Below are 230,686 nucleotides of genomic sequence, written 5' to 3'. Positions count from 1 at the left end.
GCCGACGCGCGCCGCCATGTCGTCCGCGCGCAGTTCGGCGCCGATGCGATTGGCCACCTCGCACAGGGCCGCGTCCCCGGCGCGGTGGCCGAGACTGTCGTTGATCGCTTTCAGCCCGTCCATGTCGATGTTCAGGACGGCGACGTGCCCATGGCACCGCGCCGCCCGCGCCAGCTGCTGGCGCAGGCTGTCGTAGAACTGGGCCCGGTTGGCGAGACTCGTCAGGGCATCGTGCGTCGCGCGGTAGTACAGGTCGTTCGACGCGTTCTGCACCGCGTGGTAGATCGCCGCGCCGACAAGCGTCGACAGCAGGCCGAGCACCTGCGCATGCCACGTGCCGAAGGCGTTCACCGACGACGACACGATTTTCAGCACGCCCACCGAATGGTCGTCATGGCGTAGCGGTACGACGAGCATCGAGCGCAGGCCGACCTTGCGGCACGCTACGCGGTCCACGCGCGGGTCGAGCTCGGCGTCGTCGCAGCGCAGGATTTCATTCCTGTCCACGGACAGGCCGGACAGACTGCCTTCGCGCCGCAGGCGCAACCCCAACTGCGCCCGGGCCAGCCCGGCTGCCGCGCGGTACACCATCTCATTGCCCTCGGCCAATTCCACCGCAGCGCCCTCGGCCCGGCACAGCGTCGCGGCGCGCTGGCTGACCAGCTGCATGACGCCGCCCAGATCCAGGCCCTGGCAGGCGATCTCGGTCTGGATGTCGATGATGTCCAGCAGCACAGCCGCGTCCAGCGTGACGGTACTCATGTCTAGTCAAGGAGAAATATCACAAATAATCACACAACCAGTGTGGACCATTTGCCCTTTGTTGACAAGTTAATACTGCTGATTGTCGATGCGATAAGTCACCCTGTCCACGTCCACATAGCCATGTTCTCCCGCCGGATTGAACGTGAACACGCCGACACGGCTGCCGCGATACGCGCCCCAGGTCAACGACAAGCCGGGCAGCACGGTCTCGTAGCTGGCTCCATCCGCGCTGACGGCCAGCGTCGTCTTGCCATCCAGCCCCCACGTCGAGCGCAGCCAGATCGCATCGCGCTTCCACGGCTGCAATCGGGTATAACTGCCGTCCCGGGACACTTCCAGGTAACGCTTGCCCGCCACCATCACGATGCCGGCGGACGCCGTGGATTCGGCGCGATTGGCGGCGCGCGGCTGTGCCGTGAAGTGGACGAGGCCGGCATGCTGGCCGTCGGCCATCCCCGCCAGCTCGATCCGCGCGGCGAACGACTGGCTGCCCGTCCGCACGACGCGCTGGGTCAGCACATTGCCCACTTTGAGGAGGTTGGCGCCGTCCAGGCCGGGAAAGGCGTGCAGGCGCAGATGGCCGGGACGGGCCGCCAGCGACCACTTGTCCTTGCGCGGCTGATAATTCCATTCCCAGACGGGCGCGAGCGCGGCGGCATCGAAGTCGTCGCCGCCTTGCGGGAACCGGCGGACCGACGGCGTGCCCGGCATCCGTCCCTCCCACACCATGGTGCCGATGCCGGCCCGGTCGGGCTGCCCGATCACCGGCCAGCCGTCGATCCAGTGGACCGGCAACAGGCTCGCGGCCCGTCCCGCCCAGTCGCCGCTGCCGTGGTGGGTGAAGAAATACCAGTTGCCGTCCGGGCCCTGGACGATCCCGCCCTGGTTCGGCTCCATGGCGGCGCGGTCCGCCTGCATCAGCTGGCGTTTCTCCGACCACGGTCCGCGGATCGACGGCGCCCGCCGCATCATCATCACGCGCGCGTCTCCCTGCACTTCACTGAAGAAGTGGTAATAGGTGCCGTTGAACTTGTACAGTTTGCTGGCCTCGCTGCCCTTCGACTGGTAGATCACCTGGTCGGTCCCGGGCACGAGGCTGCGGTTGTCCGCGCTCAGATCCCACAGATGGATCTTGTAGCCGTCGCTGAAGTGCGTGCCGACCAGGTAGCCCTTGCCGTCATCGTCCCAGAACGGGGCGCAGTCGTCCCATCCGGTTTCCCGCAGCACGTGCTGCAACGGCGCCCACGGCCCTTCCGGCCGTGCCGCGCTCGTCATGAAATAGCCTTCGTCCGGGGTGCCGAAATAAATCCAGAACCGGCCCGCATGGTGGCGGATGGCGCCGGCCCAGATGCCACGGCCGTAGCGGTTCATCCGTGTCCAGTCCAGTTCCGGCGAGATCTGCGTGAGGTCGGGCACCGCGTGGCCGACCGTGCGCCAGTTGACGAGGTCGCGCGAATGCAGCACCGCCATCCCCGGGGAAAACTGGAACGTCGATGTAATCGCGTAGTAGTCGTCGCCGACACGGATCGCATCCAGGTCGCTGTAATCGGCCGGCAGGACGGGATTGCGATAGCGGCCGTTGCCGAGATCGCCCCACCGGGTCCAGTCGCCCCAGGTGACGCCGTCGCCGGCCTGGCAAGGGCCCGCCATGGCAGCAGCGAGCAGGCCGGACAGTGCGACTGCGCACCAGCGGGAGAGTTCATGTTCGGGAAAGGTGGGCATGTCGGTTGCAGATGATCCTGATCGTTAAAAATTTGTGTCCGCCGGTTGGGATTCGGTCTACAATTGTATGGTATCGATAACGTACATTCCTGTCCAGTCAATCGGGCCGATTTGCACGGCAGCGCTGTCGATACCGCTGGGAAACTGGCGTATTTCATACATTAAAAACCTCTGGAGCGAGATTTTTGGATTTTTCCAGGCTTTGGCTTCGGCACAAGATGTTATCGGTAACCTAAACACGAGAAGAGGTAGAAAAATGGGGGACAAACATGAGAGCAATTAAACTCGACCGTGCGGCGCGGCGCATCGCCTGCATGGCGGTATCGATCGGTATCGCCGCGACGCTGGCGCCTTACCCGGGCCAGGTCGCCATGGCCGCAGACCCGATCGATACGATGGTGACCAGCTACCAGCCCGTCATCAGCGAATCGATCGATGCGAACGGCTTCAAGCATCCCGGGGTCGGGCTCACGAAGGAGGCCCTGGAAACCATGCGGACCCAGGTCCTGGCGAAGAAGGAGCCCTGGAATACCCACTTCAACATGATGCTCAAGTCGGGCAAGGCGTCGCGTACGGTGGGCATCTCGAACGTCAATGGCGCCGACCCGACGCAGCCGCGTATCCTGGGGATCGATTCCCAGGGCGCCAACGGCCTGTTCATCAACGACGCACTGACCGCCTACACACAGGCGATCCTGTACTACGTGACCGGCGACGACGTCTATCGCGCCAACGCCATGAGGATCATCCGCCTGTACGGGAAAATGGATCCGTCGAAGTACGTGTATTTCGTCGACTCGCACATCCATACCGGGATCCCGCTGAGCCGCATGACGGCGGCGGCGGAAATCCTGCGCTACACGAGCACCCAGACGCCGGCGCTCGCGTGGACGGACGACGATACGGTCAACTTCTCGAGGAACCTGGTCACGCCCGTGATCCAGACCTTCGACAACTGCAATTGCCGGTTCATGAACCAGCACCTGTACACGACCATCGCCAAGATGTCCGGTTCGATCTTCATGGGCGACCGCGACGGGTACAACGAGGCCGTCGAATGGTTCACCGTCAACAAGGATGCGCCCGACCCCGCATGGACTGGCTCGATCAAGCAATTGTTCCGGACGGTGACGCGCAATGACGCCACCGGCGAAGCGATTCCGCCGCAGATCCAGCACGTCGAGATGGGCCGCGACCAGGCGCACGGCGCCGGCGACCTCACCAACTCGGAAATTCTCGCCCGCCTGATGATGGCGCAGGGTACCAAGGTCGATCCGGCGGCGGGCACGCCGTCGACGGCGTCCAACGCCGTCGGCCCGTACGAGTTCATGGACGACCGCCTGCTGGCCGTCCACGAACTGTGGGGCAAATACATGATCGGCTACGATATTCCATGGGTTCCCGTCGCCATGAGCGTCAATCCGGATGGCAGCATCCGCGCGATGTACAACAACGTGAATCCGTCGTACCGAGGCCGGCTCTCCCAGAACACCTGGGAAGCCTTCTATTACTACAAATACGTCCGCGGCATCGACCTGGAGCAGCTCGCACCGGGCTATACGACGATCTACGCCAAGCGCAAGGCCTACAACTGGGATGGCGTCGACGGCGGCGGCGACTTCTGGCTGACGCTTCCCAAGGCCGCCGAAGCGGAAGGCAGCAAATACCTGGGCATCCCCATCGTCGATCCGTATCGCGAGGTGGAAGACCGGTTCACGGCGTACGACGGCAACGCGGTCGCGCAGACCGAAGGCACGACCGGCTTCGTAAGAACCACGGCCACGCCGGAAGGCACGCGCATCGCCGTGTACAGCTATAACGGGGCCGCCATCCCCAACATGGGCTTCCGCATCCGCACCAGTGGCCAGGCCATGATGGACGTCGACGGCATGTCGCTCGCGTTGCCGAATACGCGGGGCCAGTGGCGTTACGTCGTGGTGCCGCTGAACCTGGGCGACTTCCTGCCGCTCAAGGTCACCGGTGCGGGTACGACGGTCGACATCGACCATATCAACGTCAAGTCCAGCACCCTGCTGAGCCCGCCGGTCTTCAAGTCCGGCACCGGCGACACGACGGCGTACACGTATGCCGGCGCCACCATCCCGGTGACGCTCGACCTGTCGGCCACCGACCCGGCCGCCGGCGACGTCGTGACCTACAATATGGACAACCTACCGCAGGGCGCGACGTTCGATACCAGTACGGGCGCGTTCTCGTGGCAGCCCACACAGGCCGGCACCTACACGTTCATCGCCGAAGCATCGGACGGTACCTCGGTAACCACCAAGCGTGTCATCGTCGACGTTGCCGCGGACCGGCAGGCTGCCGTGGCGACCGTCGCCGCGCCGTTCAAGCCGGACACGCAGTACGTCACCGCGACGAAGACGGCCTACGAGAGTGCCTACGCCGACATGCAGAACACGATCGGCTCGGGCACCGACGATACCTACTTCCAGAAGCTGGGGGCATTGCGCAACGCGGTCTCCGGCCTGCGTGAACTGACCCCGCTGCTGAAGGACGGCAGCCTGGACTACACGAACCTGTTCTTCAAGACGAACCTGGTCACGAACTTCGGCGACTGGGCGGCGAATGGCGTCGATGACAATACCGACAGCTTCATCGCGTTCACCATCGCCCGCGATACCAATCACACGTTCACGCTGGACTTCGGTCCCAGCTTCAAGGTCGCTGCGAACAAGTTCCAGCTCCAGCCGCGCACCAGCTTCCCGGAACGCGTCGGCGGCGTGACCATCTTCGGTTCCAACGACAATGAGAACTGGACCCGGATCTCGCCCGACGAGACGCTCGGGATCGAGGGCTGGCAGACGCTGAACGTGGCGGACGAGTTCCGCACGAAGCGCTACCGCTTCTTCAAGCTCTCGATGATCCATGATCTCTGGACGTATAACATCCTCGAGCTCGGCGAATTCCGGATCTTCGGCACCCGCTATGAAACGGTCAACAAGCTGACCAGCGTGTCGCTGGGTTCCGACCAGGCGCTGAAGAACCGGGTCGTGCCGGGGAATACGATCAAGCTGACGTTCCAGTCGTCCGAGCCGATCAACAACGTGAGCGCGACGATCCAGGGTGAACCGGCCAGCATCACCACGACCGATAACCTGAACTGGACGGCGACGACAGTCGTCGACGCCACCATGGCACCGGGACCGGTGAAGTTGCTTCTCAACTACAGGACCGCCGACGGTACCGCCGCCGAACCCGTCCTGTTCACTACCGACTCGTCGACCCTGTCCATCGCGGACCAGAAGGACTACATCGACAATGTGCTCGACATCGCCACCGTCACCGATTCCAACGGCCGCAATGCGACCGATGTGATCAAGAACGCAAAACTGCTGTTCGACAGCAACCTGACGACGAACACCGACTTGCGCCTCAACGGCAGCGGCAACAATGGCTGGGTCAAGTTCGACTTCCGGCCCGGCGTCACCACGGTGTTGTCGCGCGTCGACGTCATCGGTCCCCAGAACCAGTACTCGGGCCGTATCAACGGCACCGTCGTCCAGGGTTCCAATGACAATGCGACGTGGACCAACATCTCGACCTTCGCCGGGAATACGCCGGAGTGGCAGTCACTGAAGATCACCGGCACCACGCCATACCGCTACATCCGCATGACGAACGCCAACGCCTGGTTCGGCAACATGACGGAACTGCGCCTGTACGGTACGGTGAACGCCGCGGACACGACCGCACCCAGCACCACCGCCACCGCGCCGCAAGGCATGGTGACCACGGACGCGACGATCACCTTCGCGGCCACGGACAACCAGGGCGGCTCGGGTGTCGCTGCAACGTACTACACGGTCGACGGCGGTGCCCGGCAGACGGGCAACACCGTCACGCTGACCACGAGCGGCACGCACACGGTGAGCTACTGGAGCACGGACTGGGCGGGCAACACCGAACAGGCACACGCGGTGACGGTGTCGATCGATAAATCGGCGGACGTGACCTCCTCCGTGTCGATCGCGCGCTCGGGCCTGACGGTGAACCGCTTCACCAACAAGTACACGGGTACGGTGACGATCACGAACACCGGTGGCCAGCCGCTGACGGGTCCGCTGCATCTGCGCCTGCAGGCACTGACGGCCGGCGTCACGCTGGACACCCAGACCGGCGTCAAGGATGGCGTGCCGTACATGGCGCTGCCCGTCGCCAGCCTGGCCGCGGGCCAGAGCGTCACCCTGACGACCACCTTCTCCAACCCGAACAAGGCCGGCATCGCGTACACGCCGGCCCTCTTCAGCATCCAGTAAAGGACCTGACCATGATTCGCTTCAAGCACTTCCTAACCTGGCTGACGCTCGCGGCCGCGCTGACCGGGACCTGCGGCCAGGCAGCCGCCACCCCGCTCTATCACGTCGACATCGACACGGCGTCGCTGGGTTCGGGTCCGGCTTTCCTGGAGCTGTACTTCCTGGGCCTGGACGGCGCGCCGGCGGCAACCGCCATCGTGAGCAGCCTGACAGGCGCGCTGGACGGCGCGGCGGACCTGACGGGCACGGTCACGGGCGCCGCGCCCGGTCCCTTCGTGTTCGGCAATGCCGGCGGCGGCGGTGACCTGGTCCAGGGCATCCAGCTGGGCGGCAAGTTCGGCTTCGACGTCAGCTTCACCATGCTGCCGGGCGACATCGGCACGACGTTCGGCTGGGCGCTGTTCGACGCGACGCACTACCTGGGCGCCGACGGCGACCTGGGTAACCTGTTCCTGCAGCCGTTTGCACCCGCCGGTCAACAGATTATCGTGGCGGCGCCCTCGACCCGCGTCAGCAGCTTGACGAAGATTCCGGAACCGTCGACGGCGGCGCTGATGCTGGTTGCCATGCTGGCGATGGTCGCGTGGCACCGGCAAGGCGTACGCCGGGCCTGATCCGTCCGGACGTCCCGACGTCCCGACGTCTTCACCGAACCCCAGAAGCCGCCGTCCGGCTTTTGGGGTTTTTTCATTGTCCAGCGTGGCGAAAAATATGTACGCACCTGTTGAAATTAGGTCTACAATTGTATGGTATCGATAACGTACAATCCCATCCAGTGCACGTGGCAGCGCGACCGCCATCCAGCATGAGGCAGGAACGGCGAATCCGTCGATACAGCTGTAACCAAGACGTACTTCATATATTAAAAACCCCTGGAGCCCGGTTCGGGTATGCAGTCGGCACTGCCGCACCCTGCTTTCCGGTCGGTCTCCGGTCAAAAAATGTTATCGGTAACCTAAATACGAAGAGGTTAAAAATGGGGGGACAGACATGAGAACGAATAAATTCGACAATGCGCTGAGGCGCATCGTCGCCATGGCATTTTCAGTCGGCATCGCGACGACGCTGGTACCTTTACCAGGCCAGGTCGCGATGGCGGATCCGATCGATACGTTGGTGACCAGTTACCAGCCGGTGATCACGGAAACGATCGACGCGAACGGCTTCAAGCACCCCGGGGTTGGATTGACCAAGGAAATGCTGGAGAACGCACGGACCCAGATCCTGGCGAAGAAGGAGCCGTGGTACACGCATTTCAACATGATGCTCGGCTCCGCCTCCGCCTCGCGTACGCCGCGGATCAGGAACATGAACGGCAACGATCCCACCAAGCCGGCGTTTTACGGCCTGACGTCGCAAGGGCTGGAAGGCAACTTCATCGTGGATGCGGGTACCGTGTACACCCAGGCTGTCCTGTATCTCGTGACCGGCGACGACACCTATCGCAGCAACGCCATGCACATCATCCGTCTGTATTCGCAGATGGATCCCGCACAATACGCGTACTACACGGATTCGCACATTCATACCGGCATTCCGCTGCAGCGGATGACGACCGCGGCCGAAATCCTGCGCGCCACCAGCACGCAGACGCCGGCGCTCGCATGGACGGACGACGATACGGTCAACTTCTCGAGGAACCTGGTCACGCCCGTGATCCAGACCTTCGACAACTGCAACTGCCGGTTCATGAACCAGCACCTGTACACGACCATCGCCAAGATGTCCGGTTCGATCTTCATGGGCGACCGCGACGGATACAACCAGGCCGTCGAGTGGTTCATGGTCAACAAGGATGCGCCCGACCCCGCATGGACTGGTTCGATCAAGCAATTGTTCCGGACGGTGACGCGCAATGACGCCACCGGCGAAGAGATTCCGCCGCAGATCCAGCACGTCGAGATGGGCCGCGACCAGGCGCACGGCGCCGGCGACCTCACCAACTCGGAAATCCTCGCGCGCCTGATGCTGGCGCAGGGTACCAAGGTCGATCCGGTGGCGGGCACGCCGTCGACGGCGTCCAACGCCGTCGGCCCGTACGAGTTCATGGATGACCGCCTGCTGGCTGTCCATGAGTTGTGGAGCACATTCATGGTCGGCTACGACATCCCATGGGTGCCCGTCGCCATGAGCGTCAATCCGGACGGCAGCATCCGCGCGATGTACAACGGCGTGTCGTGGGCGTATCGCGGCCGGCTCTCGCAGAACACGTGGGAAGCCTTCTACTACTACAAGTACGTGCGCGGCCTCGACGTGGAACACCTCCTTCCGAACTACACGACGATCTTCGCCAAGCGCAAGGCCTACAACTGGGACGGCACCGACGGCGGTGGCGATTTCTGGCTGGCGATCCCCAAGGCCGCCGAAGCGGAAGGCAGCAAATACCTGGGCATTCCGATCGTCGATCCGTATCGTGAAGTGGAAGACCGGTTCACGGCGTACGACAGCAATACGGTGGCGCAGACCGAAGGCTCGACCGGCTTCGTACGCACCACCGCCACGCCGCAAGGCACGCGGTACGCCGTGTACACGTACGGCTGGCCCACCACGTCGATCGGATTGCGCATCCGGACCAACGGCCAGGCGACGCTGGACCTCAACGGCACGTCGATCACGTTGCCGAACACGCGGGGCCAGTGGCGCTACGTCGTGGTGCCGTTCAATATGCCCGACTTCCTGACGCTCACCGTCACCGGCAACGGCACCACGGTCGACGTCGACCACATCAATATCCAGTCCAGCACCCTGCTGAGCCCGCCGGCCTTCAAGTCCGGCAATGGCGACACGACCGCGTACTCCTACGCCGGCGCCACCGTCCCGGTGACGCTCGACCTGTCCGCCACGGACCCGGCCGCGGGCGACGTCGTGACCTACAACATCGACAACCTGCCGCAGGGCGCGTCGTTCGACACCAGCACGGGCGCATTCTCGTGGAAGCCGACGCAGGCCGGCACGTACACGCTCATCGTCGAGGCCTCGGACGGCACCACCGTCACCACCAAGCGGGTGATCGTCGTCGTGGGTGCCGACCGCCAGGCGGTGGTGACCGCCGTGACGGCGGTGGTCAAGCCGGACACGCTGTACGTCACGTCGACGAAGAACAACTACCAGGCCGCCTACGCGGACCTGCAGAACACGATCGGGTCGGGCACCGACGCCGACTACTTCCAGAAGCTGGCGACGTTGCGCACCGCGGTCTCGGGACTGCAGGAACTGACCCCGCTGCTACCGGACGGCAGCATCAACTACCCGAACCTGTTCTTCAGGACGAACCTGGTGACGAACTTCGGCACCTTTGCCGCCAATGGGATCGACGACATTGACGGCACCAACATCCCGTTCGGCTCGGCCATCGAGAACAATCGCACGCAGACAATCGACTTCGGCCCCGGCTTCAAGGTGGCGGCGACCGCGTTCCAGTTCAAGCCGCCCGGCAGCTTCCCGGAACGGATCGGCGGCACGACCGTCTTCGCGTCCAACGACCTCGAGCACTGGACACAGATCACGCCCGACAAGACGCGCATGGTCGAGGAGATGCAGACGCTGAACGTGGCGGACGAGTTCCGCACCCAGCGCTATCGCTTCTTCAAGATCTCCATGGTCGATCTGCTCTGGTCGTACAACATCCTCGAGATGACCGAATTCCGGATCTTCGGCACCCGCTATGAAACGGTCAACAAGCTGACGGGTGTTTCGCTGGGTTCCGACCAGGCGCTGAGGAACCGGGTCGTGCCCGGCAATACGATCAAGGTGTCGTTCCAGTCGACCGAGCCGATCAACAACGTGAGCGCCATGATCCAGGGCGAGCCGGCCACCGTCACCACCACGGATAACCTGAACTGGACGGCGACCGCGGTCGTCAAGGCCACGACGGCGCCGGGACCGGTGAAGTTCCTGCTCAACTACAAGACCGCCGACGGCACCACCGCCGAACCCGTCCTGTTCACTACCGATTCGTCGACCCTGTTCATCGCCGACCAGAAGGATTACATCGGCAACCTGATCGACATCTCGACCGTGACGGATTCCAACGGCCGCAACGCGACCGATGTGGTCACGAACGTCAACCGTCTGTTCGACAACAACCTGACGACGGGTACCGACTACCGCCTCAACGGCAGCGGCAACAATGGCTGGGTCGAGTTCGATTTCCGGGGCGGTGGCACCGTGGCACTGTCGCGGGTCGATGTCATCGGCCTGCAGGACCGGTACTCGGGCCGCATCGCCGGCACCCTGGTACAAGGTTCCAACGACAATACGACGTGGACGACGATCTCGACTGCCGCAGCGAACACGATGGATTGGCAGACGCTGAAGATCACCGACACGACGCCATACCGCTATGTTCGCATGACCAACGCCGGCGCCTGGTTCGGCAACATGACAGAATTGCGCCTGTACGGTGCGACGACGTCGACCAACCGGATCGCCACGGCGTCGATCAGCTCGGCGCAGGCGCTGCGTAACCGTATCGTGCCCGGCAATACCGTGAAACTGAACTTCACGGCCAAGGAAGCGATCAGCAACGTGGCGGTGACAATCGACGGCCTCCCCGCCGCGCTCACCACGACGGACAACCTCACCTACACCGCCACCGCCACCCTGCCCCAGGGCACGCAGCCGGGACAGGTGAAGTTCGCCATCAACTACGTCACGCAGGACGGCAAGCCGGGCTACCAGGTCACCGAGACGACGGACAGCACTGCGCTGAACCTGGTCGACGAGAGCGACCTCATCCAGAACGTTCCGACCATCGCAACGCTGATCGATTCGACCACGAACCGCAACGCTGCCACGACGCTGACGATCGTGAAGACCCTGTTCGACGCGAACCTGGGTACCGGTTCGGACTTCCGTAACGGCTCGGGCGGCTCCGGCACGGGTGCCTGGGTGGTCTTCGACTTCAAGGAAGGCAACCAGGTCAGCCTGGCCAGCACCGAAGTCATCGGCAGCCAGGACCAGTACTACACGCGCGTCAACGGCCTCGTGTTCCAGGGCTCGAACGACAACACCGCGTGGACCACGCTGACCCCGGCGGCGAAGTCGACGGCGGACTGGCAGACACTGCCGGTCACGAGCCTGGTGCCTTACCGCTACATCCGTGTGTACAACCCGAACGCGTGGTTCGGCTCGATCAGGGAAGTTCGCCTGCACGGCTCGCTGCATGGCGCGGACGTGATCGCCCCGGTGACCACGGCCACCGCGCCGCAAGGCACGGTGACCACGGACGCGACGGTCACCTTCGCGGCCACGGACAACCAGGGCGGCTCGGGCGTCTCGGCGACGTATTACACCGTCGACGGCGGTGCCCGGCAGAAAGGCAACACCGTCACGCTGAATACCAGCGGCACGCACACGGTGAGCTACTGGAGCACGGACTGGGCGGGCAACACCGAACAGGCACACGCGGTGACGGTGTCGATCGATAAATCGGCGGACGTGACCTCCTCCGTGTCGATCGCGCGCTCGGGCCTGACGGTGAACCGCTTCACCAACAAGTACACGGGTACGGTGACGATCACGAACACCGGTGGCCAGCCGCTGACGGGTCCGCTGCATCTGCGCCTGCAGGCACTGACGGCCGGCGTCACGCTGGACACCCAGACCGGCGTCAAGGATGGCGTGCCGTACATGGCGCTGCCCGTCGCCAGCCTGGCCGCGGGCCAGAGCGTCACCCTGACGACCACCTTCTCCAACCCGAACAAGGCCGGCATCGCGTACACGCCGGCCCTCTTCAGCATCCAGTAAAGGACCTGACCATGATTCGCTTCAAGCACTTCCTAACCTGGCTGACGCTCGCGGCCGCGCTGACCGGGACCTGCGGCCAGGCAGCCGCCACCCCGCTCTATCACGTCGACATCGACACGGCGTCGCTGGGTTCGGGTCCGGCTTTCCTGGAGCTGTACTTCCTGGGCCTGGACGGCGCGCCGGCGGCAACCGCCATCGTGAGCAGCCTGACAGGCGCGCTGGACGGCGCGGCGGACCTGACGGGCACGGTCACGGGCGCCGCGCCCGGTCCCTTCGTGTTCGGCAATGCCGGCGGCGGCGGTGACCTGGTCCAGGGCATCCAGCTGGGCGGCAAGTTCGGCTTCGACGTCAGCTTCACCATGCTGCCGGGCGACATCGGCACGACGTTCGGCTGGGCGCTGTTCGACGCGACGCACTACCTGGGCGCCGACGGCGACCTGGGTAACCTGTTCCTGCAGCCGTTTGCACCCGCCGGTCAACAGATTATCGTGGCGGCGCCCTCGACCCGCGTCAGCAGCTTGACGAAGATTCCGGAACCGTCGACGGCGGCGCTGATGCTGGTTGCCATGCTGGCGATGGTCGCGTGGCGGGGCCGTGAAGCGCGCAGGTTCTGAGCGCTACTGAAGACCTGAACGCAGCCCGGAAGCCGATGTGCGGCTTCCGGGCTTTTTACATTTGGCCGTCGGACCGGCCCGGTTATCCATCCTGAATACGCAACAAACATATTTACGAATATTTTGCAACCGACCGCTTGTGATTTAACAAAATTGCGTTTAAATTATCCCCAGTCGACTCTGCCTCAATAACAAGAACACATTCTTCCCGGCCCACTTTCGCGCGGCCGGGGCCAGTGCGCCGTACCTCCAAGACAACCGCCGTCGTTTTCGAATCTCATCGTGCGAGAGGCCGCGTGCCGCCCGTACGGGTCATCGACGTCTGAAGGAGACCGCAATGCCTGCTTTCCCTCTTTCGCTGCTCGACCTCGTCTCGCCCTACCAACTGCTCGGCACGACGCTGGGCGACTGGCAGGCGGCGCTGGGTGCCATCTATGTCGACCACTACGAGGCCACCGGCGCGGCCGAAGGCACGACAATCCGCGGGGTGGCCAGGTTCGCGGTGTCTGCGCGCCCCGTGCTCGACCTGCCGAACGCGCGCCTGACCGTCACCGCCACCGCCGGCGGCCTGCATCCGCAGGACGATCCGACCCGGCGCGATCCGTGGATCGACATCCAGGATACGCAGATCGCCTTCGAACTGTTCGTCCCGCGCACGGGCTCCCCGATCATCGCGGCCGCGACGGGCGTGGCGGCCACCACGACCGACGTGTTCAACGTACTCGACACGCTGCCGATCGACATGCCGGTATCCGACTATCCCGGCGCCCAGTTCACACTCGACATGCTGCTCACGACGGTCGTGCTGCGCCCGCCCATGCTGAAAGGCGCGAAGCTGCGCGAGTCGGATGGCCTGCTGGAACGCGACCCCGCCAACACCGTCGTGTCGTTCACCCTGCCCAGGCTGCGCATGCAGTTGTCGCAGGACGCTGCCGGGGTCCTCGCCTTCAACCTCCTGAGCCTCGGCGCGTCCAGCCTGGACGACGGCAGCGACCTCGGTACCGCCGAACTGATCACGATGACGCCGCCGTACGCATTCATCGGTGATTCGAACGTCGTGGGCTTCGGCTTCCGCAGCGCCGTGCTGGACCTGTCGAACGGCTACACACCGCCGGAGGTGCTGGCGCAGTTCGGCTACGACGAGAACTGGACCGGCCTGTACCTCCCCGTCGTGCGCCTGTTCGTGGCGCCGCACGGGATGAACGACATCGCCGTGTCGGCCGGCGCCAGCAACCTGTTGATCGGGCTTGGGAACACGCCCGGCATCACGGGCGACTTCGACGTCGCCGTCATCAACCAGGGTGCGCCGATCGGCGTGTCGGCGCGCTTCTACGGTCCCGGCAACCAGCCGATCGGCATCACGCGCACGGGAGACACGGCCACCGCCATGCTGCCGCAACGCACGCGCATGGTGGTCGACGCGTCCGGCCAGCGTCCGCCGTACGCCTTCACGGCCGCGCTGGACGGCAGCCCGCTCGCACCAAGCGCGCCATCGATGCCGAACGTGTTCGACGTCGACCTGGGCGGCGACGGCGCGGGCAGCATCGTCGTCGGTGCGGCCAGCGGGGGCGGCACGCCGGCCCAGCTGACCATCGCGGCCGGCCCGAAGACCGGCAGCACCAAGCCGGGCACGCCCATCGTCGCGGAGGCGCAGTTCGACACCGGCAGCATCACGCGCGACGGCACGCCGGTCGGCGCGCCCCCGTTCCGCCTCAAGGCGCGCAACCATTCGAGCATCACGATCACGCTCGATCCGCCTGACCCCGCCACCACGTGGAAGGTGCGCAAGCCGCCCGCGGCGCCGGCGAAGGACTATCCCGCCGGCGCAGACTGCACCGTCGAACTGGGCGAGAACGAGTCGGCCGAAGTGGAAGCGACCACGCCGGCCGTGGGCGCAGGCCCGGAGACGGTGACTGCCTATTTCCGCTTCGACCGCCCGACGAACAAACAACTGCCCGAGCACGACCCGACCACCGGCATCGATTACGTGGCGGGCCTGCCCGGCACCGTGGGCTCCACGCCGACCGCCGACGTGACCAGGCCGGCCAATTCCAGCACCGGCGCGGCCGCCACCGATGCGGCGGAAAGCCCGTTCACGGGCAATCCCGTGGGCAGCACCTACGCGGCGCGCCTGGACCGCGTACCGGCCGGGTCCACCATCGAGATCACGGGCTGGGCCAGCAACGAGGACGACCCGAACGACGTCGACTACAACTTCCTGCTGTCGCGCCGGCGCGCGGAAGCGTTTGCGCACATCATCCGCGCCGCGGCACCGGGCAAGAACCTCCACTTCACCCTCCTCGGCCGCGGGCCGGTGGGCAGTTCCGACCTCGACACGCGCCGCACGAACTGGCGCGCCGATGCCAGGCTGCCGGCCGCGCCGCTGCCCGGCACCGTCACGAAGGGCACGGTGTCGCGCGGCGCAACCAAGGTGCCGCAGATCCCCGTGAACACGCCCGACCCGGCCCCGACGCAGCCGACGCCGCCCAGCTGGTTCCGCGCGCTGGGCGCCAAGGTGCGCATCGTGCGCGACGAGTTCGTGGCGGTCGAGGTCTACGGCGAATTCGACATCAACACGCCGTCCGAACAGTTCATCCAGCAGAACGGCGGCGACCCGGGCATGGAGCCCGTCCTGCGCGGCATGGGCAGCAATCCGATGGATGGCGTGATCAAGGCGCGCATCGTCTTCCAGATCGATAACGCGACGGGCGACTGGAGCGCGCTCGCGTACCTGGGTGCGGACCCTGCCGACAAGGACGGCCTCGTGATGACGGGCCAACTGCCCGGCCAGCCGCTGCTCGCGGAGGGACACTTCGGCCGCAACCTGCTCGGCATGACGGCCCTGTTCGCGCCCCTGCTCGACGCCGCCGCCCCCGCCAACCCGGCGTCCGGCGACATGGTGCCGGCGGTGCTCGCGGTCGGCGGCGTGGCACTCGCGACCGGGCTCGCGCAGGCCGGCTACTTCAACGTCGAACGCGTCGTGCTGTGGGGCGGAGAAATCGCTGTGCGCAAGCGCGCCAACGGCACCGAGGTGGCGATCCTGGGCGACATCGAGACCGCCGTGTCGGCGAACGTGAAAATCGGCGGGATCACCTTGCTGACCATCCCGCGCGAGTCGCCGCTGTCCGTGCGCTACAAGGCGATCGGCATGCGCTTCGGGAATACGCCGGGCGAGCGCGATTTCCAGTTCCGCCCCGTGTTCGATTCGTCGCGCGGCTATTCGATCGATCTCACGAGCGGCGGCGGCATCACGGTGCCCGATCCGCTCGGCCAGTTCATCAAGATCCTTGGCGCGCGCGTGGCGCGTACCAATCCGCTGTCGTTCGAATTCGACCTGGGCCTGAACGCTGACCTGGGCGTCGTCACGTTCGACCGCGCGCGCGTGCGCCTGAAATTCGCCGAGGAAGGCGGCGTGGCGGGCGTGGAGCTGACCGCGTTCGGCGCCGGCGTGAACATCCCCGGTGTCCTGGTCGGCAAGGGCAGCTTCGAACTGGGCGAGGAAGTCGCCGGCGCCATCGACCTGCAGCTGGTCCCGATCGACACCCGCGTGCGCGCCGTGCTCAAGGTGACGCACGTGGAAGGCCGCACGGGCGTGTTCGTCGCGCTGGAGCTGGAGCTGCCGGTCGCGATTCCGCTCGGCGGCTCGGGCCTCGGCATCTACGGCTTCCTCGGCATGTTCGCGATGCACTACGCGCGCGACGAGGACGGGCTGACCGGCCCCACGATCGCTCTCGACTGGCTGAAGAACCGGGCCGGCGGCAATCCGACCAATCCCGACGCGTGGAAGGGCAATCCGGACCACTGGGCGTTCGGCGTGGGCGCGACGATCGGCACGATGGGCAGCAGCGTCGTGTTCAACCTGAAGGGCGTGTTCATGCTCGAACTGCCCGGCCCGCGCATCCTGCTGATGATGAAGGCGCGCCTGCTGCAACCGATGCCCGCGCTGAAGGACAAGAACGCCGAGGGCAATCTGCTGGCCGTGATCGACCTGGACGCCGGCCGCGGCACGCTCACGATCGGCATCGTCGCCGATTACACGATCGACCCGCTGATCAAGATCCGCGTGCCGATCGAAGCGTTCTTCAACCTCAAGAAGGGCGAGGATTGGCACCTGTACCTCGGCCAGCGCAGCGACCCGGTGCAATGCACGATCCTGTCCGTGATCGACGCGTCCGGCTACCTGATGTTGTCCGGGAACGGCCTGCCCGCCTATCCCGACGCCGGCCTGCCGCAAGTCTACGGCTTCGCCATCGGCACCGGCCTGCGCGCCGCGTTCACGTGGGGCAGCGTGCCGGCACGGCTGTACCTGCGCATCGGCGCCGGCTTCGACGCGGTGCTCGGCTTCGACCCGTTCCGCCTCGCGGGCCGGCTGTACGTGCGCGGCGAACTGGTGCTGTTCATCCTCAGCATCAGCGCCTACGCGGAGCTGGACGTGGACGTCGGCGAGAACGTGCTGCCGGACGGTCGGCGCGAACGCATCTCCAGGATCGACGGCGAGATCTGCGGCGAAGTGGACCTGTTCTTCTTCACGATCAAGGGTTGCGTCGACTTCCACCTGGGCGCCACGAACGTGCCGAAGCTCCCTGCCCCGCCGCTCGTGCGCGATCTGAAGCTCGTCTCGCGCTCGCCCGCGCTGGTGCTGGGCACGGGCACGGATCGCCCGGTCGACGGCGCCATCGGCACGGCGACCGAAGGCGGTACCACCGACCAGACGCCGGCCGTGCCGGTCGACGCGATCCCCGTGCTGATGCTGTCGGTGCCGCCGGTCGACGACGGGCTCACGGTGTTCGGCAGCGCGCCGCTGAACCATCCCGGCGCGGCGGAGAACGGCTGGCAGCAGCAGGGCAAGAACTGGGTGCGCTACGAAATCACGAAGGTGGAACTGGTGGGCCCGATCGGCGACGGCGACAAGCCGTCCGTGTGGTGGACGCTCAAGAACCCGATCGACCCGGCCAGCGCCCAGCTCGAAGTGCAGCTCGCGCTGCTGGCCTGGACGCCGAACGCCACGCCGAAAGCGTTCACGCGCAGCGAGTACCAGAAAGAGACGGTCCGCGAACGCTGGGGCACCGTCTGCCACAAGGCCGCGCCGGCCACGTCGGTGCTGTGGACGTTCCGCTACGAGCAGCTCGGGCCATCGAAGGATGGCTGGATCGTCGACGGCGAAGCGTGGCCCGATCCGCCGGACACCGTGCGGTCGCGCGCGCCCGTCACGACGCTCGCAGTGACGGAGTGCTGGCGTTGCGGCATCGACCTCATCGACCGCAAGCGCGGCATCGATCCCGCGTTCGTGACCGGCACGCCCGCGCCCTGCCCGCGCGACACGAAGCCGACGCCGGGTTCCACCACGCGTCCGCAGCTACGCCCGGTCGCGCTCCAGCGCAATGCGGTCCGCGACCAGGTGGCGCAGGTCGCCGGCATCCGCCGCATCGATGCGCTGCCGGCGACGCGCCTGACGTGGGCCGCGACGGCCGCCAGGCTGCAGGCCGGACAGCCGCTGTCGCGCGCCGAACTCGCGACGTCCGCCGTGCACCTGGCCGCCGCGGCCACGTCGCCAACCGAACCGCAGCGCTGCGAAGCGAAGGTGCTGGCCAGCCCGCTGAACGACGACGGCCGCGTGATCGCGCTCGGCAACCCGTCCGACGAGAAGGCCGTGAAGCAGGCGTGGAAAGCGCTCGGCTTCCGCCCGCCGGAACTCTTCAACGGCATCGTCCTCCACAGCGGAGAAATCGCTGCCGGACGGCTGCTGCTGTTCGTGCTGTCCACCCTCGTGCGCAAGGAGAACGTGCTGGTGCGCCAGCGCGCCAAGGACGGCACGCTGCTCGCCGGGCAGGCCGTCACGTTGGCCGACGTCGTGCCGACCCGCCCCGTGCCGCCCGAGTGGATGAGCGCCGCGGGCCCGTGGCGCGACGACGTGCAGCTCGCGGCCGGCTACCTGTCCGCGCTGGGCGGCACGACGTCCACGCAGGGCAACAAGGCATATCTGCCGGTGATCGTCGAGATCAAGGGCGCGAACAAGGTCCACACGATCGAGATCGGCCAGAGCATGCGCGATCCGATCCGGCCGGAAGAAATGCGCCTGCTGATGCGTCCCTATTATCTGGCCGTGGCTGAATTCATGCACGCCGAAGAAATCGCGCGCCACGACTGGGACGAGACGACGACGACGCGCAATCACGGTGCCGTCGAAGCCGCGCTGTCGGACGACGCCTGCGGCCACGCGCTGCTGGCGCCCGACACGGCGTACCAGGTCAAGGTCGAGTGGACCGTGCGGACCTCCGACCAGGACGCCCGTCCGACGGCGGCGGAAACGGACGACATCGACGCGACGACGGAAAGCCGCGTCTACCACTTCCGCACCGACGACGAAGCACCGAAGAAGCTCGATCCGTGGGTGCTGATGACATTGCCGGAGGAAGGCGAGAGCCACGTGTTCGGCCAGGAACCGCTGTCGTTCGTGTTCGCGACCAACGACGTGAGCCACCTGTACGCGGCCTACGGCAAGAAGCTGCAGGTCCGGATCAAGGCGGCGTCGTTCCGCCGGCCGGTCTCCACGCCGGCCGTGCCGCATCCGTTCCCGATCGACGCGGATACGCTCCACGACGTGAAGGGCGGCGTGCTGTCGCCGTGGGAAGAAAGCGTGCGCGAAGTGCTACTGGAAGATGGCGGGAAACCCTGCGTGGACTTCGAGGCCGAGGTGGTCCGCCACAGCAAGGTCACGGTACCGATCCCGCTCGATCCGTACACGGACTATGTGGTCGACATCGAGTCGGTGGACGAGGACGCGCCCGAAAATACGGTCGGCGACCGGGTGCTGCGCCGCTCGTTCTCGACGTCCGCGTACGGCACCCTGGGCGAATTCGCCAACACCTTCCTCGGCACGCGCCCCGAGCACCGCTACGTCGAGCCGGGCCGCATCTCCGCGTTGTCATCGACCTTCGCCAGCCACGCGCCGCAGGGCAGCGAACTCGATGAGGCGATGATCGCGGCCGGACTCGGGCCGATGGGCACGCCGACCGCGCCGCGCGTCGTCGCACTGTGGGAGCAGCCCGACCCCGCCCTGCCGCCGCAGCCGGTGGCCGTGATCGTCGACTCGCCCGAACCGCTGCACCGCACGCGCCTCGTGCCGACCAAGGTGACCGATCCGGTGCCCAGCGCGCCCGAACGCTATGAGATGCTGCCCGTGACATGGCTGGAACTGGCCCAGATGCCGGGCGCGCCGGACGTGATCCAGCGCGTGATCCCGGCGCCGGGCGGCCAGCGCGCCATCGTCATCCTCAAGCCGGGCAGCCGCGGGGCCGACGGCCTGGCGCTGGGCCTCAAGCGCGAACGTTTCGCCGACAAGCCCTACCTATTCGATGCCACGTGGCCGGCCGACCCGGTCAAGATCACCTACGTCTCGTTGCTGAGCGCACCCTGGGAGGAACAAGCATGAGCCGCGTCGTCGACCCCTATCGCTTCTACGCCCGCGCCGCGCTGACGAACTGGGCGCACATCAACCGGGCCCGCGATCCGCAAGACCAGCGCTGGGCGGAGGAATGGCGCCGGCGCGGCATCGAGGGCTATGCGATGGCCCAGCTGCGCTGGTCGATCAACCCGCAGCTCGCGCCCGAACTGCCGGACGAGGACTACGGCATGCCGGGCGGGCCGTTCACGGTGTGGGCGCGGCTGCCGTCCGAGAAGGAGATGCGCGACATCCCCTTCCACACGTACCAGAACCAGGACGGCGCCACGATCGTGTGGTGGATGGGCGACCCGCTCGTGTACGTCACGCTCGGCATCGACGTCACCGCCGCCAATGCGAACCTGGCCGCGCTGAACGGCCCGGTGGCGATCGACGCGCTGGAAATCATCCAGACCGTGGGCACCGGCCAGCGCCAGGTCCTGCTGTGGGGCACGTCCATCGTCGCGGTGGCGATCGCGTCGCCCGGCCCCGTCGGCGTGCTTTCGGTGCGCGGCATCACGGCGCACGACTACGCCAATTCCGACGCGTGGCGGCCATTGGAAATCGTCGGCCTGCCGGTCGAGCAGTCCGCGTGGTCGGACGTAGGAAGGCACGCCGACAAGCAGGGCATGGTGGGCGCACTGACGGCGCCGGGCGATGCGGCGCGCGACCGCCTGCGCCGCGGTGCCGCGCCCTTCGGCTGGCCCGGCACGCTCGGGCCCAATCCGGCGCCGGCGTGGGCCCTGCCCGACTTCGACGGCCTGGTCAAGGAAGTGCGCCAGGATCTGCTGCCGCGCCTGCACCCCGTCCTCAAGATGCCGCCGGTGCTGCAGGCGCGCCAGCGCGACCTCGTCAACATCCCCGGGCCGAGCGGCGCGGGCGGCACGCTGGGCGATCCGTCCACGGCGAGCCTGCCGCCGCTGGGCCTGGCCTTCATCGCGGCCGGCAGCGACCCGCTGCTCGCGCTGGCGCTGGGCTTCGGCACCGCCTACCCGGCTGCGCAAGTCACGTCCGGCGGCTCGGTGACGCCGGGCGCCGTCGCCGTCCCGAGCCGCATGATGGATTTCATGGTGACGGCCACGTGGGACAAGGGCATGGACGGCACGTCCGGACCGCTGGAGATGGCCGCGCTGGCGATCGGCGCGCCGCCGCCCGTGCGCCCGCCGGCGCCGAACGCCCTGCAGGCGCAGGCGCAATCGCACAGCCGCCCGCATGCGGCCGACCAGCCGTGGAGCGCGGCCGCGCGCGTGTCGTGGGACCGCCTGCCGCGCTTCAAGCTGCTGACCACGTCCAGCTTCGCGTTCGCGCGCGCCAACCCGGTCACGCCCGCCGTCGCCGCCGACGCCATCATGCGCCCGCGCCCCAGCGGCGGCCTCGCCCCGATCACGCTCGCCAGCAACGCCAAGGACAAGGAGACGACCCGCCACTCGGCCGTGGATTCCTCGCTGGTGCTGCCGCTGACGGCGGCCGGTCTGGCGCTGCGCTACGGCATCGCGCTGCAGGACATCTGGGGCCAGTGGTCCGTGTGGGGCACGGTCGACCATGCGGACCAGCAGCCGGCGCTGGACCGCCCGCGCGTGCTGCGCTGCGCCCTGGATGCCGCGGTGCCCGCGTCGGGCCGCGTGTGCGCCGGCACCCTGACGGTGGAACTGGCGTGGGATTGGGAAGTCCGCAGGCCGCTGCGGATCGAACTGCGCAGCCGCCTGTTCGGCGCGCCCCAGCGCTCCCACACGCCGCCGCCCGACACGACCCTGCCGGCCGGGCTGCAGACATCGCTCGCCGTGCCGCCCGCCGCCCCGCTCGTGCTGCCGTTCAGCGGCGACCAGATCTCGCCGCTGCCACCGAACGTCACGGTCGACTACTTCGACATCGACGGCAATCTCGTCGCGCCCGGCCCCGTCGGCGCGGACGACGTGCGCCGCTACCGCATCACCGTCTCCGGCCTCCAGCTCGAATACAACGCCATCGGCCACATCGGCGTGGCCGTGTGGACGCGCGTGCGCGAACGCGCCCAGCCCCTGCGCGACAGCGCCTGGCTCGCGCCACTCGTCTCCGGCTCCGCGATGGAACCGGGGCCGAACATCGCCTACGCGTCCGACCCGATCCCGCCCGCGCCCGAGCCGCCGGAAATCGTCAAGCGCGCCAGCCTCGCGGACGCGCGCGGCGAGCACCACGCGCGCGTATCGTGGGCGCCTGCCGCCGGCGCGACCGGTTACTTCATCTACACGGCGACCGAGAGCGCGATCCTCGCGAAGGTCGGCGATCCGGATCGCCCGGCGCCCGATCCGACCCAGACGTACACGGAACGGCTGGCGTTCCTGCGCGACTGCCTCGCCGCGTCTACCGACAACTTCCGCGCCCTGTTCACCCGCGTGAACACGAAGGCGCAGCCGGAGACGTCGGCCGACCTCGTGCTGCCGCGCGGGACGAAGGAGATCCATTTGTTCACGATGGTCGCGGTCAACGCGGGCAACGTCGAATCGAACTGGCCCGCGCCGGCCGACAACGAACAGCGCGTCGTCGCCATCGCGGCGGCGGACATCGCGACGCCGGCCCCGCCGCGGCTGGAGATCCGCCGCCTCGACCAGCCGGCCGCGACGCCGAAGTTCGCGGTGCACGTCGACCTCGCGAGCCAGCCCGGCGCCCGCGTCGCGCGCTACCAGCTGTTCCGCACGCGCGTCGAAGCGGCCGCGATGGCATTGGACACGATGGGCCCGCCCGTCGCCACGATCGAAGCGAGCGGCGGCGGCTGGACCGTGCACGGCCTCGACGGCGACGCCGCGGCGCTGGCCGATGCGAGCGGCACGGACCAGCCGGACGGCTCGTGGAAAAAGGTGTGGTACCGCGCCGTCGCGTGGGCGCATCCGGACCCCGACCGCGCCCTGCTGCCGGGCCGCTCGCCGCCATCGAACGCGATGTCGGTGGTGATCCCGCCCGATGGGCCGCCGAATCTGTCGCCGCTGACGGCCGAGTGGCCCGGCGGCCCGGTGCAGGACGTGCTGGTGCATTTCACGAGCACCGCGCCTGTCGCGAAGACGGCGCTGGGGCCGCACAAGCTGGCGGTCGATGCACAGGTGCTGAGCGGCCCGTCGAAATCCGCCCCGGACCCGCTCCTGCTCGAAGCGTTCGAGCTGCAGGCCGTCCCCGCCGCGCCGCCGGCGCCGCCGCTGAGCGGCACCTGGCGCACCAGCGCCACGCAGTACGCGCTGCGGCTCAGGCGCGGTTCCGTCGACGACCGCGTGGCCGTCGTGGTGCGCATGACGGATCCCCTCGGGCGCACCACGGAACGTGTGCTCACCGTGGCGTCGGGCCCCGTCGATCCCGCGCCGGACGTGCTGGACCTGGAGATGCACGTCGTGAAGCCGAACGTCGTGAACGCCACGTGGCGCTCCAGCGCGCCGATCCCGCCTCGCGCGGGCGGCAAGTACACGATCAAGGTCACCGTCGCCGCGCCGAAAAAGCCGATCCTGACGCCGGCGCCGGTGCCGCATCCGATCGTGCAGCCGCATGGCGTGGCGGACCTCCTCGCCAGGAAGGAAGTGGCGCTGGAGACGCTGGACGTCGTGCGCGGCCCGATCATCAAGCTGCCCGGCCAGGTCACGGTGATCGAGATGGCGCTCGCGGATGTGCCGGTCGTCGGCAAGGCGCCGCTGCCCGGCCAGCCGTGGCAACTGGTCCGCCTGAACAGCGCGCACGGCGTGACCAGCTACGGCCTGACTTACAACGGCGCGGCGGCGAGCGTCACGGTACGCATCACGGCGCCGGACGGACGCTTTGCCGAACAGGTCGCAAAATAGACAGGACGGGCTACCATGGACATCACCCAGTTCACCACTGCGCAGGCGCAGAACCGCCTGCAGGCCGACGGCCTCGAAACGCTCGGCCTGACCGGCCTGCAGCTGGCGCCGCGCTGGTCCACGACGTCGGCGCCCACGTTCGATCCGGCCGCGCTGACCCTGGCGCTGACGAATGCCGAGTGTCCGTTCGGCGGCATGCTCACGTGGCACGTCCATGGCAACGAGTTCACCGATGCGCAGGGCCAGCCGATCGATGCGTTCTGCGGCGTGATCCGGCTGCATCCGCACGCGCAGCAGCGCCTGTTCCGCGTGGCCGCCGCGCGCTATGCCAACGGCGGCACGCTCGCGCACCCGCTGCCCGTCGCGATGCTGTTCAGGCTGACGTCCCCGCCGGACGAGACGCCGCGCCGCATCGAAGCCGGCGATCCCGTGCCGCCGCCGAAGGACGGCAGCCTGCCGGCGTCGCTCGTGGTGTCGTTCCACGACGCGCGCGGCCTCATTATCTGCCCCGTGGCCGTGGCGGCCATGTTCGCGGACCTGATCCAGGGCCTGCCGGGACTACGCTATCCGAAGGCGCCGGGCACGGTCGGCGACGCCGGCGGCCTCACTGCCATCGCCGCGCTGCCCACGAGCGGTGCGATCCTCGTGCAATTCGCCAACCTGCATGGCAACCTGTACCAGCCCACGCGGCCCGGCAACGTCATGAATGTCGTCTCGCCCGGCCCGTCGACCACGGCCGTCGACCATGCGACGGGCTATGCCACGCTGGCGGCCAGCCAGACCATCGCCGCGGGCAGCGGCGACAATGGCGTGCTGCGCTTCGGCTTCGCCACGCGCGGCACCTTGGCCCGCACGCCGCTGTCCATGCCGGCGCTGCCCGCGAACCTGCCCTCGCCGCCGTTCCCCGCCACGACGGGGCCGACGCTGGCGCGCCAGTTCCTGCGGGTGGTCGTGGTCGACCCCGAGTGGCATTTGCTGGGCAACCGCGACGCCGCCCCGCGCAACACCATCCCCGGCGACGACGGCACGACGCCGGCCGACCTGGTGCCGAAGGTGCGCGACCGCGTCGCGATCGACTACGCGGTCGACGGCGTCAACACGTGGGCGCTCGCCGACGGCGTGCTGGCGCGCTTCCAGGCGGCGGGCACGGGCCTCGTCTACGCCTGCTCGCCCGCGTTCGCCGCGTTCGGCCTGCCGCCCGCGCCGGCACCCGGCACGACGGTCGCGTGGCCCGCGTTCCCGCCGCCATCGCCCGGACCGGGTGCGGCCACGAACGTGGCGCCGGGCCAGGGCGCGAGCGCCGCGTGGGCCGGGCCCGCGTCGCCCGACGTCGTCTTCACCGTGAAGGCGGCGGCCGCGCCGAAGGATGCGCATATCCGCGTGTATGCGCGGCGCTTCGCCGAGATCGCGAGCATCGGCAAGCAGCCGTCGTTCGTGCGCGGCGACGGCGGCGCGGCGCTGGCGGACGGCAGCAACGACGTCAGGATCCTGCTGGCCAACCCGTTCGGCCTGGGCCCGGGCGATCCGCACAGCCCCGGCATCCAGGTCGACGTGGACATCGTGGTGACGGTGCGCGGCGGCCAGCGCAAGCTGTGGAGCGGCATCCGCGTGCCCGTCGACCCGCCCGTCGCGCCGCCCGCGAACACGTTCGGCGGCACCGACCGCCTGCCGCTGGTGCCGCCCGAGATGCAGGGCTGGTGCCCGGTCCCGCTGTTCGGCCTACCCCGCACGACGCCGGCCGCGAACGGCGGCACCCTGGCCGCGCTGTCGCGCAGCCTCGCGTCCGAAAGCATCCCGCGGGTCGGCCCGCGCCTGCCGCTGATGGCCCGCTTCGAGACGATCGTCGCGGCGGGCATACCGGATGCGGGCGCCGGCAACGGTGCGCTGTCCTGGCAGGCCGTGGTGACGGGCGCGCGCTGGATGCCGGAGTCGCGCTCCGCCCAGCACACGCAGGGCAATCCCGGCAACCCGGCCGGGCCGGACATCCACGCGGCGGGCGCGCGCGTGACGGGCGCGCTGGCCTACGACTTCGCGTGGCACGCGCTGCGCCGCGCCAAGCCGCCGCTGCCCTTCCCCGGCGCGCCCACGTTGCTGGACGGCTGGATCCTGTACGGCGCCGGCGACAACATGAACGAGCCGGCCACGCCGCCGAACGATGCGGCGCCGAACGCCGGCACCAGCATGGGTGCGGCGCTGCAGACCATCGCCGCCGTGTGCGACACGCCCGAGCTGTCGCTGGCACCGGAATCGGCCTTCGAGAGCCCGACCACGGTACAGGACATCGTCGACGCGGTCTCGAACGCCGTCAATCCGGGCGGCACGCCGCCGACCGTGAACTCGCCCAACGGCGACCGGCTGCTGCGCGAGATCCGGCGCGAATACTGGGTGGCGAAACACGGCCGGCGCGACGCCCTGTGGTCGCTGCGGCGCGCGCTGGGCGAAGCGCGTGAGCTCATCTACATCGAGGGCGCGCAGTTCGCGCCCACGGCCGCCAACAACGGCGGCATGCCGGCCCACATGCTCGACCTGGCCCAGGTCATCATCGACCGCATGACGGATCACCGCGACCTGCGCGTGGTGGTGGCGCTGCCGTGGGACACCGATTTCGCGCACAGCGGCCCGCCGATGAACTTCGAGACCTTCGTGCAGCAGGCGATCGGGGCGCGCAAGGCGCTCGTATCGGCGTTCCCGAACATCATCGGCGACCGGCTGGCCGTGTTCCACCCGCTCGGCTTTCCCGGCCGCGCGACCGCGATCCGCAGTGCGGTCGTGATCGTGGACGACGTGTACGGGCTAGTCGGCACGAGCCACTTCCGCCGCCGCGGCATGACGTTCGACGGCGCCGCCGACCTGGTTTCGTTCGACCGCGTGATCGAGGACGGCTATTCGAAGACGCTGCGCAAGTTCCGGCGGGCGCTGATGGCCACGCGGCTGGGGGTGCCCGTCGGGACGGGGCCGGCCGACGCGACCGCGGAATGGGCCGCGCTGGAACTGCCGCGCACCGCGTTCGGCGTCGTGCGCAATCTGCTGGGCGAAGGCGGTGCGGGACTGATCCAGCCGCTGTGGGAGGGGTATAACCCGGATGTGATTCCGGCGACCGACGACGAGGCCGATCCGGATGGGACGGATGGGACGACGCTGCTCGCTACGCTGACGAGTTTTCTGGCCAAGGCGTGACGGCCGCCGCGCACACCTGGTTCCTGCCCGCGGCCTTGGCGGCATACAGCGCGGCATCGGCCGCCGCAAGAAGCGTCGCCTCGTCGCGGCCATGCAGCGGAAACAGCGCGACGCCCGCCGAGAACGTCCTGCCGACGTCGACGCCATTGGACGCGAAACGCAGGGCCGAGAACGCGACCCGAAGTTCGTTGATGCGTTCGATGGCCAGGTCGAGCGTCACGTCGCGCATGATGACGACGAACTCTTCGCCGCCATACCGGCATGGCGAATCGGTCGGCCTGACCTGTTGCCTGAGCAGGCCCCCGAGCGCGCGCAGCATGGCATCGCCCAGCGCGTGGCCGTGCACGTCGTTGACCGTCTTGAAGTGATCGACGTCGATCATGACGACCGCGAACGCGCTCTGGGTCCGCGCACTGCACGTCAATTCGCGCGCCAGCGCGTCCGTCAGGTAGAGGCGGTTGTACAGCCCCGTCAAAGGGTCGCGGATGACCTGGTCCTGCAACTGCGCCTGCATCGATCGGATGGTGTCCAGCTGGGCCTTGAGCTGCGCGTTCGCCTGCTCGAGGGCGAGCGACGTCGTCCGCGCTTCGGTGACGTCGCGTACGATCAGCACGGCGCCGATCGTGTTGCCGTCGTCATCGCCGATCGCGAACGTGCGCAGTTCGAGATGCCGCGCACCGCCATGCACGAATTCCGTCGTCGTCGGGGCATTGCCGAGGCGGGCCACGTGTTCATCCAGCTCGGCCAGCTGTTCGCCGAGCGGGCGGCCCGGCTTGACCGGCGGGCCGATGTCGAACATTCGCCGGAGCGCCGCATTGCTTTCGACAACACGCCGCCGGGCATCGATCACGATGAAGCCGTCGGTGACGGCCGAGCCGATCTTTTCACGCGCCACGGCGACGAGATCGAACAGGCCGCGGCGGAAAATCGCCAGCGATACGAGGATACCGCTCGCGACCAGGCCGATGGGGGTCGGATCGAGATCCGGCGGGGACACGCCCGCGATGAACGTCACGTTGCAGATGATCGGGACGATCAGGGCGCCCAGCAGGATGCGCGTCTGCCGCCGCACGTGCCGCGATCCCCGGTCGTACGCGGCCACGAGAGCATGCACCGACTTTGCAACGAGTGCATAGCTGTACAACGAATGGCCCCAGAACAGGGGGCCCATCTGGAAAATGCTGTCGGTGGACTCGCCGCGCCAGGTGCCGAAGCACAAGCCGTGCAGCGGCGACAGCGCGGCCGCGAGCACGAGGGCAGGCACGATGGCCAGCGCCAGGAGCCGCGATCGCGGCCATCTGTTCGTGCCGCGCGTGTAGCTCAGCACGAAAACCAGCGTGAGCGGCGCGATCGCGACGACGGCCGGGAAGATGACGCGCATCCGCAGGAACATGGCCTCGTCCGGCCACAGGCGCGCGAACGGCAGCGCGTAGCAGGTCAGCCACCAGGCCGCGCTCAGCTGCATGGCCAGCAGCGCCGGGGCACCGGGCGCGTGACGGCGGGTCCAGGCGACCGAGGCCAGGAACAGCGCCGTCACGGCACCGGCCAGCAGGAGGAAGTTAAAGATTTGCATGATCGCGGATGAGCAGGCGGCCGGCTTATCATCATGCCACGATCACTCCCACGAGAACTAAATTCGGTTACAAGGGAACAACACGGCACAAGTTCATGAACCCGGATCGCCGGCGCGCGGCACATCGTGTCGCCGATAGATATGCCATAAGGGAATCGCCGCGGTGATGACGGTGACAAGCACGAAGACCATGTCGATCGAGTACAAGGTCCAGTCGACCAGGTTTCCTAACAAGAACTGCCTGATCGTGGCGACCCCAAGAATGACCGCAATCAGGTCGACGCCCGGGTTATCGTCCGGCCTGAACACGAGGTACGCCGCCGGGATGCACAGCAGGACAATCAGCAGGACGACCATGGTTCGGTACCACGGCGCGCGCCGCACGATCAATGCGCACTCGTCCTCGCCATAGGCCTTGTTGCGCTCGGTGGCCGTGAGCACCACGTCGTCGACGTAGTCGGACCATGCTGCCGCCTTGTCGACCGTCATCGAGTCGGACAAGCGCACATTGGTAATGATGGTGTCCAGGGGCACCGTCGTCCAGCTCGACTCCCTGGGTCCGCTCATCTTCAAGCTCGGCACAAAGCCGGCACGATACGTATCAAAAGGGAAATCGCGCAGCCATCCGGACGCGTGAAGCCGGGTTTCTTTCACGCGAAACACCATCGCGTTTCCCCAGCGGCGCTCACCCTTCTGCATATCCACGTCGATGTATTGGTCCATGCCGACAAACGCGCGCGGGGAGCGAAGTTCGCCGAGGCTGACGGCCGCAGACCAGTCATCGTTCGGGCGCAGCTTCTTGTAGGTGTCCGCCGAAAGAATCAGTTCTCCGGAAATAAACAATTGCCCCGTTTCTTTATCTTTGATTTCGAGCGAAAGATAATCCAGCTTGTCGCGATCGGCTGCATCGATCAACGTGTGGAAATTCCCGCATCCGGCCCAGTGGCCGCGCCACATATCGCCCTGGGGTGGCGTGCGAAAATAGTCGTAGCCGATAAACGCGGCCATGGACAACAGGATGACCGCAAGCAGCAACGGCGAGTACCGGCATGCCTGATTGCGGAGTGCTCGAAAAAATATACCGAAGGTCAAAAATATCGCCTTGTTTCGTGTTCGTCCCACATTGTAAATGCGGGAGTCGACGTAACCGCCGCCCGCACCCGCGCTCGCCCGGGTGCCGGGTGCGGGTCGCAGAACCGGCGGCAGCAGGCGGCTTGACGCATGACCTTCAGCGCCGCATGGCCCGCGCCGCATGCAGCTTGCGGTAACTGTCCATCAGGCGATGATGCCGGTCGAGCCCTTCGAGCTTCATGCTCGTCGGGCTCAAGCCGTGGAAACGCACGCTGCCGTCGACCGAGCCCAGCACCGCATCCATGCGCGGATTGCCGTACATCCGGCGGAAATTGGTCACGTAGTCGTCCAGTTCCAGCTCGTCGTCCAGCACCACTTCCAGCACCACGTTCATCGCCTGGTAGAACAGGCGCCGCTCGACGGTGTTGTCGTTGTATTGCAGGAAGGCGCCCACCAGTTCGTGCGCTTCCTCGAACTGCTGCAACGCGAGCTGGATCAGCAGCTTCAGCTCGAGAACCGTCAACTGGCCCCACTCCGTGTTCTCGTCGAACTCGATGCCGATCAGGGTGGCGATGTCGGAATACTCGTCCAGCTCATTGTTCTCCAGGCGATCCAGCAGCGCAGCGAGGGCGTCGTCGTCCAGCCGGTGCAGGTTCAGGATGTCTTCGCGGAACAGCAGCGCCTTGTTGGTGTTGTCCCAGACCAGGTCCTCGACCGGGTAGACTTCCGAATAGCCGGGCACGAGGATCCGGCACGCCGTGGCGCCCAGCTCGTCGTACACCGCCATGTACACTTCCTTGCCCATGTCCTCGAGAATCCCGAGCAGGGTCGCCGCTTCCTCCGCATTGGCATCCTCGCCCTGCGCGGTGAAATCCCACTCGACGAAATCGTGATCCGCCCTGGCGCTGAAGAAGCGCCACGACACCACGCCGCTGGAATCGATGAAGTGCTCGACGAAATTGTACGGCTCGGTCACGGCTTCGCTGGCGAAGGTCGGCTGCGGCAGATCGTTCAGGCCTTCGAAGCTGCGGCCCTGCAGCAGTTCGGTCAGGCTCCGTTCCAGCGCCACCTCGAAGCTCGGATGCGCGCCGAACGAGGCGAATACGCCGCCGGTACGCGGGTTCATCAGGGTCACGCACATGACGGGATAGGCGCCACCCAGCGACGCATCCTTGACCAGCACGGGAAAGCCCTGCGCTTCCAGTTCCTGGATCCCGGCCACGATGCCCGGGTATTTCGCCAGCACGTCCTGCGGCACATCGGGCAGCGCGATCTCGCCTTCCAGGATCTCGCGTTTTACCGCACGCTCGAAAATCTCGGACAGGCATTGCACCTGCGCTTCGGCCAGCGTGTTACCGGCGCTCATGCCATTGCTGGCATAGAGGTTCTCGATCAGGTTGGACGGGAAATAGACCGTCTCGCCGTCCGACTGCCGCACGTAAGGCAGCGACACGATCCCGCGCGCGACGTTGCCGGAATTGGTGTCGACCAGATGCGAACCGCGCAATTCGCCCTCCGGGTCGTAGATGGCGCGGCAGTACGGATCGAGGATCTCGTCCGGCAATGCATCGTCGGGGCCGGGCTGGAACCAGCGCTCGTCCGGATAATGGACGAAGGCCGCGTTGGCGATCTCCTCGCCCCAGTAGCTGCCGGCATAGAAATGGTTATTGCTGATGCGTTCGATATACTCGCCCAGCGCGGACGCCAGTGCGCTTTCCTTGGTCGCGCCCTTCCCGTTGGTAAAACACATCGGCGAGTGCGCATCGCGGATATGCAGCGACCACACGTTCGGCACGATGTTGCGCCACGACGCGATTTCGATCTTGATGCCGAGGCCGGCCAGCAGCGCGGACATATTGGCGATGGTCTGTTCCAGCGGCAGGTCCTTGCCGGGAATATAGGTAGCGGCGTCGGCGGCAGGCTGCAACGTCAGCAACGCCTGCGCGTCGGCATCCAGGTTCTCGACTTCTTCGATCACGAACTCGGGCCCGGTCTGCACCACTTTTTTCACGGTACAGCGATCGATCGAACGCAGGATCCCCTGGCGGTCCTTCTCCGAAATGTCAGGCGGCAGCTCGACCTGGATCTTGAAGATCTGCTTGTAACGGTTCTCCGGGTCGACGATATTATTCTGCGACAGGCGAATATTGTCGGTGGGGATATCGCGGGTGTTGCAGTACAACTTCACGAAGTAAGCCGCGCACAGGGCCGACGAGGCCAGAAAATAATCGAACGGGCCCGGCGCCGAGCCATCGCCCTTGTAACGGATCGGTTGATCCGCGATGACCGTGAAGTCATCGAACTTGGCTTCCAGACGCAGCTTGTCGAGAAAGTTGACCTTGATTTCCATCGGAGATTCCTAGTATTTCAAAACACAAAGCCCCGTGAATACAGGGCTTTGCAGGGTAAGGCAAGCATCTTACCCGATCCATTGCCCGCGGGCGAATGCAACGGCTCGGAATGCATTGACACGAGGGCGGAAATCGTACAGACTCGACAAGATGTTAGCGCTATTGGTTTGATGGTACAGGATGTTATAGACCTGCACCGACGGCGACGACACACCAAGACTATCCAAGGAGACTTGTATGAACACCAGTGCCGTCGAGAGCACGAGTACCATCCAGGAGGCGGAAAACACCCGCCTCATCGTCCTGATCAGCTGCGTCGCCACCATCGGCGGCTTCCTGTTCGGTTTTGACAGCGGCGTCATCAACGGCACCGTCGACGGCCTGAAGCAGGCCTTCCATTCGACCGACGCCGAACTCGGCTTCGAAGTCGCGTCGATGCTGCTGGGCTGCGCGCTCGGCGCCTTCACCGCCGGCCGGCTCGGCGACCTCTGGGGCCGCCGTACCGTGCTGCTCATCTCGTCCGTGATGTTCCTGGTGTCGGCACTGGGCGCGGGCTTTGCAACGAGCTCGGTCGTCTTCGTCGCCGCGCGCGTGCTGGGCGGCTTCGCGGTCGGCGCGGCCAGCGTGATGTCGCCGGCCTACATCGCCGAAGTGGCATCGGCCCGCTACCGCGGCCGGCTGGCGACGGTCCAGCAGATCGCCATCATCAGCGGCCTGTTCTGCGCCTTCCTGAGCAACTATTTCTTGGCGCACGCGGCCGGCGCGTCGACCGGCGTGCTGTGGCTGGGACAGGAAGCATGGCGCTGGATGTTCTGGATGATGGCGATTCCGTCCGTGCTGTTCCTGCTGCTGCTGCTGACCATCCCGGAAAGCCCGCGCTTCCTCGTCGCCAAGAAGCGCAAGGACGAAGCGCTGGCCGTGCTGCAACGCCTGTACGGCGCAGCCTCGGCCCGCGCGAAGTTCGCCGCGATCGACGTGTCGCTGGCCGAAGACCACCACCGTCCGCGCCTGTCGGACCTGGTCAACAAGACGACCGGCAAGCTGCGCCCCATCGTGTGGGTCGGCATCGGCCTGGCGACGTTCCAGCAGCTGGTCGGCATCAACGTGGTGTTCTATTACGGCGCGGTGCTGTGGCAGGCCGTGGGCTTCTCCGAAAGCGATGCGCTGCTGATCAACGTCCTGTCGGGTGGCCTGAGCATCGGCGCCTGCATCGTCACGGTGTTCCTGATCGACCGCATCGGCCGCAAGCCCCTGCTGTGGATCGGCTCGGCCGGCATGGCGGTGACGCTCGGCATCGTGACGTTCGCCTTTGCCAGCGCCTCGCTCGACGCGACCGGCAAACTGGCCCTGTCCGGCACGATGGGCGTGGTCGCCCTGGCCGCTGCGAACATCTACGTGATCTTCTTCAACATTTCCTGGGGTCCGGTGATGTGGGTCATGCTGGGCGAGATGTTCCCGAACCAGATCCGCGGCTCGGGCCTGGCGGTCGCCGGCGCGGCCCAATGGACGTCCAACTTCCTGATCACCGTGACCTTCCCGATGCTGCTCGCGAGCATCGGCCTGGCAGGCGCTTACGGCCTGTACACCGTCGCCGCAGTGATCTCGGTCTACTTCGTGCTGCGCTACGTGCATGAAACGCGCGGCAAGGAACTGGAGCAGATGGAAGGCTGATCGCACGCGGTAGCCCCCGACCAAAAGGTCGTTGATGAGCGCATCCGCCTCATCAACGACCTTTCGTTTTTTCCGGGATTACTTGAATCGATCGAAGAAGGCCTTGGACTCCTGCGCCGAAAAGCCGGGGTACCAGTGGCCACCCGTCTCGGTGCCGCACCAAACCACGGGCTTGCCGCTGTCGCAGCCCTGGTACTCCAGGCAGCCGTTACTACCCAGCGGCACTGTGGCGGCACTGCAGCTATTGCGCTTGAGGAAAACATCGCGCGCCTCCATCCCCGCCGAGTACGGCACCGTGTTGTCGTCCCTGGCGTGGATGAACAGCGCCGCCACCTTGTAGGAAGAACTGGCACAGCCGCTCCAGAGCGAACCGGCCATGGGCACGATCGCCCGCACCACGTCGCCCATCTGGCATCCGATGGCGTTGGACATCATGCCGCCAAAGCTGAAGCCGGTAGCGAACACACGTTGAGGGTCGGTGCACGCGCCCTGCTGGACCTCGCCGATCATGGCGCGCAGGAAACGGATGTCGCGGTCGCCCGTATTGGCCCACCCCTTGTCCAGGCCCTGTGGGGCAATAAAGATCGCATTGTCGCCGTACAAATTCTTCAGACCGAAAAAGGCGCTCCAACCGTAGACATCGGCGGCGCTGCCATCGCGCCAGTGCAGCCCGACGATCACGGGATAGGCCTTGTTGCGGTCATAGGTGGCCGGTAGTTCGATCCAGTAGCTGCGCTCGGTACCGTCGCTGGTGAGCGAATGCATGCCGGTCGTCAGCTTGGAACCGCTGCCGCAGCCCGCGGCGCCGGTAGCGGGCGCGGCGACGGGAGGCGGCGATGCCGACGCCGGTGCTGGTGTCGACGTGGCGGTCGCACCTGTGCCCCCTCCGCAAGCAACGAGCGTGGTGAATACCAACGCGGCCCCTGCATGTCTCATATCTCCTCCTTGTCAAAGCGTTGAGTCGGGTTGGTGACCGGATGCTTTTTCGCCCGATTCTAATGGCCGCGTTCGCCACGGTGTTTTATGTTTTTCGCCAGGATCGGACATGTTTTCGAACTCCGACGAGAAAAGCGGCCTTCGCTGCGGTAGTATTGACAACAGGAACTAATTGCAAAAATGTAATAATAAGTGGAGATCAATCGATGACAGTGTTGGGAACGGGTTTGCGGGTCCTCGGACTGTCCGCCTGCCTTGGCGTATCGGCTCACGCCGCCGAAGAGTGGGTGCGGGCGGAGTCCGAGCATTTCGTCGTCACCAGCAGCACGACGGAAGCCAAGACGGTCAGCTACGTTCAGAAACTCGAAGCGTTCCGCACGCTGACGAACATGCTGCTGACCGGGGCCGGGGGCACCGCGCAGGCGAAGTTCCAAATCTATCTACTCGACGATCCGGCGCAGATGAAAGTCGTACGCCCGAATTTCTCCGACAACGTGGGCGGTGTGTATTTCCACTGCGGCGAGGGCAGCAAAGCGTACGCAACGGCGCCGGGTTACAGCCAGCAAGAGCAGAACCTGACGACGCTGTTTCACGAATATGCGCACCACGTGACGTTCCAGCATGCGCGCACCCATTACCCGGCCTGGTTCATCGAAGGCTTCGCGGAATACCTGAGCACCGCCTATCCCGCCCGCGGCTCGATCTCCATCGGCGAATCCTCGACCATGCGCAGCTACACGCTGGGCACGGAGAACTGGATCGGCTTCGACAAGATCCTCGATCCCAAATTCCGCATCGACGGCGACAAGGATGCCGATACACGCACGATCTGGCGCTTCTACGCGCAGTCCTGGCTGCTCGCGCACTACATGCTCAGCGATCCCGCACGCACCAGGGCTTTGTATGCCTATTTCACGGCGGTGGGCGGCGGCGCCGATCCCATTGCCAGCTGGGAGAGCGCTACCGGCATCAAGGTCGATATGCTGAAACGCGTGCTGCAACGCTACAGCGAGAACATGTTGTTCATGAACGTGCCGCTCGCTGATTATCCGGAATCGTCGATCCGCGTCACGCGCCTGCCCAAGGGTTCGGAGCAATACGTGCTGAAGGCGTCGCTCCTGACCACCTGCCCTTCATGGGAGTACGGCAAGACGCTCCTGGCAGGCATCGCGGCCCGGAAAACGGCGCTCGCCGGCGATCCGCAATACCGCCTCGAGCTGGCCAAGGCGCAGTTGCTGTTTGGCGAACTCGGCGAGGCGGACACTGCCCTCACCGAGATCCACGCCGCTCGTCCCGACGATTTCGAGGTGAATTACCTGATGGGGCGAGTGCGTTTCGCCCAGGCAGAAAGAGCGGAAGGCGCGGCGAAATCCGAACGCATGGACCAGGCCCGCGCGTTCTTCATTACCGCCTACCGCGCCAACAAGCTCGACGCCCCAAACCTGTACTACCTGGCGCGCAGCTTCAGCAACAAGCCGAATTTTCCGGATGCGAACGTGCTGAATGCCGCCGACTCTGCGCATTACCTGGCGCCGGCCGTATGGGAATACGCGCTCTTCGATTTCTCGGTCAATCTGCAAGACAACCGGCGCGACAAGGCGGCCGCCGTGCTGGCCCCACTGGGCAACGATCCCCACAACCCGGCCCAGGCGGCGCGCGTACAAAAGGCGCTCGAAGCGATCAAGGCCGGCAAGGACACGAACGAGGTGATGAAGTTGCTGTCGACCTCGACCCCGGCCTCGCCCTGACGATCTGTTGTCCGGACAACTGGCGCCGGATCTCGTCATTCCCATACCAGGACGTCGTGCGCGACCTGATGACGGCGACCGCATCTGCCACGCCGGATCGTTCATGAATAAAAAACAGTTGACTCGCCGAACCGTTCGTATATCCTTCACTGCATCGCTACAGTAGATCGATACAGATGCCGAGACGGCGCAGGATCAATCCAAGAATCACCGATTTTTTTAATCATTTACTGTAACGATACAGAAGATCCTGTAAGTCGGAATAAAAATAACGAAGGAGACAATATGTTGACCAGAGCCGTATCCAGGCCCACGCGCGGCCCGCGCGTTCCGATCGCCACCGCGACCACGCTGGCCCTGCTGGCCTGGGCGCCCGTCCAGGCGCAACAGCCGAGCAATGACGACTCGCTGCAGCCGCCAGACCTGCAAGCCGCTTCCGCCCCGCAGCCCAAGCTCGAGCAGGTCGTCGTCACCGCCAACCGCCGGGTCGAAAAGCTCGAGGACGTCCCCGCATCGATCTCGGTGCTGGGCGAGGAAACCCTGCAGCGGAACAACGTGCGCGAACTGGTCGACATCGTCAACCTGTCTCCCGCCCTGTCGATCTCGGTCGGCACCCAGGTCGGCACCAACAGCATCAACATGCGCGGCATCGGCACCACCTCGAACAACCTCGGCATCGAGGGCGACGTGGCGGTCCTGGTCGACGACATCCCTTACTCGCAGGCGCAGCAGGCGTTCAAGGATGCGTCCGACGTGGCGCGCGTGGAAGTGCTGAAGGGTCCGCAAAGCACGTTGTTCGGCAAGAGTTCGATCGCCGGCGCGGTGTTGATGACGACCAAGCCGATCGGATCCGGCCCGATGCGGACGCGCGTGAGCCTGTACCGCACCAGCGACCATGAATACCGTGCCTCCGCCGCCCTGAGCGGGCGCTTGAGCGACGACGTCGGCCTGCGCCTGTACGCCAGCAAGACGAACTTTCCTGGCATGCTGCACAACTTGACCAACGACACGATGCAGAACGGCTCGGGCGGCAGGAGCTTCCTGGCCAAGCTGCAATGGCGGGTGACGCCCGACCTCGACCTGATGATCGCCCCGCATTTCGACCACTCGCTGTCGACCGGGAACACGGCCGCCATCATCGCCATCGATCCGGGCGTCGGCTACCTCTACAACAAGAAATACACGGCGCTGTCGAACACGGCCGTCCTGCGCGGCATCCACATCGGCCCGTGGAACCGGGAGATCCGCAACGATTCGCCCACCGGGCTGGAGTCGACCGACCGCGGTGTCGGCGTGCGCGCCAATTATGCGTTCCCGGACGGCTCGCCTCTCGCCGGCCATACCCTGACCTCGATCACCTCGGTCGACAACAACCTGTCGAACGACTTCCGCGACAACGACAATATCGACCTGATCTCGACCTACTACCAGGTGGACGCGAGCGGCAAGCCGTCCGGCATCGCCGATCCGCCCATGCTCAACGGCACCACCGCCAGCAAGACCTCGACCCAGGAATTCCGCCTGACCTCGCCGGACGGCGGCGCATTCCGCTACCTGATCGGCGCGTGGGCGTCGCGCAACACGATCTATCGTACGTATTACCGCGGCAACCCGTTTGTGAAGGAAACCAATTTCACCAACTACCTCACCGATTCGGGCGTCCTCAACCACGCGATCTATGCCAACACGAACTGGGACTTTGCGCCCCGCCACAGTGTGAGCGCCGGCCTGCGCCTGAACCGCGAGACCAACAATTATTCCTTCCATACGATCGACAGCCTCTCGTCGTCGGCGCCGAACAACGTCCACACCGGCGAGTACTATTACGTTGCCCCGCAGCACAAAGAAACGGCGGTGACCGGCAAGCTGGGCTACAGCTTCCACGTCACGCCGGACGTGATGGCCTATGGCACCGCCTCCACCGGCAACAAAGGCGTCGCCTACGACATGACCAGCGGCGCCAACAACCCGAACGTGTTCGCCCACCTGCCGCTGGCGGCCGAGAAGGCGGTCAGCCTGGAAGCCGGCCTGAAGGCCAACCTGTGGCACAACCGCGCCACCTTCAACGCCGCCGTCTTCCAGACCCGGTTCCGCGACTACCAGACCTCGGCCACGGAGCGCTTCTCGGACGGCAGCCAGGCGAGCGTCCTGTACAGCATCCCGTCGATCCAGACGCGCGGCTTCGAGGCCGACGCCACCGTGCTGGCGACGCGCGCGCTGCTGTTGAACGCGAACCTGGCCTTCACGCGCGCCACGATCCGCTCCTGGGACCAGGGGGCCTGCTACACCGGCGCGACCGACTGCACGATCCCGAACCGCCTGGTGCCCGGCGCCTTCCTGCGCGACGCCAGCGGCGGCTCGATGCCGAATTCGCCCAAGTGGAAGCTGTCGATGGGCGCTGAATACACGCTGCCGCCAGCCGCGTGGCTGCCCTATCCGGTCGCGGTGAATGCCCAGTGGCGCACCCAGTCGGCCGTGCGCGGCGCGATCAGCCAGGACCCGACCCTCGACCGCCCGGGCTACGGCATCCTCGACCTCGGCGCCCACGTCAGCGACGCCAAGGGACGCTACAAGCTGTCCGTGGGTGTGCGCAACGTGCTCGACAAGCACTATGCGGTCGGCAACGTCGGTTCCTTCCTGAATTTCAAGCAGACCAGCGGACCCGACATCAAATCGTATGGCTGGCAGCCGGCCCGCGACGCCTTCCGCTACACGTCGATCCGGCTCGACGTGACGTTCTGACAGACCGGGCGACACCATGAACGAACCCAGAATCCAGGACGTCGCCCGGCTGGCCGGTGTCTCGACCACGAGCGTCTCGAATTTCCTGAACAACCGAATGGAACAGATGCGGCCGGACACCCGTCTCAAGATCGGGCAGGCGATCGCGCAGCTGGGCTACCGCCCCAACAGCGCGGCGCGCCAGCTCAAGACCGGCGTATCGGCCATGGTCGGCCTGCTGGTGCCGTCGCTGGCCAACCAGTTCTTCGGCGCGCTGGCCTGCGCGATCGAAACGGCGGCCGCACGTCATGGCTGCCAGGTGATGACCTTCAGCACCTTCCGCGACCCGGACCGCGAGCGCGTCGTCACGGCCGACCTGCTGGCCTACGGCGCGCAAGGCATCGTCACCGGATCGGCCCTGAACGACACCGACCACCTCGCGACGATCGCCGCGCGTTGTCCGGTCGTGGCCTTCGATATCCGGCGTTCCGGCGACAACCACGACCGCATCACCACCGTCTCGGTCGACAACGTCGCCGCCACCGCGCTGGCCGTCGAGCACCTGGCCTCGCTGGGGCACCGGTCGATCGCGCTGGTGACGCCGCCGCCGTACACGCTGAACCGTCAGGACCGCCTGAAGGGTTTCCAGCAGGCCGTCGCGCGCGCCGGACTCACCGGCGAACTGATCATCGCGGACGCGAACGAGGCGCCGCGCGACCCGCACGGCGATACCCAGCTGTTCGAGCTGGGGCGCAGCGCCGCGCCGCGCCTGCTGGCGGCCGCGAGCCGGCCGACGGCGGCGATCGGCATCAACGACATGATGGCGATCGGGATCGGCGTCGGCCTGCGGCAGCTGGGCAAACAGGTGCCGCGCGATTTTTCGCTGATCGGCATCGACGACATCTTTTTCGCGGTCGCCCACGATCCGCCCCTGACCACCGTGCGCCAGCCGATCCAGGCCATGGCGGACGCCGCCGTCCAGCGTATCGTGGCAGCGGGCGCCGCCACGGCCGACGACGGCGGCCTGTTCGCACCGGAACTGGTCGTCCGGGCCTCGACCGCCGCACCGCGTACCTAGCAACACCACAACCATGAAGAGGAAGACAAAGGATATGGAACTCATCGGAAAAAAAGCGCTGGTCACCGGCGGCGCATCGGGCATCGGCAAGGCCAGCTCGCTGGCGCTGGCGCAGGCGGGTGCGGACGTCGTACTGACTTACTGGAGCAGCGGCGCCGAGGCCGACGAAGTCGTGGCGCAGATTCGCGCGATGGGCCGGCGCGCGCATGCGATCCAGGCAGACATGAGCGATAGCGGCGCGGCCGAACGGGTGTTCGTCGAAGCCGAAGACGTGATCGGCGAGATCGACGTCGTCTTCGCGAACATCGGTGGCCTGATCCAGCGCTGCCGCGTGGCCGAGATGCCGCTGTCCCTGTGGGATGACGCCGTGAACCTGAATCTCACCAGCACCTTCGCGATCTGCCAGGCCGCCATGCGGCGCATGGAGCCGCGCCGGCGCGGGTCCATCGTCACGATGTCGTCGCTGGCGGCCTTCGACGGCGGCGGCCCGGGCTCGACCCATTACGCTGCGTCGAAAGCGGCCGTGGCCGGGTTCACGCGCGCGCTGGCGAAGGAAGCCGGTCCGCTGGGCATCCGCGTCAACGGGGTGGCGCCGGGCCTGATCGCGACCCGGTTCCACGACACGTTCAATACGCCGGCAAACCGCCAGGCCATCGCGGAGCGCACGCCGGTACGGCGCGAAGGCGCGCCCGAGGACGTGGCCAATGTCGTGGTCTTCCTGGCCTCCGAGCGCGCGGCCTTCCTGGCCGGCGAGATCGTCCAGGTCAACGGCGGCCTGGGCCTGTACTGAGCGGAACGGAGCACGCGATGAATTCCACCTTCACACGCCGCCGCTTCCTGGGCGCCGGCCTGTCGCTGCCGGCGCTGGCCCTGCAAAACGCCCTCGCCCAGGACGAACGCGAATCGCTGGGCACCGGCCAGGGCAAGCCCACGGCCGGTCCCCATCCCTTGCAGAGCCTCATGGCCTCCCACCCGGCACCGCTGCGCCGCGAGTTGCAGGGCGTGCATCCGCGCGTCTTCGTCACCGCCGACGGCCTGGACCAGTTGCGCCGGCGCGCCAGGGGCAGCCACCGCGCGCAATGGCAGGCCGCGCTGGCCAGCCTGGTCGCCCTGCGCCAGCCGCCTGCAGAAGCGCCGGCGCAGAAACGGCGCGCGCAGAACGAAACCGCGATCGGCATCATTGGCGCGGCCCTGGCCTACCGCATCGAGGGCGACGCGCGCTACCTCGACGCCGCCCGGCGCTACATGGACGCCGCCGTCAGCTACCCGGTATGGGGCTATACCTACAGCAAACCCGACATCGACCTGGCCGCCGGCCATCTGCTGTACGGCCTGGGCGCGGGCTACGATTTGTTGTACGACGTGCTGGAACCGGCCGAGCGCACGCGCTACCGCGACAAGCTGGTACGCCAGGCCGGCATCCTGGCCGCGCATTTCATGCCGGCGCCGGGCAAGTCGTACTCGTACAGCCAGAACCACTGCTTCATCCCGATCGCCGGCCTGGCCGTGGCCGCCTACGCGTTGTGGGACGACACGCCGGACGCGGCGCGCTGGGCCGCCCTGGCGCGCGCCATCTTCAGCCGCGTGCTCGACGTGGCCTCGCCCGACGGGTATTTCTACGAAGGCGTGGAGTACTGGATCTTCTCGATGCCGTGGATCGTCCACGCGCTGGATGCCTTCGCCCACGCCGCCGGCGACGACTTGTACGATACGCCGGCCCTGCGCCGCACCCACCTGTACATCGCGCACTCGCTGACGCCCAACGGCCAGGACGTGTACGATTTCGGCGACGTGTTCGAGGGTCCGGTCACGCGCTCCCGCAAGGGCGAGGAGCCGGCGCGCACGCACCCCGGCGGCAAGCTGAATTCGAACTACAACCTGTTGTACCGGCTGGCCGCGCGCTTTTCCGACCCGCAGGCACAAGGCGTGGCCGATTGGATGGCTTCGCTCGGTCACGTCTGCGCGGAAGACTTCTGGACCCTGCTGTGGCGCGACCCGGCCATCGAGGCCGCGCCGATGGCGGCACTGCCGCCCTACCACCATTTCGACGACCTCGGCACGGTGTACTGGCGCAGCGACTGGACGCCGCGCGCCACCGCATTCGCGTTCCGCGCCGGACCGCCGGAAGGCCACCACGTCGCGTCCCTGATCGGCAAGCTGCCCGACTGGCACCTCGAGACCGGCCACGCGCACCCCGACGCCGGCAGCTTCATCCTGTACGGCGCCGGCACCTACCTGACCGGACCGATGGGCTATGCGGGCATCCCGACCAGCAAATTGAGCAATACGCTGCTGATCGACGGCCACGGCCAGGCCAACGAGGGCGGCGGGCACGACGCCTTCCGCGATTATCCGTATGGCCGCCTGGACGCGATCCGCTTCGCCAGCGTCAGACTGGGCCGCGACGGCGCCGAGCTGGTCGCCGACCTGGCCGGTGCCTACCGCCCCGAACTCGGCGTGGAAAAGCTGCAGCGGCGCTTCCGCTATGCCCGCGGCGCGTGGACCGTGACCGATACGCTGCGCGCCAGCAAGCCCGTGGTGCTGACCGCGCAGGTCCATGGCGACGGCGCCATCGCCAGGACCGGCGCCCACCGCTACCTCGTGCAAGGCGCCCCGGCCGCGCTGGCGGTCGACGTCGGCACGGCGGCCGCCAAGGCCGTGATCGAACCGGGGATCGTGGTTGCCGCCGGGCCGCCCGGCCACGTCGACCGCGGCCCGACCGAGGAACGCGGCACGGTGCTGCGGCTGTCGCTGCCCGCCAGCCGCGAGGCCACGCTCGTGACCACGCTGTCGGTCGCGGAGCGCCGCCCATGACGGTTCCGGACGTCGTGACCGTGGGCGAGGCGATGACGCTGCTGATCGCGCGCACGCCCGGCCCGTTGGAGGCCGTCGACGAATTCGAGCGCGCCACCGCGGGCGCCGAATTGAACGTCGCCGTCGGCCTCTCCCGGCTGGGCTTCCACGTCGGCTACATCGGCAGACTGGGACAGGACAGCCCGGGGCGCTACCTGCGCGCCTTCATGGCCGACGAGCGGCTCGACCTGCGCCACCTGTCGATGGACGCTCGCTACCCGACCGGCCTGATGCTGAAACAGATGGCCGCCGACGGCGCCGATCCCGAGGTCGAATACTTCCGCCGCGGCTCGGCCGCGAGTCGCCTGTCGGCGCGCGACATGCCGGCGCCCGACAGCGATTTCGGACGGGCGCGCCTGCTGCATTTGACGGGCATCTTCCCGGCGCTGTCGCGCGGCTGCAGGGAGCTCGCGTTTGCCCTGGCGCGCCAGGCCCGCGCCGGCGGCCGCACGGTGAGCTTCGACCCGAACCTGCGGCCGCGCCTGTGGCAGTCGCGGACCGCGATGATCGAGACGGTCAACGCGCTCGCCTGCGCAGCCGACATCGTGCTGCCCGGCCTGGCCGAGGGGCGGCTCCTGACCGCCTGCGACGACCCGGCCGGCATCGCCCGCTACTACCTCGAACGGGGCGTGCGGCAGGTTGTCGTCAAGCTCGGAGCGGAAGGCGCCTACGTCGCCGGCGCCGACGTGGAGGCAGGCGTCGTGCCCGGCGTGCCGGTACCCCGCGTCGTGGACACGGTCGGCGCCGGCGACGGCTTCGCGGTCGGCGTGATCAGTGCCCTGCTCGACGGCCTGGACTTGCGCGCCGCGGCGGCGCGCGGCTGCGCCATCGGCGCCCGCGTGGTGCAGTTCCGCGGCGACTGCGAAGGCCTGCCGCGCCGCGCGCAACTGGCCGAGACGCCAGCCCGCCCCGGCAGGACGAGAATCAATATGGAGACACAGGCATGAAAACCATCAAAGGCTTGCGCTGGCTGATCATCTCGCTGGTGGCGGTGGCGACGATCATCAACTACATCGACCGCTCGGCGTTGGCGGTCATGTGGCCCGGCATCGCATCGGAACTGGGCATGGACAAGCGCGACTACGCCAACATCGTGACGATCTTCCTGATCGGCTATGCCGTCGGCCAGTCGCTGTTCGGCAAGGTGTTCGACGCCCTCGGCACGCGGATCGGCTTCGTGCTGTCGATCCTGGTCTGGTCCGGCGCGATCGCACTCCACTACGTCGCGCGCTCGGCCCTGTCGTTCGGCCTGTTCCGCACGATGCTGGGCGTGGGCGAAGCCGGCAACTGGCCCGGCGCCACCAAGGCCATCGCAGAATGGTTTCCGGTGCGCGAACGCGCGCTCGGCCAGGGCATCTTCGGCGCCGGGGCGTCGCTCGGGTCCGTGATCGCGCCGCCGCTGGTCGCCCTGCTGTATGCGGCGTACGGCTGGAAAGCGACCTTCGCGCTGATCGGCTCGCTCGGCTTCATCTGGATCGTCCCCTGGCTGATCGTGTACAAGGCCGGTCCGGCCGCGCACCCGTGGATCGGCGCCGACGAACGCGCACTGATCCTGTCCGGCCAGCGGGGCGCCGAGACGGCGCAAGACGAATACGTCCCCACGCTGGCCCAGTTGCTGCGCCATCGCCAGAGCTGGGGCGTGATCGCCGCGCGCTTCTTCATCGATCCGGTCTGGTGGCTGTTCGTCAGCTGGCTGCCTTTGTACCTGAACGAGCGCTTCGGCTTCGACGTCAAGGAGATCGGCATGTTCGCCTGGGTGCCCTACGTCGGCGCCGCGGTCGGCGCGCTGGCCGGCGGCTGGCTGTGCGGCAGGCTGCTGGCCCGCGGCTGGAGCGTGAACCGGGCCCGCAAGTCGGTGATCGCGGCCGGCCTGTTGCTGATGTTCCCGGCCCTGATCCTGAGCGCCGCGGCGGCCACGCCGGTGCTGGCGGTGCTCGCCATCGGCGTGATCCTGTTCGGCTTCCAGGCGGCCATCACCAACATCCAGACGCTGCCCAGCGATTTCTACTCCGGCCAGACCGTCGGTACCCTGGCGGGCCTGAGCGGCACCTCGGCCGTGCTCGGCGTCATCGTCTGCATGCAACTGGTGCCGGTCCTGACCGTGGGCGGCGACTACACGCCCTTCTTCATCCTGGGCGCGCTGCTGCTGCCCCTCGTATACCTATCCCTCTGGCTGGGCGGTCGCGTCGATCGCGTGCAGCCCCACCCATCCCACAAGAAGACTGGAGACCTCGATGAAACCTGCGTTTTGTAATTCCCTGCTGCTGGCGCTCGCGCTCGCGGCCAGCCCGTTCCACGCGCAAGCCGCTTCGGACAAACCCGGCGCGTCGCAGGCGGTCGAGAAGAAGGACGACGGCGTGTTCCTGAAAAAACACGAAGCCATCCTGGCGCGCGCGAAGAGCGGCCCGATCGGGCTGCTGTTCCTGGGCGACTCGATCACCGAGCGCTGGCACATCGCCCCGCACATCTGGGAGACCTATTACGGCAAGTACCAACCGGCCAATTTCGGCATCGGCGGCGACCGTACCAACCACGTGATCTGGCGCATCGAGCACGGGGAACTGGACGGCATTGCGCCCAAGCTCGTGGTCTTCATGCTTGGTACCAACAACAGCCTCGATTACCCGCCCGAGGAGATCGCGGCGGCCGACCGCAAGATCGTCGGCATGATCCGCGCCAAGCTGCCGGACACGAAAATCCTGGTGCTCGGCATCTTTCCGCGCGGCCCGCGCGACCGCACCGGCAAGCCGGTGACCGAAGCGGGCGTCGAGGAAGCCGCCAGGCGCATGCGCACCATCGACGCCGTGAACCGCGACCTGGCCCTGCTGGACAACGGCCGCGACATCCGCTTCCTGAACATCAACGCCGTGTTCCTGGGCCAGGACGGCAAGATCCCCAACACCATCATGCCGGACCAGTTGCACCCGGGTCCCGCAGGCTACCAGCTGTGGGCCGACGCCATGCAGCCGCTGCTTCAGGAGATGCTCAAATGAAGAACGCCGCCCGTAGCCTGGCCTTCGCCCTGCCCCTGGCGTCGCTGGCGACCGCACCGCATCCCGTTTCCGCCGCACCGTCCTTCACGCCGCGCGACGCGCTGGAACGCCTGTTCGACGTCGAGGGCAAGACGCCGTACGCGGCGCCCTACGACGGCACGCTGCATTTCAGCGCGCTCGACTCGAAGTACGATTCCGGCCATGGCCATGGCTATCGCAACGAACTGAAGATCGCCGGCAAGCTGCGCCGCAGTGCCGCGCAGACGCGCGAGCATTTCGCCGCGCGCGTGACGCCGCAGCTGCCGGACGGCGCCAAGACCATCGTCGCCCAGTACCACGTCGAAGGCCTGGACACCATCGTCAAAGTCTACGTGCAGGACACGGCCGACCGCCAGGGCCTGGACGGCAACGGCGACAACGGCGTGTTCGACATCCTGGTGCGCATGCTAGGCACGGACGGCAAGGAGGCCACCACGGCGCTGGGCACGGTGCGCTCCGGCCAGCCGTTCGACCTGGACATCCGGTTCGCCGGCGGCGATGCGCGCGTGGCGGTCGTCGGTCCCGACGGCGTGCGGCGCGAAGGGCATACCCGCATCAAGCCGGACGAGCGCGCCATCTATTTCAAGTTCGGCGATTATCTGCAGGCGCTCGACCCCGACACGGGCAAGCACACGATCAGCAGCGCCCAATGGGACCGCTACTACGCGGCCAAGCGCATCACGGCCGAGCACGTCGCCTTCGCCAACACCGTCTTCGAGCGCGAAGGAGACCAGCCATGACCGCCCCCGGCCTGCCGATCGGCCCCGACCTCCTGGCGACGTTGAAGACGATCTCCACTTCCACCCTGACCACCCAGCTGTTCAAGCGCGGCTTGGCCAACGTGTTCATCCAGGGCGCACGTCCGCTGAAGACCGGACAGCGCATGGCCGGTCCCGCGTTCACGCTGCGCTACATCCCGGCGCGCGAAGACCTCGACGGCATCGACGTCTTCCGCGACCCGGGCCACCCGCAGCGCGTCGCCGTGGAACAAATTCCGGCGGGCGCCGTGCTCGTGATGGATTGCCGCGGCGACGCCTCGGTGGCGTCCGCCGGCAGCATCCTGGCCACCCGCATGCAGGTGCGCGGGGTCGCGGGCATCGTGACCGACGGCGGCCTGCGCGACGCGGCAGGCATCGCGCGCCTGGAGATGCCGGCCTGGTGCTCGGGCCCGTCGGCCCCGACCAACCTGATCCGCCATCACGCGCTCGACCTGAATGCGCCGATCGGCTGCGGCGGGGTTGCCGTCTACCCGGGCGACATCATGGTCGGCGACGACGACGGCGTGGTCTGCATCCCGGCCCACCTGGCCCACGACGTCGCGCGCGACGGGGCCGAGCAGGAGCGCTTCGAGGATTTCGTGCTCGAGGAAGTGGCGCACGGCGCCAGCATCATCGGCCTGTATCCGCCGACGGCACCCGCGACCCGCGCACGGTTCGACACGTGGCTGGCTGCGCGCACTGCCAAATAAACCAACTACAACACCAAGGAGAAGAGGTTTTGCATACGATAATTCACCCCGGCCAGTTCACCCGCGCGCCGATCGCCGCGGCAGTCACCCTGGCCCTGCTGGGCCTGGCGCCCGCATCCCACGCCCAGCAAACGCCGGCCGCGGACGCGGTCAGCAAAGTCGAGATCACCGGTTCCAGCATCAAGCGCGCCGCCGCCGACCAGCCGCTGCCGGTCACGGTCACCAAGGCCGAGGACTGGGTCGCCCAGGGCGCGATCACGGTTGCGGACATCCTGATGTCGATGTCGACCGCGGCCGACTACGAGCCGGCCACCGGCGCCGGCAACGGCAACGGCGCGAACATGCGCGGCATCGGGACCGCACGCACCCTCGTCCTGCTCGACGGCAAGCGCCTGTCCGACAGCGCAATCGACCCGAACACGATCCCTGTCAGCGCCCTCGACCGCACCGAGGTGCTGCGCGACGGCGCCTCGTCGGTGTACGGCAGCGACGCCATCGGCGGCGTCATCAACTTCGTCACGAAGAAGGCGCACAGCGGCGCCTCGTTCACGGTCAAGGGCAGCGTGCCGCAGCGCAGCGGCGGCGGCGAGACCGAAGGGCTCTCCTTCATCGCCGGCAAGGGCAATCTATCGAGCGACGGCTGGAATGTCTACGTCACAGGCGACCTGAACAACAACATTCCGCTCGGCCAGGACGCCCGCCCCAACATCACCAGTACCGAACGGCTGATGAGCGCCGGCTTCGCGGCGCCGCACCTGACCAAGGGCACCAACGCGGTGCCGGCCAACGTCACGCTGGCCAACGGCTCGACCAAGGTCGGCAACAAGACCATCACCGGCAACCCCTATTTCGACCGCGGCTGCCTGCCGCCGTATTCGAAGCCCGGCACCAGCAACACCTGCTCGGCGATCGCGAACGCCAACACGCTGACGCTGACCACGGCGAAGAAGCAGTCCTCGCTGTTCCTCAAGGGCTCGAAGATGCTATCCGAGGACAACAAGCTGACGGCCACGGTGCTGTATTCCACGATTTATGTCCGTCCGGTAAAGAACCCGACCACGGGCCTGGACGCCTCGATCCAGAATTTCCCGGCCCTCACCATCACGCCGGGCAGCCCGTATTATCCGGGCAAGGGCATCACGCCCGCGATGGCCGGCATCACCGACCAGACGCTGACGCTGGCCTGGTCGCTGATCGGCGACCTCGGCCCGACCGTGCTGAACTACCAGAAGTCGCAGTCGCGCGTGACGCTCGAGGACGAAGGCCGCCTTGGCGCCTGGGATTACAAGGTCGGTATATGGAACGCGGTCTACGCGACCAATTCCTCATTCCGTTCCGGCTTCGTCAACAGCTATGGTCTCCTGGCCGGCGTGGCCAACGGCGTCCTGAATCCCTTCGGCCTGCAGGACGACAAGGGGAAAGCCTACCTCGCGAGTATCTCGACCGACGGAGAACTGGCCGGCAAGGGATTGACGCGCCTGACCGGCGCCGACCTCACCGTCAGCCGGGAACTGATGCGGCTCCCGGGCGGCCCGCTGGCCGTCGCCGCCGGCGCCACGACCTATCACGACTTTGGCCGCTCGTTCGTGCCGCCGACCGTCGCGCTGTCGGGCGGCCAGACCGGCTCCGCCACCGCCGCGGTCGACGTGCACGCGTCACGCAACGTCGCGTCGATGTATGTGGAACTGGACGCGCCGCTGACCAAGGCACTGGACGTCGACGTCGCCGTGCGTACGGACCGCTACAACGACTTCGGCAGCACCACCAATCCCAAGATCAGCTTCCGCTACAAGCCGTCCGACTGGCTGATGCTGCGCGGCGCGGTCGGCACGGGTTTCCGCGCGCCGACGCTGGGCGAGCGCTACTTCGGCGCCGTCAACGGTCCCACCGGCGTGACGACCACCACCTACAACGACCCGCTGTTGTGCCCTGGCGGCGCGCCAGGCGGCAATTCGGGCGGCACCGCCCTGCCCGGCTATTCGCCCACCACGGTGTGCACCGCCAGGCTCCCGATCAACACCGGCGCCAACCCCTCGATCGGGCCCGAGAAGTCGCGTACGATCAATTTCGGCGTCGTGCTCACGCCGACCAGATCGTTGCTGGTCTCGCTCGACTACTGGAATGTGCGCCTGCGCGACGCGATCGGCCAGATGGCGCAGGCCACGCTGTTCCAGCCGCAGTATGCGAGCCTGTTCGTACGCGATCCGAAGACCAACGCCCTGCTGTACATCGACGACCGCCTGAACAACATGGGTGGCCAGCGCACCGACGGCATCGACGTGACGGCCACCTACACGCTGCCGCGCACGCGCTGGGGCACCTTTGGCCTCCAGTTCGACGGCACCTACGTGCACAGCTTCCGCACCCGCCTGACCAACGACAGCCCCTGGATCGACAGCGTCAACACCTTCGGCCCGCTTGACGCCAACGTGTTCACCTACCGCTGGCGCTACACGGCGTCGCAGAAATGGCGCAGCAGCGGCGGCCACTGGAGCTCGACGCTGTCGGAGCAGTACAGGCAGAGCTTCGAAGACTTGAACGCCGGCTCCCTGTTCTACCACCGCATCGACCCCTACCTGCTGGTGAACTGGTCGCTCGCCTACACGGGGTCGCGCAACTGGTCGATCATGGCCGGGGTGAACAACGTGTTCGACCGCGATCCGCCGGCCGCGAACTACCGCAACGAGGGTTACCTCAGCGGGCAAGCCAGTCCGGTGGGCCGCGCGTTCAACCTGCGGGCGACCTACTCGTTCTGAACCAGCGGCAGCTTTTCCACGGCGGATCACTGTAACGTTACAGTGCCGTGACGATGCCGGGTTCGCCCGGCATCGTCACGTATCAGTCGCGGTAACCCGGCACGGTGCGCTCAACCGCGAAACAGGGTTTCCGCCACGCCTGTGACGCCAGGGCGCAGCAGGACGACCGCCCCGGCCCAGTCGTCCCCCTCGGCCTTGCCGGCGGAGATGGACGTCACCAGCAGGGTGTCGAGCCCGGCGCCGCCGAAGCTGCACATGGAGGGTTTCAACATCGGTACATCGATGCGCCTGTCCAGCCTTCCATCAGGCGTAAAGCGCAGGATGCACCCGCCGTCATTGCCACAGATCCAGTAGCAGCCGTCGCTATCGACCGCCGCCCCGTCCGGCCGCCCGGCAAGCGCATTCATGTCGACGAACAGGCGCTGCCTGCTCGGCATGCCGTCGTCGACGTCGTAGTCGAATGCCCACACCAGCTGGCGTTGGGGATGCGAGTCGGACAGATACATGGTACGCCCATCGGGCGACCAGGCCAGGCCGTTCTGCACCAGCAGGCCCGAGACGACGGGCGCCGATACACCGTGCTGCGCGGTGTAGCGATGCAGGTTGCCCAGCGGCCGGTTGGCGGCGATATCCGCGCACATGGTGCCGCTCCAGAATCGCCCCTGGCGATCGCAACGACCGTCGTTGAAACGCATGCCGCGACCCAGGCCCCCGGCCGGCGCCGCGAGCTTCCGTTGGGCAGCCATTGGGCCACTGCCCAGTTCGAGGCTGAAAATGCCGCTCTCCATGCCCGCTATCAAGCCGCCGCTTTGCTTGAGCGCGATCGATGCGACCATTTCCGTCGTTTGCCAGGTGTCGAGCCGGCCCGACGCCGCATCCAGGCGCCAGATGGTCCTGGCCGGAATGTCGACCCAGTACCATGCGGCCTGTTCGGTGCACCACAGCGGGCTTTCCCCCACGCTGCAGCGAACGTCGGCGACCATGTCGACGCCGTGTGTGTTTGTCATGTGAGCCATTGGATCCTTGCATGTTGGTTGGAAGCGCCGGTTCGCCGCACGCCGGGTGCCGTCCTTACTAGGCGCCGCGGCGTGCCCGCCAGGCTTCATAGAGCGGCAAGGTCTCTGGAGCCGTTGCGGGATACAGGCCGATGATCGATGCGCCGCCTGCCACCTGTTCCAACACGAAGTCCTCGAAACGCTCCATCTCGAGCGCGTCGCGCGCGACCTCCTCGGCCAGGTGGGCCGGGATGCATACCACGCCGTCGTCATCGCCGACCATGATGTCGCCGGGATACACGGGCACCCCACCGCAGCCGATGGGCGCGTTCAGGTCCAACGCATGGTGACGGATCAGGTTGGTCGGCGCCGAGGGGCCGGCGCACCAGGCCGGCATATCGAGCTGGGCGATACCGCTGGCATCGCGCAATCCGCCGTCCGTGACAATGCCGGCCGCGCCACGCACCTGCATGCGCGTGGCCAGGATGCTGCCGGCCGACGCCACCGAGACATCGCCGCGGCAGTCCATGACCAGCACCGCGCCAGGGGGGATTTCCTCGACCGCCACGCGCTGCGGATGGCGCGGGTCGCGGAAGGTCTCGATGCCGTCCAGATCCTCGCGCGACGGGATGTAGCGCAGGGTGTAAGCCGGTCCGGCCAGGCGCTGCCCCGGCTTGAGCGGGCGCGCTCCCTGAATGAATACATTGCGAAAGCCACGTTTGTACAGCAAGGAGGTCAGGGTGGCGGTGCTGACGGTCTTGAGGGTGTCTAATGTGCTGCGGGATACTGCTTGAGTCATGTTTTGGTCCGGTTAAATAGTCGATTGAAATTGTTCCGCTTTCCGGGATGTGCACTGGTCGCCGGCACGCAGTGCGGTGTACACCGGCGCCGTGTCGGGGCGCACTGCGCGCCACAGTAGAAAGGCTTCCGCTGCCTGTTCGACCAGCATGCCCAAGCCGTCCCGCGTGTCTACGCCGTGCTCGGCCGCGAAGCGCATGAACACGGTTGGCTCCCTGCCGTACATCATGTCGTAAGCCAGGGCGCCGGACGCGAACACCTCCGCGCGCACCGGCGGCAACTGATCGTCCATGCTGGCCGACGTGGCGTTGATGACGACATCGAAGCCGCCCTGCAGCGCATGAAAATCGCGGGCCAGGATGTTCCCGTGCGCGGCAAACCCGGCAGCCAGTCCGGCCGCTTTCGCTGCCGTGCGATTGGCGATCGTCAGCGATGCCGTGCCCGCCTGCAGCAGCGGCAGGACGGCACCGCGCGCCGCACCGCCCGCGCCGAGCATCAAGACCTTCTTGCCCTCGAGCGCGACCCCTGCGCCGTGTTCGATATCGCGCACCAGGCCCGCGCCGTCGGTGTTGTCGCCCACGATACGTCCGTCGACGATATGCAGCGCATTGACCGCGCCGGCCGCACGGGCGCGCGCGGTCAGCATGTCGGCCAGCCCGTGCGCCTCGAGCTTGAAGGGTACGGTCACACTCAAACCCTTGCCGCCCTGCGCCACGAAACTGCGCACGGAGGTGGCAAAGCCGTCCAGCGGGGCCAGCAAGCGCTCATAGGCAAGATTCTGTCCGGTCTGCCCGGCAAACGCGGCGTGGATCTGGGGTGACTTGCTGTGGGCGACCGGATGGCCGATCACCGCGTATCGATCAGGTGCGTTCATTGGTTGCTTCTTTCAATTTGTGTGAGATTTCCTCGCTCCGCCACACTAAAGCGATTTACTGTAACGATTTAGTGAGGGCAGCGCAGGTTACTGTCAAATCGTGTCCGCGTCAACGGGGCATCGAGCGGACCCGGGGGATCTCCCCAGATTGATGCGATCGGTTTCAAGGTATTCTGCCGAATGGCGCTGCAGCTGGCGCGGCCCCTGTTTGCATCGTTTTACTAGAACCATGGACTATAATGCGGTTGTCCAGGCGACAATGCCGTGCGCCGGATGTTGAGCCGACTGAGAAACCATGAGCGAACCAAAGATCCAGGACGTCGCGCGCCTGGCGGGCGTATCCCCCTCGAGCATCTCGAACTACCTGAACAACCGGATGGGCCAGATGCGCCCGGAGACGCAGGCCAAAATCGAATGGGCGATCAAGCAGCTGGGCTACCGTCCGAACATTGCCGCGCGCCAGCTCAAGACCGGCGTCGCCGCCATGGTCGGCCTGCTCGTGCCGTCGCTGGCCAACCAGTTCTTCGGGGCGCTGGCCTGTGCGGTGGAAGCCGCCGCCGCACGCCACCATTGTCACGTCATGACCTTCAGCACATTTCGCGACCCGGAGCGCGAGCGCACCCTGACGGCAGACCTGCTGGCGTATGGCGTACAGGGCGTGATCACCGGCTCGGCACTCAGCGACACCAATCACCTGGCATCGATCGCGGCGCGCTGTCCGGTGGTGGCGTTCGACATCAAGCAAACCGACGAGCGCCATTCCCACATCAACACCATTTCGATGGACAACGCGGCTGCCACCGGGATCGCGGTGGCGCATCTGGCCGCGCTCGGCCACCGTGCGATTGCGCTCCTGACGCCCCCGCCCTTCACCCTGAACCGGCAGGAGCGGGTGCGCGGTTTCCAGCACGCCGTCGCCGAAGCCGGCATCAGCGGCGAGGTGTTGATTACCGACGCCTCCGACATACCCAGCGACCCGCATGGTGACACCCAGTTATTCGAGATGGGCCGCAGCAGCGCGGCGCGCATCCTGGCGGCACCCTCCAGGCCGACCGCGGCCATTGCCATCAACGACATGATGGCAATCGGCGTCGGGGTCGGCCTCAAGCAGCTGGGCAAGCGGATTCCCGCGGATTGCTCGCTGATCGGCATCGACGACATTTTTTTCGCGGCCGCGCATGATCCGGCCCTGACCACCATACGCCAGCCGATCCAGGCCATGGCCGACGCAGCGGTCCAGCGCATCCTGGCGCCCGCCTCTGCCCCCGGCGGCGCCTTGTTCGCGCCGGAGCTGATCGTGCGGGAATCGACCGCGCTGCCTGCGCGCTCGCTCGCAAGCGCACCATGAGGACATCATGACGGGATCGCTGGCAACGGCGTCATCCCTGATCCGTGGACACTGCACCCTGACCTGACCGTCGACCAGCCGGGCAGAATCCTTGCGTTCGCTGGCGACGATCGACCGCGGCCGCCTGCCGCCGACCGCAGCGCGGCAATCCAGACCGGCCGCCAAATTCTCCCGCACGAATTCCCTGTATTCATGCGCACCCTGCCAATCGACTAAATCGATGCACTAAATCGTTGCACCAACACGATTTCTCCTGTAGATTGGCTCGCACGGCTAACGACCATCTCTAATTCGGGAGACCATCATGGCACGACGCTTCCTTACTCTTTCCGTAACGATTGCCCTGGTTCTTTGCGGCGGTCTTTCCGCTGCTGCCGACCTACCCAAACCTATCCGCGTCATCCTCGTCGGCGACTCGACCATGGCGAGCGGGAGTGGCTACGGCGACGCCCTGTGCGCGCGCTTCGTTGCCGAAGCCAAGTGCATCAACCTGGCGCGCGGCGGCCGCAGCACGTCGACGTTCCGACAGGAACAACGCTGGGCCGAAGTCGAGACCCTGTTGCGCGACGGGGACGCCTTCAGCGCCACTTATGTGCTGATCCAGTTCGGACACAACGACCAGCCCGGCAAGGGCGAGCGTTCGACCGACCTCGTTACCGGGTTCGGGCCCAATATGTCGCGCTACGCGAGCGAGACGAAAGCGCTCGGCGGCGTGCCGGTCCTGGTCTCGCCGCTCGCTCGCCGGACCTTCAAGGGCCCCTATTTGAAAGACACGCTGGGACCTTGGGCAGAGGCCACCCGCGTGGCCGCGGCTCGCGAAAAGGCGGCCTTCCTCGATCTGCATGCCGACAGCATTGCGGCATTGCAGGCGATGGGCCAGAAAGAAGCCGACACGCTGGCGGTGGCGCCGCCGGAACAAGAACCCGTCTCTTCCAATCCGAACGGCGTCGAAGTCGTCGGCGCACCGAAACGGGCGTTCGACTATACCCACGTCGGCGCCAAGGGCGCGGAATTCTTCGCCAGGATGGTCCAGGCGGAATTGACGGCCGCGATTCCGTCCATCAAACCTTACTTCAAGCCGTAGGCTGACCATTGTTGGCCTATGTATTTCCACACCGCGTACGCACGGACAGATGAATCTATTGGAGGGGACAATGAATATCAACAATCCGAATTTCAACAAATTGGGTATCGGCCTGGCCATGACCATGCTGGTGGCCGGTTGCGGCGCCGGCGATACGGTCAGCGGCACCAGGACCAGCAGAGTGTTATCCACCATCACCACGACAGTCCCGCCGGGCAATCCTGGCCTGCGCGAATCAGACGGCACTCTCCATGTGATTCCCACGCCGGCCGCCGCACCCACGATCGTCAATGTCGTCACCCGGGCAGCCGAATTAGGCAAGAATATCGATCTGGCGGATAACTCGATCAGTGACCAAGCAGCCATCGATGCCGTTCTCGCCGATGTCGCACCTGGCAGCACCGTATATTTTCCGAACGGGACGTACAACGTTTCCAAGATCGCTTTGAAAAAGAGCGGGGTCCATATCATGGGTCAGAGTCGCGACGGTGCCATCATCAAATCCGACCTTTCCCTGGCCGGTTCGGCCATGACCATCATGGGTTTGCACGATATCGTGGTCGGCCATCTGACGTTCACGTCGACCTGGGCTGGTACCTATTCCACCGATACGGTGAACAACAATCCGTCTGCCGGAGGTCCGCTCAACATGATTGCGACCGGCAAGAATACCTACAATGTCACGATCGACAGCGTCGTGTGCGAAAAGTTCGACCGCATCGGCGTGCGTATCGGCGGCGGTTCGCACGACATCCTGGTGAAAAGTTCGATCGCCCGTAATGCCACCGATGTCGGCGGGGGCGGAGCAGGATACGGATTCGTCATCACCGGTGATTCCCACCTGGATGCCGGCACGAATCCTTTCCTGGGTAACCCGCTGAAAGACACTTATTTCGTAAAGTTCGACAACAATACGACCGTGGCACCGTATATTCGCCACGGCGTGATCGTGCAATATTGGGCGCACAATAACCTGATTACCAATAGCCACTTCGACGGCACCAGACTCGACTCGATCGATTTGCACGGCGAAGATGAATACGCCAACGAAGTCACCAACAACCCGATCACGAATTCGCAACGTGCCGCCATCGCGCTGGGCAATTCCGGCTCCACCCATGACAAGACCGGCGTCGCTAACTGGATCCACGATAACGATCTGGTCGGCAATACTCTGGGTATTTGGGTTGGGTACGGCACCCAAGGCACGACAATCGAGAACAACACGATCCGTGACAATGCGTCGCTCTCTCCCGTCTCCCCTCGCGGCATTTTGTTGGGCAGCAGCACCGGCACTGTAGTGAGCAACAACACCATCTCCAATAACACCGTACCGGGATTCATCGCTCTTTATCTGGCAGATGATCCGGCCGCGGGCACGGAACCTGCAGGCGGTCCGAAAAACTGGACGATCAGCGGCAACACGGTCACCAACAGCGGGACAGCATTCAAGGATGCAGCCAGCCTCGACAGCGGCAATAGTATCCAGGCCACGTGGTAGCCGGTTTCAAGCGAATGGACGCCCCTCGCCGAAGGCTGCGGCGGCAAACCGCTCTCCCATCAGCGCGTGCGTCGCACCATCCGGATGCAGCCCGTCGGGCAGCGGCAGGCGGGCATGATCCGCGCCGCCGTACAGGACACGCCCGTCAAGATAATGGATGTTCGGGTCGCTGATGCGCCGTTGCGTCACGATGTCCTTGAGCACGTCGCGGATGATCCTCAAGGTCAGCTTGCCCTTCGCAGCGTCCTCGTCCATGCCGGCGGCCTGGAACTTCAATTGTCCGTCCGAAAAAACGGGCAGCGAGGGGCCGGGCGTATCTTCATGGATAGGGCACAGGATGGGAGACAGGACCATGAGTGGTGTCGTCTTGTGGCCGTCGCGGATCGTGTCCAGGAAGCCATGCACGGCCGGACCAAAACCGCGCAGGCGCATCAGATCCATGTTGACGACATTGATACCGAGCTTGAGGCTGATGAAGTCGGCCTGCTGGTCCCTGATGGTGCGGGCCACGAAAGGATCGAGCAGCGCACTGCCGCCAAAGCCCAGGTTCAGCAGATCGACGCCGGCAAGACGGGCCACCACGGCCGGCCAGATGCCCGTCGGATGCCGGGCGTTGGAGCCATGGCTGATCGAGCTGCCGTGATGCAGCCATGTAGTTCGGCCACTGTGCCCGCAAGCGTCCAGCGCTGCGTTGCCGCGCAAGGTGAAGAGCTCGGCGGCCTCGTCGTGAGGCAGCCAGATTTCTACCTCCTTGCTGCCGGCCGGCAGATCGGCGAAGCGCAGCAGGCCAGGCCGCCCTTCCTCGACCTCCGCCCACGGCGCCGTGCCCGTGGACCATGTCGACGGGTCGATGCGCACGACACGTCCGCCAGGGATCGTGCCTTGCCGGACCAGTCGTCCGTCGATCACCAGGTCCCAGGTGCCGTCCGGGCGCGGCGGCAGGCCGGTGTAGACGCGTCTGGTCGGCAAGGCTTCCAACTCGATTGCGGTTGCCTCTGTACGGAAACAGATGCGCACGCCGGACGGCTGCGCCTCCGCCATTAGTAATTGCGGATCGGCCCATTGCCTGCGTGCCCAGGCTGGCAAGCGGTGCGGCACGATCCCGTATTGCGTGTTCTCGAGTTCGATCCAGCCGCGCAGCATCGCTGCCGTGACCGGCGTGCTGAACCATTGTGCGCATGATCGCGTCATCGGCCTGCCCTCATTTTCCAAGCGAACAAAGCATGGCATGCAGCGCGTCGAGCGTCACCTGCCAGGAGGCCTCCGGCGACGGCCGGCTGTGGCCGAAGCTTCCCGACGACTCGAGCATCGTGAAGCCGAGGAACACGCTGCCCAGGAGACGGATCGCGTGTGTTTGCGCATGCTCGTCCAGCCCATACCCGCGCAGGACGGCCCGGGTCGCCTGCGCGATCCTGGCCCCGCCGCTGCGCCCGGCCGCCTCGCCGTCCAGCGGATGACGCGCGGCGGCAAAGAGCCCCGGGTGGGCCCTGGAAAAGTCCCGGTGGGCATCGGCGAGCGCGATCAAGGCGTCCCGGCGGGCACGGCCGGCGATCGCATCCGCAATTCGGTCCGCCAGCTTGTCCAGGGCATACAGCGCGACGCGGACCTTGATGTCGTTCGCGCTGGCCACATGGGAATACAGGCTGGCGACTTTCACATCGAATTGCCTGGCAAGCGCGCTCGGCGTGACCGCCTCGAATCCGGACGCATCGGCCAGCTTCGCGCCAGCCTCGACCAGGCGGTCGATTGTCAGTCCTGCCCTTGCCATGGTATCCCCCTCCAAATATAGCTAGGAGAATACCTAAAACTATTAGGTTTGTCGAGCATGGGGCTCGGTGTGCACCATGGCGTCCGCGATTTCCAGCATCGCGCGCAGGCGGTCCATATGCCGCAGGTCCTGGTGGTAGCCGACCCAGACGTCCCTGCCGGGCGGCTGGTCCGGCGTGTCGATACGCTGCAAGCCGGCCGTTGCGTCGCCCAGCGGCCTTGGCAATACCGCAATGCCCATGCCGCGCAGGCACATCTGTGCCTGAACGGCCCGGCTCGTGCTTGTGAAGACCCGCCGCGAGTGCGGGAACCTGTCGAGCAACCAGGCGACATCGGGAAAGTGGGATTGCGCGGTATTCATGAGAATCAATCCCACCGAAGCCGGATCGTTCTGCATCGCCGCCGCGGTGTCAGCCGAGCCGTACAGACCGTAAGGCACCGTCATCAGGCGGCGCTGGACGATGTCCGGCTCGCTGAACGGCACGATGCGAAACGCCACATCGGCCTCGCGGCGCGACAGATTCAACAAGCGGTAGCTGGCGATCACTTCCGGCACCACGGCCGGATGGCGGTGCGTCAGTTCGGCCAGGACGGGTGCGAGGACATAGCCCGCAAACCATTCAGCGGCAGATATCCGCAAGATGCCTTCAAGGCGCTCGTGGTTGCCCGCCAGACGCCTCTCCATGGCCAGCGCGGCATCTTCCATGGATTCCGCCAGGCCCAGCACGGCATCCCCGGCGTCCGTGAGGACCAATCCATCCCTGGTCCTGCGGAAGAGCGCCTGCTCCGCCTCGTCTTCGAGCGCCTTGATCCGGCGCCCTACCGTCGGATGGCTCACACCCAGGGTCCGCGCGGCCTCGCCGAACGATCCGCTACGCACTACCGCCAGGAAAATCCGGACGTCGCTCCATTCCATTCATAACTCCGTACAAAAATGTACGTGAAATGTACATGCATGGCAGTTCACACACAATAGTGTACGCGTCACCATGACGTCGTTGCCAACTATTGCAAACCTCAAACATGAACAAGTTGAAAGACAAGGTCGCCATCGTGACGGGTGCTTCCAAGGGTATCGGCGCGGCCATCGCCCGCCACCTGGCGGCGGACGGCGCGCAGGTCGTCGCCAATTACGCCTCGAGCAGGAGCGGTGCCGAAAAAGTGGTTGCCGACATCGAAGCGGCCGGCGGGACGGCCATTGCGGTGGACGCGGACGTCACCAGGAAAACGGTGCGCTGAAATTCCAGGAGGTGTCATGTCACAAATTCATTCCGCCCCACCCGAGCCGCGCCGCTGGGCGATGTTCGCCGTCCTGCTGGTCGGCTCCTTCCTGCCACCGCTCGACTTCTTCATCGTCAACGTGGCGCTGCCGTCCATCCAGGGTGACCTGGGCACCTCGTCCTCGGCCGAGCAGATGGTCATTTCCGCGTATGCCGCGCTGTATGCGGTCACCCTGATCACGGGCGGGCGCCTCGGCGACCTGTTCGGCCGCAGCCGCGTATTCTTCCTCGGCCTGATCGGCTTCACCGCCGCGTCGCTGCTGTGCGGTGTCGCCTGGTCGCCCTGGGCCCTCATTGCCGGGCGCGCCCTGCAGGGCATCACCGCCGCGGTCATGGCGCCGCAGGCGCTCGCCTCCATCCAGGCCATCTTCCCGGAATCCGACAAGCCGCTGGCGCTCAGCCTGTACGGCGCGGTGTTCGGCCTGGCCTCGGTCATCGGGCAGGCGCTGGGCGGCGTCCTCATCGCGCTGGACCTGTTCGGCATGGGATGGCGCGCGGTCTTCCTGGTCAACTTGCCGGTAGCCATCCTGGTGATCCTGTTCGGTATCCCTCTCTTGAAACGGACGGGCGGACAAGGCTCGGGCAAACTGGACCCGGGCGGCATGGTCTTGTCGATGCTGACGCTGGCGCTGCTGATCGTGCCGCTGATCGAAGGCCGCGCGGCCGGATGGCCCTGGTGGTCCTGGCTGTCGCTGGCTGCGGCGCCCCTGCTGGCCCGGCTCTTCTGGCGCTACGAAACCCGGCTCGCGCAGGCTGGCGGGGCGCCCCTGCTCGATCCCGCGGCCCTGCGTGCGCCGGGGCTGGGCCGCGCCCTCCTGGTCGCCCTGTCCTTCTATTCGATCGGTTCCTTCTTCCTGCTGTTTTCGGTCTATCTGCAGAATGCCTTGCGCGTCAGCGCCCTGGACGCCGGCCTGGTCTTCCTGCCTTTCGGCGCCGGATTCCTGCTGGGGCCCCTGGCCACGCCCTGTTTCCGCCGGCACCTGGGCGAATGGGTCAATCCGCTCGGCATGGGACTGGAAACCGCCGGCTTCCTCGGCCTGGCATGGCTGATCTCCGCGACGCCGGACGGCATGGCGCCGGCATCCAGGCAGCTTGCCGTCCTGCTGTTCTTGATCGGCTTCGGACAGGGGCTCGGCTTGCCGACGCTGATGACGATGATCACGGGCCGCGTAGCGCCCGCCCATGCCGGCATGATCGCCGGCATCGCCAGCTCGACCCTGCAGGTGAGCACCGCGCTCAGCGTGGCCCTGGTCGGCGGGATCTTCTACACGGTCCTCGGCGGACGGGACGACCCGGCGGCGATCGCCCACGCCTTCGTCCTCGCCGCCCTGTGCATCGCCCTCTGCCTCGGCGCCGGCGTGGGGCTGGGCATGACGCTCGCCCGCCGCGCCGCCGTCGCGTCCAGGCAAGACCACTTTGCGATGACCGGCAATGAACCGGTGATCGTTTTGACTACCGCAACCGGCCCGACCGACACCGTGCATGACAACCCGGCGGACGATCCGGGCCGCCGGAGCCGGTGAATGGCGAGACATCGATGTTGCCGGCCGGGGTATTTTCGCGGAACGATTCCGTTTCGGGCGGGTCAGGCGCCGCGCCGTTCGCGGTCATTCCCGTATGCGCCGGTTCGAGCGCCCAGGTCCAGGCAAAACGCGTCATGGCGCTCTTGGATGCCGCGTAGACAGTCCTCTCGGGCATCCCGAGATCGACGCGAACGGTCCTGTCTAGAACGGCCGCTTCGACGCCATGTACTCGTTGATCACGGCACTTGCCGTGGCGAGCAATGCAGCTTCTCCCTGACCGAGTGCCGCGCTCAAGCGGTTCATATAGCCAAGCAGCTGCTGCTTGGACTCGTTGGCGGACTCGGTCGAGATCGGTTCATCGTCGTGCAGGATGACGTAGCTGCGCGCGAAATTGTAGATGAGAAAATAAATGGCCGCGTTGCCGGGGTCGCTGCCCATCAGTTCGCGCGTGGCGTCCTTCACGGCGAGAAAGGCATCGGTACCGCTGCCGTTCGGGCTGTGCTCGAACTGTTGAGTAATGTCGTCGAAAGTCATGGTGGTTCTCCAGCCTTGAGTTGATGTTCAAACCTGCTGCAGCATCTTGCGTAGTATCGCTGCGCCTTCCTTGCCCTTGTACGCGCGCTTCCACAACGTGGCGACCATGTCGCTGTAGAGTGCGACTGCTTCGGGCGCGGCAGTCACGGATGCGATCCCGCACGAGATGTTGGGAAACTCGCCGAACCGGAACGGGCTGACGGCGACATACGCCCCGCTGGGGCGCTCGAATATCTGGAACGTGGAATTCGGCATGCTTTCATCGACGATCCCGATCTGCATGTCCAGCGGCGAGTCTTCGAGGAGTGCCGCGATGCGGGTCACCTCCGCACGCGCGGCGAGGGAGCGTTCCATCTTGACCGACGGGGGCAGGTCCATGCGGCCGATCAGGCCGAAGTGAACGAAGCGTTCGAGTTCCCGCAATCCGATCAGGCTCACGATCGGTGCCGGATGCGATGCGTACTCGCGTTTCCGTTCCTGCAGCAGCGACATCAGCGCACTGATGCGGTCGTCCGCCAGGCTGTCCTCGCTCTCGCGCAGCATCTGTTCCAGGTGACGGATATAGCCGCTCGACGTGAGCAGGAACGACACGGGCTCGAAGTGCGCCATGATCCTGGTCGCGCCCTGCTCGAGCTGGCGCATGCGCTCGATATAGGCCAATGCGGACGAGTAGTACTCCGTACCCACACCCAGCATCGACGCCAGCGAGGTCCGCAATATCACCGCCAGGCGCTCGAGCGTCTCGATCTTCACGATCTCGCCCTTTTCCATCCTGTACACGGCCGCCCTGGAAATACCGAGCAGTTCAGCTACCTGTTCAGCGCGCAATCCGGCGCCGATCCTGTAGGCGCGCAAACGGGAGCCGATCTCGGCGCCGTTCATGGAAGTCGTCTGTACCCGGTCGTTCATCGTCGTCTCAATATTTAGATTCCTCACTATAGCAGATCTTTGCATGCCCGCAAATGTTTCCACAGACCGCGAAAAAAGCGCTTGCAAAACGAAAAAATTCGACCATAATCTAAAAAAAGAGACAGATGCACCGACTCTCACACCGGAAACGGCTGATCCGCCGTGGCCGACCTTGAATAACGTTTCAACACGTCAACATTGTCTAAAAAAGGAGACAACATGGGCCGCATGGAAAAGGATTTGCTTGGCAACCTTTCAGTGCCTGACGATGCGTACTGGGGTGTGCACACCGCCCGGGCCGTCGCCAATTTCCCGATCACGGGGCGCCAGGTCGGCACGTATCCGACCCTGGTCCGGGCTTTGGGCGCGATCAAGTACGCAGCAGCAAAAACCAACTGCGTCCTCGGCCTGCTCGACGAAAAGCGCGCGTCGGCCATTGCCGGCGCGAGCGAAGAACTGATGCAGGGCCGCTGGCGCGAGCAGTTCGTCGTTGACGTGATCCAGGGCGGCGCCGGTACGTCGACCAACATGAACGCCAACGAAGTCGTCGCCAACCGGGCACTGGAGCTGCTCGGCGCGGGCCGGGGCAGCTACAGCGTGGTCCATCCCATCGACCACGTGAACCTCGGCCAGAGCACCAACGACGTGTATCCGAGCGCGCTGAAGCTCGGCCTGCGCGAGGCCGCCACGGGCATGCTGCGCCCTGCCCTCGAGGGTCTGATCCAGTCGTTCGCGCTGAAGGCCGAGGGCTTCGACGATGTCCTCAAGGTCGGACGCACCCAGTTGCAGGACGCCGTGCCGATGACGCTCGGCCAGGAATTCCGTGTCTTCGCCGACACGCTGCGCGCGGAAGTGAACCGCCTGGACGTGGCCCTGCAGGACCTCACGGTCGTCAACCTCGGCGGCACGGCGATCGGCACCGGCATCAACTGCGACGCGCGCTACGGCATGATCGCCTGCACCTATCTCTCGACCATCTACGGCACCGAGATCCGGCTGGCACCGAACCTGATCGAGGCGACCCAGGATACGAGCGATTTCGTGACCCTGTCGTCCGCGCTGAAGCGCATCGCCGTCAAGCTGTCCAAGATCTCGAACGACCTGCGCCTGCTTTCCAGCGGCCCCGTCGCCGGCCTGCGCGAAATCAACCTGCCGGAACGGGCGGCGGGATCCAGCATCATGCCGGGCAAGGTCAACCCGGTGATCCCCGAGGTGGTGAGCCAGGTCTGCTTCCAGGTCATCGGCAACGACGTCGCCATCGCCCTCGCGGCCGAGGCCGGCCAGCTGCAATTGAACGCGTTCGAGCCGCTGATGGCCCATTTGCTGTTCGACGGCATCCAGGTGCTGTCCGCGGCGTGCGGGACGCTGGCCGACAACTGCGTCGACGGCATCACCGCCAATGCCGAGCACATGGCCGCCCAGCTGCAGCGCTCGGCCAGCCTCGCGACGGCCCTGAACCCGCACATCGGTTACGAGAAAGCGTCGCTCGTCGCCAAGGAAGTGGTGCGTTCGGGGGCCACGGTCGTCCAGGTCGTCAATGCCATGGCGCTGATGGAAGAGGACGAACTGGCCGCCCTGCTGCGTCCGGAATTGCTGACGCGCCCGGGCCGGATGGCCTGAGCCCCATACAAAAACCAAACCACAAGGAGACAAACATGGCGACTCGCAATGCGGCGGATATGCTGCCGACACAACTGGAACTGGACGATGCGCAGCAGGACGTCTACGCCCGCAAGGCCGTCCTCGCGTCCGCGGTCGGCTACGCCCTCGATGGCTTTGACATGGCCACCGTGACCTTCGGGTTCTCCGCCCAGTCCGACGAATCGCGCCACATGACGCTCGGCCTCGAAGTCGTGAAGTTCATGCTGGAGCAGGACCCCGCCAACCTGCCCATCATCCAGAAGTGGGTCGACAAATGGTTCTGGCGCGGCTACCGCCTGCTCACGCTGGTGGCCATGATGATGGACTACATGCTGCCGAAGCGCGTGATGAGCTGGAAGGAGGCGTGGGAAATCTATTTCGAGCAGAACGGCGGCGCGCTGTTCGCCGACCTGGCCCGCTACGGCGTGCGCATGCCCAAGTACCACGAACAGGCGGCGCAGGAGAAAGACCACCTGTCGCACATCGCCTGGTCGATCTTCTACAACTTCAACCATGCCGCCGCGATCCACACCTGGGTGCCGGAAGAGCATGAACTGCAATGGCTGAAGGAACAGTATCCCGACACGTTCGAGCAATACCACCTGCCCCGCCTGCGCTACTGGCAAGAGCAGCACAAGGCCGGCAAGCGCTGGACCAATCCGGGGCTGCCGATGCTGTGCCAGATCTGCCAGATCCCGATGGCCTTCCCCGAGCCGGGCGACCCGACGCAGATCTGCTACCGCCAGGTCGAGCACAAGGGCGACACGTATCACTTTTGCTCGGACGGCTGCTGCGACATCTTCAAGGGCGAGCCGGAGAAGTACGTGCAAGCCTGGCTGCCCGTGCACCAGATTTTCCAGGGCAACTGTGGCGGCGCCACGCTCCCCGAGGTGCTCGACTGGTACCACCTGAAGCCCGAGGACAGCGGCGACTATGCCGACTCCGCCGACCGCGCCAACTGGGAGCGCTGGACCAACAACCATGACGCCGCCTGAGCGGCACGCGAGGAGACCGACATGCCTGTCATCGCATTAGCAGCCAACTACGAGGGCGACGTTCGCGACCGCGTGGAGAACTTCCATGGCAACCAGCTCGTGTATTTCGGCTGGGATCGCCACATGCTGTTCTGCAGCCCGTTCACCCTGCCGCTGCCGCCGGATATGCCGTTCCGGACACTGGTGGGCGACGTACTGGCGCCGCTGCTGGCCGCGCATCCCGAAGGCGCCGCCATCGACTGGAGCGCGGCTGCCTGGCTGCGCGCCGGCGAACCGTTCGTCCCCGATCCGGATGGCAGCCTCGCCGCCAACGGCATCGGACACAAGACCGTACTGCGCCTGCAAACGCCCCAGCTCGCCGGCATCGGCGGCAGCGGCAATTGATGGAGGAAACGCCATGTGCTACCAACTGACGATCGAGCCCCTGGGCCAGACGGTCGACGTGGCCGAGGGCCAGACCATCCTCGACGCCTGCCTGCGCGCGGGCGTGTGGCTGCCCCACGCCTGCGGGCACGGCCTGTGCGGAACGTGCAAGGTCCAGGCGTCCGGCGGCGAACTGGATCACGGCGAGGCCTCGCCGTTCGCCCTGATGGACTTCGAGCGCGACGAGGGCAAATGCCTTGCCTGCTGTGCCACCGTGCAGTCCGACATCACCATCGAAGCCGACATCGACCCGGACCCGGACGCGCAATGCCTGCCGCTGATGGACTACCAGGCGCGCGTGTCCCGCATCGAAACGCTGACCCCGACCATCAAGGGGGTGTTCCTCGACATCGAGCATGGGGATGCCCTGCCCTTCCAGCCGGGCCAATACGTGAACGCCTGGTTCGGCGGCGACGCCGCGCCACGTGCATTTTCCATCGCGTCCGCGCCGTCGTCGCGTGAAATCGAACTGAACATCCGGCTCGTGCCGGACGGGAAAGTGACGCCTTATGTGCACGACCAGTTGCAGGTCGGCGAACAGGTCATGCTGTCCGGCCCGCTGGGGCGGTTTTTCGTGCGCAAGAGCGACCCGCGTCCGCTGCTGTTCATCGCCGGCGGCTCGGGGCTGTCCAGCCCACGTTCGATGGTGCTGGACCTGCTCGAATCCGGCGACACCCGCCCGATCCGCCTGATCCAGGGTGCGCGCAGACTGGACGAGCTGTACTACCGGACCGAGTTCGAGCAGCTGGCCGCGCGCCATCCGAACTTCGAATACCTGCCCGTGCTGTCCAGCGAACCTGCCGATTCGCCGTGGACCGGCGCGCGCGGCTTCGTGCACGAACTCGCAGTACGCCGGTTCGAACACGATTTCCGCGGCTGGCGCGCCTACCTGTGCGGACCGCCGCCGATGATCGAGGCGAGCATCGCGGCCCTGATGCAGGGCCGGTTGTTCGAGAAGGACATCTTCACCGAAAAATTCCTGTCCGCGGCCGACGCCGGGCAAGCCGCGCGCAGCCCGCTGTTCCGTTCACTGTGAGGATGCCATGACCTACCCTGAAAGCAGGATCGAGCGTGTCGAGGTGCTGATCCTCGACGTGCCGACGATCCGGCCACACCAGCTGTCCGTGGCCACCATGCGGCAGCAAAACATGGTGCTCGTGCGCATACGCTGCGGCGACGGCATCGTCGGCTGGGGCGAAGCGAGCACGATCGGCGGCCTGGCCTACGGCGAGGAAAGCCCGGAGAGCATGCGTGCCAACATCGAGACGTACATGGTGCCGATCCTCGCCGGCGCCGACGCGGCCAATCCCGCGGCGCGCATGAACGACCTGCGCAGCCGCCTGCAGGGCAATCGCTTCGCGCTGTGCGCGCTCGAGACGGCGCTGTTCGACGCCCAGGCGCGCCGCCTCGGCGTGCCCTTGTCGGCGCTGTTCGGCGGCCGCGTGCGCGACAGCCTGCCCATCGCCTGGACACTGGCGAGCGGCGATACCGCGCGTGACATCGACGAGGCCGAACGGATGCTCGACCTGCGCCGCCACAACGTGTTCAAGCTGAAGATCGGCAAACGCCCCGTGCGCGCCGACGCCGCCCACGTGGCCGCCATCAAGCGCGCCCTCGGCGACCGTGCCAGCGTGCGCGTGGACGTGAACCAGGCGTGGAGCGAGACGGACGCCGTGCTGGGCATGCGCCTGCTGCACGACGCGGGCGCCGACCTGGTCGAGCAGCCCATCGCCGCCGCCAACCATGACGGCATGCGCCGGCTGCGCGCCATGAATCTCGTGCCGCTGATGGCGGACGAGGCGCTGCATGGCCCGCTCGATGCGTTCCGCCTGGCGGCGGCGCGCGCGGCCGACGTCTTCGCCGTCAAGATCACGCAATCGGGCGGCCTGACTGGCGCGCAGCACGTGGCGGCCATCGCGCAGGCGGCCGACGTCGCCCTGTACGGCGGCACCATGCTGGAAGGCGCCATCGGCACGATCGCGTCCGCGCAGCTCTTTGCCACGTTCCCGTCGCTGGCGTGGGGCACGGAACTGTTCGGTCCGCTGCTGCTGACCGAGGAAATCCTCGCCACGCCGCTGGAATACGCCGACTTCGCGCTGCGCCTGCCGGCCGGCCCCGGGCTCGGCATCGAACTCGACGACGACAAGATCGCCCGGCTGCGCCGGCGCACCTGACCATCGAGGAGACACCATGCTGTTCAAGGTAGCCATGACGGTCCGCCTCCCGCACGACATGCCGCGGGCACAGGCGGACGAACTGAAATCGACCGAACGCGCCGTCGCGCAGCAACTGCCGCGCGACGGCACCTGGCGCCACCTGTGGCGCGTGGCGGGACGCTACGCCAACGTCAGCATCTTCGACGTGGCCGACGCGGATGAGCTGCACGCACTGCTGACCGCCCTCCCCCTTTTTCCCTACATGGACATCGAGGTGGAGGCCTTGTGCCGCCACCCTTCGTCGATCCATGACGACGACCGCTGAACCATTCACGACAACAAGGAGACAGACATGAACAAGCAAGCCATGGCCGCACTGCTGGACAAGATCGAGAGCACGGAAACCGCGAGCGGCAATCCCCGCGTACAGGCGGTGGTGAACCGCATCGTACGCGACCTGTTCGTCACGATCGAGGAGATGGACGTCCAACCCGACGAATTCTGGAGCGCCGTCGGTTACCTGACCGAAGCGGGCCGCAACGGCGAATGGGGCCTGATCGCCGCGGGCCTGGGTTTCGAACACTTCCTCGACCTGCGCATGGACGAGGCGGAAGCGCGCGCCGGCGCCGGCGGCGGCACGCCGCGCACGATCGAAGGTCCGCTGTACGTCGCCGGCGCCCCCGAATCGCTGGGCAGCGCGCGCCTCGACCAGGACGAGCAACCCGGCGAGGTCCTGTTCATGCAGGGCCAGGTCCGCGGCGCGGACGGCACACCGGTGCCGGGCGCCCTGGTCGAGGTATGGCACGCGAACCACCTGGGCGGGTATTCGTTCTTCGACCCGAGCCAGAGCCCGTACAACCTGCGCCGCACGATCCGCACGGACGCCGACGGGCGCTACCGGTTCCGCAGCAAGGTCCCCGTCGGCTACAGCGTGCCGCCGGGCGGCTCCACCGACAAGCTGCTGAAACTGCTGGGCCGCCACGGCACGCGCCCGGCGCACATCCACTTCTTCGTCACCGCGCCCGGCCACCGCAAGCTGACCACGCAGATCAACATCGACGGCGACCCTTACCTGTGGGACGATTTCGCCTTCGCCACCCGCGAAGGCCTGGTGCCGCCGATGCGCAGGATCGACGATCCGGCGTCGCTGCGCGCGCGCGAAGTCGCCGCGCCCTGCTATGAGATCGACTTCGACTTCGACCTGCTGGCCGCGCGCGACGGCCTGCCGGCCGACCGGATACTGCGCGCGCACTTCGAGGCGTGAGGGGAGCGGCCGATGCGACTACTGAACCCGGGCCCGCGCCAGCTGGCCTATGCGCTCGACGGTCCGGCAGGCGCACCGGTCGTGATGTTCTCGAACTCTCTCGGCACACGCCTGTCGTCATGGGAGGCGCAGGCCGAGGCCCTGTCGGGACGTTTCCGCGTACTGCGCTACGACAGCCGCGGGCACGGGATGAGCGGCCTGTTCGGCGTGGACGAGCCGGGCCGGCGCGGCGAGGGTTATACGCTCGCGCAGCTCGGCGGGGACGTGCTGGACCTGCTCGATGCCCTCGACATCGAGACCGTCGATTTCTGCGGCATCTCGATGGGTGGGCTGACGGGGCTGTGGCTGGCGATCCACGCGGAGCACCGGTTGCGTCGGCTCGTCGTCGCCAACAGCGCGGCGCGCATCGGCTCGGCCGGTGCCTGGACGGAGCGTGCCGAACTGGTGCTGGTCGAAGGGATGGCATCCGTCGCAGCAGGAGCGGCTGGACGATGGTTTACGCCGGACTTCATCGCACGCGCCCCCGCGACCGTCGCACGCCTGATCGAGGGCCTGCGGACCTGCGAGCGACGTGGATACGCGGCGTGCTGTCTCGCGTTGGCGGAAGCGGACCTGCGCTCGGAGATTGCTGCCATCACGGTACCGACGTTGTTGATGGCCGGCGCCCAGGATCCGGTTACCACTGTCGAGCATGGCCGCATGATGCACGAGCACATCAGCGGCGCTTCCTATGTCGAGCTTCCGGCATCGCATTTGTCCAACATTGAAGCGGAAACGGCATTCAACCGGCACCTGCTGCGGTTTCTCGACAGTTGATTGGTTCGATGCGCCGATTCCACGCGGCGTCGGCCGGCCGGCGGTGGCACGCCGTTCCTCGGGCAGGCGGGCAAACTGCCACCGCCGAATTGCAATAAAAAGAGCTCGCCGAAGCGAGCTCTACAGTTCTAAACAAAAACAGTGCCGAAAAGGAAGCTTACTCCCACTCGATCATCAATGGCTGAGCAAAGCTGTTGAATTTCAGAGTCATTCTCGAGCCCTCTCAGGGCCATGCCACGAATGATACCATGATGAACGAGCCACGATCCGAGACGACTTTGCAGGCCGTTTTGACGTCTAAAAATCAAAGAGTTGGCTCTGCACCACACCGTTCACCACATGAGTTCGCGGAGCGTGACCTGTCAGGCCGCCCGAGAGAGCTCTGCAGCTGGCCATCACAAACAGCGGAGCCAGCGCGGCCAGCGAGACCGTTCGCCGCATCGTCAGAAGTCGGCGCGCGCGGACACCTGGAAGCTGCGCGGCGCCTGGAACGTGTACTGGTCGCCGGACACCGTCTTGCCCGGCGAGATCGAGGTCACGTCCTGCTTTCCGGCCAGGTTGAACACGTTCAGCTGCAGCTTCAGCGCCCGCAAATTCATGCCCGGGTTGGCGAAGCGGTAGGCGAGCGATAAGTCGATGTTCGTGTACGCGCCCGTGCGGTACGCCTCGTAGGCCGCCGGCTTTGCGGGATCGTAGTCGGCCTGGTACACGGCGCCCGTGCGCTTGCCGATCAGCGAACCCGCCCAAGGACCGGCGTTGTACAGGAGGCCCAGAGCGGCTGTCATGTCGGGCGAGCCTGAAATCGTCTTGCCCGTGTCGTTGGCCTCCGCCTTGTTCTTCGAGCCGTTGGCGTACAGCGCGACGCCGCCGCCGACCAGCCATGTGGCCTGGCCCTCGATGCCCTTGTAGGTGGCGCCGCCCACGTTGACGTACGCGGCGTCGGTGCCGCCGAGGCCGTTCGATACGTACTTGTTCTTGAAATCGATCTTGTACAGGTCGACGTCCCAGGTGAGTGCGTTCGATTCGCCGACGATGCCCAGCTGGTAGTTGGTCGACTTCTGCGGGTCCGAGCTGTTCTTCGTCGGGTCGGCGATATAGAACGACTTCAGGTCGGGGATCTGGAAGCCTTCCGCGTACTGTGCGTACACGGCCAGGCCATCGCCGATGCGCTGGTTCGCCGTCAGGAACGGCAGCGTCGCCTTGTACTCGACCGACGTGTGCTGCAGCACGCGCGTCGTCTGGTTAACGGCGGCGTCCACGGCGCGGCGGATCTGCACGCGCTTGACGCCCGGGGTGACGGTGAGATCCGGCGTGACGGACCACTCGAACTGCGCGAACGGCTGCACGTTATGGATCGTCGACTGCTGGTCGAACAGCACGTCCGGGAACGTCACCGGCACCGGCTTGGTTTCGCGCGGGTCGCGCACGCCCAGCGTGAGGTCGAGGTCATACTGATGGCGGTCCGTGTCCGACCGCTCGTACCACACGCCGGTGCGGAAGGTGCCCGCCTCGAACGACTTGTTCAGGCGCAGGATGTCGCCCCAGACGCGGTACTTGTTGCGCTTGTCGATGCCGGGGATGTCCGCATTGCCCTTCGGGCCGGCCTTGGTGCCCGGTGCCGTCAGACCGGTCGGGTCGGTCGACGAGATCGTTTCGTTGTCGTATGCGTAGGTGTAGAGCTGGTTGTCGGTCGCCCAGCCCGCGCCCCAGTTGGTTTCCAGGCGCAGGTAGTCGAAGTCCGTGTTCTTGGACGTGTGGTTGAAGCCGGCGTAGTTGAAGCTGGCCGGGTCGTCGTTCAGGCTGTAGTTCTTGCCGTACTTCGCCACCTGGGCCAGCGTGGGTCCCTTGTTGTTGTCCGGCTGGACGTAACCGATCTGGTTGGCCGACACGAAGAAGGTCGCCACCGTCGACTCGCCGAGCGGCCGGCGCACCTTCAGCATGTAGTTGTCGCTGTTGATCGTGTTGCGGGTCAGGTAGCCGTCCGACTGCAGGTGCTGGTAGTTCAGCTGGATCGTCCCGTTGCCCCAGCCGGCCAGCTGGCCGCTTTCCCACGACACGCCGCCCAGGCGCGTGTTCCAGGTGCCGGCCGAGCCGAACACGCTCGTGTGCTGCTCCTTCGACGGCTTCTTCGAGAACAGGTTGATCGAGCCGCCGAAGGTGGCATAGCCCAGGTTGTCCGCATTGCCCGGGCCACGCTCGACGATGGCGCCGCCGATCACGGAACCGGGGAAGAACGACATCGAGTGGTGCGCCGGATTGTTCGTGTCGCCCCAGGGAATGCCGTCGAACGTGATGTTGTACTGATCGTCGCCGAAGCCGCGCATCGTCGTCTTCGTTTCCGACAGGCCGGGACCGTTGGCGGAATCGCCCGACAGGCTCGGTGCGATATTCACGATGCGGCTGTACTCGGCGGCCGGCGTCACCGACAGTTCGATGAAGTCGCGCGTGATGATAGATTGCGGCTCGGTAGCCGCCAGGCTCGACTGCGTGGGCGCGGCGGCGGATGCCGTGTGGTTGCCGAGGTAATCGCCGTTGCGGGCGCTGACGACGACGGTCGGCACGGGCCCGGCGTCCGCGGCATCGGCGGCGGGAGCGACTTCAGGAGCGGCCTGCGCCGACAGGGTGGCAAGGGCGAGCGAAACGGAGACGGCAAGGCGCCGGCGCGAGAACGGATGCGTGGTCATTGGTGAGGATGATGAGTTGGCAAATTTATGGAACGCTAACGTTTTGAAATTTGGCAACTATATGCACGCAATATGACCCGGTCGTTACGGTGCGCCGACATGAACGATTGGTAATGTTGGCGTTTTGCGCACAGCCGCTAGGAGTCCGCGCGGCAGAAGCTAAAAGACGTCGTTTCATGGGCGCGCTTGTTGATGTCGGCGACTGACGCGCAATCGGCGGTGCCTGATCGGTACGATAACGGCGGCGACCAGGCGGTTTCGAGGGTGTTTCCTGGCTCAGGTGGCTAGCAGGTTTCCCATACGGCGTAAATTCAAGGCGGCGCAGACGAGCTTCCACTCGGCTGCGGCCTTGCGCAACCCACGCATGCTGAAATTGCGAAAGCCCATCACGTGCTTGATCCAGGCATTGGGCGCTTCGACGATGGCTTTACGCCGCCGATAAGCGTCCCTGGCCTGTGGCGTGCGCATCTTGGCACGCATGGCTGTCGTGTAGGGATTGGTCCGGGTGTCCAGTTGAGCGCAGTCTTTACCCTCGCGTCCAAGCGCCACGTACAGGTCGGTCGGATGGGCTGCCAACTGGGCAAATGTCGACTCGGCCCGATATCCCGCGTCGGCCAGGGCAACGTTCGGCACCTGACCGGTCATGGCTTCGACGGCGGTCAGCATCGGCCCCAGGTTGCCGGCATCCGATCCGCAATTGGTCAGTTCAGCCGCGACGATGATCTGGGCGTGCGCATCGACAGCCGTCTGGCCGTTGTAGCACTGGTCGAAGCCACCGCCGGCGCGCTTCATGATGCGGCTGTCCGGGTCGGTGAAGTTCTCCTGCGCCGAGTCCTCCGGCACGCCGAAGTCGCGCTTGTAGCGGTTTCCGTTCTTGTTTTTTGGCTTGCCATCCTTGTCGCGCGGAATGCGGTCGTCATCCTCGCTACGCCCCTTGGCGCGGTCGGCCTCGCGCTGGCGCGCTTCGAGACGTTCCCGCGCCGCCTGGATCACTTTGAGCCGGTCTTCGCGCCGTTCAATCTCGGCCGGCAGGTCCAGTTCCGGTTCGTCCCGCTCAGCCACGTCGGTCTGCCGGGCGCGCTCCATCAACTGCGCGATCTGCTCCTTCAACTCGGCTTGGGCATCGACCATCCGCCGATAACTCATCGCCTTGTGCCGCGACGCCGAGGCTTTGACCTTGGTGCCGTCGATCGCCACCGTCCCAAGCTTGACCAGGCCGCATTCGCGCGCCAGTCTCACGACCTGGACGAACAGGGCCGACAGCTCATCCAGATGCAAGGCGCGGAAATCGCAAATCGTCCTGTGCCTGGGGAAGTTGCCGGCGCCGAGAACCCGGAACGCGACGTCCTCGTGCAGTTTGCGCGCGATCTTCCGGGACGAGAACACACCGCTCGCGTAGGCGTACAACAGCACCTTCACCATCATCGACGGATGAAACGGCTGATTGCGCGGGCCACCGCCCGCGTAGCGCGCATGAAACGCACTCAGGTCGAGCAGATCGACCGTGTCGTTGATGAAATACGCGAGATGCCCTTCGGGCAGCCACTCCTGCAATGCGGGCGGCAGCAAAAACTGCTGCTGCGGATCGTATGGAAGATAACTGGTCGTCATCCCCAGATTCTATCCGTAGCAGCCCGTCAGTTCCATCTTCTGCCGCGCAGACTCCTAGCGGCGCGGGAACCGCACCGTCACCATCAACCCGCGCCCTGCCGGCCCGTCGTCGAGCGTCACGGTCGCCCGATGCGCATTGGCGACGCTGCGCACGATCGACAGGCCCAGTCCACTGCCCCATTCGGCATGCCCCGCGCCCCGGTAAAAGCGGTCGAACACCCGTTCGCGCTCCGCCGGCGCGATGCCGATCCCGTCGTCGGCAACCTGCAGCGTAATCTCGCGATCGGTCTGGGTCATGGTGACGTCGACGCGGCCGCCGGGCGCCGTGTAGCGCAACGCATTGTCGAGCAGATTGCCGACCAGGATACGCAAGCCGTCGGCGTTACCGGACAGGCATGGACCGTCGAGGTCCGCTTCGGTCTCGACGATGCCCAGATCGATGCCCCTGGCGCTGGCCTGGTCGTAGCGCTCGCCGATGCAGGCGCGCGCGAGTTCGAGCAGATCGACCGGTGCCGGGGCCGCTTCGCCTGCGTCGCCTTCCTGCCTGGCGGCCGTGAGCAATTGCTGCACCAGATGGATGGCACGATCGAGGCGTTGGTGCAGTTTGGTGAACGCGGCCGCGCGCTGTACGTCGTCGGTGGCGCGCTCTGCGAGCTGGAGCTGCAGTTGCAGGGCGGTCAAGGGCGAACGAAGCTCGTGTGCCGCATCCGCCACGAAGGCGCGCTGGCTATGCAATGCATGGTCGAGCCGCAGCAGAAGGTCGTCCATCGCCGCGACGACGGGCCTGAGCTCGGGCGGCTGGTCGCGCTCGGCGAGCGGCTGCAGGTCGCTCGGCGAGCGGCGGCCCAGCGCCTGCGCGAGCCGCGTCAGTGGCGTCAAGCCGCGTCCCACGACGGCATAGATGAGCACGCCCAGTATCGGCAGCATGGCCAGGAACGGCAGCAGCGAACGCAATGCCAGGCGCGCCGCGAGTTCCTCGCGCGCCGACACGGATTGCGCCACCTGCACCCGGTCGCCGCCGCGCTCGGCGAGATAGACGCGCCAGGTATCGTCGTTGCCGGTCAGCGTCGCGTAACCGGGCCGCGCGGCGGCCGGCAGTACGTGCGCGGTGGTCGAGATGTAGCCGAGCCGCCCGGACCGGTCCCAAACCTGGATCACCACCTCCTCTTCGGGATCGCCATGCTCGCGCCGCGCCGGCAAGCCGGCTTGCGTGGTCGGCAGCGTCGTCGCCATCTGGCGCAGCTGATAGTCGAATAGCTCGTTGGATTCTTCCAGGACCTTGAAGTAGATGGCGCCGCCGGCAACGAGGGTGCACGCCAGGGTCCCGCTTAGCAGCCCGAGCAGCAGTTGGCTACGCATTGTCCTCATGAGGTCCTCATGAGGACAGCGGTGCCACATAGCCGACGCCGCGCACGTTCCTGATGAAATCTGCACCGAGCTTCTTGCGCAGGCGGTGCACGTAGACGTCCACCGTATTGCTCTCGACCTCCTCGTTCCAGCCGTACAGCTTCTGCTCCAGCAATGCCTTCGACATCACGCGTCCGGGCGGGTCAAGCAACGCGGCCAGCAGCGCGAATTCGCGTGCCGACAGCGGCAGCGGCTGCCCGTCGAGCAGGGCCTCGTGCGCGGTCAGGCGCAATGTCACGCCGCGGTGCACGATATCCGGTTGCGCGCGGCCGGCGCCGCGCCTGAGCAGTGCGCGCACCCGCGCGAACAACTCTTCCAGGTCGAACGGCTTGACCAGGTAATCGTCGGCGCCGCCGTCCAGCCCCTGCACGCGGTCGGCGGTACTGTCGCGCGCCGTAATGATCAGGACCGGCGCCCGGCCGCCGCGGTCGCGGTACTGGCGCAGCACGTCGAGACCGTCGCGACCGGGCAGGCCGAGGTCGAGCAACAACAGGTCGTAAACGTCCGTCACCAGCGCCAGCTGCGCGGCGCCGCCGTCCCGCACCCAGTCGAGCGCATAGCGTTCCGCGCGCAGGCCTTCGGCGATGCTGTCGCCGATCATCGGGTCGTCTTCGATCAGCAGCAGGCGCATGGGTGGTCGATGCGGGAGCGTGAATTTGTCATGGGACACCTGGAAAATCGCGCCGCCAGCTTACCGCAAACCGCGCGCTCATGGGCCGACGACCACCATGGTGAACGTTTTGTCGACGACGGCCGGCAGGAACACCCGACGGCTCGCCGGATCGAACGCCATGGTGCGCGCGCCCTTCACGGTCGGCACCTCGACCGCCGGCGCATAGTGGTCGGCGTCCAGCTGGCGCACCACGCTCAGCGTACCCGCGCCGTTTGAGGAAAACACGGTGGCGGTGCCGGCATCGTAGTGTGCGGCGTCCGGATGGTCGCCGATCGCGATGCGCGCCACCACCTTGCCGCTCGCGCTGTCCGTGACCATCATCGCACGGTTGCCGCACACCGAGAACAACCGCGCGTGCGCAGTGTCCAGCGCCAGTCCGCTCGGTTCGTCGCAGCCGGCCAGGGGCCAGTGCGACAGCACGCGGTCCGTCGCGGCGTCGATCGCAACGATCTCGTCCTTGTCCTCGATGTTCACGTAGACGCGTTTGCCGTCGGTGGCCGCGAACTCCGGCTTGCCGCCGACCGGAATTGTGGCGACCTGCTTCCCGCTCGCGGCGTCGAACACGCTCACGTCCTTGCTCTTGCCGTTGAACGTGTACAGTTTGCGGGTGGCGGGCTCGTACAGGATCGCGTCCGGATTCGCGCCCTTCACGGCAAGCTCGCGCTCGACCCGCAACGTGTCGAGGTCGAACACGGTAACGGTGTTGGCGCGGCCATTGCTGGTGAAGCCGAGCTTCAGGTCCTGTGCGAATACCACGCCATGCACGCCGGCCGTATTGGGAATCTCGCCGACCGACTTGCCGCTGGCGGCATCGAGCACCTGCAACCGGTCGCCGCGCGTGACGAACAGGCGGTTGCGCTGGGTGTCGATGGCGAGATAGTCCCAGCGTGTTGCCGGGCCGAGGTCCCAGCGCTGTTGTACGGCGTAGTGGACCGGCTCGGCGGCGGTGGCCGGGGACAGGCAGGCCGCCAGCGCAGCGCCGACGAGGAACGGTTTGATCAGGACAGGTTTCACGGTTTCTCCATATGAAGGACAGCGTCAGGCTTCGTCCGCGCCGGACGAGCGTCCGCGCATCAGGTGGAACAGGATCGGCATCAACAGCAGCACCAGCGGCAGTTGCACGACCAGCCCGGAAATGATGGCGATCGCCAGCGGCTGCTGCATCTCGGAGCCGCGCCCGAGTGCGAACGCCAGCGGCAACAGGGTCAGGATCGCGGCCAGCGTAGTCATCGCGATCGGCCGCATGCGGTTCAATCCGGCCTCCAGCAAGGCCTGCTCGCGTGGACGGTCGGCGACGAGTTCCTGCTGCTCCGAGTAGTAAAAGATCGCGACCTCCGTGGCCATACCGATGATCATCGTCATGCCCATCATGGCCGAGATGTTCAGTTCGATCTTCGTCAGCCATAGGCCGATGAACACGGCCGACACCGCCAGCAACGCGGTGACGAGAATCGACAACGCCAGACGGAAGCTTTCGTACATGAACAACAGCAGCAGGAACACCAGCGCGCTGGCGGCTGCGAATACCGCCATCAACCCGTGGAAGGCGATCTGCTGTTGTTCGTACAGGCCACCCAGCTGGTAATAACTGTCGGCGGGCAGCGTGCGCGGCCGGGCCATCATTGTCCGGACGTCGGCGATCACGGAGCCGAGATCACGCCCGCTGATACGGGCGGTGACGGCGACCATGCGCTTGAGGTTTTCACGCGTGATCTGCGCCTGGCCGGTGACCGCATGGATCTCGGCCACGCGCTGCAGCGGAAACGCGTGGCCGTCCGGTGCGACCACGCGCAGCCGGCGCAGATCGGTCTCCGTGGCACGCTGGTTCTGCGGCACCCAGATACGCACGTCGACCATCTTGACGCCGCCCGGTACGTGCGTCGCGACCGTGCCCGAGAGGACGCCGGAAACGTAGCGGGTGATTGCATCGGCGTCCATGCCTTCGAGCGCGCTTCTCGCCGGGTCGACGCGGATGTCCATCGCGTCGCCGGCGGGGTTGATGCCGTCCCTGACGTCGACCACGCCATCGATCCTGGCCAGGCGCGCCGCCACCGCACGCGCGCTGGCGGCCAGGGCGTCAGGACGGTCGCCGAAGATCTTGATCTCGACCGGCTGCGGCACCGCCGTGAGGTCGCCGATCAGGTCTTCCATCAGCTGGGCCATCTCGACCTCGACGCCTGGCACCTCGTGCTCGATGCGGCCACGGATGTCGTCCATCACCTGGTCCACGGGACGCCGACCCGACGGTTTCAGGCGCACGAAGAAGTCGCCCTGGTTGGCCTCGTTGAGGCCTCCTCCCAGGCCGGCGCCGGTGCGGCGCGAATACGTGGCGACGTCGGGCGTGGCACGGATGATGGCCTCGACCTGGCGCAACAGACGGTCGGTCTCGGTCAGCGCGGTGCCGGGCGGCGCGCGGTAGTCGAGCACGAAGCCGCCCTCGTCCATTGCCGGCATGAAGCCCGAGCCGACCGCGCGGTAGGCGATAAAACCGGCCAGCAGCAGCGGCGCCACGCCGACCAGCAGCAGCCAGGGTCGCGCCAGCAGCGCGCCGAACACGCGTCGGTAGTGGCCGTGCAGCCAGCGCACCAGACTCGAATCGGGCGCGTGTTCGGCGTCCTTCGCATTCAGGAAGCGGTCGGCCAGCAGCGGCACCGCCAGCCAGCTGATCAGGAAGGAGATGAACAGCGCCGCCGCCATCGTCAGCGACAGGGCCTTGAAGAAGGCGCCGGTCACGCCGGAGAGGAATGCGAGCGGGACGAAGATCACCAGGGTCGAGGCGCTCGAGCCGGCCAGCGGGCGCAGGAACTCGAGCGCGGCGGCCATCACGCGCCTGTGCACCTCGCCGTCTCCGCCCTGCAGGCGCCGCATGATGTGCTCGATCATCACGATCGCATCGTCGATGATCAGGCCGACCGCGGCCGCCATGCCGCCCAGGGTCATGATGTTGAAGCTCATGCCGAGCACGTACAACAGCACGACAGTACTGGCCAGCACCGCAGGCACGACGACGATCGCGATCAGCGTCACCTTCAGGTTGCGCAGGAACAGCAGGAGCACGGCCGCCGACAACCCGATGCCGATCAGGACGGCGTCGCGCACGCTGCCTGCCGACGCCGTCACCAGTTCGCTCTGGTCGTACCAGCTGGCGATCTGCACGCCTTGCGGCAGTTGCTTGCGCAGACCGTCCAGGCGCGACTTGATATCCTGCGCGATCTGTACGCTGTTACTGCCCGGCTGCTGGTAGACGGAGAACAGCACGGCGTCGCGGCCGTCGGCGGTGACGCGGGTCCAGTTCGGGGCCGTGCTCGTATCGACGGTGGCCACGTCGGCGAGACGCAGCATGGCGCCGGCGGGGTTGCGCAGCACCAGTGCGCGCAGCCGCGCGAGCGAATCGAGGCGGGTGTCCGACACGGCGAGGTACAGCTTGTAGTGGTCTTCCAGGCGACCGACCGCGCTGATCACGTTCGCCGCCGACACGGCCTTGGCAACGTCGTCCAGCGCCAGTCCGACCGCCGCGAGGCGCGCCGGATCCACCGTCACCCGGTATTCCTCGATCGCGCCGCCCTGAACCTGCACGCGCGCGACGCCATCCACGCTCGACAGCGCAGGACGCAGCTGGAACTCGGCAAGGTCATGGAGGGCGACCTCCGAAAGCGTGCTCGAGACCAGGCTGTAGGCGATGATCGGGAACACGGTCGGGTCCATGCGCCGTACGAGCACCTGCGTCGTCGCCGGCAGCGTGCCCTGCACCTGGGCGATGGCGGCGTTCACCTGCAGCGCAGCGGCCGCCATGTCGAGGCCCCAGTCGAAGTTGATGGACACCTCGGCCGAGCCGCGGCTGGTGGTCGAGCGCACGTTGCGCACACCCGGCACCCGGCGCACCGCTTCCTCGACCGGACGCGTGACCAGCATTTCCATCTGCTCGGCCGGCTGGTCGCCTGCATCGATCGAGACGACCACGCGCGGGAAGTCCACGGTCGGGAATAGCGATACCGGCAGCCGGAATGCCGCGACCAGGCCGGCCAGCGCCAGCATCGCGAGCAGGAACAGAATGGAGCGCCGATGCGCCTGGGTCCAGCCGGCCAGCGTCATTGCTTCCCCTCGCGCACCGGCATGCCGTCGTGCAGCTCGTAGTTGCCGAGCACGACCACCGGCAGTGCCGGGTCGATCCCACCGTCCACGCCATAGGTCTGCGCGGACTCGCCCAGCACCTTCACCGCGACGCGATGCGCATGGCCGCCCGCGACCTGGAACAGGTAGCTGCCCTGCTCGTCGCTCAACACCGCCTGGCGGGGCACGCTCCAGGCATTGCCCTCGCCGAGCGTGATCGCCGCCTCCACGCGCGTCCCGACCGCCAGGCCGGCGGCCGCGCTGGCCGGCAGGTTCACGATCGCGGTCACCATCTGGGTCTTCGGATCGACGACGCCATCGACCGTCGCGACGTGCGCCGCGATCGGGGCGGCACCGTCCAGCAGCGGCTTGAGCGTGACCGGCATCCCCGGTTTCACCGCCGCACTTCGGGCCGGCTCGATCGCCAGCAGCGCGCGAGGGTGGCCGGTGGGACCGAGTTGGGCGACGGGTGCGCCGGCGGCGACACGTTCGCCCTGCGCGGCCGCCAATGCGGTCACGACGGCGTCGAACGGGGCCGTCAACGTCACGCTCGCGTGGGCGCCACCCAGTTTCGCTTGTGCCGCCAGCGCGGCCTGGCTATCCTCCACTTGCTTGCGCGCGGCATCGACCTGGGATCGGGTGGCCAGTTGCAAACCCTCGAGCTCCTGCTGCCGCTTCAGTTCGCGCTGGGCGAAGCCGACCGCGTTGGATGCCTGCGTGTAGGCAGCCGTAGCATTCGGATCGGTACCGATCACGGCAACGGTATCGCCGCGGCGCAGGCGCTGGCCCGGCACCAGCGGCAGCTGAAGCAGTTGGCCTGGCTGCGGAAAGCTGACGGATTCCGGTTTGCCCGCTGCAATTTCACCGAAGGAGTCGAGGATCTGGGCCATGGTCTGCCGGGACACTGGCTGCACCCGGACCAGCGCGCTGGCATCAATCGCTTTTTCCGGCGCAGCGTCGGCAGCGCCGGCGCTGGCGCCGGCATGCCAGTGCCAGGCCGCCCCCGCGCCCAAGGCCACGACCACGGCGCCGATCACGAGAGTGGAAATCTTCATTGTTGTTGATGTCCTGACGAAGATGCATCGGGCGCGATCCCGAGCAAGGTTTGCAGCGCGACGCGCTGTTCAGCGATCTGCTGTAGTAGGTTGATTCGCTCGGCCTGCTTCGCGAGCAGCGCCGCACGTGCATTCGCATACGCGAGCGCGTCGATCAATTCGGAGCGGGCCGCCAGGTCGCTGCGCTGGATGGCCGGCTCCAACTGGTCCAGCGCGGTTTCGATGCTCCCCAGCTGTTCGCGATCAAGGCGCTGCTGGTCGAGGATGGCGCGGATATCGTTGCGCGCCGCCTGGACGCGCACCTGATATTCGTCGTGCAGTTTCTGGCGTGTGGCCTGCTCGATGACGATGTTGCCGCGGTTGCGGTTAAGGAGAGGCAGCGACAGCGTGATGCCCAGGCTGTTCGAGTACACGTTGCTATTGTCGCGCGAGCGGGTCAGGCCCACGTTCAGCGCCGGGAACTGGGCCAGCAGCGCGGCGCGGTAACGCTGGTCCTGCGCGGTATAGCCTGCGACCAAGGCGCGCAGGTCGGGGCGGCGTCGGGGAAGTTCGGCTAGCGCGCCATCCGCCGCGCCCTCGTCCGCGAACGCGGCCGGTGCTCCGTCCTGCAGGCGCAGATCGACGCGGGCGTCCAGGCCGAGCAAGGTGTTCAGATCATGCGCGGTCTGGCTCAGCTGGCGCTGCAGATCGTACATTTGTTTATTGATGTCCTGCAGCGCCGTCAAATTTGGCAACACCGCATCGCCGGTGAGCAGGCCGCGTCGCTGCGCCTGTCCCGTGCGCGCGGCGCGGTCGGCGAACAACCTGCGGTTCGCGTCCAGCACGGCCAGCAGGCGCCGGCCATAGGTCAGCCGGACAAAAGCCAGCCGCGCCTGCGAGGCGACCTGCCATTCCTGCCACAGCAGCGCCAGGTCGGTCTTCTGGACGTCGGCCTGAGCCGCACGGCGGCCGGCGGCATGACTGATCAGCGCCCCGACGTCGTAACTGAGACCAAAGCTGAACGCACGCGTGGCGCCCGGACCGGCATCGCTGTTCGACAAATCGCCGGCCAACGCCAGCTGCGGGTCCGGCAACAGGCCGGCAGCGAAGGCCTGGGCGCGCGACACGGCCAGATCGTCGCGCGCCAGTCTTAGATCGGGATTGTTTACCACTGCCAGCGTGGCGACCTCGATCTCGTCGAGGCCGTCGCGCGGATCGAAGGGGTGCGCGGCCAGCACGGGAAACGGCAGGCTGCGCGTGTCGACCTGGACTTGGGCAAGGCCCCCGGGCAGCTCGGGCACCGCCCCGAGCGGCAATGGCCGGTAGGTCGCACAACCGGCCACCGCCAGGCAACACATACACGAAAAGAATCGGTAGACCATCGTAGCTGGACCCAAATTACATTGATGCCCAGCCTACCAGTCGAATAATGAATAGATAATTAAAGGAGCGAGGCGGACTCTGCACAACATAACCGCCGATCGGTTTTGTGCCGAGGAAGTGAACGGCACTTACCGTACACTCCCTTATGAATGAACGTGCTGGCGGGATCGCACGTCCGGGTTCGAGGGATAGATGCACGATGCCGTTACCGGTCATTTGAGGGTCACAGTCGACAAAGCCCGACTTATACGAACCTCAGGCAGATTTCAGGAAAAAGCGCAGCATTTCCTGGCTGGCGTCGGGACCACTCTCGTCGCTGTAGCTGCCGCGCCCCGTACCGCCCGACCAGGCGTGCCTGCCGCCCTTGATGATCCAGTGCTCGACTACGACACGGCCATCCACTCCTTGATGCACCTGCCGCTCATACATGCGCCCGCGAGCGCTTCTGGCTTCCGTTGTTACCGACACTGCCTCGTAGTTGTCGAGAAACTGCCGTACGATACTTGTACTATTGCTGGGATGGACCGTAAAGTCCGCGTCGCCGTGAAACACAATGATGGGCCGGCTGTCTGCAGGTGCCGCGTGGACCCGCGCGTTCGCATCGACGCCGCCATTCATCACTTGCATTGCACCATAGCTGTCCGTCGCACTCCCATGCGCCAGGCCGGAGTGGCAGCCGACAGCGGCGAACAGTTCGGGGTAGGTCCTACCGAGTATCACCGCCATCGCCCCGCCTGCGGAGAGCCCCGCGACGTACACACGTGTCTCATCGATTGCATGAACATCGATCACTTTACGCGTGAGCGCCGCGATCAGGCCTGGTTCGCCCTGACCGCGGTAATGATGATATTCCTCGAACCAGTTCCAGCACATGCTCCAGTTCGCGCGCGACGACTGTTCGGGGTATAGGACAACACAACCGTATTCTTCCGCCAATGCGTTCATGCCTGTCCCGAGTGCGAAATCATCCGCATCCTGACCTCCTCCGTGAAGCATCACGACCAGCGGCAGTGGATTACCCGAATACCGGGCGGGGACGAACAACTTGTACTGCAGCGAACCCGCCTCATCGTCAAAGTGTCGTGTGACAAAATTTTCCTCCGCCGACGAAGTCGACGGACCTTCCCGTGACCATTCGAATTGGCCGCCCCACGGCGGCCGGACGAAACTCGACCAGGTATCCAGCATTGCATTTAGCATATTCAGCTCCAAAGGACATACCGGAATTGTCGCGCGATGCTGCATTGCAGCAAAGAGAGCTGTGCTCGTTACCGTGTAGGACGATGACCGATGTCGGCACAGGTCTTCTCTTAGTGCCACCTGGAACGTCTGAGAGGCATCGGAGGCGTGGCGCTGAAGACGCCGATGGCGGAACTCAGGCGGATGGACAGCCCGGGCGGCGCCCTGCTTTCCGATTTCTTCGACGAGTCGTGGCACGACCGGCTGCGACATGTTGCAGAACGAGAGTTGAGGGTCGACGCGCATTTCCAGGCCGCTGACCGGCCGCGCATCTTGCGGCCGCTGGTGCAATGCGACGCCGCTGGTGTGCGACGCGCTTGGGATCGGCCGCCTGGCGTGGGAGCGACCGGCTGGCGTGGGAGCGACCGGCTGCACACGCAGTTCGAAACCCGAACCGACTATCACCTGCGAGACGGGAGCTCGACATCCGGCTGCCGGATACCGAAGCGCGCCGTGCGGTGCTGGTCGCTACGTCAGCGGCCCTGTTCCGCTTCGCATAAGCCACCAGCCCGGCTCCGGCGTCACGTGTATCAGGTTGTACACACCGCTCGCCGACGTGACGTTGACACGTTTTTATCGTCTGGACTGGGAGCGCGCACGGTGCGCCGTCGTGCCCATTTCGGCCGGGCCCGTTGGTAGCGCATCCGCGTCAGTGAGCGTGCGCAGGAAGGCGACGATGTCGCGGATGTCCGCTTCGTTCAGAGCTGGCTTGCCGCCGGGTCGGCGATCCATTGGCGCGGTCAACTGGTCGACGTTCTTGCGGTAGGCCGGCGGCAGGTCGTCGTACCGCTCGACTTGTCCCGACTTGCCGCGCCCGTACCAGCGTGCTGGTCGGATATCGCGTTCGACATAGAAACGGACGGCATCGGCGAGGTCGGTGAACACGCCGTTGTGCATGAATATGCTGCGCGTCGCCACATTACGCAGGCTCGGGGTCTTGAATGCGCCGCAGTACTTGTCGTCGATGCCCGTGCGGGATATACGCAGCGGACCGCACAGACCCAAATCGAAGAAAGCCGGATCGGCGTTGGAGCGCAGGGTCCGGTTGCGCGGCACGCCCAGGTTAGCGAACGAGTAGTCCGTCAACAGCGGCGGCGCGCCGTTCGCGCCGGGCGCCACCGTGTGACACGACGCGCAATTTCCCTTGCCGGGATCGGCGAACAGGCGTAGTCCACGCTGCTCCGGTTCGCTCAGCCGAGCCTCACCTTTGAGGTAGCGGTCGAACTTGCTGGTGTACGGCGCGAAGCTCGGGTCGTCCAGCTGGAAGCGCTCCAGCGCCATCGTCAGACCTGCCACTGCCTGTGTGTCGTCGGCCAGGGCGGCGCGGCCGAACACGCGCGCGAATTCGGCCGCGTAAGGTGCGACGCGCAGCCGGGCGGCCAGGGCCGCCTCGTCGCGGTTGGCCATTTCCGCCGGATCGAACAGCGGGGCACGTGCCTGGTCGCGCAGCGTGTCGAAGCGGCCGTCGCGCGTGAAGCCGCCGGTCGGCACCGAGTCGACCTCGATTTCTCGCTCGATCGGGTCGCGCTCGTGCTCCTTGAACCAGCGCGGCGTGCGCGGCAGAACGTAGCGCAGCGACGGGACCGCGCGAAATCCCTGCGCGTCCAGCCGCTCGCCGCCCAATTGCACGGCCCGGCCGTCGGGTGGGCCGTAGGCGTGCGCCGGGCTGTGGCAGCTCGCGCACGACTGGCGTCCCGAAGCGGACAGCGCGGGGTCGAAGAACATCCTGCGCCCCAGCGCCGCCATGGCACCCCGCTGCACCTCCGCTGCCGGAGCAGGAGCCTGCGCCGGCTTCGGACTACATCCGGCCAGGCAGGCGACGAAGACGACGAGAGCGGAGCAGGATGCGGCAGCGATACGGGACTGCCTGCTCAAGATCGAATCGTGCGTCGTCAATTCGTGAACACGTCGTCCCCGAAAGCCGCCAGGCCCGCCTGGTTTGCATAGCCGAGGTATTCCTTGATACCGAAGATGTTCTCGACGCTCTTCAACAGCGAGTAGTGGTTGTAGCCGACATTGCTCACCGTGCCTGGCTTGATGAACGGTGAGAGCAGCACGGCGCCCGTGCGTCCGCCGCCCGGCGCCGGGAAATTCAAGTCGTATTGCATGGTCGCCGAGACCGGGAAAGTCAGCGACAGCGGGTAGCTGACGTTCGGGCCACCGACCTGGTTGCAGCAGGATTCGCTTGACGCGTAGCTCACCGTGACATGCTGCTTGCCGGTGGCGTCGACGGTGACCGTCTGCGACGCGACGGCGCCTCCTTCGTCGAAGTTGATGATCAACAGGCCGTCCTTCTTGTAGGCCTCGGAGGCGAGGATCTTCGGCACCCACACTTTCAGGAATTCGTCGGCCGATTTCAGGCCGCCCGGCTGGCCGTTGATGCAGCCCTTGCCGGCCGCGCCGGTGCCGTCGCCGTCATGGCCGTCGTTGCAGACGTTCGGTGTGATGAACACGAAGTTCGGCGTCGTCTCGACCTTTGCGAGATCGGTCTCGAGCTTGTCCAGTGCCACGACATTCGTCTGACAGTCAGGTGTGTCGATGATCGAATGGAAGTACACGAACGGGTTGTGGCGGGCGGCGTACTGGTCGCCCTTCGGCACCGCGGCGCTGGGCGCCAGCTGGTGATTGGTCTGATCGGCAGTGCCGATGACCGGGTGGCCACACGTCGCGCTCTCGCGGGTCGGGTCGTTGCCCATGTCTTCCATGTAGCCGCGCCACGTCAGACCAGCGGCTTTCAGCTGGTTGGGCAGCGTCCTGACCGTGGACGGATAGACGCAGCCGGTCCCGACCGGCAAGCCGTCGGCGCTCGTGCCGGTCTGGGCGAAGTCGGCATAGGTGGTGCAATCGGCGGCAGTCTGCGGCGTCACCGGCTGGCCACTGATCATCGCAACGTAGTTGGTCAGGCTCGCGTGGCCAGTGCCGTAGTACTGGGTCAGCAACGCCCCCATGGCCGGCAGGGTCTTCTGCAGGTAGGGATCCTGGGTGCTCGTGCCGAAGGTGTCGGCGTAGTCCTTGTTTTCCAGCGTGATAACGAACACGTGCTTGACGCGCTGCGCACCGGTCGGGGCATCCTTGTCGCCGCCGCACGCGGCGATCGTCGCGGTAAGCGCCGCCAGTACGGCCAGCAAGCTCCATTTGAATTTCGATCCCAGTTTCATCGTGGTCCAGTGAGTTGATTGAACAGGTACGGTGCTTCGCTGCGGCACCGGTTATCTCATCAGCGAAATAACGCGCTGCTCAATGTAGCGTCCCCTTATGACAAGGTTGTGACTGTCAACTAACTCGGCGGAATCGCATGCCGCCGATTTCAGGAAGGGGGTTCAGGTGGTTGACGCGCGGATCATGAAGCTGCGCTGCCGATATAGATCGATGGGAGATTCAAACCGTCTTCGACGGAGGCAAAGCTTGCTGCTGAGGTAGATCAGCGCTACGGCGCTGATCTACAGTGCTGGGGCGACGATGGGAGTCGAACCCATCTACACGGCTTTGCAGGCCGCTGCATAAACGCTTGCTACCCCAATGTGATTCACAGCGGCCTTGAGTAGACGGTCGCGTGTTCAGTTGGGACGGCAGCTTCACCTAATCACTGAGCTTGAGTGAGCTCAACGACGGAGTATTCACCCGCAGTATTCTGTAAAAAAGCCCGCCGAAACGAGGCGAGCTTTTAAGTACTGCAAATTAAGTTTCCAGAGTGAAACTCACTCCCATTCGATCGTCGCCGGCGGTTTCCCCGAAATGTCATACACGACACGGTTAATTCCGCGCACCTCGTTGATGATCCGGTTGGAGACCTTGCCCATCAACTCATGCGGCAGATGCGCCCACTGCGCCGTCATGAAGTCCAGCGTCTGCACCGCACGCAGCGCGACGACGTATTCATAGGTGCGGCCATCGCCCATCACGCCCACCGATTTCACCGGCAGAAACACGGCGAATGCCTGCGACGTCGCCTCATACCAGTTGGTCGGCGCCTTGCCGGCGTCGATGCCCGGCACGTGCGGCACTTCGAACGGCGTCTTGCGCAGTTCTTCGATGAAGATCGCGTCCGCTTCGCGCAGCAGGTCGGCGTATTCGCGCTTCACTTCGCCGAGGATGCGCACACCCAGGCCCGGGCCCGGGAACGGGTGGCGGTAGACCATGTCGTGCGGCAGGCCCAGGGCGACGCCCAGCTTGCGCACCTCATCCTTGAACAGTTCGCGCAGCGGTTCCAGCAACTTGAGGTTCAGCGTTTCCGGCAGGCCGCCCACGTTGTGGTGGCTCTTGATCGTCTGGCCCTTCTTGCCCTTGCCGGCCGATTCGATCACGTCCGGGTAGATCGTGCCCTGCGCCAGCCAGCGCGCGGCCGTCAGCTGCTTGGCCTGTTCCTGGAACACTTCGACGAATTCGCGGCCGATGATCTTGCGCTTCTGCTCCGGATCGTTGACGCCGGCCAGGTGGCCCATGAACTGGTCGGATGCGTCGATGCGCAGCACCTTCACGCCAAGGTTCTTCGAGAACATGTCCATGACCATCTTGCCCTCGTCCTTGCGGAGCAGGCCATGGTCGACGAAGACGCAGGTCAGCTGGTCGCCGATGGCGCGGTGGATCAGCGCGGCGGCCACGCTCGAGTCGACGCCGCCCGACAGGCCCAGGATCACTTCATCGCTGCCGACTTGCGCGCGGATCTTCTCAACGGCCTCGCTGATATAGTCCGGCATGTTCCAGTCGCTCTTGCAGCCGCAGATCTCGTGCACGAAGCGGCCGATGATGGCTTCGCCCTGCGTCGTGTGCGTGACCTCCGGGTGGAATTGCAGCGCGTAGAAGCCGCGCTCCTCGTCGGCCATGGCGGCGATCGGGCAGCTCGGCGTCGAGCCCATCAGCTTGAAGCCCTGCGGCATGTCGAGGACCTTGTCGCCGTGGCTCATCCAGACCTTCAGCATGCCGTGGCCCTCGTCCGTGACGAAGTCGTTGATGCCGTTCAGCAGTTTCGTATGGCCGCGGGCGCGCACCTCGGCGTAGCCGAATTCGCGGACTTTGCCGTTCTCGACCTTGCCGCCCAGTTGCGCGGCCATCGTCTGCATGCCGTAGCAGATGCCCAGCACGGGCACGCCCAGTTCGAACACGGCCTGCGGGGCGCGCGGCGAATCGCCTTCCAGCGTGGAGTTGTGGCTGCCGGACAGGATCACGCCCGAGGCGCCGTAGTTGCGGACGAAATCGTCGCCGATGTCGTAGGGATAGACCTCGGAGAACACGCCGGCGTCGCGCACGCGGCGGGCGATCAGTTGGGTGACCTGGGAACCGAAGTCGAGGATGAGGATTTTCGAGTGCATGTAATTTGACGTTGTATGCAAAAACGCGGCCCGCAGGCCGCGTTGAAGGAACTTATTCGGTACGGTAGTTCGGCGCTTCTTTGGTGATCTGCACGTCGTGCACGTGCGATTCACGCATGCCGGCCGACGTGATCTCGACGAACTCCGCCTTCTCGCGCAGTTCTTCGATCGTCGCGCAACCGCAGTAGCCCATCGACTGGCGCACGCCGCCGACCAGCTGATAGATGATCGCCAGCACGCTGCCCTTGTAGGCGACGCGGCCTTCGATGCCTTCCGGCACGAACTTGTCGGCCTTGCTCGACGCTTCCTGGAAGTAGCGGTCGGCGGAACCTTCGGCCATCGCGCCCAGCGAACCCATGCCGCGGTAGCCCTTGTAGCTGCGGCCCTGGTACAGGATCACTTCGCCCGGCGCTTCTTCCGTGCCGGCGAACATCGAACCCATCATGACGGTGTGCGCGCCGGCGGCCAGCGCCTTCGAGATGTCGCCCGAGTAGCGGATGCCGCCGTCGGCGATGCACGGCACGCCCGTGCCGGCCAGCGCTTCGGCCACATTCGAGATCGCGGTGATCTGCGGCACGCCCACGCCGGCGACGATACGCGTCGTGCAGATGGAGCCCGGGCCGATGCCGACTTTCACTGCATCGGCGCCCGCTTCCACCAGCGCGCGTGCGGCGGCGGCCGTGGCGATGTTGCCGCCGATGACGTCCACGTGCGGGTACGTCGTCTTGATCCATTTCACGCGGTCGAGGATGCCTTGCGAGTGGCCGTGCGCCGTGTCGACCACCAGCACGTCGACGCCGGCTTTCACCAGCAGGTCCACGCGTTCCTTGTCCTTGTCGCCCACGCCGACGGCCGCGCCGACGATCAGCTTGCCCTGCGCATCCTTCGACGCGTTCGGGTGCTCGTGCGACTTCAGGATGTCCTTGACGGTGATGAGGCCGCGCAGTTCGAACTCGTCGTTGACGACCAGCACGCGTTCCAGGCGGAACTTGTTCATCAGGCGCTTGGCCTCGTCCGTGCCGGCGTCTTCCTTGACGTACACGAGCTTGTCGCGCGGGGTCATCTTGGCGCGCGCCTCGGCGTCCAGGTCCTCTTCGAAACGCAGGTCACGGTTGGTGATGATGCCGACCACCTGCTTGCCCTCCACCACCGGGAACCCGCTGATGCCATGCTGCTGGGCCAGGGCCAGGACTTCGCGGATCTTCATCGTCGGCGGAATCGTGATCGGGTCGCGCAGCACGCCGGCTTCGAAACGCTTCACACGCGCCACTTCGCGCGCCTGGTCGGCCGGTCGCAGGTTCTTGTGGATGATGCCGATACCACCTTCCTGGGCCATCGCGATCGCGAGGCGGGCTTCAGTCACGGTGTCCATGGCGGCGGACAGCAGCGGAATGTTCAGCGAGATATTCCGGGTCAGCTTGGTGCGCAGTGACGTGTTGGCCGGGAGGACGTTGGAGTAGGCCGGGACGAGCAGCACGTCATCGAACGTGAGTGCTTTCTGGAGGAGACGCATAGTTTATTTCCTATAGGCGCAAAAGCGAATTATACAGAAACTCCAGGAAAACGTCGCAAGCTTGGCAAAAAACGACTGAAATCACCCATGACCGGCGATTGACAGTGGCCGTCCGGCATGGCGAAATCGGACCATGAACCGTTACTCTCTCCTGCTGCTGGCGGCCGTCGCCGTGTCCGCGCCCGCCCTCGCCCAGTACTCCTGGATCGACGACCACGGCACCCGCGTGTTTTCGGACCGCCCGCCGCCGCCCGGCACGCCGCCGGCGCGCATCCTCAAACCGCCGCGCGGCGCGGCGTCGACCGAGGCCACGCCAGCCGAGGCCACCAGGCCCACGGCCCCCACCCTGGCCGACCGCGACGCCGACTTCCGCAAGCGTGCGGCCGAGCGCGAAGCGGACGAGCGCAAGGCCACGCAGGACGCGCAGCGCAAGGCCGACAACGACGCGCAATGCGCCGCGGCCCGCCGCAGCGAGGTCGTGCTGACATCGGGCGTGCGCATCGCGGACATGGATGACAAGGGGGAGCGCGTCTTCGTGACGGACGAAGAAAAGGCGCGCCGGCTGGTGCAGGTCCGGCGCGTGCTGGCCGGATGCCGTTGACGCGTCAGGCAGCCGCCTGCTTCTTGGCCGCGCGCTTGCGCCGTGAATCCTTCGGGTCGGCCACGAGCGGGCGATAGATTTCCACGCGGTCACGGTCGCGCAGCGCGGTCTCCAGCGTCTTCTTCTTGCCGTAGATGCCCACCGGCTGAGTCACGAGATTGATGTCCGGGAACGCCGCCAGCACGCCGCTCTGCTCGATCGCCTGCCCGACCGTCGTGCCGGGTGCGACACGCAGCGGCCGGATGAACTCGTTCTGCGGCAGCGCGTACATGACGTAGACTTGCAATTCCGCCTGCTCAGCCATAGATCACCTCGGCACGCTTGCAGAACGAATCGACCATCGTGTTGGCGATCATGCCGAACACGGGTCCGACGAGCTGCTCGAGGATAATGCTCGAGAACTCGTACTGCATGTCGAAGTCGATCTTGCAGGCGTCGGCGCGCAGGGGCTTGAAGCTCCACGTGGCCTCCAGCATCTTGAAAGGGCCGTCGACGAGATGCATCTTCATCTGGCCCGGACGCTGGTTGTGATTCGATGTGGTGAAGCTCTGCTTGACCCCGTGGAAGTTGATTTGCAGGCAGGCCACCAGCTTCTCGTCGCTGTGTTCGAGCACTTTGACGCCGCTACACCAGGGAAGGAATTTCGGATAGTCCTCGACTTTTGCGACCAGATCGAACATCTGTTCCGCGCTGTACCCGAGGAAAACTGATTTGTGCACTACTGCCATTGGTCAACCGTTTGTTATGATGTTGGTTACGTTGCGTCGCGCTCGACATTTCAGAAGCGCGACGACGGTAGTTTAACCGACGCGCGGAAATTAGCGATTTCATGAGTATTATTGACAATAAAAAAGCCTTTTTCGACTACTTCATCGAGGACCGCTACGAGGCCGGCCTCGTACTGGAAGGGTGGGAAGTGAAGGCGATCCGCGACGGCCGCGTGCAGATCAAGGAAGCGTACGTCGTCGTGCGCAACGGCGAACTGTACCTGTTCGGCGCGCACATCAGCGCCCTCACGACCGCCTCCGCCTGGAGCCATCCGGAAGCCCTGCGCACGCGCAAGCTGTTGCTGCACAAGGCCGAGATCGACAAGCTGGTCGGCAAGGTCGAGCGGTCCGGCTACACCCTCGTCCCGCTCAACCTGCACTTCAAGGGCGGCCGTGTGAAATGCGAAGTCGGCCTCGCCAAGGGCAAGAAACAGCACGACAAGCGCGACACGGAGAAAGACCGCGACGCCAAGCGCGAGGTCGAGAAGGCGATGAAGCAGCATCGCCGCTGAGGCTGGCGCCGCGTGGCGCCAGCGCCAGGCCCGCGCGTGCGTGCATTAGTAGGTCCGCCTGATATTGACGTTCGGCTCTGGCGTCGCGTCTACCCCGATCGATGTATCGTCGTCGGTCTTCAAGCGGCGGTCGTGTGACTTGTCCCGCATGATTTCGTTCTGCTCCTCACGCTTCTGCGCCTCATACCCTTTTTGCGCTTCTCTTTGGTTCCGGTCCTGTTCCTGCTGAGAGTAGGTTCTTTCATCCTTTGGAAAAATGTCGATTTTCGATCCGGACTGGGTCGATCCGGAGTCGCTGGATCCAGACTGGGCTGAATCGGAATTCGATGATCCAGACTGGGCCGGCTCGGACTGAGCCGGCTCGGACTGCGTACCTGATTCTGTCTGCGCGTTTGCAATACCCATCATTGCGAGCGACAAGACGAACACACCCCGTTTTTCGAGCATCATGACGTCCTCCTGTGATTGACCCGAATTAGACAGGCGCCGGTAATCCGCGTTCCCGACGGCGTCCTGGCCCGCGATCCCGGCCTTGAAAGGCCACCATGTCGTCGATATCGGAGCAGGTACGAGGGTTTGCCAGGCGCTGTTTAGTGCGGCGTTGCCTCCGGCATGGCCGACGAATGGTGGCTCGTGATCAGCCATTTCCCGCCTTCCCACCGATACGTGAACGTGTAGCGGGCATGGACCACCTGCCCCGTCGCGCCGAACGTGAACGTGTACAGGCCGGCGTCCACCGCCGTGTCGCAGGCGATGTCGACGAAGCGCAGGTCGATGACGCCGGACGGCCGGCTCTCCAGGAAGTGCCTGAAGTAGTCTTCCTTGTCGGCCGGCGTCAGGCGCGGCACGTTCGACACGGTCGGCAACAGGATCGAACGTTCAGCGTAATTGGCAACGACCTGGTGCGGATCGCCCGTCTTGAGCGATGCGTTCCAGCGGTCGAACAGCGCGATGATCTCCTGTTCGCTGGCACGCCGGCAGTGCCCGGGTTGCGCGTCCGGCGCGACCGCCGATCCAGCGCAGCCCGCCAAGAAGCAACAGATCGCGGTTGAGATGCCCCGTCCAAAGACCCTGGACGCAAGCGCCTGGCGTGCGCAGACACGCATTGGATGCTCCTTTCGGCGACCATGCCGGTGCATGACAACCGTTGGACAGCACCGATGCTGATCCGTTCCGCGCCCGCGCAGGGCTTTACCGATAACTCTGCAATTCCCGCGATCCCGTCACCAGCGAGCCCGCGGCCGGCGTACCGCCGCTGTAGGCGATTGCCCGCACCATCTTGAGGGTGCGCGTGTCGCCGCCGGACGCATCGCGCCAACGCGTGGCGCTTTCCGTCCGCGTGATGCCGTTGACGGTCCAGGTCGTCGTCGACACGAACTTGTAGGCGCTGAACGTGCCCGCGGCGATCGTGATCGTCTCGATGCCGGACAGCGTGCCGCTCTGCATGTAGGTCACACCGGTGCCGCCGTTGCAGGTCTCGGTGTATTGCGTGGCCCAGCCGGCGCCGACGGCCAGCGTTGCCGGCGCCCCCTGGTTGCCCTGGTACGTGCAGTGCGTGACGGCCGTGCCGTTATCGATCGTCATCGCGGCCACCTGTCCGGCCGCGTCGTACTGGAAGTCCGTCGGGTACAGGGTCTGGTCGACCGCGCCGGACACGACGCGGTTGTGCGATGGATCTTCTTCGTGCACGGCGAACGTGCCATCGGGATTGACCGCCGTGACGTCGTCGTCCGCCGTGCGGTGCAACGTGTTGTCCAGGGTGTCGGCCAGCTGGTCGGCATAGACGAGATGGGCGCCCGCTTTCGGCGGCACGAAACGGTAAGTGACCGTTGCCGCCGCCTGCGCCGCGGCGGTGCCGCTACTTCCTCCGCCCCCGCAGGCGCTCAACAGCGTCGCCGCAACCAGACCCGCCAATATCGTTCGCTGCATCGTTTCCTCATTCCACCAAGTCGAATGAGGGATTGTTGCCGTGATGATCCCCGCCTGGCCACTTACGGATTGGTAACGTTGGTCAGGCCGCCGCCACGCGCTCCCGCGCCATCGCATTGCCCAGCTGGCACGCGCAGAAGCTGGCCACGAGCCCCACCGCCACGCCGCACGCGAGCTTGAAGGCGCTGTCGAACAGCAGCGGCGCGACGAGGCCGGACACGAGCGCGAACGACATCATCTGGATGAACGCCAGCATCGACGACGCGAGGCCGCGGTTGTCGGGGAACAGTCCGAGCGCACTCACCTGGATCGCGGGCATCGCGACGGCGAGGCCGAACGTGTAGACCATCAGCGGCAGCACGGCCCACGGGATCGTCACCGTGCCGCCGGCGACCGCCGTGTAGCCGACGTTCAGCACGCACGCGAGGAGCATCGTGCCGAAGCCGATGGCGCGCATGCGCGGCGCCGGGATGCGCGCGGCGCGCTTGCCGCCCCACGCGGAGCCGATCACCATGCCGCTGATCAGCGGGATGAACATCCACGCGAACGCCGTCTCGGGCAGGTGCAGGATCTCCATCACGAAGTTGGCGGCGGAGCCGATGTACAGCGACAACCCGCCGAACGCGAGGCCCACGGACAGCGACAGCAGCACGAATTGCGGATGCCCCAGCACCTTCAGGTAGTTGCGCGCGATGGCCACGCCGTGGAACGCGTGGCGCTTCTCGCGCGGCAGGCTCTCGGGCAGCAGCTTCCAGGTCGCGAGCAGCATGACGGTGCCGAACAGCGCGAGGAACACGAAGGTCGCGCGCCAGCCGAACGTCACGTGCAGCCAGCCGCCCAGCACCGGCGCGATCGCGGGCGCGAGGCCGAACACCATCATGATGTGCGACATGATGCGCTGGGCCTCGGCGCCCGTGAAGCGGTCCTGCACGATGGCCTGGCCGATGACGGAGCCGGCGCCCGCCGACATGCCCTGCAGCGCGCGGAACAGCAGCAGCCAGCCGAAGGTGGGCGCGAGCGCGGCGCCCGCGGAGGCCAGCGTGTAGACCGTCAGCGCGACCATGATCACGGGACGGCGGCCGAGCGAATCGGACAGCGTCCCGTAGAACAGCATCATGAACGCGAACATGAAGAGAAAGACCGACAGCGTCTGCTGCACGGCCACGGGGCCGACGTCGAATGCCCGGCCGATGGCGGGAATCGACGGCAGATAGGTGTCGATGGCGAGGGCGCCGACCATGCCGAGGCAGGCGAGGATGACGGTGAGGAGTCTTTGCATATGCATGCCTTGAATAAAACATCGGCTCTGCAGGATGCGAGCGTCCGAAGGACGAAATTGTAGCGGGATTTACATCAACCGTGCAGCGCGCCGCCGTTCACGAGGCGGCGCGCCGGAACACCGAGGGCACGCAGGCGCAGCCAGTGCCGCCTGCGCGCACGCGATCAGTCGGGACGGTACAGCGACATGCCGAAACGCTCGGTGCGCGGCATCCAGTTGCCCTGGTAGTCGGCCGAGACGAGCACGCGTTCGGCGCGGCCCACGAGCAGCTTGCGCGGCACGAGGCCGATCACGCGCGAGTCGGCGCTGTTGTCGCGGTTATCGCCCAGCATCAGGTATTCGCCCCGCGGCACCGTGACGGGACCGAAGGTGCGCGGCGCCAGCACGTCCGGCATGATCTGGATGTGGCGCGGTCCGCGCGCGGCCTTGTCGCCCCACGTCTCGGCCAGCTGCAGCGCGCGCATCGCGGTGCCGCCGACGGAGTCGAGCGAGTGTTCGACGACGCGGTAGTCGGCACCCTTCCCGTTGATGTACAAACGTTCGTTGCGCATCTCGACGACGTCGCCCGGCAGCGCGACGACGCGCTTGATCAAGAGGGTGTTGTCGCGCGGGGAGCGGAACGTGACGATGTCGCCGCGCTGCGGCTCGCCCAGGTGCGCGAGCACGACGTTCGTCAGCGGCACCTTGAGGTCGAACGCGAGGCGGTTCACGAGCACCACGTCGCCTTCCAGCAGGTTCGGATGCATCGACGCGGACGGGATCGGGTTCCAGTCCGCGACCGCCGTGCGGAACACGCCGAACAGGACGAGAAACGCCAGAAAGCCCTTGTTGTTGCGCGCCCAGTTCTTCATTCAGGTCTCCCGCTCGTGGAATGTTCTTGTCGCTCTGCCGATGTTATACGCGCCTTGCCTTAACCGAGAATTAAGCCGCCCGTATGCATGCGCGCCGCGTCACCTGGATTTCGTGCGGAAGAAGCGCCACGCCTCGTCGGCGGTGTCGACGTCGTGATTCATGGGGCCGAGGATTTTCTTCAACAGCCAGGGCAGCTCCTCCTCCGTCGAGGCGCTGATATGGCCGCCGCCGTCGACGCGCAGGAACTCGACCTGCACGCCGGCAGGGTCCGGACCCCACACCATGCGCGTGGCCGTCGTCGGGTCGTCGGTGCGCAGATGCGGGAAGCGGAAGGTGGCCGGCGCGTCGGACAGGCCGTCCGCCTGCCGCCATGCCGCCACCGTCGCCTCCGCGCCGAGGCCCGAGCCGCGCCCGCGCGTGAGCCAGTTGCCGACCTCGCCCCCGCCGTACGGCGCGATCGGATCGCCCGTCCCGTGCAGGATGAACACGGAGACCGGCCGGGCCGGCGCCGCGCAGCGGCTCCTGGCCGGCATCAGGGCGCTCTGCACGCCGATGGCCGCGAGGCGCGGCGCGAGTTCGATGCCGAGCCGGTACGCCATGCCGCCGCCGTTCGAAAAGCCGAACACGTAGACGCGGCGCGGATCGACCTTGAAGTCCGTCACGGCCTTGTCGATCAGCGCGCCGATGAAGCCGACGTCGTCGGTCGTGGCATTGGTCGCGGCATCGCCGCGGCAGTCGTTCCATGCGACCTTGCCGTCGCTGCCTTTCACGCCCTCCGGTGCGATCAGGAGCAGGTGCTCGCGTTCGGCCAGCTTCGCCCAGTCGCGCGGCGTGTAGCCGCCGAAGCTTGCGCGGCCGAGGACCGCGGCCGCCGCTTCGCCGTGGCCATGCAGCAGGATCACAACGGGACGCTTGCCCGACGCGTCCGGCGCGCCCGGGTCGAGCACGAGGTAGCGGCGCTCGCCTTCCGGCCGCGCCAGCGTGTGCGCCGCGTACTCGGCGGCATGCGCCGCCGTTGCGGTGATCAGCGCAATGCATGCCGCCAGCCGTGGAATCGAACCTGCCATCTGCCACCTCCTCGTCGAACCGGAACGGCGATGGTCGCACGGGCCGGCGCGGCCGTCACCTCGCCGGATCGACAGGTCGCGCGGGGCGGAACGCGTACCAGGCCCCGACCAGCACCGGCAGCGCCAGCGCGGCCGCGGCGATCACGTCCCACACGCCGTCTTCCAGCAGCCCGGCGACGAGGCCGAACACCGTCGCCGCGCCCAGCAGCAGCGGCATGCCCCACAGGCGGCGAAACGACGCCGTCATCGCACCTCTCCTTCACGTGCGAGCGCGGGCGCGACGTCCGCCTGCGCGCGTGCGGTCCGCGCCGCCGCGCGCCTGCGCCGCAGCCACAGATACAGGCCGCTGCCCAGCACGATGATCGTCGCCACGTCCAGCAAGGCCCACACGAATTTCAAGCCGGCGCCGCCGTAGTCGCCGAAGTGCAGCGGCTGCGACAGCAGCAAGGTCTTGAGGTACCACGGCAGCTCCCTGCGGTCCGTCACGGCGGCCGTCTGCGCGTCGACCAGCACCGGCTGGTACAGGCGCGACGTCAGCGCCGCGTCGCCATGCATGTACACGCCGTAGTGGTGCGGCGTCGCGAACGGCGTGCCGGGGAACGCGATGAAGCCGACGCGCATGCCGGGCGCCACCGCTTCCGCATGGCGCACCGAGGTTGCCATCGACGCCAGCGTCGCGGGCGCGGCCTGCCCCGCGTACGGCTTCGTCATCCCGGCGATCTCCGTCACCTGCCATACCTTCAGCAGCACGTCGGCCAGCGTGTTCACGACACCCGTCGCGCCCACGACGAGCGCCCACGCGAGCGTGACGATGCCCAGCAGGTTGTGCAGGTCGAGCCATTTCAGGCGCGCCGTGCGGCCCTGGCGGACGGTCCCGAATTCCAGCTTGCGCATGAACGGCGCGTACAGCACGACGCCGGACACGATGGCCACCAGCAGCAGCAATCCCATGAAGCCGAGGAACAGCTTGCCCCACACGCCCGCGAACAGGTCGACGTGCAGGTGGAAGAGGAATTGCATCACGCCGCCGCCCTCGATCGGCGGCTCGCCGGCGAATTGCGCGGTGCGCGCATCGATGGCGATGCTCTTGAAGTCCGGGTCGTTCGCGTGGGCGCCCATCGTCAGGAACCACAGCGACGGTTCATCCGGCTCCTGCGACATGTACATCATGACCTTGTCGGGATAGCGCGCCTGGCCGGCCGCGATCACGCGGTCGAGGCTCGCCGGCGCCTGCGGGGCCGCCAGCCGCAGCGCTTCGATGTCGTTGCCGAGCAGGTGGCCGATCTCGTGGCGATAGATCAGCGGCAGGCCCGTCAGGCACAGCAGCAGCATGAAGACGGTGCAAACGAGGCTGCTCCAGGTGTGGATCCAGGACCAGCGGCGAAGGTGTACGGGAGACATGGGAGAGAATGTTGCGGCTGAGCCTAGATAATAATAGTTCTCATTTACGAATGCAAGAACGCTCCGTATAATGAGAATTATTCTCATTAATCAAACAATATTGCCATGAAGCGCGTACCGTTCCCCCGCACCCTCCTCACGCCGATCGCCCTCGGCGCCCTCCTCCTCGCCGCCTCCGCCTCGGCCCAGACGGCTGACGACAACATCGCCACGGTCGTCGTCACCGCGTCCGCCGACGCGTCGGCGCAGGGCCTGCCGTCCGCCTATGCCGGCGGCCAGGTGGCGCGCGGCGGGCGCCTCGGCCTGCTGGGGAACGTGGACATCATGGACGCGCCGTTCAACGCCACCAATTACACGCACGCGCTGATCCAGGACCAGCAGGCACGCAGCGTCGCGGACGTCGTGCAGAACGACCCGTCCGTGCGCGTGGCGCGCGGCTTCGGCAACTACCAGGAGCTGTACGTGATCCGCGGCTTCGCGGTGAACTCGGACGACCTCGCGTATAACGGTTTATACGGTTTATTGCCGCGCCAGTTCGTGGCCAGCGAACTGCTGGAGCGCGTGGAAGTGCTGCGCGGCGCGAACAGCTTCATCAACGGCGCGGCGCCGGGCGGCGGCGGCATCGGCGGCATGATCAACCTGCTGCCCAAGCGCGCGCCGAACGCCCCGCTGAATGAAGTGACGGTCGGCGTCGAATCGGGCGGCCAGGCTTACGTCGCGGCCGACGTGGCGCGCCGCTTCGGCCCGAACAACCGGGCCGGCATCCGCGTCAACGCCGTCCGCCGCGACGGCGACACGGCCGTCGACCGCGAGCAGCGCGAACTGTCCGTATTCTCCGTCGGCCTGGACTACCGCGGCGACAACTACCGCGTGTCGGCGGACGTCGGCTACCAGGATCATCGACTGCGCAACGGCCGCCCCAGCGTGACCGTGGGTGCCGGCCTCGCGATCCCGGCCGCGCCGGATGCGGACAGCAACTTCGCCCAGCCGTGGACGCACTCGAACGAACGCGACACGTTCGGCACGCTGCGCGGCGAAGTCGACCTGGCGCCGCATGTCGTCGCATGGGCGGCGCTGGGGGCGCGCGAAGGCCGCGAATCGAACGTGATCTCGTCGCCGACGACGACCGACAACGACGGCGGCACCGTGATGACGCGCTTCGACAACGAGCGCAAGGACAACGTGCGTACGGGCGAGATCGGCGTGCGCGGCGACTTCGCGACCGGCGCCGTCAAGCACACGGTCAGCGCCACCGCGTCCGCGTTCGAATCGAAGTCGGACAATGCATATGCGTTCGGCGACTTCGCCGGCTGGCGCTCGAATCTGTACCGCCCTGTCGACGTCGCGGCGCCGGCCGCCAATGCCTTCGTCGGCGGCGCGCTCGCGAATCCGCTGCTGACCGCCAAGAGCATCCTGTCCAGCTATGCGGTGGCGGACACGCTGTCCTTCCTGGACGACACCGTGCGCGTCACGGCCGGCGTGCGCCACCAGCGCATCAAGGCCTACGGCTACGACTACAACACGGGCGCGCAGAACAGCGCATACGACGAAAGCGCCAACACGCCGGTCGCGGGCATCGTCTACAAGCCCTTGAAGAACGTGTCGATCTACGCGAACTACATCGAGGCGCTGCAGCAGGGCCCGACCGCATCGGGCGTCAACGTCGTCAACCAGGGCCAGATCTTCGCGCCATACACGTCGCGCCAGAAGGAAGTGGGCGTGAAGTACGACAGCGGCAAGCTGGGGATGAGCGCCGCGCTGTTCTCGACGGCGCAGCCGCTGGGCTATATCGAGAACGGCGTGTTCGGCGTATTCGGCGAACAGCGCAACCAGGGCCTGGAACTGTCCGTGTTCGGCCTGCCGATGCACGGCCTGCGCGTGCTCGGCGGCCTCACGCTGCTGGACGCCGAACAGCGCCGCACGGCGGGCGCAATCAACGAGGGCAAGGACGCGATCGGCGTGCCCGGCACGCAGCTGAACCTCGGCGCCGACTGGGACGTGCCGCAGGTGGCCGGCCTGTCGCTGAACGCGCGCGCCGTTTACACGTCGCACCAGTACGCGGATGCGGCCAACACGCAGAAGCTGCCATCGTGGACGCGCCTCGACCTCGGCGCCACGTATGCGACACGCGTGCTCGATCGCGACGTGACCATGCGGGCGCGCGTGGACAATGCGTTCGGGCGGCATTACTGGGCGTCGGCGGGCGGCTATCCGGGCTACGGCTATCTGGTGCTCGGCGCGCCGCGCACGTTCACCGTGTCGGCGACGGTCGACCTCTAACCCAGGCCGACGTGGATGGCCATGCCCACCCCCGTGGCGTGGGGCAGCTTGCGGAAGCGGCTGAAGTTGCCGTTGATCATCATCACGCCTTCTGCGACTTCACGATCGTCAGCGCCGACGCGATCAGGCCGCTCATGTCGCCCATGTCGGCCGGAACGATGATCGAGTTGTTCGTCTTGGCCAGGTTGCCGAAGGCGTGCACATACTCTTCGGCCACGCGCAGGTTGACGGCATCGATGCCGCCCGGCGAGCGGATCGCCTCGCCGACCTGGCGCAGCGCGCTGGCGCTGGCCTCCGCCAGCGCGATGATGGCCGCGGCTTCGCCCTGCGCGCGGTTGATGGCGGCCTGCTTCTCGCCTTCCGAGCGGGCGATGGCCGCTTCGCGCTCGCCGCTCGCGATGTTGATGGCTTCCTGGCGCCGGCCCTCCGACGCGGCGATCAACGCACGCTTCTCGCGCTCGGCCGTGATCTGGCGCTGCATCGAGTGCAGGATCTCGGCCGGTGGCGTGAGATCCTTGATCTCGTAGCGCAGCACCTTGACGCCCCAGTTGGCGGCCGATTCGTCGATCGCGTTGACGATCGTCGTGTTGATGTGGTCGCGCTCCTCGAACGTCTTGTCCAGTTCCATGCGGCCGATCACGGAACGCAAGGTCGTCTGCGCCAGCTGGGTGATGGCCTGGATGTAGTTCGACGCGCCGTACGACGCGCGCATGGCGTCCGTCACCTGGAAATACAGGATGCCGTCGACTTGCAGCTGCGTGTTGTCCTTCGTGATGCAGACCTGCGGCGGCACGTCGAGCGGGATCTCCTTCAGGCTGTGTTTATAGGCGATGCGGTCGACGAAGGGCACGACGATGTTCAGGCCCGGCGCCAGGGTAGCGTGGTACTTGCCGAGCCGCTCCACCACCCATGCGTGCTGCTGCGGGACGACGTTGATGGTCTTGATGACGAACACGATGGCGACGATGAAGATCACCAGCGCGACGGTTCCGAACGTGAATTCCATGGGTTTCCTTCCTTGAAAAGGTGGGTCAGGCGAGCAGTTCGTAGGCGACGCTGCCCAGCCCCGCCGCGACGACGAGCACGAGGCAGAAGCCGGCCAGGCGCAGCAGCGCGCGGCCCTTCTGCCCGGCCGGACGGCTGCGCACGAGGTAATAAGGCACGGCGACGATCGCGAGCATCACGACGCCCACGTTCAGCAGGGCCGTGCGGCGGTATTGGTGGGCGTCGCTGTCGAGCCGGTACCAGCAGAAACTCAGGAAGCTGAACAGCACCGTCGACAGGACGGCCCAGCCGTTCGACTGGACGCCCAGCGCCATCTCGCGCGCGTCGACGACGCCGAACACGAGGGTCAACGCCACCAGCAGGGTCAGGACGTGCTTCTTGGTCATGGATTGCCCACCACGAGCCGGCTGCCGTGCACCTCGACGATGCGGAATTCGCCCGCATGCGGCGCGACACCCTGCCCGAGCTCCACGTCCCACAGCGCGCCGCGGTACATGACGCGCGCGCGGCCGTTGTCCCAGGCGGGCACGGTCACGCGCTGGCCGATGTCCAGGTTGACGTTGCGGTCGCGCTGCGCATCGGCCCGCGCCGGATGGCCGAAGCGCGAGCGGTGCAGCAGCCCCGTCGCGAGCACGCCGACCACGGCGGCGGCGATCGCCTGCCCGGGACCGCCGGCGCCGGCGAGCGCGACGACGCCGCCGACCGCGAGACCGATGGCGATCATCAGCAGGTAAAACGTCCCGGTGAACAGCTCCAGGATCACGAGCACGCCGGCCGCTACCAGCCAGCCCATCCAGTCAGCCATGGTTCCCTCCGTGGTCGGATCGACAGATAAAAAACCCCCGCCGCCCGCTACGGGTGACGAGGGTCGCGTGATTGATATCGGGTTCAATGATCGTGTCGGTGATCAAATCGTTATCGCCAGTCTAGCGCGTCTGTGCGCGGAGTCAACGGTCCTGCTTCGGCTTGACGAGTTCGGCGTCGGCCGGCGCGGCGCAGGCGCGGGTGCAGCGCAGGTAGGCGTCGTCGCAATTGCCCGCCTTGCCGATCCGGCGCGATTGCGTGCCCGCATTGCCGAGCGCCCGCGCCGCTTCCGAAGGCACCTGCTCCTGTGCCGCGCGCGCCATTGGGTTTTTCTCGGGCAGGTCGAGCAGCGAGCCGCCGTCTTCCCGGGCCAGCTCCTCCGCATTCGCCCGGCATTCGCGCTTCTCGGCGCTGCACATCGACTTGCACAGGCTGGCATCGGCGGCATGACCCGCCCCTGCCCACAGTGCTCCCATCATGATTGTCAACCAGGCCAGGCGCTTCATTCACATCCTCGACAAAACTATTTGCCAAAGTGTAACGTTTTTCCGTAACAAGTCAACAACTTGTTGCTTCAGGCTCAACATCGTGCCCGCGTTGATGCATATCGCGTCGTGACCCGCTTGCCGCGGAAAATCAATTGCCATGCGGAAATCAACGCCAATAATGCGATGCATCGCCTTCTGGAGATCCGCCATGTTCCGACGCCTGCTCGCCGCCTTCCGCACCCGCACGACCGCCGCCGCCCCGGCGCCCGCCATCGACGATGTCATCACGGCCTGTGACGAACACGGCCGCCAGGTGGTCATGTCGCGCGAGGAATGGCGCGACAAGGTGCTGCATCCGCAACTCAAGCAGCATTGGGACACGGCGGACGCGTTGTACGGCACCATCCTTACCGCGCTGTCCGACGGCTTCGCGCCCGAGTTGCTGACGGCGGCCGCGCGCCTCGTCGAGATCGACGGCCTGCCGGAACGCAGCCATGTCGCGCACGGTATCGTGCTGCTGGAAAGCGGCAGGCACGACGAGGCCGAGGCCGTGCTGCAGGCCGGCATCCGGACCTGCGGCGAGACGGCCGCGCTGCTCACCAACCTGGCCAAGGTGAAGCACGACCGGGAAGACTCGGTCGGCGCGTCCGACCTGTTGCGGCGTGCCATCCGGCTCGACCCGAACTTCGAGCACGGGTTGAACGGCTGGCTGGCCGTCGAGCGCGCGCGCGCGGGCGAAGCGGGCTTCCTGCAGGCGCTGCAGGAGGCGTGCGCCCTCCCCCGCAGCTGGCGCGCGCGGCTCCTGCTGGCCCGGCACCATCTCGCCGCCGGCGACCTCCCGGCGGCGCGCGAGCAGTACACGGCCGTGCTGGCCGAGGAGGACGTGGACGGCAGCGCCCTGATGACGATGGCGGCCGACCTGGGGCAGTATGGCCACACGGGCCTGATCGTCACGCTCGTCGGCCCCGTCTACGACCCCACCCGGCACGGTCCGCAGGCCGCTTTCCACCTGCTGCGCGCCTGCCTGGAAACGGAGCGCGTGGCCGAAGGCGAGGCGCTGCTGGGGCGCCTGCGCGCCGTTTCGCCGCCGCCTCTTGCACGCCACCTGGATGAGTTTGAACGCGCGTTCCACCAATTGCACGGATCGGAAGCCCACGCATGAAAAAAGCCGCTGCAAGGTGACCAGCACCTCGCAGCGGCTTTTCATAGGCAGCCGGCGACGCTTACTTCATCGACGCCAGCTTCTGCCACGTATCGATCACCGAGTCCGGATTCAGCGACATCGACTCGATCCCCTGCTCCATCAGCCACACGGCGAAGTCCAGGTTGTCCGACGGCCCCTGGCCGCAGATGCCCACGTACTTGCCCTTCGCGCGGCAGGCCTTGATCGCCAGGGTCAGCATGGCTTTCACGGCCGGGTCGCGCTCGTCGAAGTCCTTGGCCAGCAGTTCCATGCCGGAGTCGCGGTCCAGGCCCAGCGTGAGCTGCGTGAGGTCGTTCGAACCGATCGAGAAGCCGTCGAAGTACTCCAGGAACTGCTCGGCCAGGATGGCGTTCGACGGCACTTCGCACATCATGATGACGCGCAGGCCGTTCTCGCCGCGCTTCAGGCCGTACTTCGCCAGCAGCGCGATGACCTTTTCGGCCTGGCCCAGCGTGCGCACGAACGGGATCATGATCTCGACGTTGGTGAGGCCCATCTCGTCGCGCACGCGCTTCATGGCCATGCATTCCATCTCGAACGACTCGGCGAAGTCCTCGGCCAGGTAGCGCGCGGCGCCGCGGAAGCCCAGCATCGGATTTTCCTCGTCCGGCTCGTAGCGCGAACCGCCGATCAGCTTCTTGTACTCGTTCGACTTGAAGTCGGACAGGCGCACGATGACGGGCTTCGGCCAGAACGCGGCGGCGATCGTCGCGACGCCTTCGGCCAGCTTGTCGACGTAGAACGCGCGCGGCGACGCGTGGCCGCGGGCGACCGACTCGACGGCCTTTTTCAGGTCGTTGTCGATGTTCGGGTACTCGAGGATCGCCTTCGGGTGCACGCCGATGTTGTTGTTGATGATGAACTCCAGGCGGGCCAGGCCCACGCCGCTGTTCGGGATCGACTGGAAGTCGAACGCGAGCTGCGGGTTACCGACGTTCATCATGATCTTGGTCGGGATGGCCGGCAGGTCGCCGCGCGCCGATTCCGTCACTTCCGTTTCCAGCAGGCCGTCGTAGATCCGGCCCTCGTCGCCTTCGGCGCAGGACACGGTCACGAACGTGCCGTCCTTCAGCGTTTCCGTCGCGTCGCCGCAGCCGACGACGGCCGGCACGCCCAGTTCACGGGCGATGATCGCCGCGTGGCACGTGCGGCCGCCACGGTTCGTCACGATGGCGGAGGCGCGCTTCATCACGGGCTCCCAGTTCGGGTCCGTCATGTCGGCGACCAGCACGTCCCCCGGCTGCACTCTTTCCATCTCGGACGGGTCGTTGATGACGCGCACCGGACCGGCGCCGATCTTCTGGCCGATGGCGCGGCCCGAGGTCAGCACGGTGCCCGTGCCCTTCAGCTTGAAGCGCTGCTGGGAATCCGTCGCCTTCTGCTGCGACTTCACGGTTTCCGGCCTGGCCTGCAGGATGTACAGCTTGCCGTCGCGGCCATCCTTGCCCCACTCGATGTCCATCGGGCGCTGGTAGTGCTTCTCGATGATGACGGCATATTTCGCCAGCTCGACGACTTCCTCGTCGGTCAGCGAATAGCGGTTGCGCTGCTCGATGGGCACGTCGACGGTCTGCACGGAGCGGCCGGCCTTGGCTTCCTTCGTGAACTCCATCTTGATCAGCTTGGAACCGATGTTCTTGCGGATGACGGGCTTCTTGCCCTGTTCCAGCATCGGCTTGTGCACGTAGAACTCGTCCGGGTTGACGGCGCCCTGCACGACGGTCTCGCCCAGGCCGTAGCTCGACGTGACGAACACGACGTCCTTGAAGCCGGATTCCGTGTCGATCGTGAACATGACGCCGGCGGCGCCCGTGTCGGAACGGACCATGCGCTGCACGCCGGCCGACAGCGCGACTTCGGCGTGGGTGAAGCCTTTATGGACGCGGTACGAGATCGCGCGATCGTTGTACAGCGACGCGAACACGTGCTTCATCGCTTCCAGCACGTTGTCGATGCCGACGACGTTCAGGAACGTCTCCTGCTGGCCCGCGAACGAGGCGTCCGGCAGGTCTTCCGCGGTGGCGGACGAGCGCACGGCGAACGACACTTCCGTGTCCGAATCGGCCACGAGGCGGTCGTAGAAGGCTTCGATTTCGGCCTGCAGGCGCGGCTGGAACGGGGTGTCGATGATCCACTGGCGGATCTCTGCACCCGCGGTGGCCAGTGAACGTACGTCGTCGATGTCCAGGCCTTCCAGGCGCCGGGCAATGCGGTCACCGAGAGAGGGACCGCCGTCGACCGAGTGGTTCAGGAAGTCGCGGAAGGCCTGGGCCGTGGTGGCGAAGCCGCCCGGCACGCGCACGCCGGCCTCGGCCAGCTGGCTGATCATCTCGCCGAGCGACGCGTTCTTGCCGCCGACCGACTCGACGTCGGTCATGCGCAGGGTCTCGAACGAGGCGACGTAGACCGCTTCGCTCGCGCCGGCCGCTGTGGGATCGGGCGCCTTCAATACTGCATTCGACAGGTTAGTCATGGTAAAACACCTTTTTGATGATGGAAATCTGTACGGCGGATGCGCCGACGGCCGGATGACGGACGAGCCTGGCTAGGCAGCGGCGGCGCGCCGAGCAATCGTTGCTCAAGGCGGGCTTCGCGCGGCAGGCTGGTCGAGTTTCCGGGGGATTTCTTGTTATTCTTGGCGTCGTAAAGCACAATCCAACAACCCGTTCCCGAGCATTTTACCGCGCGCGCCCGGGTTTCACAGCCCAACCAGCTGCAACTTTGTCATTATCTGTCTAAAAAACATCATGTCTTTCGCTAACACCCCAGGCAGTCCGGGCGCCGCGCGCACCGTTTTCTTCGTTTCCGACGGCACGGGCATCACGGCGGAAACCTTCGGCCACGCGGTGCTGAGCCAGTTCGAGATGCGCTTCCGGCAGATCCGCCTGCCCTTCATCGACACGATCGACAAAGCCTACGCGGCCGCCCGCCGCATCAACGACGCGGCGATCGCCGACAACCAGCGCCCGATCGTGTTTTCCACGCTCGTGAAACACGACCTGTCGGCCGTGATCCGCGCGGCCCAGGGCATGCACATGGACCTGTTCCAGACGTTCGTCGCCCCGCTCGAGCAGGAATTGCGGGTGAAGTCGACGCACACGATCGGCCGCATCCACAACGTTGTCGACACGGAGGAATACAAGAACCGCATCGAGGCCATCAACTTCTCGCTGGCGCACGACGACGGCCAGTCGCACAAGAACCTGGCGGACGCGGACGTGATCCTCGTGGGCGTGTCGCGCTCGGGCAAGACGCCGACCAGCCTGTACCTGGCGATGCAGTACGGAATCAAGGCGGCGAACTACCCGCTGATCCCGGACGATTTCGAACGCAACAAGCTGCCGTCGGCGCTGCCGCAGTTCAAGCACAAGATCTTCGGCCTGACGATCACGCCGGAACGCCTGTCCGAGATCCGCAACGAGCGGCGCGCGGGCAGCAAGTATGCGTCGCTGGAGAATTGCCGCTACGAGGTGAACGAGGCCGAGCAGCTGATGCGGCGCGAGGGGATCCGGTGGCTGTCGTCGACCACCAAGTCGATCGAGGAGATCGCGACGACCATCCTCCAGGAGATCAAGCCGGACCGCCGCGAGTACTAGGTACGCCGGTTTGCCGGGAGCACGGATTCGGACAATACCCGGAACGGCACGCTCGGCACGAGGAAACACAGCGGGTCCCCGGCGGCCGGCAGCGCATCCAGCAGCGAACATGCGACGGGGCCGGCCGGCACCAGCGGCCGCACGGCGTCGAGCGGGATCGGCAGGTCGATGTGGGACAGCACGAGCTTCCCGAGCCGCGCCGACCAGCCCAGCGCGGCATCCTGGTGGGCGAGCATCGCCACGGCGTCGTTCCACGATTTGAACGCGGCGGCGAAGGCCGGCGGCAGCACGGGCTGCGCGCTTGCGCCCACGGTGCACGCGAACGCGGGCGCACTGCCCGCGCCAGGGTCGATACGCGTGTCGAAGCCGTCACCGGCGCGGTCGTGCGTGAAGCGTGCCGGCCGGTGCGTGCGCATGATGTCGCTGAACAAACGCGTGGCCGCGACATAGGCGCCGCTGTCCATCATGTTTTCCAGGAACCAGACCGTGCGCGGCGGGCCGTCGAGGTACAGCCGCCAGTTGCTCTGCAACGGCGACGGGAACAGGCGCCGCAACGGCCCCGCCAGCGCCGGGCCGAAATGGCCGTGCCGGTACGTCAGCACCGTGAGCGGCGCCAGGCCGCCGCGTTCCCACACGCGCAATCCGTCCGGCAGCAGCGCCTGCGCGGCGCGCGCATCGACCATCCACGTCACGTACACGACGTCCGCGACGTCGCTGCGCAGCACGGGAAACGGCAGGCGTGACAGCAGCGCGTGGCGCAGCCGCGCGAGGCCGCGTGCGTTCAGCAGTCCTTCGAGGACGCGTCCCGGATAGCCGGGATACGGATGGCGGTACATTCAGAAGAAATGGCGCCAGTCTTCCAGCCAGCCGGGAAATTCGTCGGCCGGCATCGGATTGGCGATGTGGTAGCCCTGCGCATACGTGCACCCGAGCCCCTGCAGGAAATCCCAGTCCTGCCGCGTCTCCACGCCGACGGCGACGGACATGCGATCGAGGCTGTGCGCCAGCCCGAGGCACGATTTCAGCACGGTGCCCAGCTGGCGCTTCTTCGACGCGCCGTCCACGAACGAACGGTCGATCTTGAGTTCCGAGAACGGGATGCGCGCGAGGATCTGCAGGTTCGAGCGCCCCGTGCCGTAGTCGTCGACCGCGAGGCCGAAACCCATCATGCGCAGGCGCACGAGGCGTTCGATGAAGTCGGCGTCGAAGCTGAGGATAGCGGTTTCCGTCATCTCGAACGTCAGGTAGTCCGGCAGCACGCCGTGGCGCTGCATCGTCGACGTCACCTGGCGGACGAAATGCGGATGCGCCAGCGTCTCCGGCGCCAGGTTCAGGGAAATCGAGATCGGGATGCCCTGGTCGTGGTAGCGGCGGCACCGTTCCACCGACATTTCCAGCATCGTCCAGTCGAGGAAGTCGACGCGGTTGTTCGCTTCCAGCGCGCCGATGAAGGACGACGGCCCCAGCACGCCGTGCTCGGGATGGCGCCAGCGGGCGAACGTCTCCAGGCCTTTCACCTGGCCCGTCGCCAGTTCGATCTTGGGCTGGAAGAACGGCTCGAACTGGCGCTTCTGCAGGCCCATGCCCACTTCCGCGAACGTGAAGCTGGGGCCGGGCGCTACCGCCGGCGCGCGCCGCGGCGCCTGGTAATTGTCCAGCAAGGCCTTGAGTTTCGTGCTCGTGACGGGCTTGGCGGCGGTGCCCAGCAGGTCGACGCCATGCGCCTGCGCGAGGCTCTCGACGGAGAACAGCACGCTTGCCGGCTGGGCGCCGACGACGATCAGCCGCACCTCCGACTTCAGCGCGGCGATCGCGCGCAGCAGTTCCAGGCCGTCCATGCCGCCCAGGTCGAGGTCGATGACGGCGACGTCGATCTTCGGGGTAAAACCCGCCTGCAGGGTGCGCAGCGCCATCGGGCCGTCCGGCACGTCGGTGACGCGCGTGGCGCCCACCTGGCCGAGCGCCTCGATCAGCGCGCGGCGCTGCACCGGGTCCGCTTCCGCGACCAGGAAGTGCAAAGAGTGCAACTGCGTTTGCCCCATGTCCATCATGACTCCGTCTTGACCTGCACGAAGCGTAACCGAACGGGCTTGTCGCGTCTATGCCCGCCGGGGTTTCGTCGTTTGCTGGCGCAGCTGCTCGAAGAAACACACGGCCGCGCACGCGGCGACGTTCAGCGATTCCACGGCGCCCGCGTGCGGGATGACGACGCGGTGCGTGGCCAGGTCCAGCAGCGCATCCGACACGCCCTGCCCTTCATGGCCCAGCAGCCAGGCGACGGGGCGGGACAGGTCCACGTCGTAGATCCGCTCGCTGGCATAGCCGCTCGTCGCCAGCACGGGCACCTGCGCAGTGCGGATCAGGTCCGCCAGGTCGACGTTCTCGAAGATCTCCAGCACGAAATGGGCGCCCATCGCGGCGCGCAGCACCTTCGGCGACCAGCACGACGCGGTGCCGGGGCTGCAATACACCTGCCTGATGCCCGCCGCGCCGGCACTCCTGAGGATGGAGCCGGCATTGCCCGGGTCCTGCACGCCGTCCAGCAGCACGGCCGATTGCACCAGGGCGTCCGGACGAACCGGCCGCGGCGTCTCGACGAGGAACAGCAGATGGATGCCGTGTTCGACCTGCGACAGCGCGCCGAACAGCGCGTCCGGCAGCGACGTGGCCGGCGCCGTCACGCGGTCGACGATGGCGGCCACTTCGGGATTCGCCAGCGCGCCTTCGGACACGATGCAGTGCACGGGCTGCCCGACGAGGTCGAGGTAGGCCTGGCACAGGTGCACGCCGTCCAGCAGCGAACGGCCGGCCTTGCGCAGGGCCTGGCTGCTGCCCGCGAGGTGTTTCAGCTCTTTATAAAACGGGTTGTCGCGCGAGGTCACGCTCTTCATGCGAGCTCCCCGAACAGGTCAGGTTCGAGCAACGCACGCACGGGCGCGAAGGTGCGCCGGTGCACCGGACTCGGACCATGCTCGCGCAGGCGCGCGAGGTGCAGCGCCGTCGAATAGCCCTTGTGCTGGTCGAACGCATACTGCGGATACGTGTCATGCAGCGCGACGAGCGCCGCATCGCGCGCCGTCTTCGCGAGGATCGACGCGGCGGAGATCGCATGCACCTTGTCGTCGCCCTCCACCACCGCGTGCGCGCGGATGTGCGGCGCGAATTGCGGGCAGCGGTTGCCGTCGATGAGGGCGATGGTCGGTACGGTCGCCAGCTGTTCGACGGCGCGGCGCATCGCCAGCATCGTCGCCTGCAGGATGTTCAGCGTGTCGATTTCCGCGTGCGAGCACTCGGCGATGGCCCACGCCAGCGCGTGCTCCCTGATCAGCGGCGCCAGCTCGTCGCGCCGTGCTTCCGTCAGTTTTTTCGAGTCGCGCAAGCCTTCGATCGGACGGGCCGGATCGAGGATCACGGCGGCCGCGAACACCGGGCCGGCCAGCGGGCCGCGTCCGGCCTCGTCCACGCCGCAGACGATGTCGTCCAGCGTGAACGGCCGGTTCTTCTTCGCCAGGCCGGGGTAGAAATCGAAGGTCTTCTTTCTCATGCTTTGCCTATCACCTCGAGCACGGCGCGGGCGCTTTCGCGCGCGCTGTCGCGCAGCAGGCTGTGATGCATTTCGGTGAAGCGTTGCTGCAGCCTCACCCGGTTGTTCTCGTCCGTCAGCTGGAACCAGACGGCCTCCGCCAGCGCTTCCGGCGTGGCCGCGTGCTGCAGGAATTCCGGCACGACGAAGTCGCGCGCCAGGATGTTCGGCAGCCCGATCCACGGCAGATAGCCCATGTTCCGGATGAGCAGCCACTCGGCCTGCAAGACCTTGTAGGCGATCACCATCGGCTTTTTGTACAGCGCCACTTCCAGGGTCGCGGTGCCCGAGGCGGCCAGCACGGCGTCGGCCGCCGCGATGCACGCATGCGATTCGCCGTCGACGAGCTGCAGCGGCACGTCCTGTAGACCGGCCTTCGCCACCAGTTCCATAAAATACGCTTTTTGCCGTTCGCCCGCCATCGGCGCGATGAAGCGCACTGACGGATCCCGCGCCGCCAGCAGTTGGACTGTCCGCACGTAGGGCTCGGTCAGGTACTTGATTTCCGACATGCGGCTGCCCGGCATGACGGTCACGACGCGCGCGTTCTCCGGCAGGCCGAGCTGGCGGCGCGCGGCAAGCACGTCGGGCACCAGCGGGATCGTCTCCGCCAGCGGATGGCCGATGTACGTGACGGGCACGCCGGCCTTTTGATAGATCTCTTCCTCGAACGGGAAGATCACGAGCATGTGCGAGACGGCGCGCTGGATTTTCTTGATGCGCCCGCCGCGCCACGCCCAGATCTGCGGGCCGACGAAGTGCACGGTCGGGATGCCGGCCGCGCGCAACTGCTCTTCCAGGCCGAGATTGAAGCCGGGGTAGTCGGCGCCGATGAATGCGGCCGGACGCTCGGCCAGCAGGCGGTCGCGCAGGCGGTTCTGGATGCCCTTCAGTTCGCGGTAGCGCAGCAGCACGGGCAGCAGGCCGCGCACGGTGAGCGTGTCCATCGGGACGTCCGACACGAGGCCCTGCTCCAGCATGCGCGGACCGCCGATGCCGGAAAACGCCACGCCCGGCAGGCGCGGCTTGAGGCCCGCCATCAGGCGCGCCGCGAGCAGGTCGCCGGACACTTCGCCGGCGACCAGCGCGAGCTTCGTGACTTCAGCGGACGATGCCACGGCTCGCGTTGTCGAGGAAGTCGCGCAGCGCGCGGATGTGCTGTGCGGCGTCGCCGGCGGCGGCTTCCTCTTCCGCCAGCCTGGCCTTGGCTTCTTCCAGCGTGAGGCCGGAACGGTAGATGGTCTTGTACGCGGTGCGGATCGCGTTGATCTGCTCGCGCGTGAAGCCGCGGCGCTTGAGCCCTTCGATGTTCACGCCGTGCGCTTCGGCCGGGTTGCCGGAGACGAGGACGAACGGCGGCACGTCCTGCGTGAGGCTCGTGTACATGCCGACGAACGCGTGCGCGCCGATCTTGCAGAACTGGTGCACGCCGCAGTAGCCCGACAGGATCGCCCAGTCGCCCACGTGCACGTGGCCCGCAAGCTGCGCATTGTTCGAGAAGATCGTGTTGCTGCCGACCTGGCAGTCGTGCGCCAGGTGCGTGTACGCGGACATCCAGTTGTCGTCGCCGAGGCGCGTCACGCCCGCATCCTGCACGGTACCGAGGTTGAACGTGCAGAATTCGCGGATCGTGTTGCGGTCGCCGATTTCCAGGCGGGTCGGTTCGCCGGCCCACTTCTTGTCCTGCGGGGCGGCGCCCAGCGACGCGAACTGGAAGATGCGGTTGTCGCGGCCGATCGTCGTGTGGCCTTCGATGACGACGTGCGGGCCCACGACCGTGCCCGCGCCGATGCGCACGTCCGGCCCGATGATCGAATACGGGCCGACTTCGACGGTGGAATCCAGCTCCGCCTTCGGATCGACGATCGCGCTCGGGTGGACCTTGCTCATCACTGTCCTGCCTTCTCGTTCGCGCGGATGGTGCACATCAGCTCAGCTTCGACGGCGACCTTGCCGTCGACGCTGGCGACAGCCTTGTACTTCCAGATGCCGCGCGAGGTGCGCAGGATCTCGATGTCCATCTTGAGCTGGTCGCCCGGCTCGACCGGACGCTTGAAGCGCGCGTTGTCGATGCCGACGAAGTACACGACGGAGTTCTCGTCCGGCTTGACGTTCATGGTCATGAACGACAGGATCGCTGCGGTCTGCGCCAGCGCCTCGATCATCAGCACGCCCGGCATCACGGGCTTGTGCGGGAAGTGGCCGTTGAAGAATTCTTCGTTGACGGTCACGTTCTTGATGGCGGTGATGGTCTTGCCCAGCTCATAGTCGACCACGCGGTCCACCAGCAGCAGCGGGTAGCGGTGCGGCAGGTATTCCTTGATCTCGTTGATCCCCAGGGTCTTGTTGGTCGCGGTGGTGGCTTCGGTCGTCATTTTTGTTCTGATGGTTCCGTCAATTGTTTGATCTGTTTTTCCAGGCTGCGCATCTTCTCGCGCAGCGAGGACAGGTTGCGCACGATGGCGGCGCTCTTTTCCCATTCGGCGTTCTTGGCGAGCGGATAAAAGCCCGTGTACTGCCCCGGCTCGAGCACGGAGCGCGACACCATGCTGCCCGAGGAGATATGGACGTTGTCCGCGATTTCCAGGTGCCCCAGCACCATCGCCGCGCCGCCGAACGTGCAATTCTTGCCGATCTTCGCGCTGCCGGCTACCCCCACGCAGCCGGCCATGGCAGTATTCGCCCCGATGCGGCAGTTATGGCCGATCTGGATCTGGTTGTCGAGCTTCACGCCGTCTTCGATGATCGTGTCGTCCAGCGCGCCGCGGTCGATGGTCGTGTTGGCGCCGACGTCGACGTCGTCGCCCAGCAGCACGCGGCCCGTCTGCGGGATCTTGATGTACACGCCGTTCTCGCGCGCGAAGCCGAAACCGTCGGTGCCGATCACGGCGCCCGAGTGCAGGATGCCGCGCTTGCCGATCTTGCAGCGCGCATGGAAGGTCACGTTCGCGAACAAATGCGTGTCTGCCCCGATCTCCGCCTCGCGTCCGACGAAGCAGCCGGCGTCGATCCGCACGCCGGCGTCGATCACGGCGCCCTCTTCGATCGTCGCGTTCGGGCCGATATGCGCGGTCGGGGCGATGCGCGCCGTCTCGTGCACGACGGCGCTGGGGTGGATGCCCGGCGGCGGCACGACTTCCTCGAGCGCCACGAAGTACTGCGCGACGCGGGCGAAATAGGCGTACGGGTTGGTGGTGACGATGCGCGCGCCGGCATAGGTCGTGGCGACGGTGGCGTCGTCCAGCGGCGAGACGATCAGCGCCGCGGCGCCGCTTTGCGCGGCCAGCGCGCGCAGTTTGCTGTTGCTGAGAAAGCTGATGTGCGAAGCGCCGGCGCCGTCGAGCGGTGCGATGCCCTGGACCTCGAGGTCCGGGTCACCTACCAGCTGGCCACCGAAGCGTTCGACCAAATCACCCAGTCGAGTGCCCATCGTGGTCGTTCCGTAAAAGAAGTGAAAACTGCCGGCCGCTCAACGAGCCGGCCGGCATCCGGGAAGCGTGTTGGCTCACATGCTCACATGCTTACTTGTCGAGCAGTTTGAGGATCCGGTCGGTGATGTCGATGCGCGGACTGGTCCAGATGGCTTCCTGCAGCACGACGTCGAGGTGTTCCTGCTCGGCCACCTGCTCGATCAGTTTATAGGCTTTCTGCGCGATGGCGGCGCGCTCCTCGTTCTTGCGCTGGAACAGGTCCTCGTTGTACTCGCGCTGCATGCGCTGCACGTCCTTCTCCATGTCGAGCAGCTCGCGCGTGCGCTTGGTGCGGTCGACGTCGGAGAGTTTCGGCGCTTCGTCGTCGAATTTCTCGCGGCTCACCTTGTACTTCTGCACTGCGTCGTCGAGCTGTTTCTGGCGCTTGGAGAATTCCGACTGCAGCTTCGCGTCCGCCGCCTTGGCCAGCTTGGACTCGGTCATCAGGCGCTCGGTGTAGACGAAGCCGATGCGGCTCATCCCGCTCTGCGCGGACGCCTGCGCCATCGCACCGGCGCACAGCAGCGCCAGCACCAGGCTACGCGGCAGCGCGGCTAACGATTTTTTCAACATATTCTTCGCAATCCTTGTTTCGACGACGGGCCGGGTCAGAAACCGGTACCCATCTGGAACTGGAAGCGCTCAAGGCGGTCGCCCTCCTTCGCGTTCAAGGGCTTAGCATAACTCAACTTGAGCGGGCCCACCGGGGAAATCCACGACAGGCCGATACCCGCCGAGTAGCGCAGCTGCGACGTGCGGATCGGTTCGTGCTCCTGGTAGATCTGGCCGCCGTCGGCAAAGGTGAACCAGCGCAGCGAGCGATCCTGGCCGCTGCCCGGGAACGGGAACTGCAGCTCGGCGTTGCCGATCACGCGCTTGGCGCCGCCCAGGGCGTCGTACGTGCGCGGGTCGACGATACCGAGCGACGAGCTCTCGTAGCCGCGCACCGAACCGATGCCGCCGCCGTAGAAGTTCTTGAAGACCGGGTACGCGTGGCCGCCGAGGCCCGCGCCGTAGTCCAGCTCACCCTTCAGCGCGAGGGTCATCCAGCGCGTGATCGGACGGTACCACTGGTGCTCGTACACCACGCGGTAGTACTTGGAGTCGCCGAGGAGGTCGACTTCCAGGTTGGCGCGCTGGTAGCGGCCGCGCGTCGGCGTGATGGCGGAGTCGCGCGAATCGCGGCCCCAGGCCACGGTCAGCGGGATCGCATTCGTCGTCGCCTCGCCCACGCCCGTCGCCTTCGCGATCGGGTCCTTCGAGTTCTGCATCACGAACTGCTGGTACAGCGTCGGTGAGCTCTCGTCCGTCTCGAGGCGGGTCTTTTCCAGGCCGGCGCCGAAGTAGACGGTGTCGATTTCCGAGAACGGCACGCCGAACGTGAGGTTGCCGCCCTGCTGGCGCACGGTGTACGAACCGATGTTCAGCGCCGGCGGACGCGACGTGCGCAGGTACAGCTGGAACGCGCGCGAGATGCCGTCGTCGGTGAAGTACGGGTTCGTCTGCGCGAACGAGATCGTGCGGTTGTAGCGGCTGGTGTTCAGTTCGATGCCGACCGTGTTGCCGCTGCCGGCGAAGTTGGCCTGCGTGACGGACGCGGTGAAGGTGAATTTCTCCGCCTGCGAGAACGCGCCGCCGACCATGAAGTTACCGGTCGGCTTTTCGACGACGGCGATGTTCACGTCCACGGCGTCGTTGGTGCCCTGCGCTTCCGGCGTCTCGACCGTCACGTCCTTGAAATAACCCATGCGGTCGACGCGGTCGCGCGACATCTTCACCCGGTTCGGGTCGTACCACGAGCTCTCGAACTGGCGGAATTCGCGGCGGATCACTTCGTCGCGGGTGATCGTGTTGCCCGAGATGGTCATATGGCGCACGTACGCGCGCTTGCCCGGATCGACGAAGAACGTGAAGGCGACTTCGCGCTTCTCGCGGTTGATCTCCGGGTTCGCGGTGACGTTCGCGAACGCGTAGCCGAAGCTCGCGAGACGGTCGGCGATGCGCTTGTTCGATGCTTCCTGCAGGTCGCCGGAATACGTCTGGCCCGGCTTCAGCAGGATCAGGTTCTTGAGTTCTTCCCCGCGGCCGAACAGTTCGCCATCCATCTTGACGCCGGAGACGGTGTACTTCTCGCCTTCCGTGATGTTGATGGTGAGGTAGATGTCCTTCTTGTCCGGGGTGATCGAGACCTGCGTGGACTCGACGTTCACTTCCAGGTAGCCGTGATTCAGGTACCACGACTTGATGGTCTCCAGGTCGCCCGTCAGCTTCTGCTTCGAGTACTGGTCGGCCTTGGAATACCACGTGAACCAGCCGGAGGTGTTCAGCTGCAGCAGCTGGCGCAGTTCCTTGTCGGAGAACGCCTTGTTGCCGACGATGTTGATCTGCTTGATCTTGGCGACGTCGCCCTCGTCCACGTTGAACATGACGTTCACGCGGTTACGCTCGATCGGGGTGACGGTCGTGGTGATCTTGACGCCGTACAGGCCGTGCGACAGGTACTGGCGCTTGAGCTCCTGCTCGGCGCGGTCGACGGAGGCCTTGTCGAAGATCTTGGTCTCGCCGACGCCGATGTCCTTCAGCGCCTTGACGAGCATGTCCTTTTCGAATTCCTTGGTGCCGGTGAAGTCGACGGCGGCGATGGCCGGACGTTCCTCGACCAGGACCACGAGCACGCCGTTTTCTTCTTCCAGGCGGATGTCCTTGAAGAAGCCGGTGGCATACAGCGCCTTGATCGCCGCCGTGCCTTTTTCGTCGTCGAAGGTCTCGCCCACGCGCACCGGCAGGTAGCTGAACACCGTGCCTGCCTCGGTCCGCTGGATGCCTTCGACCCGGATGTCCTTCACGACGAAGGGAGCGACGGCGGCGGCGTGACCGGCACAGAGGGCCAGCACGGCTGCGCCGATCATGCTGCGACGGGAGGGCAAGGCAAAACGCGGCTGGGCAAAACGTTCGGGTTGTAAATTCATCGGTTAGATCAATGGGTCAGTCATTGGACAACGTTACTTGTTCTTCGCCGGTGCATGGTCTGCTCGAGCCGAACATCTGCTTAAGCCGGACACTCCGGTGCACGCCGCAGGCGCAGCGTGCATATCGGAGTGCCGTGTGTTCAGAGCAGTCGCACCAGGTCGTTGAAGACGGCAAGCGCCATCAGCATGAACAGCAGGCCGACCCCGGCACGCTGCGCGATCTCGCCGATCCGCGCGGGCAAGGGGCGCCCGGTCAAAACTTCCAGCGAATAATACAGCAAATGGCCACCGTCCAGAACGGGAATTGGTAACAGATTCATTACACCCAGGCTGATGGAGATGAAGGCGATGAACTCCAGGAACGGCTCCAGGCCAGAGCGGGCGGTCTGTCCGGCCACGTCCGCGATCGTGATCGGGCCGGTTACATTTTTCAGCGAGACCTCGCCCACGATCATCTTCGCGATCATCTTGACGGTCATCGCGCTCGTCTCCCACGTGCGCTGCGCACCCTTCGCGAACGCCTCCAGCGGCCCCGCCTTCACGGTCACCATCTCCGGCGCCTGCGCGATCATCAGCTTCACCAGGCCCTTGCCCGACTGCGGATCGCGGTCCGGCGTGAGGGGCAGCACGAGCAACTGGTCACCGCGCTGCACACCCACCTGCAGGGTCTTGCCGGCGGCGCCGCGCACGGCTTCGATGAAGTCGATGCCGTCTGCGATGTTCTTGCCGTCGATCGAGGTCACGAGGTCACCCTGGCGCAGGCCCGCGCGCGCGGCGGCGCCGTCCGGCAGCACCTTGTCGACGCTGGGCCGCGGGCGCCACAGCTGCATGCCGAGGACGCCCAGCACGTCGCTGTCGACGTCCAGGCTGGCCATGCGGTCCGCGGGCAGCACGGCGCGGTATGGCGCCGAGTTCGGGCCCGGCCCGCGCAAGGTCAGTTCGGCCGCATGCTTGTCGATGGCGGCGCGCACGATCTCCCAGCGCAGCTCCGTCCACGACTGCACGGGCCTGCCGTTGACGGCCGTGACGACGTCGCCGCCGCGCACGCCCGCCTTGTACACGGCCGACGCCTCCGGCATCGCGCGCAGGCGCGTGCCCGGCTCCTCTTTCCCGTGCATGAACAGCGCCGCCATCACGACGATGGCGAGGATGAAGTTGGCGATGGGGCCCGCCGCCACGATGGCGATGCGCTTCCACACGTTCTGGCGCGTGAATTCGCGCGGCAGGTCCGCGTCGTTGGTCGGCGCGGTAGAGGGATCGCGCGCGTCGAGCATCTTCACGTAGCCGCCGATGGGCAGCGCCGAGATCGCCCATTCCGTCTGGTCCGGACCGAAGCGGCGCGACCACACGATGCGCCCCATGCCGATCGAGAAGCGCAGCACCTTCACGCCGCACAGGCGCGCGACGACGTAGTGGCCCAGTTCGTGAAAGACGATCAGCGGTCCCAGCGCCAGCAGGAAGGCCAGCAGGGTGTGGATCAGGTTCATGACACTCTCCCGTCAGGGCCCGCGTTGTTCAAGTGCGCAGCGCATGCACGATGCGTCCGGCCGCGTCGCGGGCACGCGCGTCCTGGGCCATCACGGCCTCGATGCTGGTCGCCTCGCCATGCGGGTTCTCGTCCATCACGCGGCGTACGACGCGGTCGATGTCGCGGAAGCCGATGCGGCGCTCCAGGAAGGCTTGGACCGCGATTTCGTTCGCCGCGTTCAGCAATGCGGGCGCGGTGCCGCCCGCGCGCAAGGCGTCGAAGGCGAGCGCCAGGCACGGGAAGCGGTCGAAATCCGGCTTGTGGAATTGCAGCGCGGCGAACGTCGTCAGGTCGAGCTGGTCGACGCCCGACGCGATGCGTTCCGGGTACGCGAGCGCGTGGGCGATCGGCGTGCGCATGTCCGGGTTGCCGAGCTGCGCCAGCACGGAGCCGTCCACGTACGACACCATCGAGTGGATCACGCTTTGCGGGTGGATCACCACTTCGATCCTGTCGGCCGGCGCGCCGAACAGCCAGTGCGCCTCGATCACTTCGAGGCCCTTGTTCATCATCGTGGCGGAGTCGACGGAGATCTTGCGGCCCATCGACCAGTTCGGATGCTTGCAGGCTTCTTCTGGCGTGACATGTTCCAGCGTCTCGACGGCACGCTGCAGGAACGGGCCGCCGGACGCCGTCAACAGGATCCTGGCGACGCCGGCCACGTCCGGCGAACGAGCATACGTGCCCGGCAGCGACTGGAAGATGGCGTTGTGCTCGGAGTCGATCGGAAGGAGTGTCGCCTTGTGCTCCTTGACGGCGTCCATGAACAGCTGGCCGGACATCACGAGCGCTTCCTTGTTCGCCAGCAGGATCTTCTTGCCCGCGCGCGCGGCCGCGAGCGTGGGCGCGAGGCCGGCGGCGCCGACGATGGCGGCCATCACCGTGTCCGTGTCAGGGCTGGCTGCGATCTCGCACAGCGCCGCCTCGCCGTAAGCGACGTCGATCGGGAGGCCGGCCAGCAGGTCGCGCAGGCGCGTGGCCGCGTCAAGCGTGCCGACGACGGCGCGCTGCGGACGGAACACGCGGCATTGCGCGGCGAGCGCATCCACGCGCTCGTGCGCGGACAGCGCGTACACACGGTATTTGTCGGGATGACGTGCCAGCACGTCGAGGGTCGAGACGCCGATCGAACCGGTGGCGCCAAGGATAGTGATGCTTTGCATGTTGCGTTCCATTGTCAAGGTCGTTCCAACATGTGCAGGCAGAAAGGATGACCAGCGCTGAGTCATTCTGGCACGGCGCGCGTCAAGACGGCGCGCCGCCCGCGTTGGAACGGCCTGTGTCTTACAGCCGCGAGCCGATCAGCGCGGCGAGCGGCAGCACGGGGATCAGTGCGTCGATGCGGTCCAGCACGCCGCCATGGCCGGGCAGCAGGTTGCTGCTGTCCTTCATGCCGGCGCGCCGCTTGAGCTGGGACTCGAACAGGTCGCCGACGATGCTGGCGGCCGTCATCAGCACGAGCACGACGGCAAGCACGGGCCAGCCGTACGTGTGCTGGACGCGCACGGCGAAGGTTTGCGCGAAGGCGTCGCCGCCGAACTGGACCGACAGGCCGCCCAGCACGAGCACGGCGATGCCGCCGCCGATCGCGCCTTCCCACGACTTACCGGGCGAAATCGATGGGGCCAGCTTGTGCTTGCCGAACGCCTTCCCGGAAAAGTAGGCGCCGATGTCGGCCACCCACACGATCGCGAGCACGGACAGCAGGAACAGCGGCGAGTGCGAATACAGGTCGACGATGGCCGCGAAGCAGCCGACCACGGCGAACGCGTAGACGAGCGACAGCACCGTGTTCGCGGGCGTGCCCAGCGGCGGCAGGCCGATCTTCAGCGACGGCGCGAACCGGGCGATCCACAACGCGACGCTCAGCGCCGCCCAGAACGACAGGTTCGTGTGCCCCGTGAACACGGACATCGCGAACACGGCGGACCACACGAGCGCGATCACGTGGGCGTTGTGCGTCTCCGGATTGAACAGCCGGAAGCATTCCCAGATGGCGGCGCCGAAGAACACCGTCGCCACGACCGCGAACGCCGTGTAGTTGTTGAAGTAAAGGACTGGCAGCAAAATTGCCAGCAGCACGACGGCGGTAATGACGCGGGTTCTGAGCATCAGCTGTATAGCCTTATTTAGCCTTGTTGGCGACCTGTTCGCCGGTGCGGCCGAAGCGGCGTTCCCGGCTCTGGTAGGACGCGATCGCCGTGTCGAGCGAGTCGGGCGAAAAGTCCGGCCAGAAGGTGTCGGTGAAGTACAGCTCCGAATACGCGAGCTGCCACAGGAGGAAGTTCGAGATGCGCTCTTCGCCGCCGGTGCGGATGAACAGGTCCGGCTCCGGCGCATAGGCCATCGCCAGGTGCTCGGCCAGCATCTCTTCGGTGTACTCGGTCACGCCCGGGTTGGCCGCGACCATCTTGCCCGTCGCCTGCATGATGTCCCAGCGGCCGCCGTAGTTGGCGCACACGGTGACGGTCAGGCGGGCGTTGTTGGCGGTGCGCCGCTCGGCGTTGGCGATCATGTCCTGCAGCTTCGCATCGAAGCGCGACAGGTCGCCCACGACCTTCAGGCGGATGTTATTCGCATGCATTTTCGACACTTCGCGTTCGAGCGCGGTGACGAACAGGCCCATCAGGTAGGACACTTCGTCGGCCGGACGGCGCCAGTTTTCCGACGAAAACGCGAACAGCGTCAGGTATTCCACGCCACGATCCACGCAGGCTTCGACGATCTTGCGCACGGCGTCCACGCCCTTGACGTGGCCGGCCACGCGGGGCAGCAGGCGTTTGGTCGCCCAGCGGCCGTTGCCGTCCATGATGATGGCGATATGGCGCGGCACCGTCGGCGCTTCGGGGACTGCGGTGGTCGAACTTTTGAAAATCATAAATCTGGCCAAATGGCGGCTACAACAAAAGGCGGAACGGACCGGTCAAGCCTGGCCTGCCGGTCCGACGTCCACGACGATATGCGGCATATCATGCCGCAATACGGATCACACCGTCATCACTTCTTTTTCTTTCTCGGCAACCAGCTTGTCGATGTCGACGACGGCCTTGTCGGTCATCTTCTGGACATCGTCCTGGGCGCGGCGCTCGTCGTCTTCCGAGATCGCCTTGTCCTTGACCAGCTTCTTCAGCTGTTCGTTGGCGTCGCGGCGCACGTTGCGGACGGCGATCTTCGCGTCTTCCGCTTCCGACTTGCACAGCTTGACCATTTCCTTGCGGCGCTCTTCGGTCAGCGCCGGGGTCGGCACGCGGACGAGCTCGCCGAACGTCGACGGGTTCAGGCCCAGGTCGGATTCGCGGATCGCCTTTTCGATGACGTTCAGCATCTTCTTCTCATACGGCTGGACCCCGATGGTGCGGGCGTCGATCAGCGTCAGGTTGGCGACCATCGGCAGCGCGGTCGGCGAACCGTAGTAGTCGACCATCACGTGGTCCAGGATGCCGGTGTGGGCGCGGCCGGTGCGAACCTTGGCCAGGTTGCCTCTCAGGGTCTCGATGGATTTCGCCATCTTGTCCTGGGCACTTTTTTTAACGTCAGCTACGGACATGCTGCTCTCCTGTATTTCTAACTATTGATTAAACGTGTACGAGTGTACCCTCGTCCTCGCCCATGATCACGCGCTTGAGCGCACCCGGCTTGACGATCGAGAACACCTTGATCGGCAGCTTCTGGTCACGGCACAGGGCGAACGCGGTGGCGTCCATCACCTGCAGGTGCTTCGCGATCGCTTCGTCGAACGAGATCTGTTCGTAGCGGGTCGCATGCGGATCCTTCTTCGGATCGGCAGTATATACGCCATCGACCTTGGTTGCCTTCAATACAATTTCGGCCGAGATTTCCGAACCGCGCAGTGCGGCGGCGGTGTCGGTGGTGAAGAAGGGGTTGCCGGTACCGGCTGCGAACACGACGACCTTGCCCTCTTCCAGGTATTGCAGCGCCTTCGGGCGCACGTACGGCTCGACCACCTGCTCGATGCCGATCGCCGACATCACGCGGGCGGTGATGCCCTGCTGGCGCATGGCGTCGGCCAGCGCGAGCGCATTCATCACGGTGGCCAGCATCCCCATATAGTCGGCCGTCGCGCGGTCCATGCCCTGCGCACCCGGCGCGACGCCGCGGAAGATATTGCCGCCGCCAATCACCACTGCCAGTTCCACACCCAGCTTCGACACCTCCGCGACGTCGGCGACCATGCGCTCGATGGTGGCGCGGTTGATGCCGAACGGATCGTCGCCCATCAGCGCTTCGCCAGACAGTTTGAGGAGGACTCGTTGGTAGGCTGGTTTTGTCATGAATGGGACTCCTGTGGTCATTGATGTTCAAATTCGGTACTGCACCGGACGGGATCGCCGCCCGGTTGTAAAAACGGGCCTTGCGGCCCGTTCTCTTTTATTACTGCTTGGCAGCAGCCATCTGGGCTGCCACTTCCGCTGCGAAGTCGTCGACTTTCTTCTCGATGCCTTCGCCGACCACGTACATCGTGAATGCTTTCACGGTGGTGTTGGCGGCCTTCAGCATCTGCTCGACGCTTTGCTTGTCGTTCTTCACGAAAGCCTGGTTGAACAGCGACACTTCTTTCAGGTACTTCTGCACCGAACCGTCGATACGCTTGGCGACGATCTCGGCCGATTGCGGCTGCTTGCCTTCGGCGACGGCCTTGTCGGCGTCTTCCTTGGCTTTCAGCTGAGCAACCGAACGCTCTTTCTCGATCAGCTCGGCCGGCACTTGCTCTGCCGACAGGGAGACCGGCTTCATCGCGGCGATGTGCATCGCGACGTCCTTGCCGACCTGCTCGTCGGCGCCGTCGTAGTCGACGATCACGCCGATGCGGTTGCCGTGCAGGTAAGATGCCAGCTTGCCGGTGGTTTCGAAGCGCTGGAAGCGGCGAACGGTCATATTCTCGCCGATTTTGCCGATCAGTGCCGTACGCACGTCGTCGAAGGTCTTGCCGTCGACCGGCAGGGCGGCCAGGGCGGCGACGTCGGCCGGGTTGTTCTCGGCGACCAGCTTGGCAGCCAGGTTGGCCATGGCCATGAACTCGTCGTTCTTGGCGACGAAGTCGGTTTCGCTATTGATTTCGACCAGCGCGCCGACGTTGCCGGCAACATAAGCCGTCACGACACCTTCAGCCGTGATGCGGGCTGCCGCCTTCGATGCCTTGCCGCCCAGCTTGACGCGCAGGATCTCTTCGGCACGCGCCATGTCGCCTTCGGCTTCGTTCAGTGCCTTCTTGCATTCCATCATCGGTGCGTCGGTCTTGGCGCGCAGTTCGCCAACCATCGCTGCAGTAATCGCTGCCATGTTCATTCTCCTAAAAGTAGGAGCAAGCCGTCGTCTGCGACGTCTTGCATATTATTAATCTGTTCAGGAATTGCTTACAAAAAGGGGCGCTCGAATCTTAGGCTCGGCGCCCCTTTACAGCTCAGCGGGCCTTGACCCGCGGGCAATTAAGCTTGCTCGGAAACTTCGACGAAGTCGTCAGCCGACTTGACCATCTCGGCGACTTCGTTGGTCGCGTTGGCGCGGCCTTCCAGGATCGCATCGGCGACGCCGCGTGCGTACAGGGTGATGGCCTTCGACGAGTCGTCGTTACCCGGGATCACGTGCGACACGCCTTCCGGCGAGTGGTTGGTATCGACCACGCCGATGACCGGGATGCCCAGCTTGCCAGCTTCGGTGACGGCGCCCTTGTGGTAGCCGACGTCCACGACGAAGATCGCGTCCGGCACGCCCTGCAGGTCCTTGATGCCGCCGATCGACTTCTGCAGCTTTTCCAGTTCGCGCGAGAACATCAGCGCTTCTTTCTTGCTCATCTTCTCGACTTCACCCGACTCGATGGCGGCTTCCATGTCCTTCAGGCGCTTGATCGAGGTCTTGATGGTCTTGAAGTTGGTCAGCATGCCGCCCAGCCAGCGCTGGTCGACGTACGGCACACCGGCGCGCTGTGCTTCGGCGGCGATGATGTCGCGGGCCTGGCGCTTCGTGCCCACCAGCAGGATCGTGCCGCGGTTGGCGGCGATCTGCTTGATGGTCTTCATCGCATCCTGGTACATCGCCATGGTTTTTTCCAGGTTGATGATGTGGATCTTGTTGCGATGACCGAAGATGAACGGGGCCATTTTCGGGTTCCAGAAACGGGTCTGGTGGCCGAAGTGAACACCGGCTTCCAGCATTTCGCGCATAGTGACAGACATTGTATTCTCCAGGGTTGGGTCTTGAATGACGGCCGGTACACCCGTTTTCGGGCACCCTTGTCGGCCGCATTCGCGATTTACATTCACAAATTGCTCGATACGGACACGAGCAACCCGAGATTCTAGCGGGATTTGACACGAATTTCAAGCTTGCGCACGCATCCGGCTCTCAAAAAGCGGCGGCGGCCGCCGGCCCGGCGGCGTTATGAATCACATATAATGACCGGTACAGAACTTATCGCAGAACGGATTAATATGGCAATTTCCATCAAGACCCCGGAAGACATCGAGGGCATGCGCATCGCCGGCCGCCTCGGCGCCGAGGTGCTCGACTACATCACGCCCTTCGTCAAACCGGGTGTGACCACCGGCGAACTGGACCGCCTGTGCCATGAATACATGGTCAACGTGCAAGGCACCGTCCCCGCCCCGCTGAACTATGCGCCGCCGGGCTACCCGCCGTTCCCGAAAGCCGTCTGCACCTCCGTCAACGACGTGATCTGCCACGGGATTCCGGGCGACAAGGTCCTCAAGAATGGCGACGTGGTGAACATCGACGTCACCGTCATCACGAAGGATGGTTATCATGGCGACAACAGCCGCATGTTCTTCATCGGCGAACCGTCGAAGCTGGCACGCCGCCTGACGGACATCACCTACGAATGCATGTGGCTGGGCATCAGCAAGGTGAAACCGGGCGCGCACCTGGGCGACATCGGCCACGTGATCCAGCAGCATGCGGAAAACGCGGGCTATTCCGTCGTGCGCGAATTCTGCGGCCACGGCATCGGCAAGGTGTTCCACGAAGAACCGCAGGTGCTGCACTACGGCCGGCCGGGCACGGGCGAGGAACTGAAAGCCGGCATGATCTTCACGATCGAGCCGATGATCAACGCCGGCCGCCGCGAGATCCGCGAAATGCCGGACGGCTGGACGATCAAGACGAAGGACCGCAGCCTGTCGGCCCAGTGGGAACACATGATCCTCGTGACGGAGACGGGCTATGAAGTGCTGACGACGTCGGCCGGCACCCCGCCGCCTCCCGCCATCGTCCAGCCGAAAGACACCGTCGCCGCCTGACCCGCTCCCATGTCCACTGCCACCATCGCCCCGACACAACCCCTGCAGCCGCTGCAATTGAAACAGCGCCTGAAAGCCGAGCGCCAGCTCGTCATCGCCGAGTTCCGCGAGAACGGCAAGCCGGAAAAACTGTTGCGCGGCCTGCGCCACAGCGTCGACGGCGTGCTGGCGGATGCGTGGCACGCGGCCGGTCTCCCGGCGGACGCGGCGCTCGTGGGCGTGGGCGGCTACGGCCGCGGCGAGCTGTTCCCGAATTCCGACGTCGACCTGCTGATCCTGCTGGGCAACCCGCCCGACGCGATCGCACAGGCGAAGCTGGAAAACTTCGTGCAGCTGCTATGGGACCTGGGCCTGGAAATCGGCCACAGCATCCGCACCGTGGACGAGTGCATGACGGAGTCGGCCGCCGACATCACCGTGCAGACGAGCCTGCTGGAAGCCCGCCTCGTGACGGGCAATGAAGCCGTGCTCAACGAGTTGCTGCGCCGCTACGACGAGGCGATGGACCCGCAGGCCTTCTTCCAGGCCAAGACGGCCGAGATGCGCCTGCGTCACGCGAAATACGAATTCACGCCGTTCTCGCTGGAGCCGAACGTCAAGGAAAGTCCGGGCGCGCTGCGCGACCTGCAGGTGATCCTGTGGGTGGCCAAGGCGGCCGGCCTCGCGAATTCCTGGAGCCAGCTCGCGATCCGCGGCCTGATCACGCGCGAGGAAGCGCGCCAGCTGATGGAAAAGGAGCGCGCCTTCAAGGACATCCGCATCCGCCTGCACCTGCAGACGAACCGGCGGGAAGACCGCCTCGTGTTCGACGTGCAGACGGCCATCGCGGAAACGTTCGGCCTCACGTCGACCGGCGAAGGCCTCGATGCACGCCGCGCCAGCGAATTCCTGATGCAGAGATATTACTGGGCCGCGAAGACCGTGACCCAGCTGAACACGATCCTGCTGCAGAACATCGAAGCCTACCTGTTCCCCACGCCGTCGCAGCCGGTGCCGATCAACCCGCGCTTCAACGAAGTGGGCGGCTTCATCGACATCGCCGCGGACGACACCTTCGAATCCACGCCTGCCGCCGTGCTGGAAATCTTCGTGCTGATGACGGAGCGCCCCGACATCAAGGGCATGACCGCACGCACCATGCGCGCCCTGTGGCACGCCCGCACCCTCATCGACGACGCGTTCCGCGCGAAGCCACAGCACCGCGCCCTGTTCCTGCGCGTGCTGCAGGCGCCCGTGGGCCTCGTGCACGCGCTGCGCCGCATGAACGACATGGGCATCCTGGGCCGCTACCTGCCGAACTTCCGGCGCATCATCGGCCAGATGCAGCACGACCTGTTCCACGTGTACACGGTCGACCAGCACATCATGATGGTCGTGCGGAACATGCGCCGCTTCACGATGACGGAGCACGCGCACGAATACCCGTTCTGCAGCCAGCTGATCGCCAATTTCCGCGACCGCTGGCTGCTGTACGTCGCCGCCCTCTTCCACGACATCGCCAAGGGCCGCGGCGGCGACCACTCGGAACTGGGCAAGGTCGATGCGCGCGAATTCTGCCGCGACCACGCGCTGTCCGAGGAAGACACGGAACTGGTCGTGTTCCTCGTCGAGCACCACCTGACGATGTCCGTCGTCGCGCAAAAGCAGGACCTGTCCGACCCGGACGTGATCCAGTCCTTCGCCCGCCTCGTGCGCGACGAGCGCCACCTGACCGCGCTGTACCTGCTGACGGTGGCCGACATCCGCGGCACGAGCCCGAAAGTGTGGAACGCGTGGAAGGCGAAGCTGCTGGAAGACCTGTACAAGATGACGCTGCGCGTGCTGGGCGGCGAGCCGCCCTCCGCCGACCGCGAACTGCGCGCGCGCCAGCAGGAAGCGCTGGCCACGCTGCGCCTGTTCGGCCTGCCGTCCGATGCGCACGAGGCGCTGTGGAAGCAGCTCGACATGGCCTATTTCCTGCGCCACGACGCGTCCGACATCGCGTGGCAGACGCGCTGCCTGGTCGATAGGCTGGGCCGCGACAAGCCCGTCGTGAAATCGCGCCTGGCGCCGATCGGCGAAGGCCTGCAGGTGACGGTGTACGTGAAGGACCAGCCCGACCTGTTTGCGCGCATCTGCAGCTATTTCGACCGCAAGAATTTCTCCATCCTCGACGCCAAGATCCACACGACGAAGGATGGCTACGCGCTCGACACGTTCCTTATCACGGACGAGAATTTCGCCAACAGCTACCGCGACATCATCAACCTGATCGAGCACGAACTGTGCGAGGTGCTCGTGCGCCAGGAACCGTTGTGCCCGCCGCTGCGTGGCCGGCTGTCGCGCATGTCGCGCAACTTCCCCATCACGCCGACCGTGGACATGCGCCCGGACGAGCGCGGCCAGTTCTGGGTGCTGTCCATCGGCGCCAACGACCGCAACGGGCTGCTGTACGCGATCGCGAGCGTGCTGGCGCGTTATCGCATCAACCTGCATACGGCCAAGATCATGACCCTGGGCGAGCGGGTCGAGGACGTGTTCCTCATCGATGGCCAGGCGCTCAATAACCAGCGGGTGCAGGTGCAGCTGGAGACCGAGTTGCTCGACGCCGTAAAAATCTAAGTTAAAGCGTCATTCCCGCGAAAGCGGGAATCCATGCTGAGCCACAGAATTCTGTCATTCGGAAACGACTGCAGTCTGTCACCGGAGTGACTTCGACGCTTCAGCATGGGTTCCCGCCTCCGCGGGAACGACGGTGTTTTCGTTTTCGTATTTATTCGTAACCATGACCGAACCCGTACGCCTCTCCAAACGCATGTCCGAACTTGGCCTCTCCTCCCGCCGCGAGGCCGACGAGTGGATCGCAAAAGGATGGGTGAGAGTCGACGGCCAGGTGATCTCCGAGCTCGGCAGCAAAGTGCTGCCGCACCAGAAGATCACCGTCGAGCGCCAGGCCGCCGCCCAGCAGGCGAAGCGCGTCACCGTGCTGCTGAACAAGCCGGTCGGCTACGTCAGCGGCCAGGCCGAAGACGGCTACAAGCCGGCCGTCGTGCTCGTGAAGCCGGAGAACCGCTGGGCGGACGATCCGTCGCCCGAGCAATTCCACCCGACGCAGCTGAAATCCCTCGTGCCCGCCGGACGACTGGACATCGATTCCGTCGGCCTGCTCGTGCTCACGCAGGACGGCCGTATCGCCAAGCAATTGATCGGCGAAGACACGTCCATCGAAAAGGAATACCTCGTGCGCGTGCAGTACACGAAGCCGGGACGCCTGCCGGACGCCGACCTCAAGAAGCTGAACCATGGCCTGTGGATGGACGGCAAACCGCTGCTGCCCGCGAAAGTGCGCTGGCAAAACGACGACCAGCTCAGCTTCACCCTGAGGGAAGGCCGCAAGCGCCAGATCCGCCGCATGTGCGACATGGTCGGCCTGAAAGTCATCGGCCTCAAGCGCGTGCGTATCGGGCGCGTGAAGCTCGGCGAACTGCCGCCCGGGCAGTGGCGGTATTTAAGCGCTGACGAGCGCTTTTGACCGTCAATGCGCGGGCCGCATCTGCATCCACGGATCGAGCACGCGTAGTTCATCGAGCACGGCCCGCGGCGCCTCGACGGTGCCGCCGCTGTCCTGGTCCCACTCCAGCCTCAGCTTCGACCGGCCCCGGCGCAAGTCCACGCGGGCGTAATCAACCCACGCATCTTCGGCATCGTATTCGAACGTCTTCATCCAGCCGGTCCGCAGCAGCGCTTCGAGCGTCTGGCGCAGTGCAAACGGTGGGAGGTCCGAAATCGTTTCGGGGTGTAACTGGGGGTCGTTGAAGACGCCCAGGTATCTGACGAATTGTGAAATCCACGCCATCGCTGCCTCCCAACATCGGTTGACGTTGATTTCAGTCTACTTAGGCGGCAGGCACATTGACGTTCGCTAACGCACATAGCGGAACCAAATGCAGTTCGCATATGTCACAATTTTGTAACTTATTGTTTCAACAACGTCGTATGATGAGTTTCAGACAAGAATCTGGTGCAACTCCTCGAGACTGACGGGTTTCGTCAGATGGTGGGAAAAACCACGGGTGCGCGTCTGGCGCCGGTCGGCGTCCTGCCCCCAGCCAGTCAGCGCCGCGATCCGCACGCCGGCGAAGCGTTCGTCCTGACGCAGGCGGCGCGCGACTTCGTAACCGTCCATGCCGGGCATGCCCAGGTCGAGCAGGACACTGGTCGGCTGGAACGAGTCGGCCATCGCCAGCGCGGCGCGGCCGTCGTACACGACGCGGACCTCGGCGCCGTCCGCTTCGAGCAAGAGCCCGAGCGTATCGGCGGCATCGCGATTGTCGTCCACGACGAGGATGCGCTGGCCGTGGAATGGTGCGGCGGGGCGCGCCTGGCCCAGCGGTGGCGCGTCGTCGTCGACGTCGCGCTCGGGCGCAAGCGGCAGCCGCACGATGAATTCGCTGCCCTGGTCCGGCCCCGCGCTGCGCGCCTCGACGGTGCCGTGGTGCATCTCGACGAGGCTGCGCACCATCGTCAGGCCGATGCCGAGGCCGCCCTGCCCTTTCCCCGCGGACCGGTGCGCCTGGGCGAACATGTCGAACACGCAGGGCAGCGCATCAGCCGGAATGCCGATGCCCGTGTCGCGCACGGTGGCGACGACCTGGCCGTCCTCGCGCCGCGCGTCGAGCCAGATGCGTCCGCCCGTGTCCGTGTACTTGGCGGCGTTGTTGAGCAGGTTCGCAAACACCTGCGTCAGGCGCACGCGGTCGGCCTCGAGCACGAGCGGCTGCTCCGGCAGCGCGACGGCGAGCTGGTGGCCGGCCCGGTCGATCATCGGCTGGCTCGTCTCGACGGCGCCGTGGACGATCTCGGCGAACGGCACCCGCTCCAGCTTCAGCTCGATCTTGCCGCGCGTAATGCGCGAGACTTCCAGCAGGTCGTCGACGAGGCGCGCCATCTGCTTCACCTGCCTCCCCACCATCTCGACCACGCGGTCGGACTGGCGCCGGCCGTCGGGACGGCTCATCAGCTGCACCGCGTTGCTGATCGGGGCCAGGGGATTGCGCAGTTCGTGGGCCAGCGTCGCAAGGAACTCGTCCTTGCGACGATCGGCCTCCTTTAGCGCCTCCTCGGCCTGCACGGCCCCCGTGATGTCGAGCGAGATGCCGACATAGCCACGGTGTTCGCCATCACCCGAATGCCAGGGCGACGCATGGGATTCGAACCAGTGCCGGCTGCCGTCCTTCACGACCGTCTGGACACGCTGGGTATAGGCACCGCGCGTGCGGATCCCGTCGTACACGTCGCGCAGGTACGCGTCCATGTCGGCCGGCCGTGTGATGCTCTTCCAGCCGGTCTTGCCGTCCTCCGCAATCAGGGCGTCCGTCACGCAGCGCTGGTTCAGGTAGATGACATTGCCGTCCGTGTCGAACTGGTACACGAGCGCGGGCGACGCGTCGGCCAGCGCGCGGAACCGCCCCTCGCTCTCGCGCAGCGCATCCTCTGCGCGCCTGCGCACGGTGATGTCGTGGAACAGGATCGCCACGCGCGGCACCTGGCGCCCGCCGACCGGGTACACGAAGAAGTCGTACCAGCTGCCCAGCGGCTGCGAAAAGCATTGCGAGCGGCTGGAGACGCCGGTGCGCACGACCTGCGCGCAGGCGTCCAGCCAGCATGGCTCGTGCTCCGGGCGCATGCGCAGCTGGCCCGGCCCCACGTAGGCGATGTTGGCCATGCGCACGGCGGCCGGATTCGCTTCCGCGTAATCGAGGCCGGCGGGCCGGCCCGTGTCGTCGAAGCGGACGGTCGCGAGGAGAAAACCTTCGTCCATCGCCTCGAACAGCATGCGGTAGCGCCGCTCGCTCTCCGCCAGCGCGGCCTGCGTGCGGCGGCGCTCGTCGACGTCGATGTGCATGCCGACCCATTTGCGCACGCTCCCGTCGCGGTTGAACAGCGGCGCCGCGCGCGCATTCGTCCAGCGCCACCCGCCGGACGCCATCTGCACGCGGAACTCGGCGTTCAGGATGCGGCGCGTACCGACGGCCGCGCGCCATTCGCGCAGCGCGTAGGCGCGGTCGTCCGGATGCACGGCCTCGATCCAGCCCACGCCCAGCGACGCCGATTCCGCCTGGCCCGTATAGGTCGTCCAGGTGGGCGAACCGGTGACGACGCGGCCATGCGCATCCGTCTCCCACACGGTCTGCGCGAAGCCCTCGACCATCGCGCGGAACCGTTCCTCGCTCTCGGCGAGGCGCGCCTCCGTCTCCTTGTTCTCGGTAACGTCGATCACGAACAGCACGCAGCGCGCGTTCGCGCCGTCGCCCGAGATGCGCGCGGGCGCGAACAGGCCCCACCAGCGGCTGCCGTCCTTGCGCTTCATCTGCTTCGTGTACGGCAGCGTCACGCCCTTGTCGATGAGGTCGCGCAGCGCGCGCGCCGACACGTCCCAGAACTCGGACGGCGTCATGTCGCGCCAGTTCGGCATCGTGCGCAATTCGGCGCGCGTGTAGCCCGTCATGCGCTCGAACGCGGCGTTGACGTCGTGCACGGTGCCGTCGATGTCGAAATACAGCACGCCGACGGTGCTGATGCTGAGGGTGGCGTCGATGAGGGCCTTGTGTTCGCGCAGCAGGCGCTCGGCCGCGCGGCTTTCCTCGACCTCGCGCTCCAGGTGCTCCTTGGTTGCCAGGACGGGCCGCAGGCGTTCCTCGACCTTGCGCTCGATGTCGCCGCCGCCGGCCTGGTGCGCGGCCGCGGCGAACGCGGCGCAGGTGCGCAGCCGGCGCAGGTCCTCGGCATCGAAATGCGCGCCGTCATCGGCCAGCACGGCCGCCAGCGCGCCCGCGGCGCCGCCGTGGAGGTGCCACGGTACGCCGAGAAACTCGGCCACGGGCACCCCGCAGGCGCGCAGCGAAGGCACCGTGTCGGCCGGCTGTTCCAGCAGCACGGCGCCGTCGGCGCGGATGACGGTCCCGCACGCGCACTCGTCCAGGCCCCAGCGCTCGCCTTCGTGCCCGGCGAGCGCGCCGGAGACGACGCACCAGCGCACGGTGCCGCCGTCGCTGCCGTCCGTTCCATCGCGTACCGCCACGACGACCGCATCGGCCCCGCACAGCGCACGCACGGCATCGGCCAGGAGCTGCAGCACATGCTCCGGCGTGTCGGCCAGCGCCTGCGCCAGCCGCGCCAGCACGGCGCTCTCGGCCGCGCCGTCGCGCGCGGGCAGGTGCGCCGCGCGTTCGCGCAATACCGCTTCGACGACCTCGTCGTCGCGGGCTCCGGTCGCTGCGTCAAATGTCGAGTCGGCCATGGTCGTCGAGTCTTGGTTGCCCACACCCTGCAACCCCAGATTACTTGACAATCCGATCAGCGCCAATCGAATTTCAATCGTGCCCGCCATGTTTAACAATATTTAACGAATTCCGGGGCACGGACGAACGAAATGGTGGTGTGCCTGCCAAATCAAGGTATTTGAACGGCCAGCTTCCCGCAACACGATATAAAGAAGATAGCGATAACAGGCACGGCGAAAATTTTCATTGTGTTCGCGATGATTGCGAACGATCAGCGCACCGGGTCGGGTACACCGGCGCGCGCTCCAGTTCGTCCAGCCGCACGGGCTTTTTCAGGTGCAGGTCGAACCCGGCCGCCGGCGGATGGCGATTACCGATCCCGGGATCACGGGCAGGAAACCGATAGCCGTATGCACACCATGATTTCCGATCACGAAAATCCGAATCTTCTGATTGCAACTTCTGCAAGTTTGAAACAGCTCGCGCGCACGCAAAAAAACGCATAACGCCTGTCAGTACAGGCGATACGCGTGTTGCATGATACCCGTCTCTGGCGTAGCATCCACGCTTTGCCGGACCCTTTCCATGAAAACAGAAATCCTTCCCCTCCCCACGCAATCCCGTTCCTTCCTCACCATCGCCCTGATCGAGATGTGGGAACGCTTCGGGTACTACGGCATGCAGGCGCTGATCGTGTACTTCATGGTCCAGCGCCTCGGCTTCGACGACAGCCGCGCCAACCTCGTCTGGAGCGCCGCCGCGGCGCTGATCTACGTCTCGCCCGCGATCGGCGGCTGGATCGGCGACAAGGTCCTCGGCACCAAGCGCTCGATGGTGCTGGGCGCCCTCGTCCTCACGGTCGGCTACGCGCTGATGGCCGTCCCCACCGAGAACACGTGGTTCCTGTTCTGCGCGCTGGGCGTCGTCGTCGTCGGCAACGGCCTGTTCAAGCCGAACACGGCGAACCTCGTGCGCAAGATCTACGAAGGCGACGATTCGAAGATCGACAGCGCGTTCACGCTGTACTACATGGCCGTGAACGTCGGCTCGACGATCTCGATGCTGGCCACGCCGTGGATCAAGGACTACGTCAACGCGACGTACGGCGGCGAGGTGGGCTGGCACATCGCGTTCGGCGCGTGCAGCGTCGGCCTCGTCGTCGGCCTGTTCAACGTGTTCCTCATGCGCGCGACAATCGCCCACGTGGGCTCGCTGCCGGACGAACGCCCGCTCGACGTGGGCAAGCTGGCCGCCGTGCTGGCGGGCGGCGTCGTGATGGTCGGCGTGTCGGCCGTGATCCTCGAATACCAGACGCTGGCCCGCATCTTCGTCTACCTGGCCGGCTTCGTCGTGCTGGGCATCTTCATCCACCTGATCCGCAGAAGCGCGCCGAACGAGCGCGCCGGCCTGACGGCGGCCCTGGTGCTCACCCTGCAGTCCGTGTTCTTCTTCATCTTCTACCAGCAGATGTCGACGTCGCTGTCGCTGTTCGCGCTGCGCAACGTCGACCTGGAATTCAACCTGCTCGGCGCGCACCTGTTCGACTGGTCGCCGGCCCAGTTCCAGGCGCTGAACGCCATCTGGATCATGGTGCTGTCGCCCGTGCTCGCGTGGGCCTACAACACGGCCGGGCGCAGCGGCCGGGACTTGTCGATCGCCGGCAAGTTCGCGCTGGGCTTCTTCGCCGTGGCGCTCGGCTTCTTCGCATACGGCGTGGCGGGCGCGTTCGCCGTCGGCGGCAAGACGTCGTCGTGGGTGATGGTCGCCGGCTACGGCCTGTATTCGCTGGGCGAGCTGCTCGTCTCTGGCCTCGGTCTCGCGATGGTGGCGCGCTACGTGCCGGCGCGCATGAGCGGTTTCATGATGGGCGCCTACTATGTCGCCACCGGCATCTCGCAATACCTGGGCGGCGTCGTCGCCAACCTGGCCAGCGTGCCGAGCGACGTCACGGACCCCTTGCAGACCCTGCCCATCTACACGAGCCTGTTCAACAAGCTGGGCGTGGGTGCGCTCGTCTGCACGGCGATCGCGCTGGCCGTGCTGCCCCTGATGCGCAAGCTGTCGGCCACGCACCACGCGCACAACTGACCGCATGGAGGCGCCGACCGGCGCCGCCCGGGCTCAAGCGCCGCATCTTTCATGACGAAGGCGTCAATACAACGTGGCGCCAACTTGGCAAAACGTTTCGGCTTGTTGCAAACCGGAAATATGTTATATTCGCAACATGCCGGCCGACACCTCCGCCGGCGCCACGTCAACGAGCCATGTATCGTCCTTACTTCGTCCGCCCCCTCCTGGCCGTCGTGGCCTGCCTGTCCGCCGCCGGCGCCGTCCATGCCGCGCCGCCGGCCTACGATTTTTCGCCGGTCAACCAGTACAACCTGCAGGTGTCGGCCAGCTTCTGGAACCCGATCATCCGCTACGTGTCGCAGAAAAGCGGCGTCCGGCTGAATCTCAAGCTGGGCCGCACATCGGCCGATACGACGAGCTACGTGCTTACGCGCGAAGTCGACTTTGCGTTCACGAATCACCTGTTCAGCCCCGGCCGCGCCAGAATGGGCTGGACCGTGTTCGGCCGCCGCGACGCGCCGCCCGTGCGGGCGCAAATCGTCGTGCCGGCCGATTCGAACGTGATGACCCTGGCGCAACTGGCCGGCGAGTCCGTCGCCTTCCCGGGGCCGGAAGCGATGATCGCGTACAAGGTGGCGTATGCCCAGTTGCAGCGCCGGAACATCCCCGTCGACGTCGTCTTTGCGGGCAACATGGATGCCGCCTTTGCACAGATGTTCGCGGGCAAGGCGGTGGCGGCCGGCGCCAATTCGCAACTCGTGCAGAACTACCAGGGGCGCGAGCATAAATCGTTCCGCGTGCTGTGGAGTTCGGAACCGTTCAACGATCTTGCGCTGATGGCGTCGCCGCGCGTGCCGGCCGACCAGGTGCGCGCCGTCGCCCAGGCCTTCATCGGCATGGACAAGGACCCGGAAGGCCGCCGCATCCTCGCGGCCGCCACGGAACTCGTGCATGCCGAGGCGCCGCTCGCCTTCGTCGCGGCCAGCGACGCCGACTATGCCGGCTACCGCGCGTTCTACGCGGATGCGCCGCCGAACGTGCGCTGACGCGATGACATTCTCCCCGCTCCTGCGCGTCATGCGCCTCATTCCGGCGCTGCCGCGCTCCCTCGTCGGCCGCGTGTTCACCGTGTTCAGCCTCACCCTGCTGCTGTCGATGGGGACGGGCCTGGGCCTGTTCTACCGCTACCAGTTCCTGCAGCACATCGAGGAAACGCAGGACACCGCGCTGACGCTCGTCGAGGTGGCGACGCAGACGATCGAGGACAGCGTCGTGATCGGCGACTACGACACCGTCAAGCGCACCCTGGGCAAGATGCTGTTCCAGTCGCCGTTCAAGCGCGCCGAATTCATCGACGTGGGCGGCGGCACGATCCGCGTGGACGCACCGCGCGTGACGCGCGCGCTGGCGCCGCGCTGGCTGACGGCGCGCATCGCCGCCAAGCTGTACGACGTCAACCGCATCGCCAATCTGGGCGGCAAGGACTACGGCGTCGTGCGCCTGCAGTTCGACGAGGAAAAGCTGGCGGCCCAGGTATGGAGCCTCGTGCTGGAGACCGCCGGCGTGGCGTTCGTCGTGTTCGTCGCGAGCCTCGTCCTGATGCGCACCCTCGTGCGCCGCTGGCTCGACAACCTGGGCCGCCTGCGCTCGTTCGAGCACGACGTGGCCGCGGGCCGCGTCACGGCCGAGGCGGCGCTGCTGGCCGACGCGCCGACCGAGATCCAGGAAGCGATCCGCGCCGTCAACCGCAGCGCGGCGAGCCTGCGCAACCAGTTCGGCCAGCGCATCGATTCGCTGATGAATTCCCTCATGCAGCACAAGAGCGCGATGGACCAGGCCGCGATCGTGTGCGAGGCCGACGCGGCCGGCGTGATCACCGGCGTCAACGACCTGTTCGTGACGAGCAGCGGCTTCACCCGCCCCGAGGTCGTGGGGCAGCGCCTGGCCGACGTGGGCCGCCCGGCCGGCGCGCGCCTGCCGTGGCAGCCGTCGGACCGCGTGTGGAACGGCGAGGTCGTGATCGCGGGACGCCACGGCCGGCGCCACTGGTACCGCACCATCGTGCCGATGTTCGCGGCGCACGGCACGGTCGAGCGCTATATCTGCATCGACATCGACATCACGGAACGCAAGGAATTCGAGCGCACGATCGTCGAGAACGCGCAGCGCCAGACCCTGATCGCGGAGCTCGGGCGCAAGGCATTGGCCGCGAACGGCCTCGACGACCTGTTCGCGGACGCGGCCGACGCCGCCGCGCGCGGCCTCGGCGCGGCCTGCGCCGCGCTGTTCGAAACGGGACCGGACGGCATGCTGGTGCGCGCGGGCGCGGGCCTGCTGGCGCAGTCGACGGGCCTCCAGCTGGCCTGCCAGCACGGCGACGCGCCCGGCATCGACGCTGCGCTGCGCCCCTGGTTCGCGCCGCTGGCGGCGCTGCATGGGATCGACACGGGCATCGACACGGCCATCGTATGCGGCGAGCGCACCTTCGGCCTGCTGGGCGTGTACGCCGCGCGCCCGCGCCGCTTCGGGGCCGACGACGCCAACTTCCTGCACGGCGTGGCCAACATCGTCGCCACCGCCGTCGAGCGCCAGGAAGCGCGCAACCGCCTGACTTACCTGGCGCAGTACGACCCGCTCACGAGCCTGCCGAACCGGCGCCGTCTCGCGCACAGCCTGGAAGACGCGATCGCCGCCGCCGCGCGTGCACAAGGCCGCGCGGCCGTCATGTTCATCGACCTCGACCGCTTCAAGAACGTCAACGACATGCTCGGCCACGGCGTCGGCGACCAGCTGCTCGTGCAGGCGGCGAAACGGCTGTCGGCCTGCGCGCGCGCCGACGACGTCGTGGCGCGCCTGGGCGGCGACGAATTCGCGCTCGTGCTGCCCGCGCTGGACGACGACGGCATCGCCGCCGGCATCGGCGCCCGCGTCATCGAGGCGCTGGCGCAGCCGTTCTATCTGGCCGGCCAGCAGCTGTTCGTGTCGGCCAGCGTGGGCATCGCCACGTATCCCGAGAACGGCCGCGACGCCGAGACCCTGCTGAAGAACGCCGACACGGCGATGTACGGGGCCAAGAACGGCGGCCGCAACAACTACCAGTTCTACGTCGCCGAGATGCACGAGAACGCGACGCAGCGCCTGCAGACGGAAACGCAGTTGCGCCAGGCGCTGGAGCGCGGCGAATTCCTGCTGCACTACCAGCCCAAGCTCGACCTGGCGTCCGGCACCATCAGCGGCTTCGAGGCGCTGCTGCGCTGGAACCATCCGCAGCGCGGCCTCGTGCCGCCGCTGGAATTCATCGCCATCCTCGAGGACACGGGCCTGATCCTGCCGGTCGGCGAATGGGTGATCGGCGAAGTGTGCCGCCAGCTGAAGGCATGGCAGGCGCAGGGCATGGCCGTGCGGCCGGTGGCGATCAACCTGTCCGCGCGCCAGCTGCAGCAGGCGGATCTCGCGGGTGCCGTCGAGCGCATCGTCGCGCGCGCCGGCGTCGACCCGACGCTGCTGGAATTCGAACTGACGGAATCGATGCTGATGGCGAACCCGGAAGCTGCTGTCGAGATCCTCGCGCGCATCAAGGCCCTCGGCATGCGACTGTCCGTGGACGATTTCGGCACCGGCTATTCGAGCCTCGCCTACCTGAAGCGCTTTCCGCTGGACGCGCTCAAGATCGACCGCACCTTCGTGCGCGACCTGCCGGACGATCCGGACGACGCCGCCATCACGAAGGCCGTGATCCGGCTCGCGCACAGCCTCAGCCTGAAGGTCGTGGCCGAGGGCGTCGAGAACGTGGACCAGCTGCGCGAGCTGGAACAGTACGGGTGCGACCAGATCCAGGGCTATTACGTCAGCCGACCCGTGCCGGCCCAGGCGTGCGAAGCGCTGCTGGCCGGGACCGCGATGGCCTAGTTTCGGCTACACTGGAGGGATTCCTCCGTTTCGACAATCCCACGATGTCTCACAATCCACTCCAGGTGGCGCGCCGCGTCGACGCCATCGAACCCTTCCGCGTGATGGAAATGGTCAAGGCCGCGGCCAGCATGGTGCGCGCCGGCCAGGACGTCATCAGCATGAGCGTCGGCGAACCCGATTTCACGGCACCCGACGTGGTCGCCCGCGCCGCCATGGACGCGATCCAGCGCGGCGCCACGCAGTACACCGAATCGCTGGGCCTGCCCGCCCTGCGCGACGCCATCTCCGCGCACTATGCCCGCGCCTACGGCCTCGACATCCCGCCGCAGCGCATCGTCGTGACGGCGGGCGCGTCGGCCGGCCTGCTGCTGGCCTGCGCCGCGCTCGTGGCGGACGGCGACGAGGTCCTGATGCCCGACCCGAGCTACCCGTGCAACCGCCATTTCGTCAGCGCGTTCGGCGGCCGGGCCGTCCTCGTGCCGTCCGGCCCCGCCGAACGCTACCAGCTGACGGCGGCCCAGGTGGCCGGGCGCTGGACGGAACGCACGCGCGGCGTGATCGTCGCGTCGCCGTCGAACCCGACCGGCACGTCGATGACGCCGGCGCAGACGCGCGACGTGGTCGCGGCCGTCCGCGCGCGCGGCGGCTTCTCCATCGTCGACGAGATCTACCAAGGTCTCTATTACGGTGAAAAAGAAGGCGACCGCGCCACGAGCGCCCTGTCCTTCGGCGACGACGTCATCACCGTCAACAGCTTCTCGAAATATTTCAGCATGACGGGCTGGCGCCTGGGCTGGCTCGTGCTGCCGGAGTCGCTCGTGCCGGCCGTCGAAAAACTGGCGCAGAACCTGTTCATCTGCGCCCCCGCCATCGCCCAGCACGCGGCGCTGGCGGCCTTCCACGACGACGCCATCGCCATCTTCGAGGAGCGCCGCCGGGAATTCCGCCGCCGCCGCGACTTCCTCGTGCCGGCGCTGCGCGACCTCGGTTTCCAGGTGCCCGTGCTGCCGGACGGCGCCTTCTACGTGTATGCCGACATCACGCAGGTAAACCACCCGCTCGCGCACGACAGCAGCGCGTTCGGCATGGCCGTGCTGCGCGACGCGCTGGTCGCGCTCGTGCCGGGCGACGACTTCGGGTTCGCCGCGCCGAAGCAGCACGTGCGCTTTTCCTACGCGACGAAATACGAGCGGATCGAGCAGGCGGTCGACCGCCTGGCGACACTGATCAGGCGCTGACCGCGGCCGGGGCGTCGGCGACGACGGCCAGCAGCGCCGCGGCGCCGACCGGCTTGACGAGATAGCGGTCGAATCCGGCCGCGAACCCGCGCGCCTCGTCGTCCGGCTGGCCGTAGCCCGTCAGCGCGATTGCGTATGGACGGGCGCCTTCCTGCTGCGCGCGCAGGGCCTGCATCAGCTTGAGGCCGTCGAGTTCGGGCAGGCCGATGTCGCACACGATCACGTCCCACCGCTCCGCGAGCGCGCGCGCCAGGCCTGCCCGGCCGTCGCCGGCACAGACGACGTCATGTCCTTCCGCCGCGAGGATGTCGGCCAGCGTGGCGCTGGCATCCGCATTGTCTTCCACGAGCAGGATGCGGCGGCGCGGCGTGGCCCGGGGCGGCTCGGGCCGGACCGGCGCCGCGGGCAGGCCGGCGGCGCGCGGCAGGCGCACCGTGAAGCGGCTGCCGCGGCCGGGACCGTCGCTGTGGGCCTCCACCGTCCCGCGGTGCATGCCCACGAGGTTGCGCACGACGTTCAGGCCCACACCAAGCCCGCCCTCGGACCGGGCCAGCGAGCGCGGGCCCTGCGTGAACAGGTCGAAGATGTAGGGCAGCACCTCGGGCGCGATGCCGGTGCCGTCGTCGGAGACGGTCACCACGATCTGGTCGGGATCGGCGTGCGCGGCGAGCCGCAGCCGGCCGCCGTCGCCCGTGTACTTCGACGCATTGCCGAGCAGGTTCGTGAACACCTGGGCGAGGCGCACCTTGTCGCCTTCCACCGCGACCGCCGTCGCCGGCAGTTCGACGTCCAGCGCCTGGCCGCGCTCCAGGATGCGCGGCTGCACCGTTTCGACGGCGTGGCGCAGCACGTCGGCCAGCGCCAGCGTCTCGACCGCCAGCCTGATCTTGCCGCTGCTGAGCCGGGCCGCGTCGAGCAGGTCGTCGAGCAGGCGCGCCATGTGGTCGACCTGGCGCGTGATGACGCTCGCCAGGCGCAGCTGCTGCGGCGCGGCGCCCGCGTCGCGTTCGAGCAGCGACGCGGCCATCGCGAGCGGCGACAGCGGGTTGCGCAGCTCGTGCGCCAGCATCGCGAGGAATTCGTTCTGGCGGCGGTTGACGGCTTCCGCGTCTTCGCGCTGGTCCTCGGCGTTGAAGGTGGCGAGGACGAGGTTCTCGTTCGCTTCGCGCAGCCGGGCCACGTCCTCTTCCAGCGCGCGGATGCGGTCCAGCAGCAGCGCCTCGCCGGGCGAGGCACCCACGCTCTGGTGCGAGAGTGCTTGCAGGGAACGCTGTTCCGAAACAGGGGGCTGTTGCTGGTACGTTCCCATCGTCGTCCTCAGTTGTGCGGCGGGCGCCGCGTCGGAAAGCCCGACATCAGGGCATCGAGTTCCGTCGCATGCGGATCGACCTCGATGCCCTTGTCGGTGATGCGGTATTCGCGCAGCTCGTTGCTGTGGTCCGTGCCGCGTACCTTCACCACCGTCATGAACTTGCAGATGTGTCCCTCGATTTCGGCGAAGCGCATCGACAGCACCGCGTCGGCCAGGAAGCACAGGTTGTCGATCGAGAAGCGCCAGTTCGGCGTGTTGTCCTCGTAGCCGACGGTGACGATGGCGGTGACGCCGCGCCGCGCCAGCAGCGACAGCGTGCGGAGCACGGACAGGCGCAGGTCGTAGCGGAATTCCGGCGCGAGGTACAGGCCGATCTCCGACAGCGAATCGATCACGACGCGCGTCGCGCCCGTGCGCTCGATCGCCTCCGTCAGCTGGTCCAGCAATTCCTCGACCGTGAGCGACAGCGACAGCGATTGCAGCACCGTCACCTGGCCGCCCTGCACCAGCTTGATCAGTTCCGCGTTGTGCAGGCGCGCCGTGTGTTTTTCGAAGAACACGGCGACGCCCTTCTCGCCCTGCGCCGCCCCGGCCTGCAGGAAGCGCGTGCCGAGGATCGTCTTGCCGATCCCCGTGGGGCCGGAGACGAGCATCGTGTGGCCCTGCGGCAGGCCACCGTGCAGCATGTCGTCCAGGCCCGCGACGCCGGTCGGAATGCGGGCCGGATCGGCGGCGATGGTCAGGTAGGCCTCGGGCTGCGGCGTGAGCAGGCGCGGGTAGACGCGGATGCCGTCGTCCGTGATGCGCAAGGTGTGCGCGCCCGCCATGTGGGCCTGGCCGCGCATCTTGACGATGCGGATCTTGCGCACCACCGCGTCCTCGTCCAGGTTGTGCGACAGCGCGATCATGCCGTCGGCCACCGTGATGATCGGGTTGGCCTCGACGTCGGCCTGGCTGTATTCGCCGATCAGGAACGTGGTCGCCTGCCACGTGGCCATGCGCGAACCCAGCTCCTGGACGAAGTGCTGCAGGTCCCACAGGCCCTCGTTGCCGCTGCGCGCCGTCTGCACGACGGAGCGGAACGAATCGACGAACACGAGGCTCGGGCCGAAGTCCTCCACTTCGCGCATGATCCGTTCCAGCACGCCGCTGAAATCGCCGGCGCGCAGGTCGTCGGCCAGGTTGACGTAGCGGACGGCCGGTCCGACCTTGTCCATGTCGAAGAACGAGAACTGCTGCTGGTAGCGCAGCATCTTCAGCGGCGGTTCGCCCAGCACGGTGAAGAACAGCGCGCGCCGCTGTTCGCTCGCGAGCGCGAACATGATCTGGTGCGCGAGCGTCGTCTTGCCGCTGCCGGGCGCACCCGCGATCAGCGTGAACGAAAACTCGGTCAGGCCGCCGCCCAGAAGCACATCGAGCCCTGGCACACCGGTGCTCAGTTTTTCCAGGGTTACTTTTCCGCTCATTGCTTGTGCTCCTCCTGATTCTTTTGCGGCGTGCCGTCCGCACCCGTTTCGGACAGCAGCCGTGCCGTCAACGCGGGGCCGATGAGGGTCCCCAGCTGCCGCACGAACAGACCCATCAATTCATCGTGTGTCGCGGCCGCTTCCTGGGGGTCCGCCGCCGCCAGGTCCTGCTCGAGAGCGGTCAGCAGCAGCGTGCTCGTGCGGCGCGTGGCGTCGACGCTGAGCCACGCCCGCGGCGGCGCCAGCAGGCGCGCCGAGCGCGTGAACAACGCGACGAAACCGCCTTCGCCGATCAGTGGCACCAGTTGCCGGCCCAGGCGCGACCAGGGCCGGATCAGCGGCGCGGCGTGATCGGCGGGAGCCGGTTGCGCTCGGTTTTCGTCTTTATCCATGCAGGGGTGGTGTCGGGGTTGTCATGCCATGCGGCGTGGCCTCGGCTTGGCACGTCCGTTCTACCGATTATAACGTGAATGTAAGGTCAATTTTTTTAATAGAGTGTCAATACGGACAACGTGCGACACGCGGTGCTACCATCGCGTTTTTGTATCGATCATGAGCCGTTCACCATGTTTTTCCGTACCTGTGCCGCTTCCCTGCTCCTCGCCGCCACGTGCGCCGCGCACGCCCAGTCCGCCCCGCCCGTGGCCGAGGCACCGCTGCGCGCCCACCTGTCCTTCCTCGCCGACGACCTGCTGGAAGGCCGCGGCACGGGCCAGCGCGGCGGCGAACTCACCGTGCGCTACCTCGAGACCCAGGCCGCCGTGCTGGGCCTGAAGCCGCTGGCGGACGGCGGCTACCGCCAGAAAGTCGAACTGGTCGGCCAGAAGACGCTGCCCGGCAGCACGCTCCGTTTCGTGGCCGGCGGCCGGGTGCTGCCCGTCACGTTCGGCCACGACGTCGTGTTCGGCAACGCCAACGGCAGCGCGGCCACGCGCGTGTCGGCGCCCCTCGTGTTCGTCGGCTACGGCATCGACGCGCCCGACGAACGCTGGAACGATTTCCTGGGCGCCGACGTGAAGGGCAAGGTGCTCGTCGCGATGGTCAACGATCCGCAGCCGACCGGGGCGGAGCCGGACCGCTTCGGCGGCAAGTCGCTCACGTGGTACGGCCGCTGGACCTATAAATTCGAGGAAGCGGTGCGCCAGGGCGCGGCCGGCATCCTGCTGATCCACACGACACCGTCCGCGTCGTATCCGTGGAGCGTCCCGGTCAACAGCTTCTCGCACGAACAATTCCACCTGGCGGGCAAAGGCAACGCGCTGCAGGGCTGGATCAGCGAAGACATGGCGCGGACACTGCTCGCGGCCAGCGGCCAGGACCTCGACCGCCTGCGCGCCGCCGCCGAAGTGCGCGGCTTCAGGCCGGTGCCGCTCGCGGCCAGCGTCGAGGCCGACGTGAAGAGCGCGGTGCGCACTGTCGTCGAGTACAACGTGGCCGGCATCGTGCCCGGCACCGATCCGAAGCTGCGCGACCAGGCTGTGATCTATTCCGCGCACTGGGACCACCTGGGTATCGACCCGGACAACGGCAAGCCGGACCACATCTGGAACGGCGCCATCGACAACGGCTCCGGCACCGCGGCCCTGCTCGCGATGGCGCAGGCGGCGGTCAAGCGTCCGGCCAGGCGCACGCAGATCTTCCTGTGGCCGTGCGCGGAAGAACAGGGCCTGCTGGGCAGCCTGGCGTACGTGCGCCATCCCGTGTGGCCGCTGGCGAAGACCGCGGCGGACCTGAACCTGGACAGCATGAACTTCGTCGGCCGCACGCGCGACATGGGCGTGGCCGGCGCCGAGCGCAGCTCGCTGTACGCGACGGCCGCCACGGTCGCGAAGGCGATGGGCCTGAGCCTGGCCGCACCGGTACCGGACCTCGGCGGCGCCTACTTCCGCGCCGACCACTTCAACTTCGCCAAGGCCGGCGTCCCCGCGTTCAACGTCGGCTCGGCCGTGTTCTCGGGCGACGGCCATTTCGATTTCGAGCACGACCAGTCCGCGGAAGGCGCGAAGATGCGCGCGTTCACGAAGGACTACCACCAGGTCAGCGACCAGTACGATCCGGCCTGGGACTTGTCCGGCATGGTGCAGCAGGCGCAGTTCACCCTGAACCTCGGCTATGCGGTCGCGAATGCGCCGACGATGCCGACCTGGAAGGCGGGCGAGGCGTACGGCAAGGTAAAGCGTTGAAGGGTTACCAAAATGCGACTGGCCTGCCGTGATATGGCCGGGTAATATCGCGAGTTGAGGCAATACCCCGCCTCCGCTCACGACACCTCGACCACAGGACCACCATGAAGCAGACCTTGCTCGCCGCCGCCCTTTCCCTCGCCCTGTCCGCGCAGTTCGCGCCGGTCGCCGCCATCGCCGCACCCGCCGCCACGAAAACGGCGTCGAAAGCCGATGCGCGTTTCCAGGCCATCTACAAGGCCGAGTGGCAGTGGCGGATCAAGCAGCGGATCGCATGGGACGAGGACGAGCCGCGCGACGTCCGCGACGCGCTGCCGAAGGTCGACGCGCACACGCAGGCGGCGCGCCTGGCGATGTGGGAAGGCGTGCTGCGCCAGCTGGACGGCATCCGCGCGGCGGACCTCTCGCGCGCCGAGCAGGTCAACTATGCCGTGTACCGCGCGCAGATCGCCGCATTCGTCGCCGCGCAGCGCTTCCGCGAATACGAGCAGCCCGTGAACGCGGACAGCGCGTTCTGGTCCGACATCGCCTACATCGCGCGCCGCCCGCTGAAGAATGCGGAAGAATACCGCGCCTACCTCGCCCAGCTGGCCGACCTGCCCCGCTACTTCGGCGAAGAACTGGACAACATGCGGGCCGGCCTCGCGCGCGGCTTCACGCCGCCGCAGGTGACGCTGGCCGGCCGCGATGCGCCGCTGCTGAACATCGTCAACGCGAAGGCGCCGGAAGAGACGGTGTGGTACACGCCGTTCAAGGAGATGCCGGCGACGATCCCGATGGACGAGCAGGCGCGCCTGCGCACGCAGGGCGTCGCGCTGATCGACAGTGCCGTGAAACCCGCGTACGCGCAAGCCCTGCAGTTCTTCCGCGACGAGTACGTGCCGAACGCGCGCACGACGCTGGCGGCGGAGCGCCTGCCGGACGGGAAGGCGTACTACCAGTCGAAGATCGTCGAGTACACGACCACGGACATGACGGCGCAGCAGATCCACCGGATCGGCCTGTCCGAGATGGCGAAAATCCGCGCCGAAATGCAGGAGACGATGGTCAAGGCCGGCTTCAAGGGCGACCTGCCCGCCTTCCTCGCTTTCCTGCGCAGCGATCCGCAGTTCTATGCGAAGACGCCGGAAGAACTGTTGATGCGCGCGGCGTGGATTTCCAAGAAATTCGACGGCAAGGCCGACCAGTACTTCGGCTACCTGCCGCGCCGCCGCTTCGCCATCGTGCCGGTGCCGCCGGACCAGGCGCCGTACTACACGTCGGCGCGCGGCGGCCCGGGCATCTACCTCGTCAACACGTACAACCTGCCGGCGCGCGCGCTGTACAGCCTCCCCGCGCTGACCTTGCACGAATCGGCACCGGGCCACGCGTTCCAGATGCCGGTGGCGCTGGAACAGCAGGGCGTGCCGCCATTCCGCCGCGCGTACATTTCCGCGTACGGCGAAGGCTGGGCGCTGTATTGCGAGCGCCTGGGCAGCGAGATGGGGATGTACGAGACGCCGTACGAAACGTTCGGCATGCTGAGCTACCAGGCGTGGCGCGCGAGCCGCCTCGTCGTCGACACGGGCATCCACGCGCTGGGCTGGACGCGCGAACAGGCGCAGGCCTACATGCACGACAACACGGCGCTGTCCGACCACGAGATCCAGACGGAGGTCGACCGCTACATTTCCTGGCCGGGGCAGGCGCTGTCGTATTACCTGGGCGAGATGGCGATCGTCGAGTCGCGCCGGAAGGCCGAGGCGGCGCTGGGCGACAGGTTCGACATCCGCGCGTTCCACGACACGGTGCTGCAGCTCGGGGCCGTGCCGCTGCCGGTGCTGAAGGCGCGGATCGATACGTTCATCAAGGACGGCGGGAAATCGCCGTATCCTCCGACGTCAAAATAACTTGACCTTCAGCTGCACCGAGATGCCGCCGTACAGACGATCCTTGTACGACGGGATCACGCCGACGTTCACGCCCACGCGCTGATACTCGTACGTAAACGTGGGCACGACGGCCGGGAACCAGCCGCGGTCGCGCATCTTCGGGTACCCGTCGAACATCGCGATCGCCGCGCCGAGGCGCACGGGGCCCAGCGCATACGGCTGCCACAGCACGCCCGCGTAATTCGAGTAATAGCGGTCGCTGTTGACGAAGCGCCCCGCCGCCGCGGCCATCGTGCCGGAGAAACGGTATTCGAACCCGAGGCCGCGGTTGCCGCCGTTGAGGTTCTTGTCGCGGTCGAAGTGGTACGTCGCGAAGCCGCTGTCGATCCACAGTTCGCTCTTCGGATCGGCGTCGATCTTCGTGAACAGGTCGTCGGCATGGGCGCCGGTGCCGAGCAGCGCCAGCAAGGCGAATAGAGAACGCGTTTTCAATCGTCGGCCTTCGGATCGAGATCGGGGAACATCACTTCCGTAAAACCGAAGCGGGTAAAGTCGCGGATCCGCATCGGGTACAGGATGCCCAGCAGGTGATCCACCTCGTGCTGCACGACGCGCGCGTGAAAACCGTCCACGTCGCGGCTGATCGGCTTGCCGTACTGGTCGACGCCCTCGTAATGCAGGCGCGTGTAGCGCGGCACGCTGCCGCGCAGGCCCGGCACCGACAAACAGCCTTCGAAGCCCTCTTCCATTTCTTCCGACAGAGGCTTGAGCACCGGGTTGATCAGCACCGTCTCCGGCACGGCGGGCGCGTCCGGGTAGCGCTGGTTCCTGCCGAAGCCGAAGATCACCAGCTGCAGGTTGACGCCGATCTGCGGCGCGGCCAGGCCGGCGCCGTCGACGGCGTGCATCGTCTCGAACATGTCGGCAACGAGTGCGTGCAGTTCGGGCGTATCGAACTCGCGCACGGGCTCCGCCACGCGCAGCAGGCGCGGGTCGCCCATTTTGAGGATCTCGCGGATCGTCATTTCGGCAGGTCCGCGCACAGGTGCGTGAGGAATTCGCGGTAGCCTTCGGCCGTCTCCGGGTGCTTCATGCCGATGGCGGCCGTCGCCTTCAGGTAGCCCAGCTTGGAGCCGCAGTCGTAGCGCGTGCCGGCATAGCGGTAGGCCAGCACGCGTTCGCGCGACATCAGCGACGCGATGCCGTCGGTCAGCTGGATTTCGCCGCCGGCACCGGTCCCCAGGTTTTCCAGGTGTTCGAAGATGGCGCCGGACAGCACGTAGCGGCCCACGACGGCCAGGGTCGACGGCGCATCCTCGGGCTTCGGTTTCTCGATGATCCCGGACACCAGCTCCAGGTCCGGACGGTAGGCGCGCGCGCTGACGATGCCGTACTGGCGCGTGTTCGCGCGCGGCACGTCCTGTACGGCGAGCACGCTGCACTTCTCGTACGCGTACAGGTCCGTCATCTGCGCCAGCACCGGCTTGTGGCCGTCGGCCGTGTCCATGAAGTCGTCCGCGAGCAGCACGGCGAACGGCTCGTTGCCGATCACGGGACGGGCACACAGCACGGCATGGCCCAGGCCCAGCGCGGCGGGCTGGCGGATGTAGATGCAGTTGACGTTCTTCGGAATGACCTGCTGCACGAGCTTCAGCAGTTCCTGCTTGCCGGCCGCTTCCAGTTCCGATTCCAGCTCGTAGGCCTTGTCGAAATGGTCTTCGATGGCGCGCTTGTTGCGTCCCGTGATGAACACGAGTTCCGTGATGCCGGCGGCCACGGCTTCCTCGACCGCGTACTGGATCAGCGGCTTGTCGACGATGGGCAGCATTTCCTTCGGCTGCGCCTTGGTGGCCGGCAGGAAGCGGCTACCGAGGCCGGCGACCGGGAATACGGCTTTCTTGATTGCGGTCATTGTGAAGCTCCGTCTGATTATTGAGTTGAATTCTGTGCGCCCAGCAGGGCCAGCAGGCCCGCCTCGTCCAGCACGGTCACGCCGAGCTGCTCGGCCTTTTCCAGCTTGCTGCCCGCCTCCGCGCCCGCGACGACGTACGACGTCTTCTTCGACACCGACCCGGACACCTTGCCGCCCGCCTGTTCGATCAGCGCGCCCGCGGCATCGCGCGACATCGTCGGCAACGTCCCGGTCAGCACGAACGTCTTGCCGGCCAGCGGACCGGCCGCGTCGACGGCATCCTGCGGCAGCAGCGCCAGCAGCTCGGTGCGCAGCGCCGCCAGCGCGGCCAGCATCGCGCGGTTGCCCGGCACCGCCATCCACTGCTCCAGCGCCGTGACGACGCCTTCCGGCAGGCCGAACACGCTGAAGATCTTCAGGTGCGCGAGGTCGTCCAGCGTGCGGCCGTCGGCCAGCAGCTGGCGCGCGCGCGGCTCCGTGAGTTTCGGGATCCCGAGCGCGGCCAGCAGGCCCACGTCGTCGAGTTTTTCGCGCAGCTGCGCGCGCGGCGGATGCTCGCCCTGCGGCGCGACGCCGGCGGCCAGCAAATCGTTCAGCGCCTGCTGGTTCTTCTCTTCCGCGAAGAAGTCGGCGATTGCTTCCGCGACGGTGCCGCCGATGTCGGGCAGTACGCGCAGCAGCGCGGCCGGCGCACGGCGCACGAGCGCCAGGCTGCCGAGCCAGTCGGCCAGCGTCTTCGCCGTCGACTCGCCCACGTGGCGGATGCCCAGCGCGAACAGCAGGCGTTCCAGCGGCGGATGCTTGCTGGCGGCGATGGCGGCCAGCAGGTTGTCCGCCCACTTCGTCGCGACCTTGCCCTGCTTGACCGTCTCCGGCGTCGTGCCGTCGCGCTCGTCCGCGAGGCGCTTCATCTTCAACAGGTCGTCCAGGGTGAGCCGATACAGGTCGGCCACGCCGCGGATCAGGTTCGCTTCCACGAGGCTGTCGATATAGCGGTCGCCCAGCCCTTCGATGTCCATCATGCGGCGGCCCGCGAAATGGCGGATCGCTTCCTTGCGTTGTGCGGCGCACGTCAGGCCGCCGGAGCAGCGCGCAACGGCCTCTCCCTCTTCGCGCACGACGTGCGAGCCGCACACGGGGCACGTCTTCGGCAGCTCGTACACGGGCGGTACCGGCGTCGGGCGGCGCTCCAGCACGACGGACAGCACCTCGGGGATGACGTCGCCCGCGCGGCGCACGACGACCGTGTCGCCCACGCGCACGTCCTTGCGGCGCACCTCGTCCTCGTTGTGCAGGGTCGCATTCGTGACGGTCACGCCGCCGACCGAGACGGGCACGAGGCGCGCCACCGGCGTGATCGCGCCGGTGCGGCCCACCTGCACGTCGATGGCGGACACCGTCGTCAGCGCTTCCTCGGCGGGGAACTTATGCGCAAGCGCGAAACGGGGCGCGCGCGAGACAAAACCCAGCTCGCGCTGGTCCGACAATCGGTCGACCTTGTACACGACGCCGTCGATCTCGTACGGCAGCGACTTGCGGCGCGCGCCGATGTCGTGGAAGTAGCCCAGCAGGCCTTCGCATCCGGTGACCACCGCGCGTTCCTTCGACACGGGGAGACCAAGCTGGTCGAGCCAGTCCAGTGCCTTCGAATGCGATTCCGGCAGCGGCGCGCCTTCGAGCAGGCCGATGCCGTAGGCGAAGAAGCGCAGGCGGCGCTGCGCCGTGATGCGCGCGTCGAGCTGGCGCAGGCTGCCCGCGGCCGCGTTGCGCGGGTTCGCGAATTCCTTCTGGCCCGCGTCGCGCTGGCGCTGGTTCAGACGTTCGAAGTCCTCCTTGAACATCAGGACTTCGCCGCGCACTTCCAGCACGGCCGGAATATCGTCGCCGCGCAGGCGCAACGGGATCACCTTCACCGTGCGGATATTGGCGGTGACGTCCTCGCCCGTGTAGCCGTCGCCGCGTGTGGCGGCCTGCACGAACACGCCGTTCTCGTAGCGCAGGCTCATCGCGAGGCCGTCGAATTTCAGCTCGGCCGCATACCGCACCTGCGCGTGGCCGAGGCCATCGCGCACGCGCCGGTCGAAGTTGTCGATGTCTTCGTCGGAAAAGCCGTTGTTCAGCGACAGCATGGGCACCGCATGCGTGACCTGCTTGAACTCCGGGATCGGCGCGGCGCCCACGCGCGACGTCGGCGAATCCACCGACACGGCTTCGGGATGCTGCGCTTCCAGCGCCTGCAGTTCGCGGAACAGCTTGTCGTACTCGGCGTCGGGAATCGTCGGCGCGTCGAGCACGTGGTAGTTGTAGATGTGGTGGTTCAATTCCTTGACGAGCCACGCCATCCGTTCCAGGTCGGCCATGCTCACCTCAGCTGAACAGGCGCAGCGCGCGGGTGGAACCGGCGGCGACGTCGGCCGTGTCCATCTCCTGGTAGAACTCGCGCACCTGGCCCGCGATTTCTTCCAGCGCCGCATCCGTCAGCGGCTGGTCGAAGTCGTCGACGATAGCGGCCTCCAGGCGCTGCTCGAGGTCTTTCGCGCACGCGACCATCTTGCCGAAGCCGTCGCGGGCCGGGGCCACGCACGGTACGTCCAAAAGGAGCGTCAGGCGCGACGTCGTATCGGCGCCGAGCGTGACGTTGGTCGACAGCGTGAACAGGGTGCCGCCGCCCTCTTCCTTGTCCAGCATGACGAACTTGCCGTCCGGGCGCACGTCGAAGCCCGCGTTTTCCAGCGCACCGATCAACGTGGCCATTGCCCATGGCGCGCCTTTGGACGCGAGGTTCACGCCCAGTTGCGCATCGTGGCCGGCGACGAAGCGGTGCAGCGTCTTCGCTTCGCTCATCACTTCGATCATGTCCGGCACTTCCGGCTCGGCGCCAATCTCGTCGGCGACGGCGCGCAGGCGCGTGACCATCTCCGAGTACTCCAGCTCGTTCAGCGCCGTCGTGCGCGTGGCCAGCTGGACGCCGGCCTGCAGCTTCGTGTACACGCCGCCGTGCACGATCGGTTCCCAGTCGCCGTTCACCGCGAGGCCGACGAAGTGCACGGGCTTGTTGCCGACGCGGCGCAGTTTCAGCAGCGCGGGCAGGATGCGGTCGCCGCGCAGCGGGCCTTCCGAATTCAGCGGGATCAGGCAGTCGATCAGCGGGTCGACGAGGTTCTCGGCCAGTTGCGCGGGCGGCGTGTCCGGCTTCACGGCCGGCAGCTCGGCGGCCGGGTCGAGCGCAGCCGCGGCCGCCGGCACCGGCGCGGCCGCGGGTGTGGGGCCCGGCGCGGCGTGCTGGAACGGCTCGGCGACGATGCCCGGCTCGATCAGCACGTCGTGATCCGGCACGGGGCCGCCGTCCAGCACGGGCTCGTGCCGCTGGACGTGCGGTTCCGCGCGCTCGCTCGAGCCGCCGTTCATCAGCACGTCGTCGTGGTCGTGCGAAAACGCGCGCTCGACGCTCTTGCGGGCCTTGTACTCCTGCCACTTGTTGTAACTAATGACGCCGACGACGAAGACGCCGCCGGCCGCGATCAGGCTCATTTGAAAGTCTGTCATGCTGCTTGTGCCTCAGTAGCGAAATTCGCGGCGGACTCCATGTCCACCGCCACGATGCGCGACACGCCCTGCTCCTGCATCGTCACACCGATCAGTTGGTTGGCCATCTCCATCGCGATCTTGTTGTGCGAGATGAAGAGGAATTGGGTATGGTCCGACATGCGCTTCACCATGCGGCAGAAGCGCTCGGTATTGGCGTCGTCCAGCGGCGCGTCGACCTCGTCGAGGAGGCAGAACGGCGCCGGGTTCAGGCGGAACATCGAGAACACGAGCGCCGTCGCCGTCAGCGCCTTCTCGCCGCCGGACAGCAGATGGATCGTCGCGTTCTTCTTGCCGGGCGGCTGGGCCATCACCTGCACGCCCGAGTCGAGGATTTCGTCCCCCGTCATCACGAGCTTGGCCTGGCCGCCGCCGAACAGGATCGGAAACAGTTCGGAGAAATGCAGGTTGACGCGGTCGAACGTGTCCTGCAGCAGGTCGCGCGATTCGCGGTCGATGCGGGAGATCGCGCCTTCCAGCGTGCCGATCGCCTCCAGCAGGTCGTTGTTCTGCGCGTCGAGGAAGCGCTTTCTCTCCGTCGCCTGCGCCAGCTCTTCCACTGCCGCGAGGTTGACGGCACCGAGCGACGCGATGGCATTCGTCAGGCGCGTGACCTCGCCCTGCAGGTACGACGGCTTCAGCTCCGGATCGAGCTTTTCCGACAGCGCGGCCTCGTCGGCACCCGTGGCCGACAACGCTTCCGCGAACTGTTCCTGGTTCAGGCGCGCGGCCTGTTCCTTCAGCTGCATCTCGGTGATGCGCTCGCGCTGCGGCTGCAGGCCGCGCTCCGCCGCCATGCGGGCTTCTTCCGCCGCGCGCAACTGCTGCGTGAGCTGGTCCAGTTCGTGGCGCGCATCGGAAAGCAGCCGTTCCTGCTCCGTGCGCCTTGCCAGCAGGCCTTGCAGGCCCTCGGCCGCCGCGCCGGATTCCAGCGCTTCCAGTTCCAGCTTGCCGGCGGCGATGCTTTCCAGGACTTGCTGCGCCTGCTGCTGGGCGGTGGCGATCGTGCGGCGGAGTTCCTCGATGCGCGTGCGCTGCGTCTTTTCCGCGAACACGGCTTCCTGCGCCGCGCGTTCCAGGTCGCGCAGGCGGTTGCGCGCTTCGGCAAGGATCCGCTCCTGTTCCTGGAACTCGACCTGGCCGTCTTCGTGCGCGCCCTGCAGTTCGGCGAGTTCCATGTCCAGCTCTTCGAACTGCGCTTCCGCCTCGGCCTTCGCCTGGCGCTGCTCCGCTTCCTGCGCGGCGATCTCGTCGAGGTCCGCCGCGATCTGGCCGCTCCTCTGGTTGAAGCGGGCCTCGACCTCGGCCTGCTTGACGACGTCGATCTGCAGCGCATGCACGTCGCGCTGCAGGGTCGCGACTTTCTGGCGGCCGTCCTGCAGGCGGCGCTGCAGGTCGGAGACCGCCGCGTCGGCGCGCGTGGCGCGCGTGCGGGCCTCGTCCAGCAGCAGCGCCTGCGCGCGCAACTGCTTGGCCGTATTGTCGATCTCGTGCTGGCGCGCGAGCACGCCGTCCTGCTCGGCGTCCGCCGCGTAGAAGCGCACGCTCGATGCGGTGACCATGTGGCCCTGCGGCGTGACGAAGCAGCCGCCCTGTGGGAGCCTCCCACGCTGCGCAAGCGCCGTGCCCGGATCGTCGGCCGCGTAGACGCCGGTCAGCCAGTCGTCCAGCAGGCCGCGCAGGCCCGGGTCGTTCAGCTTGAGGAGACTCGCGAACGGTTTCAGGCCGTGATGATCCTGCGCGCCCGCGCTGCCCGGTGCCGGCGAATACAGCGCCATGCGGGCCGGCGGCGCATCGCCGAAGAAGCCGCGCGCCCAGTCGAGGTTCGACACTTCCAGCGCGCCCGTGCGCTCGCGCAGCACGGATTCCAGCGCCGTTTCCCAGCCCGTCTCGATGTCGAGCTTCTGCCACAGGCGCGGCAGTTTATCCAGTTCGTGCTTCTGCAGCCACGGCTGGACTTTACCTTGCGTCTGCACGCGTTCCTGCAGCTGGCGCAGCGCGGTCAAGCGCGCTTCCAGCCTGGCGTTGGAGGCGGTCTCCTGCTGGACCTGCGCATGCGCGTCGCGCCGCTCCTGCTCGACGGCTTCCTGGCGGCTCGCCGCCTCTTCCAGCATCAGGTTCTGTTCTTCCAGCTGCAGCTGCTTTTCCTCCAGCTGCATGCGCAGGTTGTCGAGGTGGCCGGCGTCCGGCAGATTGAGTCCGCCGCGCTCCTGCTGCAGGCGCTCGCGCCGCGTGGCCAGGCTCGCGAGGATGTTCGACGCATTGCGCTGGTGCGCGGACGACAGCTCGATGCGCTGCTGGATCTGCATGATGCGGGCGCGCGATTCGGTCGACCTGTTCTGCGCGTCGCGCCACGCGGCTTCCAGGTCGGGCAGGCGTTCGTTCTGCGCCTCCGCCGCGATCTGCGCGCCTTCCACGCGCGCCGCCAGTTCTTCCAGGCGGAACTCGGCTTCCTCGATCTGCTCCTGCGTCTCGCCCGCCTGGTTCAGCCACTGCTCGCGCTGGGCCGTGAGCGTGCCGATCTGGTTCTGCAGGCGCGTGCGCGACTCGACGACGAACTTGATCTGCGCTTCCAGGCTGCCGATCTCGGAATTGGTCTGGTACAGCGCGCCCTGCGCCACGTGCAGGCGGTCGCCCGTCTCGTAGTGCGCCTGGCGCATGCGTTCCAGCTCGAGCTCCAGGTTGCGCAGCTGCGCGTTCTGGGATTCGAGTCCGGTCTGCGCCTGCTCCATCTCCTGGAACCAGCGCAGCTGCTCGGCCCTGGCCTCGTTGCGGCGCAGGAGCCAGAGCAGTTTCTGCTTCTCTTCCTGGTCGGCCTGCAGCTGGTGGAAACGGTTGGCGACGGCGGCCTGCGCCTCCAGCTTTTCGAGATTCGCGTTCAGCTCGCGCAGGATGTCCTCGACGCGCAGCAGGTTCTCGCGCGTGTCCGACAGCCGGTTTTCCGTCTCGCGCCGGCGCTCCTTGTACTTCGAGACGCCGGCCGCCTCCTCGAGAAACACGCGCAGCTCTTCCGGGCGCGATTCGATGATGCGCGAGATCATGCCCTGGCCGATGATGGCGTAGGCGCGCGGCCCCAAGCCCGTGCCGAGGAAGATGTCCTGGATGTCGCGCCGGCGCACGGGCTGGCCGTTGATGTAATAGGTCGACGTGCCGTCGCGCGTGAGCGTGCGCTTGACGGCGATCTCGGCGTACTGGCCCCACTGCCCGGCCGCCTTGCCGGCAGTGTTGTCGAACACGAGTTCGACGGACGCGCGCCCGGCCGGCTTGCGGTTGGTGGATCCGTTGAAGATCACGTCCTGCATCGATTCGCCGCGCAGCTCGGACGCTTTCGATTCGCCCAGCACCCACCGTACGGCATCGATGATGTTCGATTTGCCGCATCCGTTCGGGCCGACCACGCCGACCAGCTGCCCCGGCACCTGGAAATTGGTGGGATCGACGAAAGACTTAAATCCCGACAATTTGATGGAGGATAGACGCACGTTCGCTTACGGTAGGGGGAGAAGTCGATAAAGGCTGCATCATACCATCTGCGCCTTGCTTTTCGGCCAAGTTTTAGCCGTCGTGCGCGCGGGTTCAGGTGCAGAGGACGGCAAAACGGAGCCGGTCCCGGGCGCATGGCGGGACGTACGGCCCCTGCGCCGGCTGCCAGTCGTTACGCAGGTAGACCCGGTCGCGCCCGGACAGTTTCAGCGCGACGGCCGTCAGCCATTGGTGGGAGTAGGCGGGATCGGCGCGCGGCAACAGGATCGTCGCCGCGAGCAGGCCCACCAGCAGCGGCTGCGGCGAGCAGTCCTGCGCGGCGCGCGCGCGCGCGAGGAACAGCGCGGCCGCCCCCAGGCCGAGTACGCAACCGGACAGGGCTTCGCTGGCCGAATGGGCGCCGACCTGCACCCGGGCCAGCGCCACCGCGACGGCGAGCAGGCCGCCCACGGCCACCGCACCCCGGCGCAGGCGCGGCGAACCGCGCTCCACCAGCAGGAACAAGGCGACGGGAAACACGGCTGCGGCCCGGGCCGCATGGCCGGAACAGCCGGTGAACGACAACGACCGGATCCCGATGCCCCAGCCGATGAACGCCACCTGGCTCGCGGCCGCCACGAGCATGGCACCGCCGAACACGGCGCACCAGACGAGCGCCAGCCGCCAGCAGCGCGCGCCGACGAGCCAGGCCGCCACGCCGACGGCGAGCAGCGCCGTGACGTTGAGGCCGCCCAGCGCCGAGAGATGGGACCACCAGAGCATGTTGGATTCGGTGATGGATGACGACGCTCGACTATAACCCGGTCACGTGACCGATACCAACACGTAGGGCAACGGCCGATATATTCGAATCGTTGACGGCCCCTTGGGCCATTGCGTCGGAGAGCACCTGCCCGACGACGCCGTCGATGGCGAGCACGCGCGCGCCGCCGTCGTTCAGGACCGCGGCCAGCTTGTCGGCCGGCAGCGAGAACGCTTCGCGCCGCCCGGCGCCGGAGAAGATGAACAGCGTGCGCAGCGGGCTCACCCACGCCAGCTTGACCTTGCGCGCGCCTTCGCCCGTGCGGAATTCCAGCCACATGCCGCGCTCCAGGCCGTCGACGGCGGACACCTCGGCCACCCGCGCCGCCGCCTGTTCCGCGGCCGCGTTTTCCATCTCGACCTTGCGCAGCGCATCCTGCTGGGCCGCCTGCGTGGCCAGTTCCAGCTGGCGCTCCGGCGACAGCTCGATGGGTGCGCGCACGATCGCCGCGTGGTATTCGGCCAGGCGGGCGAAGAATTGCAGGCGCTCGGCGTCCTGCCACTTGATCGCATCGAGCCACTTGTTCAGCGTCTGCAGCAGGCGCGGCAGCCGGGCGATCAGGGCCTTGCGCTGCTCCGGCGTGGCCTTTGGCTTGACGCTCCAGATCAGGTCGTCCATGGCCCGGGTGGCGTTGTCGACGGCGCCCGGGCGCGCATCCTCGATCGTCCACGCGAACGTCAGCACGGTCGTCCAGCGCTGCTCGAGGAAGCCGCTGACGACCTCGTTGACGTCGCCGGCCTGCACCCGCAGGGCGATGGCGTCGCGGGCCTGGCGCGCCGCGACCTCGTGCTTTTCCCGTTTCAGCGCGCTGGCGACCGGTGCGGCGAGCGCGGCTACCTGGGCCGACTCGTCGGCGGCGATACCCGCTTCCAGCTCGGCGACGGCATTCGCGAACGCCTCCGGCCGCGCCTCGCCCACGCGCGCGACGCTGCGCCGCATCGCCTGGAACAGCGGGTCGTCCGCATCGTCTCTCTGCTCCCAGCCGACGCGCGACATCAGGTCGACGAGGCGGCGCGCCGGATGGTCTTGCTCGAAGAAGAAATTGTTGTCGAGCAGAGCGGCCTTCAGCACGGGAACCTGCAGGAGTTGCAGCAGTTCGCGCGTGCGCGGCGGGATACTATCGTCCAGCAACACGGTCTCGAACACACGCGACAGCAGGTCCAGCGTACGTTCGTCGCGGCGCGGCAGGCTGCCCTGGGGCAGGCTCTGCTTCAGGCGCGGCAGGTAGAACACGTTATGCGGCGTGGCGGCTGCTTGCGTTCCTTGCACCGGCGCCCGCTCGATGCGCGCCAGCAGGTCCATCAGCGGCGCCGTGCCGCCGGATTGCGCCAGCATGCCTTGCAGGGCGGCCGACCAGCCGGACTCGGCCTGCCCCGTTCCCGCTGCGAAGCCGGCGCCGGGTTGGGCTGCCGCACCGGACGCGGCGCTGAAGCCAGCCGCCGGTTGTGCGGCCTGGTCCTTGACCGGCGTCGCCGCGAACGTCCCCGCTCCGCTCGGCCGCCAGCCGCCGCCGCTGGACGGCAACGTGGGCAGGTCGGGAATCAGCGGGACGCCATCCTCGCCGCCATCGTCGCCGAACAGCTTGCGCAACTGCTCCGCAAGGGTGGCGCGCTGGCCGGCGCGGGCCGCCTTCGCGGCGGCGCCGCCATCCGTCTTCTGGATGCGGTAAGCACCCACGGAACCCGGCTGGCCCTCCTTGCGCAGCGCGGCGACGAGGGAGTCGTACAGCGGGGCGAGGTCGAACACGATGTCCGGCCGCAGCAGGGGCTGGATCAGGCCATGGGCATCCGTTTCCGGTTCGAATTCACGCCACGCCTCGTCGATCGCGCCGAGGAAGATCTCGGGACGGAAGGGATTGCTGTCCGCACGCAGCACGCCGCGTCCGAGCAGCATGCCGAGGCGGACGGCCAGCGTGGCGAGCGGGTCGGCGTACCGGATGTCGAAGGGACGGGCCAGCGCGCCCAGTGCGAGGCGGCTGTCGACCTCTTCCAGCGGCACGAGGTCGAGCGACGCCGCCGTCATGCGCATCGGCGCGGCCCGCGGCGCCAGGCGGTCGAGCTCGCGCCGCACCGCCAGGGCGGTCGCGCCGGATGCCAGGTGGAAGAAGGCGTATGCATTGTCCTTCAGCAGGCGGGCCGCCTTCACGCGCCGCTGGACGTCCTGCGGGTCGCCATTGTGACGGGTCAGGTCGCCCAGTGCCGCGGCCATGCGGGCCGTCATCGCCGCCAGTTGCTCCTTGACCCAGGTGTCTGCGATACCGGCGAGCGCATCCAGCGTCGCCTGCTGCGACGACGCGGCCTTGCGGGCGGCCGGGGTCTGGACGGGGCTGGAAGACATGGTTCTTCTATTGTGGCACATAATTTCCAAGTGGCAATTAAAATCGATCGGCCAGCGCCACGTTCAGGAAAATGCTTATGCTATTGAAGAGACCATCGAACGACCAAAAACGCTATGCTGCGTCGCAAGACACGATTGCCGGCGAATAAGAATATGCAAAATACGTGTTAGCGAAGAAAATTATTGCTAGCGTAATGCCTGTAGTCCTACAAGTGGTCAAGAGGTGATCCGATACCCGTTCAATTGTCGCGCTCGCATCATTGCAATACCGAAATCGCTTCGGTAAGCAGGACATCTCCACTATCGAAAGGAATGATCATGGCTTCGAACAAGAATTCTTCGCGCTCGGGTAACCAGGGCGGCTCCCACGAACAACACGTCAAGGCTGGTCAGCAAAGCCACAAGAACGACGGCAACAAGCAGTCGGGCTCCGGTTCGGGCTCGCGTTCGGGCGGCTCGGGCGGCACCCGCGGCGGCACCCCGGAGCAGCATGCCGAGGCTGGCCGTCAAAGCCACAAGAACGACAGCAAGCGCTGATTGCAGCGCTTTCCGGAAGGTCGAAAGAGCCTGGCGCGGGACGACCGCGACAGGCTCTTTGTTCATCAGATGTTGCGCAGGTACGAGCCCTTGGGCGGCGCGAAATCGCGCACCTCGTCGATCATGCCCGCCGCCTTGGCGTCGCGCGCGTTCAGGTGCAGGTCGCCGTACTGGTGGATGCCCCACTGTTCGGGCGTCAGCTCGATGTGCTTGCGCAGGATGGATTCCGTGCGCGCATCGTCGGCGCGCAGGCCCTCGACGATGATGTTCAGCGCATCCGGACGCGAGCCGGGCGAAGCTGTCGCATGCGACTTGTGGATCATGAAGCGCGCTGTCTCGCTCGCATAGCGCTGCTGGCCCGACAGGAACAGGATCACCGCGATCGACGCGACAGCGCCGCCGTTGTACATGACGCAATTGACGGGGGCATTGGCCAGGAAGTTGTACAGGCACAGGCCGTCGCTGACATAGCCCCCGTTCGACTGCAGGAGGATGTGCGCCGTCTCGATGCCGTCGTCGTTCATGCCGGCCACCGCCTCGAAGACACGATGCACCATGTCGCTGTTCACGTCGCCGGACAGGGTGAACCACCCTACTTTCTGTTTTCCAGGATCTTCGCTCATAGTGGGTCTCTTCCGTCAGAAAGGTCGTAGAGCAAGTGTAACAAAACACGTCCGCATGTCCGTGGTGCCTCATGGCAATCGTGTGAGCCCTCCCCGGCCGATTGACTTCCCGTCACCACTGACATAGACTTCGCAGTCTTGACCGGGAGAGCGCAGCGCAGGCTGCCGCCGAAGGGGCATTACCCAAAAACTCTCAGGCAACCGGACCGGTCAGGGGCTGCTGCGCAACGCGCAGTGGACCAACTCTGGAGAGCGGCCTTCACAGGCCCACCGAAGGGGCAGGCGACAACACCTTGTCGCTATCTCTCAGGTACCGAGGACAGAGGGGTGCGAGAGCATGCGGGCATCCGCGTGCGCGAACCCATTTTCTGCCGAGGAACGATCCATGACGCTCAAAGCGACCCCGCTCAATTCCGTACACCGTGCCGCCGGCGCCAAGATGGTCGACTTCGGCGGCTGGGACATGCCCGTCAACTACGGCTCCCAGATCGAAGAACACAATGCCGTGCGCGGCGATGCCGGCATGTTCGACGTGTCGCACATGTGCGTGGTCGACCTGAAAGGCGCGAACGTGCGCGCCTTCCTGCGCGGCCTGCTGGCCAACAACGTCGACAAGCTGCAGGCACCGGGCAAGGCCCTGTACTCGTGCATGCTGAACCCGCAGGGCGGCGTCATCGACGACCTGATCGTCTACTACTTCGCCGAAGACTGGTTCCGCCTCGTCGTCAACGCCGGCACGGCCGAGAAGGACGTCGCCTGGATCAGCCAGCAGAACGACGCCACCAATAGCGGCCTGACGATCACCCCGCGCCGCGCCGACCTGAGCGCCGACGGCATCGCCCTCGTCGCCGTGCAGGGCCCGAACGCCCGCGCGAAAACGTGGCAGGTCGTGCCGCAGACGCAGGCCCCGTCGGAAGGCCTGAAGCCGTTCAACGCCGTGATCGTGCACGACACCCCGTTCGGCGAACTGATGGTCGCGCGCACCGGCTACACGGGCGAAGACGGTTTCGAGATCGGCGTGCCGGCCAGCCAGGTCGAGGCGCTGTGGAACGCCCTCGCCGCCGCCGGCGTCAAGCCGGCCGGCCTCGGCGCGCGCGACACGCTGCGCCTGGAAGCGGGCATGAATCTGTACGGCCAGGACATGGACGACAACGTCTCGCCGCTGGACGCCGGCCTCGCCTGGACCGTCGACCTCAACGCCGAGCGCGACTTCATCGGCAAATCCGCCCTGCGGAAAAACGGCCAGACGCAGCAATTCGTCGGCCTGATCCTGCGCGAAAAAGGCGGCATCCTGCGCGCCCACCAGAAAGTCGTGGCCGCATCCGGCAATGCCGGCGAAATCACGAGCGGCACGTTCAGCCCGTCGATGCAGCAGGCGATCGCGCTCGCGCGCGTGCCGGTCGACGTCGCGATCGGCGACACGGTCCACGTGGAAATCCGCGACAAGAAACTGGCGGCATCCGTCGTCAAACTGCCGTTCGTGCGTAACGGCAAGATCCTCGCTTCCTGAACAAACAACACTATACTTACCGCACCATCCATCACTACGGAGTTACGCACATGAACATCCCAGCCGACCTGAAGTACACCGAGTCCCACGAGTGGGTCCGCCAGGAGGCCGACGGCACCCTGACCGTGGGCATCACCGAATACGCGCAGGACGCCCTGGGCGACATCGTGTTCGTCGAACTGCCGCAGGTCGGCAAGGCCTTCACCGCCGGCGATGACGCCGCCGTCGTCGAGTCCGTCAAGGCGGCCAGCGACATCTACGCCCCGGTCTCGGGCACCGTCACCGCGGTGAACCAGGCCACGGCCGACGCGCCGGACTCGATCAACGCGAACGCCTACGATGCGTGGCTGTTCAAGCTGCAGCCGTCGGATCCGGCCGCCGTCAATGGCCTGCTGGATGCGGCTGCTTACGGCAAGGCCACCGAAGGCTGATTTGATTGACCGTCATTCCCGCGGAGGCGGGAATCCAAGTTCGAGCTGCCGCGCACGCTGAACTTGGGCCCCCGCCTGCGCGGGGGCGACGGAGTGGTACCTCACGCGCCGATTCTTTCATTTCGTCTCCCATCATGACCCGCACCAGCCTGACCCAACTCGAAGCACGCGATGGCTTCATCCCGCGCCACATCGGCCCGTCCGCATCCGAACAGGCGGCCATGCTGTCCGTCCTCGGCTACGCCTCGCGTGCCGAGCTGATCGACGCCGTCGTTCCCGCCAACATCCGCCGCAAGGACAAGCTGGACCTGGGCCAGTTCTTCGAGCCGCTGCCCGAGCAGGCCGCACTCGCGAAGCTGAAAGGCATCGCGGCGCAGAACAAGGTCATGAAGTCGCTGATCGGCCAGGGCTACTACGGCACCCACACGCCGCCCGTCATCCTGCGCAACATCTTCGAAAACCCGGCCTGGTACACCGCGTACACGCCATACCAGCCGGAGATCTCGCAGGGCCGCCTGGAAGCCATCCTGAACTTCCAGCAGGTCATCACCGACCTGACCGGCATGGGCATCGCCAACGCGTCGATGCTGGACGAAGGCACGGCCGCGGCCGAGGCCATGACGCTGATCCAGCGCGTCGGCAAGTCGCAATCGAAAGTGTTCTACGTCGCCGACGACGTGCTGCCGCAGACGCTGGAAGTGGTGCAGACCCGCGCGCTGCCGATCGGCGTCGAGGTGCGCACCGTCGCCGCCGCCGAGATCGGGAACCTCGCCGAATCCTGCTTCGGCGTCCTGCTGCAATACCCGGGCGTGAACGGCGACGTGCGCGACTACCGCGCCGCCGTCGAGAAGCTGCATGCTGCAGGCGCGATGGTCGTCGTCGCGGCCGACCTGCTGGCGCTGACCGTCCTCGCGCCGCCGGGCGAATGGGGCGCCGACGTCGTCGTCGGCAATAGCCAGCGCTTCGGCGTGCCGCTCGGCTTCGGCGGCCCGCACGCGGGCTACCTGGCCACGCGCGACGAGTACAAGCGCAGCATGGCGGGCCGCCTCGCCGGCGTCACCATCGACGCCCAGGGCAACCCCGCGTTCCGCCTCGCGCTGCAGACGCGCGAGCAGCACATCCGCCGCGAAAAAGCGACGTCGAACATCTGCACGGCGCAGGTCCTGCTGGCCGTGATGGCCTCGATGTACGCCGTCTACCACGGCCCGCAAGGCCTGGAACAGATCGCCCGCCGCGTGCACCGCTACACCGGCATCCTCGCCACCGCGCTGAAGGGCCTCGGCTTCCAGCTGGCCAATGAATCGTATTTCGACACGATCACCGTCATCGCCGACAACGCCGACGACATCCACCGCGTGGCCAACGACCACGGCGTCAACCTGCGCCGCATCGATGCGCGCCACGTGGGCATCTCGCTGGACGAGACGATAGGCCGCGACGACATCGCCCTGCTGGTGCAAATCTTCGGCGGCGCCGACGTCGATTTCGACACGCTGGACAAGGACGCGCAGGACGCCTACCCGGCCGCGCTGGCCCGCACGAGCGCCTACCTGACGCACCCGACGTTCAACCGCTACCACGCCGAGCACGAGATGCTGCGCTACCTGCGCGCGCTGGCCGACAAGGACCTGGCGCTCGACCGCACGATGATTCCGCTGGGTTCGTGCACGATGAAGCTGAACGCGACGTCCGAGATGATCCCGGTGACGTGGCCGGAATTCTCGAACATCCACCCGTTCGCGCCGGATGAGCAGACCGTCGGCTACCGCGAGATGATCGGCCAGCTGGAAGCGATGCTGTGCGCCGTCACGGGCTACGCCGGCGTGTCGCTGCAGCCGAACGCCGGCTCGCAGGGCGAGTACGCGGGCCTGCTGATCATCCAGAAGTACCACCAGTCGCGCGGCGAAGGCCACCGCAACATCTGCCTGATCCCGTCGTCGGCGCACGGCACCAACCCGGCGTCGGCCAACATGGTGGGCATGAAGGTCGTCGTGACCGCGTGCGACGCCAACGGCAACGTGGACCTCGCCGACCTGAAGAAGAAGGCCGAGGAACACAGCGCCAACCTGGCGTGCGTCATGGTCACCTACCCGTCCACGCACGGCGTGTTCGAGGAAGGCATCAAGGAACTGTGCGAGATCGTGCACGCGCACGGCGGCCAGGTGTATGTCGACGGCGCCAACATGAACGCGCTGGTGGGCGTCGCCGGTCCGGGCCTGTTCGGCGGCGACGTCAGCCACCTGAACCTGCACAAGACCTTCTGCATCCCGCACGGCGGCGGCGGTCCCGGCGTCGGTCCGGTGGCCGTGGCCGAACACCTCGTGCCGTTCCTGCCGAACCAGGCCTCGACGGGTTACCAGCGGAACGAAGCCGGCATCGGCGCCGTCAGCTCGGCCGCCTACGGCTCGGCATCGATCCTGCCGATCTCGTGGATGTACATCGCGATGATGGGCGCGGATGGCCTGACGGCGGCGACGGAGACGGCGATCCTGAACGCCAACTACATCGCGCGCCGCCTGGCGCCGCACTACCCGGTGCTGTACACGGGCCACGACGGCCTCGTCGCGCACGAGTGCATCATCGACCTGCGCCCGCTGCAGGATGCCACCGGCATCAGCAACGAAGACGTGGCCAAGCGCCTGATGGACTTCGGCTTCCACGCGCCGACCATGAGCTTCCCGGTGCCGGGCACGCTGATGATCGAGCCGACCGAGTCGGAATCGAAGGCGGAGCTGGACCGCTTCATCGAAGCGATGATCTGCATCCACGCGGAGATCGTGAAAGTGGAGCGCGGCGAGTACGACCGCATGGACAACCCGCTGAAGGGCGCGCCGCACACCGCGGAAGTCGTCACGTCGGACGACTGGCAGCACACCTATTCGCGCGAAGTGGCCGCCTTCCCGGTGCCGTCGCTGCGCAAGAAGAAGTACTGGCCGCCGGTCGGCCGCGCGGACAACGCGTATGGCGACCGTAACCTGTTCTGCGGCTGCGCACCCATCGAAGACTACGAGTGACCTGCCGCGCGGGCACGATTCATTTGAGGCCCCCGGCCTCGAATGCCCGCCCTACGTAGGATGGGCGGCCTCCGCCCACGCGTAACGCCGCGGTATTCAGCGATTCTTGCCCCGGCTGGATGCCAGCCGGAGGTAAGAACGCCCGGCCCTGCCGGGACGCAGCATATGCGTCCCTGGCGGGGCCGTTTCATTGGAGCCCTGCACGGCCTCGTCGAGCCGGAACACGGCCACCGTGCGCGCCAGGCCCAGCGCCTGCTGCTGCAGCGCGCGCGCGGCCAGCGCCGCTTCTTCCACCATGCGCGAACCCTGTTGCGTGAGTTCGTCCATGCGCACGATCGCCTGGGCCGCGCCGGCCAGCTCGCGCGCGCGTTGCGTGCCCGTGCTGCCGATCGTGTCGACGATGCCGGCCATGTCTTCCACGGCGCCCGCCAGGCTCGCCATCGTCGCGCCGGCTTCGACCGCGCAGGCGCCGCCATCGTCGAGCGCGGCCACGGTCTCGCGCGCGAGCGTGCGCGCCTCGCGTGCCGCGCGCTGGGCGCGCCGGGCCAGGGCGCGTGCTTCGCGGGCACCGCCGTCGGCGTCGCCCGTGCGTGCCAGCGTGGTCTCGATGGCCGCGCCGATGCGGTCCATGCGCACGGCCGCGCGCCGCACCTGTTCCATCGTCGTCACCAGGCGGTGCGCGAGCGCGCCGCCCTCGTCCGCCGCGACACCTGCACGCGCCACCAGTTCACCCGCCGCGTGCGCGCCGGCGGCGCTGTCGTCGAGCGCCGTCGCCAGCGCCTGCATCGACGCCGTCGTGCGGTCCAGCGCGTCGCGCACGTGCGCGCGCGGCGGCATGCCGGCACGGCCCAGCGTGATCTCGCGCGACGCCTCGCCGATCGCGCGGGCCGACTCGAGCACGGTGCGCAACTGGCGGTTCAGGCCGCGGATGCCGGCGTCGAGCAGCCGTGCCGTCTGGCCGATTTCGTCGTCCGCATAGGTCCGCGCGCGGATCGTCAGGTCGCCGCTGGCGAGACCATGGGCGGCCGCGCCGATCGCACCGATATCGGCCAGCAGCGCGCGCCGCACCGCCATCGTGATCGCCAGCGAGGCCGCGATCGACAGGACGATCACCACCGGCATCAGCACCGCGATCAGGCGAAAATCGTCGGCCGCATCGCGCGACGCCTGCTCGGACAGGGCCTGCTCGCGCCGCGACAGCTCCGCCAGCCGCTGGGCGACGACGGCGAACGCGCGCTCCGCCTTGACCATCGCATTGGCGCTGATCGACTGGTCGATGCGCGCGATCTCGATCACGTCGCGCACGGCCGGCACGTATTGCGCCCAGGCGGCGCGGGCCTGTTCGACGTAGCGCTGTTCTTCCGGGCTGTCTGCCGTCAGGCGCGCCAGCTGGGCGAGGTCGCGCTCGACCCCGCCGTGCCGGGCCCGCAGATCGAGTGCGAGCGGGTCGACGCGGAAGTGCGGAAAGCTGCCGCTGATCCAGGTCAGGACCTGGTACGCCTGGGCATGCGCGCTGCGCGCCGCCGCGGACAGCTCCGCCGCCGCGCGCATGTTGGCCGCCCGGCGCTGCACGATGCTGTCGAGCGACGCATTCTGGCGTACCATCGCGTAGTAGCTGCCGCAGGACAGCAGCACGAGCAGCAGCAGCACGACGCCGGGCGCCAGCAGCAGCTTGGGACCGATGCGCAGACGGGCCAGCATGTCAGGACGTCGTCCGATTGACGAGTTCGAGGGGGAATGAATGGGTCATGGTCTCCTCCTGGCTGGCAGTATTTCCGGCGTGCATTAAATGAATGTACGCCGACCCCGGGGTTGGCCATTGTGTTGGCTCAAGCCCGCCAACGTGAGAGGAACAGGATGAGACGTAAGAATGTGGGCGCATTGCTGTCGGCCCTGGTGTTTCCCGGCGTGGGCCAGTACTACCTGGGGCGGCGCACGCGCGCGCTGCTGTTCCTGGCGCCGGCCGCCATCGCCGCGATCCTGTATTTCAATTTTGCGCTGGACCAGGCGAACACGGTCGCCGACCAGCTGTTGAGCGGGAAGATGGCGATGGATCCGGCGGCGATCGAGGCGCAGCTGGCGAATGCGCCCACGCCGTTCAGCGTGACGCTGGCCGGGATCGTGTTCGCCGTGTGCTACGTGGGGAGTATCGTGGAGGCGTTGATCGCCAGGCCGGAGGCGTGACGATCAACGCATGCCGCATCAGTCCAGCTTCGCGGCGTGTTCGCGCGTCGCGTGGAACTGCAGCTTCGGCCAGCGCTCCTGCGTGAGGCGCAGGTTGACGCCGGACGTGGCGAGGTAGGCCAGGTTGCCGGCCGCATCGTAGGCGACGTTGTGCGCCAGCTGCGTCTCGAAGTCGGACAGGGCCTTCTTGTCGTCGCTCGACACCCAGCGCGCGCTGCTGATGCTCGCGCCCTCGAACACGGCGTCGACGCCGTATTCGTTCAGCAGGCGGCTCGCGACGACCTCGAACTGCAGCACGCCGACAGCGCCGAGAATCAGGTCGCTGCCCATCACCGGCTTGAACACCTGCACGGCGCCCTCTTCGCCCAGCTGCTGCAGGCCCTTGTGGAGCTGCTTGGTCTTGAGCGGATTGCGGATACGCACCGTGCGGAACAGCTCCGGCGCGAAGTACGGGATGCCGGTGAACGTCAGCAGCTCGCCTTCCGAGAAGCTGTCGCCGATCTGCATGTTGCCGTGGTTCGGCAGGCCGATGATGTCGCCCGCGTAAGCCTCTTCGACCTGTTCGCGGCTCGACGCCATGAACGTCACGACGGACGACAGTTTCACTTCGCGGCCCAGGCGCAGGTGCTTGACCTTCATGCCCTTCTCGAAGCGGCCGGAACACACGCGCAGGAACGCGATGCGGTCGCGGTGTGCCGGGTCCATGTTGGCCTGGATCTTGAAGACGAAGCCGGAGAACGGCTGCTCGTCCGGGCGCACGGCGCGCACGGTCGCATCGCGCTCGCGCGGGCCCGGCGCCCATTCGACGAGGGCCGACAGGATCTCGCGCACGCCGAAGTTGTTGATGGCGGAGCCGAAGAACACGGGGGTCTGCACGCCGGACAGGAAGCGCTCCAGGTCGAACGGATGCGAGGCGCCGTGCACCAGCTCCACTTCCATCTTGAGCTGTTCCATCTCGAGCGGGAACATCTCGGTGAGGCGCGGGTTGTCGATGCCCTTGATGATCTCGTAGGCGCCGTCGGCCTTCTCTTCGCCCGCCTTGAACAGCATGACTTCGTCGTTCAGCAGGTGGTACACGCCGCGGAAGTTCTTGCCCATGCCGATCGGCCAGGTCACCGGCGCGCATTCGATCTTCAGCACCGACTCCACTTCGTCGAGCAGCTCGAGCGGGTCGCGGGTTTCGCGGTCGAGCTTGTTCATGAAGGTGACGATCGGCGTGTCGCGCATGCGGCAGACGTCCAGCAGCTTGATCGTCTGTTCTTCCACGCCCTTCGCGGCGTCGATCACCATCAGCGCCGAGTCGACGGCCGTCAGCACGCGGTACGTGTCTTCCGAAAAGTCCTGGTGGCCCGGGGTGTCGAGGAGGTTGATGACGTGGTCGCGGAACTCGAACTGCATCACCGACGACGCGACCGAGATGCCGCGCTGCTTTTCGATGTCCATCCAGTCCGACGTCGCATGGCGGCCGCTCTTGCGGCCCTTGACGGTGCCTGCGAGCTGGATCGCGCCCGAGAACAGCAGCAGCTTTTCGGTGAGCGTCGTTTTACCGGCGTCGGGGTGGGAAATGATGCCGAAGGTGCGGCGGCGCGCGACTTCGCGCGCGATCGTGGCTGCGGGCTTGCCGGTTACCGCGGCTTCCTGGATGTCGGTGGTGGTTGCGTCGATTTCGTTGGACATGGTCTCGCCCTGGGGCGCTTGCAAAACTCTCGATTTTACCGGGTCCAGCGTACCTTGTGTGAACCAATTCCCGGCGCACCGCACGCGCCCCATGTAGGAACAGTCGGGCGCGGCATGTGATGGCGAGCAATCTGAGCGGCCGCGACGGGCGTATGGATGTGGCCGGAATGGCAAAAAAGGCCGGCCATCGAAACGTTTTAATGCCGCCAAACCATTGTCGAAGTTACAAAAAAAGCCCTCTACTGAAAGTTTCTCTCTAGTAGGACTGGGCTTACATAACATCATGCATAGAGCCTACATGGGGGCGACAGCTAGTCTTATGTTCGGCAAGAGACTATGGCATTAATGTACACACATCGCGATGAGGAAACCCATCCAAGCAATCGCCCCAGTGATGTATGTCAGAGATAACGAGGACAAAATGAATAACGCCCAACTCGGTAACGCCGCCCAGAAAAAGGCGCAATCGGTGAATCAGATTCCCTCGACCAGCGAAGAAATCAAACTGGCCGCCCGCCCGGTTGTCAGCTACAGCGGCACCCAACAAAACGAGTTGCTCGCGGCCCTGCCGCGCCAAGACCTGGAAACCCTGTTCGAGCACCTGGAACTGGTTCCACTGCCCTTCGGCAAGGAACTGTTCGAATACGGCAGCAAGCTGGAATACGTGTACTTCCCCACCACTGCCATCGTCTCCCTCCTGTACGTGATGGAAGACGGCGCCACGACGGAAATCGCCGTGGTCGGCCATGAAGGCGCCGTCGGCGTGTCGCTGTTCATGGGCGAGCGCGCCACCTGCAGCGCCGTCGTCCAGAGCGCCGGCTACGGCTACCGCCTGAAGACCCAATTCCTGCGCGACGCCTTCAACAAGGGCGGCGCCCTGCCCCAGCTGCTGATGCGCTACACGAACGCGCTGTTCGCCCAGATGGCCCAGAACGCCGTCGGCGGCCGCCACAGCTCGATCGAACAGAAACTGTGCCGCTGGCTGCTGGACCGTCTGGACCGTTCGCCGAGCAATGAATTGAAAGTTACCCAGGAACTCATCTCGATCATGCTGGGCGTGCGCCGCGAAAGCATCACCGCCGCCGCCGGCAAGCTGCAGGACGAAGGCCTGATCCAGTACCGCCGCGGCAACATCACCGTGCTGAACCGCCAGGGCCTGGAAGACTACGCCGGCGAGTGCTACAAGGTCGCTAAAAGCGAGTATGACCGTCTGCTGATGGACGTGTCGCGCGCATGAGCGGCACCGCATCCCGGCCCGACGTCGCCAGCGGCGACTGGGCCTGGGCAGCACGTAGATGATTGTGTAGTTGATGTTCGGCCAGGTCGGCCGCTTCCGCTGGCGCTTGACCCGCCGGATCTGCCGAAGGCGCCACGGCCAGCGCCGAGATATCCAGGGCACCGCCTGACGCAGTCCCGCCGGCGTCGGTCTCCCCTGGCGCCGTCACCGGAACGATGGCGTGCACCGAGGTCCCGATCCCGTTCACGCCGCGATCCACCCGCAACGTCCCTCCCAGCAGCAACGCCCGTTCGCGCATCCCCAGCAGGCCGTGCGATTTCGGACGGCGCATCGCGTCCGGCGGAATCCCGACGCCATCGTCGCTGACTTCCAGCGTATAGGCTTCGCCTTCGCGCGCCAGGTGCACGATGACGTGGCGCGCCTGGGCGTATTTGGCGACATTGTTCAGCGACTCCTGTGCGATGCGGAACAGCGCGATCGACTGCGCGGAACCGGCACTGTCGATGTCGCCCTCGATGAGCGCCTCGCAATCGACGCCCGTTGTGCGGCCGAAATCTGCGCAATAACTCTCCAGGGCGGCGGATAGGCCGAGGTTGTCGAGCAGGCTCGGACGCAGGTCTTCCACGATGCGGCGCTTCAGTTCGACCGTCTCGACGAGCACCCCACGGGCGCGGCCCAGCGTCTCCGCATGGTCCGGGTGCGTGGTCCTGATCTGGTCCGTGACCGCCGCGAGGTGCATGCCGATGGCCGTCAGGTTGGCGCCCATCTCGTCGTGCAGTTCGCGCGCCAGCTTCGCCTTTTCTTCTTCCGACACGCGGATCAGGTGGCGCGACAGCACGGACAACTGCTCCGTGCGTTCCGCGACGAGCGATTCCAGGTGGTCATTGGTTTGTTGCAGGGCCCGCTCGGCATTCAGACGCGCGCGGAAGCTGCGGCGGATCAGGTTGTAGAACAGGACGAGGGTGACGAGTGCCGCCACGTTGATGCCGAGGCCGCGCAGCGCGGCCAGGCGGTAACGGTCGTAGAAGACGGCGCTGCGTGCGGCCAGCGTTTCGTTCTGTTCGCCCGTCATGATCACCACCTGCAGGCGGATCTCGTCCATATGGGTCTTGTCTTCCTGCGTCTGCGCGATGGCGACGATGTCGGAGAGGCCGCCGTGGCGGTAGACTTCCAGGCCCTGGTTCATCAGGTTGATGCGGCGGACGACGAGATTCTGCAGCTGGGTGAGATTCTTCAGCTGGGAAGGATTGTCGGCCAGCAGCGTCTTGAGGGTGTTGAACTGGCCGTCCAGTTCACGCTCGGCCGTGCGCAGCGGGCCCAGATAGGTGTCGGAACCGGACAGGTAATAGCCGCGCAAACCGCTTTCCGCATCGGTCACGAGCAGGTTCAGGTACTGCAGCTTGGCCGTCACACGATCGGCCTGCGCCTGACGCGCGTTGGCAGTCTTGAGCCCGTCCAGGTTGCGGACCAGGCTTACGCCGTTGAGGACCAGGATCAGGACGCACACGACACACAGCAGGGTCTGGTACAACGGAAGGCTGCGAACCGGCCTGAACTTGGGGTCGGTGGTGAAAAACATCCTCGGTCGTTCCTTTCGCGCAGCTTGGCCTGTCCGAGTCATTATAGACCGGGAAAAGTTGCCATGGAGCTCGATTAGGCGTGCGGACGAAGAAATGTGGCGCGATGACGACGCGCAATTAACAATTCTGCATAGCAAATGACAAACATGCTAAAACAGTTGCAGGCCGAAAGAACGGGAATCCGTTCTTTCGGCCTACCCCGCTCAGTCGAGCAGGTTGTTCTTCATGGCGTAGTACGTCAGGTCGCTGTTCGACTGCAGACCCATCTTTTCCATGATGCGAGTACGGTAAGTCGAGACCGTCTTGATCGACAGCGACAGCGCATTGCCGATGTCGGACACGGTCGCGCCCTTGGCCAGGCGGAGGAACACCTGAAATTCACGGTCCGACAATTCCGTATGCAGCGCGGTGTTCGGATCGCGATCGAAACTCTGGGCCAGCAATTCGCCGACCTGCGAGCTGACGTAGCGGCGCCCCTGGTACACGGTACGGACGGCAGTCTTGAGTTCGTCCGCGTCGCATTCCTTGTTCAGGTACCCGTTGGCACCCATCTTGAACAGGTTCAGCGCATACTGCTGGGCAGGATAGCCGGACAGGATCAGGACCGGCAGATTGGGCTGGCCCTGTCGAATGGTGCGGAGGATATCGATGCCGCTCTGGTCCGGCATGGCGATATCCAGCAACAGCACGTCGCAGATCTCGCGGCGTGCGATGTCGAGGGCCTCGCGTCCCGTCGCGCCTTCGGCCACGACTTCGAACTCGCCCGACGACGAAAAAATCTGTTTGAAACCTGCTCGAACTATCTGGTGATCGTCACAAATGGCAACGCGTATCATTGTCTTCCCTTAAGTTTTCCCGATACAGGAAAGAGCCGAGGCTGGCCCCTCACGCCTCCGGTCAGGTCATGCGTTTGAGTCAGCAAACTGCAAGTGACATTTTAGCACCTCCGGGGTGCAGAACAACAGGCGCGCACGCCTGAGCTGGCTGCGTCGGCCGTTGCGCCCTCGGCGGGGCTTCAGGCTGCCGGCGAACCGTGCTTGAGCAGTGCGAGAATTGCGTGCAGCTCGGCACGCAATGCTTCCGGCTCGATGGTCGGCATGGCCGGTGGTGGTGGCGGTTCCGGCAACGCGTCGACCTCGTGCTGGCCGCGCCCATCGAGGCGGTTGCGTGCCCCGCTGATGGTAAAGCCCTGCTCGTACAGCAGTTCGCGAATACGCCGGATCAACAGCACTTCGTGATGCTGGTAATAACGGCGATTTCCGCGGCGTTTGACCGGTTTAAGCTGAGTAAATTCCTGCTCCCAGTAGCGGAGCACATGCGGCTTGACCCCGCACAATTCGCTGACTTCGCCAATCGTGAAATAGCGCTTCGCCGGGATCGGCGGCAGCACGGTCGGTTCCATCTTGTTCGGTCGGTCGTTCATCGCTCACAAGCCGTGTCGGCTTTATCAGGCTGCACGCGCCAGGGAAGGATGGTCGGGGCCGTCGGGGCTGTCCGGATTGCGCGGGCTGCCCGGATTGGCCTCTTCGACCATCGCCTTCAGCTTCTGGCTGGCGTGAAACGTCACGACGCGGCGCGCCGTGATGGGGATTTCTTCCCCGGTTTTCGGATTGCGGCCGGGCCGCTGCGGCTTGTCGCGCAACTGGAAGTTGCCGAAGCCGGACAGCTTGACCGCCTCGCCGCGCTCGAGCGCATTGCGGATCTCGTCGAAGAACGTCTCGACCATGTCCTTGGCCTCGCGTTTGTTCAGACCGACCTGCTCGAACAGCAGTTCGGCCAGCTCCGCCTTGGTCAGGGTCGGCAACTCCTTTTCCGCTTCCTTCCGTACCCGGGCCACCAGCATCGCACGATGCAGGTCGGCGGCCAGCGCTTCCTGGAGCACGGCGGAATCAACGTCGTTGTTGTTAATTTTAAGCCCTACCTTCAAGTTCTGGATGGGGGCGTGGGAAACTGGAGGGTTCCCCGCGCCCCTGTTAGGCACGCAAGCCCTTATTACGCGCGCAGTTTTGCGCCGTGTTTTTGTTGCGCCGCGGATGCCAGCGCGGCCATGATGGCCTCGACCGCATCGTCCTGCAGCGTCGATTGAGTATCTTGCAAGCCAAAGCGGAAAGCAAGACTTTTTTCATCTTGTTCCAAACCTTTGCCGCGGTATTCATCAAATAAAACAACGGCTTGCACGAGTTTGCCGAGCGCGTTCGACGCCAGTTCCGACTGGAAAGCGTCGAGCAGCGCCTGGGCCGGCACGTCCTGTTTCACCACCAGTGCGAGGTCGCGCGTGGCGCCCGGGAACTTGGAAATCTCGGCGTAGCGCGGCACGTCGCGCGCGCGCAGCGCGTCGGCATCCACCTCGAACAGCACCGGAGCCTGCGGCAGGTCGTACTTCTGCAGCCAGCGCGGATGCAGCTCGCCGATGACGCCGACGACCTTGCCGTCCACTTCCACCGTGGCCGAGCGGCCCGGGTGCAGCGCCGGGTGTTCGGTCTTGCTGAAACGTACGGCGCGCGGTGCGAACAGCGCTTCCAGGTCGCCCTTGACGTCGAAGTAATCGACGGCCCGGGTCGGCTGGCCCCACTGCTCGTCCGCGGCCGGGCCGTAGGCGATGGCGGCGACGCGCTTGGGCTGGTCGAATCCGGCGACGGCCAGCGGACCGTCCTGCACGTTCGCATTGCGCAGGAACACGCCACCCACTTCGAACACGCGCACGCGGCCGGCCTTGCGGTTCAGGTTGTAGCGCACGTTGGCGACGAGGCTGCCGATCAGCGATGAACGCATCACGCTCAGCTGGCTGGCGATCGGGTTCTGCAGGCGGATCGGGTCGGTATTGTTCGCGAAATCCGTTTCCCACTGCTGCTCGACGAAGCTCATGTTCACGACTTCCTGGTAACCCAGGTCGGCCAGTTCGTGGCGGATCGCAAACAGCGAGCGGGTGTCTTCCGGCTCGATCAGCATCGCCGACGGGGCCACCGGCGGCAGCGTGGGAATGTTTTCGAAGCCATACACGCGCGCCACTTCCTCGATCAGGTCTTCCTCGATCTCGATGTCGAAACGGTAAGACGGCGCCGTCACGTGGAAGAGACCCTCCTCGCGCTCGAACGGCAGGTGCAGGCGCGTGAAGATGTCGGCGACCATGTCGTCCGTGACGGGCACGCCGATGACCTTCGCGGCGCGCGCGGTGCGCAGGGTGACCGGCTTGCGCTGCGGGACGTTCGGCGCCTGGTCGTCGACCGGGCCGACTTTCGTCTCGCCCGTGCCGCAGATCTCCACGATCAGCGACGTGATGCGCTCGATGTGCTCGACGGTCGTCGCGTAGTCGACGCCGCGCTCGAAGCGGTGCGCGGCATCCGTCGAGAAGTTGTAGCGGCGCGCGCGGCCCTGGATGGCGTTCGGCCACCAGAATGCGGCTTCCAGGTAGATGTTGGTCGTGTCCAGGGTGACGGCCGTGGAATCGCCCCCCATGATGCCGGCCAGCGACTCAATCTCCTTCTCGTCGGAGATCACGCCGACCCACTCGTCGACCTCGACCGTGTTGCCGTTCAGGAGCTTCAGCGATTCGCCCTTGCGGCCCCAGCGCACGTCCATACCGCCGTGGATCTTGTCCAGGTCAAACACGTGCGACGGACGGCCCACTTCCAGCATGACGTAGTTCGAGATGTCGACGAGCGCCGACACCGAACGCTGGCCACTGCGCTCGAGGCGGCGCTTCATCCATTCCGGCGTCGCCGCTTTCGCGTTCAGTCCGCGGATGACGCGGCCGGAGAAACGGCCGCACAGATCCGGCGCCGAGATCTTCACCGGCAGCTTTTCATCCGTATTCACGACGGCCGGACGGAACGCCGGCAGCGCCAGCGGCACGCCGGTCAGCGCCGACACTTCGCGCGCCACGCCCAGCACGGACAGGCAGTCCGCCTTGTTCGGCGTGAGCTTGATCGTGAATTTCAGGTCGTTCAGGCCGAGGTAGTCGCGGATGTTCTGACCGACGGGCGCGTCTTCCGGCAACTCCATCAGGCCATTGCTCTCTTCCGAGAGCTTCAGCTCTTTCGCCGAGCACATCATGCCCTGCGATTCCACGCCGCGCAGCTTGCCGACCTTGATTTCGAACGGCTTGCCGTCCGGACCCGGCGGCAGCACGGCGCCGGCCATGGCGCAGATGGCCTTCATGCCCGCGCGCACGTTCGGCGCGCCGCAGACGATGTTCAGCAGGGTGCCGGTGCCGACGTCGACCTGGCACACGTTCAGGCGGTCCGCGTTCGGGTGCTTGGCGACTTCCTTGACTTCCGCCACGACGACGTTCGAGAACGGCGGCGCGACCGGTTCGACCTCTTCGACTTCGAGGCCGGACATCGTGAGCAGGTGCGCGAGTTCGTCCGAATTGATCTTCGGATCGACCATGGAACGGAGCCAGTTTTCAGAGAATTGCATATTCGTTTGCCTTCTTGTTCGATCGGTTGCGGCTTAATTAAATTGCTTCAGGAAACGCAGATCGCCCTCGTAGAACAGGCGCAGGTCGTTGATCCCGTAACGCAGCATGGTCAGGCGCTCCAGGCCCGAACCGAACGCGAAACCGATGAATTTTTCCGGATCCAGTCCGAAATTGCGGACGACCGTCGGATGCACCTGGCCGGCGCCCGACACTTCCAGCCAGCGGCCCTTCAGCGGACCGGAGCCGAACGCGATGTCGATCTCGGCCGACGGTTCCGTGAACGGGAAGTACGACGGCCGGAAGCGGACCTGCAGGTCGTCCGTCTCGAAGAATGCCTTCACGAAGTTCAGGTAGACGCCCTTCAGGTCGGCAAAGCTGATGTCTTCGCCGATCCACAGGCCTTCGACCTGGTGGAACATCGGCGAGTGCGTGGCGTCGCTGTCGACGCGGTACGTGCGGCCCGGCGCGATCACCTTGATCGGCGGCGTGTGCGTGCGGGCATAGCGCACCTGCATCGGACTCGTGTGGGTGCGCAGCAGCAGCGGCTTGCCCGTGCTGTCGTTGCCTTCGATGTAGAACGTGTCCTGCATCGAGCGTGCCGGGTGGTTTTCCGGGCTGTTCAGCGCGGTGAAATTGGTCCAGTCGGTCTCGATCTCGGGGCCGTCGGCCACGTCGAAACCGATCGAGCGGAAGATCTGTTCGACCCGTTCCCAGGTCCGCATGACAGGGTGGATGCCGCCCTTGGCGCGGCCGCGGCCCGGCAGGGTGACGTCGATCGCTTCCGCGTTCAGGCGCGCCATCAATTGCGCGTTGGCGAGATCCTCGCGGCGGGCCGTCAACGCCTGTTCGATTTTTTCTTTGGCGGCGTTGATCAGGGCGCCCTGCGCCTTGCGCTGTTCGGGATCGAGCTTGCCGAGGCCCTTCATCAGGTCGGTCACCTGGCCGGTCTTGCCCAGGTATTTCGCTTTTGCGTTTTCCAGCGCGGCAGCGTCTTGTGCGGCGCCAAAGTCAGACTGGGCCGAGACGACGAGTTCTTCCAGCGAGTTCATGCGTATTCTTTTCCTGTTTTGATGGCGGGAGACGCCAGAAACAAAAACAGGGCATCGGTCGTGAAACCTTTGCCCCGTCCTTTGCGCATCGGCCACCCTGCGGCGGCGCGATGCTGATCTTGCGTTCGCTGTCTGAAATTAAGCAGCCAGCTTTGCCTTGACGGTGTTCACGATAGCGGCAAAAGCCGGCTTGTCGTTGACAGCCATGTCGGCCAGGACTTTACGGTCCAGTTCAATCGCGGCTTTCTTCAGGCCGTTCATGAATGCGCTGTAGGTCATGCCGTGCGAACGCGAAGCCGCGTTGATACGGGTGATCCACAGTGCGCGGAAAACGCGCTTCTTGTTGCGGCGGTCGCGGTATGCGTACTGGCCAGCGCGCATGACTGCTTGCTTGGCAATACGGAATACTTTGCTGCGGCGGCCACGATAACCTTTGGCAAGCGCAAGAACCTTCTTGTGACGGGCACGTGCAGTAACCCCACGTTTTACTCGAGGCATATTAGCTCCTTAGTGTGAGATTAAGCAGACGGCATCATGCGGTAGACGCTCTGGACGTCGGACGCATTGATGTTGCGGGTGCCACGCAGCTGGCGCTTGTTCTTGGTGGTTTTCTTGGTCAGGATGTGACGCTTGAACGCCATACCCGATTTGACGGTACCACCCGGGCGCACGCGAAAACGCTTTTTCGCGGAGCTTTTGGTTTTCATTTTCGGCATAGTCTTCTGCCCTCTTACAGGCAGCCTCATATGTGACAGGATTGCAGGTGGCAGCAACGCTGCTCTTGGATGCCTACTTTCACTTGTCTCTGCAGCGGAAGCGGGTCCACTACAGTCTTGCTTCCCCGTCCTTGCGAACATGGGAACCGCAGATTCTAGCACAGTTTTACGCCCGTGCACATCCGAGCGATGCACACGAGAAACCATAAAGTGGAATAGGCCAAGCCCAGGCCGCGGGACGCACCCGGGGCCCGGGCCTGGCCCGGCTTGACTGCACGAAGAATTACTTCTTCTTCTTCGGCGCGACCACCATGATCATCTGGCGACCTTCCAGCTTCGGAAACTGCTCGACCTGGCCGTACGGCTCGAGGTCGCCGCGCAGACGCTCCAGCATGCGCTGGCCGATATCCTGGTGAGCCATCTCGCGGCCACGGAAGCGCAGCGTAATCTTGGTCTTGTCACCCTCTTCCAGGAACTTGATCAGGTTACGCAGCTTGATGCTGTAATCACCCTCGTCCGTACCTGGACGGAACTTGATTTCCTTGACCTGGATGATCTTCTGCTTCAGCTTCGCTTCGTGCGCCTTCTTCTGCTCCGAATACTTGAACTTGCCGTAGTCCATCAGGCGGCAGACCGGGGGAACCGCGTTCGGCGCGATTTCCACCAGGTCCACGTTCGCTTCTTCAGCCAGACGAAACGCCTCGGCCAGGCTCACAATGCCCAGCGGCTCGTTGTCTATCCCGTTCAGACGCATTTCCGGGTAGTTGATTTCGCCATTGATGCGATGTGACGACTTGTCAGTAGCTATGTTGTTTCCTTTGAAAGTAAGATGGATAGGGCCGTCTCAAGGCGCGTGCTTGATTACTTCGCCTTGGATGCTACCTCGCCTTGGAGGCGTTCCAGCAGCGCATCGACCGACATGACGCCAAGGTCGATATTGCCACGGGCGCGAACGGCCACAGTGTTGGCATCCCGCTCTTTATCACCGACAACTAGGATGTACGGCAGTTTTTGGACGGAATGCTCCCGAATTTTATAGGTAATCTTCTCGTTCCGCAAATCAGCGTGAACGCGCAGGCCCGCCGCCTTCAGCTTCGCCTCGACCTGCTTGACGTAATCGGCCTGCGCATCGGAGATGTTCAAGATGGCAACCTGGACCGGCGCCAGCCACAGCGGCAGCGCGCCCGCGTAGTTCTCGATCAGGATGCCGATGAAGCGCTCCATCGAGCCGACGATCGCGCGGTGCAGCATCACGGGCACCTTGCGGGAATTGTCTTCTGCGACATATTCCGCGCCGAGACGGCCCGGCATCGAGAAGTCGACCTGCATCGTGCCGACCTGCCACGGACGGCCGAGGCTATCCTTCAGGTGGTATTCGATCTTCGGACCGTAGAACGCGCCCTCGCCCGGCAGCTCCGTCCAGGTCACGCCGCAGCCGCGCAGCGCGGAACGCAGCGCTTCTTCGGCCTGGTCCCACACCTCGTCGGAACCGATGCGGTTTTCCGGACGCAGCGCGATCTTGACGTCGATGTTGTCGAAGCCGAAGTCCTCGTACACCTTCATCGCCTGGGCGTGGAACGCGACGACTTCCGGCGCAATTTGATCTTCAGTACAAAAGACGTGGCCGTCGTCCTGGGTGAAGCCGCGCACGCGCATCAGGCCGTGCAGCGCGCCCGACGATTCGTTGCGGTGGCACTGGCCGAACTCGCCGTAGCGCAGCGGCAGGTCGCGGTACGAACGCAGGCCCGCGTTATAGATCTGCACGTGGCCCGGGCAGTTCATCGGCTTCAGCGCATAGGTGCGATTTTCCGACTCGGTCGTGAACATGTTTTCACGATAATTGTCCCAGTGACCGGTCTTCTGCCACAGGCTGACGTCGATGATCTGCGGCGCCTTCACCTCGTTGTAGCCGGTGACCTGGTAGGTCTTGCGCATGTATTGCTCGATCTGCTGCCAGATGGTCCAGCCCTTCGGGTGCCAGAAGATCAGGCCCGGCGCCTCGTCCTGGAAGTGGAAGAAATCCAGTTGCTTGCCCAGCTTGCGGTGATCGCGCTTCTCGGCTTCTTCCAGCATGTGCAGGTATTGCTCCTGGTCTTCCTTCTTCGCCCAGGCGGTGCCGTAGACACGCTGCAGCATCTCGTTCTTCGAGTCGCCGCGCCAGTACGCGCCCGCGAGCTTCATCAGCTTGAACACTTTCAGCTTGCCGGTCGACGGCACGTGCGGACCGCGGCACAGGTCGGTGAACTTGCCTTCGGTGTACAGCGACACGTCCTCGTTCGCCGGGATCGACGCGATGATCTCGGCCTTGTAGTCTTCGCCGATCGATTTGAAGTACGCCACGGCTTCGTCGCGCGGCAGCACCTTGCGGGTGACTGGCTCATCCTTCTTGGCGAGCTCGGCCATCTTCTTCTCGATGGCTTGCAGGTCGTCCGGGGTGAACGGGCGCTTGTACGAGAAGTCGTAGTAGAAACCGTTGTCGATCACGGGGCCGATGGTGACCTGCGCTTCCGGGAACAATTCCTTGACAGCATACGCCAGCAGGTGGGCGGTCGAGTGGCGGATGACGTCCAGGCCTTCCGGATCCTTGTCCGTGACGATGGCCAGGTCGGCATCCTTCTCGATCAGGAACGACGTGTCGACGACCTTGCCGTCGACCTTGCCGGCCAGCGCGGCCTTGGCCAGGCTCGGGGCGATGCTGGACGCCACCTGGGCGACCGTCACCGGACCTTCGAATTGACGGCTCGAGCCGTCCGGGAGGCGAACATTCAACATTGTGAGCTCCATCGGCGCCATGCGCCCGTTCAGGTTAATAAGTTTGAAACTGGAAAGTTTTGGACGAAAAAAAACGCGCACCAGGCGCGTTTTCTTCAGTGTCGTCGAGTTGCTGCGAAAGACAATATGACACCCTACCGCGTCTAGCGATTCCCCCACAACGTCGTTGTAGTTCGCGGTGTCATAACCGTTCGTGCCTTTCTCGCTCTTACTGACGACAAGAGCGGAAAACCGAAGTTCCCCGCGCTTGTCTTGGTGTTCTGGTGGGCGGTGCAGAATTCGAATCTGCGACCCCTTGGATGTCGACCAAGTATTCTAACCAGCTGAACTAACCGCCCGTATGCCGCTATTATAAGGGGATCGGACACTATTCTGCAAGGACGCCGGGTATACTGCCGCCTGTTTTCCGATTCCCTCACTTTCATGTCCGACCAAGCCGGCTCCTCCGCCCACCTCCACGCCCACCTCGACGGCGACGCCCGCCACGCCCACACGATCGAAGGCCGCAGCCAATGGGCGATGGCCATCGCGCTCGGGCTGACCCTGCTGTATGCGCTGGTGGAGGCCGTCAGCGGCTTCCTGTCGAATTCGCTCGCACTGATCTCGGACGCCGGCCACATGGTCACCGATGCCGCCGCCCTCGGCCTCGCGCTGCTGGCCCAGCTGATCGCGCGGCGGCCGCCGTCCGCGCGCCATTCGTTCGGCTTCGTGCGCGCGGAGGCGCTCGCCGCCTTCGTGAACAGCCTCGCCATGCTGCTGCTCGTCGGCTGGATCGTCTACGAAGCCGTCCAGCGCCTCGCGCATCCCGAACACGTGGGCGGCAAGACCGTGCTGATCGTCGCCGCGATCGGCGCGTGCATCAACATCGCCGTCGCATGGGTGCTGTCGCGCGACGAGCAGAGCATCAACACGCGCGCCGCCCTCGTCAACGTGCTGGGCGACCTGCTCGGCTCCATCGCCGCCATCGCCGCGGGCGCCGTCATCCATTTCACCGGCTGGGTGCGCATCGACCCGATCCTGTCGATCTTCGTGTCGCTGCTGATCCTCAAGTCGACCGTGAGCGTGCTGCGCGAGTCCTACCACTTCCTGATGGAAGGCGTGCCGTACCAGATCGACTACCTGAAAATCGGCGCCGACCTCGCTGGCATCCCGGGCGTGCGCTCCGTGCACGACCTGCACGTATGGGACATGTCGCCGGGCGAGCCCGCGCTGATCGGCCACCTGGAAATCGACGACCTGAACGCCTGGCCCGACGTGCTGCGCGCGGTGAAATACATGCTGCTCGACAAGCACGGCATCGACCACGTCACCTTGCAGCCCGAACTGCGCGACTGCTCCGACACGCTGTAAGCCGGTTCCGACCCGGCCTCGGGACACGCGCCGATAGCCCAGCCGCAGGCCGCCTGTGGATAATCGGCACATGCCTACCTCCTCAGAACTCGCCACCGCACATGTCTACGACACGCTGATCGTAGGCGGCGGCCCGGGCGGCCTGACCGCCGCCATCTACCTGCGCCGCTTCACGCGCAACGTCGCACTCGTCGACAAGGGCAACAGCCGCCTGCGCCTGATCCCCGTCTCGCACAACTACCCCGGCTTTCCCGAAGGCGTGCCCGGCCACATCCTGCTGGGCAACCTCGCGTCGCAGCTGCAGCGCTACGGCGGCAGCGTGATGCCGGGAGAGATCGTCGACCTGCGCATCGAGGACGGCCTGTTCGTCGGCGACTACCAGCCCGAAGGCATCGACGACATCGTGCAGGTCCGCGCCCACACGGTGCTGCTGGCGACGGGCGTCGCGGACGCGGGCCTCCCGATCGAAAACTGGCGCGAGGCCGTCGCGTTCGGGTCCGTGCGCCTGTGCCCCGTGTGCGATGGCTTCGACGTGATCGACAAGCGCATCGCCGTCGCCACGTCCGACGTGAACCCGGTCGGCCACGCGCTGTTCATGCGTACGTTCAGCGCGGACGTCACTCTGTTCGAACGGGGCGCGCCGTCGATGCTGAGCGCAGACGACCGGCGCCGCCTCGACGCGGCCGGCGTGCGCATCGTCGATTCGCCGCTGCTGTCCGTCACGCTCGACGCATCGATGAAACCCGTGCTGCACACGGACGACGGCCAGGATCACGAAGCGGACGTGTTCTACCCGATGCTGGGCGAGAACGCCAGATCGGGCCTCGCCGCGAAGCTGGGCGCGCGCACGGCGCAGTGCGACGAGATCGTCGTCGACGACCACCAGCAGACGACCGTGCCCGGCCTGTACGCGATCGGCGACGTCGTCGTGGGCCTGAACCAGATCGCGGTGGCGGCGGGCCAGGCGGCGCGCGCGGCCGTGCGCATCCACAACCAGTTGCCGCCCGCGCTGCGGCCCGCTCGTCCGCACCTGGAGGCGGCGCCGGGGACCAGCGCGTAGCTATAATGCGGGGATGAGAACGCTCGCCCTCCTCCTGCTGTGCGCATCCGGCGCCGCCTGCGCCGTCGACGACGCCCTCGTGCTTCGCTGCCGCGCCCTCCCCGATACGGCGAGCCGGCTGGCCTGCTACGAAGCGCTGCCCGTGGCAGCGCCGGCCGAGCAGCGCTTCGGCGCGAAACGCCTGGAACAGAAGGTCGACGACGAGCCGGCGGCGATCCGCAGCACCGTGCGCGGCCACCTGGACGGCTGGCGCTACGGCACCCAGCTCACCCTCGCCAACGGCCAGGTGTGGCGCGTGGCGGACGACGTCGATGCCGTCCTGCCGGATCTCTTGGACCCGGCCGTGCGGATCGAACGGGGCGCGCTCGGCGCCTATTACCTGCAGCTGGAAGCGAACAACAGCGCGGCGCGCGTCGTTCGCGTGCAGTAATCAGCGTTGTGAAGCCAGTTCGATGCGGCGGCGGATGCGTTCCACCGAGGCCGTGTCGCCGGCCGCGCGGGCACGCTGTTCCTGCACGCCCAGCCACGCCAGCAGCGGCCGGCGCCAGCCCTGGCTGGATGCCGTGTCGACAGCGGCGCCGATGTCGGCCGGCGTGATGCGTCCCGCCTTCAGCAGCGCCCCTGCCGCGACGAGCCGCGCCAGCGGATCGGTCACGCCGGCCAGCGCGCCGCTCGCGACGACGGTGCGGTGCTGTTCCGGCAGCAGATTCACGTCGAGCCCCTGCCAGCGGCCGTCCAGGTAAGCGGCATACGCGCGCTGGGCCGGCGTCGACTCGTTCGCGAGCGCCGCGAAGCCGGGGCATTCGTAGTCGAGCGCCGCCGCCTTCACGCCGCAGCGCACCAGTTCCGCCTGGGCGACGACGTCGAACCGTCCCGTGCTGGCGCTCGCGCGGCGGGCGCGCGCGAACTCGGCGTCGGCCGCGGCCGAGTCACCGCGCAGGAAGTCGTCCGTGTAACCGTCCAGGGAGCTCTTCGCATCGCCTTCCCAGGCGGGCGGCTGCGGCTTGCTGGCGCAGCCGGACAATACGATGAGCGCGGCGGCAATGAGGGATCGGGTCATCATGGCAGCTTCACCTCCGTATCCTGCTTGAACGGCCATTTGCGGTTGATCTCGTCGACGAGGCGGTTCACCTTGCGCAGGCTCGCATCGACCTCGCCGCGCAGGCGGCCCAGGTCGTCGGTGGCGGTGTGCGCGTTCTTCGCGACGGCCTGCGCCTCGGCCAGCACGCCGTCGGCTTTCTGCAAGGTGCCGCGCGCGTCGGCCAGCAGGCCGTTGAGCTCACGGATCGCGCTCTGCGCATCGTCCATCACGCCCTTCTTGCCGAACACGCGCTGGTCGGTCTTCGCGAGCAGCGCGTCCACGCGGTGCAGGGTCTGCAGCAGCTTTTCCGCCTCGGCGTCGCCGCCCAGCGCGGTGCCCAGCACGCCGTAGCGGCCGGACAGGCGGCCGGACAGCGCGTCGACGTTGGCCAGCGTGTTGCCGATGTGGGAATCGGCGCGCGTCATCGCCTCCAGGTTTTCCAGCAGCGTGCGCGCCGTGGCCATCAGGCGCGGGATCTCGGCCGCCGCGTCGCCCCGCAGCACGGGCCGCTGGGCGTGGTCCGGCAGCGGCGGATCCGTCAGCACGCCGCTGTAGGCGCGCAGCCGGGTCTCGCCGACGACGCTGCTCTCGAGCGTGAACACGCTGGTCGTGCGCAGCCATTTCGCATCGTTCTTCGCGATGTCGACCAGGATGTTGACCTTGCCGTCCTTGCCCAGCTCCACCTGGCGCACGCGCCCGATGGGGAAGCCGGCGAACGTCATGTCCATGCCGGGGATGACGCCGGAGGAATCGTCGGCGACGAGCACCAGTTCCTGCGTCTTCTCGAACACGCCGCGGGCATACATCACGTACAGGAAGAACGCGACGATCAGCGCGCCGATCAGGACGAGCAGGAACAGCGCCTTCGCTTCCACGTGTTTCGGTTCGTCGGGAGGGGTGTCTTTGTCGCTCATCGTTTGAATGTCGTTAGATGTATTTGACGGCCAGCGAACTGGCCTCGATCAGCAGCAGCACGAACAGCAGCCGCAGCGCGCCCGGCTGCACGTTCGTGCGCAGGCGGCGCGGGCGGCGCAGCAGTTCCAGGATGGCGGCGCTCGGGATCACGGCCACCGCGAGGCCGAACAGCACCGTCTTGAACACGAAGCCGAGGGTCACGGTCGGATCGAACACGCGGCCCACCGTGCGTGTGTAGTCCGGCAGGCCCCATGGCGACAGGCCATACACGTTCAGGTACGCGAGCACGAGCACGATGACGCTGCTGACCATCGCGAGGCTCAGCACGGAAAACGCGTTGGCGATCACCTGCGGCACGAGGTCGCGGCGCAGGCGGCGCAAGGTCTCGGCCGTCGCTTCGCCGGCGGGCATGCCGCTGCGCGCGAGGCCCATGGCACCGGCATCGAACGCCATGCCGGCCCGCAGCGCGGCGAACATCGCGGCCGACAGCGGCAGCAGTTCCAGCACGAGCACGCGCACGACCATCTCCAGCGCATAGCGCGACAGGCCATAGCTCTGCGCCGTGACGAGCACGATGCGGATGATGACGAGACTGACGAGGGCCGTCAGCACCGTGAACCAGGGCAGCACCTGCCACGTGCTCGCATAGATGTAGCGCGACGTGGCGAGGCGGTTGGCGCGGTGGTACGTGGACGGCGTCAGCGCCATCACGAGCGCCACGGCGCCCAGGTGCAGCATCGACCACCAGCTGGCGACGTAGCGCGCGGCCAGGTGGCCCCAGAGGCGCGGTTTGACGTACAGGAGGGAGGTGATGGGCACCTATGTCCTCCGGGCTTGCTGGACACCCTTCACCTCGGCGATCGCCGCGAGCGCCTTCTGCAGCTGCCCGGTCGAGCTGATCTCCGCCGTGAACACCATCTTCGCGGTCCCCTTGCTGCTCTGCGTGTTCACGCCGATCACGTTGATCTTCGAGATCGCGAGCACTTCCGAGATGTCGCGGAGCAGGCCCTGGCGGTCGGCCGCGAGGATGAAGATATCGACCGGGAACACGGTCTCCAGGCCCGTCGTGCCCCATTCGGTCTCGAGCACGCGTTCCGGGTTGCGGGCCGCCATCTCGGCGAAGTTCTTGCAGCTCGCGCGGTGGATCGACACGCCCTTGCCGCGCGTGACGAAGCCCATGATCGGATCCGGCGGCGCCGGCTTGCAGCAGCGCGCCAGCTGCGTCATGAGGCCTTCCGTGCCGACGACGAGCACGCCCGACTTGGCGCCCTGCTCCACGCTCGACGCGCGGCTCTTGTTGACGACCGCTTCGTCCGGCACCGGGGCCGCCGGCGCCGCGTCGTGCAGTGCGGCTTCCACGTGGCGCAGGCTGAATTTCTCCTTGCCCACCGCGATGAACAGGTCGTCGACCTTGGCAAACCCCAGCTTGTGCGCCAGCGTATCCAGGTTGACCGCGGTCTTGCCTTCGCGCTGCAGCGACTTTTCGACGAGCGCGCGGCCGTGCGCCAGCGTCTCGGCCAGTTCCAGCGCGTGGAACCAGGCGCGGATCTTCGACCGCGTGCGGCTGCTGACCGTATAGCCGGGGCTGAGCCAGTCGCGCGACGGCCCCTGGCTGCCGGCCGGGCCCTTTGCCGTGATGATCTCGCACGTCTGGCCATTCTTCAGCGGCGTGTTCAGCGGCACCATCACGTTGTCGATTTTGGCGCCGCGGCAGCGGTTGCCCACCTCGCTGTGCAGGTGGTAGGCGAAGTCGATCGGGGTCGCGCCGACCGGCAGCTCGAGCACGCGCGCCTGCGGCGTCAGCACGAAGATGCGGTCGTCGAGGGTCGTCGATTTCAGCTTCTCGACCCACTCGCGCTGCAGCTCTTCCTGCCCCGTGACGGCACTCGCGACTTCCGTCTTCCACGCCAGCAGCTGGCGCAGCCACGCGATCTTTTCGTCGTATTCCTGGCTCTTGAAATTCGAGCCGCCTTCTTCCTTGTAGCGCCAGTGCGCGGCGACGCCGTACTCGGCGAAGTTGTGCATCTCCTGGGTACGGATCTGCACTTCCAGCGGGCGTCCGTCTTCCGCCGTGACGACCGTGTGCAGCGACTGGTAGCCGTTCGCCTTCGGGCGCGAGATGTAGTCGTCGAATTCCTTCGGGATCGGCGTCCAGATGTTGTGGACGACGCCCAGCACCGTGTAGCACGTCTTGATGTCGTCGACGATCACGCGGAACGCGCGCACGTCGTACAGCTCGGAGAAATCGAGCTCCTTGCCGCGCATCTTCTTCCAGATGCTGTAGATGTGCTTCGGCCGGCCGAACACTTCGGCCTTGATGCCCGCCGCCGCGAGCTCCTTCTGCAGGCGCTCGATCGACGACGCCACGAAGCTCTCGCGCAGCATGCGCTTCTCTTCGAGCATCTTGGCGATGCGTTTATACGTGTCCGGCTCCATCATCCGGAACGACAGGTCTTCCAGTTCCCATTTCAGCTGGAAGATGCCGAGCCGGTTGGCGAGCGGTGCGTACAGGTCGAGCACTTCGCGGCCGTAGTTGCGCGTGACGTCGTCGAAGCGCTTGTGCTCCGCGAAGTAGCGCAGCGTGGTCACGCACGAGGCGAGGCGGATCAGCACGACGCGCATGTCGCTGGCCATCGCCAGCAGCATCTTGCGCAGGGTTTCCACCTGCGCCATGGCCTCCTGGGCCGCATTCTTGCCGCGCCCGACGGGGGCCTGGGCCGCCGTCAGGTCGCGCAGGCGGATCAGCTGGTGCACGCCGCGCACCATGTCCGCCACTTCCTTGCCGAAGCGCTCCTCGAGCGCCTCGGACACGCCCGGATCCACGATCGCCAGCTCGAACAGCAGGCCGGCGATGCGGGTCTCGGCATCGCTGCGCAACAGCGCAAGCGTGCCGGCCACGCCCAGCGAGAACTCGAACGCGCTCTGGCCGGTGCCGGCCGTGCGTTCGACATAGCGCTCGGCCGCGAAGTCGAGCGCGCCCTTTACGCGCGCGCAGTCGTCGGGGCCGAGGCCGTGGACCAGCTGGGTGGTGGCGTCGCCGAGCGCGACAATCGATACCATCGCGTGTGCTTACGCCTGGGCGGCCACGACGACGATTTCGACCAGGCCGGCCGGATCGGCCAGCTTGGCTTCGACGGTGGCGCGCGGCGGCGTCTGGCCCGGCACGACCCACGCTTCCCACACGGTGTTCATGGCCGGGAAGTTGGCCATGTCGGTGATGTAGATCTGGGTCGAGATGATGCGGCTCTTGTCGCTGCCGGCTTCCGCCAGCAGGCGGTCGATGTGACCCAGCACTTCGCGCGTCTGGCCGAGGATGTCCTGCGTCGTGTCGCTGGCGACCTGGCCGGCCAGGTACACCGTGCCATTGTGGATGGCGACTTCGGACAGTCGTTTGCCTACGTGCAGTCGTTTGATTTCCATGCTTTTCTCTAGTAATAAAACCAGGCCTTGCGGCCGTTTCGCCCGGCCGTGGAGCCGAACACCTCCGGCTTGCTCAGCCGGTCAAAAATTCCCGTGCGATCGCGATCTGCTCCGGCTGCAGGAACGTGGGCGCATGGCCCACGCCGGCGATCTCCCTGAGCGCCGGTTTCGGTCCGCGCCGCGTCATCTCTTCCGCCGTCGCGCGCGATAGCAGGTTGGAGTGCTCGCCCCGCACGAGCAGCGTGGGGCAGCGGATCGCGTCGTACGCCGCCCACAGCCGCGCCTCGTCCTGCGCCACCTTCGCCGGCGTCATGGCCTTGAACGGCTGCGCGAGACCGAGGTCGTAGTGCAGCGCCCATTGCCCGTCCGGCTGCTGCACGAGCACGTCGCGCGCCAGCTTGTCCCACTGGGCGTCGCTGTGCGGCCCGAACGGCGTCGAGACCATCCGCACGTACGCGGCCCCTTCTGCGAAGGTCGCGAAGCGGATGGCCTGGCCGATGTAGTCGCCGATGCGCGCCAGCGCCACCGGGTCCAGCACGGGCCCGATGTCGTTCAGCACCATGCGCCGGACCGGACTGTCCGGCAGCGACGCGAGGGCAATGCCGATCAGGCCGCCCATCGACGTGCCGAACCACGCGACGCCTTCATCCCCGGCCGTGACGCGGGCGATCAGCGTCACCATGTCGGCCACGTATTGCGGAATGACGTACAGCGCCGGGTCGCGCAGCCGGTCGGACCGGCCGCGGCCGACGACGTCCGGGCAGACGACACGGTAGCGGTCGCTCATGGCCCGCGCCAGCGCGTCGAAATCGTCCGCCACGCGCGTCACCCCGTGCACGCAGACGAGCACGTTCGTATTGGCGGGGTCGCCCCACTCCTTGTATGCCATGCGGTGCAGGCCGGCGGGCGAACTGCACAGCACGGATTTCAGCTTCGGTTCGCTCATTTTCAAAAGTTCCGACGATCACCATGCATCCGCCGGAACATCAAGGACCAGGCGGCCGCCAACATTTTACCCGGTGGAGCGATTAGAATTCTACCAAGTCTGGCCCGGGACCACCCGGCTCTCATAGAAACTGTCCACGAGAAAGAGGAACGAATGAAATCCACCATGTTAAGCGGCAAGACTGCACTCGTCACCGGCTCGACCTCGGGCATCGGCCTCGGCATCGCCCGCGCGCTGGCCGAGCAAGGCGCCAACATCGTCTTCAACGGCTTCGGCGACGCGCAGCAGATCGAAAAGCTGTACACCGACATCGGCCAGGAATTCGGCGTACAGACCGCTTACCACAACGCCGACATGTCGAAGCCCGACCAGATCCAGGCCATGATGACGTTCGCGCTCGAGAAGTTCGGCGGCGTCGACATCCTCGTCAACAACGCCGGCATCCAGTACGTCGCGAACGTCGAGGATTTCCCCGTCGAGAAATGGGATGCGATCATCGCCATCAACCTCAGTTCGGCCTTCCACACGACCCGCCTCGCGCTGCCCTACATGAAGCAGAAGAACTGGGGCCGCATCATCAACCTCGCGTCGGCCCACGGCCTCGTCGCATCGGCGCAGAAGTCGGCGTATGTCGCCGCCAAGCACGGCCTCGTCGGCCTGACGAAATCGACGGCGCTGGAGACGGCCCCGACTGGCGTCACCGCCAACGCGATCTGCCCGGGCTGGGTGCTGACCCCGCTCGTGCAGAAGCAGGTCGACGACCGCGCCGCGCGCGAGGGCATCAGCAACGAGCAGGCGAAGAAAAACCTGCTGCTGGAAAAGCAGCCGTCGGGCGAATTCGTCACGCCGGAAGAACTGGGCGCGCTGGCCGTGTTCTTCTGCAGCCCGGCCGCGAACCAGGTGCGCGGCGTCGCGTGGAACATGGACGGCGGCTGGGTCGCGCAATAAATGTCCATTGACGAACCCCTGGAGATTCCGGGCCTGCACGACGCCTGCCTGGAACTCGCGCACGTCGTGCTCGCGTCAGGCCAGCCGCAGGTGTCGCGCGACATCCTCGAAACGCTGGCCGACCGCTTCGAACGCGAAGCGGCCGACTTCGCGCTGCTCGTCGCCAGTGCCGGCCGCGACACCGCGCTGCTGGCCCGCGCCGTGCACTATCTCGTCGACGCCCACGCGCTGCCGCTGATGGGCACCGACATGGAATGGTTCCGGCAGGCGCTCGCCTGCCTCGTCGAACTGGCCGTGCCCGGCATCGCGCTGTCGGCCAAGGGCGCGGCGTTCCTGCATGACGTCGAGACCGGCATCGCGCAGGCGATGCAGGATCTCGAATGATACTGTCCGGTCAGGGCGCCGTCTGCGGCTCGGTCGCGTGCAGGTCGTCGATCGCCTTCCGGTATTCCCGCGACGCCTTCAGGCGGTCCAGGTAGCGGATCGGGCGGCGCTTGTCCATGCCAATCGAATACTCCAGGCTACCGCGCACGCCGCAATACGCCCGGCAGCTCGAGACGGCGTCGGGCGTGGCACGGTCGGTGAGCGTCAGCTGGCCGTGCTCCACGCTCACCCGCAATGCGCATTGCGGGGCTTCCGGCAGCGGCGACGGCGCCGGATCGTGGTAGACGAACGCACCCTGTTCATACCGGCCCATGCCGGCGATGTCGCACATGTGGCCGTTGTAGAAATCGAGGTGGGCGCGCACGTACACGTGATCGGCATCGTAGGGAACGATCTCGATGACGTCCTCGGCCTGGTATGGCACATCCGCCTCGCCGGGCGCCTTGCCGGGCGTGATCGTGGCGCTCATGAAGCGGTGCTTGTATACGCCCGCGATCTTCTGCATCAGGTGCGCGGGTTCTTGCGCGGATGCGGTGCACGCGCACAGCGCAGCCAGCAGGGGGATGAGGATTTTCGGCGTCATCCGTCCATGATAAGCCATCCGCCTCTTGCTCGGCTATGATCGCCTTTCCGATTCACACGACGAGAAAGGACACATGATGCGAGCACTCCTGGCGACGCTGGCCCTGCTGGGCTGCATGATGCAGGGCGCACACGCCGCCGACCAGCGTCCCGCGCTGCTCACGCCGGATCAAGTCTGGACCGGCGACGGCGCGCCGCACGCCGGCTGGAGCGTACTCGTCGCGCAGGGCCGCATCCAGGGCGTGGGGCCGACCGCGACCCTGCCCGTCCCCGCCGACGTCGACCGCATCGCGCTGCCTGGCAAGACCCTGATCCCGGGGCTCATCGACCTGCACTCGCACGTGCTGCTCCATCCCTACAACGAAACGACGTGGGACGACCAGGTGCTGAAGGAAGCGCCGGCCTACCGCGTCGCGCTGGCCGTGCGCCACGCGGCCGACACCCTGCAGGCCGGCTTCACCACGTTGCGCGACCTCGGCACGGAAGGCGCGGGCTATGCGGACGTCGGCATCAAGCGCGCCATCGAGGAAGGACAGGTCCCCGGCCCGCGCCTGCTCGTCGCCACGCGCGCCATCGTCGCCACGGCGAGCTACGGGCCGGCCGAACGCAGCTATCGTCCGGACATGGACATCCCGTACGGCGCCCAGCAGGCGACGGGCGCGGACGAGGCGACGAAGGCCGTGCGCGAGCAGGCCGCCCGCGGCGCCGACTGGATCAAGTTCTATGCCGACTACCGCACGGGCGCGGACGGCGGCACGCGCCCCACGTTCACGCTGGAGGAAATGAAGGCGATCGTCGCGGCCGCGCACGCAAGCGGCCGCAAGGTCGCCGCGCATGCCAGCAGCGACGACGCGATCCGGCTGGCCGTGCTGGCCGGCGTCGACACGATCGAACATGGTTATGGCGCCAGCGAAGCGACGTTCAGGCTGATGCTGGAACGCAAGGTGGCGTACGTGCCCACGTTGACGGCGCCGGAAGCGATCGGCGAATACTTCCAGCGCCACGTCCGCGGCGGCGCGCCCACGCCCGCGATGCAGCAGGCCGAGCGCGCCTTCCGCCTCGCCCGCAAGCTGGGCGTGACCATCGGCAACGGAAGCTACGTCGGCGTGTTTGCGCACGGCACGAACGAGCGCGAACTGGAGTGGATGGTCCGCCTGGGCATGAGCCCGACGGAAGCGCTGCGCGCCGCGACGGTCGTCGCCGCCGGCATCCTCGACCGCAAGGACCTGGGCGCGATCCGCAACGGCATGCTGGCGGACGTCGTCGCGGTCGACGGCGATCCGACGGCGGATATTGCTGCGCTGCGCAAGGTGGACTTCGTGATGAAGGGCGGCATGGTGTACCGGAATCAGCCAGGAATTCGATGAGCGTTATTCACCGATCGCCATGCCTGATATCCGCTGCGGCGTTGCGGTTTTCCACAATAGCCGATGCAGATATTTTGCGTGATGATGACGGTGTTACCAATAGCGCATGAAGCCTAGCCATGAAAAAACCATTCTATAAAGTCCTTTATGTCCAGGTATTGTTTGCGATTATCGTGGGCGTCCTGCTGGGTATCTACGATCCGGGCATCGCAACCGCGATGAAGCCTTTGGGAGACGGCTTCGTCAAACTGATCAAGATGATCATCGCTCCGGTGATTTTCTGTACCGTCGTCGCCGGTATCGCCGGCATGCAGGACATGAAAAAGGTCGGCCGCGTCGGCGGCAAGGCCCTGCTCTACTTCGAGATCGTGTCGACGTTCGCACTGGCCATCGGCCTGCTCGTCGCCAACGTGATCAAGCCGGGCGCCGGCTTCAACGTCAACCCGGCCACGCTGGACACGCACTCGATCGCTCAGTACACCGAGAAGACCAAGGCGCTGACCACCACCGACTTCCTCATGAACATCATCCCGAATACGTTCGTGGATGCGTTCGCCAAAGGGGAAATCCTGCAAGTCCTGCTGATCGCGATCCTGTTCGGCTTCGCGCTGTCGATGCTGGGTGAACGCGGCCGTCCGCTGACCCGCTTCATCGACGACATGTCGCACGCCATCTTCGGCGTCGTGAACATCATCATGAAAGTCGCTCCGATCGGTGCATTCGGCGCCATGGCCTTCACCATCGGCAAATACGGCGTCAAGTCGCTGATCCCGCTGGCCTCGCTCGTCGGTTCGTTCTACCTGACCTGCTTCCTGTTCGTCGCCATCGTCCTCGGCACCATCGCCCGCCTGACCGGCTTCTCGATCTTCCGCTTCCTCGCCTACATCAAGGAAGAGCTGCTGATCGTCCTCGGTACGAGCTCGTCGGAAAGCGCCCTGCCGGCCCTGATGCGCAAGCTGGAAAAAATGGGTTGCCCGAAATCGGTCGTGGGCCTTGTCGTGCCGACCGGCTACTCGTTCAACCTGGACGGCACCAACATCTACATGACGATGGCCGCCCTGTTCGTCGCCCAGGCCACGAACACGGAACTGACCCTGACGCAGGAACTGACGATCCTGGGCGTGGCGATGCTGACCTCGAAAGGTGCCTCGGGCATCACCGGCGCCGGCTTCATCACGCTGGCCGCCACGCTGGCCGTCGTCCCGACCATTCCGGTGGCCGGCATGACCCTGATCCTCGGCATCGACAAGTTCATGAGCGAATGCCGCGCGCTGACCAACATCATCGGCAACGGTGTCGCCACGGTCGTCGTGTCGAAATGGGAAGGCGAGCTGGACAAAGAGCGCCTGACCGCCGAGCTGAAGAATCCGAGCCCGGACGACGCCACCGGCGACCTGCACCCGGTACGCGAAGCCGCGTAAGCCAGGACAGGGAACGATTCCTCGTTCAGACGCCGGGTTCGCCCGGCGTTTTTTTTTGCAACAGCCACAACCGCGCATACACGCCGTTCCTCCGCAACAGTTCCTCGTGCGTGCCCTGCTCCACGATGCGGCCCTGGTCCATGACGATGATCGCGTGCGCATGCACGATGGTCGCCAGCCGGTGCGCGATGACGAGGGTCGTGCGCCGCGCCGACAGGCGCTCCAGCTCCTTCACGATCGCATGTTCGGACATGGCATCGAGCGCCGACGTCGCCTCGTCGAACACGAGGATCACGGGCTGCTTGAGGATCGCGCGCGCGATGCCGATGCGCTGGCGCTCGCCGCCGGAAAAATTCACGCCCCGCTCGCCGACCGGACTGTCGTAGCCGTCCGGCAGCGCGGCGATCGTCTCGTGCAGTTGCGCCGCCCGCGCCGCCGCCACGATCTCCTCCCGCCCCGCGCCTGCACGCGCATAGCCGATGTTGCTGGCCACCGTGTCGTTGAACAGCGCGGCATCCTGCGGCACGACGCCGATCGCACGGCGCACGCTGGCGGGGCTGCAGCGGCGGATATCCTGCCCGTCGATGAGGATGCGTCCCCGGTCGGGGTCGTAGAAACGCAACAGCAGCCGCGCCAGCGTCGACTTGCCCGAGCCGCTGCGTCCGACGACGGCCAGCGTGGTGCCCGATGGGATGCGCAGGCTGACGTCGTCGAGCGCGGTGCGGCCCGGCTCGTAGTCGAAGCCCACGTGCTCGAACACGACCTCGCCCGCGCCGGGCACGAGCGCGGGCTGGCCCGGCAGTTCCGGCATCTCCGGCTGCTCGCCCAGCAGGGCGAACAGGCGCTCCGCGTTGACCCACGCGTCGCGCGATTCGCGGTACACGAAGCCGAGGGCATTCAATGGCAGGCAGACCTGCAGCGCGTACGCATTGATCAGCACGAGGTCGCCCACGCGCATCCGGCCCGCCAGCACGTCCCGCCCGGCCAGCAGCATGATGGCGGCGACGCCCAGCGCGATCACACCGCTCTGCCCCACGTGCAGCAGGAACAGCGCGCGCTGGTTCTTGACACCCGCGTCGCGCCACCGGTCCATCGTGGCCGCGAACTCCGCCGCCTCGTGGCCCTCGTTCGTGAAGTACTTCACGGTATCGTAGTTCAGCAGACTGTCCGCCAGCTGGCCCTTGGCGCGTGAATCGAGCTTGTTCACGCGCCGCTGGTAGACGACCCGCCGCGCCGTGAACACGAGCGTGAAGCCCGTGTACAGGAGGAAGGTCGCGACGATGATGGCGGCATGGCCCGCCGGATAGCGGCGCAGCATGATCGCGAGCACGAGGCCGATCTCGACGAGCGTCGGCACGATCGTGAACAGCCCGACGCCCAGCAGGTAGGCGATGCCGCTGGTGCCGCGGTCGATGTCCGGCAGCAGGCTGCCGACCTGGCGCCGGGCGTGAAAGCGCGGCCCGAGCGCATGCAGGTGCGCGAACGTCTTGCCCGCATACGCCGATACCGTGCTCAGCGTCACGCGCGCGAACAGCAGGTCGCGCCATTCGTTGAACAGCGTGCTCGCGAAGCGCAGCAGCGCATAGCCCACCAGCAGATACCAGGGCAGCAGCGCCGGCAGCGTCGGCTGCGAAAACACGTCGATGATGCGCTTGAGCAGCAGCGGCACGGCCACCGTCGCCACTTTCGCGGCCAGCAGCAGGACGATGGACACCGCCACGCGCCCGCGGTTGGCGCGCATCACGCCCCACAGCTCGGCCGCGAAGCGGCGGCGGGCGGCACGGTCGGCGGCGGCGGTATCGGCGGTCATGCCGGGTTTGACCGTCGCGGCGGCGCAAGACTCCCGTCCGGCGCCTGCGCTGCCTCAAGCGTTCCTGTCGTCAGCGTGTGCGCTTCGGCAGGTTTTCCAGGCGGAAGATGACATCGACGGGTTGGCGCAGCTTCAGCGCCGGCACGGCCAGCAATTGCTCGCGATCGACGTCCTGGGCGCGCGCCCGGTCCGCGCCGCGGTCGCCCTGGAAGTCGCCGCGTTCCAGGCCCATCGCCGTGCTGAGGTTCTTCAGCGCTTCCGGCGTGGCGCCCATGAGGCCGCCGACGCGCCGTCCGCCCGCGGCCGCCATCACCTCGGCCTGGCGGCGCGCGTCCTGGATGGCCTGGGTCACGAGTTCGTCGTGGATGGTGTCCATGTCGGTGCGGTCGAAAGCGGACGCGAAGCCGTCGAGGTTCGGTTTGCCGATCAGCCCGCCGGCCAGCGCGGCCCAGTTGGCGACATTCCGCACATTGATGTGGACGTCGCAGCGCAGCTCGTACAGCGGCCCGCCGTCCGCGCCCTTTTCGTCCTTGCGGATGCCCTGCCGCACCTCGCGCACGACGACATCGTCGGCCTCGATGCCGAGCTGCCGCGCCAGGTCGCGTACCTCGCCCACGCGCGCCTCGAGGACGGCGCGCGCCGCGGCCGGATCGGCATCGGGCGCGACGATCTCGAAATCGAGGCTGGCGAGGTCGGGCACGACGGCCTGGAACGAACTCCCGGTGACGTGCACGAACGGATAATCGGGGACGGACGACGCACCGGCGCCACTCGACGCCAGCAGGAGGACGAGGGCGCTCGCGCGCAGACGGGTTTTCAGCATGGACACTTCCTTTTATTGTAGACAGTGATGTCTATGTTAGTGCCAGACCATCTGCGTAGACAAGCCAGCGCGCCCAAAATAAACTTGTAGACAACTCGATCTAGACGAGCTAGTCTAGATTTATCGACCACGTTCCGAGAAACCACCATGGCCAAATCCCCCACCCCGCCCAAGCCGACGCCCGCCGAACTCGACCTGCTGCAGGCACTGTGGCCGCTGGGCGCGGCCACGGCGCGCCGGGTCCACGAAGAGATCGTCAAGGAACGTCCGGAGGTGACGTACGCGACCGTCCTCCGCCTGATGCAGATCATGCACGGTAAAGGTTTGCTGATCCGCGACGAGAGCGAACGGTCTCACGTGTACGCACCGGCCCACGCGCAGGAATCGCTGCAGACGAATTTGCTGAAGGACCTGATGCAGCGCGCCTTCGCCGGGTCGGCCAAGGCGCTGGTGCTGGCCGCACTCAAGAGCGGCATCTCGAAAAAGGAGCGCGATGAGATCGAACAACTGCTGAAAGACGGAGACGAACAATGAGCGCCGGGCTCGTCACCGGGCTGTTGTCGGTATTGCTGCCGACGAGTCCGCTCGCGCCGCTACCGTCGCACCTGCCTGACGTGCTGACCAGGCTGCTGTCCGCGCTGTCCCAGTCGTTCGTACCCAGCCTCGGATGGGCGTTGCTGGACTTCGTGTGGCAAGGCGCGCTGATCGGGTGCACGACGGCGGTGCTGCTCGTGGCGCTGCGTAATGCTCGGCCGGAACGCCGTTATGCCGTCGCATGCGGCGCGCTGCTGCTGTGCTTCGCGTGGCCGGTCGCCGACTTCGTCATGATGCTGCAGGCCGGGCAAGACGCGCAGGCCGCGCGCGCCCTGCCCCTGGCGCAGGCGTCGGCGGCGGTGCTGCGCGACGCGGCTGGCCTGCTCGGCTGGCTGCAGCGGCATCTCGACTGGATCGTCGGCGGATGGGCGGCCTGCGCGGCCGCGCTCGGGCTGCGCATGGCGATGGGCCTGGTGTGGGTGCGACGCGCCACGGGTGGACGCGCCGCATCGGCACAGGCCGGCGGCGCCGCGGAACGCGCCTGGCAATCGAGGCTGGCCCAACTGGCCGCCCGCTGCGGCATCGACCGCACCGTGCGCCTGCGCATCGTCGACAGCCTGGCGAGCCCGGTCACGGCCGGCTTCTGGCGGCCCGTCGTGCTCGTGCCGGCCGCCCTCGTGACGGGCATGCCGCCGCAATTGCTGGAAGCACTGCTGGCGCACGAGCTGGGCCATGTCCGGCGCCACGACTACCTCGTCAATCTCGTGCAGAACGTGATCGAGGCCCTGCTGTTTTACCACCCGGCCGTGTGGTGGATCTCGCGCCGCATCCGCCACGAGCGCGAGCAGATCGCCGACGATTTCGCCGCACGCCGGCTGGGCGAACCGCGCCGCCTGGCCCGGGCCCTGTCGGAACTGGAGCGCCTGCAGTTTTCAGGCCACCACCTGGCCCAGGCCGCGGCCGGCGGCGACCTGACGGCGCGCATCCGCCGCCTGGTCCGTCCGGATCCGCAGGCGCTGGACTGGCGCGCCGCGATTCCCGTGCTCGGCCTCGTCCTGGCGTGCGCGGCGAGCGCCCACGCGCTATCGACCCGCGATAGTCCGGTTGCCAGCGCCACGGCCGGCCTGACACGGTCCGCGGTTGCGGATTTCTCGAGCTGCAAGAAACCGCAATACCCGCAGGCCGACATCGCGGCGGGCCACGAGGGCACGGTCACGGTGAGCTTCCGCGTGGACGCCTCCGGCTTCGTCACGGACTCGACCATCCTGCGCTCCAGCGGCTACGCCAGCATGGACGAGGCGGCCCGCGGCGCCCTGCACCGCTGCCGGTTTGCACCGGCACTGCGCGATGGCAAGCCTGTTTCGAGCTGGCAACCGGTCCAATATATCTGGACCCTCGCTTGACGTGACGCCGCTGCGCTGAGCAGCCGGGCGGTCACGCCCCATCATCAATAAAGCATTCGCGCAAGACGGCGCGCGGCGCCGTCACGTCCTCATGAACTGAAGGTCATCAGTTCCCATCAAAAGGAGATCACCATGTCCCGCATCATCCGCACGACCCTGCACTGCCTGTTCCTCGCCCTCGCCTGCGCGGCTTCCGCCCATGCGGCACCGCAAGGCAGCAGCAGAGCCAAGCTCGACTTCGGCAGCTGCGCCAAGCCGCAGTACCCGGCCGCGGACGTGCAGGCCAGTCACGAGAGCAAGGTCACGCTCGGCTTTCTCGTCAACGAGAACGGCAAGGTGAAGGATTCGAAGGTGATAAAGTCGAGCGGGTTCACGACGCTGGACGAAGCGGCGCGCTCGGCGCTGGCGCAGTGCAGCTTCCAGCCGGCGGTCGAACAAGGCAAGGCCGTCCAGGGATGGACCAAGGTCCAGTACGTGTGGACGCTGCGCTGAAGTAAGAATGACGGGCGGCACCACGGCGCCGCCCGGAAGGACATTACACGCTGGAGACGTCCAGCTCGGCCGACGTGGCGGCCACGACTTCGTCCTTGGTGACGCCCGGCGCCAGCTCGACGAGCTTGAGGCCGGTGTCGGTGACGTCGATGACGCCGAGGTCGGTGATGATGCGGTCGACGACGCCGACGCCCGTCAGCGGCAGATCGCATTTTTTCAGGATCTTGTGGCTCGTCGAGCCATCCTTGCTCGTGGCCACGTGTTCCATCACGACGACGACGCGCTTGACGCCGGCCACGAGGTCCATCGCTCCGCCCATGCCCTTGACCATCTTGCCCGGGATCATCCAGTTGGCGAGGTCGCCCTTTTCCGACACCTGCATCGCGCCGAGGATCGCCAGGTTGATCTTGCCGCCGCGGATCATGCCGAACGAATCGGCCGAGCTGAAGTAGGCGGAACCCGGCAGCGCGGTGACGGTCTGCTTGCCGGCGTTGATCAGGTCGGCGTCCACTTCCGCGTCGGTCGGGAACGGGCCGATGCCCAGCAAGCCGTTTTCCGACTGCAGGAACACTTCGATATCGTTCGGGACGTAGTTGGCCACCAGCGTGGGCAGGCCGATGCCCAGGTTCACGTAAAAACCGTCCTGCAGTTCCTTGGCCGCACGCGCGGCCATTTCATCACGAGTCCATGCCATGTCTGTCTCCCCTGGTCTTATGCTTGACGCACGGTGCGCTGTTCGATGCGCTTTTCCGGCGTCGGGTTGTGAACGATGCGGTGCACGAAGATGCTCGGGGTATGCACCTGGTCGGGGTCGATCTCGCCGATCTCGACCAGCTGCTCGACTTCCACGATGCAGACCTTGCCTGCGGTGGCCACGTTCGGGTTGAAGTTGCGTGCCGTCTTGCGGAACACGAGGTTGCCGGCGCGGTCGGCCTTCCAGGCTTTCACGAGCGAGACGTCCGGAACGAGCGAGCGTTCCATCACATACATCTCGCCGTCGAATTCGCGGGTTTCCTTGCCTTCCGCGACGATCGTGCCATAGCCCGTCTTGGTGAAGAAGGCGGGGATGCCGGCGCCGCCGGCGCGCAGCTTCTCGGCCAGCGTGCCCTGCGGCGTGAATTCGAGTTCCAGTTCGCCGGCCAGGTACTGGCGCGCGAATTCCTTGTTCTCGCCCACGTAGGACGAGATCATCTTCCTGATCTGGCGCGTGGCGAGCAGCTGGCCCAGGCCGAAGTCGTCGACGCCGGCGTTGTTCGAGATGGCCGTCAGGTTCTTGACGCCGGAATCGCGCAGCGCGGCGATGAGCGCCTCGGGAATACCGCACAGGCCGAAGCCGCCCACGGCAATGGTCTGGCCGTCCGCAACCACCCCTTCGAGCGCCGAGCGCGCATCAGGATACACTTTGTTCATACCCGTCCCTTTAATAATGAGGTTCTATACAGCAGAGTAGAATTGCAGAATAAAATAGCGCCCTCCGAAGCACAATACCGTAGAAATACCGGCAAGCCCTCCAGAGGGGACAGTCGACTACCATCAAATGAACGCATCATACGCCATCGATTACGAGATGATTTTCCAGCACGCGCCCGTCGGCATGTGCATTTCGGTGAACCGCGTGATCCAGTCGTGCAACCACGCCCTGGCGGCGATGTTCGGCTACCAGCGGACACAGCTCGACGGCCAGTCGTTCTCGGTACTCTACCCGACCATGGACGAGTTCCTGCGCACGGGCGACCGCATCATTCCGATCATGAACGCGAAGGGCCGCTACTCGGACGAGCGCATCATGCGGCGAGGAAATGGGGAATTGTTCTGGTGCCACGTAACGGGCCGCGCGCTCGACCCGGCCGAGCCGCTGGGCGCCGGCGTCTGGACGTTCGAGGACGTGAGCGAGAAGCGCCCCGTGACGGCCGAGCTGACCCCGCGCGAGCGCGAGATCGCGGCGCTGCTCGTCGAAGGCAAGACGAGCAAGGTGATCGCGCGCGAGACGGATCTGTCGCCGCGCACGGTGGAGATGCACCGCGCCAAGCTCATGCGCAAGTTCTCGGCGTCGACGTCGTCGGAACTCGTGCACAAGCTGGTGGGCATGTCGCGCTGAAGGTGCAGCATCGAAGTCGCCTGCACTTCAGGCGCCAGGGCTTATTGTACTAAGCGGTGCTCGATGAACGGCCTGAACCCGTTGTAGAGGCGGGTATTCTTGAGGCGACAGAGCGACTGCATCTCGCGCAGGCTGTCGCTTTTGCACGACAGACTTAACGACACAACTGCGTTGTCACCGCGCCCAGGCATCTTGATGATCGACGCTCCAACATGCCCCGCCTCAGTTGGATTATAGGTCTGGATGACCGAGTCGGTGACCACCTGAATTTTCTGATCCGTCTCAGTAGCAATATAAATCTGCGCCAACGCGAACACCTTTTGGCAGGTTGATTTCATGTTGCACGCGACCCGGGCATTTGCTGCGGCCTGCATTTCGGCTGAGATTTCCGCACGCATTTTCGCCTCCTCAACCGCACTATCCGCGCGCGCCTTTTCGGCCTGCTCTGCCAACTTCGCACTACGCCTACGCGCGGCCTCTGCCGCGTCCATCACTTCCTTTTCCCGCCCTGCAGCCTCCTGATCGCGTTTCGCTGCCCAAGCTTCCACAAACTGTCGCCGCGCTTCATTGCCGAAAATGCCGCCTTCCGGAACGCCAACGATCAAGCCATCCTTCACTTGAAAACTGATGGCACCTTCCGGGGTTGCATCATATGTCTGAGCATGGCCACTCCGCCATTCAAGCGTTGTGGCAGTTTCGTGCGTCGGCGCCATGCCGATCAGCGCAACGGCCTGCTGGATCGTCATGCCGTTTTTTACTGAGTTGGCATTCGACCTCGCGTGATTGAACGTGGTGGCGGCGCAGCCCACCAATACAAGGCTGACGAATACGAATGAGAAAAATTTTTTCAATTTGCTTCCGGTAATTTGAAAAACGATTGGTCCGGCTCCACGACCGGCGCCGCCGCTAGTGCATGCTCGCTGCACACGACGATCGCCAGTCCGGGACGGGACAGGTCGAACGTCGCCGCGGCCGCCGTACCCAGCTTGAACCGCGCCTCCAGCGTGCTCCACGCGCGATAGAAATCCGTTAGCCGCGTCGCCGCGGGACGCGCCGCCAGCCAGGCTTGCTGGGACGCATCGAATGCGTGGGCCGCGAGTGCGTCGATGTCGCGCGCCGAATCGACGACCTCGACGTCCAGCCCGATCCGGCCCGTCGCGCTGGCCGCACACGCGATCCAGGGGCCGCTATGGGAAATACTGAAATCGGCCGCGCCGGCGCCGGGCGTGGCCAGGATCGGCGCCGCGCCGGGGCGCTCGACGAGACGTATGGTCTCCGGCGCCACGCCCAGGACGGCGCCGAGCGTCCGCCGCGCCAGCACCCTGCCCGCGACGAACTGGTCGCGGCGCTCGCGCCGGACGAAGCGGGCCAGGCGTTGGCGCTCCGAATCGTCGAGCCAAGTGGTATAGCCCGCCAGCGCCCGGTCGTTCAGAGTACTGGCGTCGAGCAGGCGGACAATTGCCGCCCGACCCGTCATTTGGCCAGCTTGACGAACTCACCCTTCAGCGCCACGCCTGACATGATCGCCCCGTCATGGCATTCGAACTGGGTGTCGCTGGACATTTCCACGTTCTTGTAGTTGCTGACGATGTTGATCACGGCGTCGGCCCCCAGTTCGCGGGCACGCTGTTGCAGGCGCAACATCGCCGACAGGAACGCCCAGTTGCACGCCGTTTCCGGCGACTTTCCGACCGAATTCGTCTTCTGGCTCGTCTGGTCGGAACCGAGGCGCTCGAGCACCTTTAGCGTCGGCTGATTGCCGAAATAGAATTTCACCGAGTCGCCCAGGCGCGACTGCGCGCCGTTCGCGCTCATCGCCGCGGACAACGGCAGCAGGAGCTTGGTGTCACGCGCCTGCGCCGCCGTCGTCACGCCCAGCGCCAGCAGTGCGCAGGCCAGTACCGCTTGCATCTTCTTGGACATCGTTCCTCCGATCAGTTGGGCTTGACGGCCTGGTCGTCGGCGCCGGTCGGGCCGCCGACGGCCTTGTCGTAGTTGGCGATGATGTAGCCGCTCGCCAGGTTCGCCACCCGGGTCAGCATGATGTTGTCCATGGTGCCCAGCGTGAAACCACCGCTGAACGCGGCCGTGCGCTGGAAGAATTCCGGCGTGGCGATGACCTTGCCCGTGTTGTCGCGGAACGTCACGCGCATCAGCACGCCCGAGCTGCCGACCAGCGGGCCGAGCAGCACGCGGCTGGCGCCATGCTTGAACGACATTTCTTCGACAACGGGTTCGACCACGAGCGTACTGCCGTTCGCCATGCGCGCGTTCCACTGCTCCAGTTTCGGCGCTAGATCCTTCTTGAGGTTCTCTTCGATCTTGGCCAGGCCGGCATGGTCGCCCTTGTAGCCTTCCTTGAACGCGACGGGCTTCACCTCGATGCGGCTGTAGGCCGAAAACGCCTTCGCCGGCGGCGGATTGTCGGTCGACGACGCCTTGATCTTCGTCGCGCAGCCTTGCAGCAGCGCGACGCCCACGATTGCGGATGCCAGCAGGACGGTATGGTGCTTGTTGTTCATTTTTTCTCCGGTTCTAGGTTGTGGTGGAACTACCGCTTGAAGATCAGCGACGTGTTGATGCCGCCGAACGCAAAATTGTTCGACATGACGTACTCGCAGTCCAGGCGCCGCCCCTCGCCGCGAATATAGTCGAGCGCCCCGCATTCCGGGTCGATCTCGTCGAGGTTGATGGTCGGCGCGAACCAGCCCTCGCGCATCATCCGGATGCTGATCAAGGCTTCGAGCGCGCCGCAGGCGCCCAGCGTGTGGCCCATGTAGCTCTTCAGGGAGCTGATGGGCATGCGCGCGCCGAACACGGCGTTCGTCGCCGCCGTCTCCGCCACGTCGCCGTGCTGCGTGCCCGTGCCGTGGGCGTTGACGTAGCCGATGGCCGCCGGCGCCAGGCCGGCATCCTCCAGTGCCAGTTCCATCGCGATGCGCATCGTGTCCGCGTTCGGCTGGGTGACGTGGCAGCCGTCGCTGTTGGTGCCGAAACCGACGATTTCCGCGTACACCGTCGCGCCGCGCGCCAGCGCATGGTCGCGCTCTTCCAGGATCAGGCAGCCGGCGCCTTCGCCGATCACGAGCCCGTCGCGGGCGCGGTCGAACGGGCGCGGCGTCGTGTGCGGCGCGTCGTTGCGCACGCTCGTCGCGAACAGCGTGTCGAACACGGCGGCTTCCGTCGCGCACAATTCCTCGGCACCGCCGGCGATCATCGCCGTCTGCTTGCCCGTCTTGATCGCCTCGTACGCGTAGCCGATGCCCTGGCTGCCCGACGTGCACGCTGACGACGTCGTGAACACGCGGCCCGTGACGCCGAAGAACACGCCGATGTTGACGGGCGCCGTGTGCGCCATCATCTTGATATAGGTGGTCGCGTTGATGCCCTTCGTCGTGCGCTCCTCCATCATGCGGCCGAAGTCGCCGATGGCGCTGGGCGTACCGGCCGACGAGCCGAACGAGATACCCATCCGGCCGCTCGTGAGCAGCGGATGGTCGAGCAGGCCGGCGTCGGCCAGCGCCAGTTCGCTCGCACGCGTGGCCATCAGCGCGACGCGGCCCATGCTGCGGATTGCCTTGCGGTGGTAGCGCTCGGACAGCTCGAACGGCGCGGCGGGTGCGCCGAGGCGGGTGTTCAGGCCTTCGTAATCGTCCCACGCGGCCATCCGCACGATGGCATTGCGGCCCTCGACGAGGCGCGCGCGGATCGACTCCCAATCGTTCCCCAGCGGGCTGATGCCGGCCATGCCGGTGACGACGACGCGTTTCATGTCCCTCGTCATGCCAGGCCTCCGTTGACGGAAATGACCTGGCGCGTGACGTAGCCGGCGTCGTCGGACAGCAGGTAGCTGACGGCCGCCGCGACTTCTTCCGGCCGGCCCACGCGGCGCGCGGGGATCAGCTTCAGCGCTTCGTCCAGCGGCACCTCGCCGATCATGTCGGTCTCGATCAGGCCCGGCGCCACGCAGTTGACGGTGATGGCGCGCTTGGCCAGTTCCAGCGCGAGCGCCTTGGTGGCGCCGATGATGCCGGCCTTGGCGGCGCTGTAGTTGACCTGGCCGCGGTTGCCGATGAGGCCAGACACGGACGCCATCGTCACGATGCGGCCCGGCTTGCGGCGCTGGACCATCGGCATCACGACCGGGTTCAGGACGTTGAAGAAGCCGTCGAGGTTCGTGCCCAGCACCTGGTCCCATTCCTCGCCGGTCATGGCGGGAAAGGCCGTGTCGCGCGCGACGCCGGCGTTGCAGACGACGCCGTAGTAGCAGCCGTGCGCCTCGATGTCGGCCAGCAGCGCGGCGGCCGTGGCGTCGCGCTCGGCGATGTCGAACTGCAGCACGCGCGCGCTGCCGCCGGCCGCCTCGATGTCGGCCGCCACCGCGTCGGCCTCGGCGCGGCGGCTGCGGCAATGCACCACCACGCGGTAGCCGTCGCGCGCCAGGCGCAGCGCGATCGCCTTGCCGATGCCGCGCGACGAGCCGGTCACCAGCACACTTTTATCGATACTACTCATTCGGAACTCCGTTGCAAAAACTCTTCTACATTGTCAGGCTGGAAGACGGTAATCGTGGCGCTCGCCCATTCGGCGCCGCCGGCACACTCGACGATGCGGCAGTCGTAGGCGCCCAGGCCGTTCTCGCCCTGCAGCACGCGCTGCACGTGCACGTGCAGCACGCTTCCGGCCGGGAATGCCGGAACGGTGCACGCATAACGCCGGGTGCCGAGCAAAAAGCCCACGCGCACCGCCGCGCCGCGCAGGCGCGCGCCGTAGCCGGCATGCGCGGCCACGGCCTGCGCCATGTACTCGACGCCGACCCAGGCCCCCACGGCACCGCCGTCCAGGAACAGCGTGCCGGCGCCAATCGCCACCTCGGCGCACAGGGTCTCGTCATCGGCCGCGAGCAGCCGGCCGAGCAGCGACATGGTCCCGCTGTGCGGCACCAGCGTGCGGATGTCGGGCAGGCTCAATCCGTCCTCCCGAACACGAGGGTCGCGTTGGAACCGCCGAACGCGAACGAATTGCTGAGTGCCCAGCGCAGCGGGCGGCCCAGGCGCGTGCCCGGACGCACCACGTTCAGTGCGGGCAGCGCCGGGTCCTGCGCACCGTCCCACAGGTGCGGCGGCAGCTTGCCTGCCGGGTTATCGTCCTGCATCGCCAGCCAGCAGAACGCCGCTTCGACGGCGCCCGCCGCGCCCAGCGTGTGGCCCGTGAATGGTTTCGTCGAACTGACGGCGACGTCGGGCCCAAACAGGTCGGCGACGGCGTGCGACTCCATCGCATCGTTCTGGACGGTCGCCGTGCCATGCAGGTTGATGTAGTCGACATCGGACGGTTCGATGCCCGCGCGCCGCAGCGCCTCGCGCATCGCCAGGCGCGCGCCGCCGCCGGCCGGATCCGGCGCCGACATGTGGTACCCGTCGGACGATTCGCCCCAGCCGCACAGCGCCACGGCGGCCGGTTCGCGCGACATGAGGAACAGCGCCGCGCCCTCCCCCAGATTGATGCCGTTGCGGGCGGCGGAGAGCGGATTGCAGCGCGCGGCGCTGACGGATTCGAGCGAGGAAAAGCCGGCGACCGTGAAGCCGCATAGCGTGTCGACGCCGCCCGTGACCACCGCGTCGCACAAGCCCATACGGATCAGGCGCGCCGCGCTGGCCAGCGCCTTGGCGCTCGACGAGCACGCGCTCGAATGAACGTAGGCCGGTCCGCCGATCGCGAGTTCGCGCGCCAGCAGCGCGGCCGGCGCTCCCATTTCCTGCTGGCCGTAGTGAAAGCCGTCCGGCAGCGCGCCCGTGTGCAGCCGCGCGGCCAGCGCGGCCTCGGTGGCCGCCACGCCCGACGTGCTGGTGCCGACGACGACGCCGACGCGGTGCGCGCCGTAGCGGGCAATGGCCGCGTCGACGGCGGGCCGGATCTGCGCCAGCGCGGCCAGCGCCAGCTGGTTGTTCCGGCTGCGCAGCACGAGCGGCAGATGATCCACGGCGGGCAGCGCGGCGTCCACGCGGCCCAGCGGCAGCGGGCGGCCGGGCGAGCAGGCGTCGGAGACGGCGAGGCCGCCCTCCGCATCGTCGAGCAGACGCCGCGCGATCGTATCACGCTCGCCGCCCAGTGCGCACAACAGCGCGCAATCGTTCATGTACAGCATAGTGACCTCATTCCGAAGCCGACTCGATGGTCAGCCGGTAGTGGTAGCGCACGTTGTCGAGCACGGCCCTGCCCTGCCAGCGCGGCATGCCGCCATATGTGATCGTCGCGATCACCTCGCCGTCGCGGCGCAAGGTGCGAGTGAGCCCCTGCTCCTCGATGTGCCAGCCAGGAGGCAGCGCCTGCGCGATCGCCTCGGCGGGCCACAGCGTCAGTTGCAGGTCTTCCAGCACGTCGGCCGCGCGCACCTGCGCCGGCAGCATCGCGTGGCGCCATTCCTTCAGGGCGGTGCCGTCGTAATCGAGGCTCAGCACGCGCTGGCCGAACGCGAGCCCGACGAGGCCCACGTGTGCGGCATCCACTTCGAGCGCGACGTCGAGATCGTTCGTGCCGCCGGGCCGTTCGACGGTCAGGTGCTGCTGCACGCTGATGGCGGTGCCCAGCGCGGCGGGCGGCAGGCGCAGGCCGAGGCGTGCAGGCGTTTCCGGCGTGCGGGTGCAGCCGGCCAGCAGCAGCGCGACAACCAGGCCCGCGGTGAATTCACGCAGTGACGGTCGCTTCATGGCGCTCCTTTGCGGTGACGGTGAAACACGGGGCGGCGAGCCAGACGAGCGCCGTCCCGACGAGCATGGTGAGCCCGAACGCGCGCAGCGCCGGCGTGCCGGACAGCGCCAGGAGGCCGAACGACAGCAGCGTGCTCGCGGCGGACAGGCCGACTGCGAGCCATGGCGCATCGTCGCCCTGCTGCCGGTCTTCCTGCATGAAGATGCCGTAGTCGACGCCCACGCCCAGCAGCAGCATCAGCGCCAGCACGTGGAACAGTTGCAGGTGCTGGCCGCTGATGCCGAGGATGGCCAGGGTGAGCACGCTGGCGGCGGCCGTCGGCGCCAGCACGCGCCACGTGCGGCCCCGGTAGCGCGGCAGCAGCGCCAGGAACACGAGCGCGTACGCCCCGAGCACGACGGCACCCATGACCGCGCGATAGCGTCCCAGCACGGCCGAGATGCCGCCGACCTTGTCGACCCATTGCACGCCTTCGAGGCCGTCGGCCGCGCGGCTCAGCGCGGGAATCGACGCGTAGCGCATGCCGCGCAGTGCGACGATGCTCGCATGGACGCCATCCACCTTGCCCAGCCACAGGTGGCGCCACGGTTCGCTGACCGGCGTGCGCAGGAACGCCTCCGCAGACAAGGGCTGCGCGCGGTCGCGCAGGTGCGCGCGCGTGGCCGCGACCCAGTCGCGGTCCTCGCCGAGCGTCTGCGCCAGCGCGGCCAGCGGGCCATCCGGCGCGAGCACGGTCGCATCCAGCAGCGCGAGGCGGTCGGCCTGCGTGTGCGCCGAGGGCACCCAGTTCGACAGCGCCTGGTACCCGCTCAGGTCACCCCGCGCGACAAGCGGGTCGAGGCGGCGCTTGAGCGCTTCCTCGCGCTGTAACACCTGTTCGTCCGATGCGCCGCGCACGAGGTAGTACTGGACGGGCGTGGGCGCGTCCAGCAGGCGGCCCAGCTTGATCTGGTCGCGCACGAGGTGCTGCGGCGACGATTGCAGCGAGCGAATGTCGTCGTCCGTGCCCAGGCGCGCGCAGCCCACGGCCGCGCCGACGGCCAGCAGCGCGAGCACGGCCAGGACCGGCGGCCGCGTCGACACCCGCGGCCAGTGCGCGATGAGGCCCCGGTAGCGGCGCGCGAGCCAGCCGCGCCGCAGCGTGCCGGCCTGGATCAGTTGCGGGAACCAGCACACGACGGTGAGCCACGCGAACATGAGGCCGAGCGCGGAAAAGACGGCCATATGGCGCAGACCCGGGAACGGCGTCAAAGCGAGCCCCATGTAGCCGATCACGGCGGCCAGCAGGGTGAGGCCGAGACCGGGCAGCAAACGGCCCAGCAGGCGCACCGAGTCTTCCTGCGGCGCCGCGCCGAGGCGGTGACACAGGAAGTACAGGCCATAGTCCTGGGCGACGCCGATCAGGCTCGCGCCGAACACCAGCGTGAGCAGGTGGATGCGGCCGAACAGGAGCCAGCACACGGATAGCGCGCCGAGGAAGCCGATGCCGATGGTCAGGACGATGAGACCGATCGGCCGCACGGAGCGGAACGTCAGCCACGTCAGCACCACGATGCCCACCAGCGAACCGACGCCGATCGTCTCGACCTCGCTGCTCGCCTGGTTGCCCGCGGCCGCCGCATGCAGCACGACGCCGGCCTCGATCACCTCGGCCGCCGGCACGGCGTGGCGCGCGGCGGCCGCCGCCGCATCCAGCAGCGGCACCGCGCGCCGCTGCGCCGACAGTGCGAACGCGGACGGCGCCAGCGTGTACGTCAGCAGCACGTATTCGCGCCCTTCCCCGCCCACATACAAATGGCCGTCGCGCGGACGCACGGGCGTCTCGCCGGCGCGCTCCTGCATCCAGTTGGCGAACAGGCCGAACGGATCGTCGCGGAAACTCCCCAGCTTCGGGCCACCGAATGCGCCGTACGCGCGGGTCAGCGCGTTCTCCGTCCAGTACGAAGCGGGCTGCGCGCGCAGCGCGCGTTCGTCCGCCGCGCCGACCAGCAGCGTTGCGTGCGGCGTGAAACCGTCCAGCCACGCGGCCTGCGCGTTGGCGCCGGCATCCTCTTTCAGCAGGTCGGCGTGCGGTCGCAGCACGGCCTGGAACGCCGCGGCGGCACGCACGGCGTCGTTCCACTGCGCGGCACCGACCAGCACGACGACGCGCTGCTGGGCGCTGTCGACCATGTGCGTGAACGAGCGCTGCAGCACCGGATCGCGCTCGCCGGCCGGCAGCAGCGCGAGAATGTCGGTGTCCGGCGCGATGCGCTTGCCCAGCCACAGCCAGGCATTGTGCCCGGCCAGCAGGCACACGACGAGGGCCCAGGCGAGCGCCAGGCGGCGGTGCGTGATCAAAGCTGGGCCGCCTCTTCGGGCAGGAAGGCGCCGGGGCCGGTCCTGATGTCGGAGAACACGATGTCGGTGCGGTCGCCGCTGTCTTCCACCATGTGGATGTTGCGCACGTAGGCGCCGCCTTCCAGCGAGATCGCACCGATCGCCCGCGCCAGCGCCGGGTTGCGGGCCTTCAGCGCCACCTTCCACGCGCCGTCGCCCGCCGTGCCGTCGACCTCGAACAGCGTGTCGAGCTGACCGAGGTCGCCGGACAGCAGCGAGAACAGCACGCCGTTGATCATGCGGACGGTCGGCTCGCGGCTGGCCTCCATGCGCATCGCCACGCGGTCGCCCTGCAGTTGCACGATCTCGTCGCGCGACAGGCGCAGCGTGTTGGCGAAAGGCTTCAGCGTGCGCCACAGGACGCCCTTGCCGGCGACGACGCAGAAGCGCCCGCTCGACGCCAGCGGCTTCTTCATGCCGGCCAGCCGCTTGCTCTGCTCGAAGCGGCCGCACAGCTGCTCCGGCTTGGCCAGCATGGCCTGGATCTTCGCGACGGGCGCGGCGGCGTGCGCGGGCGTGCCCAGCATCGCTGCCAGCAGCAGGCCGGCGGCGGACAAATATTTCATGGTGCTTGCACTCCCAGCTTCTGGAACAGGATGGGCGGCGAGACGAAACACATCTCGCCGGTTGCGATGTCGACGGCTACCTGCGTCGTCGATGCGCGGTTCAGGCGCCGGCCGCTGGCGGCGTCGCTGACCAGGTAGTCGATGCGCAGGCGGCTTTCCCACTCGACGATCTCGGCGCGCACCAGCAGGTGCTGGCCGAACGTGGCGGGCGCCGCGTAGCGCAGGTTCATGTCGATGACGGGCCACATATAGCCGGACGCCTTCATCTCGGCATAGTTGTAGCCGATGCTGTCGAGCAGCGCGCAGCGCGCCACCTCGAGGTATTTCACGTAGTTGCCGTGCCAGACCACTTCCATCGGATCGAGGTCGTAAAACTGCACCTGGATCGCGGCTTCGGCGCTCCAGCGCGACGGGATCTTCGCCTTACGCATACAGGCTCCAGGCCTGGTCGCGGATGCGGCCCAGCAGCAGGTGCAGTTCCGGGTCGAGGCGGCGGTCCTCGGTGACGGGGACGATGTCCTGGCCCAGCAGGTCGACCATGCGCGCCAGCGGCGCCGGCAGGGTCTTCGCGGGGTCAACGCGCCGGCGCAGCCACACGCCCTGGCGCACCGTGATCAGCAGGGCGGCGGCGACCTGCTCCGTCAGATCGAGCACGCGCAGGCAGTCGCGCGCGGCGATGGTGCCCATGCTGACCTTGTCCTGGTTGTGGCATTCGGTCGAGCGCGAGAACACGGACGCCGGCATCGTCAGCTTGAGCGCTTCCGCCGTCCACGCCGAGGCGCTGATCTGCAGCGCCTTCAGGCCGTGGTTGATCGGCGCCCGCTCGCCCTGCATGCCGGACAGGTTCGCCGGCAGCCCCGCGTTGTAGCGCGCGTCGACGAGCAGCGCCATCTGGCGGTCCAGCAGGTCGGCCAGGTTGGCGACGGCGTTCTTCATGCCGTCCATGGCGAAGGCGATGTGGCCGCCGTAGAAGTGGCCGCCGTGCAGCACGCGTTCGCCCTCGGCGTCGATGATGGGGTTGTCATTGGCGCTGTTGAGTTCATTCTCGATGGCGGTGCGGAAGAACGGCAGCGCATCGGCCAGCACGCCGATCACGTGCGGCGCGCAGCGGATCGAATAGCGGTCCTGCAGGCGCTTGCCGTTGCGTTCCAGCTGGCCGGCATACTCCAGGTCCTGGCGCAGCCACGCCGCGACGTCCTGCATGCCGGCGTGCGGTTTCACGGCGAACAGCGTTTCGTCGAAATGGTGGTCGTTGCCGTCGAGCGCGAACGATGCCAGCGCCGTGATGCGCGTGACGAGGCGCGTCAGGTACGCGGCGCGGTCCCACGCGATGCAGGCCAGGCCCGTCATGACGGCGGTGCCGTTCATGATCGCCAGTCCCTCCTTCGGGCGCAGGCGCAGCGGTGCTATGCCCGCGTCGCGCAGCGCCTGCGCCGCGGGAACGATCTCCCCGTCGCGCAGCACCTCGCGTTCACCGCACAGCACGGCCGCGAGATACGACAGCGGCGTCAGGTCGCCGCTTGCGCCGACCGACCCTTCGCTCGGGATCACGGGCACGAGGCCGGCGTCGAACAGCCGCACGATCTGGACGAGCAGCTCGACGCTGACGCCGGAATAGCCTTTGGACAGCGACGCGAGGCGCGCGCCCATCACGGCGCGGGCCTGTGCTTCCGTCAGGGGAGCGCCGAGGCCGCAGCCGTGGTAGGTGTACAGGTGGTGCGGCAGCTCGGGCACGAGCGCGAGCGGCACCTCGACGGTGCAGGAATCGCCGTAGCCGGTGGTGACGCCGTACACGACGCCATCCTCGCGCAGCAGGCGGTCGAGGAAGTCGGCGCCGCGCGCGATGGCGGCGCGGAACGCCGGGTCGTCCGACAGCGCCGGGCGGGCGGTGCCGCGCGCGATGGCGACGATGTCCTCCAGCGTCAGGCGCGAGCGGTCGAAGCGCACGGTGCGCCGGGGCGTGTTGATGTCACTGAGCAGCATCGGGGGAATCCGTTTCGGGTAAATGCCAAAAATCGTAGAAGTTGAACCACTCGAGGGGCGCGCGGCGCGCGTGGTGCTCGAGGCGGGCCGCATAGACGGTGGCCAGTTCCGCCAGCGCCTGCGCGCGCGCGCCGCGCGGCAGCACGACCCTGTCGCGCAGCGGCTCGAAGTGCACGTCGTAGCCGCCGCCGGCGCGGGTGGCGAACATCGCGACGAGCGGGCAGCCCAGCACCGCGGCCATCACGTACGGGCCGACCGGGAACGCGGCCGTGCGGCCGAGGAAAGGCGCCAGCGCCACGCGCGGGTTCGGCGACACCGGCACGCGGTCGCCTGCGATGACGACGAATTCGCCGCGCCCGATGCGCTCGGACAGCTGCATCGCCATCGCGGCGTCCATGTCGGTCACCTGCATCAGGTTCAGGCGGCTCCTAGGATCGAGCTGCGCCAGCACGTCGTTGAACGCCTGCGCGTGCTTCGTGTGCACGAGCACCGTCACGCGCAGGCCGGGCGTGCGCAGCGACAGCGCGCGGCACAGGTCGAGATTGCCCAGGTGCGCGCACACGAGCAGCGCGCCCCGGCCCCGGCCCGACGCCTCGATCAGCGGCTCGGCGCCGTGCAGGTGCACGCGGTCGAAGTCGAACGCGCCGCCCCACAGCAGCATCTTGTCGAGGATCGCTTCGGCGAACGCGCCGAAATGGCGCAGCACGCCCGTCACGCCGGCGGGCCGGCCCACGCGCGCCAGGTAGGCGGACGACGCCCGCCGTGCGCGCGGCTGGGTGGCCACGTACCACAGCAGCACCGGGTACAGCACGACGCGAAACGGCCAGCGGCCGAATGTGCGGCAGACCCAGAACAGCAGGCGCATGCCGGCCACGCAGGTCGCCTCGTTGATGGCGGCCCAGTGACGCGCGTCGCCGGCGGACGCGTCTACCCGCGCCATGCCCGCACCAGCAGCGAGGGTATGCGCGGCAGCATGCCGAAGAACAGCGTCATGTGCAGACGGCTGATCAGGACGTTGTCGGTCCAGGCCTTGAAATGCGACACGCCGTCTTCCGGATAGCCCACCCGCGTGGGCAGGTTGACGATGGCGAGGCCGTCCCAGTACAGGCGCACGAGGATCTCGATGTCGAAGTTCATGCGCAGGCCGAGCCGGCGGCGGCGCGCCAGCGCGAGCACCGGCGCGACCGGATAGACGCGAAAGCCGCACATCGAATCGCGGATCGCCAGCGACAGCGTGTTGATCCACACCCAGACGTGCGTCAGGTAGCGCGCGTACAGGCGCAGCGCCGGCACCGATTCGTCGTACAGCGGACAGCCGGCGATGACGGCGTGCGGATCCTGGCGTGCGGCGGCAAGGAAGCGGGGCACGTCGGCCACGCAGTGCTGGCCGTCCGCGTCGACCTGCAGCACGTGCGTGTACCCGTCCTGCGCGGCGCGTTCGAAACCCGTCAGCACCGCGCCGCCCTTGCCCCGGTTGACGGCGTGGCGTTCCAGCACGACGCGGTCCGGGTGGGCGGTGGCAAGGCCGTCGAGCACCGCGGCGCACGCGGCCGAGCAGCCGTCGTCGACGAGGATCACGGGCAGGCCGTGCGCGAGCACCTGCGCGACCACGCCTTGAATCGCGTGTTCGTGGTTGTAGACGGGGATGACGACGCAGGGTCGGAGCATCAGCCGTTCTCCGCCCGCACGAAGCGCAGCAGCGAGTGGCAATAGCCGATGCCGTCGCGCGCCGTCTGCAACTCCAGGCCGGCCGCGCGCGCGAGGCGGATGTAGTCGCCGCTCTCGTACACCTTGCTGTTGCCGCTGGCGAGATTGTTGAAGTACGGCGACGTGTTAATGAGGCAGTAGGACGCAATGTCATAGCGCTGGCGGTCCCAGAACGTGTCCATCACGAGCACCTGGCCACGCGGCGCCAGCGCCGCCGCGACGCGGCGGAAGATGCCGGCGATCGCGTCTTCGGAAAAACAGCTGAGGAATTGGCTCATCCAGACGACGTCCATCCCGGCCGGCAGCGCCGCCCCGTCGTCCAGCATGTCGGTCGGATGCAGCACGGCGCGATCGCGCAGGCCGGCCGCGGCGAGGTTGACGCCGAGGACCGCGAGCTGGCCCGGCAGGTCGACGGCATGCAGCTCGACGTGCGCGTCGAATTGCAGCGCGGCCCGCGCGAACTTGCCCGTGTTGGCGCCGATGTCCATCAGCTTGCGCGGTGCCGTCGCGAACACGTCGGGCAGGATCGCGGGGAACGACACGTCCGAATAATGATGGTCGAACGCAAACCAGCTCGTGCGCGCCGGTTCCGGCAGCTGCGCCAGACCCTCGTACACCGTGGACCAGTCGCCGAACACCTTCAGGCCGAGGGGCCGCTCGGCGTCGAGCGTGCGTTCGAGGTCGAACAGCGCCTGGTAGCAGACGTCGTGGTTGAAGTCGATATTGACCTGGGTGATCGGGTCGGTGAGGACGACGAAGCCGGCCTTGTCGAGCACCCAGCGACCTTCCTCCAGGTAGACGACGCCGGCGGACAGGCAGGTCTCCAGCACGACCTTCAGCACGTACTCGCTCCAGCCGCCCTCGGCCTGGAGCTCGGCGGTGGAACGGCCCGCGTCGCCCGCGTCGGCCACCGCCTGCAGGATGCCGCGCTTCCAGGCGTAGCGCACGCACTGGAACACGACGGGACCGAAGGCGATCTTCTGGGCGTCGAAACGGGCGTCGAATGCGCTCTGGCGCGCGGGCGAGAATTTTTTGTTCAGCATGGTTGGTCGGGCCCGAACAGGATGCGTCCGCTGGCGTGGGCGCCGGCCTCGGAAAAGTAACGGAATGCGAGGCTGCCCCTGGCGGCGTCGCGCGACAGTTCGAGCCGCACCGGCTGCTCCGGACGGATCATCTGCTGGAATTTCAGGGCTTGCATGCCGGCGTAGCTGCCGGCGCGGCCCAGGTAAGCCGTGCCGTAGCGGATGGCCCAGTCGACCTGCACGACGCCCGGCAGGACGGGCGCCACGCCGAAATGGCCGTCGAAGTACAACAGGTCGGACGGTACGTTCAGTTCGAGCAGCACGCGCGCCTCGTCCCGCTCCAGCACGCGCACGGCCGGCTCGCGCGGGCGCACGGGCGGCGCCAACAGCGCGAGGAGTTGCGCCGCCGTCGTCTTGCCGCGCGCGTCGACGGGCAGCGCGTCCAGGTAGCGCCAGCGGCGCGGCAGCGCGACGGCCTCGAGGCCGGATGCCAGCTGCGCGCGCAGGCGGGCATTCAGCGCCGTCTTGCCGCCCTCTTCCTGCACGACGCGGCCGGCGTCGGACGGCACCACGAAGGCGGCCAGCACCTGGCGTCCGTGGCCGTCGTCCGGACACGCGAGCACCCGCGCCTCGCGCGCCAGGCCGCCGGCCAGCAGGGCCGCCTCGATGGCGTCGAGCGAAATCCGCTTTTCCTCGATCTTGACGATCCGGTCGGCGCGGCCGCGCAGCACGAAGCGGCCGCCTTCCAGGTCGTCGACGCGGTCGGCGAGTACCAACCAGGCATCGCCGCCGGCCTGCTCGGAACGTACGGCAAGCAGGCCGTCCGCGCTGCGCTTCCAGGCGACGCCCGGCAGCGGCGTCCAGCCGTCGGCGGCGGTCGCGGTGCGCCGGCGCCACGCGATGCCGCCCGTCTCGGAACTGCCGTAGACTTCGATGGGCGTCTGCCCGAGCAGCGCGCCGGCGTGATGGGCCGCCGCCGCGTCCAGCATGCCGCCGGACGAGAACACCGCGCGCAGGTTGGCCGCCGCACCGCACCAGTCGAGGTGGTCCGGCAGCCGCTTCAAATGGGCCGGGCTGGCCAGCAGCACTGCTGGCCGCGCGGCCAGCGCCGGCGCCAGCGTTTCCGGATATTCGTGGCGCGCCGCATGCACCGGGCGGCCGGCGGCGAGCGGCCACAGTACCCGGAACAGCAGGCCGTAGATGTGCTGGTGCGAGACCGTGGACACGACGGCCGCGTCGCCAAGCGCCGCACCGAATTGCGTCTCCAACGCCTCGAGTTCGCTCGTCAGCTGGGAGAACCGCTTCGGGATCGGCACCGGCGTGCCCGTTGTCCCGGACGTGAACACGACAAGCGCGGGAAAGTCCGGCGCAGGCGCGCGCCATTCTGCGTCAGCTGCATCGGATGGTGACTGCGGCGCGCAGTCCGCCGGGAAGTCGCCCCAGAACGCAGCGACGTTGCCGGCCAGCGCCGCGCAGGTAGCCGGCAGAACGTCGGCGGGGAGCCAGACCGTCTTCCCGACGAGCCAGGCGCCGACGAGGGCGGCCGCGAATTCCAGGCTGTCCTCGTGGTACAGCGCGATGGGTCCGGGACCGGTGCGCCGGCCCAGCGCTGCCCAGGCGCGGACGCGGGCCAGCAGCTCGCCATGGCGCACGTGTTCGCCGGCACGCCAGCCGGCCGGCGCATCCGGGGAACGCGCGGCGAGACGGGCGAACAGGTCACGCATGGTGCAGCCGCCGGAAACGCATGCGCAACAGGTATTCGCCGCCGAACATCAGGCCCATCAGCACGTACGAGACGACGCCCGTGTACACGGACCACACGGCCTCCGGCGCGAACAGCGCCGTGATCAGCGCGACGGTGCCGTTCGCGGCGAAGAACACGCACCACGCCTGCGTCACGCGGCGCGTGTAACCGACCGCCGCCGCCGGCAGGTCGGGCTCGCGCAGTCGCGCGAAGCGTTCGACCATCGACGGGCCGTGCACGAGGCTCCAGCCGAAGGCGGCCAGGAACGCCCCGTTGACGAGCACGGGATACAGCTTCAGGGGCAGCACGGCATTGGCGCCGATCGCGAGCACGGCCAGTCCCAGCGCGGCCGCCGCCGACCAGCGCGCGGCGGCGCTCAGCCTGAGCGCCGGCAGGCGCGTCGCGGCCGCCAGCAACAGCAAGCCAGCCAGCCAGCGCGGCTCGACTGTGCCGTGGCCGAACCAGATCGCCAGCGGATAGACGAGCGTCAGCGCGCCCGCCAGGACGTTCCACGCCATCGGGTCAGGCGACTTGCGCTGCGGATTGCGGTTCCGGCTCGGCCTGTGCCAGACCGACCAGCGCGTCGACGACGTCGCCGATCGTGCGGATGGTCTTGAACACTTCCGGCTGCAGGCGCTTGCCGGTCATCTGCTTGAGCTTCACGGCCAGGTCGACGGCATCGATGCTGTCGATATCTAGGTCGGCGTACAGGTTCGACGCCGGGGTCAGTTCGGCGCGATCGAGTTCGAACATCTCGGCCAGCAGGTCCGCGACCCACGTGAACAATTCGTCGCGGCTCATTTCGTTCAGGGCTACCATGGCCTGCTCCTATTTCTTGCGGTGGGTTTCGATCATCGCCGCGAGCGCGCGCACCGATGCAAAATGACGCCGGGTTTCCTGCGCTTCGGGCGGCAGCGTGATGCCGTAGCGCTTCTGCAGCGCCACGCCGATTTCCAGGGCATCGATCGAGTCGAGCCCCAGTCCTTCGACGAACAGCGGCGCCTCGCTGTCGATGTCGGCGGGTTCGATGTCCTCGAGCTGGAGGACGTCGACGATCAGTTCCTTCACTTCCTGTTCAAGCATGTTGCTGGCCTTCTTCCATAAAATAGCGTTGCAGGTAATCCGTCAGGCGCCGCGCGGCCACGACGTCGGACACGCCGGGCGCGAGGAAGCGTTCGGTGCCGATATCGTCCATGACGTCGATGCGAAAACTGGCCCGGCGCGGCGGCACATGCCACCATTTGTCGCCCTTGCCCAGCGTGGGCGGTTCGCACGAAATGCGCACCGGCGTCACCGGCCGCGCACCGCGCACGGCGATGTTGGCGGCGCCCCGCTTGAGCGCGGACGGCTCGCCGCGCGAGGTGCGTGTCCCCTCGGGAAAGATGATCAGGTTGCCGCCCGCGCGCAGCGAGGCGATGCAGTCCTCGATCAGCTCCGGGCCGCGGTCGTTGCAGATGTAACCGGCCGCGCGCACCGGTCCCCGCGTGAACGGATTGCGCACCAGGCCGCCCTTGACGATGCAATCGGCGTTGCGCACGAAGGCAATCAGGAAGACCGTGTCGATCAGCGTGGGGTGGTTGGCCAGGATCAGCTGGCCTTCGCGGTCGAGCTTGTGGATCCCGTGCACGTCGTAGCGCAGCACGCCGAGGCCGCGCATGATGCCTACGAAGGCACGAAAACTCAGGCGCACGGTGGCGCGCGCCGCGCGCACGCGCGCCGTCGTATCGGTCACGCAGACCGCCAGCAACGGGAACACGAGCACCCGCAGCAGCAGGCCGCCCAGGCCGAACAGCGTGAAACTCAGGCCGGTCGCGAGCACACGCCAGCCGAAACCGATCCTGTCAAGCATCGCGGCACCAGGTCCAGCGGCGGTCGGCGGCATGACGCACGAGTTCCGGGGTGTGCGCGAGCTGGAAGCGCAACACGTCCAGCGCACCGGGTCGGCGCGGCGCGGCGGCGCTCGCCTGATCCGCGCGCCACGACAGTCGCACGGGTTGCGCGCCGGCGGGCACCATCGCCCAGGCGAATGCATACGGCTGCTCGTCGCAATCCTCGAAGCCGGCCAGCACGTCCGGCAGCGGCGCATCGCAGGCCACCAGCAGTACCATGTCGGCGCCGTCGGCAAGCAGGCCGCAGGCTTCGATCACGGCATGTTCGAGCGTGGCGGGGCCGGCTGCCAGCGCCACGTGGTTGGCGCGGTCCGCGCGCGCGATCGAGAACAGGCCGGCGCTGGCATTGTGCACGGCCAGGCCGAACGCCGTGGGCGACAGCGGTTCGCCGCGCGCCAGGTCATCGAGCAGGCCGACGGCACGCCCCACTTCGCCGTGGCGCGAGCAGAACACGGTCGGCACGTCCGTACGCTGTCCCAGGCATTCGTAGGCGACTTCGAGCGCCATCCGGCCCAGCAGGCCGGCACGTCGGCGCAGCATCGCGGGCATGGCGGCCACCTTCGGCTCGTCGGTGCCGGCGAGCGGCCAGGGCGCGCGCGCCCACGCCTCCCACCGCTCGGGCGAGGTGACGCCGGGTGCCCATGCAGCGTGGCGCGCAATGGAAAAGACGACCTCGTTCTCAGACATAAATCACAAGCCACGGAAAGCGCCGCAATCGTGCGACATGGACAAATAGTAATTATTATAATCCCAATATTTTCCTGCTGGAATAATTTCATGCCGGAATTGCACCATTTCGCAACACGCGGCCTGCTCGGGACAACGCCCACGGTCGCGGGCGAAGGGGGAGGATATTGCCACGTAAACACGGGCAAAAGATTCACGCAATGTCACACGGGAAGCGATGCCCTCCCGCGTGGGGGAAATTACTCTGCGGGCAGCATCTCCCGCACCCGCGCCGGCAACGGCACGGACTTCTCTGCCGCGAAGTCGATCCAGACGACCTTGCCGCCGCCCTCCGCGGCCACGACGTCGGCATTGCCGTCCGCATCGACCATGCGGATCTCGTGCGTGACCTCGAAACTGGACCGGCCCGCCGGACCGGCGAACGTGCGGATCTCGATCTCGCCCGGATACTTCAGCTGCCTGATGAAGTTGCAGTAAGCCGTGACGATCACCGGGCCTTCGCCCTTGATCTCGAGGTCGCCCGCCGCCTGTTCGAGGAAGGCGATGCGCCCGCTCTCCATGTACCGGAAATACACCGTGTTGTTCACGTGGCCGAATGCATCCATGTCGCCCCAGCGGATGGCCTGGCGCATGGTGTGAACCTGTTTCTTGTTGCTCATCGTTGCTCTACGTCGTTGCCAAAAGCCGGCATGATACGGCCTCAGGTGCCGGAAAGGCAGCCCTCGCCGTAGAGGATGGACTCGACGATCCGGCAAAAATTCCCCGGATCTTCCAGCATCATCATGTGCCCCGTCTTCGGCTGCACGCACACGCGGCGCGCCTGCGACAGCACCCAGTCGGGCACGTCCCACCCCGCGCTGGACTGCTCGCCGCCGACAAGGTACAGGGGCGTCGCGCGCGCCAGCACGCGGCCGACGCAGCCCAGGTAGTCCGGCGCGCCGGTCGTGTCGAGCACGGACTGCGCCATCGCTTGCACGGTCGTGTACGGCTGATTCGCGAGGATGTCGCGGGCCCATGCGACGCGCTCGTCGCTCGCCTCGATGCCGCTCTTTTCCAGCCACGCGGCCGGCGCCGCTTCCATCGCGCCGTATTCCGCGGCCCACTCGGCGTCGGGCAAGGCAGCGATGCGGCCCGTCCAGAACGCGTCCTTCAAGGTGAAATTACCCTCGACATTGATGACGCCGCGCACGAGCTCCGGCACGAGGTCGGCCAGCAGCATCGCGGCGATGCCGCCCACGCTGTGGCCCAGCACCCAGGCGGGGCCGCCGATCTCGTCGTGCAGGAAGCGGGCCAGCATGGCGGCCTGGTCGGCCAGGGTGATGTGGGCGTCTTCGCTGCGGCGCTGGCCGTAGCCGATCAGGTCGGGCGTGAAGAGGTCGACGCCCGGCAGGTAGCGCCGCGGCTCGAAGTAATCCAGCGAGCCCAACAGGCCGTGGACCAGCAGGAGCCGCGGCCGGGACGCCCTCATTGCGCCGTCATGCCATCGTCGGCCGTGATGATGGCGCCGTTGATGAAATGGGCTTCCTCCGCGGCGAGCAGCAGCAGCAGGCCGTCGAGGTCTTCCGGCTTGCCCGTGCGGCGGCGCGGCAGCATCTCGATCAGCTTCTTGCCCTGCTCCGTGTCGAAGTAATCCTCGTTCATCTCGGTGGCGATGTAGCCCGGGCAGATGGCGTTCACGTTGATGCCGTAGCGGCCCCACTCGACGGCCATCGCCTTCGTCATCTGCACGACGCCGGCCTTGCTCATGCAGTACACGCCGATCTGCGGCAGCACGCGCAGCCCCGCGACGGACGCGATGTTGACGATGCGATGCTGCTTCTTCGGATCGCCCTTCGCGCGCTGGATCATCCGCTTCGCGGTCTGCTGGGCCATGAAGAAGGCGCCGCGCAAATTCGTGTCCATGACGTAGCCGTAGTCTTCCTCGCTCACGTCGAGCAGGCGCTGTGTCGTCGACACGCCCGAGTTGTTGACGAGGATGTCGATCGGACCCGCTTCCGTCTCGGCATGGGCGATCGCGGCCTTGATGCTCGCGAGGTCCGTCACGTCCAGCGCCACGACGTGGGCGGCGCCGCCGTCCGCTTCGATCTCGGCACGCAATTCCTTCAGGCGTTCGATGCGGCGCGATGCGAGCACGACCTGGGCCCCGGCACCGGCCAGCGCCTTGGCGAACCGCGCACCCAACCCGCTGGATGCACCCGTGACCATCGCGATCTTTCCTTCGAAATTGACTTCAATCCCCACGTTACGCCCCCTATGCCCGAACTAAATTCTGTTGCGAAGTCATAATGATTACACACTTCACCTATTTCGCACCGATTAGATTGCCGCGTCTAATAGTTGCCCTACAATGGCGCTCGACGTTGCCAACGAGCGCAAAAAAGTGCACACTCGTGCTTAAATTTTTATAACTCACATAAGACATGACTCAGACCAACACCCTCCTCGAAGAATATGGCCCGCGCGAAGCAATGGAATACGACGTGGTCATCGTCGGCGGCGGCCCCGCAGGCCTGTCGGCCGCGATCCGCCTGAAGCAATTGGCGGCCGAAAAGGGCCAGGACGTGTCGGTCTGCGTGCTGGAAAAAGGCGGCGAGCTGGGCGCGCACATCCTGTCGGGCGCCGTGATGGACCCGCGCGCGCTGGACGAACTGTTCCCGAACTGGAAGGAACTTGGCGCACCGCTGAACACGCCCGTGACGGAGGACCGCATGCTGTTCCTCTCCGAAACGAAGGCTTACCAGACGCCGTCGTTCATGATGCCGAAGATGCTGACGAATCACGGCAACTACGTGATCTCGCTGGCCAACGTCGTGCGCTGGCTGGGCCAGCAGGCGGAAGCGCTGGGCGTGGAGATCTTCCCCGGCTTCCCGGCGGCCGAGATCCTGTACAACGACGACGGCTCGGTGAAGGGCGTCGCGACGGGCAATATGGGTGTCAACCGCCACGGCCAGCCGACCGACGCATTCCAGCTGGGCATGGAACTGCACGCGAAATACACGCTGTTCGCCGAGGGGTCGCGCGGCCACCTCGGCAAGCAGCTGATGGCGAAATACGACCTGAACAAGGGCAAGGATCCGCAGACCTACGGCATCGGCATCAAGGAACTGTGGGAAATCGATCCGGCCAAGCACCAGCCGGGCCTCGTGGTCCACACGGCCGGCTGGCCGCTGGACAACGACACCTATGGCGGCTCCTTCCTGTACCACCTGGAAAACAACCAGGTCGCCGTCGGCTTCATCGTCGGCTTGTCGTACCAGAACCCGTATCTGTCGCCGTACGAGGAATTCCAGCGTTATAAAACGCACCCGGCGATCCGCCACTTCTTCGAAGGCGGCAAGCGCATCTCGTATGGCGCGCGCGCGATCACGGCGGGCGGCCTGCAGTCGCTGCCGAAGACCGTGTTCCCGGGCGGCGCGCTGATCGGCTGCGACGCGGGCTTCCTCAACACGAGCCGCATCAAGGGCAGCCACGCCGCCATCAAGACGGGCATGCTCGCCGCCGACGCCGCCTACGCCGCACTGGGCGCGGGCCGCCAGCACGACGAGCTGCTGAGCTATCCGGTCGCGTTCGAACAATCGTGGCTGCACGAGGAACTGCACGTCGCGCGCAACTTCAAGCCGTGGATGAGCAAGGGCCTCGTCGTCGGCACGATCATGACCGGCATCGACCAGATCCTGTTCAAGGGCAAGGCGCCGTGGACGCTGCACCACAACCATGCGGACCACGAATGCCTGCGCCCGGCGTCCGACTTCAAGCCCATCGCCTATCCGAAGCCGGACGGCAAGCTGACGTTCGACCGCCTGTCGTCCGTGTTCATCTCGAACACGAACCACGCGGAAGACCAGCCCGTGCACCTCACGCTGAAGAACCCGAACGTGCCGGTCGAGATCAACCTGGCCAAGTTCGCGGGTCCGGAACAGCGCTACTGCCCGGCCGGCGTGTACGAATTCGTGAAGACGGACGAAGGCAAGGATCGCCTGCAGATCAACGCGCAGAACTGCGTGCACTGCAAGACCTGCGACATCAAGGATCCGACGCAGAACATCGTGTGGGTCACGCCGGAAGGCGGCGGCGGGCCGAACTACCCGAACATGTAACGAACAAACGGCGCTGCGGCGCCGTTGCTACTTGTGGGCGCGGTTGAAATGCCGCTCCGCGCGCCGCTGCACGGCTTCGAAAAACAGACTCAGCAGCCAGTACACGACGGCCGCCGCCACGTACAGCGGCAACGGCCGGAACGTCACCGAGATCAGTTCCTTCGTCACGAGCATCAATTCGGTCACGGTAATGACCGAGACGAGGGCCGTGTCCTTGATCAGGCTGATCAATGTATTGCTCATCGCGGGCACGGCCGTGCGCAGCGCCTGCGGCAGGATCACCAGGCCCAGCGTCTGCGGATACGTGAGGCCGAGGCTGAAGCCCGCATTCCACTGTCCCTTGACGATGCCGAGGATGGCCCCGCGCAGGCTCTCGGACAGGTACGCGCCCGCGTTCAGCGACAGCGCCAGGATGCCCGCCGTGACGGGCGTGAATTCGATACCGATGCCGGGCAGGCCGTAATAGATCACGAATAACTGGACGAGCAGCGGCGTGCCGCGAAACACGCTCACGTACAGCGCGGCCGGCCAGCGCAGCGGCGCCCACGGCGCCAGGCGCAGGATCGCGGCGGGAAAGCCGAGCACGAGTCCGCCGATCATCGCCGCCACGGCGAACGCGAGCGTATAACCCGCCCCTTTCGCCATCACGGGTGCGGCCTCGCGCAGCAGGTCGAACAGTTCGGTCACGGTGCGCGGGTCGCGTCGACGCCGAACCACTTGAGCGACGCCTGCCTCAGGCTGCCGTCGGCACGCGCGTCATCGAGGGCCTTGTCGACGGCCGCATGGAATGTCGGATTGCCCTTGCGGAATGCGATGCCCATGCGCTCGACGTCGCCCACGCGCGCGCCGGCGCGGATGGGCAATTGCGAACTCTTGAGCAGGTAGGCCACCATCAGGCTGTCGTTGAGGGCCGCGTCGATGCGGCCGAACGCGAGGTCCTGCAGGTTTTCCGGCGCGGCCGGGTAACTCTTGACCTCGATACCGGGCATCGCGCGCGCCTGCTGCTCGAACACGCTGCCCTGCCCCACGCCGACCTTGCGGCCCTTCAGGTCGGCAAGACTGCGATACGTCGTGGTCTCGTTGCGGCGCACGATCAGTTGCGGCGCCGAATACGTGTAAGGCCGGGAAAAATCGAATGCCTGCTGGCGCCGCGGCGTGATGCCGACCTGGCTGACGATCACGTCGTACTTGCCCGCACCCAGGCCCGCGAGGATGGCGGCCCACTCCGTCGTCACGAATTCCGGATTCACGCCCAGCCTGGCGCAGACGAGTTTCGCGACGTCGACGTCGTAGCCGGCCAGTTGGCCCGTCTTCCGATCCTTGAAATTGAACGGAGGATAGGTACCTTCCAGTGCGATGCGCAAGGTGCCGCGCGTCTTGACGGTGTCGAGCAAGTCAGCCGCGCGTGCCGGCAGCGCGGCGGCTGCGAGAACCATGGACAACAGCAGCGCGCGCCGCGTGGCAATCGGGAATCGAGTAGGCATCGGCTCAGCTCATCGTACGGGACAGAGCTGATTTAACACCGAATCTTGACTACGCGCAAAGGAAATATTGTCGTAAATATATGTTAAAACTGTCGCCGGCCATGCCTGCCGAAGTTGTGCCCCGTGACGATCAGCGAGCTCTCGACCAGCGTCGACAGGCCCAGCAGCAATTGCACGAGTTTGTCGTCCGGCAGCACCCAGATCGACCCGGCCGGCTGCTCCGCGCCCGTCGCGGCCATGATGAGGGGGGCGATCCAGCCGGCGTCCGGCTCGACGTCGAGGATGACGGCATCCGCCGCCGTGTGCATGTAGACGTCGCCGCCGGGCGCGAGGCGGAAGCGCACGCCGACGCCCGTCTCCTGCGGCTTGACGAGCTCCTGCATCGTGCGGTTGTGGTCCTCGATCCACAGTTCGACGTCCTGCGGGGTTTCCAGCGACGTCCACGGGACGGGGCGGAAACGGGGGCGTTCGCTATCGTTGTTCTCGTTATTCTCGTTATTCTGGTTGGTGTCAGGCGTCATGGCGGCAATCGATCAGGCTGAGGACGGCGCGTATGCTACGGCATTTCGCGGAGCGTCACCAGCTTTACTGCGACGGCATCGCCCTCGATGATCAGCTCGGCGGCCGCGATCGGCAGGCTGAACCGGCGCCGCCCGGCGCTGCCCGGGTTTACGTACAGCACGCCATCGCGCTCGGCGCATGCGGGCTTGTGCGAGTGGCCCGACACGACGACGCGCACGCCAGCCGCACGCGGGTCGATGTCGAGTTCCTTCAGGTCGTGGATCGCGTACAGCGCCACCGTCCCGAAGTCGATGCGGGCCGTCGCCGGAATCGCGCGCGCCCACGGCGCCGTGTCGTTGTTGCCGCGGACTACCGTCAGTGGCGCAATGGCCGCCAGGCGCACAAGGATCTCCGGGTTGCCGATGTCGCCACCGTGGACGATGTGGTCGGACCCGGCGAGAAAATCGAGCGCCTCGGGCCGCAGCAGGCCGTGCGTGTCGGAAATCAGGCCGACCCGCATCGGTTCAGTGGGGATGGTGGCGGCTCATCTTGATCGCCGTGTAGATCGAATACAGGGCCGCGAGGCCGACGACGACATACACGACGCGGCTGGCCGGGCTGCCCGGACCGAACAGCGTGGCGACGACGTCGACGTCGAACAGGCCCACCATCGCCCAGTTCAGGCCGCCGATGATCAGGAGCGCCATCGCGGCGTAGTCGATCCCGGACATCGCGGTCGTGCCTTCGCGCACGGCAGCGCGTCGTTCGGGCAGATGCCGACGTTCCATTGTCGGTGCGTTCATGGTTGCCATCATGTCCTCCTTGGGGAAAGGTTGGTACAACCACGATAGCAAAAACGCGCGAACGCGTGCGCCGCCTATCCGTTCGGGAATCCGGCGGCTCAGCCTTTCCAGGTACGGTTGAGGCCCGTGTCCGTGTGGATCCAGCCGCCTTTCGGGCCGGAGCGGTAGTAGAAGCCGACGCCGCCCTTGCGGAAGCTCTTCACGAGCCCGCCCAGCACTTCCTCGGTGAGGCCGGCGATGCGTACGTCCGCCGCCTTGCCCGACATGTGCAGCGACTGGCGCGCGGCCGGCACGCCCTGTTCGATCAGGCGGTTGTTGGACGCGGGGGTGCGGTAGCCGGACAGGATCTCCAGCGGCCGTTCGAGGCCGTAGCGCGCAACGAACGCCTGCGACGCCCACAGCGTTTCGATCAGCTTCGGGTCGATGGCGATCGACGCCTTGCCGTTCACGTCGCGCAGCAGATGGCACAGTTCCTGGTAGGCAGAGTCGATCACCTCGCCGTCCTTCCAGTACAGGACATTGGCGCGTTCGCCGCTTTGCGGACGGATCACGGACAACGTGCGCGGCTTGACCCAGAAGTCGATGTCGACGACCTGGGCATCGAACAGATCGGGAGGCGGCTCCAGGTCCGTGCCGGGGGCCTCGGTCTGTGAACGGGCTGCCTGCGCATCGACCAGCGGGACGGCGACGAGCCCCAGCGCGGTCAGGCGCAAGCCGTGGTGAAGAAAATCTCTACGGGAAGCCATAACGAACTCATCATTGAAACCCGACTACTATAGCGCAAGCGCCAGCAGGAAAAAAGATGAGTTCACGTTGCGTAATGTTACACAACGATCAAGGCGGGCCCTTGCTCATTGGCTGCAATTGCAAAATCTCTTGCGCGCCGGCACAGTTTCGGCGTCCAGATGCTTCCACAGGAAGTCACATTCGAGGCCGAAGCAGGCCTTGTCCTTGCCCGCGTTGACATAGCCCTCGCGCTCGAAAAAGCCGCTGGCCGACTCCGGGCTCTGCATG

192 protein-coding genes, 2 tRNA genes, 2 pseudogenes and 2 riboswitches (2 of these 198 cut by a window edge) are annotated in these 230,686 nt (G+C 66.5%); of the genes and pseudogenes, 64 read left to right on the top strand and 132 right to left on the bottom strand.

Annotated features, from left to right (window positions below; all coding sequences use genetic code 11):
- Positions 1–762: the 5' portion of a diguanylate cyclase domain-containing protein gene (locus ACEN9H_RS11120; protein WP_413674777.1), read on the bottom strand. It extends 270 nt beyond the left edge of the window; the window shows 762 of its 1,032 coding nt (coding positions 1–762); the start codon lies at positions 760–762; the stop codon falls past the left edge of the window.
- A 69-nt stretch (positions 763–831) separates the two neighbouring features.
- The gene (locus ACEN9H_RS11115; protein ID WP_413674776.1) at positions 832–2,487 is read right to left on the bottom strand and encodes a family 43 glycosylhydrolase; all 1,656 of its coding nucleotides are present in this window, start codon (positions 2,485–2,487) and stop codon (positions 832–834) included.
- 269 nt (positions 2,488–2,756) lie between these two features.
- Between ACEN9H_RS11115 and ACEN9H_RS11110 the strand changes: the two genes are divergently transcribed.
- From ACEN9H_RS11110 to ACEN9H_RS11080, 7 genes are all read left to right on the top strand, one after another.
- Positions 2,757–6,767: an OmpL47-type beta-barrel domain-containing protein gene (locus ACEN9H_RS11110; protein WP_413674775.1), complete on the top strand. Its 4,011-nt coding sequence runs from the start codon at positions 2,757–2,759 to the stop codon at positions 6,765–6,767.
- A gap of 11 nt (positions 6,768–6,778) precedes the next feature.
- Complete coding sequence (locus ACEN9H_RS11105; protein WP_413674774.1) at positions 6,779–7,381, top strand: NF038129 family PEP-CTERM protein; 603 nt, start codon at positions 6,779–6,781, stop codon at positions 7,379–7,381.
- A 376-nt stretch (positions 7,382–7,757) separates the two neighbouring features.
- Positions 7,758–12,515: an OmpL47-type beta-barrel domain-containing protein gene (locus ACEN9H_RS11100; RefSeq protein WP_413674773.1), complete on the top strand. Its 4,758-nt coding sequence runs from the start codon at positions 7,758–7,760 to the stop codon at positions 12,513–12,515.
- A gap of 11 nt (positions 12,516–12,526) precedes the next feature.
- Positions 12,527–13,129, top strand: coding sequence for an NF038129 family PEP-CTERM protein (locus ACEN9H_RS11095; protein WP_413674772.1), 603 nt, complete (start codon positions 12,527–12,529; stop codon positions 13,127–13,129).
- 337 nt (positions 13,130–13,466) lie between these two features.
- Positions 13,467–20,561, top strand: coding sequence for a hypothetical protein (locus ACEN9H_RS11090; protein ID WP_413674771.1), 7,095 nt, complete (start codon positions 13,467–13,469; stop codon positions 20,559–20,561).
- Positions 20,558–24,367: a hypothetical protein gene (locus ACEN9H_RS11085; RefSeq protein WP_413674770.1), complete on the top strand. Its 3,810-nt coding sequence runs from the start codon at positions 20,558–20,560 to the stop codon at positions 24,365–24,367. Before ACEN9H_RS11090 ends, ACEN9H_RS11085 begins: the two co-directional genes overlap by 4 nt.
- 15 nt (positions 24,368–24,382) lie before the next feature.
- Complete coding sequence (locus ACEN9H_RS11080; RefSeq protein ID WP_413674769.1) at positions 24,383–27,544, top strand: hypothetical protein; 3,162 nt, start codon at positions 24,383–24,385, stop codon at positions 27,542–27,544.
- Here ACEN9H_RS11080 and ACEN9H_RS11075 read toward each other — a convergent pair.
- The 3 genes from ACEN9H_RS11075 to ACEN9H_RS11065 form a co-directional block, all read right to left on the bottom strand.
- Entirely contained in the window at positions 27,513–29,117 is a 1,605-nt protein-coding gene (locus ACEN9H_RS11075; protein ID WP_413674768.1) for a diguanylate cyclase, read from the bottom strand. The genes ACEN9H_RS11080 and ACEN9H_RS11075 overlap by 32 nt on opposite strands.
- Before the next feature lie 93 nt (positions 29,118–29,210).
- Positions 29,211–30,209, bottom strand: a complete 999-nt coding sequence (locus tag ACEN9H_RS11070) for a hypothetical protein (protein WP_413674767.1) — start codon at positions 30,207–30,209, stop codon at positions 29,211–29,213.
- A gap of 136 nt (positions 30,210–30,345) precedes the next feature.
- Positions 30,346–32,538 (bottom strand): OsmC domain/YcaO domain-containing protein, encoded by a 2,193-nt coding sequence (locus ACEN9H_RS11065; protein ID WP_413674766.1) that lies wholly within the window; start codon positions 32,536–32,538, stop codon positions 30,346–30,348.
- 238 nt (positions 32,539–32,776) lie between these two features.
- On the opposite strand from ACEN9H_RS11065, the gene ACEN9H_RS11060 reads away from it, so the two are divergent.
- Positions 32,777–34,210, top strand: coding sequence for a sugar porter family MFS transporter (locus tag ACEN9H_RS11060; protein WP_056134899.1), 1,434 nt, complete (start codon positions 32,777–32,779; stop codon positions 34,208–34,210).
- Between the two features lie 78 nt (positions 34,211–34,288).
- Here ACEN9H_RS11060 and ACEN9H_RS11055 read toward each other — a convergent pair whose 3' ends face one another.
- The gene (locus tag ACEN9H_RS11055) at positions 34,289–34,975 is read right to left on the bottom strand and encodes an alpha/beta hydrolase family esterase (protein WP_413674765.1); all 687 of its coding nucleotides are present in this window, start codon (positions 34,973–34,975) and stop codon (positions 34,289–34,291) included.
- Positions 34,976–35,208: 233 nt separating this feature from the next.
- Between ACEN9H_RS11055 and ACEN9H_RS11050 the strand changes: the two genes are divergently transcribed.
- The 11 genes from ACEN9H_RS11050 to ACEN9H_RS11000 all read left to right on the top strand — a co-directional run bounded on the left by ACEN9H_RS11050 (position 35,209) and on the right by ACEN9H_RS11000 (position 50,802).
- Entirely contained in the window at positions 35,209–36,894 is a 1,686-nt protein-coding gene (locus tag ACEN9H_RS11050) for a hypothetical protein (RefSeq protein WP_413674764.1), read from the top strand.
- Positions 36,895–37,179: 285 nt separating this feature from the next.
- Positions 37,180–39,636, top strand: coding sequence for a TonB-dependent receptor (locus ACEN9H_RS11045; protein WP_413674763.1), 2,457 nt, complete (start codon positions 37,180–37,182; stop codon positions 39,634–39,636).
- Between the two features lie 16 nt (positions 39,637–39,652).
- On the top strand, positions 39,653–40,693 hold the full coding sequence (locus ACEN9H_RS11040; RefSeq protein WP_413674762.1) for a LacI family DNA-binding transcriptional regulator: 1,041 nt from the start codon (positions 39,653–39,655) through the stop codon (positions 40,691–40,693).
- 34 nt (positions 40,694–40,727) lie between these two features.
- Positions 40,728–41,483: an SDR family NAD(P)-dependent oxidoreductase gene (locus ACEN9H_RS11035; RefSeq protein WP_413674761.1), complete on the top strand. Its 756-nt coding sequence runs from the start codon at positions 40,728–40,730 to the stop codon at positions 41,481–41,483.
- Between the two features lie 17 nt (positions 41,484–41,500).
- Entirely contained in the window at positions 41,501–43,507 is a 2,007-nt protein-coding gene (locus tag ACEN9H_RS11030; RefSeq protein WP_413674760.1) for a DUF4962 domain-containing protein, read from the top strand.
- Complete coding sequence (locus ACEN9H_RS11025; protein WP_413674759.1) at positions 43,504–44,493, top strand: sugar kinase; 990 nt, start codon at positions 43,504–43,506, stop codon at positions 44,491–44,493. Before ACEN9H_RS11030 ends, ACEN9H_RS11025 begins: the two co-directional genes overlap by 4 nt.
- Positions 44,490–45,800 carry an MFS transporter gene (locus tag ACEN9H_RS11020; RefSeq protein ID WP_413674758.1) on the top strand — a complete coding sequence of 437 codons (1,311 nt, stop codon included), beginning with the start codon at positions 44,490–44,492 and terminating at the stop codon, positions 45,798–45,800. The genes ACEN9H_RS11025 and ACEN9H_RS11020 overlap by 4 nt, the downstream gene beginning before the upstream one ends.
- Entirely contained in the window at positions 45,781–46,539 is a 759-nt protein-coding gene (locus ACEN9H_RS11015) for a GDSL-type esterase/lipase family protein (protein ID WP_413674757.1), read from the top strand. Before ACEN9H_RS11020 ends, ACEN9H_RS11015 begins: the two co-directional genes overlap by 20 nt.
- On the top strand, positions 46,536–47,318 hold the full coding sequence (locus tag ACEN9H_RS11010; protein WP_413674756.1) for a polysaccharide lyase family 7 protein: 783 nt from the start codon (positions 46,536–46,538) through the stop codon (positions 47,316–47,318). Before ACEN9H_RS11015 ends, ACEN9H_RS11010 begins: the two co-directional genes overlap by 4 nt.
- The gene (locus tag ACEN9H_RS11005) at positions 47,315–48,046 is read left to right on the top strand and encodes a ribonuclease activity regulator RraA (protein WP_056134926.1); all 732 of its coding nucleotides are present in this window, start codon (positions 47,315–47,317) and stop codon (positions 48,044–48,046) included. Before ACEN9H_RS11010 ends, ACEN9H_RS11005 begins: the two co-directional genes overlap by 4 nt.
- Before the next feature lie 29 nt (positions 48,047–48,075).
- Positions 48,076–50,802 (top strand): TonB-dependent receptor plug domain-containing protein, encoded by a 2,727-nt coding sequence (locus ACEN9H_RS11000; RefSeq protein WP_413674755.1) that lies wholly within the window; start codon positions 48,076–48,078, stop codon positions 50,800–50,802.
- 110 nt (positions 50,803–50,912) lie between these two features.
- Here the strand turns inward: ACEN9H_RS11000 and ACEN9H_RS10995 are convergent, their stop codons facing one another.
- The 3 genes from ACEN9H_RS10995 to aroE all read right to left on the bottom strand — a co-directional run bounded on the left by ACEN9H_RS10995 (position 50,913) and on the right by aroE (position 53,469).
- Positions 50,913–51,809, bottom strand: coding sequence for an SMP-30/gluconolactonase/LRE family protein (locus ACEN9H_RS10995; RefSeq protein WP_413674754.1), 897 nt, complete (start codon positions 51,807–51,809; stop codon positions 50,913–50,915).
- 67 nt (positions 51,810–51,876) lie between these two features.
- Complete coding sequence (locus ACEN9H_RS10990) at positions 51,877–52,596, bottom strand: ribonuclease activity regulator RraA (RefSeq protein ID WP_413674753.1); 720 nt, start codon at positions 52,594–52,596, stop codon at positions 51,877–51,879.
- A 12-nt stretch (positions 52,597–52,608) separates the two neighbouring features.
- A complete protein-coding gene (aroE, locus tag ACEN9H_RS10985; RefSeq protein ID WP_413674752.1) occupies positions 52,609–53,469 on the bottom strand; it encodes a shikimate dehydrogenase in 861 nt (286 codons plus the stop codon).
- 295 nt (positions 53,470–53,764) lie between these two features.
- Between aroE and ACEN9H_RS10980 the strand changes: the two genes are divergently transcribed.
- The 3 genes from ACEN9H_RS10980 to ACEN9H_RS10970 all read left to right on the top strand — a co-directional run bounded on the left by ACEN9H_RS10980 (position 53,765) and on the right by ACEN9H_RS10970 (position 57,402).
- Entirely contained in the window at positions 53,765–54,817 is a 1,053-nt protein-coding gene (locus ACEN9H_RS10980; protein WP_056134938.1) for a LacI family DNA-binding transcriptional regulator, read from the top strand.
- Between the two features lie 304 nt (positions 54,818–55,121).
- The gene (locus ACEN9H_RS10975; protein ID WP_056134941.1) at positions 55,122–55,901 is read left to right on the top strand and encodes a rhamnogalacturonan acetylesterase; all 780 of its coding nucleotides are present in this window, start codon (positions 55,122–55,124) and stop codon (positions 55,899–55,901) included.
- Between the two features lie 70 nt (positions 55,902–55,971).
- Positions 55,972–57,402: a NosD domain-containing protein gene (locus tag ACEN9H_RS10970; protein ID WP_413674751.1), complete on the top strand. Its 1,431-nt coding sequence runs from the start codon at positions 55,972–55,974 to the stop codon at positions 57,400–57,402.
- Between the two features lie 6 nt (positions 57,403–57,408).
- Here ACEN9H_RS10970 and ACEN9H_RS10965 read toward each other — a convergent pair whose 3' ends face one another.
- Genes ACEN9H_RS10965 through ACEN9H_RS10955 form a run of 3 tightly spaced genes read right to left on the bottom strand, consistent with a single transcriptional unit; the run spans position 57,409 to position 60,085 of the window.
- Positions 57,409–58,593: an SGNH/GDSL hydrolase family protein gene (locus ACEN9H_RS10965; protein WP_056134947.1), complete on the bottom strand. Its 1,185-nt coding sequence runs from the start codon at positions 58,591–58,593 to the stop codon at positions 57,409–57,411.
- Positions 58,594–58,603: 10 nt separating this feature from the next.
- Positions 58,604–59,170, bottom strand: coding sequence for a TetR/AcrR family transcriptional regulator (locus tag ACEN9H_RS10960; RefSeq protein WP_413674750.1), 567 nt, complete (start codon positions 59,168–59,170; stop codon positions 58,604–58,606).
- Positions 59,171–59,212: 42 nt separating this feature from the next.
- Positions 59,213–60,085: a LysR family transcriptional regulator gene (locus ACEN9H_RS10955; protein ID WP_413674749.1), complete on the bottom strand. Its 873-nt coding sequence runs from the start codon at positions 60,083–60,085 to the stop codon at positions 59,213–59,215.
- A gap of 107 nt (positions 60,086–60,192) precedes the next feature.
- Between ACEN9H_RS10955 and ACEN9H_RS10950 the strand changes: the two are divergent.
- Positions 60,193–60,393: pseudogene (locus tag ACEN9H_RS10950) on the top strand (SDR family NAD(P)-dependent oxidoreductase); the annotation flags it as partial.
- Between the two features lie 31 nt (positions 60,394–60,424).
- Positions 60,425–61,972, top strand: coding sequence for an MFS transporter (locus ACEN9H_RS10945; protein WP_413674748.1), 1,548 nt, complete (start codon positions 60,425–60,427; stop codon positions 61,970–61,972).
- Between the two features lie 201 nt (positions 61,973–62,173).
- Here the strand turns inward: ACEN9H_RS10945 and ACEN9H_RS10940 are convergent, their stop codons facing one another.
- Positions 62,174–62,506 carry a hypothetical protein gene (locus ACEN9H_RS10940; RefSeq protein ID WP_413674747.1) on the bottom strand — a complete coding sequence of 111 codons (333 nt, stop codon included), beginning with the start codon at positions 62,504–62,506 and terminating at the stop codon, positions 62,174–62,176.
- 27 nt (positions 62,507–62,533) lie between these two features.
- Positions 62,534–63,415 (bottom strand): helix-turn-helix domain-containing protein, encoded by an 882-nt coding sequence (locus tag ACEN9H_RS10935; RefSeq protein WP_056134963.1) that lies wholly within the window; start codon positions 63,413–63,415, stop codon positions 62,534–62,536.
- Between the two features lie 219 nt (positions 63,416–63,634).
- On the opposite strand from ACEN9H_RS10935, the gene ACEN9H_RS10930 reads away from it, so the two are divergent.
- From ACEN9H_RS10930 to pcaD, 8 genes and pseudogenes are all read left to right on the top strand, one after another.
- A complete protein-coding gene (locus ACEN9H_RS10930; RefSeq protein ID WP_413674746.1) occupies positions 63,635–65,035 on the top strand; it encodes an aspartate ammonia-lyase in 1,401 nt (466 codons plus the stop codon).
- A gap of 137 nt (positions 65,036–65,172) precedes the next feature.
- Positions 65,173–66,051, top strand: a pseudogene (locus ACEN9H_RS10925) (YHS domain-containing protein); the annotation flags it as partial.
- Positions 66,052–66,072: 21 nt separating this feature from the next.
- Positions 66,073–66,435: a phenol hydroxylase subunit P4 gene (locus ACEN9H_RS10920; protein ID WP_413674745.1), complete on the top strand. Its 363-nt coding sequence runs from the start codon at positions 66,073–66,075 to the stop codon at positions 66,433–66,435.
- Between the two features lie 13 nt (positions 66,436–66,448).
- Entirely contained in the window at positions 66,449–67,510 is a 1,062-nt protein-coding gene (locus ACEN9H_RS10915) for an NADH:ubiquinone reductase (Na(+)-transporting) subunit F (protein WP_056135123.1), read from the top strand.
- Positions 67,511–67,517: 7 nt separating this feature from the next.
- A complete protein-coding gene (locus ACEN9H_RS10910; RefSeq protein WP_413674744.1) occupies positions 67,518–68,648 on the top strand; it encodes a muconate/chloromuconate family cycloisomerase in 1,131 nt (376 codons plus the stop codon).
- 16 nt (positions 68,649–68,664) lie between these two features.
- Complete coding sequence (catC, locus tag ACEN9H_RS10905) at positions 68,665–68,955, top strand: muconolactone Delta-isomerase (RefSeq protein ID WP_413674743.1); 291 nt, start codon at positions 68,665–68,667, stop codon at positions 68,953–68,955.
- A gap of 27 nt (positions 68,956–68,982) precedes the next feature.
- Complete coding sequence (gene catA, locus ACEN9H_RS10900) at positions 68,983–69,894, top strand: catechol 1,2-dioxygenase (RefSeq protein WP_056135133.1); 912 nt, start codon at positions 68,983–68,985, stop codon at positions 69,892–69,894.
- Positions 69,895–69,906: 12 nt separating this feature from the next.
- Positions 69,907–70,710 (top strand): 3-oxoadipate enol-lactonase, encoded by an 804-nt coding sequence (gene pcaD, locus ACEN9H_RS10895; RefSeq protein ID WP_056135136.1) that lies wholly within the window; start codon positions 69,907–69,909, stop codon positions 70,708–70,710.
- 443 nt (positions 70,711–71,153) lie between these two features.
- Here the strand turns inward: pcaD and ACEN9H_RS10890 are convergent, their stop codons facing one another.
- From ACEN9H_RS10890 to guaB, 14 genes are all read right to left on the bottom strand, one after another.
- On the bottom strand, positions 71,154–73,394 hold the full coding sequence (locus ACEN9H_RS10890) for a TonB-dependent receptor (RefSeq protein WP_413674742.1): 2,241 nt from the start codon (positions 73,392–73,394) through the stop codon (positions 71,154–71,156).
- A 276-nt stretch (positions 73,395–73,670) separates the two neighbouring features.
- Positions 73,671–75,005: an IS1182 family transposase gene (locus ACEN9H_RS10885; protein ID WP_413672294.1), complete on the bottom strand. Its 1,335-nt coding sequence runs from the start codon at positions 75,003–75,005 to the stop codon at positions 73,671–73,673.
- A gap of 54 nt (positions 75,006–75,059) precedes the next feature.
- A complete protein-coding gene (locus ACEN9H_RS10880; RefSeq protein ID WP_229421010.1) occupies positions 75,060–76,364 on the bottom strand; it encodes an ATP-binding protein in 1,305 nt (434 codons plus the stop codon).
- 16 nt (positions 76,365–76,380) lie between these two features.
- Complete coding sequence (locus ACEN9H_RS10875) at positions 76,381–77,043, bottom strand: response regulator (protein ID WP_166855947.1); 663 nt, start codon at positions 77,041–77,043, stop codon at positions 76,381–76,383.
- A gap of 78 nt (positions 77,044–77,121) precedes the next feature.
- Positions 77,122–78,099 carry a PQQ-binding-like beta-propeller repeat protein gene (locus tag ACEN9H_RS10870; RefSeq protein ID WP_166855950.1) on the bottom strand — a complete coding sequence of 326 codons (978 nt, stop codon included), beginning with the start codon at positions 78,097–78,099 and terminating at the stop codon, positions 77,122–77,124.
- 24 nt (positions 78,100–78,123) lie between these two features.
- On the bottom strand, positions 78,124–81,177 hold the full coding sequence (locus tag ACEN9H_RS10865) for an efflux RND transporter permease subunit (protein ID WP_166855952.1): 3,054 nt from the start codon (positions 81,175–81,177) through the stop codon (positions 78,124–78,126).
- Complete coding sequence (locus tag ACEN9H_RS10860) at positions 81,174–82,250, bottom strand: efflux RND transporter periplasmic adaptor subunit (RefSeq protein ID WP_166855954.1); 1,077 nt, start codon at positions 82,248–82,250, stop codon at positions 81,174–81,176. The genes ACEN9H_RS10865 and ACEN9H_RS10860 overlap by 4 nt, the downstream gene beginning before the upstream one ends.
- Complete coding sequence (locus tag ACEN9H_RS10855) at positions 82,247–83,611, bottom strand: TolC family protein (RefSeq protein WP_166855956.1); 1,365 nt, start codon at positions 83,609–83,611, stop codon at positions 82,247–82,249. The genes ACEN9H_RS10860 and ACEN9H_RS10855 overlap by 4 nt, the downstream gene beginning before the upstream one ends.
- Before the next feature lie 256 nt (positions 83,612–83,867).
- Positions 83,868–85,142, bottom strand: a complete 1,275-nt coding sequence (locus ACEN9H_RS10850) for an alpha/beta hydrolase family esterase (protein WP_229421011.1) — start codon at positions 85,140–85,142, stop codon at positions 83,868–83,870.
- 282 nt (positions 85,143–85,424) lie between these two features.
- Entirely contained in the window at positions 85,425–86,597 is a 1,173-nt protein-coding gene (locus ACEN9H_RS10845) for a cytochrome-c peroxidase (protein WP_413675570.1), read from the bottom strand.
- Between the two features lie 146 nt (positions 86,598–86,743).
- Entirely contained in the window at positions 86,744–88,009 is a 1,266-nt protein-coding gene (locus ACEN9H_RS10840) for an alkaline phosphatase family protein (RefSeq protein ID WP_413674741.1), read from the bottom strand.
- A 291-nt stretch (positions 88,010–88,300) separates the two neighbouring features.
- Positions 88,301–88,369, bottom strand: a tRNA-Cys gene (locus ACEN9H_RS10835).
- A 180-nt stretch (positions 88,370–88,549) separates the two neighbouring features.
- A complete protein-coding gene (guaA, locus tag ACEN9H_RS10830) occupies positions 88,550–90,160 on the bottom strand; it encodes a glutamine-hydrolyzing GMP synthase (RefSeq protein ID WP_056135177.1) in 1,611 nt (536 codons plus the stop codon).
- 52 nt (positions 90,161–90,212) lie between these two features.
- The gene (guaB, locus tag ACEN9H_RS10825) at positions 90,213–91,673 is read right to left on the bottom strand and encodes an IMP dehydrogenase (protein ID WP_056135180.1); all 1,461 of its coding nucleotides are present in this window, start codon (positions 91,671–91,673) and stop codon (positions 90,213–90,215) included.
- Between the two features lie 133 nt (positions 91,674–91,806).
- Between guaB and ACEN9H_RS10820 the strand changes: the two genes are divergently transcribed.
- The gene (locus ACEN9H_RS10820) at positions 91,807–92,274 is read left to right on the top strand and encodes a DUF4124 domain-containing protein (protein WP_413674740.1); all 468 of its coding nucleotides are present in this window, start codon (positions 91,807–91,809) and stop codon (positions 92,272–92,274) included.
- 4 nt (positions 92,275–92,278) lie between these two features.
- Here the strand turns inward: ACEN9H_RS10820 and ACEN9H_RS10815 are convergent, their stop codons facing one another.
- Both ACEN9H_RS10815 and ACEN9H_RS10810 read right to left on the bottom strand, forming a co-directional pair.
- The gene (locus ACEN9H_RS10815; RefSeq protein ID WP_056135185.1) at positions 92,279–92,578 is read right to left on the bottom strand and encodes an RnfH family protein; all 300 of its coding nucleotides are present in this window, start codon (positions 92,576–92,578) and stop codon (positions 92,279–92,281) included.
- Positions 92,571–93,002 (bottom strand): type II toxin-antitoxin system RatA family toxin, encoded by a 432-nt coding sequence (locus ACEN9H_RS10810; protein ID WP_056135187.1) that lies wholly within the window; start codon positions 93,000–93,002, stop codon positions 92,571–92,573. The genes ACEN9H_RS10815 and ACEN9H_RS10810 overlap by 8 nt, the downstream gene beginning before the upstream one ends.
- Positions 93,003–93,103: 101 nt before the next feature.
- Here ACEN9H_RS10810 and smpB point away from each other — a divergent pair, with 101 nt between their 5' ends.
- A complete protein-coding gene (smpB, locus tag ACEN9H_RS10805; protein WP_036228601.1) occupies positions 93,104–93,553 on the top strand; it encodes an SsrA-binding protein SmpB in 450 nt (149 codons plus the stop codon).
- A 45-nt stretch (positions 93,554–93,598) separates the two neighbouring features.
- Here smpB and ACEN9H_RS10800 read toward each other — a convergent pair whose 3' ends face one another.
- The 8 genes from ACEN9H_RS10800 to ACEN9H_RS10765 all read right to left on the bottom strand — a co-directional run bounded on the left by ACEN9H_RS10800 (position 93,599) and on the right by ACEN9H_RS10765 (position 100,081).
- Entirely contained in the window at positions 93,599–94,003 is a 405-nt protein-coding gene (locus ACEN9H_RS10800; protein ID WP_160407699.1) for a hypothetical protein, read from the bottom strand.
- A gap of 140 nt (positions 94,004–94,143) precedes the next feature.
- Positions 94,144–94,659 (bottom strand): SgcJ/EcaC family oxidoreductase, encoded by a 516-nt coding sequence (locus tag ACEN9H_RS10795; RefSeq protein WP_413674739.1) that lies wholly within the window; start codon positions 94,657–94,659, stop codon positions 94,144–94,146.
- A gap of 85 nt (positions 94,660–94,744) precedes the next feature.
- A complete protein-coding gene (locus tag ACEN9H_RS10790) occupies positions 94,745–95,482 on the bottom strand; it encodes a hypothetical protein (protein ID WP_413674738.1) in 738 nt (245 codons plus the stop codon).
- Positions 95,483–95,564: 82 nt separating this feature from the next.
- Positions 95,565–96,761 carry a multidrug effflux MFS transporter gene (locus tag ACEN9H_RS10785; RefSeq protein WP_413674737.1) on the bottom strand — a complete coding sequence of 399 codons (1,197 nt, stop codon included), beginning with the start codon at positions 96,759–96,761 and terminating at the stop codon, positions 95,565–95,567.
- Positions 96,762–96,925: 164 nt separating this feature from the next.
- Positions 96,926–97,612 carry a signal peptidase I gene (gene lepB / locus ACEN9H_RS10780; protein ID WP_413674736.1) on the bottom strand — a complete coding sequence of 229 codons (687 nt, stop codon included), beginning with the start codon at positions 97,610–97,612 and terminating at the stop codon, positions 96,926–96,928.
- A gap of 99 nt (positions 97,613–97,711) precedes the next feature.
- The gene (locus ACEN9H_RS10775) at positions 97,712–98,680 is read right to left on the bottom strand and encodes an alpha/beta hydrolase family esterase (protein WP_082577388.1); all 969 of its coding nucleotides are present in this window, start codon (positions 98,678–98,680) and stop codon (positions 97,712–97,714) included.
- Positions 98,681–98,735: 55 nt separating this feature from the next.
- Positions 98,736–98,927: a hypothetical protein gene (locus ACEN9H_RS10770; protein ID WP_056135200.1), complete on the bottom strand. Its 192-nt coding sequence runs from the start codon at positions 98,925–98,927 to the stop codon at positions 98,736–98,738.
- Positions 98,924–100,081: a PepSY-associated TM helix domain-containing protein gene (locus tag ACEN9H_RS10765; protein WP_056135204.1), complete on the bottom strand. Its 1,158-nt coding sequence runs from the start codon at positions 100,079–100,081 to the stop codon at positions 98,924–98,926. The genes ACEN9H_RS10770 and ACEN9H_RS10765 overlap by 4 nt, the downstream gene beginning before the upstream one ends.
- Before the next feature lie 105 nt (positions 100,082–100,186).
- On the opposite strand from ACEN9H_RS10765, the gene ACEN9H_RS10760 reads away from it, so the two are divergent.
- Positions 100,187–102,361 carry a TonB-dependent receptor gene (locus tag ACEN9H_RS10760; protein WP_413674735.1) on the top strand — a complete coding sequence of 725 codons (2,175 nt, stop codon included), beginning with the start codon at positions 100,187–100,189 and terminating at the stop codon, positions 102,359–102,361.
- Positions 102,362–102,443: 82 nt separating this feature from the next.
- Here ACEN9H_RS10760 and ACEN9H_RS10755 read toward each other — a convergent pair whose 3' ends face one another.
- From ACEN9H_RS10755 to ACEN9H_RS10735, 5 genes are all read right to left on the bottom strand, one after another.
- The gene (locus tag ACEN9H_RS10755) at positions 102,444–103,367 is read right to left on the bottom strand and encodes an SPFH domain-containing protein (RefSeq protein WP_056135209.1); all 924 of its coding nucleotides are present in this window, start codon (positions 103,365–103,367) and stop codon (positions 102,444–102,446) included.
- A 25-nt stretch (positions 103,368–103,392) separates the two neighbouring features.
- Positions 103,393–103,752, bottom strand: a complete 360-nt coding sequence (locus ACEN9H_RS10750; RefSeq protein WP_056135212.1) for a hypothetical protein — start codon at positions 103,750–103,752, stop codon at positions 103,393–103,395.
- Positions 103,749–104,171, bottom strand: a complete 423-nt coding sequence (locus ACEN9H_RS10745; protein WP_056135214.1) for an NfeD family protein — start codon at positions 104,169–104,171, stop codon at positions 103,749–103,751. The genes ACEN9H_RS10750 and ACEN9H_RS10745 overlap by 4 nt, the downstream gene beginning before the upstream one ends.
- Positions 104,172–104,313: 142 nt before the next feature.
- Positions 104,314–104,676 (bottom strand): hypothetical protein, encoded by a 363-nt coding sequence (locus ACEN9H_RS10740; protein ID WP_371768413.1) that lies wholly within the window; start codon positions 104,674–104,676, stop codon positions 104,314–104,316.
- A complete protein-coding gene (locus ACEN9H_RS10735; RefSeq protein ID WP_056135220.1) occupies positions 104,677–104,868 on the bottom strand; it encodes a hypothetical protein in 192 nt (63 codons plus the stop codon).
- On the opposite strand from ACEN9H_RS10735, the gene ACEN9H_RS10730 reads away from it, so the two are divergent.
- A complete protein-coding gene (locus tag ACEN9H_RS10730; RefSeq protein ID WP_160407686.1) occupies positions 104,867–105,820 on the top strand; it encodes a hypothetical protein in 954 nt (317 codons plus the stop codon). The two genes, ACEN9H_RS10735 and ACEN9H_RS10730, sit on opposite strands and share 2 nt — an antisense overlap.
- A gap of 61 nt (positions 105,821–105,881) precedes the next feature.
- Here the strand turns inward: ACEN9H_RS10730 and ppsA are convergent, their stop codons facing one another.
- The gene (ppsA, locus tag ACEN9H_RS10725) at positions 105,882–108,239 is read right to left on the bottom strand and encodes a phosphoenolpyruvate synthase (protein ID WP_056135952.1); all 2,358 of its coding nucleotides are present in this window, start codon (positions 108,237–108,239) and stop codon (positions 105,882–105,884) included.
- A gap of 370 nt (positions 108,240–108,609) precedes the next feature.
- On the opposite strand from ppsA, the gene ACEN9H_RS10720 reads away from it, so the two are divergent.
- Positions 108,610–109,458: a pyruvate, water dikinase regulatory protein gene (locus tag ACEN9H_RS10720; protein ID WP_056135226.1), complete on the top strand. Its 849-nt coding sequence runs from the start codon at positions 108,610–108,612 to the stop codon at positions 109,456–109,458.
- Here the strand turns inward: ACEN9H_RS10720 and ACEN9H_RS10715 are convergent.
- The 18 genes from ACEN9H_RS10715 to rpsB form a co-directional block, all read right to left on the bottom strand.
- Positions 109,455–110,294 carry a DUF2071 domain-containing protein gene (locus ACEN9H_RS10715; RefSeq protein ID WP_413674734.1) on the bottom strand — a complete coding sequence of 280 codons (840 nt, stop codon included), beginning with the start codon at positions 110,292–110,294 and terminating at the stop codon, positions 109,455–109,457. The genes ACEN9H_RS10720 and ACEN9H_RS10715 overlap by 4 nt on opposite strands.
- Entirely contained in the window at positions 110,295–111,506 is a 1,212-nt protein-coding gene (locus ACEN9H_RS10710; protein WP_413674733.1) for an EAL domain-containing protein, read from the bottom strand.
- 51 nt (positions 111,507–111,557) lie between these two features.
- A complete protein-coding gene (locus ACEN9H_RS10705) occupies positions 111,558–112,349 on the bottom strand; it encodes a TrmH family RNA methyltransferase (RefSeq protein WP_413674732.1) in 792 nt (263 codons plus the stop codon).
- Positions 112,346–113,002 carry a ribonuclease HII gene (gene rnhB / locus ACEN9H_RS10700; RefSeq protein ID WP_160407679.1) on the bottom strand — a complete coding sequence of 219 codons (657 nt, stop codon included), beginning with the start codon at positions 113,000–113,002 and terminating at the stop codon, positions 112,346–112,348. Before rnhB ends, ACEN9H_RS10705 begins: the two co-directional genes overlap by 4 nt.
- Positions 112,999–114,159, bottom strand: a complete 1,161-nt coding sequence (gene lpxB, locus ACEN9H_RS10695) for a lipid-A-disaccharide synthase (protein WP_413674731.1) — start codon at positions 114,157–114,159, stop codon at positions 112,999–113,001. Before lpxB ends, rnhB begins: the two co-directional genes overlap by 4 nt.
- Positions 114,143–114,931: an acyl-ACP--UDP-N-acetylglucosamine O-acyltransferase gene (gene lpxA / locus ACEN9H_RS10690; RefSeq protein WP_413674730.1), complete on the bottom strand. Its 789-nt coding sequence runs from the start codon at positions 114,929–114,931 to the stop codon at positions 114,143–114,145. Before lpxA ends, lpxB begins: the two co-directional genes overlap by 17 nt.
- On the bottom strand, positions 114,931–115,416 hold the full coding sequence (gene fabZ, locus ACEN9H_RS10685; RefSeq protein WP_371760538.1) for a 3-hydroxyacyl-ACP dehydratase FabZ: 486 nt from the start codon (positions 115,414–115,416) through the stop codon (positions 114,931–114,933). Before fabZ ends, lpxA begins: the two co-directional genes overlap by 1 nt.
- A complete protein-coding gene (gene lpxD, locus ACEN9H_RS10680; protein ID WP_413674729.1) occupies positions 115,413–116,471 on the bottom strand; it encodes a UDP-3-O-(3-hydroxymyristoyl)glucosamine N-acyltransferase in 1,059 nt (352 codons plus the stop codon). The genes fabZ and lpxD overlap by 4 nt, the downstream gene beginning before the upstream one ends.
- A 91-nt stretch (positions 116,472–116,562) precedes the next feature.
- Positions 116,563–117,084, bottom strand: coding sequence for an OmpH family outer membrane protein (locus ACEN9H_RS10675; RefSeq protein WP_082577389.1), 522 nt, complete (start codon positions 117,082–117,084; stop codon positions 116,563–116,565).
- A gap of 35 nt (positions 117,085–117,119) precedes the next feature.
- Positions 117,120–119,480 (bottom strand): outer membrane protein assembly factor BamA, encoded by a 2,361-nt coding sequence (bamA, locus tag ACEN9H_RS10670; protein WP_413674728.1) that lies wholly within the window; start codon positions 119,478–119,480, stop codon positions 117,120–117,122.
- 140 nt (positions 119,481–119,620) lie between these two features.
- Positions 119,621–120,967 carry an RIP metalloprotease RseP gene (rseP, locus tag ACEN9H_RS10665; protein ID WP_413674727.1) on the bottom strand — a complete coding sequence of 449 codons (1,347 nt, stop codon included), beginning with the start codon at positions 120,965–120,967 and terminating at the stop codon, positions 119,621–119,623.
- A gap of 28 nt (positions 120,968–120,995) precedes the next feature.
- Positions 120,996–122,171, bottom strand: a complete 1,176-nt coding sequence (ispC, locus tag ACEN9H_RS10660; protein ID WP_413674726.1) for a 1-deoxy-D-xylulose-5-phosphate reductoisomerase — start codon at positions 122,169–122,171, stop codon at positions 120,996–120,998.
- Between the two features lie 121 nt (positions 122,172–122,292).
- The gene (locus tag ACEN9H_RS10655) at positions 122,293–123,120 is read right to left on the bottom strand and encodes a phosphatidate cytidylyltransferase (RefSeq protein ID WP_413674725.1); all 828 of its coding nucleotides are present in this window, start codon (positions 123,118–123,120) and stop codon (positions 122,293–122,295) included.
- A 13-nt stretch (positions 123,121–123,133) separates the two neighbouring features.
- Positions 123,134–123,886, bottom strand: coding sequence for a polyprenyl diphosphate synthase (uppS, locus tag ACEN9H_RS10650; protein WP_056135256.1), 753 nt, complete (start codon positions 123,884–123,886; stop codon positions 123,134–123,136).
- A gap of 108 nt (positions 123,887–123,994) precedes the next feature.
- Positions 123,995–124,555, bottom strand: a complete 561-nt coding sequence (frr, locus tag ACEN9H_RS10645; RefSeq protein ID WP_036228560.1) for a ribosome recycling factor — start codon at positions 124,553–124,555, stop codon at positions 123,995–123,997.
- Between the two features lie 28 nt (positions 124,556–124,583).
- Entirely contained in the window at positions 124,584–125,300 is a 717-nt protein-coding gene (gene pyrH / locus ACEN9H_RS10640) for a UMP kinase (RefSeq protein WP_036228558.1), read from the bottom strand.
- Between the two features lie 100 nt (positions 125,301–125,400).
- A complete protein-coding gene (tsf, locus tag ACEN9H_RS10635; protein ID WP_056135960.1) occupies positions 125,401–126,309 on the bottom strand; it encodes a translation elongation factor Ts in 909 nt (302 codons plus the stop codon).
- 146 nt (positions 126,310–126,455) lie between these two features.
- Complete coding sequence (rpsB, locus tag ACEN9H_RS10630) at positions 126,456–127,202, bottom strand: 30S ribosomal protein S2 (protein ID WP_036228556.1); 747 nt, start codon at positions 127,200–127,202, stop codon at positions 126,456–126,458.
- Between the two features lie 255 nt (positions 127,203–127,457).
- On the opposite strand from rpsB, the gene map reads away from it, so the two are divergent.
- From map to ACEN9H_RS10615, 3 genes are all read left to right on the top strand, one after another.
- Positions 127,458–128,282 (top strand): type I methionyl aminopeptidase, encoded by an 825-nt coding sequence (map, locus tag ACEN9H_RS10625; RefSeq protein WP_160407671.1) that lies wholly within the window; start codon positions 127,458–127,460, stop codon positions 128,280–128,282.
- A gap of 9 nt (positions 128,283–128,291) precedes the next feature.
- Positions 128,292–130,883, top strand: a complete 2,592-nt coding sequence (locus ACEN9H_RS10620) for a [protein-PII] uridylyltransferase (protein WP_413674724.1) — start codon at positions 128,292–128,294, stop codon at positions 130,881–130,883.
- 163 nt (positions 130,884–131,046) lie between these two features.
- Positions 131,047–131,793 (top strand): pseudouridine synthase, encoded by a 747-nt coding sequence (locus tag ACEN9H_RS10615; protein ID WP_413674723.1) that lies wholly within the window; start codon positions 131,047–131,049, stop codon positions 131,791–131,793.
- Between the two features lie 3 nt (positions 131,794–131,796).
- On the opposite strand, the gene ACEN9H_RS10610 is transcribed toward ACEN9H_RS10615, so the two are convergent.
- Both ACEN9H_RS10610 and ACEN9H_RS10605 read right to left on the bottom strand, forming a co-directional pair.
- Positions 131,797–132,117 (bottom strand): hypothetical protein, encoded by a 321-nt coding sequence (locus tag ACEN9H_RS10610; RefSeq protein ID WP_413674722.1) that lies wholly within the window; start codon positions 132,115–132,117, stop codon positions 131,797–131,799.
- 150 nt (positions 132,118–132,267) lie between these two features.
- Positions 132,268–135,561: a PAS domain S-box protein gene (locus ACEN9H_RS10605; RefSeq protein WP_413674721.1), complete on the bottom strand. Its 3,294-nt coding sequence runs from the start codon at positions 135,559–135,561 to the stop codon at positions 132,268–132,270.
- 568 nt (positions 135,562–136,129) lie between these two features.
- Here ACEN9H_RS10605 and ACEN9H_RS10600 point away from each other — a divergent pair.
- The 4 genes from ACEN9H_RS10600 (at position 136,130) to ACEN9H_RS10585 (ending at position 142,764) form a co-directional block, all read left to right on the top strand.
- Positions 136,130–137,632: a peptide MFS transporter gene (locus tag ACEN9H_RS10600; protein WP_413674720.1), complete on the top strand. Its 1,503-nt coding sequence runs from the start codon at positions 136,130–136,132 to the stop codon at positions 137,630–137,632.
- Between the two features lie 176 nt (positions 137,633–137,808).
- Complete coding sequence (locus ACEN9H_RS10595) at positions 137,809–138,660, top strand: phosphate/phosphite/phosphonate ABC transporter substrate-binding protein (protein ID WP_413674719.1); 852 nt, start codon at positions 137,809–137,811, stop codon at positions 138,658–138,660.
- Between the two features lie 4 nt (positions 138,661–138,664).
- On the top strand, positions 138,665–141,523 hold the full coding sequence (locus tag ACEN9H_RS10590) for a putative bifunctional diguanylate cyclase/phosphodiesterase (RefSeq protein WP_413674718.1): 2,859 nt from the start codon (positions 138,665–138,667) through the stop codon (positions 141,521–141,523).
- Between the two features lie 44 nt (positions 141,524–141,567).
- Positions 141,568–142,764 carry a pyridoxal phosphate-dependent aminotransferase gene (locus ACEN9H_RS10585; RefSeq protein WP_413674717.1) on the top strand — a complete coding sequence of 399 codons (1,197 nt, stop codon included), beginning with the start codon at positions 141,568–141,570 and terminating at the stop codon, positions 142,762–142,764.
- On the opposite strand, the gene ACEN9H_RS10580 is transcribed toward ACEN9H_RS10585, so the two are convergent.
- From ACEN9H_RS10580 to ACEN9H_RS10570, 3 genes are read right to left on the bottom strand one after another with little or no spacing between them, the layout of a single operon-like run.
- Entirely contained in the window at positions 142,754–144,073 is a 1,320-nt protein-coding gene (locus ACEN9H_RS10580) for an ATP-binding protein (RefSeq protein ID WP_413674716.1), read from the bottom strand. The two genes, ACEN9H_RS10585 and ACEN9H_RS10580, sit on opposite strands and share 11 nt — an antisense overlap.
- 8 nt (positions 144,074–144,081) lie before the next feature.
- Positions 144,082–145,542, bottom strand: coding sequence for an RAD55 family ATPase (locus ACEN9H_RS10575; protein ID WP_413674715.1), 1,461 nt, complete (start codon positions 145,540–145,542; stop codon positions 144,082–144,084).
- A complete protein-coding gene (locus ACEN9H_RS10570; RefSeq protein ID WP_413345376.1) occupies positions 145,539–145,934 on the bottom strand; it encodes a hypothetical protein in 396 nt (131 codons plus the stop codon). The genes ACEN9H_RS10575 and ACEN9H_RS10570 overlap by 4 nt, the downstream gene beginning before the upstream one ends.
- Before the next feature lie 174 nt (positions 145,935–146,108).
- Here ACEN9H_RS10570 and ACEN9H_RS10565 point away from each other — a divergent pair, with 174 nt between their 5' ends.
- Positions 146,109–147,725, top strand: coding sequence for a M28 family peptidase (locus ACEN9H_RS10565; protein ID WP_413674714.1), 1,617 nt, complete (start codon positions 146,109–146,111; stop codon positions 147,723–147,725).
- 104 nt (positions 147,726–147,829) lie between these two features.
- Positions 147,830–149,614 (top strand): DUF885 domain-containing protein, encoded by a 1,785-nt coding sequence (locus tag ACEN9H_RS10560; RefSeq protein WP_413342290.1) that lies wholly within the window; start codon positions 147,830–147,832, stop codon positions 149,612–149,614.
- Here ACEN9H_RS10560 and ACEN9H_RS10555 read toward each other — a convergent pair.
- From ACEN9H_RS10555 to ACEN9H_RS10520, 8 genes are all read right to left on the bottom strand, one after another.
- Entirely contained in the window at positions 149,606–150,088 is a 483-nt protein-coding gene (locus ACEN9H_RS10555; protein ID WP_413342292.1) for a hypothetical protein, read from the bottom strand. The two genes, ACEN9H_RS10560 and ACEN9H_RS10555, sit on opposite strands and share 9 nt — an antisense overlap.
- Complete coding sequence (gene def / locus ACEN9H_RS10550) at positions 150,085–150,621, bottom strand: peptide deformylase (RefSeq protein ID WP_413342293.1); 537 nt, start codon at positions 150,619–150,621, stop codon at positions 150,085–150,087. Before def ends, ACEN9H_RS10555 begins: the two co-directional genes overlap by 4 nt.
- The gene (galU, locus tag ACEN9H_RS10545) at positions 150,618–151,508 is read right to left on the bottom strand and encodes a UTP--glucose-1-phosphate uridylyltransferase GalU (protein WP_413342295.1); all 891 of its coding nucleotides are present in this window, start codon (positions 151,506–151,508) and stop codon (positions 150,618–150,620) included. The genes def and galU overlap by 4 nt, the downstream gene beginning before the upstream one ends.
- Positions 151,509–151,525: 17 nt before the next feature.
- Positions 151,526–153,868, bottom strand: a complete 2,343-nt coding sequence (gene ligA / locus ACEN9H_RS10540; protein ID WP_413674713.1) for an NAD-dependent DNA ligase LigA — start codon at positions 153,866–153,868, stop codon at positions 151,526–151,528.
- A 7-nt stretch (positions 153,869–153,875) separates the two neighbouring features.
- On the bottom strand, positions 153,876–155,054 hold the full coding sequence (locus tag ACEN9H_RS10535) for a cell division protein ZipA C-terminal FtsZ-binding domain-containing protein (protein ID WP_413674712.1): 1,179 nt from the start codon (positions 155,052–155,054) through the stop codon (positions 153,876–153,878).
- Positions 155,051–158,575 carry a chromosome segregation protein SMC gene (gene smc, locus ACEN9H_RS10530; RefSeq protein ID WP_413674711.1) on the bottom strand — a complete coding sequence of 1,175 codons (3,525 nt, stop codon included), beginning with the start codon at positions 158,573–158,575 and terminating at the stop codon, positions 155,051–155,053. Before smc ends, ACEN9H_RS10535 begins: the two co-directional genes overlap by 4 nt.
- A 94-nt stretch (positions 158,576–158,669) precedes the next feature.
- Positions 158,670–159,338: a phosphatase PAP2 family protein gene (locus ACEN9H_RS10525; RefSeq protein ID WP_413674710.1), complete on the bottom strand. Its 669-nt coding sequence runs from the start codon at positions 159,336–159,338 to the stop codon at positions 158,670–158,672.
- Between the two features lie 31 nt (positions 159,339–159,369).
- A complete protein-coding gene (locus ACEN9H_RS10520) occupies positions 159,370–161,715 on the bottom strand; it encodes a DUF1631 family protein (RefSeq protein WP_413674709.1) in 2,346 nt (781 codons plus the stop codon).
- Positions 161,716–162,033: 318 nt separating this feature from the next.
- Between ACEN9H_RS10520 and ACEN9H_RS10515 the strand changes: the two genes are divergently transcribed.
- Positions 162,034–162,252 carry a hypothetical protein gene (locus tag ACEN9H_RS10515; RefSeq protein WP_413344334.1) on the top strand — a complete coding sequence of 73 codons (219 nt, stop codon included), beginning with the start codon at positions 162,034–162,036 and terminating at the stop codon, positions 162,250–162,252.
- 65 nt (positions 162,253–162,317) lie between these two features.
- Here ACEN9H_RS10515 and ACEN9H_RS10510 read toward each other — a convergent pair whose 3' ends face one another.
- Positions 162,318–162,875 (bottom strand): ATP-dependent Clp protease proteolytic subunit, encoded by a 558-nt coding sequence (locus ACEN9H_RS10510; RefSeq protein WP_413344332.1) that lies wholly within the window; start codon positions 162,873–162,875, stop codon positions 162,318–162,320.
- A gap of 133 nt (positions 162,876–163,008) precedes the next feature.
- A riboswitch (glycine riboswitch) is annotated at positions 163,009–163,094 on the top strand.
- 16 nt (positions 163,095–163,110) lie between these two features.
- A riboswitch (glycine riboswitch) is annotated at positions 163,111–163,208 on the top strand.
- 52 nt (positions 163,209–163,260) lie between these two features.
- On the opposite strand from ACEN9H_RS10510, the gene gcvT reads away from it, so the two are divergent.
- The 3 genes from gcvT to gcvP all read left to right on the top strand — a co-directional run bounded on the left by gcvT (position 163,261) and on the right by gcvP (position 167,830).
- Positions 163,261–164,385 carry a glycine cleavage system aminomethyltransferase GcvT gene (gcvT, locus tag ACEN9H_RS10505; RefSeq protein ID WP_413344330.1) on the top strand — a complete coding sequence of 375 codons (1,125 nt, stop codon included), beginning with the start codon at positions 163,261–163,263 and terminating at the stop codon, positions 164,383–164,385.
- 50 nt (positions 164,386–164,435) lie between these two features.
- Positions 164,436–164,816: a glycine cleavage system protein GcvH gene (gene gcvH, locus ACEN9H_RS10500; protein ID WP_036228522.1), complete on the top strand. Its 381-nt coding sequence runs from the start codon at positions 164,436–164,438 to the stop codon at positions 164,814–164,816.
- Between the two features lie 134 nt (positions 164,817–164,950).
- On the top strand, positions 164,951–167,830 hold the full coding sequence (gcvP, locus tag ACEN9H_RS10495; RefSeq protein WP_413674708.1) for an aminomethyl-transferring glycine dehydrogenase: 2,880 nt from the start codon (positions 164,951–164,953) through the stop codon (positions 167,828–167,830).
- A gap of 96 nt (positions 167,831–167,926) precedes the next feature.
- On the opposite strand, the gene ACEN9H_RS10490 is transcribed toward gcvP, so the two are convergent.
- Positions 167,927–169,531, bottom strand: coding sequence for an MCP four helix bundle domain-containing protein (locus ACEN9H_RS10490; RefSeq protein WP_413674707.1), 1,605 nt, complete (start codon positions 169,529–169,531; stop codon positions 167,927–167,929).
- 156 nt (positions 169,532–169,687) lie between these two features.
- Here ACEN9H_RS10490 and ACEN9H_RS10485 point away from each other — a divergent pair, with 156 nt between their 5' ends.
- On the top strand, positions 169,688–170,014 hold the full coding sequence (locus tag ACEN9H_RS10485; RefSeq protein ID WP_413338912.1) for a hypothetical protein: 327 nt from the start codon (positions 169,688–169,690) through the stop codon (positions 170,012–170,014).
- Positions 170,015–170,032: 18 nt separating this feature from the next.
- On the opposite strand, the gene ACEN9H_RS10480 is transcribed toward ACEN9H_RS10485, so the two are convergent.
- Positions 170,033–171,691 carry a peptide chain release factor 3 gene (locus ACEN9H_RS10480; RefSeq protein WP_413338910.1) on the bottom strand — a complete coding sequence of 553 codons (1,659 nt, stop codon included), beginning with the start codon at positions 171,689–171,691 and terminating at the stop codon, positions 170,033–170,035.
- A 421-nt stretch (positions 171,692–172,112) separates the two neighbouring features.
- Between ACEN9H_RS10480 and ACEN9H_RS10475 the strand changes: the two genes are divergently transcribed.
- The gene (locus ACEN9H_RS10475) at positions 172,113–172,928 is read left to right on the top strand and encodes a Crp/Fnr family transcriptional regulator (RefSeq protein WP_056135328.1); all 816 of its coding nucleotides are present in this window, start codon (positions 172,113–172,115) and stop codon (positions 172,926–172,928) included.
- Here ACEN9H_RS10475 and ACEN9H_RS10470 read toward each other — a convergent pair.
- From ACEN9H_RS10470 to ACEN9H_RS10420, 11 genes are all read right to left on the bottom strand, one after another.
- Positions 172,882–174,507: a CHASE3 domain-containing protein gene (locus ACEN9H_RS10470; protein ID WP_413674706.1), complete on the bottom strand. Its 1,626-nt coding sequence runs from the start codon at positions 174,505–174,507 to the stop codon at positions 172,882–172,884. The genes ACEN9H_RS10475 and ACEN9H_RS10470 overlap by 47 nt on opposite strands.
- Positions 174,508–174,711: 204 nt before the next feature.
- Entirely contained in the window at positions 174,712–175,344 is a 633-nt protein-coding gene (locus ACEN9H_RS10465; protein WP_036228513.1) for a response regulator transcription factor, read from the bottom strand.
- Between the two features lie 179 nt (positions 175,345–175,523).
- On the bottom strand, positions 175,524–175,931 hold the full coding sequence (locus ACEN9H_RS10460) for a MerR family transcriptional regulator (RefSeq protein ID WP_413674705.1): 408 nt from the start codon (positions 175,929–175,931) through the stop codon (positions 175,524–175,526).
- Positions 175,932–175,955: 24 nt separating this feature from the next.
- A complete protein-coding gene (locus ACEN9H_RS10455) occupies positions 175,956–176,351 on the bottom strand; it encodes an integration host factor subunit alpha (RefSeq protein WP_056135976.1) in 396 nt (131 codons plus the stop codon).
- A gap of 149 nt (positions 176,352–176,500) precedes the next feature.
- On the bottom strand, positions 176,501–178,927 hold the full coding sequence (gene pheT, locus ACEN9H_RS10450) for a phenylalanine--tRNA ligase subunit beta (RefSeq protein ID WP_413674704.1): 2,427 nt from the start codon (positions 178,925–178,927) through the stop codon (positions 176,501–176,503).
- A 33-nt stretch (positions 178,928–178,960) separates the two neighbouring features.
- Positions 178,961–179,977: a phenylalanine--tRNA ligase subunit alpha gene (gene pheS, locus ACEN9H_RS10445; protein WP_160407640.1), complete on the bottom strand. Its 1,017-nt coding sequence runs from the start codon at positions 179,975–179,977 to the stop codon at positions 178,961–178,963.
- Between the two features lie 138 nt (positions 179,978–180,115).
- Complete coding sequence (gene rplT / locus ACEN9H_RS10440; protein ID WP_056135339.1) at positions 180,116–180,475, bottom strand: 50S ribosomal protein L20; 360 nt, start codon at positions 180,473–180,475, stop codon at positions 180,116–180,118.
- Between the two features lie 20 nt (positions 180,476–180,495).
- On the bottom strand, positions 180,496–180,693 hold the full coding sequence (gene rpmI, locus ACEN9H_RS10435) for a 50S ribosomal protein L35 (protein WP_056135342.1): 198 nt from the start codon (positions 180,691–180,693) through the stop codon (positions 180,496–180,498).
- Between the two features lie 283 nt (positions 180,694–180,976).
- Positions 180,977–181,528 carry a translation initiation factor IF-3 gene (gene infC, locus ACEN9H_RS10430; RefSeq protein ID WP_267873880.1) on the bottom strand — a complete coding sequence of 184 codons (552 nt, stop codon included), beginning with the start codon at positions 181,526–181,528 and terminating at the stop codon, positions 180,977–180,979.
- Positions 181,529–181,554: 26 nt separating this feature from the next.
- Positions 181,555–183,465, bottom strand: a complete 1,911-nt coding sequence (thrS, locus tag ACEN9H_RS10425; protein ID WP_413674703.1) for a threonine--tRNA ligase — start codon at positions 183,463–183,465, stop codon at positions 181,555–181,557.
- Positions 183,466–183,726: 261 nt separating this feature from the next.
- Positions 183,727–183,803 (bottom strand) — tRNA-Val (locus ACEN9H_RS10420).
- A gap of 85 nt (positions 183,804–183,888) precedes the next feature.
- Here ACEN9H_RS10420 and ACEN9H_RS10415 point away from each other — a divergent pair.
- The 3 genes from ACEN9H_RS10415 (at position 183,889) to ACEN9H_RS10405 (ending at position 186,305) form a co-directional block, all read left to right on the top strand.
- The gene (locus ACEN9H_RS10415; protein WP_413674702.1) at positions 183,889–184,815 is read left to right on the top strand and encodes a cation diffusion facilitator family transporter; all 927 of its coding nucleotides are present in this window, start codon (positions 183,889–183,891) and stop codon (positions 184,813–184,815) included.
- Between the two features lie 70 nt (positions 184,816–184,885).
- Positions 184,886–185,875 carry an NAD(P)/FAD-dependent oxidoreductase gene (locus ACEN9H_RS10410; protein WP_413674701.1) on the top strand — a complete coding sequence of 330 codons (990 nt, stop codon included), beginning with the start codon at positions 184,886–184,888 and terminating at the stop codon, positions 185,873–185,875.
- 13 nt (positions 185,876–185,888) lie between these two features.
- Positions 185,889–186,305: a hypothetical protein gene (locus ACEN9H_RS10405; protein WP_413674700.1), complete on the top strand. Its 417-nt coding sequence runs from the start codon at positions 185,889–185,891 to the stop codon at positions 186,303–186,305.
- On the opposite strand, the gene ACEN9H_RS10400 is transcribed toward ACEN9H_RS10405, so the two are convergent.
- The 6 genes from ACEN9H_RS10400 to ACEN9H_RS10375 all read right to left on the bottom strand — a co-directional run bounded on the left by ACEN9H_RS10400 (position 186,306) and on the right by ACEN9H_RS10375 (position 192,237).
- A complete protein-coding gene (locus ACEN9H_RS10400; protein WP_413674699.1) occupies positions 186,306–186,938 on the bottom strand; it encodes a hypothetical protein in 633 nt (210 codons plus the stop codon). It abuts the gene before it with no gap.
- Positions 186,935–187,870: an MlaD family protein gene (locus tag ACEN9H_RS10395; RefSeq protein ID WP_413674698.1), complete on the bottom strand. Its 936-nt coding sequence runs from the start codon at positions 187,868–187,870 to the stop codon at positions 186,935–186,937. Before ACEN9H_RS10395 ends, ACEN9H_RS10400 begins: the two co-directional genes overlap by 4 nt.
- A 13-nt stretch (positions 187,871–187,883) precedes the next feature.
- Positions 187,884–188,609 carry an ABC transporter permease gene (locus tag ACEN9H_RS10390; protein WP_371768436.1) on the bottom strand — a complete coding sequence of 242 codons (726 nt, stop codon included), beginning with the start codon at positions 188,607–188,609 and terminating at the stop codon, positions 187,884–187,886.
- An 81-nt stretch (positions 188,610–188,690) separates the two neighbouring features.
- Positions 188,691–190,931: a RelA/SpoT family protein gene (locus tag ACEN9H_RS10385; protein WP_056135367.1), complete on the bottom strand. Its 2,241-nt coding sequence runs from the start codon at positions 190,929–190,931 to the stop codon at positions 188,691–188,693.
- A 9-nt stretch (positions 190,932–190,940) separates the two neighbouring features.
- Positions 190,941–191,291, bottom strand: coding sequence for a RidA family protein (locus ACEN9H_RS10380; protein ID WP_036228482.1), 351 nt, complete (start codon positions 191,289–191,291; stop codon positions 190,941–190,943).
- A gap of 73 nt (positions 191,292–191,364) precedes the next feature.
- Positions 191,365–192,237 (bottom strand): alpha/beta fold hydrolase, encoded by an 873-nt coding sequence (locus tag ACEN9H_RS10375; RefSeq protein WP_413674697.1) that lies wholly within the window; start codon positions 192,235–192,237, stop codon positions 191,365–191,367.
- 153 nt (positions 192,238–192,390) lie between these two features.
- On the opposite strand from ACEN9H_RS10375, the gene ACEN9H_RS10370 reads away from it, so the two are divergent.
- The gene (locus tag ACEN9H_RS10370) at positions 192,391–193,185 is read left to right on the top strand and encodes a 3-hydroxybutyrate dehydrogenase (protein ID WP_056135375.1); all 795 of its coding nucleotides are present in this window, start codon (positions 192,391–192,393) and stop codon (positions 193,183–193,185) included.
- The gene (locus ACEN9H_RS10365; protein WP_160407634.1) at positions 193,186–193,569 is read left to right on the top strand and encodes a hypothetical protein; all 384 of its coding nucleotides are present in this window, start codon (positions 193,186–193,188) and stop codon (positions 193,567–193,569) included. It abuts the gene before it with no gap.
- A gap of 10 nt (positions 193,570–193,579) precedes the next feature.
- On the opposite strand, the gene ACEN9H_RS10360 is transcribed toward ACEN9H_RS10365, so the two are convergent.
- A complete protein-coding gene (locus ACEN9H_RS10360; protein WP_413674696.1) occupies positions 193,580–194,152 on the bottom strand; it encodes a hypothetical protein in 573 nt (190 codons plus the stop codon).
- A 73-nt stretch (positions 194,153–194,225) separates the two neighbouring features.
- Between ACEN9H_RS10360 and ACEN9H_RS10355 the strand changes: the two genes are divergently transcribed.
- Together ACEN9H_RS10355 and ACEN9H_RS10350 are read left to right on the top strand one after the other, a co-directional pair.
- Positions 194,226–195,518 carry an amidohydrolase family protein gene (locus ACEN9H_RS10355; protein WP_413674695.1) on the top strand — a complete coding sequence of 431 codons (1,293 nt, stop codon included), beginning with the start codon at positions 194,226–194,228 and terminating at the stop codon, positions 195,516–195,518.
- A 119-nt stretch (positions 195,519–195,637) separates the two neighbouring features.
- Positions 195,638–196,939, top strand: coding sequence for a dicarboxylate/amino acid:cation symporter (locus tag ACEN9H_RS10350; RefSeq protein WP_056135387.1), 1,302 nt, complete (start codon positions 195,638–195,640; stop codon positions 196,937–196,939).
- Positions 196,940–196,964: 25 nt separating this feature from the next.
- On the opposite strand, the gene ACEN9H_RS10345 is transcribed toward ACEN9H_RS10350, so the two are convergent.
- Entirely contained in the window at positions 196,965–198,749 is a 1,785-nt protein-coding gene (locus tag ACEN9H_RS10345) for an ABCB family ABC transporter ATP-binding protein/permease (protein ID WP_413674694.1), read from the bottom strand.
- Between the two features lie 70 nt (positions 198,750–198,819).
- A complete protein-coding gene (locus tag ACEN9H_RS10340) occupies positions 198,820–199,572 on the bottom strand; it encodes an SIMPL domain-containing protein (RefSeq protein ID WP_413674693.1) in 753 nt (250 codons plus the stop codon).
- 147 nt (positions 199,573–199,719) lie between these two features.
- On the opposite strand from ACEN9H_RS10340, the gene ACEN9H_RS10335 reads away from it, so the two are divergent.
- The 3 genes from ACEN9H_RS10335 (at position 199,720) to ACEN9H_RS10325 (ending at position 202,001) form a co-directional block, all read left to right on the top strand.
- Positions 199,720–200,106 (top strand): BlaI/MecI/CopY family transcriptional regulator, encoded by a 387-nt coding sequence (locus ACEN9H_RS10335; RefSeq protein WP_056135395.1) that lies wholly within the window; start codon positions 199,720–199,722, stop codon positions 200,104–200,106.
- Entirely contained in the window at positions 200,103–201,509 is a 1,407-nt protein-coding gene (locus tag ACEN9H_RS10330; protein ID WP_413674692.1) for a TonB family protein, read from the top strand. Before ACEN9H_RS10335 ends, ACEN9H_RS10330 begins: the two co-directional genes overlap by 4 nt.
- A gap of 132 nt (positions 201,510–201,641) precedes the next feature.
- Entirely contained in the window at positions 201,642–202,001 is a 360-nt protein-coding gene (locus ACEN9H_RS10325; RefSeq protein ID WP_413674691.1) for an energy transducer TonB, read from the top strand.
- Positions 202,002–202,044: 43 nt separating this feature from the next.
- Here ACEN9H_RS10325 and ACEN9H_RS10320 read toward each other — a convergent pair whose 3' ends face one another.
- Together ACEN9H_RS10320 and ACEN9H_RS10315 are read right to left on the bottom strand one after the other, a co-directional pair.
- Positions 202,045–202,695 carry a 3-oxoacid CoA-transferase subunit B gene (locus ACEN9H_RS10320; protein WP_413674690.1) on the bottom strand — a complete coding sequence of 217 codons (651 nt, stop codon included), beginning with the start codon at positions 202,693–202,695 and terminating at the stop codon, positions 202,045–202,047.
- Between the two features lie 17 nt (positions 202,696–202,712).
- Positions 202,713–203,411, bottom strand: coding sequence for a CoA transferase subunit A (locus ACEN9H_RS10315; RefSeq protein ID WP_371766508.1), 699 nt, complete (start codon positions 203,409–203,411; stop codon positions 202,713–202,715).
- Positions 203,412–203,538: 127 nt separating this feature from the next.
- Here ACEN9H_RS10315 and ACEN9H_RS10310 point away from each other — a divergent pair, with 127 nt between their 5' ends.
- Positions 203,539–204,099, top strand: coding sequence for a PAS and helix-turn-helix domain-containing protein (locus ACEN9H_RS10310; RefSeq protein WP_036228456.1), 561 nt, complete (start codon positions 203,539–203,541; stop codon positions 204,097–204,099).
- Positions 204,100–204,140: 41 nt separating this feature from the next.
- On the opposite strand, the gene ACEN9H_RS10305 is transcribed toward ACEN9H_RS10310, so the two are convergent.
- The 25 genes from ACEN9H_RS10305 to ACEN9H_RS10185 form a co-directional block, all read right to left on the bottom strand.
- Positions 204,141–204,950, bottom strand: coding sequence for a hypothetical protein (locus ACEN9H_RS10305; RefSeq protein WP_413674689.1), 810 nt, complete (start codon positions 204,948–204,950; stop codon positions 204,141–204,143).
- Positions 204,947–205,576, bottom strand: a complete 630-nt coding sequence (locus ACEN9H_RS10300) for a 4'-phosphopantetheinyl transferase family protein (protein WP_413674688.1) — start codon at positions 205,574–205,576, stop codon at positions 204,947–204,949. The genes ACEN9H_RS10305 and ACEN9H_RS10300 overlap by 4 nt, the downstream gene beginning before the upstream one ends.
- Entirely contained in the window at positions 205,573–206,022 is a 450-nt protein-coding gene (locus tag ACEN9H_RS10295) for an excinuclease ATPase subunit (RefSeq protein ID WP_413674687.1), read from the bottom strand. The genes ACEN9H_RS10300 and ACEN9H_RS10295 overlap by 4 nt, the downstream gene beginning before the upstream one ends.
- Positions 206,023–206,033: 11 nt before the next feature.
- On the bottom strand, positions 206,034–206,621 hold the full coding sequence (locus tag ACEN9H_RS10290; RefSeq protein ID WP_413674686.1) for a hypothetical protein: 588 nt from the start codon (positions 206,619–206,621) through the stop codon (positions 206,034–206,036).
- A gap of 29 nt (positions 206,622–206,650) precedes the next feature.
- A complete protein-coding gene (locus ACEN9H_RS10285; protein WP_413674685.1) occupies positions 206,651–207,871 on the bottom strand; it encodes a beta-ketoacyl-ACP synthase in 1,221 nt (406 codons plus the stop codon).
- Between the two features lie 8 nt (positions 207,872–207,879).
- Positions 207,880–208,614, bottom strand: a complete 735-nt coding sequence (gene fabG, locus ACEN9H_RS10280; RefSeq protein WP_413674684.1) for a 3-oxoacyl-ACP reductase FabG — start codon at positions 208,612–208,614, stop codon at positions 207,880–207,882.
- Entirely contained in the window at positions 208,611–209,069 is a 459-nt protein-coding gene (locus tag ACEN9H_RS10275; protein ID WP_413674683.1) for a 3-hydroxylacyl-ACP dehydratase, read from the bottom strand. The genes fabG and ACEN9H_RS10275 overlap by 4 nt, the downstream gene beginning before the upstream one ends.
- Positions 209,066–210,247 carry a beta-ketoacyl-ACP synthase gene (locus tag ACEN9H_RS10270; RefSeq protein ID WP_413674682.1) on the bottom strand — a complete coding sequence of 394 codons (1,182 nt, stop codon included), beginning with the start codon at positions 210,245–210,247 and terminating at the stop codon, positions 209,066–209,068. The genes ACEN9H_RS10275 and ACEN9H_RS10270 overlap by 4 nt, the downstream gene beginning before the upstream one ends.
- A 7-nt stretch (positions 210,248–210,254) precedes the next feature.
- Entirely contained in the window at positions 210,255–210,809 is a 555-nt protein-coding gene (locus ACEN9H_RS10265; protein WP_413674681.1) for a DUF3261 domain-containing protein, read from the bottom strand.
- Positions 210,787–213,150, bottom strand: coding sequence for an MMPL family transporter (locus ACEN9H_RS10260; protein WP_413674680.1), 2,364 nt, complete (start codon positions 213,148–213,150; stop codon positions 210,787–210,789). The genes ACEN9H_RS10265 and ACEN9H_RS10260 overlap by 23 nt, the downstream gene beginning before the upstream one ends.
- Positions 213,147–213,755, bottom strand: coding sequence for an outer membrane lipoprotein carrier protein LolA (locus tag ACEN9H_RS10255; RefSeq protein WP_413674679.1), 609 nt, complete (start codon positions 213,753–213,755; stop codon positions 213,147–213,149). The genes ACEN9H_RS10260 and ACEN9H_RS10255 overlap by 4 nt, the downstream gene beginning before the upstream one ends.
- Entirely contained in the window at positions 213,752–214,186 is a 435-nt protein-coding gene (locus ACEN9H_RS10250) for an acyl-CoA thioesterase (protein WP_413674678.1), read from the bottom strand. The genes ACEN9H_RS10255 and ACEN9H_RS10250 overlap by 4 nt, the downstream gene beginning before the upstream one ends.
- Positions 214,179–215,738, bottom strand: a complete 1,560-nt coding sequence (locus ACEN9H_RS10245) for an HAL/PAL/TAL family ammonia-lyase (RefSeq protein WP_413674677.1) — start codon at positions 215,736–215,738, stop codon at positions 214,179–214,181. Before ACEN9H_RS10245 ends, ACEN9H_RS10250 begins: the two co-directional genes overlap by 8 nt.
- A complete protein-coding gene (locus ACEN9H_RS10240) occupies positions 215,725–216,678 on the bottom strand; it encodes an acyltransferase (RefSeq protein WP_413674676.1) in 954 nt (317 codons plus the stop codon). Before ACEN9H_RS10240 ends, ACEN9H_RS10245 begins: the two co-directional genes overlap by 14 nt.
- Positions 216,666–217,406 carry a glycosyltransferase family 2 protein gene (locus ACEN9H_RS10235; RefSeq protein WP_413674675.1) on the bottom strand — a complete coding sequence of 247 codons (741 nt, stop codon included), beginning with the start codon at positions 217,404–217,406 and terminating at the stop codon, positions 216,666–216,668. The genes ACEN9H_RS10240 and ACEN9H_RS10235 overlap by 13 nt, the downstream gene beginning before the upstream one ends.
- The gene (locus ACEN9H_RS10230; protein WP_413674674.1) at positions 217,406–218,488 is read right to left on the bottom strand and encodes an SAM-dependent methyltransferase; all 1,083 of its coding nucleotides are present in this window, start codon (positions 218,486–218,488) and stop codon (positions 217,406–217,408) included. The genes ACEN9H_RS10235 and ACEN9H_RS10230 overlap by 1 nt, the downstream gene beginning before the upstream one ends.
- Positions 218,482–220,191, bottom strand: coding sequence for an AMP-binding protein (locus ACEN9H_RS10225; protein ID WP_413674673.1), 1,710 nt, complete (start codon positions 220,189–220,191; stop codon positions 218,482–218,484). The genes ACEN9H_RS10230 and ACEN9H_RS10225 overlap by 7 nt, the downstream gene beginning before the upstream one ends.
- Positions 220,184–220,729 (bottom strand): hypothetical protein, encoded by a 546-nt coding sequence (locus tag ACEN9H_RS10220; RefSeq protein ID WP_413674672.1) that lies wholly within the window; start codon positions 220,727–220,729, stop codon positions 220,184–220,186. Before ACEN9H_RS10220 ends, ACEN9H_RS10225 begins: the two co-directional genes overlap by 8 nt.
- Before the next feature lie 4 nt (positions 220,730–220,733).
- Positions 220,734–221,012, bottom strand: coding sequence for an acyl carrier protein (locus ACEN9H_RS10215; RefSeq protein WP_413675569.1), 279 nt, complete (start codon positions 221,010–221,012; stop codon positions 220,734–220,736).
- Positions 221,013–221,039: 27 nt separating this feature from the next.
- Positions 221,040–221,294 (bottom strand): phosphopantetheine-binding protein, encoded by a 255-nt coding sequence (locus ACEN9H_RS10210; protein ID WP_036228413.1) that lies wholly within the window; start codon positions 221,292–221,294, stop codon positions 221,040–221,042.
- Positions 221,287–222,060, bottom strand: a complete 774-nt coding sequence (locus ACEN9H_RS10205; RefSeq protein WP_413674671.1) for a lysophospholipid acyltransferase family protein — start codon at positions 222,058–222,060, stop codon at positions 221,287–221,289. The genes ACEN9H_RS10210 and ACEN9H_RS10205 overlap by 8 nt, the downstream gene beginning before the upstream one ends.
- The gene (locus tag ACEN9H_RS10200) at positions 222,053–222,787 is read right to left on the bottom strand and encodes a beta-ketoacyl synthase chain length factor (protein WP_413674670.1); all 735 of its coding nucleotides are present in this window, start codon (positions 222,785–222,787) and stop codon (positions 222,053–222,055) included. The genes ACEN9H_RS10205 and ACEN9H_RS10200 overlap by 8 nt, the downstream gene beginning before the upstream one ends.
- A gap of 239 nt (positions 222,788–223,026) precedes the next feature.
- Positions 223,027–223,446: an acyl-CoA thioesterase gene (locus tag ACEN9H_RS10195; protein WP_413674669.1), complete on the bottom strand. Its 420-nt coding sequence runs from the start codon at positions 223,444–223,446 to the stop codon at positions 223,027–223,029.
- A 41-nt stretch (positions 223,447–223,487) separates the two neighbouring features.
- Positions 223,488–224,255 carry an alpha/beta fold hydrolase gene (locus tag ACEN9H_RS10190; protein ID WP_413674668.1) on the bottom strand — a complete coding sequence of 256 codons (768 nt, stop codon included), beginning with the start codon at positions 224,253–224,255 and terminating at the stop codon, positions 223,488–223,490.
- Positions 224,252–225,028 carry an SDR family oxidoreductase gene (locus ACEN9H_RS10185; protein ID WP_056135408.1) on the bottom strand — a complete coding sequence of 259 codons (777 nt, stop codon included), beginning with the start codon at positions 225,026–225,028 and terminating at the stop codon, positions 224,252–224,254. The genes ACEN9H_RS10190 and ACEN9H_RS10185 overlap by 4 nt, the downstream gene beginning before the upstream one ends.
- A 179-nt stretch (positions 225,029–225,207) precedes the next feature.
- On the opposite strand from ACEN9H_RS10185, the gene ACEN9H_RS10180 reads away from it, so the two are divergent.
- A complete protein-coding gene (locus tag ACEN9H_RS10180; protein ID WP_413674667.1) occupies positions 225,208–226,884 on the top strand; it encodes an electron transfer flavoprotein-ubiquinone oxidoreductase in 1,677 nt (558 codons plus the stop codon).
- Between the two features lie 27 nt (positions 226,885–226,911).
- On the opposite strand, the gene ACEN9H_RS10175 is transcribed toward ACEN9H_RS10180, so the two are convergent.
- The 7 genes from ACEN9H_RS10175 to ACEN9H_RS10145 form a co-directional block, all read right to left on the bottom strand.
- Positions 226,912–227,529 (bottom strand): amino acid ABC transporter permease, encoded by a 618-nt coding sequence (locus ACEN9H_RS10175; RefSeq protein ID WP_413675568.1) that lies wholly within the window; start codon positions 227,527–227,529, stop codon positions 226,912–226,914.
- A 38-nt stretch (positions 227,530–227,567) separates the two neighbouring features.
- Entirely contained in the window at positions 227,568–228,368 is an 801-nt protein-coding gene (locus ACEN9H_RS10170) for a cystine ABC transporter substrate-binding protein (protein ID WP_413674666.1), read from the bottom strand.
- Positions 228,369–228,451: 83 nt separating this feature from the next.
- Positions 228,452–228,889 carry a hypothetical protein gene (locus ACEN9H_RS10165; protein ID WP_413674665.1) on the bottom strand — a complete coding sequence of 146 codons (438 nt, stop codon included), beginning with the start codon at positions 228,887–228,889 and terminating at the stop codon, positions 228,452–228,454.
- Between the two features lie 35 nt (positions 228,890–228,924).
- Complete coding sequence (locus tag ACEN9H_RS10160) at positions 228,925–229,389, bottom strand: metallophosphoesterase family protein (protein WP_413674664.1); 465 nt, start codon at positions 229,387–229,389, stop codon at positions 228,925–228,927.
- A 4-nt stretch (positions 229,390–229,393) separates the two neighbouring features.
- Positions 229,394–229,672, bottom strand: a complete 279-nt coding sequence (locus ACEN9H_RS10155; protein ID WP_229470071.1) for a DUF378 domain-containing protein — start codon at positions 229,670–229,672, stop codon at positions 229,394–229,396.
- A 98-nt stretch (positions 229,673–229,770) separates the two neighbouring features.
- Positions 229,771–230,418 (bottom strand): YcbK family protein, encoded by a 648-nt coding sequence (locus ACEN9H_RS10150; RefSeq protein ID WP_056135423.1) that lies wholly within the window; start codon positions 230,416–230,418, stop codon positions 229,771–229,773.
- 105 nt (positions 230,419–230,523) lie between these two features.
- Positions 230,524–230,686 carry the final stretch of a GNAT family N-acetyltransferase gene (locus tag ACEN9H_RS10145; protein WP_056135426.1) on the bottom strand. 353 nt of this gene lie beyond the right edge of the window, so the window shows 163 of its 516 coding nt (coding positions 354–516); the start codon falls outside the window, past its right edge; it ends in the stop codon at positions 230,524–230,526.

This window comes from Massilia cellulosiltytica (genome assembly GCF_047325105.1).
Taxonomy (GTDB): domain Bacteria; phylum Pseudomonadota; class Gammaproteobacteria; order Burkholderiales; family Burkholderiaceae_D; genus Telluria; species Telluria orientalis.
The sequence above is the reverse complement of the archived record's forward strand: the minus strand, read 5'-3'. Positions and strand labels throughout refer to the sequence as shown.

Excerpts from the sequence above, each read along its gene's own strand:
- ACEN9H_RS10745 (WP_056135214.1), bottom strand. The coding sequence starts at position 104,171 with ATGGCTGACTGGATGGGCTGGCTGGTAGCGGCCGGCGTGCTCGTGATC.
- ACEN9H_RS10155 (WP_229470071.1), bottom strand. The coding sequence starts at position 229,672 with ATGAACGCACCGACAATGGAACGTCGGCATCTGCCCGAACGACGCGCT.
- pyrH (WP_036228558.1), bottom strand. The coding sequence starts at position 125,300 with ATGACAAAACCAGCCTACCAACGAGTCCTCCTCAAACTGTCTGGCGAA.
- ACEN9H_RS10580 (WP_413674716.1), bottom strand. The coding sequence starts at position 144,073 with ATGGGAACGTACCAGCAACAGCCCCCTGTTTCGGAACAGCGTTCCCTG.
- ACEN9H_RS10860 (WP_166855954.1), bottom strand. The coding sequence starts at position 82,250 with ATGAAGATTTCCACTCTCGTGATCGGCGCCGTGGTCGTGGCCTTGGGC.
- ppsA (WP_056135952.1), bottom strand. The coding sequence starts at position 108,239 with ATGACCGACGTCGAGTCGGTCGGCGGCAAGAACGCGTCGCTCGGCGAG.
- def (WP_413342293.1), bottom strand. The coding sequence starts at position 150,621 with ATGACGATCCGCGAGATCCTCAAAATGGGCGACCCGCGCCTGCTGCGC.
- ACEN9H_RS10465 (WP_036228513.1), bottom strand. The coding sequence starts at position 175,344 with ATGATACGCGTTGCCATTTGTGACGATCACCAGATAGTTCGAGCAGGT.
- ACEN9H_RS11080 (WP_413674769.1), top strand. The coding sequence starts at position 24,383 with ATGGACATCACCCAGTTCACCACTGCGCAGGCGCAGAACCGCCTGCAG.
- aroE (WP_413674752.1), bottom strand. The coding sequence starts at position 53,469 with ATGAACGCACCTGATCGATACGCGGTGATCGGCCATCCGGTCGCCCAC.
- ACEN9H_RS10995 (WP_413674754.1), bottom strand. The coding sequence starts at position 51,809 with ATGACAAACACACACGGCGTCGACATGGTCGCCGACGTTCGCTGCAGC.
- pheS (WP_160407640.1), bottom strand. The coding sequence starts at position 179,977 with ATGAACTCGCTGGAAGAACTCGTCGTCTCGGCCCAGTCTGACTTTGGC.
- ACEN9H_RS10915 (WP_056135123.1), top strand. The coding sequence starts at position 66,449 with ATGTGCTACCAACTGACGATCGAGCCCCTGGGCCAGACGGTCGACGTG.
- fabZ (WP_371760538.1), bottom strand. The coding sequence starts at position 115,416 with ATGACGACCGAAGCCACCACCGCGACCAACAAGACCCTGGGGATCAAC.
- ACEN9H_RS10880 (WP_229421010.1), bottom strand. The coding sequence starts at position 76,364 with ATGCGTAGCCAACTGCTGCTCGGGCTGCTAAGCGGGACCCTGGCGTGC.
- ACEN9H_RS10610 (WP_413674722.1), bottom strand. The coding sequence starts at position 132,117 with ATGGCGTGGATTTCACAATTCGTCAGATACCTGGGCGTCTTCAACGAC.
- ACEN9H_RS11075 (WP_413674768.1), bottom strand. The coding sequence starts at position 29,117 with ATGCAAATCTTTAACTTCCTCCTGCTGGCCGGTGCCGTGACGGCGCTG.
- ACEN9H_RS10475 (WP_056135328.1), top strand. The coding sequence starts at position 172,113 with ATGAATAACGCCCAACTCGGTAACGCCGCCCAGAAAAAGGCGCAATCG.
- ACEN9H_RS10790 (WP_413674738.1), bottom strand. The coding sequence starts at position 95,482 with ATGCAGCGAACGATATTGGCGGGTCTGGTTGCGGCGACGCTGTTGAGC.
- rnhB (WP_160407679.1), bottom strand. The coding sequence starts at position 113,002 with ATGAGAAAGAAGACCTTCGATTTCTACCCCGGCCTGGCGAAGAAGAAC.
- ACEN9H_RS10840 (WP_413674741.1), bottom strand. The coding sequence starts at position 88,009 with ATGAAACTGGGATCGAAATTCAAATGGAGCTTGCTGGCCGTACTGGCG.
- catA (WP_056135133.1), top strand. The coding sequence starts at position 68,983 with ATGAACAAGCAAGCCATGGCCGCACTGCTGGACAAGATCGAGAGCACG.
- ACEN9H_RS10365 (WP_160407634.1), top strand. The coding sequence starts at position 193,186 with ATGTCCATTGACGAACCCCTGGAGATTCCGGGCCTGCACGACGCCTGC.
- ACEN9H_RS10315 (WP_371766508.1), bottom strand. The coding sequence starts at position 203,411 with ATGAACAAAGTGTATCCTGATGCGCGCTCGGCGCTCGAAGGGGTGGTT.
- ACEN9H_RS10455 (WP_056135976.1), bottom strand. The coding sequence starts at position 176,351 with ATGCTGGTGGCCCGGGTACGGAAGGAAGCGGAAAAGGAGTTGCCGACC.
- ACEN9H_RS10210 (WP_036228413.1), bottom strand. The coding sequence starts at position 221,294 with ATGCTTGAACAGGAAGTGAAGGAACTGATCGTCGACGTCCTCCAGCTC.
- ACEN9H_RS10920 (WP_413674745.1), top strand. The coding sequence starts at position 66,073 with ATGCCTGTCATCGCATTAGCAGCCAACTACGAGGGCGACGTTCGCGAC.
- ACEN9H_RS10290 (WP_413674686.1), bottom strand. The coding sequence starts at position 206,621 with ATGAACAACAAGCACCATACCGTCCTGCTGGCATCCGCAATCGTGGGC.
- ACEN9H_RS10230 (WP_413674674.1), bottom strand. The coding sequence starts at position 218,488 with ATGCTGAACAAAAAATTCTCGCCCGCGCGCCAGAGCGCATTCGACGCC.
- ACEN9H_RS10910 (WP_413674744.1), top strand. The coding sequence starts at position 67,518 with ATGACCTACCCTGAAAGCAGGATCGAGCGTGTCGAGGTGCTGATCCTC.
- ACEN9H_RS10360 (WP_413674696.1), bottom strand. The coding sequence starts at position 194,152 with ATGACGCCGAAAATCCTCATCCCCCTGCTGGCTGCGCTGTGCGCGTGC.
- ACEN9H_RS11030 (WP_413674760.1), top strand. The coding sequence starts at position 41,501 with ATGAATTCCACCTTCACACGCCGCCGCTTCCTGGGCGCCGGCCTGTCG.
- ACEN9H_RS10885 (WP_413672294.1), bottom strand. The coding sequence starts at position 75,005 with ATGACGACCAGTTATCTTCCATACGATCCGCAGCAGCAGTTTTTGCTG.
- smpB (WP_036228601.1), top strand. The coding sequence starts at position 93,104 with ATGAGTATTATTGACAATAAAAAAGCCTTTTTCGACTACTTCATCGAG.
- map (WP_160407671.1), top strand. The coding sequence starts at position 127,458 with ATGGCAATTTCCATCAAGACCCCGGAAGACATCGAGGGCATGCGCATC.
- ACEN9H_RS10255 (WP_413674679.1), bottom strand. The coding sequence starts at position 213,755 with ATGAAATATTTGTCCGCCGCCGGCCTGCTGCTGGCAGCGATGCTGGGC.
- ACEN9H_RS10890 (WP_413674742.1), bottom strand. The coding sequence starts at position 73,394 with ATGACCACGCATCCGTTCTCGCGCCGGCGCCTTGCCGTCTCCGTTTCG.
- ACEN9H_RS10410 (WP_413674701.1), top strand. The coding sequence starts at position 184,886 with ATGCCTACCTCCTCAGAACTCGCCACCGCACATGTCTACGACACGCTG.
- ACEN9H_RS10775 (WP_082577388.1), bottom strand. The coding sequence starts at position 98,680 with ATGGCAGGTTCGATTCCACGGCTGGCGGCATGCATTGCGCTGATCACC.
- catC (WP_413674743.1), top strand. The coding sequence starts at position 68,665 with ATGCTGTTCAAGGTAGCCATGACGGTCCGCCTCCCGCACGACATGCCG.
- ACEN9H_RS10405 (WP_413674700.1), top strand. The coding sequence starts at position 185,889 with ATGAGAACGCTCGCCCTCCTCCTGCTGTGCGCATCCGGCGCCGCCTGC.
- ACEN9H_RS10345 (WP_413674694.1), bottom strand. The coding sequence starts at position 198,749 with ATGACCGCCGATACCGCCGCCGCCGACCGTGCCGCCCGCCGCCGCTTC.
- ACEN9H_RS10710 (WP_413674733.1), bottom strand. The coding sequence starts at position 111,506 with ATGGACATGGGGCAAACGCAGTTGCACTCTTTGCACTTCCTGGTCGCG.
- ACEN9H_RS10320 (WP_413674690.1), bottom strand. The coding sequence starts at position 202,695 with ATGGCATGGACTCGTGATGAAATGGCCGCGCGTGCGGCCAAGGAACTG.
- ACEN9H_RS11060 (WP_056134899.1), top strand. The coding sequence starts at position 32,777 with ATGAACACCAGTGCCGTCGAGAGCACGAGTACCATCCAGGAGGCGGAA.
- ACEN9H_RS10335 (WP_056135395.1), top strand. The coding sequence starts at position 199,720 with ATGGCCAAATCCCCCACCCCGCCCAAGCCGACGCCCGCCGAACTCGAC.
- ACEN9H_RS11110 (WP_413674775.1), top strand. The coding sequence starts at position 2,757 with ATGAGAGCAATTAAACTCGACCGTGCGGCGCGGCGCATCGCCTGCATG.
- tsf (WP_056135960.1), bottom strand. The coding sequence starts at position 126,309 with ATGGCAGCGATTACTGCAGCGATGGTTGGCGAACTGCGCGCCAAGACC.
- ACEN9H_RS10570 (WP_413345376.1), bottom strand. The coding sequence starts at position 145,934 with ATGGATAAAGACGAAAACCGAGCGCAACCGGCTCCCGCCGATCACGCC.
- ACEN9H_RS10395 (WP_413674698.1), bottom strand. The coding sequence starts at position 187,870 with ATGAGCGACAAAGACACCCCTCCCGACGAACCGAAACACGTGGAAGCG.
- ACEN9H_RS10510 (WP_413344332.1), bottom strand. The coding sequence starts at position 162,875 with ATGAGCGAAGATCCTGGAAAACAGAAAGTAGGGTGGTTCACCCTGTCC.
- ACEN9H_RS10370 (WP_056135375.1), top strand. The coding sequence starts at position 192,391 with ATGAAATCCACCATGTTAAGCGGCAAGACTGCACTCGTCACCGGCTCG.
- ACEN9H_RS10715 (WP_413674734.1), bottom strand. The coding sequence starts at position 110,294 with ATGTACCGCCATCCGTATCCCGGCTATCCGGGACGCGTCCTCGAAGGA.
- lpxD (WP_413674729.1), bottom strand. The coding sequence starts at position 116,471 with ATGGGCACTCGACTGGGTGATTTGGTCGAACGCTTCGGTGGCCAGCTG.
- ACEN9H_RS10195 (WP_413674669.1), bottom strand. The coding sequence starts at position 223,446 with ATGAGCAACAAGAAACAGGTTCACACCATGCGCCAGGCCATCCGCTGG.
- ACEN9H_RS10585 (WP_413674717.1), top strand. The coding sequence starts at position 141,568 with ATGTCTCACAATCCACTCCAGGTGGCGCGCCGCGTCGACGCCATCGAA.
- pheT (WP_413674704.1), bottom strand. The coding sequence starts at position 178,927 with ATGCAATTCTCTGAAAACTGGCTCCGTTCCATGGTCGATCCGAAGATC.
- ACEN9H_RS10245 (WP_413674677.1), bottom strand. The coding sequence starts at position 215,738 with ATGCTGCTCAGTGACATCAACACGCCCCGGCGCACCGTGCGCTTCGAC.
- ACEN9H_RS10520 (WP_413674709.1), bottom strand. The coding sequence starts at position 161,715 with ATGTCTTCCAGCCCCGTCCAGACCCCGGCCGCCCGCAAGGCCGCGTCG.
- ACEN9H_RS11085 (WP_413674770.1), top strand. The coding sequence starts at position 20,558 with ATGAGCCGCGTCGTCGACCCCTATCGCTTCTACGCCCGCGCCGCGCTG.
- ACEN9H_RS11090 (WP_413674771.1), top strand. The coding sequence starts at position 13,467 with ATGCCTGCTTTCCCTCTTTCGCTGCTCGACCTCGTCTCGCCCTACCAA.
- gcvT (WP_413344330.1), top strand. The coding sequence starts at position 163,261 with ATGACGCTCAAAGCGACCCCGCTCAATTCCGTACACCGTGCCGCCGGC.
- ACEN9H_RS10170 (WP_413674666.1), bottom strand. The coding sequence starts at position 228,368 with ATGCCTACTCGATTCCCGATTGCCACGCGGCGCGCGCTGCTGTTGTCC.
- ACEN9H_RS10785 (WP_413674737.1), bottom strand. The coding sequence starts at position 96,761 with ATGCAAAGACTCCTCACCGTCATCCTCGCCTGCCTCGGCATGGTCGGC.
- ACEN9H_RS10990 (WP_413674753.1), bottom strand. The coding sequence starts at position 52,596 with ATGACTCAAGCAGTATCCCGCAGCACATTAGACACCCTCAAGACCGTC.
- ACEN9H_RS10750 (WP_056135212.1), bottom strand. The coding sequence starts at position 103,752 with ATGACCAAGAAGCACGTCCTGACCCTGCTGGTGGCGTTGACCCTCGTG.
- ACEN9H_RS10755 (WP_056135209.1), bottom strand. The coding sequence starts at position 103,367 with ATGGAATTCACGTTCGGAACCGTCGCGCTGGTGATCTTCATCGTCGCC.
- ACEN9H_RS10740 (WP_371768413.1), bottom strand. The coding sequence starts at position 104,676 with ATGAAGCGCCTGGCCTGGTTGACAATCATGATGGGAGCACTGTGGGCA.
- ACEN9H_RS10485 (WP_413338912.1), top strand. The coding sequence starts at position 169,688 with ATGAGACGTAAGAATGTGGGCGCATTGCTGTCGGCCCTGGTGTTTCCC.
- galU (WP_413342295.1), bottom strand. The coding sequence starts at position 151,508 with ATGACCGCAATCAAGAAAGCCGTATTCCCGGTCGCCGGCCTCGGTAGC.
- ACEN9H_RS10385 (WP_056135367.1), bottom strand. The coding sequence starts at position 190,931 with ATGGTATCGATTGTCGCGCTCGGCGACGCCACCACCCAGCTGGTCCAC.
- pcaD (WP_056135136.1), top strand. The coding sequence starts at position 69,907 with ATGCGACTACTGAACCCGGGCCCGCGCCAGCTGGCCTATGCGCTCGAC.
- ispC (WP_413674726.1), bottom strand. The coding sequence starts at position 122,171 with ATGCAAAGCATCACTATCCTTGGCGCCACCGGTTCGATCGGCGTCTCG.
- guaA (WP_056135177.1), bottom strand. The coding sequence starts at position 90,160 with ATGCACTCGAAAATCCTCATCCTCGACTTCGGTTCCCAGGTCACCCAA.
- ACEN9H_RS10770 (WP_056135200.1), bottom strand. The coding sequence starts at position 98,927 with ATGACGGCGTCGTTTCGCCGCCTGTGGGGCATGCCGCTGCTGCTGGGC.
- ACEN9H_RS10525 (WP_413674710.1), bottom strand. The coding sequence starts at position 159,338 with ATGCTCTGGTGGTCCCATCTCTCGGCGCTGGGCGGCCTCAACGTCACG.
- ACEN9H_RS10960 (WP_413674750.1), bottom strand. The coding sequence starts at position 59,170 with ATGGCAAGGGCAGGACTGACAATCGACCGCCTGGTCGAGGCTGGCGCG.
- ACEN9H_RS10390 (WP_371768436.1), bottom strand. The coding sequence starts at position 188,609 with ATGCTGCACCTGGGCGCCGTGGCGCTCGTGATGGCGCTGACGCCGTCC.
- ACEN9H_RS10875 (WP_166855947.1), bottom strand. The coding sequence starts at position 77,043 with ATGCGCCTGCTGCTGATCGAAGACGACCCGATGATCGGCGACAGCATC.
- ACEN9H_RS10865 (WP_166855952.1), bottom strand. The coding sequence starts at position 81,177 with ATGACGCTGGCCGGCTGGACCCAGGCGCATCGGCGCTCCATTCTGTTC.
- ACEN9H_RS11115 (WP_413674776.1), bottom strand. The coding sequence starts at position 2,487 with ATGCCCACCTTTCCCGAACATGAACTCTCCCGCTGGTGCGCAGTCGCA.
- ACEN9H_RS10655 (WP_413674725.1), bottom strand. The coding sequence starts at position 123,120 with ATGCTCAGAACCCGCGTCATTACCGCCGTCGTGCTGCTGGCAATTTTG.
- ACEN9H_RS10480 (WP_413338910.1), bottom strand. The coding sequence starts at position 171,691 with ATGTCCAACGAAATCGACGCAACCACCACCGACATCCAGGAAGCCGCG.
- ACEN9H_RS10675 (WP_082577389.1), bottom strand. The coding sequence starts at position 117,084 with ATGTTGAAAAAATCGTTAGCCGCGCTGCCGCGTAGCCTGGTGCTGGCG.
- rpmI (WP_056135342.1), bottom strand. The coding sequence starts at position 180,693 with ATGCCGAAAATGAAAACCAAAAGCTCCGCGAAAAAGCGTTTTCGCGTG.
- ACEN9H_RS10180 (WP_413674667.1), top strand. The coding sequence starts at position 225,208 with ATGACTCAGACCAACACCCTCCTCGAAGAATATGGCCCGCGCGAAGCA.
- ACEN9H_RS10595 (WP_413674719.1), top strand. The coding sequence starts at position 137,809 with ATGTATCGTCCTTACTTCGTCCGCCCCCTCCTGGCCGTCGTGGCCTGC.
- ACEN9H_RS10810 (WP_056135187.1), bottom strand. The coding sequence starts at position 93,002 with ATGGCAGTAGTGCACAAATCAGTTTTCCTCGGGTACAGCGCGGAACAG.
- ACEN9H_RS10330 (WP_413674692.1), top strand. The coding sequence starts at position 200,103 with ATGAGCGCCGGGCTCGTCACCGGGCTGTTGTCGGTATTGCTGCCGACG.
- ACEN9H_RS10965 (WP_056134947.1), bottom strand. The coding sequence starts at position 58,593 with ATGACGCGATCATGCGCACAATGGTTCAGCACGCCGGTCACGGCAGCG.
- ACEN9H_RS11095 (WP_413674772.1), top strand. The coding sequence starts at position 12,527 with ATGATTCGCTTCAAGCACTTCCTAACCTGGCTGACGCTCGCGGCCGCG.
- ACEN9H_RS10375 (WP_413674697.1), bottom strand. The coding sequence starts at position 192,237 with ATGAGCGAACCGAAGCTGAAATCCGTGCTGTGCAGTTCGCCCGCCGGC.
- ACEN9H_RS11025 (WP_413674759.1), top strand. The coding sequence starts at position 43,504 with ATGACGGTTCCGGACGTCGTGACCGTGGGCGAGGCGATGACGCTGCTG.
- ACEN9H_RS11105 (WP_413674774.1), top strand. The coding sequence starts at position 6,779 with ATGATTCGCTTCAAGCACTTCCTAACCTGGCTGACGCTCGCGGCCGCG.
- frr (WP_036228560.1), bottom strand. The coding sequence starts at position 124,555 with ATGTCCGTAGCTGACGTTAAAAAAAGTGCCCAGGACAAGATGGCGAAA.
- rplT (WP_056135339.1), bottom strand. The coding sequence starts at position 180,475 with ATGCCTCGAGTAAAACGTGGGGTTACTGCACGTGCCCGTCACAAGAAG.
- ACEN9H_RS10930 (WP_413674746.1), top strand. The coding sequence starts at position 63,635 with ATGGGCCGCATGGAAAAGGATTTGCTTGGCAACCTTTCAGTGCCTGAC.
- ACEN9H_RS11050 (WP_413674764.1), top strand. The coding sequence starts at position 35,209 with ATGGCCGCGTTCGCCACGGTGTTTTATGTTTTTCGCCAGGATCGGACA.
- ACEN9H_RS10955 (WP_413674749.1), bottom strand. The coding sequence starts at position 60,085 with ATGGAATGGAGCGACGTCCGGATTTTCCTGGCGGTAGTGCGTAGCGGA.
- ACEN9H_RS10175 (WP_413675568.1), bottom strand. The coding sequence starts at position 227,529 with ATGGCGAAAGGGGCGGGTTATACGCTCGCGTTCGCCGTGGCGGCGATG.
- ACEN9H_RS11020 (WP_413674758.1), top strand. The coding sequence starts at position 44,490 with ATGAAAACCATCAAAGGCTTGCGCTGGCTGATCATCTCGCTGGTGGCG.
- ACEN9H_RS10795 (WP_413674739.1), bottom strand. The coding sequence starts at position 94,659 with ATGCGTGTCTGCGCACGCCAGGCGCTTGCGTCCAGGGTCTTTGGACGG.
- ACEN9H_RS10355 (WP_413674695.1), top strand. The coding sequence starts at position 194,226 with ATGATGCGAGCACTCCTGGCGACGCTGGCCCTGCTGGGCTGCATGATG.
- ACEN9H_RS10240 (WP_413674676.1), bottom strand. The coding sequence starts at position 216,678 with ATGGCGCGGGTAGACGCGTCCGCCGGCGACGCGCGTCACTGGGCCGCC.
- ACEN9H_RS10720 (WP_056135226.1), top strand. The coding sequence starts at position 108,610 with ATGTCTTTCGCTAACACCCCAGGCAGTCCGGGCGCCGCGCGCACCGTT.
- ACEN9H_RS10215 (WP_413675569.1), bottom strand. The coding sequence starts at position 221,012 with ATGAGCCGCGACGAATTGTTCACGTGGGTCGCGGACCTGCTGGCCGAG.
- rpsB (WP_036228556.1), bottom strand. The coding sequence starts at position 127,202 with ATGTCTGTCACTATGCGCGAAATGCTGGAAGCCGGTGTTCACTTCGGC.
- ACEN9H_RS10730 (WP_160407686.1), top strand. The coding sequence starts at position 104,867 with ATGTTCCGACGCCTGCTCGCCGCCTTCCGCACCCGCACGACCGCCGCC.
- ACEN9H_RS10575 (WP_413674715.1), bottom strand. The coding sequence starts at position 145,542 with ATGAGCGGAAAAGTAACCCTGGAAAAACTGAGCACCGGTGTGCCAGGG.
- ACEN9H_RS10620 (WP_413674724.1), top strand. The coding sequence starts at position 128,292 with ATGTCCACTGCCACCATCGCCCCGACACAACCCCTGCAGCCGCTGCAA.
- ACEN9H_RS11055 (WP_413674765.1), bottom strand. The coding sequence starts at position 34,975 with ATGCATTCGCTCACCAGCGACGGTACCGAGCGCAGCTACTGGATCGAA.
- ACEN9H_RS11100 (WP_413674773.1), top strand. The coding sequence starts at position 7,758 with ATGAGAACGAATAAATTCGACAATGCGCTGAGGCGCATCGTCGCCATG.
- ACEN9H_RS10605 (WP_413674721.1), bottom strand. The coding sequence starts at position 135,561 with ATGGCCGACTCGACATTTGACGCAGCGACCGGAGCCCGCGACGACGAG.
- ACEN9H_RS10415 (WP_413674702.1), top strand. The coding sequence starts at position 183,889 with ATGTCCGACCAAGCCGGCTCCTCCGCCCACCTCCACGCCCACCTCGAC.
- guaB (WP_056135180.1), bottom strand. The coding sequence starts at position 91,673 with ATGCGTCTCCTCCAGAAAGCACTCACGTTCGATGACGTGCTGCTCGTC.
- ACEN9H_RS10310 (WP_036228456.1), top strand. The coding sequence starts at position 203,539 with ATGAACGCATCATACGCCATCGATTACGAGATGATTTTCCAGCACGCG.
- ACEN9H_RS10820 (WP_413674740.1), top strand. The coding sequence starts at position 91,807 with ATGAACCGTTACTCTCTCCTGCTGCTGGCGGCCGTCGCCGTGTCCGCG.
- ACEN9H_RS10235 (WP_413674675.1), bottom strand. The coding sequence starts at position 217,406 with ATGCTCCGACCCTGCGTCGTCATCCCCGTCTACAACCACGAACACGCG.
- fabG (WP_413674684.1), bottom strand. The coding sequence starts at position 208,614 with ATGAGTAGTATCGATAAAAGTGTGCTGGTGACCGGCTCGTCGCGCGGC.
- lpxA (WP_413674730.1), bottom strand. The coding sequence starts at position 114,931 with ATGAGCAAGGTCCACCCGAGCGCGATCGTCGATCCGAAGGCGGAGCTG.
- ACEN9H_RS10940 (WP_413674747.1), bottom strand. The coding sequence starts at position 62,506 with ATGACTTTCGACGACATTACTCAACAGTTCGAGCACAGCCCGAACGGC.
- ACEN9H_RS10760 (WP_413674735.1), top strand. The coding sequence starts at position 100,187 with ATGAAGCGCGTACCGTTCCCCCGCACCCTCCTCACGCCGATCGCCCTC.
- uppS (WP_056135256.1), bottom strand. The coding sequence starts at position 123,886 with ATGATTTTCAAAAGTTCGACCACCGCAGTCCCCGAAGCGCCGACGGTG.
- ACEN9H_RS11035 (WP_413674761.1), top strand. The coding sequence starts at position 40,728 with ATGGAACTCATCGGAAAAAAAGCGCTGGTCACCGGCGGCGCATCGGGC.
- ACEN9H_RS10845 (WP_413675570.1), bottom strand. The coding sequence starts at position 86,597 with ATGGCGGCGCTGGGGCGCAGGATGTTCTTCGACCCCGCGCTGTCCGCT.
- ACEN9H_RS10460 (WP_413674705.1), bottom strand. The coding sequence starts at position 175,931 with ATGAACGACCGACCGAACAAGATGGAACCGACCGTGCTGCCGCCGATC.
- ACEN9H_RS10975 (WP_056134941.1), top strand. The coding sequence starts at position 55,122 with ATGGCACGACGCTTCCTTACTCTTTCCGTAACGATTGCCCTGGTTCTT.
- ACEN9H_RS11015 (WP_413674757.1), top strand. The coding sequence starts at position 45,781 with ATGAAACCTGCGTTTTGTAATTCCCTGCTGCTGGCGCTCGCGCTCGCG.
- ACEN9H_RS11040 (WP_413674762.1), top strand. The coding sequence starts at position 39,653 with ATGAACGAACCCAGAATCCAGGACGTCGCCCGGCTGGCCGGTGTCTCG.
- ACEN9H_RS11045 (WP_413674763.1), top strand. The coding sequence starts at position 37,180 with ATGTTGACCAGAGCCGTATCCAGGCCCACGCGCGGCCCGCGCGTTCCG.
- ACEN9H_RS10615 (WP_413674723.1), top strand. The coding sequence starts at position 131,047 with ATGACCGAACCCGTACGCCTCTCCAAACGCATGTCCGAACTTGGCCTC.
- ACEN9H_RS10490 (WP_413674707.1), bottom strand. The coding sequence starts at position 169,531 with ATGCTGGCCCGTCTGCGCATCGGTCCCAAGCTGCTGCTGGCGCCCGGC.
- ACEN9H_RS10300 (WP_413674688.1), bottom strand. The coding sequence starts at position 205,576 with ATGACGGGTCGGGCGGCAATTGTCCGCCTGCTCGACGCCAGTACTCTG.
- ACEN9H_RS10970 (WP_413674751.1), top strand. The coding sequence starts at position 55,972 with ATGAATATCAACAATCCGAATTTCAACAAATTGGGTATCGGCCTGGCC.
- ACEN9H_RS10535 (WP_413674712.1), bottom strand. The coding sequence starts at position 155,054 with ATGACAGACTTTCAAATGAGCCTGATCGCGGCCGGCGGCGTCTTCGTC.
- ACEN9H_RS10165 (WP_413674665.1), bottom strand. The coding sequence starts at position 228,889 with ATGACGCCTGACACCAACCAGAATAACGAGAATAACGAGAACAACGAT.
- ACEN9H_RS11010 (WP_413674756.1), top strand. The coding sequence starts at position 46,536 with ATGAAGAACGCCGCCCGTAGCCTGGCCTTCGCCCTGCCCCTGGCGTCG.
- ACEN9H_RS10560 (WP_413342290.1), top strand. The coding sequence starts at position 147,830 with ATGAAGCAGACCTTGCTCGCCGCCGCCCTTTCCCTCGCCCTGTCCGCG.
- bamA (WP_413674728.1), bottom strand. The coding sequence starts at position 119,480 with ATGAATTTACAACCCGAACGTTTTGCCCAGCCGCGTTTTGCCTTGCCC.
- ACEN9H_RS10190 (WP_413674668.1), bottom strand. The coding sequence starts at position 224,255 with ATGAGGGCGTCCCGGCCGCGGCTCCTGCTGGTCCACGGCCTGTTGGGC.
- ACEN9H_RS10800 (WP_160407699.1), bottom strand. The coding sequence starts at position 94,003 with ATGATGCTCGAAAAACGGGGTGTGTTCGTCTTGTCGCTCGCAATGATG.
- lepB (WP_413674736.1), bottom strand. The coding sequence starts at position 97,612 with ATGAAGAACTGGGCGCGCAACAACAAGGGCTTTCTGGCGTTTCTCGTC.
- ACEN9H_RS10285 (WP_413674685.1), bottom strand. The coding sequence starts at position 207,871 with ATGAAACGCGTCGTCGTCACCGGCATGGCCGGCATCAGCCCGCTGGGG.
- ligA (WP_413674713.1), bottom strand. The coding sequence starts at position 153,868 with ATGGCCGACCTGGAACGGATGGCGTGGCTCGTCAAGGAATTGAACCAC.
- ACEN9H_RS11065 (WP_413674766.1), bottom strand. The coding sequence starts at position 32,538 with ATGGAAATCAAGGTCAACTTTCTCGACAAGCTGCGTCTGGAAGCCAAG.
- ACEN9H_RS10350 (WP_056135387.1), top strand. The coding sequence starts at position 195,638 with ATGAAAAAACCATTCTATAAAGTCCTTTATGTCCAGGTATTGTTTGCG.
- ACEN9H_RS10200 (WP_413674670.1), bottom strand. The coding sequence starts at position 222,787 with ATGTCTGAGAACGAGGTCGTCTTTTCCATTGCGCGCCACGCTGCATGG.
- ACEN9H_RS10220 (WP_413674672.1), bottom strand. The coding sequence starts at position 220,729 with ATGGCGTGGAACGTCCTGGCGGGCGCGCTGACGCTCGTCTATCCGCTG.
- ACEN9H_RS10150 (WP_056135423.1), bottom strand. The coding sequence starts at position 230,418 with ATGGCTTCCCGTAGAGATTTTCTTCACCACGGCTTGCGCCTGACCGCG.
- ACEN9H_RS10765 (WP_056135204.1), bottom strand. The coding sequence starts at position 100,081 with ATGTCTCCCGTACACCTTCGCCGCTGGTCCTGGATCCACACCTGGAGC.
- ACEN9H_RS10600 (WP_413674720.1), top strand. The coding sequence starts at position 136,130 with ATGAAAACAGAAATCCTTCCCCTCCCCACGCAATCCCGTTCCTTCCTC.
- ACEN9H_RS10325 (WP_413674691.1), top strand. The coding sequence starts at position 201,642 with ATGTCCCGCATCATCCGCACGACCCTGCACTGCCTGTTCCTCGCCCTC.
- gcvP (WP_413674708.1), top strand. The coding sequence starts at position 164,951 with ATGACCCGCACCAGCCTGACCCAACTCGAAGCACGCGATGGCTTCATC.
- ACEN9H_RS10935 (WP_056134963.1), bottom strand. The coding sequence starts at position 63,415 with ATGAACGACCGGGTACAGACGACTTCCATGAACGGCGCCGAGATCGGC.
- ACEN9H_RS10270 (WP_413674682.1), bottom strand. The coding sequence starts at position 210,247 with ATGCTGTACATGAACGATTGCGCGCTGTTGTGCGCACTGGGCGGCGAG.
- ACEN9H_RS10980 (WP_056134938.1), top strand. The coding sequence starts at position 53,765 with ATGAGCGAACCAAAGATCCAGGACGTCGCGCGCCTGGCGGGCGTATCC.
- ACEN9H_RS10250 (WP_413674678.1), bottom strand. The coding sequence starts at position 214,186 with ATGCGTAAGGCGAAGATCCCGTCGCGCTGGAGCGCCGAAGCCGCGATC.
- ACEN9H_RS11005 (WP_056134926.1), top strand. The coding sequence starts at position 47,315 with ATGACCGCCCCCGGCCTGCCGATCGGCCCCGACCTCCTGGCGACGTTG.
- rseP (WP_413674727.1), bottom strand. The coding sequence starts at position 120,967 with ATGAACCTGATCCACACCCTGCTGGCCTTCCTGCTGGCGCTGGGACCG.
- ACEN9H_RS10855 (WP_166855956.1), bottom strand. The coding sequence starts at position 83,611 with ATGGTCTACCGATTCTTTTCGTGTATGTGTTGCCTGGCGGTGGCCGGT.
- ACEN9H_RS10815 (WP_056135185.1), bottom strand. The coding sequence starts at position 92,578 with ATGGCTGAGCAGGCGGAATTGCAAGTCTACGTCATGTACGCGCTGCCG.
- ACEN9H_RS10265 (WP_413674681.1), bottom strand. The coding sequence starts at position 210,809 with ATGAAGCGACCGTCACTGCGTGAATTCACCGCGGGCCTGGTTGTCGCG.
- ACEN9H_RS10470 (WP_413674706.1), bottom strand. The coding sequence starts at position 174,507 with ATGTTTTTCACCACCGACCCCAAGTTCAGGCCGGTTCGCAGCCTTCCG.
- ACEN9H_RS10705 (WP_413674732.1), bottom strand. The coding sequence starts at position 112,349 with ATGAAGAGCGTGACCTCGCGCGACAACCCGTTTTATAAAGAGCTGAAA.
- ACEN9H_RS10380 (WP_036228482.1), bottom strand. The coding sequence starts at position 191,291 with ATGGAAATCAAACGACTGCACGTAGGCAAACGACTGTCCGAAGTCGCC.
- ACEN9H_RS10400 (WP_413674699.1), bottom strand. The coding sequence starts at position 186,938 with ATGATGACCCGATCCCTCATTGCCGCCGCGCTCATCGTATTGTCCGGC.
- ACEN9H_RS10515 (WP_413344334.1), top strand. The coding sequence starts at position 162,034 with ATGGCTTCGAACAAGAATTCTTCGCGCTCGGGTAACCAGGGCGGCTCC.
- gcvH (WP_036228522.1), top strand. The coding sequence starts at position 164,436 with ATGAACATCCCAGCCGACCTGAAGTACACCGAGTCCCACGAGTGGGTC.
- ACEN9H_RS10340 (WP_413674693.1), bottom strand. The coding sequence starts at position 199,572 with ATGCTGAAAACCCGTCTGCGCGCGAGCGCCCTCGTCCTCCTGCTGGCG.
- ACEN9H_RS10225 (WP_413674673.1), bottom strand. The coding sequence starts at position 220,191 with ATGCGTGACCTGTTCGCCCGTCTCGCCGCGCGTTCCCCGGATGCGCCG.
- thrS (WP_413674703.1), bottom strand. The coding sequence starts at position 183,465 with ATGTTGAATGTTCGCCTCCCGGACGGCTCGAGCCGTCAATTCGAAGGT.
- ACEN9H_RS10205 (WP_413674671.1), bottom strand. The coding sequence starts at position 222,060 with ATGCTTGACAGGATCGGTTTCGGCTGGCGTGTGCTCGCGACCGGCCTG.
- ACEN9H_RS10295 (WP_413674687.1), bottom strand. The coding sequence starts at position 206,022 with ATGTCCAAGAAGATGCAAGCGGTACTGGCCTGCGCACTGCTGGCGCTG.
- ACEN9H_RS10945 (WP_413674748.1), top strand. The coding sequence starts at position 60,425 with ATGTCACAAATTCATTCCGCCCCACCCGAGCCGCGCCGCTGGGCGATG.
- ACEN9H_RS10565 (WP_413674714.1), top strand. The coding sequence starts at position 146,109 with ATGTTTTTCCGTACCTGTGCCGCTTCCCTGCTCCTCGCCGCCACGTGC.
- ACEN9H_RS10590 (WP_413674718.1), top strand. The coding sequence starts at position 138,665 with ATGACATTCTCCCCGCTCCTGCGCGTCATGCGCCTCATTCCGGCGCTG.
- ACEN9H_RS10160 (WP_413674664.1), bottom strand. The coding sequence starts at position 229,389 with ATGCGGGTCGGCCTGATTTCCGACACGCACGGCCTGCTGCGGCCCGAG.
- ACEN9H_RS10735 (WP_056135220.1), bottom strand. The coding sequence starts at position 104,868 with ATGGCGGATCTCCAGAAGGCGATGCATCGCATTATTGGCGTTGATTTC.